Origin of the sequence: Nocardia sp. NPDC058058 (genome assembly GCF_042885355.1) — a bacterium.
GTDB lineage: Bacteria > Actinomycetota > Actinomycetes > Mycobacteriales > Mycobacteriaceae > Nocardia.
In genome coordinates this window covers 230,686-457,573 of record NZ_JBHVSA010000004.1, presented here as the reverse complement: position 1 = coordinate 457,573, position 226,888 = coordinate 230,686, and the positions used below count along the sequence as shown (strand labels likewise).

General features: G+C 67.0%; 227 protein-coding genes, 3 tRNA genes and 1 riboswitch (2 of these 231 running past the window's edge). Of the genes, 107 read left to right on the top strand and 123 right to left on the bottom strand.

Going from position 1 to position 226,888, the window contains the following annotated elements; translation table 11 throughout:
• From hrpB to ACFVUS_RS33185, 4 genes are all read right to left on the bottom strand, one after another.
• A protein-coding gene (gene hrpB, locus ACFVUS_RS33200; protein ID WP_387775690.1) for an ATP-dependent helicase HrpB crosses the window boundary here: on the bottom strand, window positions 1-2,086 show its 5' portion. Its footprint begins 497 nt before the window's first position; 2,086 of the gene's 2,583 nt are visible here — the first part of the coding sequence; its start codon is at window positions 2,084-2,086; the stop codon falls past the left edge of the window.
• A gap of 66 nt (window positions 2,087-2,152) precedes the next feature.
• Window positions 2,153-2,770, bottom strand: a complete 618-nt coding sequence (locus tag ACFVUS_RS33195; protein ID WP_387775687.1) for a hypothetical protein — start codon at window positions 2,768-2,770, stop codon at window positions 2,153-2,155.
• 92 nt (window positions 2,771-2,862) lie between these two features.
• Window positions 2,863-3,684 carry a helix-turn-helix domain-containing protein gene (locus ACFVUS_RS33190; RefSeq protein WP_387775684.1) on the bottom strand — a complete coding sequence of 274 codons (822 nt, stop codon included), beginning with the start codon at window positions 3,682-3,684 and terminating at the stop codon, window positions 2,863-2,865.
• Window positions 3,685-3,714: 30 nt separating this feature from the next.
• The gene (locus ACFVUS_RS33185) at window positions 3,715-4,338 is read right to left on the bottom strand and encodes a hypothetical protein (protein ID WP_387775681.1); all 624 of its coding nucleotides are present in this window, start codon (window positions 4,336-4,338) and stop codon (window positions 3,715-3,717) included.
• Window positions 4,339-4,817: 479 nt separating this feature from the next.
• Between ACFVUS_RS33185 and ACFVUS_RS33180 the strand changes: the two genes are divergently transcribed.
• A complete protein-coding gene (locus ACFVUS_RS33180) occupies window positions 4,818-6,308 on the top strand; it encodes an MDR family MFS transporter (protein ID WP_387775678.1) in 1,491 nt (496 codons plus the stop codon).
• Window positions 6,309-6,411: 103 nt separating this feature from the next.
• On the opposite strand, the gene ACFVUS_RS33175 is transcribed toward ACFVUS_RS33180, so the two are convergent.
• Genes ACFVUS_RS33175 through ACFVUS_RS33160 form a run of 4 tightly spaced genes read right to left on the bottom strand, consistent with a single transcriptional unit; the run spans window position 6,412 to window position 11,270 of the window.
• Entirely contained in the window at window positions 6,412-7,653 is a 1,242-nt protein-coding gene (locus tag ACFVUS_RS33175; protein ID WP_387775675.1) for a glycosyltransferase, read from the bottom strand.
• Window positions 7,650-8,921, bottom strand: coding sequence for a condensation domain-containing protein (locus ACFVUS_RS33170; protein ID WP_387775672.1), 1,272 nt, complete (start codon window positions 8,919-8,921; stop codon window positions 7,650-7,652). The genes ACFVUS_RS33175 and ACFVUS_RS33170 overlap by 4 nt, the downstream gene beginning before the upstream one ends.
• 12 nt (window positions 8,922-8,933) lie before the next feature.
• Window positions 8,934-10,229 (bottom strand): GNAT family N-acetyltransferase, encoded by a 1,296-nt coding sequence (locus ACFVUS_RS33165; protein ID WP_387775669.1) that lies wholly within the window; start codon window positions 10,227-10,229, stop codon window positions 8,934-8,936.
• 36 nt (window positions 10,230-10,265) lie between these two features.
• Window positions 10,266-11,270 carry an LLM class flavin-dependent oxidoreductase gene (locus ACFVUS_RS33160; protein WP_387778425.1) on the bottom strand — a complete coding sequence of 335 codons (1,005 nt, stop codon included), beginning with the start codon at window positions 11,268-11,270 and terminating at the stop codon, window positions 10,266-10,268.
• A gap of 252 nt (window positions 11,271-11,522) precedes the next feature.
• Between ACFVUS_RS33160 and ACFVUS_RS33155 the strand changes: the two genes are divergently transcribed.
• Together ACFVUS_RS33155 and ACFVUS_RS33150 are read left to right on the top strand one after the other, a co-directional pair.
• Window positions 11,523-12,008 carry a peptidylprolyl isomerase gene (locus ACFVUS_RS33155; RefSeq protein WP_364641931.1) on the top strand — a complete coding sequence of 162 codons (486 nt, stop codon included), beginning with the start codon at window positions 11,523-11,525 and terminating at the stop codon, window positions 12,006-12,008.
• A gap of 70 nt (window positions 12,009-12,078) precedes the next feature.
• Window positions 12,079-13,299 carry an acyl-CoA dehydrogenase family protein gene (locus ACFVUS_RS33150; protein WP_387775666.1) on the top strand — a complete coding sequence of 407 codons (1,221 nt, stop codon included), beginning with the start codon at window positions 12,079-12,081 and terminating at the stop codon, window positions 13,297-13,299.
• A gap of 3 nt (window positions 13,300-13,302) precedes the next feature.
• On the opposite strand, the gene ACFVUS_RS33145 is transcribed toward ACFVUS_RS33150, so the two are convergent.
• From ACFVUS_RS33145 to ACFVUS_RS33125, 5 genes are all read right to left on the bottom strand, one after another.
• Complete coding sequence (locus ACFVUS_RS33145) at window positions 13,303-14,049, bottom strand: helix-turn-helix domain-containing protein (RefSeq protein WP_387775663.1); 747 nt, start codon at window positions 14,047-14,049, stop codon at window positions 13,303-13,305.
• A gap of 207 nt (window positions 14,050-14,256) precedes the next feature.
• A complete protein-coding gene (locus ACFVUS_RS33140) occupies window positions 14,257-15,399 on the bottom strand; it encodes an esterase-like activity of phytase family protein (RefSeq protein WP_387775660.1) in 1,143 nt (380 codons plus the stop codon).
• Between the two features lie 113 nt (window positions 15,400-15,512).
• Complete coding sequence (locus tag ACFVUS_RS33135) at window positions 15,513-16,214, bottom strand: hypothetical protein (RefSeq protein WP_387775657.1); 702 nt, start codon at window positions 16,212-16,214, stop codon at window positions 15,513-15,515.
• An 88-nt stretch (window positions 16,215-16,302) separates the two neighbouring features.
• Window positions 16,303-16,929 (bottom strand): hypothetical protein, encoded by a 627-nt coding sequence (locus ACFVUS_RS33130; RefSeq protein WP_387775654.1) that lies wholly within the window; start codon window positions 16,927-16,929, stop codon window positions 16,303-16,305.
• Between the two features lie 77 nt (window positions 16,930-17,006).
• The gene (locus ACFVUS_RS33125) at window positions 17,007-17,552 is read right to left on the bottom strand and encodes a hypothetical protein (protein WP_387775651.1); all 546 of its coding nucleotides are present in this window, start codon (window positions 17,550-17,552) and stop codon (window positions 17,007-17,009) included.
• Window positions 17,553-17,602: 50 nt separating this feature from the next.
• On the opposite strand from ACFVUS_RS33125, the gene ACFVUS_RS33120 reads away from it, so the two are divergent.
• Window positions 17,603-19,048 (top strand): carbohydrate kinase family protein, encoded by a 1,446-nt coding sequence (locus ACFVUS_RS33120; protein WP_387775648.1) that lies wholly within the window; start codon window positions 17,603-17,605, stop codon window positions 19,046-19,048.
• 120 nt (window positions 19,049-19,168) lie between these two features.
• Complete coding sequence (locus tag ACFVUS_RS33115) at window positions 19,169-19,996, top strand: hypothetical protein (RefSeq protein ID WP_387775645.1); 828 nt, start codon at window positions 19,169-19,171, stop codon at window positions 19,994-19,996.
• A 133-nt stretch (window positions 19,997-20,129) separates the two neighbouring features.
• On the opposite strand, the gene ACFVUS_RS33110 is transcribed toward ACFVUS_RS33115, so the two are convergent.
• The 3 genes from ACFVUS_RS33110 to ACFVUS_RS33100 form a co-directional block, all read right to left on the bottom strand.
• Window positions 20,130-20,203: transfer RNA gene (locus ACFVUS_RS33110), tRNA-Leu, on the bottom strand.
• 90 nt (window positions 20,204-20,293) lie between these two features.
• Window positions 20,294-20,704 carry a MaoC/PaaZ C-terminal domain-containing protein gene (locus ACFVUS_RS33105; protein ID WP_387775642.1) on the bottom strand — a complete coding sequence of 137 codons (411 nt, stop codon included), beginning with the start codon at window positions 20,702-20,704 and terminating at the stop codon, window positions 20,294-20,296.
• The gene (locus ACFVUS_RS33100; RefSeq protein WP_387775639.1) at window positions 20,701-21,108 is read right to left on the bottom strand and encodes a MaoC family dehydratase N-terminal domain-containing protein; all 408 of its coding nucleotides are present in this window, start codon (window positions 21,106-21,108) and stop codon (window positions 20,701-20,703) included. Before ACFVUS_RS33100 ends, ACFVUS_RS33105 begins: the two co-directional genes overlap by 4 nt.
• Before the next feature lie 179 nt (window positions 21,109-21,287).
• Here ACFVUS_RS33100 and ACFVUS_RS33095 point away from each other — a divergent pair, with 179 nt between their 5' ends.
• The 7 genes from ACFVUS_RS33095 to fabI are packed head-to-tail and all read left to right on the top strand — an operon-like array spanning window position 21,288 to window position 28,497.
• Window positions 21,288-22,616 (top strand): NAD(P)/FAD-dependent oxidoreductase, encoded by a 1,329-nt coding sequence (locus tag ACFVUS_RS33095; protein ID WP_387775636.1) that lies wholly within the window; start codon window positions 21,288-21,290, stop codon window positions 22,614-22,616.
• Window position 22,617: 1 nt separating this feature from the next.
• On the top strand, window positions 22,618-24,096 hold the full coding sequence (locus tag ACFVUS_RS33090) for a phenylacetate--CoA ligase family protein (protein ID WP_387775633.1): 1,479 nt from the start codon (window positions 22,618-22,620) through the stop codon (window positions 24,094-24,096).
• A complete protein-coding gene (locus tag ACFVUS_RS33085) occupies window positions 24,093-24,929 on the top strand; it encodes a TIGR03619 family F420-dependent LLM class oxidoreductase (RefSeq protein WP_387775631.1) in 837 nt (278 codons plus the stop codon). Before ACFVUS_RS33090 ends, ACFVUS_RS33085 begins: the two co-directional genes overlap by 4 nt.
• Complete coding sequence (locus ACFVUS_RS33080; RefSeq protein ID WP_387775628.1) at window positions 24,926-25,795, top strand: SDR family NAD(P)-dependent oxidoreductase; 870 nt, start codon at window positions 24,926-24,928, stop codon at window positions 25,793-25,795. The genes ACFVUS_RS33085 and ACFVUS_RS33080 overlap by 4 nt, the downstream gene beginning before the upstream one ends.
• Complete coding sequence (locus ACFVUS_RS33075; RefSeq protein ID WP_387775625.1) at window positions 25,792-26,232, top strand: nuclear transport factor 2 family protein; 441 nt, start codon at window positions 25,792-25,794, stop codon at window positions 26,230-26,232. Before ACFVUS_RS33080 ends, ACFVUS_RS33075 begins: the two co-directional genes overlap by 4 nt.
• A gap of 5 nt (window positions 26,233-26,237) precedes the next feature.
• Complete coding sequence (locus tag ACFVUS_RS33070) at window positions 26,238-27,716, top strand: class I adenylate-forming enzyme family protein (RefSeq protein WP_387775622.1); 1,479 nt, start codon at window positions 26,238-26,240, stop codon at window positions 27,714-27,716.
• Between the two features lie 16 nt (window positions 27,717-27,732).
• Window positions 27,733-28,497, top strand: coding sequence for an enoyl-ACP reductase FabI (gene fabI, locus ACFVUS_RS33065; RefSeq protein WP_387775620.1), 765 nt, complete (start codon window positions 27,733-27,735; stop codon window positions 28,495-28,497).
• Here fabI and ACFVUS_RS33060 read toward each other — a convergent pair.
• The gene (locus ACFVUS_RS33060) at window positions 28,461-29,366 is read right to left on the bottom strand and encodes a LysR family transcriptional regulator (RefSeq protein ID WP_375965140.1); all 906 of its coding nucleotides are present in this window, start codon (window positions 29,364-29,366) and stop codon (window positions 28,461-28,463) included. The genes fabI and ACFVUS_RS33060 overlap by 37 nt on opposite strands.
• Before the next feature lie 6 nt (window positions 29,367-29,372).
• Complete coding sequence (locus tag ACFVUS_RS33055) at window positions 29,373-30,398, bottom strand: LysR family transcriptional regulator (RefSeq protein ID WP_387775616.1); 1,026 nt, start codon at window positions 30,396-30,398, stop codon at window positions 29,373-29,375.
• 278 nt (window positions 30,399-30,676) lie between these two features.
• Here ACFVUS_RS33055 and ACFVUS_RS33050 point away from each other — a divergent pair, with 278 nt between their 5' ends.
• From ACFVUS_RS33050 to ACFVUS_RS32990, 13 genes are all read left to right on the top strand, one after another.
• On the top strand, window positions 30,677-32,011 hold the full coding sequence (locus ACFVUS_RS33050; protein ID WP_387775613.1) for a beta-ketoacyl-[acyl-carrier-protein] synthase family protein: 1,335 nt from the start codon (window positions 30,677-30,679) through the stop codon (window positions 32,009-32,011).
• Window positions 32,008-33,195, top strand: a complete 1,188-nt coding sequence (locus ACFVUS_RS33045; RefSeq protein WP_387775610.1) for an FAD-dependent oxidoreductase — start codon at window positions 32,008-32,010, stop codon at window positions 33,193-33,195. Before ACFVUS_RS33050 ends, ACFVUS_RS33045 begins: the two co-directional genes overlap by 4 nt.
• Window positions 33,195-34,844, top strand: a complete 1,650-nt coding sequence (gene hutH, locus ACFVUS_RS33040) for a histidine ammonia-lyase (RefSeq protein WP_387775607.1) — start codon at window positions 33,195-33,197, stop codon at window positions 34,842-34,844. The genes ACFVUS_RS33045 and hutH overlap by 1 nt, the downstream gene beginning before the upstream one ends.
• Before the next feature lie 28 nt (window positions 34,845-34,872).
• On the top strand, window positions 34,873-35,151 hold the full coding sequence (locus ACFVUS_RS33035) for an acyl carrier protein (RefSeq protein ID WP_387775605.1): 279 nt from the start codon (window positions 34,873-34,875) through the stop codon (window positions 35,149-35,151).
• Window positions 35,138-35,410 carry a chorismate mutase gene (locus ACFVUS_RS33030; protein ID WP_387775602.1) on the top strand — a complete coding sequence of 91 codons (273 nt, stop codon included), beginning with the start codon at window positions 35,138-35,140 and terminating at the stop codon, window positions 35,408-35,410. The genes ACFVUS_RS33035 and ACFVUS_RS33030 overlap by 14 nt, the downstream gene beginning before the upstream one ends.
• Window positions 35,407-36,837 carry a carboxylesterase family protein gene (locus ACFVUS_RS33025; protein WP_387775599.1) on the top strand — a complete coding sequence of 477 codons (1,431 nt, stop codon included), beginning with the start codon at window positions 35,407-35,409 and terminating at the stop codon, window positions 36,835-36,837. The genes ACFVUS_RS33030 and ACFVUS_RS33025 overlap by 4 nt, the downstream gene beginning before the upstream one ends.
• Before the next feature lie 49 nt (window positions 36,838-36,886).
• Window positions 36,887-38,161, top strand: coding sequence for a cation:proton antiporter (locus ACFVUS_RS33020; protein WP_387775596.1), 1,275 nt, complete (start codon window positions 36,887-36,889; stop codon window positions 38,159-38,161).
• Window positions 38,162-38,187: 26 nt separating this feature from the next.
• Window positions 38,188-38,889 (top strand): 3-oxoacyl-ACP reductase FabG, encoded by a 702-nt coding sequence (gene fabG / locus ACFVUS_RS33015; RefSeq protein ID WP_387775593.1) that lies wholly within the window; start codon window positions 38,188-38,190, stop codon window positions 38,887-38,889.
• A gap of 124 nt (window positions 38,890-39,013) precedes the next feature.
• Window positions 39,014-39,919 carry an MBL fold metallo-hydrolase gene (locus tag ACFVUS_RS33010; protein ID WP_387775590.1) on the top strand — a complete coding sequence of 302 codons (906 nt, stop codon included), beginning with the start codon at window positions 39,014-39,016 and terminating at the stop codon, window positions 39,917-39,919.
• Entirely contained in the window at window positions 39,906-41,219 is a 1,314-nt protein-coding gene (locus tag ACFVUS_RS33005; RefSeq protein WP_387775587.1) for an ABC transporter substrate-binding protein, read from the top strand. Before ACFVUS_RS33010 ends, ACFVUS_RS33005 begins: the two co-directional genes overlap by 14 nt.
• A gap of 2 nt (window positions 41,220-41,221) precedes the next feature.
• Window positions 41,222-42,160 carry a carbohydrate ABC transporter permease gene (locus ACFVUS_RS33000; protein WP_387775584.1) on the top strand — a complete coding sequence of 313 codons (939 nt, stop codon included), beginning with the start codon at window positions 41,222-41,224 and terminating at the stop codon, window positions 42,158-42,160.
• Complete coding sequence (locus ACFVUS_RS32995; RefSeq protein WP_387775581.1) at window positions 42,150-42,965, top strand: carbohydrate ABC transporter permease; 816 nt, start codon at window positions 42,150-42,152, stop codon at window positions 42,963-42,965. Before ACFVUS_RS33000 ends, ACFVUS_RS32995 begins: the two co-directional genes overlap by 11 nt.
• Window positions 42,962-44,116 carry an ABC transporter ATP-binding protein gene (locus tag ACFVUS_RS32990; protein WP_387775578.1) on the top strand — a complete coding sequence of 385 codons (1,155 nt, stop codon included), beginning with the start codon at window positions 42,962-42,964 and terminating at the stop codon, window positions 44,114-44,116. Before ACFVUS_RS32995 ends, ACFVUS_RS32990 begins: the two co-directional genes overlap by 4 nt.
• Here the strand turns inward: ACFVUS_RS32990 and ACFVUS_RS32985 are convergent.
• Window positions 44,085-44,753 carry an SGNH/GDSL hydrolase family protein gene (locus tag ACFVUS_RS32985; protein ID WP_387775575.1) on the bottom strand — a complete coding sequence of 223 codons (669 nt, stop codon included), beginning with the start codon at window positions 44,751-44,753 and terminating at the stop codon, window positions 44,085-44,087. The two genes, ACFVUS_RS32990 and ACFVUS_RS32985, sit on opposite strands and share 32 nt — an antisense overlap.
• A gap of 144 nt (window positions 44,754-44,897) precedes the next feature.
• Between ACFVUS_RS32985 and ACFVUS_RS32980 the strand changes: the two genes are divergently transcribed.
• The 6 genes from ACFVUS_RS32980 to ACFVUS_RS32955 are packed head-to-tail and all read left to right on the top strand — an operon-like array spanning window position 44,898 to window position 50,450.
• A complete protein-coding gene (locus ACFVUS_RS32980) occupies window positions 44,898-45,815 on the top strand; it encodes an acyl-CoA desaturase (protein ID WP_387775572.1) in 918 nt (305 codons plus the stop codon).
• Between the two features lie 10 nt (window positions 45,816-45,825).
• Window positions 45,826-46,086: an acyl carrier protein gene (locus tag ACFVUS_RS32975; RefSeq protein ID WP_387775569.1), complete on the top strand. Its 261-nt coding sequence runs from the start codon at window positions 45,826-45,828 to the stop codon at window positions 46,084-46,086.
• Window positions 46,083-47,000, top strand: a complete 918-nt coding sequence (locus tag ACFVUS_RS32970) for a class I SAM-dependent methyltransferase (RefSeq protein WP_387775566.1) — start codon at window positions 46,083-46,085, stop codon at window positions 46,998-47,000. Before ACFVUS_RS32975 ends, ACFVUS_RS32970 begins: the two co-directional genes overlap by 4 nt.
• Window positions 46,997-48,232 carry a cytochrome P450 gene (locus tag ACFVUS_RS32965; RefSeq protein ID WP_387775563.1) on the top strand — a complete coding sequence of 412 codons (1,236 nt, stop codon included), beginning with the start codon at window positions 46,997-46,999 and terminating at the stop codon, window positions 48,230-48,232. The genes ACFVUS_RS32970 and ACFVUS_RS32965 overlap by 4 nt, the downstream gene beginning before the upstream one ends.
• Window positions 48,229-50,010: a fatty acyl-AMP ligase gene (locus tag ACFVUS_RS32960; RefSeq protein ID WP_387775560.1), complete on the top strand. Its 1,782-nt coding sequence runs from the start codon at window positions 48,229-48,231 to the stop codon at window positions 50,008-50,010. The genes ACFVUS_RS32965 and ACFVUS_RS32960 overlap by 4 nt, the downstream gene beginning before the upstream one ends.
• Entirely contained in the window at window positions 50,007-50,450 is a 444-nt protein-coding gene (locus ACFVUS_RS32955; RefSeq protein ID WP_387775557.1) for a PaaI family thioesterase, read from the top strand. The genes ACFVUS_RS32960 and ACFVUS_RS32955 overlap by 4 nt, the downstream gene beginning before the upstream one ends.
• A 6-nt stretch (window positions 50,451-50,456) precedes the next feature.
• Here ACFVUS_RS32955 and ACFVUS_RS32950 read toward each other — a convergent pair whose 3' ends face one another.
• The 6 genes from ACFVUS_RS32950 to ACFVUS_RS32925 form a co-directional block, all read right to left on the bottom strand.
• Window positions 50,457-51,923 carry a peptide MFS transporter gene (locus ACFVUS_RS32950; protein WP_387775554.1) on the bottom strand — a complete coding sequence of 489 codons (1,467 nt, stop codon included), beginning with the start codon at window positions 51,921-51,923 and terminating at the stop codon, window positions 50,457-50,459.
• A gap of 169 nt (window positions 51,924-52,092) precedes the next feature.
• A complete protein-coding gene (locus tag ACFVUS_RS32945) occupies window positions 52,093-53,052 on the bottom strand; it encodes an exopolyphosphatase (RefSeq protein ID WP_387775551.1) in 960 nt (319 codons plus the stop codon).
• The gene (locus ACFVUS_RS32940; RefSeq protein WP_364641959.1) at window positions 53,053-53,595 is read right to left on the bottom strand and encodes a DUF501 domain-containing protein; all 543 of its coding nucleotides are present in this window, start codon (window positions 53,593-53,595) and stop codon (window positions 53,053-53,055) included. It abuts the gene before it with no gap.
• Window positions 53,592-54,269 carry a septum formation initiator family protein gene (locus ACFVUS_RS32935; protein WP_387775548.1) on the bottom strand — a complete coding sequence of 226 codons (678 nt, stop codon included), beginning with the start codon at window positions 54,267-54,269 and terminating at the stop codon, window positions 53,592-53,594. Before ACFVUS_RS32935 ends, ACFVUS_RS32940 begins: the two co-directional genes overlap by 4 nt.
• Window positions 54,270-54,371: 102 nt before the next feature.
• Window positions 54,372-55,658 (bottom strand): phosphopyruvate hydratase, encoded by a 1,287-nt coding sequence (eno, locus tag ACFVUS_RS32930; RefSeq protein WP_364641965.1) that lies wholly within the window; start codon window positions 55,656-55,658, stop codon window positions 54,372-54,374.
• Between the two features lie 91 nt (window positions 55,659-55,749).
• Entirely contained in the window at window positions 55,750-56,508 is a 759-nt protein-coding gene (locus ACFVUS_RS32925; protein WP_387775545.1) for a lytic transglycosylase domain-containing protein, read from the bottom strand.
• A gap of 222 nt (window positions 56,509-56,730) precedes the next feature.
• Between ACFVUS_RS32925 and ACFVUS_RS32920 the strand changes: the two genes are divergently transcribed.
• The 6 genes from ACFVUS_RS32920 (at window position 56,731) to ACFVUS_RS32895 (ending at window position 63,988) form a co-directional block, all read left to right on the top strand.
• Window positions 56,731-57,813, top strand: a complete 1,083-nt coding sequence (locus ACFVUS_RS32920) for a TauD/TfdA family dioxygenase (RefSeq protein ID WP_387775542.1) — start codon at window positions 56,731-56,733, stop codon at window positions 57,811-57,813.
• Window positions 57,810-58,799: an ornithine cyclodeaminase family protein gene (locus tag ACFVUS_RS32915; RefSeq protein WP_387775539.1), complete on the top strand. Its 990-nt coding sequence runs from the start codon at window positions 57,810-57,812 to the stop codon at window positions 58,797-58,799. The genes ACFVUS_RS32920 and ACFVUS_RS32915 overlap by 4 nt, the downstream gene beginning before the upstream one ends.
• 128 nt (window positions 58,800-58,927) lie before the next feature.
• The gene (locus ACFVUS_RS32910) at window positions 58,928-60,301 is read left to right on the top strand and encodes a Y4yA family PLP-dependent enzyme (protein WP_387775536.1); all 1,374 of its coding nucleotides are present in this window, start codon (window positions 58,928-58,930) and stop codon (window positions 60,299-60,301) included.
• A 50-nt stretch (window positions 60,302-60,351) separates the two neighbouring features.
• A complete protein-coding gene (locus ACFVUS_RS32905; protein WP_387775533.1) occupies window positions 60,352-61,509 on the top strand; it encodes a PLP-dependent cysteine synthase family protein in 1,158 nt (385 codons plus the stop codon).
• Window positions 61,506-62,903 (top strand): MATE family efflux transporter, encoded by a 1,398-nt coding sequence (locus ACFVUS_RS32900; protein WP_387775530.1) that lies wholly within the window; start codon window positions 61,506-61,508, stop codon window positions 62,901-62,903. Before ACFVUS_RS32905 ends, ACFVUS_RS32900 begins: the two co-directional genes overlap by 4 nt.
• 131 nt (window positions 62,904-63,034) lie before the next feature.
• The gene (locus ACFVUS_RS32895) at window positions 63,035-63,988 is read left to right on the top strand and encodes a phosphodiesterase (protein ID WP_387775527.1); all 954 of its coding nucleotides are present in this window, start codon (window positions 63,035-63,037) and stop codon (window positions 63,986-63,988) included.
• A 23-nt stretch (window positions 63,989-64,011) separates the two neighbouring features.
• Here the strand turns inward: ACFVUS_RS32895 and ACFVUS_RS32890 are convergent, their stop codons facing one another.
• On the bottom strand, window positions 64,012-65,472 hold the full coding sequence (locus tag ACFVUS_RS32890; RefSeq protein WP_387775524.1) for a stealth family protein: 1,461 nt from the start codon (window positions 65,470-65,472) through the stop codon (window positions 64,012-64,014).
• A gap of 407 nt (window positions 65,473-65,879) precedes the next feature.
• On the opposite strand from ACFVUS_RS32890, the gene ACFVUS_RS32885 reads away from it, so the two are divergent.
• The 3 genes from ACFVUS_RS32885 (at window position 65,880) to ACFVUS_RS32875 (ending at window position 67,838) form a co-directional block, all read left to right on the top strand.
• Entirely contained in the window at window positions 65,880-66,371 is a 492-nt protein-coding gene (locus ACFVUS_RS32885) for a hypothetical protein (protein ID WP_387775521.1), read from the top strand.
• Window positions 66,372-66,518: 147 nt separating this feature from the next.
• The gene (locus tag ACFVUS_RS32880) at window positions 66,519-67,094 is read left to right on the top strand and encodes a TerD family protein (protein ID WP_375965058.1); all 576 of its coding nucleotides are present in this window, start codon (window positions 66,519-66,521) and stop codon (window positions 67,092-67,094) included.
• Between the two features lie 144 nt (window positions 67,095-67,238).
• Window positions 67,239-67,838 (top strand): TetR/AcrR family transcriptional regulator, encoded by a 600-nt coding sequence (locus tag ACFVUS_RS32875; protein WP_387775518.1) that lies wholly within the window; start codon window positions 67,239-67,241, stop codon window positions 67,836-67,838.
• A gap of 20 nt (window positions 67,839-67,858) precedes the next feature.
• On the opposite strand, the gene ACFVUS_RS32870 is transcribed toward ACFVUS_RS32875, so the two are convergent.
• The 3 genes from ACFVUS_RS32870 to mfd all read right to left on the bottom strand — a co-directional run bounded on the left by ACFVUS_RS32870 (window position 67,859) and on the right by mfd (window position 72,983).
• Window positions 67,859-68,563: a sensor domain-containing protein gene (locus tag ACFVUS_RS32870; RefSeq protein WP_387775515.1), complete on the bottom strand. Its 705-nt coding sequence runs from the start codon at window positions 68,561-68,563 to the stop codon at window positions 67,859-67,861.
• A 104-nt stretch (window positions 68,564-68,667) separates the two neighbouring features.
• Window positions 68,668-69,369, bottom strand: a complete 702-nt coding sequence (locus ACFVUS_RS32865; RefSeq protein WP_387775512.1) for a MazG family protein — start codon at window positions 69,367-69,369, stop codon at window positions 68,668-68,670.
• Entirely contained in the window at window positions 69,366-72,983 is a 3,618-nt protein-coding gene (gene mfd / locus ACFVUS_RS32860) for a transcription-repair coupling factor (protein ID WP_387775509.1), read from the bottom strand. The genes ACFVUS_RS32865 and mfd overlap by 4 nt, the downstream gene beginning before the upstream one ends.
• Before the next feature lie 140 nt (window positions 72,984-73,123).
• On the opposite strand from mfd, the gene ACFVUS_RS32855 reads away from it, so the two are divergent.
• A complete protein-coding gene (locus tag ACFVUS_RS32855) occupies window positions 73,124-73,534 on the top strand; it encodes a DUF1801 domain-containing protein (RefSeq protein WP_387775506.1) in 411 nt (136 codons plus the stop codon).
• Here ACFVUS_RS32855 and ACFVUS_RS32850 read toward each other — a convergent pair whose 3' ends face one another.
• On the bottom strand, window positions 73,535-74,182 hold the full coding sequence (locus tag ACFVUS_RS32850; RefSeq protein WP_330184966.1) for a TetR/AcrR family transcriptional regulator: 648 nt from the start codon (window positions 74,180-74,182) through the stop codon (window positions 73,535-73,537).
• Window positions 74,183-74,390: 208 nt separating this feature from the next.
• On the bottom strand, window positions 74,391-75,014 hold the full coding sequence (locus ACFVUS_RS32845) for a TetR/AcrR family transcriptional regulator (protein WP_153803761.1): 624 nt from the start codon (window positions 75,012-75,014) through the stop codon (window positions 74,391-74,393).
• Window positions 75,015-75,290: 276 nt separating this feature from the next.
• On the opposite strand from ACFVUS_RS32845, the gene ACFVUS_RS32840 reads away from it, so the two are divergent.
• The 6 genes from ACFVUS_RS32840 (at window position 75,291) to ACFVUS_RS32815 (ending at window position 79,828) form a co-directional block, all read left to right on the top strand.
• A tRNA-Gln gene (locus tag ACFVUS_RS32840) sits at window positions 75,291-75,361 on the top strand.
• 108 nt (window positions 75,362-75,469) lie between these two features.
• Window positions 75,470-76,951: a bifunctional UDP-N-acetylglucosamine diphosphorylase/glucosamine-1-phosphate N-acetyltransferase GlmU gene (glmU, locus tag ACFVUS_RS32835; RefSeq protein WP_364642004.1), complete on the top strand. Its 1,482-nt coding sequence runs from the start codon at window positions 75,470-75,472 to the stop codon at window positions 76,949-76,951.
• On the top strand, window positions 76,948-77,928 hold the full coding sequence (locus ACFVUS_RS32830) for a ribose-phosphate diphosphokinase (RefSeq protein WP_067570015.1): 981 nt from the start codon (window positions 76,948-76,950) through the stop codon (window positions 77,926-77,928). Before glmU ends, ACFVUS_RS32830 begins: the two co-directional genes overlap by 4 nt.
• Window positions 77,929-78,091: 163 nt before the next feature.
• On the top strand, window positions 78,092-78,409 hold the full coding sequence (locus ACFVUS_RS32825; protein ID WP_387775501.1) for a hypothetical protein: 318 nt from the start codon (window positions 78,092-78,094) through the stop codon (window positions 78,407-78,409).
• Between the two features lie 63 nt (window positions 78,410-78,472).
• Window positions 78,473-79,192, top strand: coding sequence for a hypothetical protein (locus ACFVUS_RS32820; RefSeq protein WP_387775498.1), 720 nt, complete (start codon window positions 78,473-78,475; stop codon window positions 79,190-79,192).
• A gap of 3 nt (window positions 79,193-79,195) precedes the next feature.
• Entirely contained in the window at window positions 79,196-79,828 is a 633-nt protein-coding gene (locus ACFVUS_RS32815) for a DUF2461 domain-containing protein (protein ID WP_387775495.1), read from the top strand.
• Window positions 79,829-79,886: 58 nt separating this feature from the next.
• On the opposite strand, the gene egtD is transcribed toward ACFVUS_RS32815, so the two are convergent.
• The 4 genes from egtD to egtA all read right to left on the bottom strand — a co-directional run bounded on the left by egtD (window position 79,887) and on the right by egtA (window position 84,603).
• A complete protein-coding gene (egtD, locus tag ACFVUS_RS32810) occupies window positions 79,887-80,858 on the bottom strand; it encodes an L-histidine N(alpha)-methyltransferase (RefSeq protein ID WP_387775492.1) in 972 nt (323 codons plus the stop codon).
• Window positions 80,855-81,820 carry an ergothioneine biosynthesis protein EgtC gene (locus ACFVUS_RS32805; RefSeq protein WP_387775489.1) on the bottom strand — a complete coding sequence of 322 codons (966 nt, stop codon included), beginning with the start codon at window positions 81,818-81,820 and terminating at the stop codon, window positions 80,855-80,857. Before ACFVUS_RS32805 ends, egtD begins: the two co-directional genes overlap by 4 nt.
• On the bottom strand, window positions 81,820-83,160 hold the full coding sequence (gene egtB / locus ACFVUS_RS32800; RefSeq protein WP_387775486.1) for an ergothioneine biosynthesis protein EgtB: 1,341 nt from the start codon (window positions 83,158-83,160) through the stop codon (window positions 81,820-81,822). The genes ACFVUS_RS32805 and egtB overlap by 1 nt, the downstream gene beginning before the upstream one ends.
• Before the next feature lie 150 nt (window positions 83,161-83,310).
• Window positions 83,311-84,603 (bottom strand): ergothioneine biosynthesis glutamate--cysteine ligase EgtA, encoded by a 1,293-nt coding sequence (gene egtA, locus ACFVUS_RS32795; RefSeq protein ID WP_387778421.1) that lies wholly within the window; start codon window positions 84,601-84,603, stop codon window positions 83,311-83,313.
• A gap of 188 nt (window positions 84,604-84,791) precedes the next feature.
• On the opposite strand from egtA, the gene ACFVUS_RS32790 reads away from it, so the two are divergent.
• Window positions 84,792-85,964 (top strand): aminotransferase class V-fold PLP-dependent enzyme, encoded by a 1,173-nt coding sequence (locus ACFVUS_RS32790; protein WP_387775483.1) that lies wholly within the window; start codon window positions 84,792-84,794, stop codon window positions 85,962-85,964.
• Window positions 85,965-86,081: 117 nt separating this feature from the next.
• Window positions 86,082-87,728, top strand: a complete 1,647-nt coding sequence (locus tag ACFVUS_RS32785) for a fatty acyl-AMP ligase (protein WP_387775480.1) — start codon at window positions 86,082-86,084, stop codon at window positions 87,726-87,728.
• 54 nt (window positions 87,729-87,782) lie between these two features.
• On the opposite strand, the gene pth is transcribed toward ACFVUS_RS32785, so the two are convergent.
• The 3 genes from pth to ACFVUS_RS32770 all read right to left on the bottom strand — a co-directional run bounded on the left by pth (window position 87,783) and on the right by ACFVUS_RS32770 (window position 89,915).
• Window positions 87,783-88,364 (bottom strand): aminoacyl-tRNA hydrolase, encoded by a 582-nt coding sequence (pth, locus tag ACFVUS_RS32780; protein WP_387775477.1) that lies wholly within the window; start codon window positions 88,362-88,364, stop codon window positions 87,783-87,785.
• Window positions 88,365-88,385: 21 nt separating this feature from the next.
• Window positions 88,386-88,997 (bottom strand): 50S ribosomal protein L25/general stress protein Ctc, encoded by a 612-nt coding sequence (locus tag ACFVUS_RS32775; RefSeq protein ID WP_387775474.1) that lies wholly within the window; start codon window positions 88,995-88,997, stop codon window positions 88,386-88,388.
• A gap of 249 nt (window positions 88,998-89,246) precedes the next feature.
• A complete protein-coding gene (locus ACFVUS_RS32770; RefSeq protein WP_387775471.1) occupies window positions 89,247-89,915 on the bottom strand; it encodes a lysophospholipid acyltransferase family protein in 669 nt (222 codons plus the stop codon).
• A 119-nt stretch (window positions 89,916-90,034) separates the two neighbouring features.
• Between ACFVUS_RS32770 and ACFVUS_RS32765 the strand changes: the two genes are divergently transcribed.
• Both ACFVUS_RS32765 and ACFVUS_RS32760 read left to right on the top strand, forming a co-directional pair.
• Entirely contained in the window at window positions 90,035-90,637 is a 603-nt protein-coding gene (locus ACFVUS_RS32765; protein ID WP_387775468.1) for a TetR/AcrR family transcriptional regulator, read from the top strand.
• A gap of 189 nt (window positions 90,638-90,826) precedes the next feature.
• On the top strand, window positions 90,827-92,455 hold the full coding sequence (locus tag ACFVUS_RS32760) for a peptide chain release factor 3 (RefSeq protein WP_387775465.1): 1,629 nt from the start codon (window positions 90,827-90,829) through the stop codon (window positions 92,453-92,455).
• A gap of 30 nt (window positions 92,456-92,485) precedes the next feature.
• Here the strand turns inward: ACFVUS_RS32760 and ACFVUS_RS32755 are convergent, their stop codons facing one another.
• Window positions 92,486-93,010 carry a nuclear transport factor 2 family protein gene (locus ACFVUS_RS32755; protein WP_387775462.1) on the bottom strand — a complete coding sequence of 175 codons (525 nt, stop codon included), beginning with the start codon at window positions 93,008-93,010 and terminating at the stop codon, window positions 92,486-92,488.
• Window positions 93,011-93,129: 119 nt separating this feature from the next.
• A complete protein-coding gene (locus tag ACFVUS_RS32750) occupies window positions 93,130-93,957 on the bottom strand; it encodes an Abi-alpha family protein (RefSeq protein WP_387775459.1) in 828 nt (275 codons plus the stop codon).
• A gap of 190 nt (window positions 93,958-94,147) precedes the next feature.
• Between ACFVUS_RS32750 and ACFVUS_RS32745 the strand changes: the two genes are divergently transcribed.
• Window positions 94,148-95,596: a hypothetical protein gene (locus ACFVUS_RS32745; RefSeq protein WP_387775456.1), complete on the top strand. Its 1,449-nt coding sequence runs from the start codon at window positions 94,148-94,150 to the stop codon at window positions 95,594-95,596.
• The gene (locus ACFVUS_RS32740; RefSeq protein ID WP_387775453.1) at window positions 95,587-96,447 is read left to right on the top strand and encodes an Abi-alpha family protein; all 861 of its coding nucleotides are present in this window, start codon (window positions 95,587-95,589) and stop codon (window positions 96,445-96,447) included. Before ACFVUS_RS32745 ends, ACFVUS_RS32740 begins: the two co-directional genes overlap by 10 nt.
• A 52-nt stretch (window positions 96,448-96,499) precedes the next feature.
• Here the strand turns inward: ACFVUS_RS32740 and ACFVUS_RS32735 are convergent, their stop codons facing one another.
• The 3 genes from ACFVUS_RS32735 to ACFVUS_RS32725 all read right to left on the bottom strand — a co-directional run bounded on the left by ACFVUS_RS32735 (window position 96,500) and on the right by ACFVUS_RS32725 (window position 100,093).
• Window positions 96,500-98,290: an ABC-F family ATP-binding cassette domain-containing protein gene (locus tag ACFVUS_RS32735; protein ID WP_387775450.1), complete on the bottom strand. Its 1,791-nt coding sequence runs from the start codon at window positions 98,288-98,290 to the stop codon at window positions 96,500-96,502.
• A gap of 91 nt (window positions 98,291-98,381) precedes the next feature.
• Window positions 98,382-99,317 carry a 4-(cytidine 5'-diphospho)-2-C-methyl-D-erythritol kinase gene (locus tag ACFVUS_RS32730; protein WP_387775447.1) on the bottom strand — a complete coding sequence of 312 codons (936 nt, stop codon included), beginning with the start codon at window positions 99,315-99,317 and terminating at the stop codon, window positions 98,382-98,384.
• A 23-nt stretch (window positions 99,318-99,340) separates the two neighbouring features.
• Window positions 99,341-100,093 (bottom strand): SDR family oxidoreductase, encoded by a 753-nt coding sequence (locus ACFVUS_RS32725; RefSeq protein ID WP_387775444.1) that lies wholly within the window; start codon window positions 100,091-100,093, stop codon window positions 99,341-99,343.
• 81 nt (window positions 100,094-100,174) lie between these two features.
• Here ACFVUS_RS32725 and ACFVUS_RS32720 point away from each other — a divergent pair, with 81 nt between their 5' ends.
• The 6 genes from ACFVUS_RS32720 to ACFVUS_RS32695 all read left to right on the top strand — a co-directional run bounded on the left by ACFVUS_RS32720 (window position 100,175) and on the right by ACFVUS_RS32695 (window position 105,667).
• Window positions 100,175-100,786, top strand: coding sequence for a TetR/AcrR family transcriptional regulator (locus tag ACFVUS_RS32720; RefSeq protein WP_387775441.1), 612 nt, complete (start codon window positions 100,175-100,177; stop codon window positions 100,784-100,786).
• A gap of 100 nt (window positions 100,787-100,886) precedes the next feature.
• On the top strand, window positions 100,887-101,093 hold the full coding sequence (locus tag ACFVUS_RS32715) for a heavy-metal-associated domain-containing protein (RefSeq protein ID WP_387775438.1): 207 nt from the start codon (window positions 100,887-100,889) through the stop codon (window positions 101,091-101,093).
• Entirely contained in the window at window positions 101,094-101,978 is an 885-nt protein-coding gene (locus ACFVUS_RS32710; protein WP_387775435.1) for a hypothetical protein, read from the top strand.
• Window positions 101,978-104,218, top strand: coding sequence for a heavy metal translocating P-type ATPase (locus ACFVUS_RS32705; protein ID WP_387775432.1), 2,241 nt, complete (start codon window positions 101,978-101,980; stop codon window positions 104,216-104,218). Before ACFVUS_RS32710 ends, ACFVUS_RS32705 begins: the two co-directional genes overlap by 1 nt.
• 156 nt (window positions 104,219-104,374) lie before the next feature.
• The gene (locus ACFVUS_RS32700; protein WP_387775429.1) at window positions 104,375-104,872 is read left to right on the top strand and encodes an LpqN/LpqT family lipoprotein; all 498 of its coding nucleotides are present in this window, start codon (window positions 104,375-104,377) and stop codon (window positions 104,870-104,872) included.
• 18 nt (window positions 104,873-104,890) lie between these two features.
• Window positions 104,891-105,667: a hypothetical protein gene (locus ACFVUS_RS32695; protein ID WP_387775426.1), complete on the top strand. Its 777-nt coding sequence runs from the start codon at window positions 104,891-104,893 to the stop codon at window positions 105,665-105,667.
• Between the two features lies 1 nt (window position 105,668).
• Here ACFVUS_RS32695 and rsmA read toward each other — a convergent pair whose 3' ends face one another.
• From rsmA to ACFVUS_RS32680, 3 genes are all read right to left on the bottom strand, one after another.
• The gene (gene rsmA / locus ACFVUS_RS32690; RefSeq protein WP_387775423.1) at window positions 105,669-106,550 is read right to left on the bottom strand and encodes a 16S rRNA (adenine(1518)-N(6)/adenine(1519)-N(6))-dimethyltransferase RsmA; all 882 of its coding nucleotides are present in this window, start codon (window positions 106,548-106,550) and stop codon (window positions 105,669-105,671) included.
• Window positions 106,551-106,654: 104 nt separating this feature from the next.
• Window positions 106,655-107,791, bottom strand: a complete 1,137-nt coding sequence (locus ACFVUS_RS32685; RefSeq protein ID WP_387775420.1) for a lipase family protein — start codon at window positions 107,789-107,791, stop codon at window positions 106,655-106,657.
• A gap of 222 nt (window positions 107,792-108,013) precedes the next feature.
• Complete coding sequence (locus ACFVUS_RS32680) at window positions 108,014-109,174, bottom strand: lipase family protein (RefSeq protein ID WP_387775417.1); 1,161 nt, start codon at window positions 109,172-109,174, stop codon at window positions 108,014-108,016.
• Between the two features lie 150 nt (window positions 109,175-109,324).
• On the opposite strand from ACFVUS_RS32680, the gene ACFVUS_RS32675 reads away from it, so the two are divergent.
• The gene (locus ACFVUS_RS32675; RefSeq protein ID WP_387778418.1) at window positions 109,325-110,092 is read left to right on the top strand and encodes an SDR family NAD(P)-dependent oxidoreductase; all 768 of its coding nucleotides are present in this window, start codon (window positions 109,325-109,327) and stop codon (window positions 110,090-110,092) included.
• 154 nt (window positions 110,093-110,246) lie between these two features.
• Here the strand turns inward: ACFVUS_RS32675 and ACFVUS_RS32670 are convergent, their stop codons facing one another.
• Together ACFVUS_RS32670 and ACFVUS_RS32665 are read right to left on the bottom strand one after the other, a co-directional pair.
• Window positions 110,247-111,374: a transglycosylase family protein gene (locus ACFVUS_RS32670; RefSeq protein ID WP_387775414.1), complete on the bottom strand. Its 1,128-nt coding sequence runs from the start codon at window positions 111,372-111,374 to the stop codon at window positions 110,247-110,249.
• A 173-nt stretch (window positions 111,375-111,547) separates the two neighbouring features.
• Entirely contained in the window at window positions 111,548-112,375 is an 828-nt protein-coding gene (locus tag ACFVUS_RS32665) for a TatD family hydrolase (RefSeq protein WP_376068169.1), read from the bottom strand.
• 67 nt (window positions 112,376-112,442) lie between these two features.
• On the opposite strand from ACFVUS_RS32665, the gene metG reads away from it, so the two are divergent.
• Window positions 112,443-114,002 (top strand): methionine--tRNA ligase, encoded by a 1,560-nt coding sequence (metG, locus tag ACFVUS_RS32660; protein WP_387775411.1) that lies wholly within the window; start codon window positions 112,443-112,445, stop codon window positions 114,000-114,002.
• Here metG and ACFVUS_RS32655 read toward each other — a convergent pair.
• Window positions 113,999-114,928, bottom strand: a complete 930-nt coding sequence (locus ACFVUS_RS32655; RefSeq protein WP_387775408.1) for an SMP-30/gluconolactonase/LRE family protein — start codon at window positions 114,926-114,928, stop codon at window positions 113,999-114,001. The two genes, metG and ACFVUS_RS32655, sit on opposite strands and share 4 nt — an antisense overlap.
• A gap of 297 nt (window positions 114,929-115,225) precedes the next feature.
• On the opposite strand from ACFVUS_RS32655, the gene ACFVUS_RS32650 reads away from it, so the two are divergent.
• Genes ACFVUS_RS32650 through ACFVUS_RS32620 form a run of 7 tightly spaced genes read left to right on the top strand, consistent with a single transcriptional unit; the run spans window position 115,226 to window position 123,920 of the window.
• Window positions 115,226-116,275, top strand: a complete 1,050-nt coding sequence (locus tag ACFVUS_RS32650; RefSeq protein WP_387775405.1) for a 3-oxoacyl-ACP synthase III family protein — start codon at window positions 115,226-115,228, stop codon at window positions 116,273-116,275.
• Between the two features lie 2 nt (window positions 116,276-116,277).
• The gene (locus ACFVUS_RS32645) at window positions 116,278-117,189 is read left to right on the top strand and encodes a hypothetical protein (protein WP_387775402.1); all 912 of its coding nucleotides are present in this window, start codon (window positions 116,278-116,280) and stop codon (window positions 117,187-117,189) included.
• Window positions 117,186-119,237, top strand: a complete 2,052-nt coding sequence (locus tag ACFVUS_RS32640) for an AMP-binding protein (protein ID WP_387775399.1) — start codon at window positions 117,186-117,188, stop codon at window positions 119,235-119,237. Before ACFVUS_RS32645 ends, ACFVUS_RS32640 begins: the two co-directional genes overlap by 4 nt.
• A gap of 1 nt (window position 119,238) precedes the next feature.
• Entirely contained in the window at window positions 119,239-119,514 is a 276-nt protein-coding gene (locus ACFVUS_RS32635) for a hypothetical protein (protein ID WP_387775396.1), read from the top strand.
• Window positions 119,514-120,572 (top strand): NAD-dependent epimerase/dehydratase family protein, encoded by a 1,059-nt coding sequence (locus ACFVUS_RS32630; RefSeq protein WP_387775393.1) that lies wholly within the window; start codon window positions 119,514-119,516, stop codon window positions 120,570-120,572. Before ACFVUS_RS32635 ends, ACFVUS_RS32630 begins: the two co-directional genes overlap by 1 nt.
• A 28-nt stretch (window positions 120,573-120,600) precedes the next feature.
• Window positions 120,601-121,785, top strand: coding sequence for a peptide synthetase (locus tag ACFVUS_RS32625; RefSeq protein WP_387775390.1), 1,185 nt, complete (start codon window positions 120,601-120,603; stop codon window positions 121,783-121,785).
• Window positions 121,785-123,920 carry an MMPL family transporter gene (locus ACFVUS_RS32620; RefSeq protein WP_387778415.1) on the top strand — a complete coding sequence of 712 codons (2,136 nt, stop codon included), beginning with the start codon at window positions 121,785-121,787 and terminating at the stop codon, window positions 123,918-123,920. The genes ACFVUS_RS32625 and ACFVUS_RS32620 overlap by 1 nt, the downstream gene beginning before the upstream one ends.
• Here ACFVUS_RS32620 and rsmI read toward each other — a convergent pair whose 3' ends face one another.
• Window positions 123,921-124,775, bottom strand: coding sequence for a 16S rRNA (cytidine(1402)-2'-O)-methyltransferase (gene rsmI, locus ACFVUS_RS32615; RefSeq protein ID WP_387775387.1), 855 nt, complete (start codon window positions 124,773-124,775; stop codon window positions 123,921-123,923).
• 158 nt (window positions 124,776-124,933) lie between these two features.
• Between rsmI and ACFVUS_RS32610 the strand changes: the two genes are divergently transcribed.
• The gene (locus ACFVUS_RS32610) at window positions 124,934-126,538 is read left to right on the top strand and encodes a dolichyl-phosphate-mannose--protein mannosyltransferase (RefSeq protein ID WP_387775384.1); all 1,605 of its coding nucleotides are present in this window, start codon (window positions 124,934-124,936) and stop codon (window positions 126,536-126,538) included.
• A 47-nt stretch (window positions 126,539-126,585) separates the two neighbouring features.
• On the opposite strand, the gene ACFVUS_RS32605 is transcribed toward ACFVUS_RS32610, so the two are convergent.
• Both ACFVUS_RS32605 and arcA read right to left on the bottom strand, forming a co-directional pair.
• Window positions 126,586-126,954: a GntR family transcriptional regulator gene (locus ACFVUS_RS32605; RefSeq protein WP_364642132.1), complete on the bottom strand. Its 369-nt coding sequence runs from the start codon at window positions 126,952-126,954 to the stop codon at window positions 126,586-126,588.
• A 6-nt stretch (window positions 126,955-126,960) separates the two neighbouring features.
• Window positions 126,961-128,190, bottom strand: coding sequence for an arginine deiminase (gene arcA, locus ACFVUS_RS32600; protein WP_387775379.1), 1,230 nt, complete (start codon window positions 128,188-128,190; stop codon window positions 126,961-126,963).
• Between the two features lie 75 nt (window positions 128,191-128,265).
• Here arcA and soxR point away from each other — a divergent pair, with 75 nt between their 5' ends.
• A complete protein-coding gene (soxR, locus tag ACFVUS_RS32595) occupies window positions 128,266-128,781 on the top strand; it encodes a redox-sensitive transcriptional activator SoxR (protein ID WP_364642138.1) in 516 nt (171 codons plus the stop codon).
• 150 nt (window positions 128,782-128,931) lie between these two features.
• Here soxR and ACFVUS_RS32590 read toward each other — a convergent pair whose 3' ends face one another.
• From ACFVUS_RS32590 to ACFVUS_RS32560, 7 genes are all read right to left on the bottom strand, one after another.
• A complete protein-coding gene (locus ACFVUS_RS32590; RefSeq protein WP_387775376.1) occupies window positions 128,932-129,873 on the bottom strand; it encodes an SDR family oxidoreductase in 942 nt (313 codons plus the stop codon).
• 88 nt (window positions 129,874-129,961) lie between these two features.
• On the bottom strand, window positions 129,962-131,827 hold the full coding sequence (locus tag ACFVUS_RS32585) for a sensor domain-containing phosphodiesterase (protein WP_364642144.1): 1,866 nt from the start codon (window positions 131,825-131,827) through the stop codon (window positions 129,962-129,964).
• A gap of 16 nt (window positions 131,828-131,843) precedes the next feature.
• Window positions 131,844-134,099 (bottom strand): Rv1355c family protein, encoded by a 2,256-nt coding sequence (locus tag ACFVUS_RS32580; protein ID WP_387775373.1) that lies wholly within the window; start codon window positions 134,097-134,099, stop codon window positions 131,844-131,846.
• Window positions 134,096-134,857, bottom strand: coding sequence for a hypothetical protein (locus tag ACFVUS_RS32575; RefSeq protein ID WP_387775370.1), 762 nt, complete (start codon window positions 134,855-134,857; stop codon window positions 134,096-134,098). The genes ACFVUS_RS32580 and ACFVUS_RS32575 overlap by 4 nt, the downstream gene beginning before the upstream one ends.
• Before the next feature lie 253 nt (window positions 134,858-135,110).
• The gene (locus ACFVUS_RS32570; RefSeq protein WP_387775368.1) at window positions 135,111-135,542 is read right to left on the bottom strand and encodes an effector binding domain-containing protein; all 432 of its coding nucleotides are present in this window, start codon (window positions 135,540-135,542) and stop codon (window positions 135,111-135,113) included.
• Entirely contained in the window at window positions 135,539-135,982 is a 444-nt protein-coding gene (locus ACFVUS_RS32565) for a GyrI-like domain-containing protein (protein ID WP_387775365.1), read from the bottom strand. Before ACFVUS_RS32565 ends, ACFVUS_RS32570 begins: the two co-directional genes overlap by 4 nt.
• Before the next feature lie 121 nt (window positions 135,983-136,103).
• Window positions 136,104-136,766, bottom strand: a complete 663-nt coding sequence (locus ACFVUS_RS32560) for a trimeric intracellular cation channel family protein (protein WP_387775362.1) — start codon at window positions 136,764-136,766, stop codon at window positions 136,104-136,106.
• Window positions 136,767-136,881: 115 nt separating this feature from the next.
• Here ACFVUS_RS32560 and ACFVUS_RS32555 point away from each other — a divergent pair, with 115 nt between their 5' ends.
• Together ACFVUS_RS32555 and ACFVUS_RS32550 are read left to right on the top strand one after the other, a co-directional pair.
• Window positions 136,882-137,604 carry a uracil-DNA glycosylase gene (locus tag ACFVUS_RS32555; RefSeq protein ID WP_387775360.1) on the top strand — a complete coding sequence of 241 codons (723 nt, stop codon included), beginning with the start codon at window positions 136,882-136,884 and terminating at the stop codon, window positions 137,602-137,604.
• A gap of 44 nt (window positions 137,605-137,648) precedes the next feature.
• Window positions 137,649-138,284 carry a TetR/AcrR family transcriptional regulator gene (locus tag ACFVUS_RS32550; protein WP_387775357.1) on the top strand — a complete coding sequence of 212 codons (636 nt, stop codon included), beginning with the start codon at window positions 137,649-137,651 and terminating at the stop codon, window positions 138,282-138,284.
• Here ACFVUS_RS32550 and ACFVUS_RS32545 read toward each other — a convergent pair.
• Complete coding sequence (locus ACFVUS_RS32545) at window positions 138,266-139,204, bottom strand: phosphotransferase family protein (RefSeq protein WP_387775354.1); 939 nt, start codon at window positions 139,202-139,204, stop codon at window positions 138,266-138,268. The genes ACFVUS_RS32550 and ACFVUS_RS32545 overlap by 19 nt on opposite strands.
• Window positions 139,205-139,308: 104 nt before the next feature.
• Between ACFVUS_RS32545 and ACFVUS_RS32540 the strand changes: the two genes are divergently transcribed.
• The 4 genes from ACFVUS_RS32540 (at window position 139,309) to ACFVUS_RS32525 (ending at window position 140,828) form a co-directional block, all read left to right on the top strand.
• Window positions 139,309-139,381: transfer RNA gene (locus tag ACFVUS_RS32540), tRNA-Ala, on the top strand.
• A 192-nt stretch (window positions 139,382-139,573) separates the two neighbouring features.
• A complete protein-coding gene (locus ACFVUS_RS32535; RefSeq protein WP_387775351.1) occupies window positions 139,574-139,936 on the top strand; it encodes a hypothetical protein in 363 nt (120 codons plus the stop codon).
• A 142-nt stretch (window positions 139,937-140,078) separates the two neighbouring features.
• On the top strand, window positions 140,079-140,252 hold the full coding sequence (locus tag ACFVUS_RS32530; RefSeq protein ID WP_387775348.1) for a hypothetical protein: 174 nt from the start codon (window positions 140,079-140,081) through the stop codon (window positions 140,250-140,252).
• 153 nt (window positions 140,253-140,405) lie between these two features.
• The gene (locus ACFVUS_RS32525; RefSeq protein WP_387775345.1) at window positions 140,406-140,828 is read left to right on the top strand and encodes a DUF4189 domain-containing protein; all 423 of its coding nucleotides are present in this window, start codon (window positions 140,406-140,408) and stop codon (window positions 140,826-140,828) included.
• Between the two features lie 148 nt (window positions 140,829-140,976).
• Here ACFVUS_RS32525 and ACFVUS_RS32520 read toward each other — a convergent pair whose 3' ends face one another.
• Window positions 140,977-142,218, bottom strand: coding sequence for an amidohydrolase family protein (locus tag ACFVUS_RS32520; protein ID WP_387775342.1), 1,242 nt, complete (start codon window positions 142,216-142,218; stop codon window positions 140,977-140,979).
• A gap of 227 nt (window positions 142,219-142,445) precedes the next feature.
• On the opposite strand from ACFVUS_RS32520, the gene ACFVUS_RS32515 reads away from it, so the two are divergent.
• Window positions 142,446-143,375, top strand: coding sequence for a family 2A encapsulin nanocompartment shell protein (locus ACFVUS_RS32515; protein WP_387775340.1), 930 nt, complete (start codon window positions 142,446-142,448; stop codon window positions 143,373-143,375).
• On the top strand, window positions 143,350-145,020 hold the full coding sequence (locus tag ACFVUS_RS32510) for a family 2A encapsulin nanocompartment cargo protein cysteine desulfurase (protein WP_387775337.1): 1,671 nt from the start codon (window positions 143,350-143,352) through the stop codon (window positions 145,018-145,020). Before ACFVUS_RS32515 ends, ACFVUS_RS32510 begins: the two co-directional genes overlap by 26 nt.
• Before the next feature lie 49 nt (window positions 145,021-145,069).
• On the opposite strand, the gene ACFVUS_RS32505 is transcribed toward ACFVUS_RS32510, so the two are convergent.
• A complete protein-coding gene (locus tag ACFVUS_RS32505; RefSeq protein WP_387775334.1) occupies window positions 145,070-145,993 on the bottom strand; it encodes a TauD/TfdA dioxygenase family protein in 924 nt (307 codons plus the stop codon).
• A 27-nt stretch (window positions 145,994-146,020) separates the two neighbouring features.
• Window positions 146,021-146,647 (bottom strand): TetR/AcrR family transcriptional regulator, encoded by a 627-nt coding sequence (locus ACFVUS_RS32500; RefSeq protein ID WP_387775331.1) that lies wholly within the window; start codon window positions 146,645-146,647, stop codon window positions 146,021-146,023.
• 147 nt (window positions 146,648-146,794) lie between these two features.
• Between ACFVUS_RS32500 and ACFVUS_RS32495 the strand changes: the two genes are divergently transcribed.
• Both ACFVUS_RS32495 and ACFVUS_RS32490 read left to right on the top strand, forming a co-directional pair.
• Window positions 146,795-147,478, top strand: coding sequence for a GNAT family N-acetyltransferase (locus tag ACFVUS_RS32495; RefSeq protein WP_387775329.1), 684 nt, complete (start codon window positions 146,795-146,797; stop codon window positions 147,476-147,478).
• A gap of 122 nt (window positions 147,479-147,600) precedes the next feature.
• Window positions 147,601-147,810, top strand: coding sequence for a TetR/AcrR family transcriptional regulator C-terminal domain-containing protein (locus ACFVUS_RS32490; RefSeq protein ID WP_387778412.1), 210 nt, complete (start codon window positions 147,601-147,603; stop codon window positions 147,808-147,810).
• Between the two features lie 64 nt (window positions 147,811-147,874).
• On the opposite strand, the gene ACFVUS_RS32485 is transcribed toward ACFVUS_RS32490, so the two are convergent.
• The 22 genes from ACFVUS_RS32485 to ACFVUS_RS32380 all read right to left on the bottom strand — a co-directional run bounded on the left by ACFVUS_RS32485 (window position 147,875) and on the right by ACFVUS_RS32380 (window position 166,269).
• A complete protein-coding gene (locus ACFVUS_RS32485; protein ID WP_387775327.1) occupies window positions 147,875-148,264 on the bottom strand; it encodes a hypothetical protein in 390 nt (129 codons plus the stop codon).
• 18 nt (window positions 148,265-148,282) lie between these two features.
• Window positions 148,283-149,293 carry a hypothetical protein gene (locus ACFVUS_RS32480; RefSeq protein WP_387775325.1) on the bottom strand — a complete coding sequence of 337 codons (1,011 nt, stop codon included), beginning with the start codon at window positions 149,291-149,293 and terminating at the stop codon, window positions 148,283-148,285.
• Window positions 149,294-149,417: 124 nt separating this feature from the next.
• Window positions 149,418-149,774, bottom strand: a complete 357-nt coding sequence (locus ACFVUS_RS32475; protein WP_364642194.1) for a hypothetical protein — start codon at window positions 149,772-149,774, stop codon at window positions 149,418-149,420.
• A 45-nt stretch (window positions 149,775-149,819) separates the two neighbouring features.
• The gene (locus ACFVUS_RS32470; protein ID WP_387775322.1) at window positions 149,820-150,155 is read right to left on the bottom strand and encodes a hypothetical protein; all 336 of its coding nucleotides are present in this window, start codon (window positions 150,153-150,155) and stop codon (window positions 149,820-149,822) included.
• Between the two features lie 37 nt (window positions 150,156-150,192).
• Complete coding sequence (locus tag ACFVUS_RS32465; protein WP_375964811.1) at window positions 150,193-150,582, bottom strand: hypothetical protein; 390 nt, start codon at window positions 150,580-150,582, stop codon at window positions 150,193-150,195.
• 82 nt (window positions 150,583-150,664) lie between these two features.
• A complete protein-coding gene (locus tag ACFVUS_RS32460; protein ID WP_387775319.1) occupies window positions 150,665-151,504 on the bottom strand; it encodes a glycoside hydrolase family 25 protein in 840 nt (279 codons plus the stop codon).
• 236 nt (window positions 151,505-151,740) lie between these two features.
• Window positions 151,741-153,096, bottom strand: coding sequence for a hypothetical protein (locus ACFVUS_RS32455; protein WP_387775316.1), 1,356 nt, complete (start codon window positions 153,094-153,096; stop codon window positions 151,741-151,743).
• Window positions 153,097-153,111: 15 nt separating this feature from the next.
• Window positions 153,112-154,482: a hypothetical protein gene (locus tag ACFVUS_RS32450; protein WP_387775313.1), complete on the bottom strand. Its 1,371-nt coding sequence runs from the start codon at window positions 154,480-154,482 to the stop codon at window positions 153,112-153,114.
• A gap of 15 nt (window positions 154,483-154,497) precedes the next feature.
• Complete coding sequence (locus tag ACFVUS_RS32445) at window positions 154,498-155,856, bottom strand: hypothetical protein (RefSeq protein WP_387775310.1); 1,359 nt, start codon at window positions 155,854-155,856, stop codon at window positions 154,498-154,500.
• Entirely contained in the window at window positions 155,840-156,286 is a 447-nt protein-coding gene (locus tag ACFVUS_RS32440; RefSeq protein WP_387775307.1) for a DUF2744 domain-containing protein, read from the bottom strand. Before ACFVUS_RS32440 ends, ACFVUS_RS32445 begins: the two co-directional genes overlap by 17 nt.
• 33 nt (window positions 156,287-156,319) lie before the next feature.
• On the bottom strand, window positions 156,320-156,703 hold the full coding sequence (locus ACFVUS_RS32435; protein ID WP_364642217.1) for a DUF2744 domain-containing protein: 384 nt from the start codon (window positions 156,701-156,703) through the stop codon (window positions 156,320-156,322).
• Between the two features lie 193 nt (window positions 156,704-156,896).
• A complete protein-coding gene (locus ACFVUS_RS32430) occupies window positions 156,897-157,154 on the bottom strand; it encodes a hypothetical protein (RefSeq protein WP_387775304.1) in 258 nt (85 codons plus the stop codon).
• A 163-nt stretch (window positions 157,155-157,317) separates the two neighbouring features.
• The gene (locus tag ACFVUS_RS32425) at window positions 157,318-159,027 is read right to left on the bottom strand and encodes a phage tail protein (protein ID WP_387775301.1); all 1,710 of its coding nucleotides are present in this window, start codon (window positions 159,025-159,027) and stop codon (window positions 157,318-157,320) included.
• Window positions 159,024-159,905: a phage tail protein gene (locus ACFVUS_RS32420; protein WP_387775298.1), complete on the bottom strand. Its 882-nt coding sequence runs from the start codon at window positions 159,903-159,905 to the stop codon at window positions 159,024-159,026. Before ACFVUS_RS32420 ends, ACFVUS_RS32425 begins: the two co-directional genes overlap by 4 nt.
• A gap of 186 nt (window positions 159,906-160,091) precedes the next feature.
• Window positions 160,092-161,462, bottom strand: coding sequence for a hypothetical protein (locus ACFVUS_RS32415; protein ID WP_387775295.1), 1,371 nt, complete (start codon window positions 161,460-161,462; stop codon window positions 160,092-160,094).
• A gap of 259 nt (window positions 161,463-161,721) precedes the next feature.
• A complete protein-coding gene (locus ACFVUS_RS32410) occupies window positions 161,722-162,144 on the bottom strand; it encodes a hypothetical protein (RefSeq protein WP_387775292.1) in 423 nt (140 codons plus the stop codon).
• 113 nt (window positions 162,145-162,257) lie between these two features.
• Window positions 162,258-162,593, bottom strand: a complete 336-nt coding sequence (locus tag ACFVUS_RS32405; protein ID WP_387775289.1) for a hypothetical protein — start codon at window positions 162,591-162,593, stop codon at window positions 162,258-162,260.
• Window positions 162,594-162,629: 36 nt separating this feature from the next.
• Window positions 162,630-162,797 (bottom strand): hypothetical protein, encoded by a 168-nt coding sequence (locus ACFVUS_RS32400; protein WP_387775286.1) that lies wholly within the window; start codon window positions 162,795-162,797, stop codon window positions 162,630-162,632.
• A 94-nt stretch (window positions 162,798-162,891) separates the two neighbouring features.
• A complete protein-coding gene (locus tag ACFVUS_RS32395) occupies window positions 162,892-163,854 on the bottom strand; it encodes a hypothetical protein (protein WP_387775283.1) in 963 nt (320 codons plus the stop codon).
• Window positions 163,855-164,032: 178 nt separating this feature from the next.
• Entirely contained in the window at window positions 164,033-164,737 is a 705-nt protein-coding gene (locus ACFVUS_RS32390) for a hypothetical protein (protein WP_387775280.1), read from the bottom strand.
• A gap of 15 nt (window positions 164,738-164,752) precedes the next feature.
• The gene (locus ACFVUS_RS32385) at window positions 164,753-165,202 is read right to left on the bottom strand and encodes a hypothetical protein (protein WP_387775277.1); all 450 of its coding nucleotides are present in this window, start codon (window positions 165,200-165,202) and stop codon (window positions 164,753-164,755) included.
• A 350-nt stretch (window positions 165,203-165,552) separates the two neighbouring features.
• Window positions 165,553-166,269, bottom strand: coding sequence for a hypothetical protein (locus ACFVUS_RS32380; protein ID WP_387775274.1), 717 nt, complete (start codon window positions 166,267-166,269; stop codon window positions 165,553-165,555).
• Window positions 166,270-166,442: 173 nt separating this feature from the next.
• Here ACFVUS_RS32380 and ACFVUS_RS32375 point away from each other — a divergent pair, with 173 nt between their 5' ends.
• On the top strand, window positions 166,443-166,892 hold the full coding sequence (locus ACFVUS_RS32375; RefSeq protein ID WP_387775271.1) for a hypothetical protein: 450 nt from the start codon (window positions 166,443-166,445) through the stop codon (window positions 166,890-166,892).
• 17 nt (window positions 166,893-166,909) lie between these two features.
• Here ACFVUS_RS32375 and ACFVUS_RS32370 read toward each other — a convergent pair whose 3' ends face one another.
• Window positions 166,910-168,454 carry a DUF4185 domain-containing protein gene (locus ACFVUS_RS32370; protein WP_387775268.1) on the bottom strand — a complete coding sequence of 515 codons (1,545 nt, stop codon included), beginning with the start codon at window positions 168,452-168,454 and terminating at the stop codon, window positions 166,910-166,912.
• A 604-nt stretch (window positions 168,455-169,058) separates the two neighbouring features.
• On the opposite strand from ACFVUS_RS32370, the gene ACFVUS_RS32365 reads away from it, so the two are divergent.
• A complete protein-coding gene (locus ACFVUS_RS32365) occupies window positions 169,059-169,283 on the top strand; it encodes a hypothetical protein (RefSeq protein ID WP_387775265.1) in 225 nt (74 codons plus the stop codon).
• Window positions 169,284-169,299: 16 nt separating this feature from the next.
• Here ACFVUS_RS32365 and ACFVUS_RS32360 read toward each other — a convergent pair whose 3' ends face one another.
• Window positions 169,300-169,566: a hypothetical protein gene (locus ACFVUS_RS32360; protein WP_375964759.1), complete on the bottom strand. Its 267-nt coding sequence runs from the start codon at window positions 169,564-169,566 to the stop codon at window positions 169,300-169,302.
• A 472-nt stretch (window positions 169,567-170,038) separates the two neighbouring features.
• Here ACFVUS_RS32360 and ACFVUS_RS32355 point away from each other — a divergent pair, with 472 nt between their 5' ends.
• On the top strand, window positions 170,039-170,392 hold the full coding sequence (locus ACFVUS_RS32355) for a helix-turn-helix domain-containing protein (RefSeq protein ID WP_387775262.1): 354 nt from the start codon (window positions 170,039-170,041) through the stop codon (window positions 170,390-170,392).
• 48 nt (window positions 170,393-170,440) lie between these two features.
• Here the strand turns inward: ACFVUS_RS32355 and ACFVUS_RS32350 are convergent, their stop codons facing one another.
• Entirely contained in the window at window positions 170,441-170,983 is a 543-nt protein-coding gene (locus tag ACFVUS_RS32350) for a hypothetical protein (RefSeq protein ID WP_387775259.1), read from the bottom strand.
• Window positions 170,984-171,295: 312 nt separating this feature from the next.
• Here ACFVUS_RS32350 and ACFVUS_RS32345 point away from each other — a divergent pair, with 312 nt between their 5' ends.
• Complete coding sequence (locus tag ACFVUS_RS32345; RefSeq protein WP_387775256.1) at window positions 171,296-172,465, top strand: serine hydrolase domain-containing protein; 1,170 nt, start codon at window positions 171,296-171,298, stop codon at window positions 172,463-172,465.
• A 177-nt stretch (window positions 172,466-172,642) separates the two neighbouring features.
• Window positions 172,643-173,743, top strand: coding sequence for a GGDEF domain-containing protein (locus ACFVUS_RS32340; protein ID WP_387775253.1), 1,101 nt, complete (start codon window positions 172,643-172,645; stop codon window positions 173,741-173,743).
• Here the strand turns inward: ACFVUS_RS32340 and ACFVUS_RS32335 are convergent.
• The gene (locus ACFVUS_RS32335) at window positions 173,740-174,054 is read right to left on the bottom strand and encodes a DMT family transporter (RefSeq protein WP_387775250.1); all 315 of its coding nucleotides are present in this window, start codon (window positions 174,052-174,054) and stop codon (window positions 173,740-173,742) included. The two genes, ACFVUS_RS32340 and ACFVUS_RS32335, sit on opposite strands and share 4 nt — an antisense overlap.
• Window positions 174,055-174,073: 19 nt before the next feature.
• Window positions 174,074-174,143, bottom strand: a riboswitch (guanidine-III (ykkC-III) riboswitch).
• Window positions 174,144-174,306: 163 nt separating this feature from the next.
• Between ACFVUS_RS32335 and ACFVUS_RS32330 the strand changes: the two genes are divergently transcribed.
• Window positions 174,307-174,714, top strand: coding sequence for a Fur family transcriptional regulator (locus ACFVUS_RS32330; protein ID WP_387778409.1), 408 nt, complete (start codon window positions 174,307-174,309; stop codon window positions 174,712-174,714).
• A 36-nt stretch (window positions 174,715-174,750) separates the two neighbouring features.
• A complete protein-coding gene (gene katG / locus ACFVUS_RS32325) occupies window positions 174,751-176,973 on the top strand; it encodes a catalase/peroxidase HPI (RefSeq protein WP_387775247.1) in 2,223 nt (740 codons plus the stop codon).
• Between the two features lie 58 nt (window positions 176,974-177,031).
• Here katG and ACFVUS_RS32320 read toward each other — a convergent pair whose 3' ends face one another.
• From ACFVUS_RS32320 to ACFVUS_RS32310, 3 genes are all read right to left on the bottom strand, one after another.
• On the bottom strand, window positions 177,032-178,198 hold the full coding sequence (locus tag ACFVUS_RS32320) for an NADH:flavin oxidoreductase (protein ID WP_387775244.1): 1,167 nt from the start codon (window positions 178,196-178,198) through the stop codon (window positions 177,032-177,034).
• Window positions 178,195-178,779 (bottom strand): TetR/AcrR family transcriptional regulator, encoded by a 585-nt coding sequence (locus tag ACFVUS_RS32315; protein WP_387775241.1) that lies wholly within the window; start codon window positions 178,777-178,779, stop codon window positions 178,195-178,197. The genes ACFVUS_RS32320 and ACFVUS_RS32315 overlap by 4 nt, the downstream gene beginning before the upstream one ends.
• A 64-nt stretch (window positions 178,780-178,843) precedes the next feature.
• Window positions 178,844-180,001 carry a PucR family transcriptional regulator gene (locus ACFVUS_RS32310; protein ID WP_387775238.1) on the bottom strand — a complete coding sequence of 386 codons (1,158 nt, stop codon included), beginning with the start codon at window positions 179,999-180,001 and terminating at the stop codon, window positions 178,844-178,846.
• Between the two features lie 142 nt (window positions 180,002-180,143).
• Here ACFVUS_RS32310 and ACFVUS_RS32305 point away from each other — a divergent pair, with 142 nt between their 5' ends.
• Entirely contained in the window at window positions 180,144-181,688 is a 1,545-nt protein-coding gene (locus ACFVUS_RS32305) for a long-chain fatty acid--CoA ligase (protein ID WP_387775235.1), read from the top strand.
• Between the two features lie 29 nt (window positions 181,689-181,717).
• Here ACFVUS_RS32305 and ACFVUS_RS32300 read toward each other — a convergent pair whose 3' ends face one another.
• Both ACFVUS_RS32300 and ACFVUS_RS32295 read right to left on the bottom strand, forming a co-directional pair.
• Window positions 181,718-182,539 (bottom strand): SGNH/GDSL hydrolase family protein, encoded by an 822-nt coding sequence (locus ACFVUS_RS32300; protein WP_387775232.1) that lies wholly within the window; start codon window positions 182,537-182,539, stop codon window positions 181,718-181,720.
• A gap of 10 nt (window positions 182,540-182,549) precedes the next feature.
• Window positions 182,550-183,503, bottom strand: coding sequence for an undecaprenyl-diphosphate phosphatase (locus ACFVUS_RS32295; RefSeq protein WP_387775229.1), 954 nt, complete (start codon window positions 183,501-183,503; stop codon window positions 182,550-182,552).
• Window positions 183,504-183,695: 192 nt separating this feature from the next.
• Here ACFVUS_RS32295 and ACFVUS_RS32290 point away from each other — a divergent pair, with 192 nt between their 5' ends.
• Window positions 183,696-183,941: a hypothetical protein gene (locus ACFVUS_RS32290; protein ID WP_387775226.1), complete on the top strand. Its 246-nt coding sequence runs from the start codon at window positions 183,696-183,698 to the stop codon at window positions 183,939-183,941.
• Window positions 183,942-183,956: 15 nt separating this feature from the next.
• On the opposite strand, the gene ACFVUS_RS32285 is transcribed toward ACFVUS_RS32290, so the two are convergent.
• The 5 genes from ACFVUS_RS32285 to ACFVUS_RS32265 form a co-directional block, all read right to left on the bottom strand.
• The gene (locus tag ACFVUS_RS32285) at window positions 183,957-184,556 is read right to left on the bottom strand and encodes a TetR/AcrR family transcriptional regulator (RefSeq protein ID WP_387775223.1); all 600 of its coding nucleotides are present in this window, start codon (window positions 184,554-184,556) and stop codon (window positions 183,957-183,959) included.
• The gene (locus ACFVUS_RS32280; RefSeq protein ID WP_387775220.1) at window positions 184,543-185,409 is read right to left on the bottom strand and encodes an alpha/beta fold hydrolase; all 867 of its coding nucleotides are present in this window, start codon (window positions 185,407-185,409) and stop codon (window positions 184,543-184,545) included. The genes ACFVUS_RS32285 and ACFVUS_RS32280 overlap by 14 nt, the downstream gene beginning before the upstream one ends.
• A 90-nt stretch (window positions 185,410-185,499) precedes the next feature.
• The gene (locus ACFVUS_RS32275) at window positions 185,500-186,210 is read right to left on the bottom strand and encodes a helix-turn-helix domain-containing protein (RefSeq protein WP_387775217.1); all 711 of its coding nucleotides are present in this window, start codon (window positions 186,208-186,210) and stop codon (window positions 185,500-185,502) included.
• A 189-nt stretch (window positions 186,211-186,399) separates the two neighbouring features.
• Window positions 186,400-187,341, bottom strand: a complete 942-nt coding sequence (locus ACFVUS_RS32270) for an SMP-30/gluconolactonase/LRE family protein (protein ID WP_387775214.1) — start codon at window positions 187,339-187,341, stop codon at window positions 186,400-186,402.
• A 163-nt stretch (window positions 187,342-187,504) separates the two neighbouring features.
• Window positions 187,505-188,446 (bottom strand): C40 family peptidase, encoded by a 942-nt coding sequence (locus ACFVUS_RS32265; protein WP_387775211.1) that lies wholly within the window; start codon window positions 188,444-188,446, stop codon window positions 187,505-187,507.
• Between the two features lie 270 nt (window positions 188,447-188,716).
• On the opposite strand from ACFVUS_RS32265, the gene ACFVUS_RS32260 reads away from it, so the two are divergent.
• Both ACFVUS_RS32260 and ACFVUS_RS32255 read left to right on the top strand, forming a co-directional pair.
• Window positions 188,717-189,460 (top strand): ParA family protein, encoded by a 744-nt coding sequence (locus ACFVUS_RS32260; protein ID WP_387775208.1) that lies wholly within the window; start codon window positions 188,717-188,719, stop codon window positions 189,458-189,460.
• Window positions 189,460-190,560 carry a hypothetical protein gene (locus ACFVUS_RS32255; RefSeq protein ID WP_387775205.1) on the top strand — a complete coding sequence of 367 codons (1,101 nt, stop codon included), beginning with the start codon at window positions 189,460-189,462 and terminating at the stop codon, window positions 190,558-190,560. The genes ACFVUS_RS32260 and ACFVUS_RS32255 overlap by 1 nt, the downstream gene beginning before the upstream one ends.
• Before the next feature lie 82 nt (window positions 190,561-190,642).
• Here ACFVUS_RS32255 and glpR read toward each other — a convergent pair whose 3' ends face one another.
• From glpR to ACFVUS_RS32235, 4 genes are all read right to left on the bottom strand, one after another.
• Window positions 190,643-191,788: a gephyrin-like molybdotransferase receptor GlpR gene (glpR, locus tag ACFVUS_RS32250; protein WP_387775202.1), complete on the bottom strand. Its 1,146-nt coding sequence runs from the start codon at window positions 191,786-191,788 to the stop codon at window positions 190,643-190,645.
• Between the two features lie 218 nt (window positions 191,789-192,006).
• The gene (locus tag ACFVUS_RS32245) at window positions 192,007-192,657 is read right to left on the bottom strand and encodes a GNAT family protein (RefSeq protein WP_364642331.1); all 651 of its coding nucleotides are present in this window, start codon (window positions 192,655-192,657) and stop codon (window positions 192,007-192,009) included.
• A 10-nt stretch (window positions 192,658-192,667) separates the two neighbouring features.
• Window positions 192,668-193,927, bottom strand: coding sequence for a gephyrin-like molybdotransferase Glp (gene glp, locus ACFVUS_RS32240; protein ID WP_364642334.1), 1,260 nt, complete (start codon window positions 193,925-193,927; stop codon window positions 192,668-192,670).
• 51 nt (window positions 193,928-193,978) lie between these two features.
• Window positions 193,979-194,890 carry a UTP--glucose-1-phosphate uridylyltransferase gene (locus ACFVUS_RS32235; protein ID WP_387775197.1) on the bottom strand — a complete coding sequence of 304 codons (912 nt, stop codon included), beginning with the start codon at window positions 194,888-194,890 and terminating at the stop codon, window positions 193,979-193,981.
• 248 nt (window positions 194,891-195,138) lie between these two features.
• Between ACFVUS_RS32235 and ACFVUS_RS32230 the strand changes: the two genes are divergently transcribed.
• The 4 genes from ACFVUS_RS32230 (at window position 195,139) to mscL (ending at window position 197,429) form a co-directional block, all read left to right on the top strand.
• The gene (locus tag ACFVUS_RS32230; RefSeq protein ID WP_387775194.1) at window positions 195,139-195,711 is read left to right on the top strand and encodes a 5-formyltetrahydrofolate cyclo-ligase; all 573 of its coding nucleotides are present in this window, start codon (window positions 195,139-195,141) and stop codon (window positions 195,709-195,711) included.
• A gap of 84 nt (window positions 195,712-195,795) precedes the next feature.
• Window positions 195,796-196,128: an FmdB family zinc ribbon protein gene (locus ACFVUS_RS32225; protein WP_387775191.1), complete on the top strand. Its 333-nt coding sequence runs from the start codon at window positions 195,796-195,798 to the stop codon at window positions 196,126-196,128.
• Between the two features lie 133 nt (window positions 196,129-196,261).
• On the top strand, window positions 196,262-196,942 hold the full coding sequence (locus ACFVUS_RS32220; protein ID WP_387775188.1) for an SAF domain-containing protein: 681 nt from the start codon (window positions 196,262-196,264) through the stop codon (window positions 196,940-196,942).
• A 79-nt stretch (window positions 196,943-197,021) separates the two neighbouring features.
• Complete coding sequence (gene mscL, locus ACFVUS_RS32215; protein ID WP_387775185.1) at window positions 197,022-197,429, top strand: large conductance mechanosensitive channel protein MscL; 408 nt, start codon at window positions 197,022-197,024, stop codon at window positions 197,427-197,429.
• A gap of 114 nt (window positions 197,430-197,543) precedes the next feature.
• Here mscL and ACFVUS_RS32210 read toward each other — a convergent pair whose 3' ends face one another.
• The 9 genes from ACFVUS_RS32210 to ACFVUS_RS32170 all read right to left on the bottom strand — a co-directional run bounded on the left by ACFVUS_RS32210 (window position 197,544) and on the right by ACFVUS_RS32170 (window position 206,054).
• Entirely contained in the window at window positions 197,544-198,224 is a 681-nt protein-coding gene (locus tag ACFVUS_RS32210) for an MspA family porin (protein ID WP_387775182.1), read from the bottom strand.
• Window positions 198,225-198,288: 64 nt separating this feature from the next.
• The gene (locus ACFVUS_RS32205) at window positions 198,289-198,969 is read right to left on the bottom strand and encodes an MspA family porin (RefSeq protein ID WP_364642355.1); all 681 of its coding nucleotides are present in this window, start codon (window positions 198,967-198,969) and stop codon (window positions 198,289-198,291) included.
• 309 nt (window positions 198,970-199,278) lie between these two features.
• Window positions 199,279-199,956 carry an MspA family porin gene (locus ACFVUS_RS32200; RefSeq protein ID WP_387775179.1) on the bottom strand — a complete coding sequence of 226 codons (678 nt, stop codon included), beginning with the start codon at window positions 199,954-199,956 and terminating at the stop codon, window positions 199,279-199,281.
• A gap of 61 nt (window positions 199,957-200,017) precedes the next feature.
• The gene (locus ACFVUS_RS32195) at window positions 200,018-200,698 is read right to left on the bottom strand and encodes an MspA family porin (RefSeq protein ID WP_387775176.1); all 681 of its coding nucleotides are present in this window, start codon (window positions 200,696-200,698) and stop codon (window positions 200,018-200,020) included.
• A gap of 318 nt (window positions 200,699-201,016) precedes the next feature.
• Entirely contained in the window at window positions 201,017-201,259 is a 243-nt protein-coding gene (locus ACFVUS_RS32190; protein WP_387775173.1) for a hypothetical protein, read from the bottom strand.
• Window positions 201,256-201,750, bottom strand: a complete 495-nt coding sequence (locus ACFVUS_RS32185) for a MogA/MoaB family molybdenum cofactor biosynthesis protein (protein ID WP_364642969.1) — start codon at window positions 201,748-201,750, stop codon at window positions 201,256-201,258. Before ACFVUS_RS32185 ends, ACFVUS_RS32190 begins: the two co-directional genes overlap by 4 nt.
• Window positions 201,751-201,932: 182 nt before the next feature.
• Window positions 201,933-203,159 (bottom strand): S1C family serine protease, encoded by a 1,227-nt coding sequence (locus ACFVUS_RS32180; protein WP_387778406.1) that lies wholly within the window; start codon window positions 203,157-203,159, stop codon window positions 201,933-201,935.
• 742 nt (window positions 203,160-203,901) lie between these two features.
• A complete protein-coding gene (locus tag ACFVUS_RS32175) occupies window positions 203,902-205,287 on the bottom strand; it encodes an ATP-binding protein (protein WP_387778403.1) in 1,386 nt (461 codons plus the stop codon).
• A 74-nt stretch (window positions 205,288-205,361) separates the two neighbouring features.
• Window positions 205,362-206,054 (bottom strand): response regulator transcription factor, encoded by a 693-nt coding sequence (locus tag ACFVUS_RS32170; protein ID WP_364642975.1) that lies wholly within the window; start codon window positions 206,052-206,054, stop codon window positions 205,362-205,364.
• Window positions 206,055-206,356: 302 nt separating this feature from the next.
• Between ACFVUS_RS32170 and ACFVUS_RS32165 the strand changes: the two genes are divergently transcribed.
• From ACFVUS_RS32165 to ACFVUS_RS32145, 5 genes are read left to right on the top strand one after another with little or no spacing between them, the layout of a single operon-like run.
• The gene (locus ACFVUS_RS32165; RefSeq protein WP_387775170.1) at window positions 206,357-209,392 is read left to right on the top strand and encodes an ATP-binding protein; all 3,036 of its coding nucleotides are present in this window, start codon (window positions 206,357-206,359) and stop codon (window positions 209,390-209,392) included.
• A complete protein-coding gene (locus tag ACFVUS_RS32160) occupies window positions 209,389-209,796 on the top strand; it encodes a roadblock/LC7 domain-containing protein (protein WP_364642372.1) in 408 nt (135 codons plus the stop codon). The genes ACFVUS_RS32165 and ACFVUS_RS32160 overlap by 4 nt, the downstream gene beginning before the upstream one ends.
• A 10-nt stretch (window positions 209,797-209,806) precedes the next feature.
• Window positions 209,807-210,184, top strand: coding sequence for a DUF742 domain-containing protein (locus ACFVUS_RS32155; RefSeq protein ID WP_387775167.1), 378 nt, complete (start codon window positions 209,807-209,809; stop codon window positions 210,182-210,184).
• Window positions 210,165-210,881, top strand: coding sequence for an ATP/GTP-binding protein (locus ACFVUS_RS32150; RefSeq protein WP_364642378.1), 717 nt, complete (start codon window positions 210,165-210,167; stop codon window positions 210,879-210,881). Before ACFVUS_RS32155 ends, ACFVUS_RS32150 begins: the two co-directional genes overlap by 20 nt.
• 49 nt (window positions 210,882-210,930) lie before the next feature.
• Entirely contained in the window at window positions 210,931-211,749 is an 819-nt protein-coding gene (locus ACFVUS_RS32145) for a hypothetical protein (RefSeq protein ID WP_387775164.1), read from the top strand.
• Window positions 211,750-211,840: 91 nt separating this feature from the next.
• On the opposite strand, the gene ACFVUS_RS32140 is transcribed toward ACFVUS_RS32145, so the two are convergent.
• Window positions 211,841-212,647 (bottom strand): VOC family protein, encoded by an 807-nt coding sequence (locus ACFVUS_RS32140; RefSeq protein WP_387775161.1) that lies wholly within the window; start codon window positions 212,645-212,647, stop codon window positions 211,841-211,843.
• Window positions 212,648-212,827: 180 nt separating this feature from the next.
• On the opposite strand from ACFVUS_RS32140, the gene ACFVUS_RS32135 reads away from it, so the two are divergent.
• Window positions 212,828-213,829: a DUF1906 domain-containing protein gene (locus tag ACFVUS_RS32135; RefSeq protein WP_387775158.1), complete on the top strand. Its 1,002-nt coding sequence runs from the start codon at window positions 212,828-212,830 to the stop codon at window positions 213,827-213,829.
• A gap of 202 nt (window positions 213,830-214,031) precedes the next feature.
• On the opposite strand, the gene rpmF is transcribed toward ACFVUS_RS32135, so the two are convergent.
• The 3 genes from rpmF to mrf are packed head-to-tail and all read right to left on the bottom strand — an operon-like array spanning window position 214,032 to window position 215,812.
• Window positions 214,032-214,205 (bottom strand): 50S ribosomal protein L32, encoded by a 174-nt coding sequence (rpmF, locus tag ACFVUS_RS32130; RefSeq protein ID WP_364642390.1) that lies wholly within the window; start codon window positions 214,203-214,205, stop codon window positions 214,032-214,034.
• A gap of 1 nt (window position 214,206) precedes the next feature.
• Window positions 214,207-214,485, bottom strand: a complete 279-nt coding sequence (locus tag ACFVUS_RS32125) for a type B 50S ribosomal protein L31 (protein WP_387775155.1) — start codon at window positions 214,483-214,485, stop codon at window positions 214,207-214,209.
• 4 nt (window positions 214,486-214,489) lie between these two features.
• Window positions 214,490-215,812, bottom strand: a complete 1,323-nt coding sequence (gene mrf, locus ACFVUS_RS32120) for a ribosome hibernation factor-recruiting GTPase MRF (protein WP_387775152.1) — start codon at window positions 215,810-215,812, stop codon at window positions 214,490-214,492.
• A gap of 101 nt (window positions 215,813-215,913) precedes the next feature.
• Between mrf and rpmB the strand changes: the two genes are divergently transcribed.
• The 4 genes from rpmB to rpsR are packed head-to-tail and all read left to right on the top strand — an operon-like array spanning window position 215,914 to window position 216,927.
• Entirely contained in the window at window positions 215,914-216,150 is a 237-nt protein-coding gene (rpmB, locus tag ACFVUS_RS32115) for a 50S ribosomal protein L28 (protein WP_364642400.1), read from the top strand.
• 10 nt (window positions 216,151-216,160) lie between these two features.
• Entirely contained in the window at window positions 216,161-216,331 is a 171-nt protein-coding gene (gene rpmG / locus ACFVUS_RS32110) for a 50S ribosomal protein L33 (RefSeq protein ID WP_364642403.1), read from the top strand.
• A 1-nt stretch (window position 216,332) separates the two neighbouring features.
• Entirely contained in the window at window positions 216,333-216,638 is a 306-nt protein-coding gene (rpsN, locus tag ACFVUS_RS32105; RefSeq protein ID WP_387775147.1) for a 30S ribosomal protein S14, read from the top strand.
• Window positions 216,639-216,672: 34 nt separating this feature from the next.
• Entirely contained in the window at window positions 216,673-216,927 is a 255-nt protein-coding gene (rpsR, locus tag ACFVUS_RS32100; protein WP_354985278.1) for a 30S ribosomal protein S18, read from the top strand.
• A 145-nt stretch (window positions 216,928-217,072) separates the two neighbouring features.
• Here rpsR and ACFVUS_RS32095 read toward each other — a convergent pair whose 3' ends face one another.
• Entirely contained in the window at window positions 217,073-217,636 is a 564-nt protein-coding gene (locus ACFVUS_RS32095; RefSeq protein ID WP_375964674.1) for a LysM peptidoglycan-binding domain-containing protein, read from the bottom strand.
• A 205-nt stretch (window positions 217,637-217,841) separates the two neighbouring features.
• Between ACFVUS_RS32095 and ACFVUS_RS32090 the strand changes: the two genes are divergently transcribed.
• Window positions 217,842-218,303 carry a hypothetical protein gene (locus ACFVUS_RS32090; RefSeq protein WP_387775142.1) on the top strand — a complete coding sequence of 154 codons (462 nt, stop codon included), beginning with the start codon at window positions 217,842-217,844 and terminating at the stop codon, window positions 218,301-218,303.
• 97 nt (window positions 218,304-218,400) lie between these two features.
• Here the strand turns inward: ACFVUS_RS32090 and purH are convergent, their stop codons facing one another.
• The 6 genes from purH to sucC form a co-directional block, all read right to left on the bottom strand.
• Entirely contained in the window at window positions 218,401-219,987 is a 1,587-nt protein-coding gene (gene purH / locus ACFVUS_RS32085) for a bifunctional phosphoribosylaminoimidazolecarboxamide formyltransferase/IMP cyclohydrolase (protein ID WP_387775139.1), read from the bottom strand.
• Window positions 219,984-220,637, bottom strand: coding sequence for a phosphoribosylglycinamide formyltransferase (gene purN, locus ACFVUS_RS32080; RefSeq protein WP_387778400.1), 654 nt, complete (start codon window positions 220,635-220,637; stop codon window positions 219,984-219,986). The genes purH and purN overlap by 4 nt, the downstream gene beginning before the upstream one ends.
• 64 nt (window positions 220,638-220,701) lie before the next feature.
• Window positions 220,702-222,183 carry a DUF6350 family protein gene (locus ACFVUS_RS32075; protein ID WP_387775136.1) on the bottom strand — a complete coding sequence of 494 codons (1,482 nt, stop codon included), beginning with the start codon at window positions 222,181-222,183 and terminating at the stop codon, window positions 220,702-220,704.
• A gap of 209 nt (window positions 222,184-222,392) precedes the next feature.
• The gene (locus tag ACFVUS_RS32070; protein WP_387775133.1) at window positions 222,393-223,346 is read right to left on the bottom strand and encodes a DUF5336 domain-containing protein; all 954 of its coding nucleotides are present in this window, start codon (window positions 223,344-223,346) and stop codon (window positions 222,393-222,395) included.
• A gap of 194 nt (window positions 223,347-223,540) precedes the next feature.
• Window positions 223,541-224,455 carry a succinate--CoA ligase subunit alpha gene (gene sucD, locus ACFVUS_RS32065; protein ID WP_387775130.1) on the bottom strand — a complete coding sequence of 305 codons (915 nt, stop codon included), beginning with the start codon at window positions 224,453-224,455 and terminating at the stop codon, window positions 223,541-223,543.
• Window positions 224,456-224,469: 14 nt separating this feature from the next.
• The gene (sucC, locus tag ACFVUS_RS32060) at window positions 224,470-225,636 is read right to left on the bottom strand and encodes an ADP-forming succinate--CoA ligase subunit beta (RefSeq protein WP_387775127.1); all 1,167 of its coding nucleotides are present in this window, start codon (window positions 225,634-225,636) and stop codon (window positions 224,470-224,472) included.
• 509 nt (window positions 225,637-226,145) lie between these two features.
• Between sucC and ACFVUS_RS32055 the strand changes: the two genes are divergently transcribed.
• Window positions 226,146-226,888 carry the 5' portion of a peptidoglycan DD-metalloendopeptidase family protein gene (locus ACFVUS_RS32055; protein ID WP_387775124.1) on the top strand. Its footprint extends 586 nt past the window's final position, so 743 of the gene's 1,329 nt are visible here — the first part of the coding sequence; the start codon lies at window positions 226,146-226,148; the stop codon falls past the right edge of the window.

Here is a 226,888-nt window from a genome sequence, read left to right as displayed (position 1 = left end):
CGAGCGTGCGGTGCAGGAAATCCAGCCGCTGTCGCAGGCCGACCGCGTCGGCATTCCACCGCAGCAGTCGCAACCCCTGCGTGCTCAGCCCACGGCGCAGCGCCTGTTCCACCAGCGCCCGGTCCGGACTCGGTAAAGGTCGCTCCGACAGCACGATCGCGCCCAGTCGCTCGACCCGCCGCGCGACCACATCACCGTCGACCCAGTCGACCTCATCGGCCCGGACCAGCAGATCCGGCGCGGCCTGCCGGGCCAATTGCTCATCGGCCATGGCGGCCAGCCGAATTCGCCCCTCGGCCCGCCCCGGATCCCTGGATGCGCCCGCGACCGCCAGCCATTCCGACTCCCCCACACCGGAACCCGGCGGCAGCGATACCGCGGTACCGCCCGCCATCAGATAGCTGGGCGATCCCGGCCCCCGCCGCCGCGCCAACCGCTCCGGATAGGCAAGCGCCGCAACGAGAGCCGGATCGTCCGCATTACGCGGCCGCGGGGCCGAACTCCGCCCCTGCCGCCGATCGCGTTCCGGTCCGTCTGCGGCGGTCCCGGCATTACTCGCCGACTGCCGTGAATCGCGGTCCCGGCGTGCGCCATCCGCCTTCCCGAACCGCTCGCGGTCCGAGCCCTCGGCATTTTCGACGAGCCGGGTGAGGCGGTCCACCTCGCGCTTCCACCGCTGGGGCGGATCGGCGCGCAGGGTGCGGATGGCGGTAATCAGGTCAACGGTGGCAATGGCGGTGTCGTCGTCGAGCAGGGCGACCACTTCGGCGGCGGGGCGGGCTCCCACCTGGGCCGCGCCATCGAGGAGGGCACGCGCCAGCCGGGGGTGCAGGCCGAGGGCTGCCATACGGCGGCCCCGATCGGTGACCGCACCGCCGGGTTCCTCGGCTCCCAAGGCGCGCAGTACTTCTCGGCCCGCGGCGAGGGCTCCCGGGGGCGGCGGATCCCACCAGCCCAGGCCCTGACCGTCGGCGGTGCCCCAGCAGGCCAGTTCCAGGGCGAGGCGGGTGAGGTCGGCGGTGCGGATCTCCGGTTCGGGGTAGGCGGGCAGGGTGGCGTGCTCGTATTCGGGCCAGCAGCGCCAGGCCCAGCCGGGTGCCTCGCGCCCGGCGCGACCCGCGCGCTGTTCGGCGACGGCGGCCGAAACCCGCACCGTCGCAAGGCCGGACAGGCCGCGACGGTGGTCGACGCGCGGGACGCGCGCCAGCCCGGAGTCCACGACAATGCGTACCCCGGGCACGGTGAGACTGGATTCGGCTACGGCCGTGGACAATACGACGCGGCGGCGACTTCCCGCCCGCAGGGCCGCATCCTGGGCAGCCCCGGAAAGCCTGCCGTGCAAAGGCATTACATCGATATCCGGCAGTCCGGACAGTTGTGCGCTCACCCGGCGAATCTCGGCCGCACCGGGCAGGAAGACCAGCGCATCCCCGGCGGATCCGGCCAGCGCCGATCGCACGGTCCGCGCCACATGCGCCTCGGTCCGCTCCTTGGGCAGCGCCGAAACATATTCCATTTCAACCGGATACGCGCGTCCATGCACCTCCAGCACCGGCGCGGGCCGGTCACCGCCGAGCAATGCCGCCAGCCGATCCGCCGCGACGGTGGCGGAGGTGGCCAGCACCCGCAGATCCGGCCGCAGCCCACCCCGCGCGTCCAGCAGTAGGGCGAGCAGTAGATCGGCGTCCAGATGCCGCTCGTGGCACTCGTCGAGCACCACCGTGTCGACACCGCTCAATTCCGGATCGTTCTGCAACCGCCGCACCAGCAGCCCCGAGGTGACGACCTCGACGCGGGTCCCCGCGCTCACCCGCCGATCCCCGCGCACCGAATACCCGACGCGCTCCCCGACCGGCTCGCCCAGTAGCGCCGCCATCCGTCCCGCCGCCGCCCGCGCCGCCAATCGCCGCGGCTCCGCGACCACGATTCGCCCGTCGGTCGCGGCGGCCAACGCCAACGGCACCAGCGTCGTCTTCCCGGTCCCCGGCGGCGCGACCAGTACCGCGGTTCCGTTTCCGGCCAGCGTCCCGACAATCTCGTCGAGCGCCGCGCGTACCGGTAGATCCGGCAGTTCAGGCAGTTTCATTGCCGCCCAGTCTGCCTTCCGCACCCCCTGCCGCCGCGCTCCGCATGGTTTTCGGTGCCCGCCCGGTCAGAACAGGCTTTGCTGGTCGGCGGCGATGAAGAAGCCGTGGCCGCCCGAATCGCAGCGGACGCCGGCCTGGGTGGAGGTGCAGGCGGTGCCGCGCACGATGATGGTTTGGCCGTATTCCAGGACTTTGCCGCCGCCCTTGGCGGGGCCCGAGGTGACGGGGCCGAGCGGGCTGCCGACGAAGACGCCCTGGCTCAGGCAGATGAACTGGGATTTGGCGCCGGTGATGTAGGCCGCGACCGCGCGGTTCGGCCGGGTGCCGCAGTCGGGTAGCGCGGTGGGGATGACCGAAGCGTGTTCGAGCTGGCAGCCGGTGCCGAAGGTGCCCTCGTTGATGAAGCCGCACATGATGTTTCCGGTCGGCGACTGGAAGTAGTACTTGTCGCCCTGCTGGAAGTCGCGGGCGTCCACATTCGCGTCATTGCGGGTGGGCAGTCCGGCGGCCGGTGACGACGAGGCGACCGTGCCGGGCGATCCCGGGTTGGCGTCCCCGCCGGCCGGGGTGGTGATCGGTGTATTCGCACCGGGGCCGGCCCCGGTGGTGGCGGTGTCGTCATTACATCCGGCGATGCCCCCGATGGCAGCGACGGCCGCGAACGCCAAAACCCATGCCTTCATGTATTTCTCCCGATTTCGATGTCACCCCCGACGCCATATAGGTCATCGAGCCGCGCGGCGGGGTCGTTAACCGGGCGTACGATCGGCGCGGATCACCAGGCGAAGATACCGGGCACCGTCTCGTGCAGGGGTGGCAGCTCATCGGTGTTTCTCGGTGTCAGACTGAACATCTCGATATCGCGCCAGGGATGCGCCCAGCGCAGCGAATCCATCTGGAAAACGATCTCCTCACCGCATTCGGGTTCGCGCACGATGACGGTGTCGTCGTAGTACGCGGTGACCGGCATGGCGGTGTTCCACATCCGATCGAAGTTCGGATTCTCCCGGCAGGCTTCGCGAATCGCGGCGATCTCCGGTTCGGGCACGATGCCGAGCGAGTTCTCCTTCAGGATGTAGACCAGCCGGTGCACGATGGCTTCCCAGTTCACCAGCACCTCGCGCGCCCGCGGATCGGTCATCATCTGCACGATCACGTTCACCGGCTGTTCCGGGGTGCCGAGCGCCGGGTCCAGCCACGGAAACATCTCCACCGCACGGGCATTCGCGCCGAGCACGTAGTACTCCGGAACCCGGTGCAGGAAGGCCGGTCCCGGCATGTGGTTCATCAGATTGACCTCGGCGGCGGTCACCGACTCCAGTTGTCCGGCGGCGACGGTGAGGTCCTCCCCCATCACCATGGACCACACCTTGCGCCGCTTGTAGCGCGGCAGATCCAGTGCGGTGCACCAGGATCGGATGGCGGCGACGGTGGGCACCCGCTGCCCGTTCTCGTATTTCTCGAAGCCGGAGCTGGACATGAACAGCAATGCCGCGACCTGTGCCTGCGTCAATCCGAGTTCGAGACGCTGGCGCTGCATATAGCTGCCAAGCATCTTCTGTTCGCTGCCGTTGTTCTCGGCCGGAACGGCGCGCATTGTGCTCCTAGCTTTTCGTTCTGACGCGGTTCAAATGACTTGGCGCGCCGTGATACACGTTTCGGCGTCCAGTCCGGCCGCCAGCTGTATGACGAGGTCGGCGGTGGCGGCCAGGCGGAGCGCGTCGGCGTCGGGTGAGGGCACCCGCAGCGCCTCGCGCACCGCCGAGCGGATCAACAGCGCGGCCTCGACGAGGGTGTCGGCGTGGGTTGCCAGGCGCAGCCGGGAGATCTCGCGCGAGCCCTCGACAGTGTCGTGCTGACGCGGAACCACGCGAATGATCCGCTCGGCCAATACCTCGGAGCGGATGAGCAGATCGGTGAGATCGCCCCAGACGCGCCGCCGCCGTTCGGGTGCGGTGGGTTCGGCCGGACAGATCTGATCGGATTCGCGCACGATACGCCGCGCCAGCGCGAGGAAGTCCTCGATTTCGCGCATGCGCTGGGTACCGGGCAACTCATCGGCCAGCGTGGGATCCATATCCCACACCCCGGCCACCGTGCGACTGTGCCGCAGCAGGCCGCCGAGCAGATCGATCACCCGAAAGAGTTCTCCCGCAACGGGTCCCACCGTGAGCCGGATCGCCATGCGTCGTTCGACGGCGATACACAATGCCTCACAGTCCCGCTGTGTGCCGGATGCGCCCGCCGTCATGAGCGAAAGCGTGGCAGACGCGGATTTACGGTGACTTAAGACATTGCCGCCTTTCGCCTTAAGAGCACGCCAAGTAGACCCGGTCGAAATCACCAGCCGATTCGATTGTGCAGCACCGCGGTTCACCGCACATCCGCCCCGACCCACCCAAGTTGGGCGACCCACGCGGATTGACAGGCCATCGGGCCCGCGACGCCACTGACGCAGATGAGCCCGCACCGGATCGGGTGACCAGGGTCACTGACTATTTTCGTGATGCTGGAAAGTCGCTGGTGAGCGGTTGAATCCGGCGGCGCATCACACCGCGGCGGCGCGAAAATCAGAGGATTCGCGTCGGTGCCGCCCGGAATACTGACGCGCGACCGATGAGTTGAGCGACCCGTTCCCGTCTGTTCTCGTGTGGCGCCGGGATCCGGGAGTCGATGACTCGCCGCCGGTCCACACGTCTGTTCTCGAGCTCACGCCCCGGAGGTACCCGAATGCACGCCGATATATCCGCTCCCCCGGGAGCGCAGGCTCCCTCGGGAGGCGGAACCCCGACGGTCATCCGGCTGCTGGTGCTCGCGACCTTCGTGGTGATTCTGAACGAAACCATCATGATCAACGCGATCCCGCGCCTGATGACGGATCTGAAGGTCAGTGATCGCTCGGCGCAGTGGGTTTCCACCGCGTTCATGCTCACCATGGCCGCGCTGATTCCGGCCACCGGCTGGTTCCTGCAGCGGGTCACCACCCGCCGGGCATACGCCCTGGCGATGGGTGTGTTCCTGGTCGGCACCGCGCTCTCCTCGGTGGCGCCGTCGTTCGCGATTCTGCTGGTCGGCCGGGTCATCCAGGCCGGTGGCACCGCGGTGATGATGCCGCTGCTGATGACCACGCTGATGACGGTCGTGCACGAACAGGATCGCGGCCGCGTCATGGGCAATGTCACGCTGGCCATTTCGGTGGCGCCCGCCATGGGCCCGGTCATCTCCGGTCTGATCCTGCAGATCGGTTCGTGGCGCTGGCTGTTCGTGCTGATGCTGCCGATCGCGGGTGTGGTCACCTGGCTGGGCCTGCGCAAGCTGGAGAACATCGGTGAACCGCAGAGCGGCGCGATCGATGTGGCGAGCGTGATTCTGGCGGCCCTCGGCTTCGGCAGCCTGGTCTACGGCCTGAGCAAGTTCGGCGGTGGCGATGCCACCACGCCCGCGCTGATCATCGCCGCCGGTGCGGCCCTGATCGCCGTATTCGCCTGGCGGCAGATCCGTTTGCAGCGTGGCAGCGGCCCGCTGCTCGATCTGCGCGTGCTGCTGGCGCCGACCTACACCAAATCGCTGGTCCTGATGGCGGTCGCCTTCCTGGCCATGATGGGCTCGATGATCCTGCTGCCGCTGTACCTGCAGACGCTGCGCGGGCTGTCCCCGTTGCAGACGGGTCTGCTGGTCATGCCCGGTGGTCTGGCGATGGGTCTGCTCGGCCCGACCGTCGGCAAGATCTTCGACCGTTTCGGTGGCCGGGTGCTGGTGATTCCGGCCGCGATCGGCATTACCGCCGCGCTCGCCGGATTCACCCAGATCTCGCTGACCATGCCGTACTGGCAGCTGCTGGCCCTGCACATCCTGCTGATGGCCTCGCTGGCCGCGGCGTTCACGCCGGTCTTCACGCTCGGCCTGGGTTCGCTGCCCATGCAGCTCTATTCGCACGGCAGCTCCATGCTCGGCACGCTGCAGCAGGTGGCGGCGGCCTTCGGTACGGCGCTGGTGGTGACGATCATGTCGGGTCGCGCCAATTCGCTGATCGATTCCGGAACCGCTGTGCCGGAAGCGCATCTGAACGGTATGCGGCTGGCCTTCGCGGTCTCGGCGGCGCTGTCCATCCTGGTGATCGTGATGGCGGTGCTGCTGCCCAGCCGCGCCCCGGAGCCCGAGCACGCGGCGCCGACGGTGGACGAACTCGAGGACGCCACACCGGTTCTCGTGAAGGACTGAGTATCCGGCGAGAGCCGAATACAGTGCGGGCGCATCCGAATCGGGTGCGCCCGCACCGCTTTCCCGCCCGGGCTGTCCCGCACCGTGTTTCGGGGGCGGAGATTCATCGGGTGGCCAGGTGCGCCTCTATCGCCTTGATCGCCTGTCCCGCACCGTCTTCCTGTGCGAGCCGCGCCGCGACCTCGGCGGCATTGGCGCGCAGGGTCGCATCGGTGAGCGCGGTACGGATAGCGGCGGCCAGCGCGTCGACGCCGAGTTTCGCGTGCGGGATGGTGCCCGCGCAGACACCGAGTTCGGTGAGCCGCCGCGCCCAGAACGGCTGATCCGAATAGCTCGGGACGCCGATCGCCGGAACGCCCGCGCGCAACCCGGCGGCGCTGGTGCCCGCACCGCAGGAATGCACGACGGCCGCCATCTGCGGGAACAGCCAGTCGTGCGGGACCTCGCCGATGGTGAGCACATCGTCGTCGCTGACATCCAATTGCAGCCAGCCCGCCTGCACCACACCGCGAACACCGGCCTGCCGCAGGGCCTTACGCACGATCTCCGAGATGCGGGCGCTGTGCGCGCTGGTGTTCACCACGCTGCCGAATCCGATGAACACCGGCGGCGGTCCGGCCGCCAGGAACTCGGTCAGCTCGGCGGGCGGCTGCCAGTCCAGCGGGCGGGGCGGCCACCAGTACCCGGTGACCTCCAGTCCGGCTCGCCAATCGGCGGGGCGGGGCAGCACATAGGGCGAATAGCCGTGCAGGATGGGCCATTCGGCGGCGGTGCGACGGCGGCGCAGCTCGCGCACCGGCACCTCCGGCAGTCCCAGCTCACGACGGAAGTCGCCGACGACGCCGCGGTACACGGTATCGCCGAGCCAGCCGCCGATTTCGGCGGCCAGCCGATTTCCGAACGGGCCGAACGACCTTGGCCCCAAGGAGGCGGGCGGATAGGCCGCGGTCGCGCACATCGGCTGGAAGCGCAGCCCGATGGCCGGAATCCCCTTGGCCTCGGCCAGCGGGAAGCCCGCCCCTTCGGTGAGCTGCGCCAGCAGCATGACATCGGCCGGCTCGTCGCGCAGCGCCTCGATCATGCCCATACCGGTGGCGCGCACCCCGGCGGGAGAGGCGAATTGCCATGCGGCCTTGCGCTTGTCGACATTCGGATCGTTCATATCGATGTCGATATTGGTTTCCATCAGCCGGAAGTCGAGTCCGCGGCCGGTGATCAGCTCGGCGAACACCGAATGCGCGGCGACGACCACCTCGTGCCCGGCCTCGCGCAATCGCACGCCGAGTCCGGTGAGCGGGGCGATATCGCCGTGGCTGCCGATGCCGGTGATGATCATTCTGCTCATGCGATCTCCACCGTCTCGATGATCGAAAGCCACTGCGCGACAATCTCTCGCACACGGTCGAGGCCGATGCCGCCGGTGGGCGAGTGCACCGAGTAGTGCACGCGGCGAATGCCGTCGTTCTCCGATGCGCCCAGGAACATGCTCAGGTCGAACACGGTCAGGCGCGCCTGTTCGCGGGAGTGCGCGCCCGGAATCCACACCCCGACATCGCCGAGGAAGTTGAAGTAGAACTTCGGGACATTGAATTCCACCAGCCGCGACCAGCCGTCGGGATGGTGCCAGAACAGCACCGTGTAATCCTCCGGATGCGCCGGATAGTTGGCCACGGCAGCGCGCATGCGCTCGCCGTGGTCGCCGGTCACCGAGCGCACCAGCCACGGGTAATCGTCCGAGAGCCAGGCGACGGTGCGGCTGAGGTCGGTGCCGGGGCGCAGGCGGCTGTAGCGGCCGTGCTTCTGCACCTGGATGGGCCGGGCCACGCCGGTGACGTCCTCGATGGCCAAACCCAGTGCTATCAGCAGGATTCGAGTGTAGGAGGCATCGAGCGCGGCGGGCAGTTCCTCGAGCAGCCGCAGTGCGAGCGGACCTTCGATGACGCCGTCCAGATACGCGGATTCCGGTGTGTCCGGCCGGTTTTCAACGTGCGGTTCGATATCCGAGGCGGCGGACCAGTAGTCCAGCTCACCGGTCCGGGTCAGCGCGTACTCATCGAGGAATTCGGCCCACTCCGAGCCCGTGGTCAGCTCCGGTCGCAGCGAAATCGCCTCTCCCGCTTCCCATTGCCGGGCGTAGGTGGCCACGTCGTCCCACATCACCCACATGGCGACGCCGTCGATGGCGATGTGATGAATGGTGAGCAGCAGGATATTGACGTCGGCCGAGCGGGTGAGCAGGGCGGCGGTGACGATCTTGCCGGTGGTCGGGTCGAGCCGGAGATTGCTCTTGGCGGTCTCCTCCTCGATCACCTGCGGGATGTCGTCGCCGGCTACCTGCTCGATATCGACTACCCGCACATCGATTCTCGCGGTGTCGATTTCGCCGCCGGACGGCGGTTCGATCAGGCAGCGCGCGTCCATGCCGTAGCTGTACCGGCTGCGCAGCGATTCGTGATTGTCGATGAGCGCGTTGACCAGTGCGCGCGCGTCATCGAGGCCCATCGAGACCGGAACCGGGCAGGGGATGGTGATTCCGAAGACGGCCGGGTTCGGATCCCACATGAGGAACTTCTTGGCGGCGGCGGTGAGCCGCCCTGGGCGCAGCGTGGTCATGGTGTCCTCGGGTCAGAAGGGGGTGATGTTGAAGGGCCGCCGCAGCGGGGCCAGCGCCTGATCCAGAGCCGCCACCGTGCCCGGGGTCGATTCGGTGATGCGCCCGGCGCGATGCAGTTCCAGCGGGGTGAGCGCGCCGAAGTACACGCTGGCGAGTTCGGCGGGGCTCAGGCGCAGATCGGCGGGAACGCCCTCGGGCGCGGGCGTCCAACTGCCCCGACCGTCGGTGACATCGAGGGTGAAGCGGCCGGGGCTCATTCCGTAGGGGTCGTCGATCTCGAGCACGCCGTGGAAGTCGGCGCGGTAGGCGCGTGCTTCGAAGGCCTTGGGCGAGTTCAGGATCCACATCCAGACACCGGTGTCCACACCGGTCGTGGCCGCCACGCGCGGATCGCCGAGCAGCAGCGGGGTCGGATCGTCGACGGCGGTGTCCAGCAGGACCTCGCGGTATTCGCCGTGCCCGAGCAGGCAGCGCAGCAGTTCGCGGTGCGCGGGCAGGGTGAGCGCACAGAAGTCGCGCACCCGCACGGTATCGCCGATCAGGTCGTAGATGACGTAGCCGTCCGGGTGCGTGATCACACAGGAGGAATCGTCATAGGTTGCGGGCCAATAGAATTCGCTGCGACTCAGCGCTCCCGGGGTGATCCGCTGCCAGCGATCGTAGATCTCACGCAGCCGGTCGCGGGCGACGCTGGGCCGCAGTTCCCGTGCCGGGGGCGAATCGTCGGCCCCGGCACGGAGTTTCGCGCGGCGGCGGTCGATGCGCAGCCGCCGGGTATGGCTCGCGATCCCGACCGCGCCGTAATTGCCGCCCGGTCCGGGCATGGCGGCGAAGACGTCCGCGCCGGTCTCGAGCGCGATGTACATCATCTCCGCCTGAATCTTGGAGTAGAGGCCGCGATTCTGGTGGGTGGTGGCGACCATGCCCTGCGCGCAGGCGGCGACGTCCAGCTCCGCGCCGCCGGGCACGGCGACCCGCATGCGGATCACCGATCCGGTCCCCGCCACGAAAGGTGCGTCCGGATCCGAGACATCTTCGGCCACAATGACATCGGTGAGCCGGAACTGCCGCTTCCAGCTCTCGAAATCCTTGGCGTGCACGCCGCCGAAGGCTCGGTCGTAGCAGTCGCGCAGTGCGTCCCAGTCATCCTCGCGCGCCCGGCGGATGCGCAGGCCGTCCACGGCCAGCCCCTCCCGGTAGGCCATGAGTTCGGAGATCATCGGTGAATACCTTTCGTAGGCGGGAAGTTCGGAGCCGGTGGCCGCCGCGGGCATACGACCGCCCGGAGCGGTTGCCGCGTAGCGCATCTCAGTGCCTCGGAAACGGCGGCACCGGTCGGGCCGTTAGCCGACTCCCGGGGCGGCGGGTGCGTCCAGGCGCGCGAGCACGTCGTCGCCGAGCAGGCGCAGGCTGGCCCAGCCATCCGCCACCGGCAGTCCGCCGATGAGCGGATTCATCACGATCTCGGTTCTGCCACCGGCGATTTGGGCGAGCAGCTCATCCGGGGTGAGGATCTCGGCGTAGCCCCGGGCCCGCACCTCCGCGACGGTGGTCACCTCGGCCTCGTTGGGTCGCCGCAGTCCGGCGCGCCGCCAGGAGCCGTATTCGCGCGCCTCATTGAGGATGTACGGACCGTACTCCCGCCATCCGGCGTCCGGATCCTCGTGCAGCAGGGTGAGCTTGTTGCCGGGTTCGGGGCGGTGCACGAAACCGAATTTGCCGAGTCGCTCCAGCTCGGCCAGGTAGTACCGCTCCAGGTCGGGCATCGACATCGGCGGTGAGAACGGCAGGCCGAAGCGCGCCGCGCGCCGGGCCGCGGCCCGGGTCATACCGCCGGCGAACACCATCGGATGCGGTCGCGTACAGGGTTTCGGGGTGACGTCGATGAGCGCGCCCGCATGCTCGAACGGCACATCCCGCCAGGCCGCGAGCAGGGTCTCCAGCGCGGTGTCCATGAGTTCGCCGCGCCGATCCCAGTCCCGGCCCATGGCGGCGTATTCCTCCGGCCGGTAACCCATTCCGGCGACGATGACCAGCCGTCCGCCCGAAATATTGTCCAGCACAGCGATATCGGCTGCCAGCCGGATCGGATCGTAGAGCGGCACCAGCAGCGCGCTGATGGTCACCGCGACTCGTTCGGTGCGGGCCGCCACCGCGCCCGCGAGCACCAATGGCGAAGGCAGCCAACCGGTTCCGGACAGATGATGCTCCTCGCAACTCACCGCCGCGAAACCGTGCCGATCGGCGTACTCGGCCATTTCGATCGCCGCCCGGTAGCGCTGCTCATGCCGCGCGCCCGGATCATCGGTATTGGTCATGTTCAGCCGGAGCGCTGCCACCACGTCCATCGGGTTCACCAGCCAAATATCGAACCCGGGCCGATTCCGGGCAACCGCTCGGCTGCCCCAGTCACAACCTCCCCGGCGCGGGACAACCACTGGGTGGAGGAGCCCGGTGCGCGGCAACCACCGCCAGTGGCACCGCGCCGGCGCAAGTTCACTCGAGGGCACGTTCGTCCGGTCCGGCGTGCAGCGTCATGACCGCCGGGGAATCGGGATACATTTGCTCGTTCGGAAAACCTCTGCGAAAGGGCCATCACCATGTCGATTACCGCTGACAAGGTCGTCTCCATCGAGTACACCCTGACCGATGACGACGGGGATGTGCTGGACACCTCGGTCGGGGAGGACCCGTTGGTCTACCTGCACGGCGCCGAGAACATCGTGCCCGGGCTGGAGCAGGCGCTCGAGGGTAAGGGCACCGGGGACGAGCTGCTGGTGGTGGTCGAGCCGGTCGACGGCTACGGCGAATACCTGGCCGAGCTGATCAGCACGGTGGACAAGGATATGTTCGAGGGCGTCGACGAGCTCGAGCCCGGTATGGAATTCCACGCCGAGGCGCCGGACGGCGATTCGCAGATCGTCACCGTGCGCGCGATCGACGGCAATGACGTGACCATCGACGCCAACCATCCGCTGGCCGGTCAGCGTCTGCACTTCCAGGTCAAGGTCGTCGATATCCGCGATGCCACCGATGAGGAGCTGGCGCACGGCCACCCGCACGGCGAGGACGATCACGAGCACTGAGCCCGTTCGCCTATTAGAACGTGTTCTATATTCGAGGGATCTATCCTGCGATCCCTCGGGAGTTCACCGTATGTACCAGTGGTCCGACGAAGACCTGATGTTCCGCGACGCCCTGCGCGGATTCATGGAGAAGGAACTGAAGCCGCACGTCGACCAGCTGGAGAGTGGCGCGCTGCCGCCGTTCGACATCATCCGCAAGCTGTACGCCACCTTCGGGCTGGACGAAATGGCGAAGGAGGGACTGGCGAAGTCCCTCGCGCGCGAGGAGGCCGGGACCACCGGTAAGCCGGGCGGCGGGTTCAGCGGCGCGGGCAGCATGGGGGTCATCCTCAATAGTGAGCTCGCGGGTGTCAGCCTCGGTCTGGTCGCGTCGATGGGCGTCAGCCTCGGGCTCACCGTCGGCACCATTCGCAGTCGCGGCACGCTGGCGCAGAAGCAGCGCTGGCTGCCCGACCTGGTCACCATGGCGAAGGTCGGCGCATGGGCGATCACCGAACCCGATTCGGGCTCGGACGCTTTCGGCGGGATGAAGTCCTATGTGCGGCGCGATGGCGCGGACTACATCCTGAACGGGCGCAAGACCTTCATCACCAATGGCCCGTACGCCGATGTCACCGTGGTCTACGCCAAGCTGGACGAGGAGGACGGCGTCGATCGCCGCGATCGCAAGGTGCTCACCTTCGTCCTGGACAAGGGCATGCCCGGTTTCGTGCAGAGCCCGCCGTTCAAGAAGATGGGCATGAACTCCTCCCCCACCGGTGAGCTGTTCTTCGACAATGTCCGCATCACCCCGGACCGGCTGCTCGGTGAGACCGAGAATCCGGCCAAGGGCGATGGAAAGGACAGTGCCAAGGAGTCTTTCGCGGCCGAGCGCATCGGTATCGCCTCGCTGGCGCTGGGCATCATCAACGAATGTCACCGGCTCTGTGTGGATTACGCGAAATCGCGCAAGCTGTGGGGTAAGGAGATCGCGCAGTTCCAGCTCATCCAGCTCAAGCTGGCCGAGATGGAGATCGCGCGAATCAATGTGCAGAACATGGTGTTCAACGCCATCGAGCGCACCGCGGCGGGCGAGAAGGTCTCGCTCGCGGAGGCTTCCGCGATGAAGCTGTACTCCTCGCGCGCCGCGACCGAGGTCGCCATGGAGGCGGTCCAATTGTTCGGCGGCAACGGCTATATGGCCGAGTACAAGGTGGAACAGCTTGCCCGCGATGCCAAATCGCTGATGATCTACGCGGGCAGCAATGAAATCCAGGTCACCCACATCGCCAAGGGGCTGCTCGCCCGCTAGCGTTCACGCCGCGCCGTCCGGTCCCGGATCCGCCATCGGGATCAGGCGGTAGGTGAGCCAGGGGCTGTGCGGGAGATGGGGTTTGTCGATGCGCAGCCGGACCCGGCGGACCGCGCCGGTGGCCGGGTCGGCGATGCGCAGCTCGGTTCGCAGCGCCGTGTGCACGTCCGGATCGGTGGTGTACATGCGGTCGAAGTCCGGGTGCGTCCGGCAGCGGTCGACGATCTCGGTGATGGTGTCCTCGGACAGCACGATCGGGCCCATCATGCGCAGGCCGTAGGTGAAGCCGTGCGTGAGCGGCTCCCAGTCCAGCAGCACCTGTTGCGCGGCGGGCTCGGTGAAGAGATAGGTGAACAGGTTCGGTCGCGCCGCGGTTTCCGGGAACGCCGCGCGCCAGGCGGCGTTGAGACCGACGATCTCGCCCTCGGGCAGCATCAGGTAGGCGGCCGGGTAGGGGAATTGCTCGAGGTCGTCGAGATCGTCGGCGTCGGGTTTGGCGACGGTCCGGCCCAGGATGCGGTCGAGCGTGCCCGGGTAGAGCGATGCGATGATCCGCTCCCGGAAGAGATACGGAATCCACAGCGCGTCGAACAGCGCGCCCGCGAATTCGAGACCGGGCATCAGGGTTCCGGCTTCGACCTTCTCGATCGCCGATTTGGACCAACCGGTCGTGCCCGCCAACTGCGCCTGCGTCATGCCGAGTGCGTCGCGTCGAGCCCGCACGAAGACCGCCAACTGCCCCTTTGCCATTCACCTCAACCTTGCTTTGTCACACGAGTCACACCGGAAACGGGCGGAAGTCTCACCCCTGGTGCGACATCACCGCATTGACTTTCTCACGGCGCGAAAACAGGCTTTACAGGTCCTGGAACCTGCGCGTGCCACTGCCCCTTCGTGCTCGTCAGGGGCTGGTGCGTTGGAGGGGAACGCACCAGCCACCGGGTCCGCTCGCCGAAATCAGCCCGCGCTTCCGGTGCCGATTCCGGGGATGCCGGAATCGACCGCCAGCAGGTGGAACATGGTTTTACCGACAACACCGAAGTTGTTGTCCGACACCACGACCAGGGTGCGCTGGCCGTTGACCGCCGGACCCCAGGTAATGCCCTCGACACACTGCGGGTCGATTCCGGCGGCGCGGAAGTCGAACAGCAACTCCTTGGACATGGGGGTGGCGGTCGCGGGCGAGACGGCCGCGCCGGTGACCGGAGTCGCGCCCGCGGGCGAGGTGGAGTAGATGCGGCCGGTGAATCCGATATTCGGGATCATGCTTCGTTCCAAGGTCAGGAATCGGTCCGGGCCGTCGGCGAGGATCTCCGAGATGCCGGTGGCGGCGGGCACGCCACCGGCCGCGACGCGGTCCACCGGGTAGATGTACTCGGCGATGTCCGCGCCGTCGCGACTGTTCAATCGGACGAAGCGGGAACGGGTCTCGGCATCGGGCGAGGCGGCCGGGCCGTCCTGTGCCAGCGCGTTCTCGCTGACCGCGACGATCGAGGAACCACCCTGCGGCAGATCCATCGCCTCGAAACCGAGGTTGTCGCGAATGCCGGAGACGACCTGTCCGCCATCCAGGCGCGGTGTGAAGGCGTCCGGTACCGGGATATCACGGATGAACCCGCCGTCCAGGGCCGCCTCGCGAATGAAGCCCGGGCGGCCGGCCTTGGCCTCACCCTCGCTGGTGTAGATCATGCTCTGTCCGTTGGGATTCCACCTGATGGATTCCGGATCGATGGAGCGCGGGGCGTACGGCGCGCCGTCCGTGTCCTTCAGCAGGATCTGGCGCTGGAATTCGGGCGTGCCCAGTTTGCTGTCCTTGTCGATCGGCAGCCGCAGCGTGTAGGCCCGCACCGGACCCGATTCGCCGCGATTGTCGCTGATCGCGAGGTAGGTCTGCTCGACCGGGCGGTAATCGATGCCGGACAGGCCGCCGACCAGCTGGCCGTCGAAGACGAAATCATCCGGGACGGTCACCGAACTCAGCAGGCGCACAGTGGTTCCCGGTTTGCCGAACGCCTGCCCCGGACCCATCTGCGTCCACGGCGGTGCCGCCACGCTCAGCGCCGCCACCACGGCCCCCACTGCGAGAGCTGTCTTGTTCATCCGCCCGAATTCCTTCCGGTACCGCCCGGCCGCTGCCGGATACGGCTGGTGTCTACCAACCCGGCGGACCCCGCGCCTCCCGACTGTCCGGTCGGTCCCGATGACCAGGACGGCTATGGCATCGGGGCGGTGATGGTGGTGAAGTACTGCACCGCTGCGAGAATCGCGACCGGTGCGGTCACCAGCAACTGTCCCGCGATGGTCCCCAGTGCGCCGATCGAGGCCACTCCGCCGAGACATCCGAGCGCCGCGGCGGGCAGGAACGGGCCGAACAATCCGGCGATGGTGGCGGCGGCCACCGTGCCGCCCACCACCGCGCCGAGCACACATCCGACGGCGGCCCCGCCGAGTCCGCCCACCACGGTGCCGATCGTCAGCCCCATTCCGATGGTGCTGCTCATCCGATTCCAGGCGGCCTGTTCCCGCTGATAGGGCGTATGGAAATCGGCGGTGTCCTCGAACGGCAAGGCGACCGGCGCGTACGCCGCGTGTTCCACATCCATTCTGGGAGTGAGCGTCACAGTGTGATCGGCGATGTTCGTCTCGATCGGAAACACGAAATCGTCCACCCGGAAGGACATTTCAGCCAAGGCGAGCACAGTGTGATTCGCGGTCTCCAACTCGAGCACCCCGTCCCGCAGCTCGATCGCCCCGTTCGGAAGCGTGATCACGGCGGTATCCCCCACCTGACTCGCCGTCACCGCGACCGCCGCATCCGGTGTCGCGGCGGCGGTACCCGAACAGACCGATAGGCCGACCGCAACCAGTGCCGTCGACGCAAAACTCTTGATCAGCAACGCTTTTCCTGCACGCATGGCCATCCTTTAGTTCTTCATGATGAATCATTCACTATAATGAACTATTAATCCGTGCGCGGGCAACCCCCGAACCGAAGTGGGCGGGCTAGTAGGCGAAGGGGCCGGATCGGGTTCCGGCGGGCGGGCGCTGCGAGCGGGCACCGCGAATCACGACCGTCACGATGATGGCGATACCGGCTATCAGGCCGCCGAAGCCCAGGGCGAGGGGGACGAGGATGGTTCTCATGATCGAGGTGATGAGGTCGCCGCCAACCGCCACGGTCACATTCGGCGAACCCTGGGCGGTCAGTCGGTAGACGCCCGCCCGGTCGGCGTGAAAGGTGAACTCGGACTGCCCGTTATGGCTGCCCATCTGATAACTCGTACCATTCGCGGCACGCAGGTCGACCGGGCGAGCGGCCGGGTCGGTGAGGCGCACCGCGGCTTCGAGGGACGGGTCCGCCGCCGTCCCGTCATCGGCGTACTCGAAGTAGATCCGGTAATCCCCGGACTCCAAACGCAGATCACCGGATCCCGGCACGGCAACCCGCTGAAACTGGTTGACCTGATCATTCATTCGCACAACGCTCATCACACCGAAGGTGATCGCCCCCGCCACACCCGCGATGATCAACACGACCCCGGCCACGATCCACCACCCCGAAGGCTTCTTCCGCTGTGGCGGGGTCGCCCACGACGACTGCGGAACCGGATAGAAGCCAGGCTGGGACACGTCGAACCCTCCCCCTCGGTGGCCGCCGATCACACCGACAGCCGCATCGGCATCAACCTAACCTGTTTCGCGGTGGGCTACCGGGTTGAGATGAGGGTGAGGAGCATTATCACGATGCTGCCCAACACAATCGGCCAGACCATGACGGCGCGGCTGAGGCGGCGCACACCGGTGCGGATATTCGTGAGCGCGCGAATTCGCAGTTGACCGTGCCGGTCGATGCGCCCATCGGTGAAGACCGGGTCACCGATGCGCAATTCCATCGGGGTGACCGGGAGGAACCGAACGTTCCATCTGCGGCCGGTGTCGTCGACCAGGTGGAGCAACAGGCCCGGGCGCTGTTGCAGCGGGGCGCAACGGGCGAGGATTCGCATCGCTGGGCGGCGGGCGGCTAGCCCGTGCAGTCCCACGGCGAGAATGAACCCGCCCACGGTGGGGAGCAGGGTGGGCGGTGCGAGTGCCTGTTCGGTCAGCAGTAGCAGGGTTGGGAGCACGAACCATAGGGGTCGCGGTGCGACCATGGTGATCGGCTCGGGATGCCGGGCGATGATTCCGATGACCGAGCCGCGCATTGCCGGAGGGCGGGCGGCATTGTCGTTGTGCCCCTTGGGAATAGTTGCCATGAGATACTTTCGCCGAGTACACGGGCCCCGATGTCCGGACCGGATCCGGCGTGGGGGACCGGATTTCGTCCTGGGGTGGGGTGATCGCGGTGCCGGCCGAAACGGATCTGTTCACGGCGCTTCGTGCGCTGCGGGCGGCCGTCGGCTCGCCGAAGGCGGCGGATGTGTTCCGGCGCATCGAGATACTGGGTATTTCGATGGGCCGCAATACGCTCTACGACCTCTACGGCCGGTTGGATTCGCCGACCGATACCCGCGCTCCGGCCTGGTCGACGGTGGAGGGGTTCGTACGCGCCTGCCTCGAGCTGGCCGATCGGACCGGGCGGCGAATCAGGCCGGAGTGGCGTGATTTCGATCGGTGGGCCGATCTGCATCGGGATTGCGGCAGCGCGGCGCCGCGTCCCGTGGACGGCTGGACACATGCTGTCGAGAAGGTGCGGCGGGACTGCCGGACGGATCTGCTGACCATTACCGCCATGAATGCCGATGCGGTGCATCTGGTCGACCGTATTCAGCGGGACCACGAGGTCGTGAGCCGCTGGAGCCAGCACGCGCCGGGCGGTTCCGGGGCCAATACCGCGGTCGCGCTGTCCCGGATCGGCGGCTGCGCGGCGGTCGCCGGAATCGTCGCCGATGACAGTGCGGGACGAAATCTGCTGGCACAGTTGAAATCCGATGACGTGGACGTGAATTCGATACTGTCCGTAGCAAATTCACGACTTCCCACCGGCAGCACCATCGTGCTCGCGGATCAGTCCGGTGGCCGGATGATCGTCGTATCACCGGGCATCAACGCGGAATTGGCGGCCCGCCTGCGCCGCCTGGGCAGAGTCGAGGCCTTGATCGACACCGCGCGGCACTGCCGCATCCTGCACCTGACCTCCATGGCGGGCCACGGTCAGCATGTGCTGCAACAGGAAATCGCCGCGACCGTCGCCGATCGAACGCTCATCACCCTCAACCCCGGAGCGATCTACGCGGCCCTCGGCACCGCGCGCATGGAATCGCTACTGAGCCTCACCGATGTGGTGTTCGTCCACGAACAGCAACTCGACCTGCTGCTCGGACACCGAACCATCCAGGAACGACCGGTAGAGGACAAGATTCGAGATATGCGCGCCCGCCTCTCCCGCCCGCAACCATCGGTGACGGTCCTCAAACTCTCCACGGGAACCACCCGAACCCGCTCGGTGGCGATCACCGTCAGCGAACCAGGCAATCGCATGAAGACCTACTACCCCGATGGCGTAGTCGACGTCGACAGCCACCGCCTCACCGACACCACCGGTGCGGGCGACGCCTGCGTGGCAGGGGTAATGCTCACCCTCCTGAACGGCGGCACCCCGATCGAAGCCGTCAACCTCGCCCACGTCATGGCTCTGGCCGCCTCCGGCACGGTAGGCGGCCGCGACGGCATCCCCCACCGCCCCGACCTCCCCGCCCTCTGGGAGCAATACTCCAGTGGCGCCGAACTCCCACCCTGGCTGGCTGACTGAATGCGCAGGTGCAGTGCGCTATTCGCGCTAATGCTGACCTTGTCGGCGTGTCGTTCGGTCACCGCGAGCGAACAACAGCCGACGGGACCGATCACACCGCCGCAGCCGACACCGGTGTCGTTGTCCGCGTTGACATTCGACGATCCGGCGGATGCCGATCTGATGGCCGAACTCGACCGGCGGGCGCGGCTGACCGCGGGCTCGGGCTGGCGCCATCTTCCCTATCGACAGGTCGGCGACACCGTGGTCGCGTTTTGGTGTGACGGTTGGATCGCCGAGATCGAGCCGCCCGGCAGCTGTAGGAACACCGATGACAGCGCGCACCTGGCCAATCAACGAGTCATCGGAATCGCCACGAACTCCGCCACACCGCCCGCCGCGGCGGGCGCCCGCCTGGACGTGCTTTCGGTCCCCGCCGATATCGGCGCCTGGTTTGTCAACGCACACATCAGATTCCGCGAAAGCAAGGGGACATCGGGCGATCCCGCGATCAGCATCGCCTTCGGTCATCCCACCCTCGATCCCGGCTCGGACCATCAGCGCGAGTGGCTAGCCGAGCCGGTCTTCACGGACCCACCGACCTATCAGGTCAGTCGCGACACCACGGTGACCCTCGACAGCACCGGACCGGCTATGACCGAACTGCGAGCGCTGGTCTCGTCCCCTGAAATCTTCCGAGATCGCTGGCTGGCCGAACTCGATCGGCTGGAACTGCGGGTACACACCACAATCGCCGCCCACCAGGCCCGGACCTGCGATGAGAGTTACGGATCCGGCGGCGCTCGCCGCTGCGATCGGGTGCGGCCGCTCGATGCCTCCGAGGAAACGGAGTCCGATACGCGTGCGGCGCGGTATTTCGCCGCGACGAAGCAGACCGTGCGGACCTCGTACGGCGACCTGTACAGCGCGTTAGTTGCCGCCTATCCATTCAAGGAACTGGGCGGTTAGCGATGCGATGTGTGAGAGGCGGACGATACCGGCCCGCAGGTCTGTTGCGTGCGGTGTGGAGAAATTGCGGACTGGTTGGTTAATGGTTGCGGTGGGGGTGGCGGGGGATTTTCGCTCTACCTGCGGGTTTTAGTGCCCCCGGTCGGGTTCGAACCGACACTGTGCGGATTTTAAGTCCGCTGCCTCTGCCAATTGGGCTACGGGGGCGTGGGGGTCAGCGTACCGAGCCGTACGGTTGAGTCGTAATCAACCGGGGGGTGGATTTCGGGGAGTTGTCGAAAATGTCCGGGGCGGTATTCAGGCGGTGGGTGGGGTGGGGGCTAGAAGTAATGTGGCGGTGAGCACCTGGGTGCCCGCTTGCAGGACCTCGAGGGTGAGGTGTGTGCGTGTCGGATCGGGGTCGGGGGTGCGTTGGGTGTGGATTAGGAGTTCTGTACCTAATTCTCCCGGGGGTATGTAGGCGGGGGCGGTGAATTTGGCTTTGCAGGACAGGACCGCGCCCAGAGCGGGGTTGTCGGTGACCGATTGCACTGCCAGACCCATGAGGAGCATGCCGTGGGCTACGACACCTTTCAGGCCCGCTCGCTCGGCCGCGGCATCGGAGGAATGGATGGGGTTCGCATCACCGGAGGCCGCCGTGTAGGCGGCCAGATCCGCCCTGGTGATTCGGTGACGGACCGGCGGGAAGTGCACGGCGGGGGCGGTCACGAAGCAGCTCGCAGTAGCACTGTGGCCAGGCAGACGCAGACGAGATCGTCTGTGGTGCTGCGGATTTCGGTCGAGACCGTGAGGACGCGGTGACGGCCCAGCCGCTTGTCCGCCCCGATCGTCGTGCTGGTCCAGAGCTGATCGCCCACCCGGATCGGGCGGGTGTGGGTGAAGGTCTGGTCCAGATGCACGACATGTAGGTCGGCGGATGAATTCAGGAGTTGTTCAACGGCTTTCGCCTGGCCGGGTTGGGCGATAACCGTCGCGAAAGTGGGCGGGGCGAAACCCTGAACGGCGGGAATGGCCCGAATTGCGCGAGCGAATCGTTCGACCGCGGTTTCGGTCACCACATACGGGGACTCCCGGGTAGGTGTATTTCCGGCGAACATGTGACTAATGGTCATGGCATGCCTCATCGGTTCGGTGGGGGCCGAGCCGAGCGTACGGGCCGCGCGGCCGCGCGATGCCTATCGCGCACAACGGATTCGGCGATTGCTGGCAGGGGTGCCCGCATTCGAGCATGTGAACGCGACATTGAGTCACCGAGGGCGGCAATCGCATTCACCAACCGGAGGGCTGCAAGATGGCATCGTTCGATCCGACACAAGACCGGCAACTTCATGACGCCGTGGTGATCGGTGGTGGCCCCGCGGGGTCCATTACCGCCCGCCAGCTGGCGGCGGCCGGGTACGACGTGCTGGTGCTGGAGCGGGAGGACTTTCCGCGCTTCCACATCGGCGAATCCATGCTGCCGTACACGGCGGGGATCCTGGAACGCCTCGGCATGCTGGACCTGTTTCCGGCCGAGGACTTCCCGACCAAGTGGGGCGCCGAATTCACCGGCCCCTCCGGCGATTTCCGCCGGGTGGACTTCACCTCGCAGGGCGGCGGCCGGCGTGAGGCCGCGTTCCAGTGCGAGCGCGCCGAATTCGATCAGATCCTGCTGAACAACGCGCAGGAGCAGGGCGCGAAGGTGCTGCACGGCGCGCGCGTCACCGAGGTCATCGAGGAGCAGGGCCGCATTCGCGGCGTGCGCTACAAGTACGACGGCGAAGAGTACGAGGCATTCGGCAAGTACGTGCTCGATGCCAGCGGGCGCACCGGCGTGATCGCGCACCGGCACTTCAAGAATCGCCGTCCCAATACCCGGCTCGAGCTGGTCGGTGTGTTCAAGCATTTCGGCAATGTCGACGAGGCCACCAATCCCGGTATCGAAGGCGATATCCAGGTCGGCAATCACCCCGACGGCTGGCTGTGGGCCATTCCGCTGGGCCACGGCAAGCTGAGCGTCGGCGCCGTCACGCCCGCCCGCAATGTGCGTGAATCCACGCCGCTGGCGGTATTCGACGAGCATGTGGCGCGGGTGCCGCGCATTGCCTGCCGTATCGAGGGCGCGACCGTCATCGACGAAATCCGCGGTGAGTCCGATTACTGCTACTTCTCGAATACCCTTGCGGGCGAAGGTTATTTCTCGGTCGGCGATGCGGGTAGTTTCGTGGACCCGATCTTCTCCGCCGGCGCGTACCTCGCCATTACCAGTGGCGTCAAGGCCGCCGAATCGGTCATCGCAATTCTGCGCGGCGCGGACGAGGCCGAAACCCAGCGGGAATACGAGAATTTCGTGAAGACCGGTTACGACTGCTACACCCGGCTCATCTACGCGTTCTACGAGTCGAACTTCAATTTCGGCAAGTATGTCGCCAGCCTGTCCAGCGACTCGGTCACCATCGAGGGCCGCTGGATCGCGCGCCTGCTGAGCGGCGATTTCTGGAGCCGTAACAATCCGGTCGGCGAATTGCTGCGCGCCAACCGGGAATACGACACCTTCGACGATTTCCCGTTCGTGTACGGCTGCCCGGTCTACCCGGAGCAGGACGCCGCGGAGACCGCCGAGGCAGCGGTGGTGGGATGAGATGACCGAGATCGCCACCGCAGCGGCCGATCCCAGATCGGCCGCCGACCGGATGATCGCCGAGATCTCGGCGCGGGAGACGAAGCCGCTGGAATACTGGCCCGCGGCGGCGCTCTCGGAGTACGTGGCGGAGGCGCTGCCGTTATCGGTGGCGCACGCCTTCGAATCGCCTTTCCACCGTGCGAAGTTCGCGGGTACGACCGCACCGGTGGACCTCGCCGAATTCGAGCGGTTGCCGCTCACCGAACCGGCCGAGGCGAAGGGACGGCTGCGCGAACTGCTGGCCGTCCCGTGGCGCGACGTCGCGCAGATCAATCTCAGCTCCGGCACCACCGCCGGGCCGACCACCTATGTGGCGTACACGCTGGAGGATCTGCGCGGCGACGGCGCGCGCTACGCGCCGGGTGGGCTGTTCGCCTTCGCGGCAACGGATTTGGTGGCGGTCGCGCTGCCCTATGACATGGCCACGGTCGGCCTGGCGGTGCACCGGGACGTGCAGCGTCAGGGAGCGGTAGTGCTGCCCGCGGGTAAGGGCGGCAGTTACGGCCCGCCCGAACGCCTGCTGCAGGCCATTCACGACCTGGGCGTGGACACGCTCTTCAGCACCCCCAGCTACGCCTGGTACCTGCGTGATCTCTACGAGGCCGCCTACCCCGGCGAGCAGCCCTCGATCCGGCACCTGCGCGTCGGCGGCGAAGGGGCCGCGCCGTCCATGCTGACCCGCCTGGGTCAGCGCTGGCAGGCGGACGTACGCCAGTGGTTCGGAAGCACCGAGATCGGAATCATCGCCTACACCTGCGAGTTGGGCGTCTACCACGTCGCGGCGGGCAACTGCTACGCCGAGGTCGTGGACGAAGCGGCGTTCACCGGCTCGCCCACCAGTGGAGCGCCCGGGCACAATGACGAGCCCGCCACCACGCCGGATGCGGCCACCACCACCTCCGAAGCCACCGAGCGAGAGATCACCGCGCCCGAAGTCACCACGCCCGAGGTTACCCAGCACGGACGACCGCAGGTCGTCGGAGCAGGAACCGTTGGCGCGCTGGTTTTCACCACGCTGGGCCGCAATGCGACCCCGTTCGTGCGGTTCCGCAGTGGAGATCGCGGGATGCTGCCGGGTGAGCCGTGCGAGTGCGGGCGGACGCTGCCGACGTTGCACGTGTACGGGCGGATCGCCGATCAGATTCCGGCGGGCGACACCGCGGTCTCGCCGTATCGGATCGAGGAGGCGTTCCTGCAAGCGGTGCCCGAGGCAGCGCCCTGGTACCACATTGTGTTGCGGGACAACGCTATCGGCCTGGTGGCGGAATGGCCGGGCGACGCCGCCGGTGAACGCGCCGAAGTCGGTGACCGCGTACGGGATTTCGTGCGCCGGATCGCGGGATTCGACCTGGACAGCTTCGAATGGGCCGAAATCGGAACGCTTGATCGCCCGCGCACCAAGATGCGCCGGGTCCGCGATGAACGGAGCATCGGATGAGCGCCATACGCATCGGGGCGAAACTCGCCAACTTCGGGCCGGACGCGCACCGCGTGCTGGACGCCGCCCAGAGCCTGGAAGCCGCCGGGGTGGACTCGCTCTGGCTGTCCGACCGGGTCGTCACGGTGACCCCGACGGAATCGTTCTACCCCTTCGCACCGGACGGCTCCGTGCCCTGGCGCGATGACACGCCGTTCATGGAGGCGGTGACCGCGCTCGGCATGGCCGCGGCGGTCACCACGCGCGTGGAGCTGGGTGTCGGGGTCCTGGTCGCCGCCGTGCGGCAGCCGGTACTACTGGCCAAACAACTCGGCACCATCGCCGCGCTGGCGGGTGGCCGCGTGGCCCTCGGCATCGGATCCGGCTGGATGGCAGAGGAATTCGACACCCTCGGCATCCCGTTCGCCGAGCGCGCCGAACGCACCGACGAAGTGGTCGAGCTGATGCGCGCCTGCTGGACCGGGACACCGGAGGCCTACGACGGCGCGCACTACGGACTGCCCAAGGGCGTCGCCATGCATCCCGTTCCCCCGCAGCGGATTCCGATCCTGTGCGGCGGCATGAGCACGGCCGCCCTGCGCCGGGCGGGCGAACTCGACGGCTGGTACGGCTACATGTTCGCCGACCGCATCGACACCGACATCGTGCACACGGCAGCGGAAATAGTCGGCACGGGACGAGTCGTCGTGCGCCTGGTCGGCCCACTGGACAACTCGCTCCCCGCCGCGAAGAAGTTGGCGGCGGCTGGTGCGACCGAACTGGTGCTGGACATCGACACCGACCCGGAAACCGCTGCCGCACACGTGGTCCGAGCGCGCGAGGAACTGTCATGACGGCCGAGGCCGCTGCCGCCGGTGACACCTCGGGCGCCGGCGCCGCGGCGTCCGCCCACGGCGACGCTGCGGCCGATCGGCAAGTCGGGGCGGCGACCGGTGCGGTTCCGATTCCGGCGGCACCGATGACCGGGATGGTGGCCATCGTGACCGGCGCGAGTTCCGGGATCGGGCGGGCCACGGCGGTGCTGCTGGCCGAGCAGGGGGCACAGGTGCTCGCCGTCGCTCGGCGCAGTAAGCCGTTGGAAGACGCTGCGGCGCTGCATGAACGGATTCACGCGCATATCGGGGATCTCGCGGATCCGGATGAGCCCGAGCGGATCGCCAAGACCGCGCTGCGGGAATGGGACCGGATCGATGTGCTGGTCAACAATGCGGGGCCCTATGGTCCGGCGGCGTTGGCGGGGATCTCGCCGGCCGATATCGATCGGCTGGTGCGGTTGAACATCGTCGCGCCGAGTCTGCTGGCCAGCCACTGTTTGGAAGCCCTCGCCAAGCACACCGGGGCGATCGTGAATGTCACCAGCGCCTACGCACAGCGGGCGGTGGCGGGGAGCGCTCATTACGCCGCCACCAAGGCGGCGCTGGAAAGCCTCACGCGCAGTTGGGCATTGGAGCTCGCTCCGCGCGGAATACGAGTCAATGCCATCTCGCCCGGCCCGACCGAGACCGGGCTGCTGGCGGGTGCGGGCGTGCCCGCCGATCGCATCGAGGCGATCAAAGAGCGTGAGCGCCAGCGGATCCCGCTGCAACGGCGCGGTGACCCGGCCGAGGTCGCCCGGTGGATCGTGGCGCTGGCCGATGCCTCGGCGGGCTGGATCACCGGCGAGGTGCTCCGGGTAGACGGAGGGCTACACCTGACATGAACACGGCGGACAAGCTCGAAATCCTGGGCCTGGTGGCGGATCTGGGTCTCGGCCTCGATCTGGCCGATCGGGAGCGGTATCGCCGCTGCTTCGGCGATACCGTGCTGATCCACAATCCGGCCTTCCAGGGCGCGGAGGCCTGGCACAGCTACAGCGGTGACGAATGGGCAGACCGCGTCACCGCCACCCAGGCCCGGCTGACCAGTATTCACACCCTCACCTGCGTGTCGACCGAGATCTACGACGGGACCGCCGAGACCACGCTCATGCAGCAGGCGCTGTTCGCCGATCCGGAGGGCAGCTATCAGGTCGCCGGACCGCTGCGGCTGACCCTGATCGACGACACCGGCTGGCGGATCGAGCGACTGCGCTTCGAAGTCATCTGGCGCACCGGCGATCCGGAGGTCTACGCCCGCGCACGAAAGGCCTCACTATGACCGCCATGACGCAGCCCGCGCCGATGCGCGGAGCCGACGGCATCGCCCGCTACCCCGACCTGTTGCCGAATCTGGTGACGGCGCTTCGCACTACCGTCGAGCGCGTGCCCGATGCCGAGGCCGTCGTCCAGGTCGGCGGCCCGCGCCTGACCTACGCCCAGCTGTGGGATCGCGCCGTCGCCCTGGCGGCCGGGCTCGCCGGTGCGGGCGTCCGCCCCGGCGACCGGGTGGGCATCCGGCTCCCCAACGGGGTGGACTGGTGCGCGGCCTTCTTCGCCGTCCAGCTCGCCGGATGCGTTGCGGTGCCGATCAATACGCGCCTGTCCGAACCGGAGATCTCGCACATCACCGAGAACGCCGCTCTGGCATACGTCTTCGATACCGACCACCTGCCCACCCGCTCGCGGTCTCGCCGCATCCCCGAAGCGGCACCGCACGATCCGGCCGCCATCTTCTACACCAGCGGCACCACCGGCCGCCCCAAGGGCGCGACCACCACGCACGCGAACTTCCTGGCCAATATCGAGAACGCCCGCCGCCTGCTCGGCATCACCGAACCGTGGGTGAGCCTGGTATCGGTGCCGCTGTTCCATGTGACGGGCTGCAATTCGCAGCTGCTGCCGAGCGTCGCCGCGGGCGGCACGCTGGTGATCCTGCCGCAGTTCGACGGCCGCTCCATGTTGCGCGCCATCGAATCCGAGGCGATCACCGCGCTCATGTCGGTGCCCACCATGTACCGCATGCTGCTGGGCCAGACCCACCTCGATCGCTATCGGCTGGGATCGGTGCGCAGCATCACCTTCGGCGGCTCCCCCATGCCGCGGCGGCTGATTCCCGAACTGCGCGAGCTGTTTCCGCGTGCCCGGCTCGGAAACGGCTACGGGCTCACCGAGAGTGCGTCGTTCTGCACCTATCTCCCCGACGATCAGGTCGACGAGCATCCGGACAGCGTGGGGTTCGCCGCCCCCGTGGTGGATCTGCGTCTCGACGACCCCAACGGCACCGGCGTCGGTGAACTGCTGGTGCGCGGTCCCAATGTGGTGGCCGGGTACTGGAACGACTCCGCCGCCACCGCACAGGCTTTCGCGGACGGCTGGCTGCGCACCGGCGATATCGCCGCCATCGACGATCGGGGCCTGGTCCGGATCGTCGACCGCGCCAAGGATGTCATCATTCGCGGCGGCGAGAACGTCTACTCCGCCGAGGTGGAGCGCGCACTGGCCGAACATCCGAGCGTGCGCGAGGTGGCGGTGACCGGCGTCCCGGACAGCATCGCGGGTGAGAAGGTCGCCGCCGCCATCGTGCTGGTACCGGGTGAAGAGGATCAGTTACGCGAGGTATTCCGTTCCGCCCGAAAGGAATTGGCCCGCTACAAGATGCCCGAGCTGGTCGCGGTGTATCGCACCCCGCTGCCCCGCAATCCGGGCGGCAAAGTGATCAAGTCCCTGCTGCGCACCGCCGCCTGGATGGTGGCTCCGCGATGAGAGAGCGAGAACGCTGATGGGCCTGCTGGACAACAAGACGCTGCTGGTGACGGGCGTGCTGACACCCTCGTCGATCGCCTACGGCGTGGCCGATCTGGCGCAGCGCGAGGGCGCGCGGGTGATCGTCACCGGCTACGGCCGGCTCAGCCTGGTGCGCAAAGTCGTCGAGCGCCTGCCCGAGCCGGTGCCGGTGATCGAGCTGGACGTGGCCGACGAGGAACAGCTGAGCAGTCTGAGCGCCCGCGTCGGCGAGCACGCGGATCGGATCGACGGCGTCCTGCACGCCATCGCCTTCGCACCGCAATCCGCGCTCGGCGGCAACTTCCTGAATACCGAATGGCCCGATGTCGCCACCGCACTGCGGGTTTCGACCTACTCGCTGGTGAGCCTGGCCACCGCGCTGCGGCCGCTGCTCGCCGAGAACGCGTCCATCGTCGGCCTCGACTTCGACGCCTCCACCGCCTATCCCGGTTACGACTGGATGGGTGTGGCCAAGGCGGGCCTCGAATCCGCCGCCCGCTATCTGGCGACCTATCTCGGCCCGCAGGGCACCCGGGTCAATCTGGTCGCGGCCGGGCCGATCCGCACGGTCGCCGCGAGCAATGTGCCCAGTTTCGACGACCGCCGCCAGGACTGGTCACAGCGCGCACCGCTGGGCTGGGATATCAGCGATTCCACCCCGGTGGCGCGGGCCTGTGTCGCCCTGCTCTCGGACTGGTTCCCGGCCACCACCGGGGAGATCGTTCACGTCGACGGCGGCGCGCACGCGGTCGGCAATTGATCGAGTAGCGCAACGAAATTGGAGACCAGCGGGGAACGAGTATCCGGTTGCCAGGCCATGGTGATCGGCTCCCGGATACTCGGCTCCACGATGGGCCGCGACACCAGATTCCCATCCGCGAGCTGGCGCGCCCGCGAACGGGACGAGATGGTGAGCGCGTGCCCGGCCGCCACCAGCACGCGCAGCGCGTTGGCATGCTCCACCTCGTACCGCACATCCAATTTGCGGGACTGCGCCCGGCTCACCGCGAGCAGCCGATCGTGCAGACCGGGATTGAGCTCGCGGCGGAACAGCGCGATCGGCTCGGCCAGCAGCGCGCGCAATGGCACCTCCGGCTCCGCCGCCAGCGGATGCTGCGGTGGCAGCAGGGCCACGAAGCTCTCCTCGCCGACCTGCGCCGACCGCAGTTTGGGATCGGGCACCGGACCCAGCACGAATCCGATGTGCAATTGCCGCCGGATGAGCGCCTGCACCTGATGCGCGGTCCACATCTCGTCCAGCACCGGCGTGACATCCGGATAGCGCTCGCGGAACGTCCGCAGGAATCCGGGCAGCACCCGGTGCGCGGCAGCCGCTCCGAAACCTATCGAGAGACTGCCGATCTCACCGCGCGAGGCGCGGCGCGCGGTATCCATCGCCTCGGTCGCGCGCTCCAGGGTCTCACGCGCCTCCCCGGCGAAGGCGACCCCCGCCGGGGTGAGCGTGATCTTATGACTGGTCACATCCAGCAGCAGCACCCCGAGCTCACGCTCGAGCCGCCGGATCTGCTGGGTGAACGCCGGTTGGGTGATGTGCATGCGCGCGGCGGCCCGCCCGAGATGCAATTCCTCGGCGGCCACCAGGAAGTACCGCAGCTGACGCAGTTCCATCGGCCGCTACCGCGCCCCAACCGGATGTCGCAGCGCCTTCGACGCACCGTGCACCTGCTGTGCGACAGCGACTTCGCGCCGCGGCGGGGCAGCCGGTTCGCGCCATGCCGCGGCGACGGGTTCGAGTGACGGCAGCGCGGTGTCCTCCAGCGGGGCCACCAGGGCGATGAATTCGAGTCGGGGGATGGCGGATTCGTCTGCGCGCCAGACCATGTGGATGTCCTCTTCGAGATGGGTGCCGACCAGCGGGCGGGTGACCACGCCCGGCACGTCGGCCTGGGCGGCGCGGGTGGTGGAGGCCAGGCCCACCACACCGGTGGCCGCCAGCAGTGGAACGACATTGGGGTGCGCGACCTCGTGTACGACGTCGAGCACCACCCCGGCCGCGGCCAGGCGGGCGGTGAGGCGGTCGTGCAGTCCGGTGCTGAGGCTGCGCCGGAACAGCGCCACCGGTGTCGAATTGAGTTCCCGCACATGGATATCCGCGGTTCTGGCGAGGCGGTGATCGGCGGGCAGGACGGCCGCGAAGCTGTCGCGGGCGACGGGGTAGGAACGCAGCGCCGGATCGTGCACGGGACCGAGCACGAAGGCGATGTCGAGGCGGTGGTCCAGGAGTTCTTCCAGCTGTTCGGTGGTCCACAGTTCCTTGAGCGTCACCACCGCGCCCGGATACAGCGCGGTGTAGGTGCGCAGGGCGTCGGGCAGCACGCTGCGGGTGGCGGAGCAGCAGAATCCGATGCGCACCGAACCGCGCGGTTCGCGGCGGTGCCCGGGGTGCGAGCGCCGGGCCACCCGTACCGCGCAATCGGCGGATTCCAGTGTGGCGCGGGCTTTGCCGAAGAGTAGTTCGCCGGTGGGAGTCAACTCGACGGTATGGCTGTCGCGATCGAAGAGCGCGGCGTCGAGTTGTTGTTCGAGTCGTTGGATTTGCTCGGTCAGGGAAGGTTGGGATACACCCATCCGGGCGGCCGCTCTACCGAAATGCAATTCTTCGGCGGCCGCGACGAAGTATTCTAATTGACGCAGTTTCATCCCGCGCACCTAACACCTGTCGGCATACATCGTCGGCTTCGTCGTCGAGTACCGGGGACAAGTCGACTCCACCGATATGACGCGGCAGTGGAGCGCCGGGAAACCGCGTGCGACGGGCGATCGACGATCTGGCAGCCGGATGTGTCAATCGTTGTGCGGCAACGTATTAGATCGCCATGGTACTCGCCTCATCCCCGGTATGCGGCCCTGTATTCACCTATCGGCGGCGACGGTTTTTGCTCATTGCCGCGTCCGGCGCGCGGTCGCACAGTCGAGAGGTGTTCCTCTCACACGATTCGATCGTCATCACCGGGCTGGGCGCGGTGACGCCGTACGGAACCGGTGTCCCGGCAATGCTCGGCGGTTTATATGCCGGCGTACCCACCGCACAATCGATCACCAAGTTCGATACCACCGGATTTCCCACCCGATTCGCCTGTGAAGTCCGTGATCCGGAAATTACCGAATATCTACCGGCGAAACTGATTCCGCAATTGGACCCGTTCGCCCGCTACGCCGTCGTCGCCGCGGGCGAAGCCCTGCGCGATGCCGGACTGCTCGCCGAAGACACCCCCTGGACCGCGCGCAAACCCACTCCCGTACGGGGCGTGGACCCGGATCGCTTCGGTTCGATCATCAGCTCCAGCGTCGGCGGCATCGAGGAGATGAGCGAACAGCATCGCCGCCTGCTCGCCGACGGCCCGCAAGCGGTGCGGCCGTTCTTCAGCATCGCCATGCCGCTGAATATGGCCGCAGCGCAGTCCGCCATCCGATACGGCCTGCGCGGACCGTCCTTCGCTCCGGTCTCGGCCTGCGCCAGCGGCGCGGACGCGCTCGGGCTGGCCGTGGACCTGATTCGCTCCGGCCGCGCGGACGCGGTGCTCGCGGGCGGGTCGGAAGCCGCGATAACCCCGTTGGTACTGGCCGGATTCGGCATCGCGGGCGCGCTGTCCACCCGCAATGACGCACCCGAGCGGGCCAGCAGGCCGTTCGATATCGACCGGGACGGCTTCGTCATCGGCGAGGGCGCGGGTGTGCTGGTGCTCGAGCGCGCGAGCCACGCGGCCGCCCGGGGCGCGCGCGTCTATGCCGAATTGGCCGGTTACGGGGTGGGCAATGACGCCCACCACCCGTCCGCACCCGCCCCCGAAGGTGTGGGCGCGGTGCGGGCCATTGCCGCCGCGCTGGCCGACGCCCGGTGCGAGGCAACCGAAGTCGCGCATATCAACGCGCACGCCACCTCCACCCCGGTCAATGACCGCAGCGAGGCGATGGCCATCAGAACCGCGTACGGCGCTGCCGCACAGCGGATTCCGATCGCCGCCAGCAAGTCCGCGCTCGGTCACCTGGTCGGCGCGGCCGGTGCGGTGGAGGCCATCGCCACCGTCGCGGCCATGACCCTCGGGTCCATCCCGCCGATCCTCAATCTCGACAAGGTCGATCCGGATTGCGAACTCGACCTGGTGACCGAGCGGCCGCGTGCGGCCGAAATCCCCATCGCCACCTCGCATTCCTTCGGCTTCGGCGGCCACAACTCGGTGCTGGTCTTCCGCGCCGTCGCCGATGCCCGCACCCCGATCGTGCGTCCCACTCCCGAAATGAGCCCCTCATGATCGATTGCGCAATCGTGGGCGCGGGCCCGGGCGGCCTCGCCCTGGCGCTGCTGCTGGCCCGCGCCGGACGCGAAGTGACCGTGCTGGAACGCACGTCGCTCACCGTGCCACCGCCGGGCGGCGTGGTGCTGCAACCGGTGACGCTGCGACTGTTCGAATCCATCGGCCTGCTCGACGGACTCGACCGCGCCGGACTGCGATTGGAGGGCATCGACGAGATCGGTCCCGCCGGTCCCATCTTCTCCGGCGACTACCGCGATTTCACCGAGGCCGTGCCGTGGGCGCTGGCGGTACCGCTGCGCGAACTCCAGGGCAGGCTGCTCGAGGCACTGGACAGCGAACCCCGGGTCACGCTGCGCACCGGCACCGAGGTGACCGCGGTGCGACAGCCGAACGGCAGTTGCGAGTTGCGCCTGTCCGGCACCCCCACGCCGCAGGTGGTGCGCGCCGCGTACGCCGTCGGCGCGGACGGTAAGTACTCCACGGTCCGCACGGTCGCCGGATTCGACGCGCGCCTGGCGCAATTCGAGGATCGGCAGCTCATCGTGCGGGTGCCCCGGGCCGACGATCCGCCGCGGGTGCGCAGCTACCGCAGCACCCGCCCCGTGGTCGCGGTGCCGTCCGGCCCGGACAGCACGCACGTGTTCGGCGCGGTGCAGGCCACCGAACTCCCGGACGCGCGCACCGAATTGATCTGCTCGCTGGAACGCTTCGATGCCGACCTGGCCACCCGGGTGGCCACCGAAGGCACCGTGGTGGCACTGATCTCGCATCACACCGTGCAGGTGCGGAACTGGTCGATCGGACACGTGGCACTGCTCGGGGACAGCGCGCACAGCGTGCACCCGTACGGCGGCCAGGGCGTGAACCTCGCGCTCCAGGACGCCTGGCTGCTCGCACCGCTGCTCGATCGGGCATTGAGTGCCGAAACTCCCGGATCCTCCGAAAACTCCGGCACCGCAACCGATCCCGGCGCACAGCTGCTCGCCGGGTTCGAACAACTGCGCCGTCCCTTCGTGGAGGCGTTCCAAGCCCGCCAGCACACCCTCATGACCGATACCGCCGTCGACGAAACCCTGTATGTCACCGGTTTCGCCGACCTGTCCCTGGGCCAGCGCGAGATTCGCACCCTGTTGCCCATCCCCGAAACCGCAGTAATCACCAACACAGGACGGAGCGACTGATGGGAATCGGAACCAACGGGGCCGCGGGCCTCACCATCGACGGGCACACCCTCACCGTCGACGATGTGGTCACGGTGGCGCGGCGCGGCTCGCGCATCGGCGTCGAACTCGATCCGGGCGCGACCGCGCGGGTCGAACAGTCCCGCACACTCAAGCGGGATCTCATCGCCACCGGGCAGCCGATCTACGGCGTCACCACCGGCTTCGGCGATAGCGTCACCAGCCAGATCAGCTCGGCGAAAACCGCTGAACTGCAGCGCAATATCGCCCGCTACCACCTCAACGGCACCGGCCCGATGGCCGCCCCCGAGGTGGTGCGCGGCACCATCCTGATTCGCGCCAACTGCCTGGCGCGCGGCAACTCCGGCATCCGCGCCGAACTCATCAACCGGCTGCTGGAGTACTTGAATCACGATGTGCGCCCGGAGATTCCGGAGCGCGGCTCGGTCGGCGCGAGCGGCGATCTGGTGCCGCTGTGCTATCTCGCCTCCGCCGTCTTCGGCGAGGGTCAGGTGCGCTATCGCGGACGGTTGCGGCCCACCGCCGGGGTGCTCGGCGAACTGGCGCTGAGCCCGATCGTGCCCGAGGCCAAGGACGGCCTGGCGCTGATCAACGGCACCTCCTTCTCCGCCGCCTTCGCCAGCCTGGCGCTCGCGGACGCGCAGCGGGTGGCGCTGCTCGCCGAGCTGTGCACCGCCATGGCCTCGGAAGCGCTGTGCGGCAACCGCGGTCACTTCCACCACTTCATCCACGATCACAAACCGCATCCGGGACAGCGGGATTCGGCCGCGGCCATCGCCGAACTGCTCGCGGATTCCGGGCTGGCGCTGGATCACGATCAGGTGCTCGGCATGACCGGCGGGCTCGGCGACAACGATTACGCCCGGCTGCCGCGTTCCATCCAGGACAAGTACTCGATTCGGTGCGCGCCGCAGGTCATCGGCGTTCTGCGCGATACCGCGAGCTGGGCGCGCAACTGGCTGGACATCGAGATCAACTCCTCCAATGACAATCCGCTCTTCGACGCCGCCGAGACCGCCGTCCACAATGGCGGCAACTTCTACGCCGGTCATATCGGCCAGGCCATGGACTCGATCAAGACCGCGGTGGCCAATATCGCCGACCTGCTGGACCGGCAGCTGGAACTGGTCGTCGACGAGAAGTTCAACAACGGCCTGACCCCGAACCTGGTGGCGCGCTTCGAACCCGGCGACTGGCGGGCCGGACTGCACCACGGCTTCAAGGGTATGCAGATCGCCTGCTCCGCCATCACCGCCGAGGCCCTGAAGAACTCCGCGCCCGCGAGCATCTTCTCCCGCTCCACCGAGGCGCACAACCAGGACAAGGTCAGCATGGCGCCCATCGCCGCGCGCGATGCCCGCACCGTCATCGCACTGGTCGAGGAGGTGCTCGCCATCCACCTGATCGCGCTGTGCCAGGCGATCGAACTGCGCGGACTCGATCGCGCCTCGCGCTCGGCACGTTTGGTGCACAAGACGATTCGCGAGCACGTGCCGTTCAACGCCGACGATCGCGGTATGGACGTCGATATCGCGGCGGTACTGCAACTCATTCGCAGCGACACCCTCAGCGGCATCGTCAACGACCTGCTGCACGGCACCCGGCGTCCCGTCGCCGCCACTCTCTGAGACCCCATCGCATCGAAAGGGCAGCACCATGTCGGAGCAGCAGGCGGCCCGGACCGCCACCGAGACAACCGATCTCGACGATCGCATCATCACCGTCATCGCTCGCGTCGGCGGGCTGGAGCGCGATGAGGTCACCGGGGACAAGACCCTGGTCGACGACCTCGACATCGATTCGCTCACCCTGCTGGAGATCGCCGTGACCATCCAGTCCGAATTCGGCGTCCCCATGCCCGAGGAGGTCCTGCCGGACTTCCGCGTCGTCTCGGACATCACCCGATACGTGGGGGAACATCATGGCGACGCCTGAGGTCAGTGTGCCGATCGAATCCATCGCGGACGGCCGTGCCCGCATCGACGAAATCGACAGTCAGCTGCGGGAATTGATCGCGGCGCGGCGCAATATCTCCCTCGATATCCAGCGCCACCGCTTGGCCGACGGCGGCCCCCGCATCGAGCACCGGCGCGAGACCCAGGTGCTCACCAGCTGGTCCGATGAGCTGGGCGCGGGCGGCGTCGACGTGGCCCGCGCGGTATTGGGCCTGTGCCGGGGACGGATGGTGCGATGACCCAGCGCACCGAGGTGCTCGCCGATACCGAGCACGGGCCGGTGCGCGGCACGGTGGATGGGGATCTCGCGGTCTTCCGCGGGATCCCGTTCGCCGCCGCGCCCGTCGGACCGCTGCGGTTCGCACCGCCCGCACCGCCCGAATCCTGGTCAACGGCACTGGATGCCGAGTTCGCGGGACCGGCCGTACCGCAGAACCCCTCCCCCATGGCCGCCATCCTCGGCAGCGAGAAGCTGCCGGCCACCGATGAGGACAACTGCCTCACGCTGAATGTGTTCACCCCCGACGTGATCGGGCAGCGCGCCGTTCTGATCTGGCTGCACGGCGGCGGCTTCGTCACCGGATACGGTGGCGGCGAACGTAATTCGGGCGCACGGCTGGCGGCGAACGAGGATATCGTCGTCGTCTGCCCCAACTACCGGATCGGCCCGTTCGGCTACCTGTACCTCGGCGAGGGACAGGGCAATATGGGGCTGCTCGATCAGATCGCGGCCCTGAAGTGGGTGCACCGCAATATCGCCGCGTTCGGCGGAGACCCCGATCGCATCACCATCGGCGGGCATTCCGCCGGGGCGCTCTCGGCCGCCGCGGTAGCCGCCGCGCCGTCCACGCGCGGACTCGTGCGGCGAGTACTGCTCGCCAGTCCCCCGCTCACGAATATCGGTACCCCGCAACAGGCTTCGGCCGACGCCGAGGCACTGCTCACCGCCCTCGGCGGCGACCGGGCGGAATTGCGGGCCGCCGCCGCCGAGCGGATTCTGGACGCGGCCGCGAAAGTGACTGCGGCACATGGGGAACCGCGACCTGCGTTGATACTCGGCGGTGCGGAGCTGCCGGTCCAGATCGACGCCGGTCTACGGGAATCCGGCGTCGAGGTGCTGATCGGCACCACTGCCGAGGAGGCACGCGCCTTCCTCGCGATGGACCCCGGCATGGGATCGGCCGACGAGCGTACCGCGCTCGGCGTGCTCGGCCGCTTCCGACCCGGCGCCGAAGACGCCCTCTACCGGCACTATTCACAGCGCAGGCCCGGCAGCAAACCCGGTGAACTGGTGGCCGACGCCCTCACCGACGTGCTGTTCCGCATGCCGATGCTGCGCATCGCCCAGGATCTGGGGGCGTACGTCTACCAATTCGACCGGCCCGCGAATACGGCGCTCGGCTCCTGCCACACCGCCGATATCCCCTTCATTCTGGGCAATCCGGCGGCGTGGCTGGAAACCCCGCTGCTGGCGGGACACCGCCTCGAACAGGTGCAGCCGCTCGCCGACGCCTACAGCGCCGCCCTGGCCGAATTCATTCGCGAGGGCAGCGCACCCTGGCCCCGCTACGACCGGGAACGCCGCTGCACCATGCGCTTCGGCGCGCTCACCGGCTGGGTCAACGATGCGGCCGGTCCCGAACGCGAACTCTGGGGTGTCCGATGAGGACGACCACCGACCGCGTCGGACCGCTGCAACGGGGTGGGGTGGCGGTATGAAGGAGGCGCTCGTACTGCTGGACCTGGCGATCATCGTGGCCTTGGCCCGTTTGCTCGGCGCGGCGGCGCAGCGGTTGCGGCAGCCGCCGGTGGTGGGTGAGATCCTGGCCGGATTCGCACTCGGGCCGAGTCTGCTCGGGCTGCTGCCCGGCGATCTGGATACCCTGCTTTTCCCGGCCGATGTGCGCGAACTGCTGAGCATCATCGCGCAGGTCGGGTTGGTGCTGTTCATGTTCGGCATCGGGTTCGAGCTCGATATGGAGCGGATTCGCGGGCATCGCGGGCGGCTGGCGGCCATCGCGGCCGGATCGGTGCTGGTGCCGTTCACCGTCGGTGCGGGCGTGATGGCGCTGCTGTATTCGCGGCACGACACCATCGCCGGGCATCGGGTGGATCCGTGGGCGCTGTCGATCTTCGTCGGCGCGGCCATGGCGATCACCGCGTTCCCGGTGCTGGCCCGCATCCTGGCCGATAACGGCATGCGGCACGGGCGAATCGGCACCCTCGCACTGGCCTGCGCGGCGGTCGAGGATGTGGCGGCCTGGCTGCTGCTGGTGGTCGCGGTATCCATCGCGCACGCCTCCGGCATCGGCGGGTTCGTCGTAATGCTGGCGCGCACGGTGGTTTTCGGCATCACGCTGCTGTACATCGTGCGGCCCGGCCTGAAATGGCTGTTCGCGCGACTGTCACCGTTGCCCGGTACCGAGACCACGGTCTTCACCATCACGGTCGCGGGCCTGTTCCTGAGCGCCTGGGCCACGGCGGCGATCGGCCTGCATCCGGTGTTCGGCGCGTTCCTGTTCGGCGCGGTGGTGCCCCGGGAACAGTTGCGGCGCATCGCACCCGGCGTGCCGGATCGCATCGCCCAGCCCGCGACCCTGCTGCTGCCGGTGTTCTTCGTCGTCGCGGGACTCTCGGTGAAGCTCAACGGCCTGGGCTGGGCGGGCTTCGGCGAGCTGATCCTGCTGCTGCTGGTGGCGTGCCTGACCAAGTTCGCGGGCGCGACCGCGCCCGCACTGGCCACCGGCATGCCGCTGCGGTCCGCGCTGACGATGGGCGTACTGGTCAACGCGCGCGGGCTGACCGAGCTGGTGATCCTCTCGGTGGGCCTGCAACTGCAGGTGATCGATCAGCAGATCTACACCTGCCTGGCGGTGATGGCGCTGGTCACCACGGCCATGACCGAACCGCTGACCCGATTGCTCTACAGCCGCGGCGCCGCGGCCGTGGAGGAATTCGCACCGTCCGGGCGCGTATCCGTTCCCGGATAGGCGAATTCGCATAACAAGGAGTCCCGATGAGTCGTTCTGTTCTGATCACCGGAGGCAATCGCGGGATCGGCCTGGCCATCGCGCGGGCCTTCGCCGAGCGTGGCGACCGGGTCGCGGTGACCTATCGCAAGAACCCGCCGCCCGACCTGTTCGGCGTGGAATGCGATGTCACCGATCCGGTCGCGGTCGACCATGCCTTCGACCTGGCACAGGAGCAGAACGGCCCCATCGAGATCCTGGTCTCCAATGCTGGGATCACGCAGGACCGGCTGCTGCCCATGATGCGCCCCGAGCAGTTCGACGAGGTGCTCGACACCAATCTGACCGGGGCGTATCGGGTGGCGCGGCGAGCCAGCACCGGCATGCTGAAGGCCCGCTGGGGGCGCATCATCTTCGTCTCCTCGGTCTCGGCGCTGCGCGGCGCACCCGGTCAGGTCAACTACGCGGCCAGTAAGTCCGGTCTCATCGGCATGGCCAGATCCATTGCGCAGGAACTGGGTTCGCGCGGCGTCACCGCCAATGTGGTGCTGCCCGGACTCATCGACACCGATATGACCGCCGAACTGCCGGAAAAGGTGCGCGCGGCCGCGCTGGCGCAGATCCCGGCCGCCAGAATCGGTGATCCCGCCGATGTCGCGGCCGCGGTCACCTTCCTGGCCTCCGACGCCGCGAGCTATATCACCGGCGCACTGCTCCCGGTCGACGGCGGACTCGCCATGGGCCTGTGAGCCGAGCCACGAATACCTATCGCAGCCAATGGATTCCGTGATTGCCCGGGGTTACCCACCCGGCGAAAGTATTGCCCACGGGAGTGATCGCGCTCCCGCGAACGGACAGAGGGGGACGCGACACATGAGCGTGACCGCGCACGAATCGATCGACAATCCGAACGGGTACACGCCCGCGGCGGAATTGGCTCTGCATGTGCTGGGCTCGCGCTGCGGTATGCCGCGCGACCGGGAACCCAGCTCGGGCTACGTGGTCACCGCGGATTCCACCGCGCTGCTGCTGGATTGCGGGCCGGGGGTGGCGACCGCGGTCAATACGGTGATCGAGGCCGCCGAATTGAACGGCGTCTTCATCAGCCATATGCACTGCGACCACTGCTACGACATCCTGCCGATCGCCCGGTCGGTGATCGCGCCGCGGTTGCCGTATCCCGACGGCAGCGGCAATCACGAACTGCGCCCGGGACCGGATCCGATTCCGCTGTATGTGCCCGCGGGTTCGCGGCAGGTCTTCGAATCACTGCAGAGCCTGTTCCCGGTCGGCACCGCGCCCGCGCTGAACCGCGCCATCGACCTCGCCTTCGACCTGCGCGAGTACGAGGCCGGGGACACGCTGGTGATCGACGGGGTCACGGTACGCCCGTTCGCCGTCCGGCATGCCGCCGTCGCCTGCGGCTTCCGGGTCGAAACCGCGTACGGCACAGTCGCTTACACCGGCGACACCGGCTGGTCCGAGGAACTGGTTGACGGCGCGCGCGATTGCGATCTGCTGCTCTGCGAGGCCACCCTGCGCACCGCCGACTCCGGACCGCACGGCCACCTCAGCGCCCGCGAAGCCGGTCGGCTCGCCGCCCGCGCCGGGGCCGGCCAGCTGGTCCTCACCCACTTCCTGCACACCGACCCGGACTGGGTGCAGGCACTGATCGCGGACGCGGCCGGTGAATACGACGGTCCGATCCGGGCCGCCCGGTCCGGTGCTCAATGGACGACAACACGAAAGAATATTGGGAGAGACCGTGATACACGGTAAACGCGGCGGATATATCGCTGCCGCAGTATGTTCCGTCGCCCTGCTGCCGTATCTGGCCGGTTGCGGCACCGATTCGAGCAGCTCGACCCCCGACGGCCCCGTCACCATCACCTTCGAGTCCTACAACTACGGCACCCCCGATCTGGGCGGTAAAGGCACCGCCGAACTCATCGACGCGTTCCAGGTCGCCAATCCCAATATCAAGATCAAGCCGATCGGCGTGCCGGTCAAGGACATCTACGCCCGCGTGCAGGCGCAGGCCGCCGCCGGTGATCCGCCCGAGGTCGCCCAGCTGGGCCTGAGCAAGATGGTCGCCGCGGTCTCCGCACTGCCGGTCGTCCCGATCACCGATTTCGTATCGCCCGCCGACTTCTCCAAGGCCACAGCGGGAATCGCCTCCCCGGCGCTGGCCGCGGGCAAGGTGGACGGCAAGCAGGTCGCCATGCCGTTCACCATCTCCACCCCGACCCTGTTCTACAACGCCGACCTGTTCAAGGCCGCGGGCCTGAACCCGGACCAGCCGCCCAAGACCTGGGCCGATGTCAAGACCGCCGGGCTGGCGCTGCGCAAATCCACTGACGCACAGGGCTTCTACTCCTCCATCGCGAACACCTCGAAGTCCGACTTCCTCACCCAGTCGATCATCAACAGCAATGGCGGGGCGCTGCTGGACGCCAATGGCAAGCCGCAGCTGAACACCCCGGCCGCGGTGAACGCGCTGGCCACCATGAAGGACCTCACCACCTCCGGGGCCCAGCCCGCCATCAGCGATGACGACGCCGCCGGACTCTTCAAATCCGGCAAGCTCGGCATGTACCTGACCAGCACCGCACTGCTGGCCGGACTGGAGAAGGCCGCGGACGGCCACTTCGATCTGCGCTCGGCCGCGCTGCCCGCCTTCGGCGATCTGCCCACCAAGCCGACCTACTCCGGCGCGGGCCTGTTCGTGCTCACCAAGGACGCGGCCAAGCAGAAGGCGGCCTGGAAGTTCATCGAATACCTCACCAGCGCAGAGGGATTCAAGACGGTCACCGAGAAGATCGGTTACCTGCCGCTGCGTCCGGCCATCGTGCACGATCCCAAGTACCTGGGCCCGTACATCGACAAGGATCCGCGCATCCTGCCCGCGCTGAGCCAGCTGGACAATGTCACGCCGTACCAGTCGCTCAAGGGCACGCACGGTGACGAAGCCCGGCAGATTCTCCAGGACAAGGCCGTCGGGCCGATCGTCTTCGGTTCCGCCACACCGGGTTCCACCTGCGAGGACGTCAACAATCAGATGAACGGCCTGCTGGACTGATCGTGACGCTGACCAGCATCCGGCGCACCGGGGACGGGCCACGAACCACACCGCCGCGCAAGGGTTTTCGCACCCGGCGCAGCGGGGGTCCGTGGCCCTACCTGCTGCCCGTCCTCGCTCTGATCGCCATGTGGATCTACGGGCCGCTGCTGTTCACCATGCTGTTCAGCTTCACGCACTGGACCATGAGTGGCAGCGGCGCCATGACCTTCGTCGGCTTCGCCAACTTCCGCAGGCTGTCGCACAATTTCGGTGAGGTCGCCCTGCCGACCGCCGAATACGTGCTCGGCCTGCTCCCCTTCGCCACCATTCTGCCCATGGGCGTGGCGATCACGCTGTGGCGCAATCCCGGCCGCCTCGCCGACGCCTATCGCGGGCTGCTCTTCCTCCCGGTGGTGCTCGCCCCGGTCGCCACCGCCATCTCCTGGCGCTTCCTGCTCGATCCCATTCAGGGCGTGATCAATACGCTGCTGTCCACCGTCGGCGTGGCCGGCGTGAACTGGCTGGGCGATAAGGACACCGCCATCTGGGTGGTCGTATTCATTACCGGCATGAAGGTTTTCGCGCTCAACGTGCTGCTGTACTTGGCGGCGCTCACCGCACTGGACCGGCGCTGGCTCGACGCCGCGCGGCTGGACGGGGCCACCGAATGGGAGGTGACCCGGCACATCGTGATTCCGCTGCTCGGCCGGACCACGGTATTCCTGTCCTTCCTGTGCCTGGTGCTGGCCGGGCATTGGAGCTTCACCAATATCAGCGTGCTCACCCAGGGCGGACCCGAGGCGTCCACCGACAATGCCTGGTATCGGCTGTACACCTACGGATTCGAATACTTCGACACCGGACTCGCGTCCGCGGCCGCCACGGTGGTCATGCTGGTGCTGGGTGTGGCCGCACTGGTTCAACTACTGGCCGTACGGAGGTTCACCCGTGCCGAGTAAACGGTTCTCCTTCGGCATGCACGTGGTCTGCCCGCTGCTGATCGTGCTCACCGTATTCCCGATGCTGTGGGCGGTGCAGGCGTCCTTCCGCACCCCGCACGATATCTTCGAACCCAAGCCGTGGGCGGTCTCGCCGACCATGGAGAACTATCACGTCGCCACCACGGACTTCCCGATCGTCCGGTTGATCACCAACACCCTGATCATGGCGGTCGTGGTGACGGCCGGGCAACTGGTGCTCGCAATCCTGGCCGGATACGCGTTGGTGGCCTTCCGTTTTCGGGCGCAGCGACTCGTCGAGGGCCTGATCGCCATCTCGATTCTGATTCCGCAGCAGAGCCTGATCGTGTCGGCGTACATCATGACCGCACGGCTGGGCTGGGTCGACACCTATATCGGGCTGACGTTGCCGCTCATCGCCGCCTGCGGCTTCGCGGTACTGCTGCTGCGCAGACAGGTGGCCGCCATTCCGCCCAGCCTGTTCGAGGCGGCACGAATGGACGGCGCGCGGAACTGGGAAGTGCTGGTGCGCGTGGTGATCCCACTGGTGCGCCCGATGATCGCGGCCGTCACCGTCGTGGTGTTCATCAGCAATTGGAACGAATACCTGTGGCCGCTGCTCATCACCACCGAGCAGACCCACTCCACCATTCAGGTTGGGCTGCAACTGTTCCAGACCCAAGAGGGCTCGCAGTACGGGCCCATGATGGCGGCGGCCACCCTGGCCACGCTGCCGGTGTTGATCGTCTACCTGGTGAACCAGCGGCGCGTGACCGCCGCCGTAATGAGGGCGGGAGTCCGATGACCGACCAATTGATCTCACCCGAGGCGGTGCTCGACCGGCAGGAGCGGGACGACACCGGCTCCGGCACAATCGAATTGACCGGGGTGACGAAGAAGTTCGGCGCGAATCCGGTCTTCGCGGACCTCGATCTGCTCATCCCGGACGGCTCGTTCACCGTGCTGGTCGGGCCCTCCGGCTGCGGTAAATCCACCATGCTGCGCGCCATCGCCGGACTCGAAGGCGTTGACGCCGGGCAGATCCGGATCGGCGGGCAGGACGTGACCGCCGTGCCCGCGCGAGATCGCATGCTGGCCATGGTGTTCCAGGACTTCGCGCTGTATCCGCATATGACCGTCGAGAAGAACATCACCTTCGGATTGCGCTTGCAGGCCCGGCACGACAAGAACGGCCCGACCCCGGCCGATATCCGCGCCCGCACCGCGGAAGTCGTCGAAATGCTCGGCCTGGCCGGGCTCGAGCAGCGCATGCCGTCCCAACTCTCGGGCGGACAGCAGCAGCGGGTCGCGCTGGCACGCGCGATCGTCAAGCGGCCCAGGGCTTTTCTCATGGATGAACCGCTCTCCAGCCTCGATGCCAAGCTGCGCGGTGAGACCCGGGCCGAACTGGTGCGGCTGCACCGGCAGCTCGGCACCACCTTCGTCTACGTCACCCACGATCAGCTCGAGGCGCTGTCCATGGCGACCCGGCTCATCGTGCTCGACGGCGGGCGCATCTCCCAGGCCGGCGCACCCGAAGAGGTGTACACCCGGCCCGCGAATATGTTCGTCGCCGCGTTCGTCGGCACCCCGCCGATGAACTTCCACGAGGTCGACATCCATTCCGCCGCAGCGGGTTCGATCATCGCCGGCGAGGGCATCGTCGGCCGCCTGGATGCCCGGAACCTGCCCGATCGGATATTCCTGGGCTGGCGGCCCGGACACGGCACGCTCGACGGCTCCGGCGAGGTCGAGGTGACCGGTCAGATCGATGTGGTGGAACATCTCGGCGACACCAAACAGGTCACCTGCGCGCACGGTGACCAGCGCTGGGTGGTGGTCGTCCCGGCGGCGACCAACTGCGCGCCGGGACAGCCACTGCGGGTGAGCGTTCCGGCCGAACGCGTGCACCTGTTCGACGCCGTCACTCGGCAGCGGATCGACCCAGCACCCTGATCATCTCGGTGGCGACCACCGCGTGCCCGGCCATGGTGAGGTGAATCCGGTCCGCGCTCAACCAATCCTGGCGGAGCCGGGCCGGATGCTCCCACAGCTCGGCCATGATCGCGTCATGCCTGGCGGCCACCCGGCGCACGATCGCGGCGAACGCCGCGAAGCGAGACCTGAACTGCCGCAGCCGATCCGGATAGGCATCGGCCAGGGTGAAGGTGGACAGGCGCGCACCACTCGCGCGGACATCGGCGAAGAGCTTGTCCAGCGCCTCCTCGACCGCGTCCAGATCCTGTTCGGGCGCGAACAGATCATTGCCGCCGCAATTGATGTGCACCAGATCGGGTGCGAAATCCAGCACGCGCTGTAGCTGACCCGCGCGCACCTGCGCGATGGTGGCCGTCGCCCGGCCGGTATTGAGGTATTCCAGCTCCGGATGCGCGGCACGCAACGCCCCGGCGACCCGATCGGCCCAGGGCGCGGTGGTGTACCCGGGCGAGGCGTCGCCCAGGCCCTCCGCCACCGAATCACCCATGACGGCGAAGCGCCGCCACGGCGCGGGGGCGACCAAATCGGAAATCTCTCGTGCGGTCAGCAACAGCGGATCGTTGGCCTCGGTGCGAGGCAGAGTCTGCTCGGTCACCTTCGCAGTGAACCGGCGCGGCGGAGCGCTCGGCAATGGCCGATTCGGTGCACTGCGATAGGCCGTCTCACGGCGGAGAATGCACCGGCGCTGGATACGCTTTCGCTGCACACGATTTCGGCGTACCAGAGGTGGTCGAGCGCCATGATTGCGAAGACCGTCAGCAATCCCTACATTCATCGCCTGCAGCGCAGGCATTTCCTGCTGTTCGATATCCTCCCGATTATCGGCACCCTCGTGGCCATCGGATTCCTGTGGGTGCGGCCGTTCGGCGCACTCGAATTCGGACTGCTGTTCGGGCTGTGGCTGATCACCGGGCTCGGCATTACCGCCGGATATCACCGGCTCTTCACCCATCGCACCTTCAAGGCGGCCGGATCGGTATCGGCGCTGCTCGCCATCGCCGGGTCCATGGCCGGGCAGGGGCCGGTGATCTCCTGGGTAGCACTGCACCGGCGGCATCACGAATGCAGTGATCAGGAGGGAGATCCGCACTCCCCCAACCTGTCCGGCGATGGCTGGCGCGGGGCGCTGCGCGGGCTGGCACACTCGCATTTCCTGTGGATGCATCGGCACGAATACCCGAATGTCGTGCATTACGCACCCGATCTGCTGAAAGATCGCGCGCTGGTGCGGATTTCGCGACTGTACTACTGGTGGATCGGGCTCGGCCTGGCCATTCCCGCACTCATCGGCGGGCTCGTCACGCTGAGCTGGACCGGGGCGGTCAGCGGACTGCTCTGGGGCGGATTCGTCCGCATATTCGTGCTGGAACACATTGTCTGGGCCATCAATTCCTTTCTGCACATGTTCGGCACCCGGCCCTATGAATCCCGTGAGAACAGCCATAACGGTGGCATTTTCGCGCTCCTCACCTTCGGGGAGTCGTGGCATAACAATCACCACGCCTTTCCCGAATCGCCATCCTTCGGATTGCAGTGGTATCGGCTCGATCCCGGCTACTGGCTGATCCGGCTGCTCGCCGGCGCCGGACTGGCCTGGGATCTGCGGATGCCCTCGGAAAGCCGGATGGCCGCCAAACGCATTCAACTCGCACCCTGATGAGGTTCCCGTGGATACAAGCAAAGAGGCCATTGTCGACTGGTGCCGGGCGTACCTCGCGGATCTGCTCGAGGTGCCCGCACCGCATATCGATCCCACGGCGGATTTCGACCGGCTCGGCATCGATTCGGCCGTCGCGGTCGCGCTGCTGATGGAGGTCGAGGAGCGGTACGGGGTGGATCTGTCGCCCGAGGATCTGTACCGGCATCCGAGCCTGAACGCCGTCGCGGACTATGTGCACGAGCACGGTGAGAGCGCGGCGCTGCCATGACCGCGCCGAGCGACGGGGCGGGCCTGTTCACCGCGGACCGAACGGACTTGGCGGCGGCGGGAATTCGGCACCACTACGACATCGGCACCGAGTTCTATCGACTGTGGCTGGATTCCAGCCTCACCTACTCCTGCGCGCTGCGTGAAACCACCGGCGACACACTGGAAATCGCGCAGCACAATAAGCTGCGCTTCCGCCTGGACGCCGTTCGGGCCGAACGGGCCGGTGCCGTACTCGATATCGGCTGCGGCTGGGGTTCGATACTGCGCGAGCTCGCCGAGACCCATCGGGTGGAGCGGTCGGTGGGGCTCACCCTCAGCCCCGCACAGGCCGAATTCGTCCGGGCCGCACGGTATCCCGGCGTCGAGGTGCGCACCGAGAACTGGCTGCACTACATACCGGACACCCGATTCGACGGCATCATCTCCATCGGTGCGTTCGAGCACTTCGCGCAGCAGTCGGATAGTTCGGCCGAGAAGATCCGGGTGTACCGCGAATTCCTGGACCGGTGCCGGGGCTGGCTCACCGGGCACGGCACGCTATCGCTGCAAACCATCGTGTACGGGAATATGTCACGGCAGCAGGCGAATTCGTTCATGCAGCGGGAGATCTTCCCGGACTCCGAACTGCCGACGCTCGCCGAGATCGTCGCCGCGGCCGAGGGGATATTCGAGGTTCGCTCGATCACCGGTGGACGCCTCGACTACGCCTGGACCTGCGAACAGTGGGCACGGCGGCTGCGCGCGCATCGCGCCGAAGCCACCGCACTGGTCGGCGAGGACGCAGTGCGGCGCTATCAGCGGTATCTCAAACTCTCGGCCATGGGCTTCCGCATGGGCAAGATCGGCCTGTTCCGGCTGGTCCTGCAACCGTGCACGAGTCGCTACTTCGACCGCGAGGATCGAGCGGCATGACCGCGCACACGGCGCGCGTCGCGTTCAACCCCTTCGACGCGGAGTTCCGGCGCGATCCGTATCCGCACTACCGGCAACTGCGCGAAACCCGGCCGATACACCGGACATTGGGGATGTGGGTGCTCACCCGGTACGCCGATGTGCGCGGCGTGCTGCACGACCGGACCTTCAGCGCCGCCCTGATCCCCCGGCAGGTGAGCGCGCAGGCCGAACGGCTCGGGCAGTCCGATATGACGCTCATCGACCGGCTCGGGCGCACCTCCCTGGTGTTCACCGACAATCCGGAACACGCGCGGCTGCGCGCACTCGTCAACCGCGCCTTCACCACCCAGCACATCGAGGGGCTGCGGCCGATCATCACCGCGGCGGCCACCCGGCTGCTGGAACAGGCCCGCCGCAAGAGCACCGTCGACATCATCGCGGATTTCGCGGCCCCGCTGCCGGTGGCCGTGCTCTGCGAATGGATGGAGCTGCCGGACGAACTCCGCGCGCGCATCGGCCCGTGGACCCACGACATCCGGTTCCTGCTCGAACCCGGACTCATGACCGCCCACGATCTGGCCCGCGTGCACACCGTGGTCACCGCGTTCACCGGCGCACTGCGCCCGATCATCGATCAGCGCCGCGCCGCACCCGGCCAGGACCTGATCAGCGCACTGCTCACCTCCTACACGCTGGGCGGCAACGCGCTCACCGACGACGAGGTCATGCTGCTGACCATCATGTGCTTCGTGGCGGGCCTGGAAACCACGAAATCCCTGATAGGCAACGCACTTCTAGCCCTACTCCGGCACCCGGAGCAGGCAGAACTGCTCCGAGCCCGCCCGGAACTGACCCGCGCGGCGGTCGCGGAAACACTGCGCTACGACCCGCCACTACAACTCACCAAACGCCTCGCCACCCGCGATATCGAACTGGAAGACAGACTGATTCGCGCCCGCGACCAGGTCCTGCTCTGCCTCGCCGCCGCCAACCGCGACCCCGAAATCTTCGACCGCCCCGACGATTTCGACCTCACCCGCGCCCCCGCCGACCACCTCGCCTTCGGCCACGGCATGCACGGCTGCCTCGGCGCACCCCTGGCCGCCCTCCAAGCCGAAATCGCCCTCGACGTCCTACACCGCCACACCACCGAAATCCGCCTCACCACCACCGATTTCGACTGGCAACAACACAGTTTCATCCTGCGCGGCCTCACCCGCCTCCCAATCACCCTGAGGGGCAACGGATGAACAGCACCGACGACCACCGCTCGAAGGAACCGATGACCGGCAAGTCGGAAGGGCACGCGGCGGCGATCGAAACCCCGCGCACATTAATGCCGGAATTGCTCGAATCGCGCGCGGGCGAGGAGCCGGAGCGGATCGCCTACATCCTGCTGGACGAGCACGGTGTGGAGATCGATGCGCTCACCTACCGGCAGCTGCACCTGCGGGCACTGGCGGTGGCGGAGCAGCTCCGAACCCATTGCGCCCCTGGGGATCGCGCGCTGCTGATCTTCCCACAGCGGCTGGAGTTCATCGTCGCCTACTTCGGCTGTCTTTACGCCCGGATACTGGCGGTGCCGATTCCGCCGCCGCGCCGCAACGAGATTCGCGAGGCCACCCGCTCGATCATCCGGGACTGCCGTCCAGCGGCGGTACTCACCGTGCACGGCATGATTGACGCGCTGCGCCCACAACTGGAGTTATCCGGCGCGACTTCCATGTCGTCACCGGAATGGCTCGCTGTCGATCGGCTTCCTGCCGCGCAGGGCGGTGCGGTTGCCACCGTTGAAGCGAATTCCCTTGCTTTTCTGCAATATACGTCGGGTTCCACGTCGGCTCCCAAGGGCGTCATGGTGTCGCACGGGAATCTGGCGGCCAATCTGGAGATGATCCGGGACGCGTTCGGTCATGACCGGGATTCCACCATGGTGGGGTGGACGCCGCTCTTCCATGATCAGGGTTTGATCGGGAATGTGTTGCAGCCCTTGTATATCGGGGCGACGGGCGTGTTGATGTCGCCTTCGGCGTTCATCAGGCGGCCCATACTCTGGTTGAGCGCGATCACTCGATATCGGGCGCACACCAGCGGCGGGCCGAACTTCGCGTTCGACGCGTGTGTGGCGCAGGCCGGTGCCGCGAGTACCTCGGATCTCGATCTGAGCAGCTGGCAGGTGGCGTTCAACGGCGCGGAACCGCTGCGGCCCGAGACCCTGCACAGATTCGCGGAAACCTTTGCTCCGTACGGCTTTCGGGCCCGGGCCAATTATCCGTGTTACGGCCTCGCCGAAGCCACGCTACTGGTCAGCGGGAGCGTGAAGGGTCGCGGACCCCGCACCGTGGCGGTAGATGTCACGGCATTGAGCGCGGGCCGATTCGCCCCCGCGCGGACGGCATCGGGTCGCACTCTCGTCGGCTCGGGACGAATCCTGCCCGGTGAGGATGTGCGCATTGTCGACCCCGAGACGCATCGGCTCTGTCCGCCGGACCGCATCGGCGAGATTTGGATCTCCGGAGACCAAGTGGCACAGGGTTATTGGGGACATGTCGAGCAGACCTCGCACACCTTCCAGGCGGTCTGCACCGATCTGTCGGGACGGCGCTATCTGCGGACCGGCGATCTCGGCCTGATCGTGGACGATGAGCTGTATGTGACCGGCCGCCGCAAGGACCTGCTCATCATCAGGGGCCGCAATCACTATCCGCAGGATATCGAGCACACGGTCGCCGCGGCTCATTCCGCGCTGCGGACGGGTGGATGCGCGGCCTTCGCCGACGGCGAGCAGCTGGTGATCATCCAGGAGATCAGGCGCGAACAACTGGACGACGCCGATACCGCCGATATCACCGGGGCCATTCGGGCGGCGGTCCTGCGTGAACACGATCTGAGCATCGGAGACCTACTACTGACCGCGCCGAATCTATTGCCCAAGACCAGCAGCGGCAAGCTCCGGCGCACCGAGACCCGAAATCAATACCGGCAGGGTGCTTTCGGACCGCTGCCGATCGCAGGGAGCAAATCATGACCACCTGGCAAGCCGTGAATCCGGACTTCGCCGACCTCGTCCCGGCCGTGGTGCTGAGCATGCCCGCCGCGCGGCATCTGGGCTTCGAATTCGGCCGGATCGATACCGGCGCAGTCGAACTCATCCAGCCGCACCGGCGCGAGCTCACCCAGCACGACGGTTATTTCCAGGCCGGGGTGCTGGGCGCGCTGGCGGATTTCGCCGCCGGGTCGGCCGCGGGCACGCTGCTGCCGCCGGGTTGGGTGAATATGACCATCGACTTCACGGTGAAGATCCTGGCTCCGGCGAAGGGGCCGACGGTGCTGGCGCGCGGGCGGGTGATCAAACCGGGTGCGCTCATCACCATTGCCGCCGCCGATCTGTTCACCGGCGATGAGCACGAAACCCTATGTGCCACAGCGCTGGTGACGATGCGCAACGTTCGGGTCGCGCAGCCGTGAGCGCGCCTAGTGCACGCCCTCCATATGGCGGCTCACCCACGGTGCGATCGCCCAGACCACCGCGCCTACCGCGATCGTCACCAGGCCGGTGATGCCGAAGTACGCGAGTTCGTGTGAGGGATCGTAGAACTTCGACAGCACACCGGACATCGAGGTGCCGATGCCGACCGAGAAGAAGTACAGCGCCATCATCTGGGCGCGGAAGGCATTGGGGGCCAGTTTGGTGGTGACCGCCAGGCCGATCGGCGAGAGCAGCAGTTCGGAGATGGCGAAGCCCGCCAGCACCGCGAACACGAACAGGATCGGCACCGTCTTGCCCTCGGTGCCGGAGTACAGCGCGAACAGCATGAACGCCGCACCCATGCCGAGCACGCCGAGCGCGAACTTGCGCGGGGTGCTCGGGGCGCGATTGCCCAGCCGCGTCCACATGATCGCGAACAGCGGGGACAGCGAGATGATCCACACCGGCTCCATGGAGCCGATCCAATTGGACGGCGCGGTCCAGCCGAACACATTCCAATTGATGCGCTCATCGGAGTAGACCGCGAGCACGGTGAAGATCTGCTGGAACAGCGACCAGAACACCGCGTTCGCGATGAACAGCGGAATGAAGGCGCGCACCCGGGTGCGTTCCACCGCATCGACTTTCGGGCTGGTCAGCATGATCGCGAAGTACACGATCGAGGCGAGCACGATCACGCCGGTGGTCATATCCGGCAGGTTCGACAGCGTCAGCACACCGGTCAGCGCGGCCACCGCGACGATCACCGCGAGCACCGCCACCACCAGCAGGGTGCGCGGAATCTCGGTGCGCGGCAGCGGATTCGGCACTTCGCGGCCGTGTGTGCCGAGATTGCGCCGGAACACCACGTACTGGGTCAGGCCCAGCGCCATACCGATGGCGGCCGCGCCGAAGCCGTAGTGGAAGCCGACATGGTCCTGGAGTACGCCGGTGATCAGCGGTCCCGCGAAAGCACCCAGGTTGATGCCGAGGTAGAACAGCGTGAAGCCGCCGTCCGCCCGCGCGTCGTTCTTGTCGTAGAGGGTGCCCAGCAGTGAGGACGCATTGGCCTTGAGCGCACCCGAACCCAGCGCCACCAGCACCAGACCTACACCGACACCGGTCAATCCGGGCAGTACGGCCAGGGCGATATGTCCGGCCATCACGACCACACCGCCGTAGAAGACCGTGCGCTCCATCCCCAGCACCCGGTCCGCTATCCAGCCGCCGAGCACCGTGGAGAGATAGACGAGGCCGCCGTACGCGCCGACGATGCCGGTCGCGGTGGACTTCTCCAGTCCCAGACCGCCGTCGGTCGCGGAGTAGTACAGGTAGTAGCCCAGAATCGTGACCATGCCGTAGAACGAGAATCGTTCCCACAGCTCGACGCCGAACAGATTCGCGAGACCGATGGGATGTCCGAACAGGGTGCGTTCGGAGACCGGTTTCGCGTGATGCGCTACTCCAGACATAGCTCAGACCCTCCCATATTGGGCAATCTGACAGCAACCTCAGTTGTTAACCTGAGTCACAACCACGCCGGGAAAGGCCTGGTTACAGCCGTGAACACCGGCGAGTTCGGGTTGCCGGCGCGTGTCCGAATCGGTCGGTGGCATCCCGGCCACCCCGGCGATGCCCCATTCAGGCGATCGAAAGCGCGATTCCGTCCAGAATGTCGTGCTCACTGATGATCAGTTCGTCGATGCCCGCGCGCCGGGCCAGCTCATCGGCCAGCACCTCGGCGATCACCGCGCCGCCGCCGATCACATCGACCCGGCCCGGATGCATCGGGCCGAGCGCGGCCCGCTCATCGTGGTTCATGCCGATCAGCCGATCGCACACCTTGCGCAGCTCGCCCAGCGACAGCCGGGTGAGATGCACCCGCTCCGAATCGTATTCGGGCAGATCCAGCGCGACCGCGGCGAGCGTGGTCATGGTTCCGGCGACGCCGACCCAGGTCCGGGCGCGTTCCACCGGGACCACGCCGAAAGCCTGCGCCAGCCGCTCGGAAGCGAAGAAACGAGCGCCCGCCACCTCCTCGCGGGTGGGCGGATTGCCGTGCAGGCAGCGCTCGGTAATGCGCACGCAGCCGATATCGGCGGAGTAGGCGGACTGGACACCGCCGGTATTACCCAGCACCACCTCGGTGGAACCGCCACCGAGATCAATGACCACGAAAGGTCCGGCCTCGCTGGACAATTCACCGACCGCACCGGCGAAGGACAACCGTGCTTCCTCATCGCCGGTGATGACCTCGGCCTGCGCGCCCTCGACCACGCGGCCGAGTTCGGCGGCGGTCATGGCGAAGAAGTCCTCGCGATTGCTCGCATCGCGGGTGGCGGAGGTCGCGGTCATGCGGACCCGGGTCACCCCGTGCTCGACCATGAGATCCACGTAATCGTGCAGTGCCACCCGGGTGCGTTCGATGGCCTCCGGATTCAGCGAACCGGTCGCGTCCACGCCCTGGCCGAGGCGGACGATGCGCATCTCACGGTGCACATCGGTGAGCTTGGGCGAACCCGCGTCATCCCGGATCACATCCGCGATCAGTAGTCGGATGGAGTTGGTACCGCAGTCGATCGCGGCGATCCGGTCGCTCATCTATTCGCCCTCTGCCGCAGGATTCTCGTACTTGGGCCAGTCTGCCGGAATCGCGGTGCCGCGCAAGCCATGCGCGGCGGCGAGCGCGACGGCCTCGTCACCCAGCGGATTCACGCCCGGCCCCTTGGCCAGCGAATGCGCGATCAATACATGCAGGCATTTCACCCGATCCGGCATACCGCCACCGGCGAAATCGGTGCCCAGATCCTCGATGGCATTGCGCTCGGCGAGGTAGCTGTCGTACGCGGCGCGGTATCCGGCCGCCAATTCGGTGTCGTGCGTGAGCCGTTCGGTCATCTCGCGCATGATGCCGGTGGTCTCCAACCGGCTGGCCTCGGCGGTCAGCCGCGGATCGGTCAGGTAGTACAGCGTCGGAAACGGCGTGCCATCGGGCAGTTTCGGCTGCGTCTTCACCACGGCGGGCAGGCCGTCCGGGGTGTGATAGGCGATCTCCAGTACGCCGCGCGGCTCGCGCCCCAATTGCTTGGCGACGATCTCGAGATCCCGCTCGCTGGGTGTGCGGTGGCTCTCGGATGCGGTCACCTCGGTTGTCCTTCCTGATTGGGGGCGGGCGGATTCGGCGCGGGTGGCGCCGGATTCGCGGCTGGGGCGGCACTGGGCTGCGGCTGCGAAATACTGCGCCACAGTTCCGTGTACCAGGGGTCCGGTTCCCGCGTCTTGGCGGGCGGGACGGGTACCGCGGGCTGTTCAATCCCGGGCACCTGGACGATGTACGGCGTCTCACCGGGCAGCACCAGGCGCAGCCGATCCCGGGCCTCGGCCCGGATATAGGCCGGATCCTGTTGCTGCGCACGGCGATCCCGCAGTTTGGCGACATCGTCCTGAAGTTGCTCGCGCTGGGCGGCGAGCGAAGCGGCCTCGGCGCGCTGGGTGAAATAGGTGCGCAACGGCACCGCGAGGGTCAGCGCCAGCCCGCACAGCACCGCGGCCAGCAGAATCGCGCGGCCCGTGGAAAGGCCGAGGATCTTATGCTCGTGCCGTTCGGATTTCGCCCGCGAAGCGCGCCGCGCGGTGGCCGATTTCGCGGCCGAACGGCGCTTGCTCACACCGCTGCCGCTCGCCGAACCCGATGCGGTGCGCTTAGCCGCCGCACCGGAACGCGGTTTGGCCGCACCGGCGCGAGGCTTGGCCGAACGCGACGGGCGGCGGTCACCGCGTCCTGCCGGACTGGTACCGCGCGCCCGTCGCTCCGTCATCTCACACCTCGAAACTCAGCGGATTTGCCCAACTCTCGGGGGTTGTGAACGTTGTGCCGCAACCCCGTACGCCCGGCAGGTGCCGAGTCACCGCTCGATTATTCAGCCTTCGAACGCGAAACGCGGGAAGGCGACGTCACCGGCGTAGCGCGCCGAGTCGCCGAGCGCGTCCTCGATGCGCAGCAGCTGGTTGTACTTGGCGACCCGCTCCGAGCGCGCGGGCGCGCCGGTCTTGATCTGACCGGAGCCGACGGCCACCGCGAGATCGGCGATGGTGGTGTCCTCGGTCTCGCCGGACCGGTGGCTCATCATCGTCTTGTACCCGTTGCGGTGCGCCAGATCCACGGCGTCCAGGGTCTCGGTCAGGGTGCCGATCTGGTTGACCTTCACCAGCAGCGCGTTGGCCGCGCCCTTGGCGATGCCCTCTTCCAGGCGCTCCGGGTTGGTGACGAACAGGTCGTCGCCGACCAGCTGCACCTTGTCGCCGATGGCGTCGGTGAGCGCGACCCAGCCGTCCCAGTCGTCCTCGGACAGCGGATCCTCGATCGAGACGATCGGGAACTGGGTGATCAGCTCGGCGTAGAAGTCGTTCATCTCGGCGGCGGTGCGCACCGAGCCCTCGAACTTGTAACCCGAACCGGCGGTGTAGAACTCGGTGGCCGCGACATCGAGCGCGAGCGCGACATCGGTGCCGAGCTTGTAGCCCGCCTTGTCGATGGCGATGGCGATCAGGTCCAGCGCGGCGCGGGTGCCCGCGACGTCCGGCGCGAAACCGCCCTCATCGCCGAGACCGGTGGACAGGCCCTGGGCCTTGAGCACCGACTTGAGCGAGTGGTAGACCTCGGTGCCCCAGCGCAGCGCCTCTTTGAAGGTGGGCGCGCCGATGGGGGCGATCATGAACTCCTGGACGTCGACGCCGGTATCGGCGTGCGCGCCACCATTGAGGATGTTCATCATGGGAACGGGCAGCACGTGGGCGTTCGGTCCGCCGATGTAGCGGAACAGCTCCAGGCCCGAGGATTCGGCGGCGGCACGCGCCACGGCGAGCGAAACACCCAGCAGCGCATTGGCGCCCAGACGGGACTTGTCCGGGGTGCCGTCCAGATCCAGCAGGGTCTGGTCGACGGTGCGCTGTTCGACGGCGTCCAGGCCGATCACGGCGGGCGCGATCTCGTCGAGGACGGCCTCGACGGCCTTCTGCACACCCTTGCCGTTGTAGCGGTCGCCGCCATCGCGCAGCTCGACGGCCTCGTGCTCGCCGGTGGAGGCGCCGGACGGCACAGCCGCGCGAGTGAGGGTGCCGTCGTCGAGAGCGATCTCGACCTCGACGGTGGGGTTGCCACGCGAATCCAGGATCTCGCGAGCTCCGACCTGTTCGATGATGGCCACGAAACGACACTCCTTCGGCTGCTGACTCGGCAGGTCGCACGGCAGTCCCGTGCTGAGCCGAGCCTAATGCACGCCGAAACCACGAGAACTATCAGGCGGAACGGCCCACGCTGTAGGCGGCGGCGCGGTAGCGGACCTTGTTCATATAGGCGGTGGACTGGTTGTAGGTCATCAGGGCCTGCTGCCAGCCGGGCGCTTCGGTGAGGTTGCCGCCGCTGGCGCATAGGTAGCGGGCGGCGGTGAGGGCGGCGTCGTCGATATTGTCCGGATCGGCGATGCCGTCGCCATTGGCGTCCACACCCCAGTGCTGCCAGGTTTCGGGGATGAACTGGAACGGTCCCATAGCGCGGTCGTAGACCGGATCGCCGTCCATCTTGCCGCCGTCGGTGTCCGGAATGTGCGCGACATCCGGTCCGCCGTCGAGCGCCACGCCACGGATGGGTGGCGAAACCTTGCCGTCCTGGGACACTTTCGCGCCGTGATAGGTGCCGTGGCGGCTCTCCACACTCGCGATTCCGGCGAGGGTGGTCCAGCCGATACCGCAGTCCGGCCGGGATCTGGCCATGACGGCGGCGGCATAGCCGTACGCCTCCAGCGCCACCTCGGAGATGCCGAGGGCATCGGACTGCTGCTGCGCCCAGCCGCGCAATTGAATCGCGCTGCGGCCGGGGGCATCCAGATCGATCACCGGCAGCGGGGCCCCGATTCCGGGCGGCATGGAATCCGGTACCGGGGTGAGATCCGTTGTACCGCAACCCGTCAGCAGCACGAGAGCGAGCGCCGAGCCCAACAGGCCGACGCGGGACGATATGGCGCCGGCGGCGGCTTTCTCGAAACGCACCCTTCTCATCATCCAGATAGTTCGCTCGTTCAACCACGAACGTGAACGCCCATCGGCGGGAGTCGTCCCGATCGATGCGCTTCGGTTACCGTTCGCACTCGTGCTTTGATACTTCCCAGCTATCTTCTCGACACGCTCTTAGGTAAGCCTTGCCAAATTTGGCGCTGCCCGATACCTTCGCTCGGGTACCGAAATCCGCTTGTCACCTCCGAGGCCAGGAAGGTAACCCCCTTGGCGAAAAGCGTTCTCTCCGAACGTAAGACGCTTCACCCATCGGAACTCGAACGACGCGAACTGCCGGAGGCCGCCGGATACGCCGTGCGCGCGCTGGCGAATGAGATCGCCGTCACAGTCGGCATGAGCCCGGCGATAGCCACCACGCTCGGCAACCCGGACCTGCTGCACCACATCGACACCCGCTTTTCCGAATTACCCGAGGAAGTGCACCGCGCCATGCGCGCGCCGGCCACCTCCGCGGGCGTCACGATCATCAGCCGGTTACCGCTCAGCGACGATGAACTCGGGCAGACCCCGGTCGACTGGCGACAGGCCGCCGCATGGGCCGGAGAGCCCGAGCGCGCCCACTCGTCCTTCGCGCTGGATGTGTCCATGCTGCTGCTGGCGCGTTGCGCGGGTGAGCCTTTCGGCTGGCAGGGCCAGCAGGGCGGGCGGCTGGTCAACAACATCCTGCCCACGCCTGGGCACGAACAGGAACAGTCCGGGGCCAGCAGCACCACGCTGCTGAGCCCGCATACCGAGGACGCCTTCCATCCGCGCCGCGCCAATCTGCTCATGCTGGGCTGCCTGCGCAATCCGGATCGGGTCGGGACCACGGTGTCCTCGGTGCGGCGGGTGGAACTGTCTGCGGCGCAACAGGATCGACTCTCGCGCCCGGAACTGCCCATCCTGCCCGATGTGTCGTACGGCACCGATTTCCCGGAGCAGCAGACCCCGGCCATCGCCACGCTCGGCAGCGACGACGGGCGGCTGACGCTGCGCTACGACCCGGCGTACACCCCGCTCGCGGACGCCGACGACGAATTCCGCTCCGCCTACGATCATTTGGCGACCGAACTCGAAAGGGTCTGCATCACCGCCGCTTTGACCCCGGGAGAACTGTTGCTGGTGGACAATGACGTGGTGGTGCACGGACGGGTGCCGTTCACCCCCCGCTACGACGGCACCGACCGCTGGCTCAAGCGAGTGAACATCCGGCTGCCCCACCGCCGCCGCGATGCGTCCGAGGCCGCCGAGACCGGATACGGCCAGCGGGTGGTGGCGCCATTTCGCATGATCCGAGGTAACCGCACGTGAACAGCCGACCCACCCCGCTGCGTGTACTCAGTCGCAGCGATCTAGCCGATGTCCCGATCAGCCCCGCGGAGGTGGTGCGCGCCGTCGAGGACGCGTATCTCGCCTTCGCGGCGGGTGATTCGGATAATCCTCGCAAGCTCAGCGTCGCCCATCCGGACGGATGGTCGGTGGCCTACGCCATGCTCGGCCGCGACGGCCGCCGCCGGGTGGTGGCCATGAAGACCTCGTACAAATTCGATCCGCATCACGACCGCTCCACCAAGCGGTACTACACCACCATCACGCTCTACGACGATGCCACCGGCATGCCGCTGGCCATGATGGACTGCGCGCGGGTCGGCGCGCTGCGCACACCCGCGGTCTCGGCGCTGCTGGTGCGCGAGACGGCCCGGCCGGGCGCGCGTTCGGTGCTGCTCGTCGGCACCGGCACGCAGGGCCGCAACGCGCTGCCGCACCTGCTCGCCGCCAATCCGCACCTGAATCGGCTGATGCTGTACGGCACCCATCCCGAGGGCATCGAATCGGTGTATCACCAACTGCTGCAGCATAATCCACAGGCGGAATTGGAGCTGGTGAGCGATCCGCACGCGGCCGCCCGCACCGCCGATGTCATCCTGGCCACCGCCGGACCCGGCACCCAGGTCGCCATCGAGGCCAAGGATCTGGCCCCGGGCGCGACCGTGGTGCTGGTCGGCTACGGCCTGGCCCCGTCCACCCTCACCGAGGCCGATCGGGTGATCGCCACCAGCGCCGAGCAGATGGCGCTCACCGGCACCGATATGGCCGGGCCGGACGGGCGACTACGCCGGGTCGACGCTGAGCTACCCCAGGTGCTCAATCACCGCAGCGTCGGCCGGACCTCCGATGAGGAACGAATATTCGTCTACAACAGCGGATTGGTGCTCACCGATATCGCCGTCGCGCACGCACTGGCCACCCGCGCCATTGCCGAGGGCCGCGGCACGGAAGTTGCTTTATGGGACTGAATTCCACCAATTCGCACTAAACAGACATCGTATGTACGGGTCGAATACTCTGAACTAAGGTTGCCCTGAGTTGATTTCGACCCGGGTTGGACTTGCGCCGAAACAGCAGAAAGGGGGCGGCCCGGCAGATGGATATCACCAGTCCCGCCGAGCTCGCCGAGATAACCGCCGCGCCGATGCCCGCACACCGGGACGAATGGGAAGAACGGCTACTCGCGGACACCGAATTGCTCGGCCGGATCGCGGCAGCCGTGGACGGTGCGTTCCACGTGCTGTACCCGCCGCGAATTGTGGCGAATATCAGGGCCTTTCAGGACACCTTCACCCGATTCGGGGTGAACGGGCGAATCTACTACGGCAAGAAGGCCAATAAGGGCGCGAGCGTCGTACGGGCCTGCCGCACCGCCGGAGCCGGGGTGGACGTGGCCAGCGTCGGCGAATTCCAGGCCTCGCTCGGCGACGGCATCGCCGGGACCGATCTGGTCGTCACCGGACCCGCGAAATCCGATGCGCTGCTGGCGCTCGCGGCTCGCGAGGGCGCGCTCATCGCGATCGACGGACTGGACGAACTCGACCATCTGCACGCCATCGTCGCGGCCGTGGCGGCCGCCGGGCACCAGGTCACCGCGCGAATTCTATTGCGCGCGCTGCCGCCCGAGTCGCACAGCCGATTCGGGCTGACCGGAGCCGAACTCGACCTGGCCGTGAAACGCGTCGACCCGAACGCGATTTCCCTGGAAGGCTTCAGCTTTCATCTCTCGGGCTATCGGCCGATCGCGCGCGCCGAACTCGCGGCCGCGCTGATCCCGCGCTGCCTCGAGGCACGCGGCCTGGGTCATCGGGCCGACACCCTTTCCATCGGTGGCGGATTCGGCGTGGACTATGTCCCCGAGGCCGCCTGGCGAACATTCCTGGACGGCGTGAATCCGCGCTGGTTCCACGGCAATCGAGCGCCCGCGCCCGATTCGTACTACCCCTACCACTGCCCGGAACCCGGCGCGGACATGCTCGCGGCGATCCTGCGATATGACGATCTGGGCGACCGGCTGCGCGAGTCGGACATTACGCTGGCCATCGAACCCGGCCGGGCGTTGCTGGACCGCGCGGGCAGTACCGTTTTCACCGTGCAGGGCCGGAAAACCCGTACCGCACACGGTTTCGACTATCAGATACTCACGGTGAACGGCACCAGCCTGAGCCTGTCCGAACAATGGTTCAACACCGAATACCTCCCCGATCCAGCGCTCTGGCCGCGACACACCGGGGATATGACGCCCGCCTGCGTAGGCGGCGCCAGCTGTCTCGAAGACGATATGCTCAGCCGGCGGCGCATTCCGCTGCCTCGCCCGGCCGAAATCGGCGACCTGCTGATATACCCCAATACCGCGGGTTATCAAATGGACAGCAATGAATCGGCCTTCCACGATCTGCCGATTCCGCCGAAGGTCGAATTGTCCGCCGCCGACGGGAGCGCACAGCTCGGATGGCGTTTCGATAGATAGCGTTGAACAGCATTTATCCGCATTTACACCGATCGCAAGGAGATACGTTCATGCCTGTTGTCACCAGCCGCGTGACAGACCTCATCGGGCATACGCCGCTCTTCGAATTGGCCGGTACCGATACCGGCACCCGGCTGTTCCTCAAACTCGAGAACATGAATCCCACCGGGGCCGCGAAGATTCGGATGGCCCGGGCCATGGTCGATGACGCGGAAGCGCGCGGGCTGCTGCGGCCCGGCGGGCACATCGTCGAATCCACTTCCGGCAATACCGGTTTGGGGCTCGCCGTTATCGCGGCCGAACGCGGGTATCGCTTCACCGCGGTGGTCGATCACCACGCCTGCCGCGACAAACTGCGAACGATGAAGGCGATGGGCGCGACTCTGGTATTCGTCTCCGACGGCGATGACGACAATCTCTCCACCTCGGCGCGTGAGGAACTCGCCGAGCGACTGGCGCTGGAAGAACACGCGGCCGCGCTGGCGGCGGGCGAGACACCGAATGTGTACTTCACCGAACAGCACAACAATGACGCCAATCCGGTCGGCTACTACGAGCTCGCCGAGGAACTGCTGGCCGATCTCGGCCGGGTGGACGCGCTGATCTCGGCGGTCGGCACCGGCGGGTCCATGTTCGGCACCGCGCGGCGGCTGCGCGATCTCGGGCACGAGCCGCTGCTGTACGGGGTGGAACCGGTGGGGTCCATCGCCTTCGGCGGTCCGGCCGGGCCGTACTGGCAATCCGGCACCGGCACCCCCGAGGGCGCGGATCCGGGCAAGATCGTCGCCGAGGATCTGGGCCTGTTGAACGAGGGCGTGAAGGTTTCCGATGTCGAGGCCTTCGCCACCGCCCGCGTCGTCGCGCGCAAGCTGGGCCTCATGATCGGCGGGTCGGCGGGCGGATCGGTGTTCGCGGCACTGGAACGGATGGACCGGTTCCCGGCCGGATCGGTCGTGGTGACCATCGTCTGCGACGGCGGTGAGAAGTATCTGGACACCGTCTTCGACGACGACTGGATGAGCGACCGGGATCTGCTGGATTCCGAGACCGAAGGTAAGGTCGCGAAAATGCTGGACAGCTACACGCCAGCGCGCGATCACCAGCCGCGCGCCGCGACACGGCACGCCGCGGACACCCATGCGATCCTGGTCCCGCAGGGCGGCGTCGCGGTCGCCGCCGCATCCGCGAACGGGGCTGCGGGCAAATGAATTTCGGCCCTCGGCAGTCGGACGGACGTCAGCTCACCGCGCTGGCCACGCCGATCGCGCTGACGCAACTCGCCCAGGTGGCGGTCTCCACCACCAATATCGCGCTGATGGGCACGCTCGGGGTGCGGCAGGTGGCCGCCGGTGGCCTGGCGCTGGTGCTGTTCAACCAGATCCGCACCATGTGCGTCGGGTTGATCACCGGTACCGGCAATCAGGTGGCGACGGTGGTGAGCCGGGGGGAGAAAGGCAGCCGTGCCGTCGAACGCGAGGTCCGGGAGGTGGTGCGCTCCAGCTTCCTGATCGCGACCCTGGCCGGATTGCTCGGCGGCGCACTGCTCATCGGGCTCGGCTGGGCGCTGCAATGGCTGGGGCAGGACGCGGCGGTGCTCGCCGAGGCGCGGCCCATGATGGTCGCGCTCGCCCCGGGACTGCTGCCCTGCCTGTGGTTCCAGGTGCTGCGCCAGTATTCGGTCGGCATGCAGCGGCCGCAGGCGCTGCTGCTGGTGACGCTCGGTTCGGTCGCGCTGAATGTGGCACTGGCCCTGGCCTTCATGCACGGCTGGCTGTTCCTGCCCGAACTCGGGCTGACCGGAATCGGCGTGGCGACCTCGCTGGTCTTCCTGATCACCTTCGGGGTGTTCTGGGCCATGGTGCGCCGGGACACGAAACTCGGTGCGACACTGCCCATTCGCATGTGGCCGGTGCACTGGGCGACCGTGCGCGACGAACTGAAGCTGGGCACCCCGATCGCGCTCACCTACGGGTCCGAGGCGGGCATGTTCTCGGTGCTGGCGCTGGTCATGGGCAGCCTCGGAGCCGCGGCGCTGGCGGCGCACAATGTCGTCTATCAGATCGTGTACATCGTGTTCCAGGTGGCGATCGGGCTCTCGCACGGCGCTTCGATCCTGGTGAGCAAGGCCGTCGCGCGCGAGCAGTACCGGCACGCGCGGTCGGTGGCGTGGCTGGCGCTGCGCTATGCCGCGGTCATCACCGCGGTCACCGGCATCGTCTATGTGGCCGCACCGGATTGGGTGCTGCTGCCCTTCCTGGACGACACCGACGCCGCGACCGTCGCGCTGGCGCACACCCTGCTGCTGATAGCGATCGTGCTGCAATTCTTCGATTCGGCGCAGAACATCGGCGTCGGGCTGCTGCGCGGGCTCAAGGACACCAAGGCGGGTTTCCGGCTGTCCCTGGTGGGGTATTGGATTGTGGGATTGCCCACGGCATTACTGCTCGCCTTCCCCTTGAATCTGGGGGCCGCGGGTGTGTGGTGGGGGCTGACCGCCGGACTCGCCACCACCGCTGCCCTGATGCTGCGGCGCTACTTCACGCTGCTGCACGCGCGTGAGCAGGAACATCCCCGAGTGCTGGCCGGTAGCCTCGGGCACTGAGCCGTCACGCAAACCTCACCTTCCCGCAAGCATGCCGTCACTGGGCATGGGCAATCTGGTGTAAAAGGCTTCGCTATTCTGGCTGACGGAATCGGCAAGCCGAGGGCACACACCATCCGGGGAGGATGTCCGTGTACATCGCGAGAGTCGCTGAATATCCGAGGGCAGACCATGTGCTGTTCCATTTCAGCGACACCCATCTGATCGCCGCAGACGCCGATCTCTACGGGGACGTCGACGCGGAGGCCCGGCTCGGCCAGCTGCTCGGCGAGGCCGAGGCGAGCCATATCAAACCCACCGCCATCGTCTTCACCGGCGACCTCACCGATCAGGGCGAGGCGGGCGCGTACCGCAAGCTGCGCGCACTGGTGCAGCCGTGGGCCGACCGCATCGGCGCGCCGCTGGTGTGGGTGGCCGGAAACCACGACGACCGAGCCGCGCTGCGCGTGCACATGCTCGACGAAAAGGGTTCGGGCGCACCGCTGGACGCGGTGCACATGTTCGACGGGCTGCGCGTCATCGCCCTGGACACCACCGTGCCCGGACATCACTACGGCGAGATCACCGACGGCCAATTGGCTTGGCTGCGCACGGTATTGGCCGAACCCGCGCCGTTCGGCACCATCCTGGCCATGCACCACCCGCCCATCCCCTGCGTGCTGGATCCGGCCGTATCGGTGGAACTGCGCGAGCAGCGCCGCCTCGCCGATGTGCTGGACGGCACCGATGTGCGCGCGATTCTGGCCGGGCACCTGCACTTCTCGACCAGTGCGACCTTCGCCGGGATTCCGGTATCGGTCGCGTCGGCCACCTGCTACAGCCAGGATCTGGCGGTGCGGCAGGGCGGAATTCGCGGGCGCGACGGCGCGCAGGCATTCAACTACGTGCACATCTACCCGGACACCGTCGTGCATTCGGTGGTGCCCATCGGCGCGGGGCGCACCGTCGGCGAACCACAGACCCCGGAAGTGGCGGCCCAGCGGCTCGCCGATGCCGGGATCGTGATTCCGCCCGCCGCCGGAATACCGCATGTACTCCGGCGGCGGGACAAGGCCACCGAATCCGATGGGGAATCGGTGCTCTGAATTCGATTCAGACAGCGCCCGATTCAGGCAGCGCCCGATTCGAACGCGGCGAGCGATCCCGTGATCGAATCGGGCTTCTCCCAGGGCGCGGGCTCCGGGAAATAGGTCTCCAGGAATTCCGAGACCGCGCGCACCCGTTCGGCTTCCGGGACCTCCGGGAAACTGCCGTCATTGAGGCAGAAGAAGTCCACATTGCGGCGCTTGGCCAGGCCGTCCAGCAGGGCCAGGCCGGTGTACATGGTGGTGTCCACGTAGCGCATCTTGGCCGCTTCCTGCGGTACCGCGCGGCCGGTCAGCAGCGCGTAGTAGTGGTACAGCGAATTGGTCACCGAGATATCGGTGGCGGCGCGGAACCGGCTGGTGCGGGTGCGGGCGAAATCCTCCGGGAACGTCTGTTCCATCTCGTGCAGCACGCTGCGGCGCAATGGAACCGGGGTGTGTTCCAGATGCCGGGTGATGGTGTGCCCGAAGCGGCGGTGCAATAACTGCCGATTCATGCGGGCGGCATTCTCGAAACCGCTGCGGCGTTCATTGTTCGCGCCCGGGCCGATGCGCGTGCCCGCCTCGATATAGCGGCTGATCCCGCCCGGGGTGAAGAACATGGACGGGCGCACCGGGCGCGCGAAGAACATATCGTCGTTGGAGTACAGGAAATGCTCCGACAAACCCTCGATATGCTGCAATTGGCATTCCACCGCATGGGAATTGAAGACCGGCAGGCCGCTGACATCCGGGAAATGGTCGATCGCGCGCACGACCGTCACCTTGGGATCGTCACCCAGCCACTCCGGCACCTTGGAATCGGTGGCGATGAAGATGCGGCGGATCCACGGCGCGTTCTTGTGCACCGAGCGCAGCGCGTAGCGCAGCTCGTCGATCTGGCGGATCCGGGCATCGGCGGCATCGCCCTCACCGACCACCACCTGCGCCAGCATTCCCGCACGGCGAGCGCGGAATTCGGGATCGGTGCCGTCCACCCAGGAGAAGACGATATCGATATCGAAGCCGACATCACCGGGATGCGGGGCGAACATGCCGGTCAGGGTGGGCCAGCTGGTGTCGTAGAGCAGGACGGTGCTCTGCTCCACATCGGCGAGGTCGAACACATTGCGGGTCAGCGCGTTCGGGCGCGGGCATTCCACGGTATCGCCGTGGTACTCCCACAGCTCGATATCAACGTGATGCGCGGTGTCCAGGTCCCGGCCCAGCCGGAACACATTGTGCTGCTTCTCATTGCAGATGAACCCGGCCACCATGGCCGCGCCCAGTACCCGTCTGAGCGCGGATCTGTGCGCGGCGTCGACCGCCAGCACCAGCCGATGGTCGGAGTCGCGCACCAGCAGGTACGGCACCTCCGCCGCTATCATCTCCGCGCGCAGATGGCGCAGATCGTCGAGCACCGCGCTCGACGTACCCAGATTCGCCACGCTCCCGCCTGGCGTCCATGTCCCCATGTCCGGCTGCTGCCCCGAACCCATATCCATCACCGGTCTCCGCTCTCTTCGTGTTCTCACCTCACACGCCTCACCTGCACCGCAGCAGCCGCCCGGCCGTCGCCGGGAGCGCGAAAATCGTTGCGCGCCATACTTTCGATGCTGCTGCGTTCGTCTACGCCGAGTGGCGGACGGCTTCACCGGGCGGTCATCGGCCGGTTACTCGCATGACCCCGGTTGGACGGGGGACTGTAACGAATGATGCATTCGTTATCGCCGCTAGTCAATCTATTGCCACGCAGGTCCGATGGTGTTTTCACACACGTAACCGACAAGTGGGACGTCTCGGGCGTTCCGAGCCGCGCTCGCGGAGGCCAGCGGGCAACGGCGGCAACGGCATACACTTGTCTCAGCACAGTCCAGCCCACTGTGCTTTACCCGATCGTGAGGTGACGAAGATGGTAGCCGGAGCGCGGGCGCGACAAGAGTCCTCGACGGAAGGCCCGGAAACGGAACACCCGGAACTGCCCATCCTACCCGAGTGGCCATTGGACACCATCGGTGTGCTGGTGACCACCGATCCGGCCCCGCACGCCATTCCGGTCTCCTGGCCGGTGCGCGCGGGCGACAGCCGGATTCTGCTGAGCCTCAAGTCCGATCGCGGGTCGCTGGCGCGGCTACGCGAACGCCCCGAGGTGGCGCTGCTGATCCTGGGCGGCGGCAATGTGGCGCTGTGCGCCCGCGGCCGGGCCGAGATCGTGGCGGATCCGATGCCGGGCGCGGACGATTACACCGCGGTCGCGATCGAGGTGTCGGTGATCGATGATCATCGGCAGTCGGCGTTCGCGGTGGCGACCGGAATCCAGCGCAATGTGATCGATCCAACGGAATTGCGCTACTTGGAGAAACGCGTGGCCACGCTGAAATCCATGGCGTCCGAAGGCAACTGAGCGGTGCCGCCCGTCGATTAATTCGGACATTCCAGACATAGTGTCCCAACCGAAACCCCAGCGCGAAAATGAACGCGCACAGTGGGTCCCCGGATCGACCATAATCGGGAAGGGATGCGGTGTGAATGCGCCGCGGGGAAGGAGATCATGTCTGTCAGCTTGGCCAAGGGTGGAAACGTTTCGCTCTCCAAACAGGCCCCGAACCTCACCAAGGTCGCCGTCTGCCTGGGTTGGGACGTTCGCACTACCACCGGCGCGGACTACGACCTGGATGCCAGCGCGATGGCCTGCGGACCGAACCAGCGGGTGCTGTCGGATGCGCATTTCGTGTTCTACAACAATCTGCGCTCACCGGAGGGCACCATCGAGCACACCGGTGACAACCTCACCGGCGCCGGCGACGGTGACGACGAGGTGATCAATGTCGACCTGGCAGCCATGCCCCCGACGATCACCAACATCTTCTTCCCGGTATCGATCCACGACGCCGACGCCCGCCGCCAGTCCTTCGGGCAGGTTCGCAACGCCTACATCCGCGTGGTCGACGCGGCCACCAGCTCGGAACTGGCCCGCTTCGACCTGACCGAGGACGCCTCCACCGAAACCGCCATGGTCTTCGGCGAGCTCTACCGCAACGGCCCGGAATGGAAGTTCCGCGCCATCGGCCAGGGCTACGCCTCCGGCCTCGGCGGCATCGCCCGCGACTACGGCGTCAACGTCTGACCACAGGTCGCACCGACAAAGCGCTACCCAGCCGAATCACCCGGCCGGGTAGCGCTTTTCGCTGCCCCGAATACTTGGCGACACAGTGTCGCCAACTGTGCTAGTTTGGCGACATAGTGTCGCCAAGTTGGGTGAGGAGCGGGTGTGCCGAAGATCGATGCGGCGACGGTCGCGGAGCATCGGGCCAATCAGGAGGACGCGCTACTGGCGGCGGCCCGGGAATTGCTGTTGAACGGTGGGCGCGGCGCCGTGACGCCCGCCGCGGTGGGGGCCGCGGCGGGATTGGCGCGCAGCAGTGTGTACAAGTACTTCCGGTCCGGGGAGGAAATCCTCGAACGAATCGTCGGCAACGCGTTCGAGGACTGGGCGACGGTGGTCCGGGACGCCGTCGACGCCGTCGACGGAGCGGATCAGCGAATCGCGGCCTACGTGCGAACCTCATTGGCGCTGGCCGGATCCGGGGCCCACCAGATCGCCGTGCTCGGGGGCGGAGTCCCACAGGACGACAGGGCTAGGGAGCGAATCGCGCTGGCGCATTCGGGATTGGCCGCACCACTGTGCGAGGCGCTGACCGAACTCGGCGATCCCGATCCCGCATTGACCGCCGAGCTGATCGACGGGGCGATCGGCCGGGCCATCGATCGACTCGACACCGGCGCCGACTTCCGGCATATCCACACCCTGACGCTCACGTTCGTACGGCGGGCGGTGGGCATCGGCGGCACGGAACCCGCACCGGGATAACCGAATCGGCGATGCCGAGGTCAGTTGAGCTGGCGGATTTTGGCGGCTATGCGGTCGGCTATGGGGGCCGAGGTGCGGGCGTCGGCGTAGGCGCAGCTGGAGACCTCGATGACGGCGTTGCCCTGGCTGCGGATGGTGTCGGAGCAGACCCGGGTGCTGCCGGTGAAGGTGAGGGTCCAGTCGGCGGAGACGGCGGCCGGGTCGGTGTTGTGCGGGATGGCGGTGATGCGCATGACGCTGGGGGCGCCGTTGCCGGTCTTGGGGGTGGCGGTCAATTGTTTGCCGTTGCAACCGGACAGGATGGCCCTGTACTGGTTGACCAGCGCCTCGGCCACCAGGAAATTCTTGTAGGTGGAGACGGTCTCGTAGATGGTGTGCTGCGGGCTGTCATCGGCCTCGCGCAGCGAACGCAGGCGGAAACCGGTCCACTTGTCCGCGTAGACATCCAGATCGGCGGTGTACTCCATGGGCCCGCATTCGGCGGGCTGATAGGTGAGGTTCGGGGTGGTGGGGACGGTGTTCTCGAACTTCTGCACCAGGGCGGTGGAGGCCACGATCTTGCCCGCGTCATCGGTGGACAGCAGCACATCGGGAATGCGATCGGCGCTCAGGCGGGCCATCTTCACCACCGCCGGATCCGGCGCGGCCACCCCGCTGACCACCTTGCCGCACCCCGTCACCACGAACAGTAGCGCCAGGCACACCGCGACCATTCGCCCCTGCATCGGCCCTCCTCCGCACCCGAAAACAGCAGAAGCATAGCGGGCGTCCGCAACGACCCGCCCGGTGTGAATGCGGCGATCAGGTCACAGCCGACATCGGACCGGCATCACACCGGCCAGTAGGCGCGCCACTGCTCGGGTGTGAGGGAAAGTCGTTCGCCGCGAGCGGCTTCCGCCGCATCCTCGGCCGCCCGAATGGCGGCGGCGAAGGCGAGCGTGGCCTTGCGCAGGCGTTCCTCGGCGCTGTCCGGACCGCCGAGCCGGACCATCCGCAGCTCCAGCGGAATCAGGTCCTCCGGCAGTCCCGCCTTACCGCTGCGCGAGCGCACCTTCTCCGCCAGCGCCAAAGCCGGTTGGGCCATGGCGATTCCGTCCAGGCAGGAGCGCCGCGACTTCTCCGCGGTCTTGCGCTCCTCCCACGCCACCTCCTGCGCGGCGATCTTGGACGCCATATCGGCGTCCGGATCGATGCCGTTGTCGAGCAGATGCGGACTGCGATGGGTCAGCTTGGCGACCAGCGCGGCCGCCACCTCGGCGACGGTGAATTCCCCTGCGGCCTCGGCGATTCGGGAGTGGAACAGCACCTGCAGCAGCAGATCGCCCAGCTCCTCCTTGATGGTCTCGGCATCGGCGTCCTGAATGGCGTCGAGGAGTTCATAGGTCTCCTCCAGCAGGTACGGCCGCAGCGAATCATGGGTCTGGGTGACCTCCCAGCCGCCGAAATTCCACAGCCGATCCATCACATCCACGGCCTCGCCGAGCGCCTCGGTCATACGAGCGATCTCGACACCGTCATCGGCGGATGTCATCGGGCGGTGGCCGCCTCCGGGGAGATGCGGACATCGACCGCGCCGGGGGCCTTACCGTCCAGCGCGAGCAGCAGATCGGCGACGAACTGGAGCACCTGGACATCGCGCACGCGCGCCGCGCCGACGCTGTCCTCCACCCGGGGCAGCGGCAATTGCACGATGCCGGTGGCCGGGCGGTAGGTCGCGTTCGGGTAGAGCCGCTTGAGCCGCAACTGTTTCGAGTCCGGCAGTTGCAGCGGCGCGACCTTGAGGGTGGTGCCGGTGACACCGATCTCGGCAATCTTGTACTCCCGGGCCAGCAGCCGCAGCTTGGCCACCGAGACCAGGCGGCCGACCTCCACCGGCAGCGGCCCGTAGCGGTCGACGAGCTCCTCCACCACCGCGGCCAGGCCCGAATCGTCCTGGGCGGCGGCCAGTTTGCGATAGCCCTCGAGCCGCAGCCGATCCGAGGCGATGTAATCCGGCGGGATGTGCGCATCCACGGGTAGGTCGATCCGCACCTCGCGGATCTCCTCGTCGACGGTGATCGGGCGACCGTCGGCGGCGGCGCGATAGGCCTCCACCGCCTCCCCCACCAGGCGCACGTACAGATCGAAGCCGACGCCCGCGACATGTCCGGACTGTTCCGCGCCGAGCACATTGCCCGCACCGCGAATCTCCAGGTCCTTCATGGCGACCGCCATACCCGCGCCCAGATCCGAATTCTGTGAAATGGTGGCCAGCCGGTCGTAGGCCGTCTCGGTCAACGGCTTCTCCGGCGGATACAGGAAGTACGCGTATCCGCGCTCCCGACTGCGGCCGACGCGCCCGCGCAGCTGGTGTAGCTGCGAAAGACCAAGCGCGTCAGCGCGTTCCACGATCAACGTATTGGCATTGGAGATATCCAGACCGGTTTCGATAATGGTGGTCGAGACCAGCACATCGAACTCACGCTCCCAGAAGCCCTGCACGGTCTTCTCCAGCATGTCCTCGTTCATCTGCCCGTGCGCGACCACCACCCGCGCCTCCGGCACCAGATCGCGAATCCGCTTGGCGGCCTTGTCGATCGAGGACACCCGGTTGTGTACGTAGAACACCTGGCCGTCGCGCAGCAGCTCACGGCGAATGGCCGCGGCGACCTGCTTGTCGTTGTACGCGCCCACGTAGGTGAGCACCGGATGGCGCTCCTCCGGCGGGGTGAGAATGGTCGACATCTCGCGAATACCGGCCAGGCTCATTTCCAGGGTGCGCGGAATCGGCGTCGCGGACATGGTGAGCATGTCCACGTGCGTGCGCAGCGCCTTGATGTGCTCCTTGTGCTCGACGCCGAAACGCTGTTCCTCGTCGATAATGGTCAGGCCCAGGTCTTTCCAGCGAATACCGGTCTGCAACAGCCGGTGCGTGCCGACCACGATATCGACCTCACCGGCGGCCATGCCCTCCAGCGTTTCCCGCGATTCGGCCGCATCGGTGAAGCGGGACAGGCCCTTCACCGTCACCGGGAATCCGGCGAGCCGCTCGTGGAAGGTCTGCAAATGCTGTTGCGCCAGCAGGGTTGTCGGCACCAGCACCGCGACCTGCTTACCGTCCTGCACCGCCTTGAACGCGGCGCGCACCGCGATCTCGGTCTTGCCGTAGCCGACGTCACCGCAGATGACGCGGTCCATCGGGACCGCCTTCTCCATATCGGCCTTCACCTCGGCGATGGCGGTGAGCTGATCGACGGTCTCGGTGAAGGCGAACGCGTCCTCCATCTCCACCTGCCACGGCGTATCCGGTCCGAACGCGTGCCCCGGCGCGGCCTGGCGGGCGGCGTAGAGCTGGACCAGTTCGGTGGCGATCTCACGAACGGCCTTGCGCGCCTTGCGTTTGGTGTTCTGCCAATCCGAACCGCCCATCTTGGACAGGCTGGGCAGTTCGCCGCCGACATAGCGGGACAGCTGATCGAGCGAATCCATCGGCACGAACAACCGGTCCCCCGGCTGACCGCGCTTGCTCGGCGCGTATTCGATGACCAGGTATTCGCGGCGCGCGCCACCGATGGTGCGCTCGATCATCTCCACGAACCGGCCGATGCCGTGCTGATCGTGCACGACCATATCCCCGGCCCGCAGCGCCAGCGGATCGACCTGATTGCGGCGCTTGGCCGCGAGCTTCTTACCCTCGCCCGGCGCGGTGACGCGGTTGCCGGTGAGATCGGATTCGGCGACCACCACCAGTTTCGCGTCATCGAAGATGACACCGTCGTGCAGGGAGCCGCAGAGCACCCCGACCAGCCCGCGCACCGGTTCGGCCCCGGCCGCGAGCGCGGCGGCGGGCACCTCGGCGTCACCGAGTCGTTCCAGAATGCGTTGCGCCGTACCGTGACCCGCGACCACGATGACCGCGCGGCCACCGGTGGAGACGTGCGCGCGCAGCGAGGCGAAAATGGTGGCGACCAATTCGTCGGAGCCGCGCGCCGAGGGTGCGGACTGCACCGGCAGCACGATCTCGTCCGGATGGTCGGCGACCAGCGGGCTCAGCGTCCACCACGGCAGGCCTCGCGCATCGGCGTCGGCGTGCACGACGTCCAGGCCGCGATAGGCCGAGGCCGCCAGATCCAGACCGTGCGCGCCCAGCGGAGCAGCGCCGCCGAATGAGGCCGCGGTCCAGGACGCCTCCAGGAACTCCTGGCCGGTGCGCACCAGATCGGCGGCGCGAGTACGCACCTTCTCCGGATCACACAGCAGCACATGGGTATCCGCGGGCAGCACCTCGGTGAGCAGTTGCAGCGCCCCCGGTTGCAGCACCGGCAGCAGCGCCTCCATACCCTCCACCGGAATGCCCTGGGAGATCTTCTCCAACATCTCCACCAGGGCCGCGTCGGCCGGATTCTCGGCGGCCACCTCGGCGGCGCGTTCGCGAAGCGCGTTGGTGAGCAACAGTTCCCGGCAGGGCTGGGCTATCGCGAGCTCGATCGGCACATCGTGGATGGAGCGCTGATCGGCGACCGAGAAGGCGCGCAGCTCACTGATCTCATCGCCCCAGAACTCCACGCGCACCGGATGATCCGCGGTCGGCGGGAAGAGATCGAGGATGCCGCCGCGCACCGCGAACTCGCCGCGCTTGCCGACCATATCGACGCGCTCGTACGCGAATTCCACCAGCCGGGCGAGCAATTCGTCGAAATCGAATTCCGCACCGACGCGCAGCACGATGGGTTCGAGATCACCGAGCCCGCGCGCCATCGGCTGCATGAGCGAGCGCACCGTGGTGACGACCACGCGCAGCGGTTCGCCGTAGATGGTGTCCTCGGGATGCACCAGGCGGCGCAGCACCTGCAAGCGCTTGCCGACGGTATCGGCGCCCGGCGACAACCGCTCATGCGGCAGCGTTTCCCAGGATGGGAATATCGCGACGCCCGCACCGACGATTTCGGTGAGCTCCGCGGTCAGATCATCGGCCTCGCGCCCGGTGGCGGTGACCACCACCAGCGGCCGCTGTTCGGCAATGGTCGCGGCCACGAACGGCCGCGCCGCCGAGGGTGCGACCAGCATGGCCGAGTCCCGCCCGATCAGCTCTTTCACCTGCTGCAAAGAGGTATCGGCACCGGCCACTGCGGCCAGTCCCGCGAGAGGTGGACGTTGGCTCGACATGAGGCGGACTCCTGGGCGCGCAGAGAGCGGGTAGGACAGCTCACCGAGTCTAATCACCCGTGCCGACAGCCCCGGCTTCGCCTCACTGGCCTGCACGCGATCCCCGAAGGACGGGGGGTGATTCGTGCTTTGATGTCTATATGTCCTATGTGGTCGATCCACGGGTGGATGCGTATATCGACGGTCTACCCGAATGGCAGCGGAACATCTGCCATCAGGTGCGCGAAATCGCGCACGCGGCGGACCCGGCGGTCCAGGAGACGATCAAGCGGACGGTGCAGCCGTACTTCGTGCTCGACGGAAATATCTGCGCCCTGCTCGGCACCAAGAAGGCGCTGGACATCTTCCTCTACGACGGCGGCATGGTCCCCGACCCGCACGGCATCATCACCGGCGGCCACGACAACAAGACCGCCCGCATGATCGCCGTGCACGAGGGCGAAACCCTCAACGCCCCAGCCCTTCTCACCATGTTCAAGCACATCATCGCCAACAACCGCGCGGGCGGCTGGCGACGGCTCAAACGCGAGAACCCGGATATGCCCCGGTAACTACTGCACGTAGCGGCGCAGGCGGCGAGCCGCGAATTCCCTGAAGTACGCGACCTTTTCGTCGGGAACGATCGAGGGAAGCAGGAAGTACCAGGCCCGTTCCATGCGCGTCGCCATCTGATCGATGGTCTCGGTGCTGACCGCGACCATGTGCACGCCGGTCGTCACCTCCTGCAGCAGCAGGCCGATGGTCTCCGGATCCAGGTCGGGCTCCAGATCACCCTGTGCGATAGCGCGTTCGGCGAGCAGCCGGTGCGTCTCGCCCCAGGTCTTGGCGATGTTCTCACCGGTCGCGCCGCGGTAGTCGCCGATCTGGTGGGTCAGCTTGAGCATCGCGCCGACCATCGGATCGTTCATGGTCAGATCGGCCACCACGTAGGTGATTCCGATGCACGCCTCCAGCGCGGGTACGCGCGGATCGAAGAAGCCCTGACAGGCGCTGATCAGTCGCTCATTGCCCTGATCGACCACGGCGCGCGCCAGCTCCTCCTTGGAGCCGAAGTGAAAGTACAAGGCGCCCTTGGTCACATTCGATTGTGCGATGATCTCGGACAGGGACGCGTTCGCGTAACCCAGTCGCAGAAAGACATCGGCCGCGCCCGCGAGCACGGAATCGCGAGTGATCTCCGCACGCGCTTGCCTAGCCATCAGATCCGCCTGTCATCAAACCAGCCATCCTGAAGTAGACCGACATCCTGAAGTTGACCGACATCACAGTTCGAACAGCACTCGAAGGATGGGTGAACCGTACCACCCGGCTGCCGTATGCCAGTCGATTCGAGCATTCGACCCGTCCTCCTTCGCAATTCGCTGGTTAACTGTCCAGTTCCGCCGCTGTGCCACACCATTTTCAGACCTATAGGTCTCGTACGCCTTTGCCGCTGGGCCATTCCGACGCCAGCTTCGGCTCGGCCTCGAGATGGGTGAGACCGTTCCAGCAGAGATTCACCAGATGCGCGGCAACCACTTCCTTCGACGGCGACCGCTCGTCCAGCCACCACGTCGCCGCCGTTGCGACCATGCCCACCAGCGCTTGTGCGTACAGCGTCGCCAAACTCGTATCGAAGCCGCGGCGTTCGAAATCCCCGGCGAGTATGTGCGCCACCTGATTCACCGCTTCGTTCAGCAGACTGGAGTACGTACCCTCCGCCGCCGAGGCCGGTTGATCGCGCATGAGGATGCGAAACCCATCGGTCCGTTCCTCCATATAGGTGAGCAACGCCAGCGCCACCTGTTCCAGCCGCACCCGCGACCGGTTCTGCGACAGCGATGCGGTGATCATCTCCAGCAGCGCGGACATCTCCCGATCCACCACGACGGCATACAAACCCTCCTTGCCGCCGAAGTGTTCGTACACCACGGGTTTGGACACCTGCGCCCGCTGCGCGATCTCCTCCACCGAGGTCGCGTCGTACCCGCGTTCGGCGAACAGGGTCCGTCCGATCTCGATGAGTTGCTGTCGCCGTTGGGTTCCCGTCATACGCGGACGCGACACCCGGCTGCCATCACCCGTAGTCATCGCCCCGCCTCCCTGTATGCCGTACGAACGTACTAGTAACTCTCTCAGACACCGAGCGAACTGTCTCAGAGCGCCCCACCGAGACCTGTCGGCTGGAACACCCTCACAACCGCGGCGCGAAACTCTGACCACCGGTGATCGTTAAAAGTTTCGGGGAGGCGGATCCATGTGCGAGTATCTACACGCGCATGCCATAGCAAGCAGAGTCGGCGAACCGAACGGTCCGCCGGGTTGCAATCCGCCGTAGTGTAATGGCAGCACCACTGATTTTGGTTCAGTTAGTTCAGGTTCGAGTCCTGGCGGCGGAGCTCGCGAACGGGGTCACTATGGTTGGCCCCGCACATCGCTGACGCAGCACAACTGTGGCCCAGCGCACCAAAGAACTCAGCACGATGACGCGCAGCCGAGGGAGATCCATGCCACAGCAGACCGCCGTCGTCGTTCTCGCCGCCGGAGCCGGAACCCGAATGCGGTCCAAGACCCCCAAGGTGTTGCACCCGATGGCCGGCCGCAGCATGCTCGCACACGCGTTGCATGCGGCGAACGAGATCGACCCGACGTACCTCATCACCGTGATCGGCCACGACCGCGAACAGGTCGGCGACGCGGTGGGCAAGGTGGGAGCGGAGCTCGGCCGCCAGATCATCCTGGCGGTACAGGAAGAACAGCGCGGCACCGGACACGCCGTGCAGTGCGCGCTCACCGCACTGCCCGACGATTTCACCGGTGACGTGCTGGTGACCTACGCGGATGTGCCACTGCTGGACGGGCACACCCTGCACGCGCTGCTCGACGAGCATCGCAGTTACACCGAGGGTTCGGCGGTCACGGTGCTGACCTTCGCACCCGATGATCCGAACGGTTACGGCCGCATCGTGCGCGATGCGGACGGGCGACTGCTGGAGATCGTCGAGCACGCCGACGCCACCCCGGCGCAGGCCGCCATCGGCGAGGTCAATTCCGGCGTATACGTTTTCGACGCCGCGGTGCTGCGGGTGATGATCACCCGGATCGACACCGCCAACGCGCGCTACGAGCTGTACCTGACCGATGTGCTGAAACTCGCTCGCGAGGCCGGACATCCGGTGCACGGTGCGCGACTTCTGGACTCCGCCAAGGTAACCGGGGTCAATGACCGGGTGCAGCTGGCCGATGCCGCGCGCACGCTGAACCGGTACATCGTGGAACGGCATATGCGCGCCGGGGTCACCATCATCGATCCGGCCACCACCTGGATCGACGGCAGCGTGACCATCGGGCGGGACGCGGTCATCCGCCCGGGCGTACAACTGCTGGGCGACACCGTGATCGGCGAGGACGCCGAGATCGGACCGGACTCCACGCTCACCGATGTCCAGGTCGGCAACGGCGCGAAAGTGGTACGCGCACACGGCGAGAAGGCCACCATCGGACCGGGCGCGACCGTCGGCCCGTTCACCTATCTGCGCCCCGGCAGCTCGATCGGCGAGGAAGGCAAGCTCGGCGCCTTCGTCGAGACCAAGAACGCCACCATCGGCGCGCACTCCAAGGTCCCGCATCTCACCTATGTCGGCGACGCCACCATCGGCGAACACAGCAACATCGGCGCTTCCAGCGTCTTCGTGAACTACGACGGGGTTCGCAAACACCACACCGTGGTTGGGTCACACGTGCGGACGGGGAGTGACACGATGTTCGTCGCACCCATCACCGTGGGTGACGGCGCGTATTCGGCAGCAGGTACTGTACTGCGCAGAAGTGTTCCTCCGGGCGCACTGGCGGTGTCGGGTGGAGCGCAACGCAATATCGAGGGTTGGGTGCAGCGCAATCGCCCCGGCACCGAGGCCGCCAAGGCGGCCGAACTGGCCATCGCGGCCAACGATATATCCGACGAGCAAAAGGATGGCGAACGTCCGTGACCGCGTTCTCTACCGAAAACCACAAGAACCTGATGCTGTTCTCGGGACGCGCTCATCCAGAGCTCGCCGAGGCAGTGGCCAAGGAACTCAACGTCCATGTCACGCCGCAGACCGCGCGTGACTTCGCGAACGGCGAGACCTTCGTCCGGTTCGAGGAATCGGTGCGCGGCTCCGATGCGTTCGTGCTGCAGAGCTTCCCGGCCCCGCTGAACCAGTGGGTCATGGAGCACCTCATCATGATCGACGCCCTCAAGCGCGGTTCGGCCAAGCGCATCACCTCGGTGCTGCCCTTCTACCCGTACGCGCGGCAGGACAAGAAGCACCGCGGCCGCGAGCCCATCTCGGCTCGCCTCATCGCGGATCTGCTCAAGACCGCGGGCGTGGATCGCATCATCACCGTCGACCTGCACACCGATCAGATCCAGGGCTTCTTCGACGGCCCGGTCGATCACATGCACGCGCAGGTGCAGCTGGCCGAGCACATTCGGAACAACTACGCGCTGGACAACATCGCCGTGGTCTCCCCGGACGCGGGCCGCGTGAAGGTCGCCGAGAAGTGGGCCAACTCGCTGTCGGACGCGCCGCTGGCGTTCATCCACAAGACCCGTGATCCGCTGGTGGCCAATCAGGTTGTGGCCAACCGCGTGGTCGGTGAGGTCGAGGGCCGCACCTGCATCCTGATCGACGACATGATCGACACCGGTGGCACCATCGCCGGCGCGGTCAAGGTGCTCAAGGAGGCGGGCGCGGGTGACGTGGTCATCGCCGCCACGCACGGCATCCTGAGCCATCCGGCCGCCGAACGGCTCGCGAACTGCGGGGCCAAGGAGGTCGTGGTCACCAATACGCTGCCCATCGACGAGGACAAGAAGTTCCCGACGCTGACCGTGCTTTCCATCGCACCGCTGCTGGCGCAGACCATCCGCGAGGTCTTCGAAAACGGTTCCGTAACAGGCCTTTTCAACGGTAACGCGTAGATCGTCAGTTCTTCCGCGACGCGCCCCCGCCCATTCGGGTGGGGGCGCGTTCGGCATTTGCGGACCGCTATAGGTGACCCTTCCGGTTCGCGGCGGTAGCGTTGGACCGATATTCACGCGGTTTGCTCGAGGTGCGCTGACGCGCGGAGAGGTGTGGTTCCGTATGGACGACCGGCGCAATGACGACGAGGACCAGCTCATCGACGAGGTGCTCGACACCGAGGACGTCGAAGACCTGGACTACGACATGGGCGATGACGATCAGGCCGACGAGGTGCGCGAATACGAGCGCTATATCGCCGATCCGCCGGACGAGCTCGTCATCCGCAACCGCGAGAACGATGACAACGGCCGACTCGGTATCGAAGCCGAACTCGACCAGGAGTGGACCCGCCGCCGCCAGCGCGATGAGAACAAATCCGAGGACGATCGGCCCGCAGAACTCGCCGCCATGGAAATCGTCGACGAACCGGACGATTAACGAACAGCTCCGCACCGTGATACCCATGGAAAGCATTCACACCACCAGCGAGGAGGGTGCGAGATGAGCACGCCGCCGAACGAACCCCAAGCCAACCCGGGCGACATGTTCAAGAAGGACTCCGAGGCGAGCACGCCGGAGACACCGGCCGACGGTCAGCCGCAGGACGCGCCCGCCGGGCAGTGGGGCCGGCCGGATTCCGGGCAGCCCGCACCAGGACAGTGGCAGAGCGATCCCGGACAATCGCAGTGGCAATCCGATCCCGCGGCGCAAGCCCAGCCGGGGCAGTGGCAGGCCGACCCCGCCGCGCAGTCGCAACCCGGACAGTGGCAGGACGCACAGACCACGCAGTACAACCCGGGTGCGGCCGGACAGCAACCGCCGGGCGGATATCCGGCGGGCGGGGTGTACAACTATCCGCCGATGGGTGGACAGCCGCAGGGCGCGCAGGCGCAGGGCGGATATCCCTCGTATCCGCAGCAGCCGTACGCGCAGCCCTACGGTCAGCCGGGGCAGCCCGGATATCAGCCGTACGGCGCACAGCCCTACGGCGCACCGCAGCCGCGCGGTACGCAGATCTTCTCCATCATCGGATTCATCTGCGCCGGAATCGCTTTGCTGTTCTGCCCGCCGATCTTCGGTATCGCGGGGATCGTGCTCGGCATCATCGGCAGCAATAAGGGTGAACCGCTCGGCAAGTGGGCGGCCATCGCGTCCGGGGTGGCCCTGGTGGTCGGCATGCTGATCGGCCTCGCGCTCTACGGTTCGAGTCTGACCCGCTGACCTATGACCGCGTTCACCGGATTTCCACTCACCGGGCTCGACTTCTACGAGGATCTCGAGGCCGATAACTCCAAAGCGTTCTGGACGGCCAACAAGAAGGTGTGGGAGACCGCGGTGCGGGATCCCATGCAGGCCTTGCTCGCCGAGCTCGAACCCGATTTCGGTACGGCCAAATTCTTCCGGCCGTACCGGGACGTTCGATTCTCCAAGGATAAGCGGCCCTATAAGGATCATCAGGGCGCGACGGTGCACGCCACCTCCGGCGGCGGCTGGTACGTGCAGATCGGTGCGGCCGGGCTGTTCGTCGCCGCCGGGGTGTACGCGCCGTCGCCGAGTCAGCTCGCACAGCTGCGCGGCACCATCGACAACGAGGTGCGCGGGGTGGAGCTGGAGAACCTGCTCGCGGCTTTGACCAAGGCCGGGTACACGATCGGCGGCGATAAGCTCGTCACCAAGCCCAAAGGCTATGCGGCCGACCATCCGCGCATCGAACTGCTGCGGCATAAATCGCTGGTCATCAGCAAGGATTTCGGCGCGCCCGCCTGGCTCGACACACCGCGCGCGGCCAAGGAGATTCGCAAGTCCTGGGAAACCATGCGGCCCGCGATGGAATGGCTTGCGGCCGTAACCGGTTGAACAGTGATGGCGGCGAGGCCCGAACCCTCGCCGCCATCCGCATTCCATTGCCCGGGGATCAGCGCCGTTCGGCGAGCACCAGGGCGAAACGATCGTCCGCGTCGGTCCAGATGCGCTCGGTCGCGAAACCGGCTGCGGCCAGCTCGCTTTCGAGGCCCTCGCGCCGGAATTTGGCCGAGATCTCGGTGCGGAGCTGCTCGCCCTTGGCGAATTCGACCGTCAGGTCCAGATCCTCGATCCGGACGGTGGCGGCTTCGGTTGCCTCCAAACGCATTTCGATCCACTCGTTGTCGGCGTCCCACAGCGCGACATGCGCGAAGTGGTCCGGATCGAAGTCGGCGTGCAGGCGGCCGTTGAGCACATGCAGCACATTGCGATTGAATTCGGCGGTCACACCGGCGGCATCGTCGTAGGCGGGCACCAGGATCGCCGGATCGATGACCAGGCCCGCGCCCAGCAACAATTGCTCACCCGGCTCGAGCACTTCGTGCACACCTTGGAGGAAGGCCGCGCGCTCACTCGGAATCAGATTGCCGATGGTGCCGCCCAGGAAGGCGATCATGCGGCGGCCGCCGCGCGGCAGATTGTCCAGCGTGGCGGTGAAATCGCTGACCACGCCGTGCACGCTCAGTCCGGGGAACTCCGCCGACACCTGATCGGCGGCGGCGCTCAGCGCCGATACCGATACATCCTGCGGCACATAGGTTTTCAACGGGCCCTCGGCGGTGAGCGCCTCCAGCAGCAGCCGGGTCTTGGCCGCCGAGCCCGCGCCGAGTTCCACCAGCACCTCGGCCTGGGCCAGCTTGGCGATCTCACCGACCACCTGCTCCAGCAGCGCCCGCTCGGTCCGGGTCGGGTAGTACTCCGGCAGTGCGGTGATCAGCTCGAACAGCTCGCTGCCGCGCGCGTCGTAGAACCACTTGGGCGGCAACCACTTCGGCTCGGCCGTCAGCCCCTCGCGCACATCCGACCGCAGCGCGGCCGTCAAATCCTCGTCGGTCAAATGGATGTCCAGCGCAGCCGCACTCATGAATCAGCCCTTCCGATCTCGATATTCAGGTCTTCCACCGACAGCCACCCCGGCCGCGCCACCACGAGCTGCCCATCCGCGATGGCACGCCAGCGCGGATCCTCGTCGTACGCCTCCGAGGCGACCACCGTGAACTCATCCCCCGGCAGCACCGTCAGCGCGTGCCGCCACGTCGTCGCCCACACCGAATCACCGTCCCCCAGCAGCAGATTCAGCCGAGCGTTCGGCGACCGCTCCAGCACCGCCTGGGTCACCGCCCGCAATGCCGCCTCCGGACCCAGCCGCCCGCCGTCCAGCAGGCCGCGCAGGATCACCCACAGCACCGCCGAATCCGTGAGCGATTCGGCCTCCAGCAGCGAGGGCGAATCGAAGCGCGCGGCAACGGCGGTGAGTGCCGCCCGCCAGTCCGGAATCGCCCCGTTATGGCTGAAAGCCCAGCGGCCGTGGGTGAATGGGGCGCACGCGGTCTGCTCCACCGGCAGGCCCACCGTGGCCGAACGGACCGCGGCCAGCACCGCCGGTGAACGCAATTGCGGCAGCACCTCATCCACCGCCGGATCGGTCCAGATCGGCGCGGCATTGCGATAGCGCGTCGCCGCCGGCGCGCCGGGCGTGGCCTGCGGCCGGGCCGCCCGCGAGTGCGCGCGCACCGCGTCCGGGAGTGACTCGGCGGGATCCGCCCGGGGCACAGACCTTTCGGCCACCGCATCAGCGCCGCCATCGGGTCCCGGTCCGGGCAGGGCCGCGAGGTCCTGTCGGGTGCCGCCGTGCCAGATGACGCCCGCGCCGTGCGGCGGGGGTGCGGAGGTCCACCAGGCGACGCCGAAACCGTCCGCGTTGATGGTGCCGCCGCCGCGCATATCGCGGGGCGCCCAGGATTGGGTGCGCAGGGAGTTGGGGCCTCGGGTGAGGAGTTCGCCTACCGAGGCGGGTGGGCCGAGGTAGGCGAGGTGACGGCACATCAGGCGTCCTGCGGGGTGAGGTCGCGGGCCAGGCGGAAGCCGGAGAAGATCTGGCGGCGAATGGGGTGGTCCCAGTTGCGGAAGGTGCCGCGCACGGCCACTTCGTCCGCACCGAAGGAACCGCCGCGCAGGACGCGGTAGTCGCCGCCGAAGAAGACATCCGAGTATTCGGCGTAGGGGAAGGGGCGGAAACCCGGGTAGGGGGTGAAGCCCGAGGAGGTCCACTCCCAGACGTCACCGATCAACTGGTGCACGCCATGCGGGGAGACGCCCGCGGGGTACGCGCCCGCGTCCGCCGGTTCCAGGTGCCGCTGACCGAGATTCGCGGTCTCCGGGGTGGGGTCGGCATCGCCCCAGGGGTAGCGGCGAGAGCGGCCGGTGGCCGGATCGAAACGGGCCGCCTTCTCCCATTCCGCCTCCGTCGGAAGGCGTTTGCCCGCCCAGGCGGCGTACGCCTCCGCCTCGAAATAGCAGACGTGCAACACCGGCTGATGCGGGCGCAGCGGCTGCATGACGCCGAAAACCCGGCGCCACCAACGACCGCCGCCGTCGCGCTCCCAGAACTGCGGTGCCACCAACCCGGCCTCGACGCGATGCGCCCAACCGGCTTCGGACCAGAGTTCCGGACGGTCGTAACCATCGTCGGCGATGAATTCCAGGTACTGCTCATTGGTGATCGGCGCGATATCGATGGCGAAGCCCGGCACGTGCACCGGATGCGCGGGCCGCTCATTGTCCAGCGCCCACGGATCGGTATCGGTGCCCATGCTGAATTCGCCAGCGGGAATGACGACTTCGCCGCGCGGCGGTACCGCCACGGTCGGTGCGGCGGGCGCGGCGAGCACCGCTTCGCCCTGCCGCAGTTGATGTGTCGCGAGCATGGTCTCGTCGTGCTGCTGCTCGTGCTGCGCGATCATCCCGAAAGCGAAGCCGTTGTCCACCAGCGCTTGCCCGCGTAATGGGTTGCGCTCCAGCACATCCCACACCTTTCCCCGCACCTGCCCGACATATTCGCGGGCCTGCCCCGGATTCAGCAGCGGCAGCGCGGGCCGATTCGACCGCGCGTGTTTGAACGCGTCGTACAGCTCGTCGATATCGGAGCGCACGGCCTCGCGCCCGCCCACATCCCGAACCAGCCACAGCTCTTCCTGATTCCCGATATGCGCGAGATCCCACACCAGCGGACTCATGAGCCGCGAATGCTGCGCCACCAACTCCGCCTCGTCCAGGCAATCGGTCAATCCGACGGTCCGCCCCCGAGCCCGCTCCAGCACCTGCGCGATCCGCTCCCGCAGCCGCTCCGTCTCGCCCCGATCAGTCCCCGGTAGCTGAATAGTCATGACAAAACTCCGAATTCGATTCGAGAATGAATGGCGCCGACAGCGCATACCGCAAGTCCGGACCACTCGCGCGAATCGAATCGATCCGCCGAGGAATCCGGCCGGAACCGCGATTCGCGGTGCCGGTGTGTGGTCTGTGACAGGGCGCGGTCATGCGCCGGTTCCGGTGGAATCCGCTGTGGGCGCGAGCCCTTGGCGACATCGCTCGACCGCGGCGGCCAATTCCGCTGCGGCGGCCGGTGTCGCGGCGTGTGCGGTGGCCAATTCGAGGAGAGCCACTGCCGTGGCGCGGATTTCGAGGTCGGCGAGGCCATAGCGCGCGGCCTCCGACCAGAGATCGGCGGTCGACTGGGCGAGCGCGGTGGCTTCCGCGACCACCGCTGGGCTCGAGACCAGGGCGTCTATGGCATGCACCGGGACGGTCCAGGTGTCGCCGGGTTGGGCGTCCAGGTAGCGGACCTCGAGATGGCCGGAGGCGCGGACCTGTGGGAAGACGGTGGTCAGGTGGTAGTCGAGGTCGGTGTGGTCGGGACGCCGGCCGATCTCCTCGTCGAGCGCGCCGCAGAGCCAATCCGCGAAGGTCGCGCCCGGCGGGGCCGACCAATCCGCGACCGCCGGATTGTCCGCGGCATCGCCGTCGGGGGTCGTGGGCCGAATGCACAGCAGGGGTACATCCAGGGCCCAGCGGGCGTATCCGGCCACCGGATCGGACCAGTGGTGCACGGGCGGGCGGGTGCGCAGGTGGTCCAGACGCAGCCACGCGCGCATGCGCTGGGAGGCCCAGTCACCGGGCGGTGCGCCACTGAGGGTCGGGGAGCAGGCGAACGCGGCCAGCAGGGCCGGTCCCATGGCGTAGAGAGCCGTCATACGAGCGGTGATGTCGGCGGCGTCGACACCCGCGTCGACGCTCACCTGGGTGGCGGCGGTATTGCACATCATGAGCGCGCCGAACGGGCCGATACCGGCGAAGGTGCGCTCCATGGCGCGATAGCGCGGGAGCTGGAGCAGGCGTTGCGGATCGCGCGCCGGATCGGCGGAGGCGGAGAAGGTGTGGATGCCGTGGGAGGCGAGGAGTTCTCGGAGGCGGACCGTATCGGTGCGCAGGCGCTCACACAGTTCGGCGGCGGTGCCGAACGGGGCACTGGAGAGTTCGATCTGACCACCGGGTTCGATGGTGACCCGGCTGCCGCCCGGCAGCGGATGCGCCGGGGAATCTGGCGAAATGGACTGCGGCGCATAGGGCCCCAGTGCGTCGGCGATCACAGTCAATCGCGGGCGCGGGGCCGACGCCGAGGGCTCCCCCTGTGCGGTGAGCCATTCCAGTTCGGCGCCGATGAGCGCGGGTGGCCCCTGCTTGAAACAGACCTTTCCGACATACGCCTCGGCTGCGGCACGGGTGGAGAACTCGCTCCCGGGCGCCTGCGCAACCCGTCCCGTCTGCACGTCGGCGTCCTGCGCCGCGTGCCCGGCAACTCGCGGCAAATCGGGAAGGGACGTAGAAACAGCCATGTCGACCTCCACTCGATCAAACCAACCCCGCCCGGCGCACCGGGCGATCAATCCAGAGTAGCGATGAACCCCGACAACAAAACTTACGAAATGAGGAACACACCAACCGATATGGTCGATTCATGGTGAACATTGCCCGGTTGCGCGCCGATACACCCGGTTGCGAGGGCCAGATTTTTCTCGACAGCGCGGGCTCCTCACTGCCGCCGCAGGTGGTCGTGGACACCCAGATCGCACATCTGCGCCGCGAAGCGGAGATCGGTGGCTATCGCGCCGCCAACGAACGCCTCGACGATCTGGCCGCCGTCAAGACCGCGATCGGGCAGCTCATCAACGCTCCGGCCGACGCCATCGCGCTCAGCGACAGCGCCAGCCGCTCCTGGAGCGACTTCTTCTACTCGGTCCCGCTGCGACCCGGCGACCGCATTCTCATCTCCGGCGCGGACTACGCCAGCAATGCCATCGCCGCCCTGCAACGCGCGCGGCAGAGCGGTGCCGTGGTGGAGACCATCCCCAGCGACGGCAGCGGGCAACTCGACCTCGCGGCGCTGGAAACCATGGTCGACGAACGGGTGAAACTGGTTTCACTGGTTCATGTTCCGACCAATGGCGGTCTGGCCAATCCGGTCGCCGAGGCCGCGCGCATCGCCCGCCGCGCCGGGGCGCTGGTACTGCTGGACGCCTGCCAATCGGCGGGTCAGCTACCCCTGGACGTGACCGAACTCGGGGTGGACGCGCTGTCCGCGACCGGGCGCAAATGGCTGCGCGGCCCGCGCGGGACGGGCTTCCTGTACGTGCGCCCCGAACTCGCCACCACCATGGAACCCACTCGGCTGGATCTGCACAGCGCCGAATGGACCGGCCCGGACAAGTACACCCTCGCCGCGGATGCCAGCCGCTTCGAATTCTGGGAGTGCGATATCGCGGCCCGGCTCGGCCTCGGTGCGGCGGTCCGGTACCTGCTCGATCAGGGCCCCGCCGAGATCTACGCCGCCATCGCCGAACGCGCCGAACTGCTGCGCGCGGCGCTGCGCGAGATCCCCCGGGTGACCGTGCGCGATCAGGGCGTCCGGCACGCCGGCATCGTGTCGTTCACGGTCGACGGGCTCGCACCGGTGGAGGTTCGCGATCTGCTGGCTCCGCAGCGCATCACGGTGACCGTGAGTCACCGCTCCTCCACCCTGCTCGATATGACCGCCCGCGATCTCGATTCGGTGGTGCGCGCCTCCCCGCATGCCTTCGTGAGTTTCGATGACCTGGACCGCTTCGCAACCGCCGTGGCCGCGCTGGGGTGAGCGATCGATCTTGTTGCGAAGCTTGTGCGCGCTGGCAACTATTCCGAAACTGTTAACGGGGCAGGGGTTCCGGCGGGATAGTTGAGGTGAGTCTGGCCAGCGTTTGAGGAGTCGATCGTGAGCCGCTTCACCGAGGAAATGTATGCCACCGCGGACACCTCCACGCATGGGCTGGTGACCGGGGAACCCGAAGCCCCACTGCGGCAGTCATGGGGCGAGATCCACCGCATCGCAAGACAAATGGCCGGAGGGCTCGCCGCCGCGGGCATCGGGCACGGTGACGCCGTCGGCGTGCTCGCGGGCATGCCGGTCGATATCGCCCCTGCCTGCCAGGCGGTTTGGATGCGCGGGGCCTCGATCACCATGCTGCATCAGCCGACTCCGCGCACCGATCTGATGGTGTGGGCGCAGGACACCGAAACCGTGCTCGGCATGATCGAGGCGCGCGCGGTGATCCTGGGCGCGCCCTTCGAGGCGGCCGCCCCGCTGCTCGCCGAGCGCGGGATCACGGTGGTGACCATCGAGGAGATGCGCGCCGGTCAGCCGATCGATCCGCTGCCGACGGGCGAGAACGATATCGCTTTGCAGCAGTTGACATCCGGCTCCACCGGCTCGCCGAAGGCGGTGCGGATCACGCACGGCAACTTCTTCGTGAACGCCTACGCCATGTTCGATCGGGTGAAGTTCCAGCTCGACGACGATGTGATGATCAGCTGGCTGCCACTGTTCCACGATATGGGCATGGTCGGATTCCTCAGCGTGCCAATGCAGTTCGGCGCGGAGGTGGTGTGCGTGACACCGCTGGACTTCCTGGTGCGGCCCATCCTGTGGGCCGAGCTGATCTCGAAGTATCGCGGAACGGTCACCGCCGCACCGAATTTCGCCTATTCGCTGCTGGCTCGCAGACTTCGCAACGCCGAGGACGGCGCGTTCGATCTGAGCAGTGTCCGATATATGTGGAATGGCGCGGAACCGGTGGACGCCGACACCATGGACACCCTCGCCACGGCGGGAAAACGCTTCGGGCTCAACCCGATGGCGCTCACCCCCGTCTACGGCATGGCCGAAACCACCCTGGCCGTATCGATTCCGGATCCCGGACTCGGACAGGTGCTCGACATCGTCGACGCCGATCTGCTGGAGGCGATCGGCAAGGCCGTGCCGGTGCGCGATCCCGAACACCACCACGGCGCGGTGCGCCGCCTGCCCACGCTCGGCTATCTGGTCGACAACCTGGAGGGCCGGGTGGTCGACGCCGATCGGCAGCCGCTCCCGACCCGGAGCGTCGGCGTCATCGAATTGCGCGGTCCCGCCGTCACTTCCGGCTATGTCACCACCGAGGGCTTCCGGCCCGCCCAGGACGCCGACGGCTGGCTGGACACCGGCGATATCGGCTACATCACCGAGAACAACCTGGTGGTGGTGTGCGGGCGCATCAAGGACGTCATCATCATGGGCGGCCGCAATATCTTCCCCACCGATATCGAACGAGCGGCGTTGCGCATCAAGGGGGTTCGCCCCGGCAATGCGGTGGCGGTGCGGCTGGACGCGGGCCAGAAGCGCGAGAGTTTCGCGGTTGTGGTGGAGAGCAACGACTTTCAGAATCCCGGCGAGGTCAAGCGCATCGAACACGATATCGTGCACGCGGTCTTCTCCGAGGTCGGCGTGCGCCCGCGCAGCGTCACCATCCTCGGCCCGGGAGCGCTCCCGAAGACCTCCTCCGGCAAACTCCGCCGTTCGGCCACCACCGCCCAACTCGGCTGAGACAGCGAACACCCCCGCCCGGAGTCCGGACGGGGGTGCGAAAGTCTTTACAGCTCAGTGCAACTGGTTCTGCGCGGGCTCCAAGCCCACTCGCAGTAGCAGTTCCACCGCGTCGGCGGCCTGCTCCACGATTACCGGCACCTCCTTGCGCTCCGGAGCCGAGAACGGCTTGAGCACATAGTCGGCGGGATCCTGGCGGCCGGGCGGACGCCCGATGCCGAACCGGACCCGCAGGTAATCCTTGGTGGTCAGCGCCTGCGACATGGAGCGCAGGCCATTGTGCCCGCCCTCGCCGCCGCCCTGCTTCAACCGGATCACGCCGAACGGCAGATCGAGTTCATCGTGGATGGCGATCACCTCGGTGGGCGGCACCGAGAAGAATTTCGCCAGCGCCGCGACCGGGCGACCGGACAGGTTCATATAGCTGCGCGGCTTCGCGATCAGCACCTTGCGCCCGTCCAGACGCGCCTCGAGCAGGTCCGCGCCCGACTTCTTGTGCACGGTGAAACGACCGCCGACGCGCTCCGCGAGCACATCGGCGACCATGAATCCCACATTGTGCCGGGTGCGCTCGTATTCGGAACCTGGATTGCCCAGTCCGACGACGAGCGCGGGCCCGGCCGCTGCCTCGGTCACGAGAACCGTTGTGCGGCAGTATTACTCGGCGTCGGAGGCGGCAGCCGCAGCAGCGGCCTCGGCGGCCTCTTCGGTCTCCTGCGCGGAGGCCGGGGCGGCGATGATGTTGACGATCAGCACCTCGGTGTCGCCCGCCAGGGTGACGCCCTTCGGCAGCGCGATCTGGCCCGCGAGGATCTGGGTGCCCGCCTCGACGCCTTCGATGGAGACCTCGATGGACTCGGGGATGTTCAGCGCCTCGGCCTCGATGGACAGCGTGGTGGTGTCCTGGGTGACCAGGGTGCCGGAGGCCGCCTCGCCGACCAGCAGCACGTTCACATCGGCGGTGACCTTCTCGCCCTTGCGGACGATCAGCAGGTCGGCGTGCTCGATGTAGCGGCGGATCGGGTGGACCACGACCGACTTGGTCAGCGCCAACTGCTTCTTGCCCGCGATGTCCAGGTTCAGCACGGCGTTGGTGCCGTGCTCACGCAGGATGGCGGCGAATTCGCGCGCGTTCACCGAAAGGTGCTGCGGCTCCTCATTGTGGCCGTACAGCACGGCGGGCACATTGCCGTCGCGGCGGGTACGACGCGCGGCACCCTTGCCGAACTCGGTGCGTACAGTGGCTTCGAGAAGGTTGGCGTCGGACATGACTGTCTACTCCTACGGGCTCGTCCGGGCTGATGTCAGCGTGCTGGCCAGGGGATATTGCCGCCCTGGCGCGATGTTGGTCTATTCGTCGGGCGAAGACCAACAGGGACGGCCGGAAGCCGAGCCCGTCGATCACGGTGGACATTTTTGGGGTGTCGCACCCTCGCCGAGACAACCTGAAGACTTTAACACGCGGTGATAGATGCTCCGCACCACCCCCACCCGAAGCGGTAAGGTGTCGCCCTTCGGTTACGCGGCCGCGGCCCGATCCTTGAATGTGGCTGCGTAGCAATCGACATAGGGGCGGCCCGAACGGCGGACCAGATCGGCCATGAGTTCATCGGTCGCGCGGCGCACCCCGATGCGATCGGCCGGGACGAAATAGCGCGGGCGGCCGATGGAGATGCGAACCTTGGCCGGACGCAGGAAACGGCGATTGCGTGGATTGACCCGATCGGTGCCGGACAGCACCACGGGGACCACGGGCGCGCCGGTCTGCATGGCGACCCGGATCACGCCGGTGCGGCCGCGATAGATACGGCCGTCGGGCGAACGTGTGCCCTCGGGATGGATGCCCCAGATGCCGCCCTCGTCCAGAATTCGCACGGCCGCGGCGAGGGAATCGCCCCCGGCCTGTCCGCCGGTGCGATCGACCGGGACCTGACCCGTGGCCTTCATGACCCAGCGATTCACCCGGCCCCGGAGGCCGCCGGTGGTGAAGTACTCCTGCTTGGCGATGAAGGTGACCGGGCGGTTCAGCACCAGGCACAGGTAGAGCGAATCCACCACGGCCAGATGGTTGGCGGCGATGATCACCGGGCCGTCAGCCGGAACATGGTGCAGCCCTTCGACTTCCGGTCTGCCCATCAGCCTGAGCAAGGGGCCGACGAACACATGCTTCAACAGCCAGTACCACACGAGAACCTCCCCGGAGCCATCTGCGTAGACACCGTCTACGCGGTCGTAATCAGGTCTACACCATGCGAGTAGACAGTGTCTACGATGAATCGCGCACAGAACTTGAAAGGATGTGCGGCATGAGTGTGGTTGAGCCGCTGCGGGAACGACTGGTGAGCGCCGGGGTCGACATGCTCGAGGAGGTCGGCGCGGCACAGCTCGGCCTGCGCGCCATCGCCCGCGAAGCCGGGGTATCGCACGGTGCGCCCCGGCGCTGGTTCCCCACCCACAACGCGCTGCTGGCCGCCATCGCCGCGCGCGGCTACGCCGACCTGGGCGCGAGACTCGAAGCGATACAGGGGGATACGCCGATATCCGCTCCGGCCTCGGTGCCCCGCGAGCGACTCGAGCGCACCGCCCTCGCCTATATGGAATTCGCCGCGCGCCGCCCCGAGATGTTCACCCTCATGTTCCGCCACGACCTGCTGGAGGGCGCGGGCGAGAACCTGCGCGTGAACGTCACGCTCCCGCTGTTCCGTCGCTGGCGCGAACTGGTCGCCTCGAATATCCCCGCGCCCGAACCCGGCGAAACCCCCCTCGACGCCGCCGAAATCGCGCTGAGTCTGTGGACCAGCCTGCACGGCATCGCCACCGTCGTCGCCAACCGGAGCATCGAAGCCATTGCGCCCGGCGCGGATCCGGCCCGCCTGGTGGCCAATGCCATCACCCGCCATGTCGGCTGAGAGAGCACCCTTCCCGTCATTCCGGCGCGCCTTTGGCCGGAATCCACCGGGGCCGCGGGAGTGCCTCGGGTGTGGATCCCGGCCAAAAGCATGCCGGGATGACGGTGGGGGTGGTCCGTACCTGGTGATCCTGGTCGCGGGCTCGTCGCGTACCCTGGTGCGGTTGCCTCGTCTGCGAAGGAGTCCCCCGTGAGTTCCCCGACTGCCAGCGCGACCACCGCACCCAGTTCCGGGCGGTTGGCCGACGAGGTGGCCCGGCGGCGCACCTTCGCGGTGATCTCCCATCCGGACGCCGGTAAGTCGACGCTCACCGAAGCGCTGGCGCTGCACGCGAAGGTCATCTCCGAGGCAGGCGCCATCCACGGCAAGGCGGGCCGCAAGTCCACCGTCTCGGACTGGATGGAAATGGAGAAGGCGCGCGGTATCTCCGTCAGCTCCACGGCACTGCAGTTCGAATACGGCGACTGCGTGATCAACCTCGTCGATACGCCCGGTCACTCCGACTTCTCGGAGGACACCTATCGCGTGCTCACCGCGGTCGACGCGGCGGTCATGCTGATCGACGCGGCCAAGGGCCTGGAACCGCAGACGCTCAAGCTCTTCCAGGTGGCGCGCGATCGCGGCATCCCGGTCATCACCGTCATCAACAAGTGGGACCGGCCGGGCCAGGCGCCGCTGGAACTGCTCGACGAGATCACCGATCGGATCGGGCTCACCCCGACCCCGCTGTTCCTGCCCGTCGGCATCGCCGGTGATTTCCGCGGCCTGCTGCGGCGCGGCGAAGAAGGCGCGCCCGCCGAATACATCCACTTCACCCGCACCGCGGGTGGCGCGACCATCGCGCCGGAAGAGCATCTGACGCCCGAACAGGCCGCCGAACGCGAGGGCGAGGCCTGGGTCACCGCGGTCGAGGAGAGCGAACTGCTGTCCGCCGCCGGACAGGATCACGATCAGGAACTGTTCCTGGCCGGGCACACCTCACCGGTCATCTACGGCTCGGCCATGCTGAATTTCGGTGTGCGCCAACTGCTCGAGACGCTCATCGAACTCGCGCCCGCGCCGCGCGCCCGCATCGACATCAATGATCGCCCGCGCGAGACGAGCGATCCGTTCAGCGCGGTCATCTTCAAGGTGCAGGCCGGTATGGATACCGCGCACCGCGACCGCCTCGCCTTCATGCGCATCGTGTCCGGCGAATTCGAGCGCGGCATGGTGGTGACGCACGCGCAGACCGGCCGCCCGTTCGCCACCAAGTACGCGCTCACCATTTTCGGCCGCGAGCGCACCACCGTCGACACCGCGTACCCGGGCGATGTGGTGGGTCTGGTCAACGCGACCGCGCTGGCCCCGGGCCACACCCTGTTCGCGGACAAGAAGGTGCAGTTCCCGCCGATCCCGTCGTTCGCGCCGGAGCATTTCGCCACCCTGCGCGCGCAGAGCGCGGGTAAGTACAAGCAGTTCCGCAAGGCCATCGACCAGCTCGACTCCGAGGGCGTGGTTCAGGTGCTGCGCAACGATATTCGCGGTGACGCCTCCCCCGTGCTGGCCGCCGTCGGCCCGATGCAGTTCGAGGTCGTGACCGCGCGCATGCTCGGCGAGTACAACGTCGAGACCAACCTCGACTCGCTGCCGTACCAGCTGGCCCGGCGCACCGATGCCGAATCGGCCGTCGAACTCGGCCGCCAGCGTGGCGTGGAAGTGTTCACCCGCACCGACGGCGTGATGCTCGCGCTCTTCGGTGACAAGTGGAAGCTGGCCTACGTCCAGAAGGAACACCCGGGTCTGACGCTGGAACCGCTGGTCGCCACCGCCGACTGACAATCCCGCGGCGGTGAATCCGCCCGGAAATCAGCCCATCGTTCCCGTCGCGTCCGGCGGCATGGGGTCGGTGCGCGGGGTGTCGGCCGGATCGCGGGCGATCAGGCCCCAGCGGCTGGAGGTCAGGCGCAGGCTCGGTAGATCCGAGAGGGACATGACCACTTCGTAGGTGCGTTCATAGCCGGTGTGCGCGATGCGCCAGTGCCCGTCATCGCATTTCACGTACTGGTCGGAGTAGAAGGCCGCACCACGCAGCAGCATATTGTGGCCCGGAATCAGCACCGTATCGGCGAGATACCAGGTGCCGACCGCCGTATCGCCGGTGACATCGATTTCCGGGTGGTCGCAGCGGTGTTCGGTGATGACGTGCGGGCCGAGCGTGTTGCGCATGAACGCCAGGAAGGCGTCCCGGGATTCGAATTGTAGGTACTCGCTGTAGGTGGCGGTCGCCTCCGGGATCATGGTGTCGGCGAACTCCTCCCACGACTTGGTGTCGAGGGCACGCAGATACCGGAACTTCAACCGGCTGATCGCGGCGACCGCATCGGAATCCATAACACCCACAATCCCATCAGAGATGCGGGATACTCGAAATTTAGCGCAGATTAGTGCCGTATCGCTATCAACGAGGTACGCGCGCACCCCGGTTCACACCGGGGTGCGAGTCGAGTCGGTCAGTTACCGATGCTGAAACAGGTGGTGCAGAAGTCCTCGCCGAACTCGGTCAGCCGCAAGCTCTTTCGCACGATCTTGGGTACCCGGCCCGCCTTCTTCAGCGCGGTCTCCACCACCGGCTGCACCTCCAGCACCATGTAGCGCGAGAGCACCACCGGATCGTCCGAGGTGGTGGTGAGGCCGAGCCGGTTCAGGTTGATCAGATAGTGCCGGGCGCGATCGGGATAGCGCACGCCCGCCTGTTCCGGCACCGAGGTCAGATCGCCCTGCACCAGCTCCGAACCGATGCCGAGCGGCCGGTTGGTGCGCACATCCACGGCGGGCTGCGGACCGTTCAGGGCCATGAAGCGCAGGATGCGCGCCTCATCGGGCGCGAGCTGATCGAGAATCCGGTCGTACGCCGGATGCACATCCTCGGTGAAGTAGACATCGGCCGACCGGGCGAGCAGCGCGTCGCCGCGGCGGCGCAGTTCCTCGCTGGTGGCCGAGCGCAACAGCGCGCCCGCGCCGATGGCGTGCTGATTCGGCCCGTTCACGGGAGTCGGTACGTAACTGACGATTTCGCGCACCGACCCCTCGGTGACGCCCAATGCGCTGCGCGCGATGGAACGCAGCGCCGCACCGGTGCGCTCGGCGATATCCGCTGAGGATTCGCCGTCCAGTGCCGCCTGCGTCAGTTGCTTGGTGATATCGAAGCCGGTGCCGACCGCCCACTGGCTACCGCGCGCCGCGGTGCCGACGGCGAGTCCGGCCGCGCGGAAAACCCCGCGGATCATCCGGGCCTCATTGCTGATCTGGCGCTGCTCGACGTCCGAGCTGCGTTCCACGGCACGGGGACCCGGACGGACCACCTCGCCTGCACCCCCCTGCGACTGCGAGGTCCTGTCGTCTGTCACGTCCATCTCCGAATATTGCCAGGTGAACTAGATCGTCCACAGATTATGCCGCTAGACCCACCCGCAGTCCCCGCCATTCTCGCGGTGAAGTCGAAACAGTGGAACACCGGGGTGGAACACTGTGACCGAGATCTCCGACCCAGACACTGCGTCACTGGACTCACTTCCTGAATCCACAGTAAGGTCCGAGACGCCGATGGGGTTGATGCCGGCGGCGGTACCGGTGTGGGTCGGCAGGAGGGTGACGTTGCTAGAGAGTGTCTTCGGAGTACACCCGACAATTTTGCTGGAATTGATCACGATTCCTTTGTTCACCGGCGTCATCGGATACATCACCAACTGGACCGGCGTACTCATGCTGTTCAAACCGGTGAGCTTCCATGGCTTCCGCATGCCCGGGCTGGCGGCGTTGTTTCCGTTCCTGCCCAAGCGGATTCAGGTGCTGCCGCTGCTGCAGTACGACGGGCGGATGGGCTGGCAGGGGATCGTTCCGTCGCGCGCGGACAAGATGGCGAGCATTGCCGTCGACAAAGGGCTGGCGAAACTCGGGAACGTCGCGGACTTCTATCGCGAACTCGAACCCGACAAGCTCGCGGAACACCTGACTGAAATAGCAGAACTCCAGATTCGCGACATCGTGGAAGACATTCTGCGGCGTGAACATCCACAACTCTGGTATAACCTGCCCAATGGCGTCCGCGAGATGGTGCACAACCGGGTAGCCGAACAGCTCCCGACAATTCTGCGCGAACTCACCGATGAACTCGGCAACAACATCGATCAACTGCTCGACGTCAAGCAGATGGTCATTCGGTACTTCCAGGCACGACCGCAGTTGCTCAACAGCCTGTTCCAGGTGCTCGGCGCCAAAGAACTGCGCTTCATGCAGAACTTCGGTTTCTACTTCGGCGCGCCCATGGGTCTGCTGCTGGTCGGCATCCTGCACTGGACCGGCTGGTCGGCGCTGGCGGTGCTGCCGCTCGGCGGCATCGTGATCGGCTGGGTGGTCAACTGGGTCGGCATCAATATGATCTTCGCGCCCGCGTACCCGAAGTGGTGGTGCCCGTGGCGGCAGGGGCTGCTGGTCAAGCGGCAGCCCGAGATCACCGAGGGCTACGCCGACATGGTGGCCAGCCAGATCATGACCGTGGCCAATATCGGCGACGAACTGCTCAACGGGCCGCGCTCGGATCGCACCATGCAGATGCTGGCGGACACCCTCAAGCCCGCCGCGGATCAGGCGCTCGGCCCGGCGCGCGGGGCGGTGAAGTTCTTCCTGGGCAATCGCGAATACGACTCGCTGCAGGACAGTTTCACCGCCGAGTCCATGAAGATCGCCCCGATCGCCTTCGCGGACCCGGCGTTCAACGTGCAGCAGGGCAAGCAGGTGCAGGAGTACATCGCCAAACAAATGTCGGCGCTGCCGCCGCCGGAGTTCGTGGACATGCTCCGTTCGGCCATCAAACAAGATGAATGGCTCTTGTTTGTCCATGGCGGCGCGCTGGGGCTCTTCGCCGGTTACGCTCACCTCCTGATCTTCGGAACAGGAGTTGCTACCTCATGGATATGACCGAAACCGACTCCGGCGAAGGGGAACCCGCCGATACCTCCGCGACGCTGGTGGTGCGGCCCACCGCGCCACTGCCGGTTCCGGTGACGGTCCCCGCCCCGGCCGGGCCGGTGCGCGCCGCCGGTGGCGTGGTGCGCGTGGCGGTTTCGGCCGCCGTCGAGGCCGGGGTGTGGGGACTGAGCACCGCGTTCGGGGTCACCTCGGTGGTGTTGCGCGGCAGTATCGCCGGGCAGCCGCCGCGCGAGATACTCTCCGAAGCCGGTGCGCAGGTGCGGCATTCGGTGCGGCAGGCACTCGGCGTGCCCGCTCCCGAAGCGGTCGAGGTGGTCTCCGCCGAACCCTGCTCCCCCACCGTGCTGCGGGCGCGCGGAGCCGAATTGCTACGCCGCTCAGCCGAATTCCACGATGACGATGACGCGCAACGACATCCGGCGTACGCGCGCATCCTGGGTGAGCTCGCACCCGATGAGGCGCGCATCATCCGGTACCTCTACCTGGACGGCCCGCAGCCGCTGCTCGCGGTGCGCACCGGGCGCAATTCCGGTGGCGGCGAATTCAATCTGCTCGGCGAGGACGCCGGATTGCGCTACCCGAATCGGGTCGAGGAGTACCTCGTCAATCTGGATCGGCTCGGCCTGGTCGATGTGACGCGTGAGCCGCTCGGCAATCCGAACCGCTATCAGCTGCTCGAAGCGCAGCCGGAGGTGCGGCGGCTGCTCAAGCGCGCCGGCTTCGGCACCAAAGTCCTCTACCGCACCATCGAACTCACCTCATTCGGCGCCGGATTCGTCCGCACCTGCCTGCCGGTCCCGGCACTGGATCACCCCGCGCCCCTGGAACAGCACGGCTGAACCGCACCCGTCCGTCATCCCGGCATGCTTTTGGCCGGGATGACGGGGTCGATCAGATGTCGGCGAGTTCCAGCCAGCGCTCTTCGGCCGCTTCCTTCTCCGACTGCACCTGCTTCAGTTCGGTGCCGAGCGCGATGAGCTTGTCCGGCGTCGTGGCCGCATCCGCCAGCGCGGCATGCAGTTTCGACTCGCGCTCGTCGAGCTTCTGGATGGAGCGTTCCAGCTTGGACAGCTCCTTGCGCGCGGCACGGTGCGCCGCGGCATCGGTGGTGCCGCCGGTCGAACCCGTATTCGCCGTCGCCGCACCGGATTTCGCGGCGACCATGGCGGACCGCTTCTTCAGGTATTCGGTGATGCCGCCGGGCAGGTTGGTGAGCTTGCCGTCGCCGAACAGCGCCCAGGTGGTGTCGCAGACGCGCTCGACCAGGTACCGGTCGTGCGAGATGACCACCATGGTGCCCGCCCAATTGTCGAGCAGGTCCTCCAATTGCTGGAGGGTGTCGATATCCAGATCGTTGGTGGGCTCGTCCAACAGCAGCACATTGGGCTCGGCCATCAGGATGCGGGTCAGCTGCAGGCGGCGGCGCTCACCACCGGACAGGTCACCGACGGGGGTGCGCTGCTTGGCCGGGGTGAACCCGAGGCGTTCGGCCAGCTGACCGGCGCTGATCTCCTTATCGCCCATCATGGTTCGCATGGCGACATCCTGAACCGCTTCCAGCACACGCATATCCAGCGGCAGATCGTCGAGTTCCTGGCGCAGCCAGCCGATTTTGATGGTCTTGCCTTCGATGCGCTTACCGGACTTCAACTCCGAATCACCGGCGAGCGCGCGCAAGAGCGTGGTCTTGCCCGAACCGTTCACCCCGACCAGGCCGACCCGCTCGCCCGGAGCCAATCGCCAGGTCAGATCCTCGACCAATTCGCGGCCGTCCGGGGTGGCCAGGGTGGCGTCCTCGAGTTCGATCACCACACGGCCCAGGCGTTTACGCGCGAACGAGGCCAATTCGACCTTGTCGCGCGGTGCGGGCACATTGGCGATCAACGCCTCCGCGGCCTCGATCCGATAGCGCGGCTTCGAGGTGCGCGCGGGCGCGCCGCGGCGCAGCCAGGCCAGTTCCTTGCGCGCCAGATTCTGGCGGCGCTGCTCACTGGCGTCGGCCTGCCGGGAACGTTCGGCGCGGGCGAAGATCCAGTCGTTGTAACCGCCCTCGTAGGTTTCCACCTTGCCGCCCTGCACCTCCCAGGTGCGGGTGGCGACGGTGTCCAGGAACCAGCGATCGTGGGTGACGACCACCAGCGCGCTGCGCCGGGACAGCAGATGTTCGGCCAGCCACTGCACGCCCTCGACATCGAGGTGGTTGGTGGGCTCGTCCAGCACCAGCAGGTCCAGATCGCGCACCAGCGCGGCGGCCAGCGCGGTGCGGCGGCGTTCACCACCGGAGAGATTGGCGACCAGCGAATCCATGCCGAGGTCGGCAATGCCGATACCCTCGACCACATTGCGAATGCGGTGATTGGACGCCCACTCGTGCTCGGCCACACCGTCGGTCATCTGATCCTCGGCGAGCCCGGCCAGCACCACCTCACCGACGGTCGCACCATCGGGCAGCACCCCGCGCTGTGTGACCACGGCCATGCGCAAACCGCCGACCCGACTGACCCGGCCGCTGTCCGGCTCCTCGAGCCCGGTCAGCACCTCCAACAGTGTCGTCTTACCGCCACCATTGAGACCCACGACCCCGATCCGCTCCCCCTCCTGCACACCGAGGGAGATGTTCTCGAGCAGTGGTGCAACACCGAAACTCTTGTTGACCTGTTCCAGGTTGATCAGGTTGGCCATGAATCCTTCTGTCGCGTCGACGGGCGCAAACGGTATTTGCCCCTCGTCCAGCCTACCGAGGGTGCGAATCGGGGCCGGAGCCGCGCGTGGGTCAGCGCTTGGAGTCGACGGCTCCGGAGACGATGCGCGCGCCCGGGACCGGGCCGTGGGCGGTGCGGACGCTGCGGGAGACGCCCGCGCCGGAGAGTTCGGCGGCGACCGCGATCGCGGCTTCCTCGGATTCGCAGAGGAAGGCGCAGGTGGGGCCGGAGCCGGAGACGATGCCCGCGAGCGCGCCCGCGGTGACGCCCGCGCGCAGGGTGCGGCGGAGTTCCGGCTTCAGGGACAGGGCGGCGATTTGCAGATCGTTGCCGAGCAGCGGTGCGAGCTGATGCGGGTCACCGGAGGCGAGGGCTTGCAACAGCGACTCCGGGCTGCCCAGGCGCGGCGGGTCGCCGATATCGCGGAGGCGATCGAGCTCGTGGAAGACCGCCGGGGTGGACAGGCCGCCCTTGGCGAGTGCGAGCACCCAGTGGAAGGTGTTGCGGCACAGCACCGGAAGCAGTTCCTCACCGCGGCCGCGGCCCAGGGCGGTCTGGCCGTGCAGGGCGAAGGGGACGTCGCTGCCGAGTTCGGCTGCGATATCGGACAATTCGACGCGGTTGAGGCCGAGCTCCCACAGCTCGTTCAGACCGAGCAGCGCGGCGGCGGCATCGGCGCTGCCGCCCGCCATCCCGCCCGCCACCGGAATGCCCTTGGCGATGGCGAATTCCACCAGCGGTGCCCGCCCGCCCAGATGCGCGAGCCGGACCGCGGCCTGCCACACCAGATTTCCGCGATCGGTGGGCACCTCGTCGGCGCCCTCACCGGTGACCTGCACGGTGAGGGCGGCCGCGGGGGCGATCTCCAGATCGTCGCTCAGCGATAGCGCCTGGAAAACGGTGGTGAGGTCGTGGTATCCGTCCTCGCGAAGATCACCCACCCCGAGGTGCAGGTTCACCTTCGAGGGCGCGCGCACGACGACGGGGCTGGGCACAACAGACAGCACGCGCACAGCCTAGTTGCAGTTGCCTACAGGAGTACGCCACCGGTGGCGTCGATCCACTGACCGGTAACCCAACGGGAGGCGTCCGAGGCGAGAAAACCGACGATATCGGCGACATCGGCGGGCTGCCCGACCCGGTTCAGCGGGGACAGCGCCGCGGTGGCGGCCTGCCCCTGCGGGGTGCGCAGCCAGTCGGCGTTCATATCGGTGTCGATGGCGCCCGGTGCGACGGCATTGACCGTAATGCCGCGCGGCCCAACCTCTTTGGCGAGGATGCTGGTCAACGCGTCGATGGCGGCCTTGGTCATGGTGTAGGCGAGCAGCTGCGGCTTGTACGCGCCGCGGGTGAGCCCGGTGGAGACATTGACGATGCGGCCGTTGTCCCGCAACCGCTCCAGTCCCAGTTTCGTCACGAAGAACGGCGATTTGGTGTTGACGGCGAAGACGCGGTCGAAGGATTCCTCGTCGGTGCCGCCGATCGGTTCGCGGATGCCGTCGGTGCCCGCGTTGTTGACCAGGATGTCGAGCCCGTCCGCGTGTGCGTCGAAGGCGGCCCACAGCGCCTCGGCATCGCCGGGCACGCCGAGCCTGGCCGCGATGGCGAAGGCCGAACCGCCCGCCGCCTCGATATCGGCCACGGTCTGCTTGGCGGCCGCGGTATCGCGGTTGTAGTGCACCGCGACCCGGGCCCCGTCCTGGGCCAGGCGCAGCGCGATGGCGCGTCCGATACCGCGGCCGCTGCCGGTGACCAGTGCTGTCTTGCCCGCGAGTGTGCTCATGAGCGGCGCTCCCTTTATCTAGCGATCGTTACAGAAAGGGACCGTAGCACATTATTTAGCGAGCGCTATAAAATGGCTGGTATGGCCACACCCACCCGGGGCCGACCCCGGAAATTCGACCGAGATGCCGCACTGGACAAGGCTTTACGGCTGTTCTGGCGGCGGGGGTACGAGGCCACCTCGATCAGCGACCTCACCGGCGAACTCGGCATCGGCGCACCCAGCCTGTACGCCGCGTTCGGCGATAAGCAGCAGCTGTTCAACGAATCCATCGGCGTGTACACGAACCACTACGCGGGCTTCGCGGCCCGCGCGCTCGCCGAGGAACCCACCGCCCGGCACGCGGTGGCCCGCACCCTGCGCGAGGCGGCGCTGGAATACACCGTGCCCGGACTCCCGAACGGCTGCATGGTCATCAGCGCCGGGATCAACACCACCAATGCCGAGGTCGCGACCATGCTGGAAGGTATGCGCACCGCCAATGTGCACGCCTTCGCCGATAGGGTCCGCGTCGATATCGCCGCCGGGCTGCTGCCCGCGGACACCGACGCGGACGTGCTGGCCCGCTATATCGGCGCGGTCATGCAGGGCATGTCGCAGTCCGCGCGCGATGGCGCGAGCCGCGCGGAGTTGACGAAGGTCGCTGAGCTGGCACTACGGGTGTGGCCGGAATCCGAGGCCGCCGGGAGCTGAATTTTCGCGTCGAACCGCTTGCGCCAGGTACCCATGGGGGGTATGTTTTCGAAGTGTCGGGGATACCCCCGCACCGTATAGCGCGAGTCGAGGAGTCGAAATGGCCACCAGCACCTACACCGTCACCGGCATGACCTGCGGCCACTGCGTCGGATCCGTCCGGAAGGAGATCGGCAAGATCGACGGCGTCACCAATGTCGATGTCGATCTCGCCACCGGACTGGTCAAGGTCGAGTCCACCGCTCCGATCGCCGACGCCGATGTCACGGCCGCCGTCGACGAAGCCGGGTACGAGGTGGCGAGCTGAATGAACGATCGACTGAAGTTCGCCGCGTTCGGCGGCGGACTGGTCGTACTGTTCGGGGCCGCACTCGGCATCGGCGCCCTGGTGGGCGATCCGGCCGGGTCGGCCTCCGGCACGACCTCCGCGCATTCCTCCGCGGCCGCTCCGGGCCTCGCCGACAGCGAGAAGGGCTACGCCCTGACCGATGTCACCGCGCCAACGGCCGCGAATCAGCAAGGGGCACTGCGCTTCCGGATCACCGGACCGCAGGGGGCCGTCACGAAATACAACAGCCTGCACGAGCAGAACCTGCACCTGATCGTGGTCCGCTCGGACGCGAGCCAGTTCCGGCACGTACATCCCGAACTCGCCGCCGACGGCACCTGGTCCATCGATTGGAAGTGGGCCGAACCGGGCACCTACCGGGTCTTCACCGACTTCTCCCCCGCCGACGGCCCGGGTGAACTGACGCTCAGCCGGACCGTGACCGTGGCCGGTGACGTGGTGGCCAAGCCGCTGCCGCCGGTATCCAAGACCGCGCAGGTGGATGGTTACCAGGTCACCCTGAACGGCGATCTGTCCACCGCCGGAAGCGAACTGAAGTTCACCGTCACCCGCGACGGTAAGCCGGTCACCGATTTGCAGCCGTATCTGGGCGCGTACGCGCACCTGGTCGCACTGCGGGCGAGCGATCTCGCCTACCTGCACGTGCACCCCGAGGGTGAGGTCGGAAAGACCGCTCCCGGACCGGAAGTCGCCTTCCACGCCCAGGCGCCGAGCGATGGCACGTACCGCCTGTACCTGGACTTCCAGCACGGCGGCACGGTGCACACCGCCGAGTTCACGAACGAAACCATCACCGCCGCATCCGCTTCGGACGCGCACTCGCAGCACGGAGGAGGTCACTGATGAGCGCCCCAGCCCAGGAGCGGTCCATCGAGCTGGAAATCGGCGGCATGACCTGCGCCTCCTGCGCGTCCCGCATCGAGAAGAAGCTCAACCGGATCGACGGCGTCACCGCGACGGTGAACTATGCCACCGAGAAGGCGAAGGTCAGCTTCCCGGAATCGGTGACCGCCGATGAGCTGATCGCGAAGGTCGTCGACACCGGATACACCGCCGCCGTGCACCACACCGAACCGGTGAAACCCGCTGATGCCGAAGGCGATTCGGCCCCCGGCGCGACACAGCTGCTGCGCCATCGGCTGCTGGTGACGCTGGCGCTGGCCATCCCCGTGGTCGCCATGGCCATGATCCCGGCGCTGCAATTCACCAACTGGCAATGGCTTTCGCTGACGCTGACCGCACCCATCGTGGTGTGGGGCGGCGCGCAATTCCATCGCGCCGCGTGGGTGAACGCCAAACACGGTGCGGCGACGATGGATACGCTCATCTCGCTGGGCACCGTGGCGGCCTTCGGCTGGTCGGTGTACGCGCTGTTCTTCGGCGATGCGGGCATGGTCGGCATGAAGCACCCCTTCAGCCTGGCGATCGTGCGCGGTGACTCGTCCTCGGCGCTGTACTTCGAGGTCGCCGCGACACTGATCACGGCGATCCTGGCGGGCCGGTATTTCGAGACCCGGTCCAAGGAGAAGGCGGGCTCCGCGCTGCGGGCGCTGCTGGAGCTGGGTGCGAAGGATGTCGCGGTCGTACGCGGCGGCGTCGAAACCCGTATCCCCGTGGGCGATTTGCGGGTCGGCGAGGAATTCCTGGTGCGGCCGGGCGAGAAGATCGCCACCGACGGCACCGTGGTCAAAGGTAATTCGGCCCTCGATATGAGCATGCTCACCGGTGAATCGGTGCCGGTGGAGGTCGGTCCGGGCGATGCCGTGGTCGGCGCGACGGTGAACGCGGGCGGTCTGCTGACCGTGCGCGCCACCCGGGTCGGCGCGGATACCCAACTGGCGCAGATGGCCGCGCTGGTCGAGGACGCGCAGAACGGTAAAGCGCCCGTACAGCGGCTCGCCGATCGGGTGGCCGGGGTGTTCGTGCCGATCGTCATCGGGATCGCCGTCGCGGCCCTGGGCTTCTGGCTCGGCACCGGCGCGGCCGTCTCGACCGCCTTCGGCGCGGCCGTCGCGGTGCTGATCATCGCTTGCCCGTGCGCGCTCGGATTGGCCACTCCCACCGCGCTTTTGGTGGGAACCGGTCGCGGCGCGCAGCTGGGCATCCTGATCAAGGGCCCGCAGGTGCTGGAGTCCACCCGGCGCATCGACACCGTGGTGCTGGACAAGACCGGCACCGTCACCACCGGCAAAATGACGCTGGCGGAGGCGATTCCGGCCGCCGAGGTGGATACCGACGAGCTGCTGGCGGTCGCCGCGGCGGTCGAGCACGGCTCCGAACATCCGGTCGCCAAGGCCGTGGTGAAGGGCGCGGCCGATCGCGGACTCGATACCGAGACCGTCGAACAGTTCGTCAGTCACGGCGGTAAGGGCGTACAGGGTCTGGTCGGCGAGCGGGCCGTGGTCATCGGCCGCACCGAATTGCTCGCGGATTGGTCGATCACGCTGCCGGACCCGCTGGCGGACGCCAAGACTCGCGCCGAACAGGCCGGCAAGACCGCCATCGCGGTGGCCTGGGACGGCGTGGCGCGCGGCGTGCTGGTCATCTCCGATGCGGTGAAACCGACCAGCGCGCAGGCCATCTCGGAGATGCGTGCGCTCGGCCTCACCCCGGTGCTGCTCACCGGCGACAATGCCGCCACCGCCCGCACCGTCGCCGATCAGGTCGGCATCGACGAGGTCATCGCCGAGGTGCTGCCCAGTGACAAGCTCGCCGTGGTGAAACGGCTCCAGGAACAGGGCAAGGTGGTCGCCATGGTCGGCGACGGCGTCAATGACGCGGCCGCGCTGGCCCAGGCCGATCTCGGTCTGGCCATGGGCACCGGCACCGACGTCGCCATCCAGGCGGCCGACCTGACCCTGGTGCGCGACGATCTGCTCGCGGTCCCCACCGCGATCAAGCTGTCCCGGGCCACCCTGCGCACCATCAAGGGCAACCTGTTCTGGGCCTTCGGCTACAACGTGGCGGCCATTCCGCTGGCCGCCGCGGGCCTGCTGAACCCCATGCTCGCCGGGGCCGCCATGGCGCTGTCCAGCGTTTTCGTGGTCAGCAACAGCCTGCGCCTGCGCCGCTTCCGCGGCTGAGCGCATATCGGCCGCCACGGGGGCCGTTCGGATCATTCGATCCGGACGGCCCCCGTCGTATGCGGGGCGCGCGGACGGACGCCCGAGCGGTTCGTGTTCAATGGCTGGCGAACGCGGTGGGGACCGCCTCGCCCGCGATGCCGAGGAGCAGAGTTCGTGACGACTATTGCCGAGTACCTGGCCGCAGCGGAGATCGAGATCGCGCCGGTGCAGCCGGGCGAAGCCGGGACACCGCGGGTCGAGTTGCCACTCGCCGCGAGCTGGCAGGCCGTGGACGCCGCCATGTTCCCGGGCGCGTACGGCGTCTACACCCGCCCGCCGGAGAACGGCTGGGCCGATAACGTCGTACTGCTGGTGGGCCGGCTGTCCAAGCCGTCGAACCCGGCCGAACTGCTGGAGTCGGCGTTCGCCGATGCCCGCCAGCTGCCGGACTGGCGCGAGCTGGGCGCGGAAATCGCCGACTACCAAGGCTTTCCGTCGGCGGCGGTGAGCGGCACCTACTCCGTGGACGCCCTCATCCTGTGGGTGCACACCCGCTATGTGATTGTCCCCGTTGGCAATTACGAATACCTGGTGCAGCTCACCGTGACCGCGCGCGCCGATGGCGACGGAATCGAAGACGGACTGCTCGATGCCCTGCGAATCCAGGTGTAACTCCATACAGTTCGTATGGTGCCGGATTTTCACACCGCCTCGGGGGAAGCATCCGTACCGCCCGGCTACCGGTGGCTCGACCGGTGGCCGCGGCGGGAACGAAATACGGTGAGCGGTGGGCTCGGCCTCATGTTCGCCGGGCTGATCTCCTTCGGCCTGTTCGCGGCCGCGGTGTCGTTCGCCCTCGGCGGATTCGCCGGTCACCGGCCGATCGGAATGGCGCTGCTGCTCCTGGCGCTGTCCCTGTTCTTTCCGGCGACCCTGGTGATCGGTGAGCCGCCGCCGACAGTCACCGAGGAATCCGGGGCGCTGGTGCTGCACCGCCCGCTGCGCGGGGAGTCCAATCTCCTCGTGCTACCCATCCTGCTGGCGGCATTGTGCGGAATCACGCTGTGGGGCTTCGAAATCCACTTCCTGCCCGTGGCCATCCTCGGTGCAGTGCTGGTGGCGTTCTTCCTCGTCATCGGCACGATGGGATTGCTGGAACGCCCGGCGCTGACACTCGGTGCGGATCGAATCCGGATGGGCGACAAGCTGGACGCGCCGTGGGAACAACTCACCGATATCGAGGGCCGCACCCAACCCAAGAGCGGAACGGCCCTACTGGCCTTCCGGCTGGAGGATCCGCGCACCGGCCACGAGATCGGCACGGGCACATACCAATTGATGCCGAAGCTGTGGCACGTGGAACCGAACGCACTGCTCTCGCTCATCACCTATATGGCCGAGAACCCCGAGGCGCGGGCGACGGTGACCACCGCCAACCTGCGTGCCATGTTGAGCCTGCCGAACTAGTTCACGCCTGCGCGGCCAGACGGACGAACGCCGCGGTATCGAGGGTTTCACCACGCGCGGTGGGCGCGATTCCCGCTGCCACCAAACGCCTTTCGGCCTCGACCGGGGAACCGGCCCAACCCGCGAGCGCGGCGCGCAGGGTTTTGCGGCGCTGCGCGAAGGCGGCGTCGATGACCTCGAAGACCTTCTTGCGGTGCTCCTCATCCATCGGCCAGGGGGCCTCGGCGTAGCGGTCGATGCGCACCAGACCGGATTCGACCTGCGGTACCGGCCAGAAGATTTGGCGGCCAACGGTGCCGGAGCGGCGGACGGCGCCGAAGAAACCCGCCTTCACGCTCGGCACGCCGTAGATGCGACCGCCCGGGGTGGCGGCGAGACGGTCGGCGACCTCGAGCTGCACCATGATGAGAGTGGTTCGGATGCTGGGGAATTCGGCCAGCAGGTGCAGCAGCACCGGAACCGCCACGTTGTAGGGCAGGTTCGCGACCAGCGCCGTGGGCGCGGCGGGCAGATCGGCGGCCTGTACCCGCAGGGCGTCCTGCTCCACGACGGTGAGCCGGTCGGCCAGTTCCGGGGCGCGGTCGGCGACCGTACCGGGGAGATGTCCGGCCAGCACCGGATCGATCTCGACGGCGATCACTCGATCCGCGACATCGAGCAGGGCCAGGGTGAGCGATCCGAGCCCGGGGCCGACTTCCAGTGCCACATCCTCACCGGTGACCCCGGCGGCCGACACGATGCGCCGCATGGTGTTGGCATCGTGCACGAAGTTCTGTCCGAGCTGCTTGGTCGGGCGCACGCCGAATCGCTCGGCCATCGCCCGCACATCGGCGGGACCCAGCAGGGCGGCTTTTCCACGAGCGGCGATTTCGGGTTCGGACACCCTGCGAAACCTATCAACCCGCGCTCGCCGCTCCGGCCTCGCCCCGCGACCGACACGCGCCCGTCCGATGCGATCCCCTCCAGGCCGCATCGGACGGGCGGCGGTCAGGACCGGACCGGGGTGGCCAGCACGCGGCCGGTGAAGTCCTCGATGGCGGCCCACATCGCCGGATTCAACTGGCAATGCGAACCGGTCCCGACGACCGTGTCGAAATCCAAGCCGTTGGCGGCGAACTGCGCGGCGAGCGCGCCGTGCAGCGGGGACGGGACGGTGGTGTCGGTGGCGTTGAGCAGCAGCAGGATCGGCGCGTCATAGCCCCGGACCGGAACGGTCATGTAGTCGCGCAGCACCGCCGGGAACGGGCCCTCGGACAGCGGGCGCGCGAGCAGCTCGCCCATCGAGACCTGCGACATGCGCTCGGAGATGGCGGGCAGGCATTCGGTCCCGATGTCATCGAGCAGGCGGCGGCCGCGGTCGGTCAGATAGCTGTCGACCTGCGCGTCGGGCCGCGCGGCACGCACACCGGCGAGAATGCTGGCACTGAAAGCGCCTACGCCGCTACCGATTTCACCGGGCAACCGCGGCACCCAGGGACCGGCGATCGGGAGCGCCTTCTCCACATCCGAGGCCGGATCGATGGCGATGGTGCCGCGGAAGTCGAGATCCGGCGCGGCTGTCGCCTGCAGATTGGCGGTGCCAAGCGAGGCATGTCCGCCCTGGGACATCCCGGTCACCGCCCAGGTGCGCGAGAGTCCCGGGTTCGCGGTGCGCGCGGCACGCACCATATCGATGGTGGCGGTCGCCTCGGTGCGCAGTTCCAGATACGGATGCGGGCCGGTATCGAAGACGCCCAGGCCGAGATGGTCCGGGGCGACGACGGCGAAACCCTTCGAGACGAAGTACCGCATCAGCCGCTCATCGGCCGCCAGCGGCACCGGCAGCGGCGCGGTCGCGGGATCGGACTGGCCGCCGCAGTTCGCGCCCAGTCCGGTGGTGCCGTGGTTGTAGGCCATGATCGGCCAGCCGCCCGCGGGAGCCGGGCCCGCCGGAACGAACATGGCACCGCTGGCCCGGACCTGTTCCCCATTGGATCGGGTGGTCCAGTACTCCACCAGGGAGCCGTTCGCGATGTCGTGATAACTATCGGGCTGACGGGTTGCCGAGATCAGCGACCCGGGTGCGTCCGCCTGCGCCGGGGTCACCGGCAGCATCAGCAGCGCACTGGACGCCACGGCCGTCATCGTCAGTCTTCGAGCAAAAGTGCTGGTAAATCTCACAAATCCTCCACCGGTTCCGCCCCGGAAGCGGGATTGCCCTTCCGGGGTGTTCGTCCAACAAGCTATTTGCTTGACGGTTGCTGGACAAATTCGGGCGGAATGGGGAACGCCCGCTCGCCGAGGGGAGGCGGGCGGGCGTTCGGCGGACCGCGGGGGCCGGGCTGCGCGGTGGCCCGGATCCGGCGGTCAGGATCGGGTGGGGGTGGCGAGTACCCGCGCGGTGAAGGCGTCGATGGCCGACCACATGGCCGGATTGAGTTCGGTATGGCCGCCGGTACCGGTGACCACGCTGAAGTCCTGGCCGTTGGCGGCGAGCTGCGCGACCAGCGCGGCATGCAGCGGGGAGGGCACCACCATGTCGGTCACGTTGATCAGCAACAGGATCGGCGCGTTGTAGCCGGCGGTGGGCAGGGTCATGTACTCGTTGATCGCGGCGCGGAAGCGGTCGTCCGCGAGCGGGCGGGCGAGCAGGTCACCGACCGAGGTGCCGTCCACGACCTTCATGATGTCGTTGAAGCACAGGCTCCCGGCCTGATCGAGCACCTGCTGACCGCGCGGGGTCAGATAGCTGTTCAGATCGAGTTCGGGATGCGTGGCGCGCAATCCGGCCAGCATGCTGACGACGAATCCGTCGATGGCATTACCGTTCTGGCCCGGAATCTCCGGAACGTACGGACCGGCCAGCGGGACGAACTTCTCCACATCCGAGGCCGGGTCCGAGGCGATGGTGCCGCGGAAATCGAGATCGGGGGCGTAGCTCGACTGGAGGTTGGCAGCGCCCAGCGCCGCGTGCCCGCCCTGCGAGAATCCGGTCAGCGCCCAGGTTTTCGACAATTCGGGATGCGCCTCGCGGGCGGCGCGCACCAGATCGATGGTGGCGGTCGCCTCGGTGCGGGTCTCCAGGTACGGGTGCGGGCCGGTATCGAATTTGCCGAGTCCGAGGAAATCGGGGGCGACCACCGCGAAGCCCTTGTTCACGAAGTACTGGAGGATGGCGTCCTCCTTGGGGCGGCTGAAGCGGCTGACATCGCTCTGCCCGCCGCAGCCGGATCCGAGGCCGGAGGTGCCGTGGTCGTAGGCCATGATCGGCCAGCCGTTGGCCGGGGCCGGGCCGGGCGGAATGATGAGCGCGCCACTGGCCTGGACGGCTTCGCCATTGGAGCGGGTGGTCCAGTAGTCCACGCTGGAGCCGTTGGCCATACCGCGCCAGCCGTCGGGATGTGCGGTCGTATCGATCACCGTGCCCGGCGCGGCGGCCTGCGCCGGAGCTCCCGGAACCATGAGCAGTGAACCCGCCGAGGCGACGGCGGCGGTGAAAATCCGCGCGCGCCAACCGAACAACCGCATTAATCCTCCATCGGGCCCGACCCCTGAACAATTCGAGTGCGGCACTGAGCTTAGCTATTAGATCAACCGTCCAGTATGAGAAAACTCTGTGATCGGCGATTTCGGCCAACCATTGACGCGTAGTGAAACTTGTTCTAATTTCGCGCCATGTTGCGCAGATACGACGGACGTCGAGTACTCGTCACCGGAGCAGGCTCCGGAATCGGCCAGGGCATCGCCCTGCGCCTGCTCTCCGAAGGCGCCCAGCTGGTCGCCGCCGATATCAATGACAGCGGCCTGCAGGCCACCATCGACGCCACCCCGGCCGATTCCCGGGACCGGCTGCACACCCTGAATCTGAATGTCGCCGATCCCGAATCCGTGCGCGCGGTACTCGGGCAGGCCGTCGAATTCCTCGGCGGGCTGGACGTATTGGTGAACGGCGCGGGCATCATGCGCGCCGGGCACACCCACGAACTGCCGCTGGAGACCTGGAATCAGGTACTCACGGTCAACCTCACCGGCACCTTCCTGATGACCCAGGCCGCGCTGCCGACACTGCTCGACTCGCCGCACGGCGGTGTGGTGGTGAACTTCTCCTCCACCTCCGCGTTCGGCTCGGTGCCGTACATGGCCGCGTATGCCGCGTCCAAGGCGGGCGTGAACGCCTTCACCCACGCCATCGCCCTCGAATACGTGAAAAAGGGCCTGCGCGCGGTGAATATCGTGCCCGGCGGCATCGGCACCAGCCTCACCGCGGGACTGGATCTGCCCGCCGATTCGGATTGGTCGCTGCTGGCGCGGCTGCCCGGCTGGATCGAGGGCGGCGCACTGGGCAAGCCCGAAGACGTCGCGGGCGCGGTCGCCATGGTGGCATCGGATGACGGCCGCTACATGACGGGCACCGAACTGCGCGTCGACGGCGGCGCTTTGATGTAAGACCGAAGCCCCGTCATTCCGGCGTGCTTTCGGCCGGAATCCACCGGATATCAGCTGGAGCACAAGCTGTGTGGATCCCGGCCAAAAGCGTGCCGGGATGACGGGGGGTCGCGCCGGGATGACGGGTAGGGGTGCACCCGAAATCGATTGGGCGTCAGCTGATGCCGAGGCGGCTGGTGCAGGCGGGCCAGGCGCCCCAGCCCTGGCGGGCGCGGGTCACCTCCGCGATGGCGATCTGCTCTTCGCGGGTGGCGAGGTCGGCGCGCGGGGCGTAGCGGGTGCCGCCCTGGCGTTCCCAGGTGCTCTGGTCGAACTGGATGCCGCCGAAATAGCCGTTGCCGGTGTTGATGGCCCAGTTGCCGGTGGATTCGCATTTGGCGAGGGCGTCCCAGATGGGACCGTCCTTGACCTCGGGCACCTCGGTGCCGGGTTTCGCGCCCTTGCGAATGGTCTTGGGCGCGGCGGGGACGACCACGGTGGACTGCACCGGATCCTTGCCCGCCTCGCGGCCGTTCACGATGGAGACGGCGAAGGTGACATCCTGCGTGCCCGGTACGCCCGGATTCTCGACGATGGTGCGGCTCATATTGAGCGTCGGATCCTGGATGATGTTCTCCGGCGGATCCAATGGCACTCGCTCGGTGCGCTTTTCGATCACCTTGCGGGTGACCACGATCTTCATACCGTCGGTGAGCGGTGTGCTCGGCGACGGTTCGACCGAATCCTGATTGACCAGCGGCCGCCCCTGCACCTCGAGCAGCTGCCCGACGGTCGGCGCGGCCAGTCGCACCAGCGACGGCGCGCTGCCGTTATCGGCGAGCTCCACGGTGCGCGGATTGGTGATGAGCAATTGCGCGCCCTCGAGCGGCAGCGGGGTGGGCCGCGAGGGCGAACTGAACACATCCCCGGGCAGATTCAGCTTCACGATGGCCTCGGCCACGGTGAGTGCGGTGGTCCACGCCTTGGAGCGGGTGCCGTCCACGATGAGCGAGATCTCGCGCGCGCGATTGAGCCGGATGGTCGCGCCGTCGCCGATTCGTGAACCGGGCGAAGGGGATACGTCATCACGCGCGTCGATGCCGTAACCGGCGTCCTTGAGAATGCCGCGCACATTCAGGTACATGGTGTCGTGCACGGTGGCCTGCCCGTCCACCACGACCGTGATGGTCTTCTTGTTCACGATGGCCAGGCCCGCGCCGACGATGAGCGTGGCGAGCATCGCCGCGATGGCGCCGTACAGCATCGGCGACCGCGACGAGTTGATCTTCGTCATGGCTTTCATCGGAAATCCCGGCATGGTCACAGTACGATAACGAGGCGGTCAGGGATTGACAACCGTTTCACCCGGACCGGCGGATACCGAAATCACGAACCGATATCGAGTCGCAGGTGAATCACGATCGCACTGGATCATAGTGAGCGGGACCACATCCGCAAAGCGGGGCGGTCGGATTCTCAGATTCCGTAGACCCGGCGCGCATTCGCGGTGGTGACCTTGGCGAGTGTGACCGGATCCTGTTCCCGAATCTCGGCCAGCGCGCGCAAGGTGTACGGCAGCATGTACGACTCGTTCGGCGCACCGCGGAACGGATGCGGGGTCAGGAACGGCGCGTCCGTTTCGACCAGAATCTGATCTTCCGGAACGATTTTCGCGGCCTCCCGCAATTCATGAGCATTCTTGAAGCTCACCGTTCCGGAGAAACTCAGCACATAGCCTTCGTCGACGCATGCCTGCGCCATATTCGCATCGGACGAAAAGCAGTGGAAGATAACGGTTTCCGGCGCACCCTCATCGAGCAGCACGGTCAGCAGATCATGATCGGCCTCGCGATTGTGGATCATGAGCGGTTTGCCCAATCGCTTGGCGAGATCGATATGCCAGCGGAAGCCCTCGACCTGATCCTCGATATCGGCACAGCCCTCCAGCTTGCCGGGCCAGTAGTAATCCAGACCCGTCTCACCGACCGCGACCACGCGCGGATCCGCTGCCAGGCGTTCCAGCTCGGCCTTGGCGGCATCGTCGAGGGCATTGGCGCGGGTCGGATGCAATGCCACCGCCGCGAATACCCGGTGATCCCAGTTCGCGGCCTGTACCGCGAAACGCGCCGCATCGAGATCGTCGGCGACCGTCACGACCTCGCGCACACCTACCTTTTGCGCCCGATCCACAATGGCCGCAACCGATTCCGCGTCCGTCGCACCGCAGGCGTCCAGATGGGTATGCGCGTCGATGAGCGGGAACAGCGGCTCCGGCGGTTCGGGAGCGGGTCGGCTGTTACGCATGGGCGACACCTGCCACGGGGATATTCACGCGAGCGACTACGGGCACGCAGATTAGAGTAGACACACCATGAGCGCATCCGAACGCCCCGCCTTCTATGTCACCACGGCCATCGCGTACCCGAATGGCGCCCCGCACATCGGGCACGCCTACGAGTACATCTCCACCGATGCGCTGGCCCGCTTCAAGCGGCTCGACGGATTCGACGTGTTCTTCATGACGGGCACCGACGAGCACGGCCAGAAAGTGCAGCAGGCCGCCAAGGCCGCCGGAGAATCCGAGGCGGAGTACGCGGCGCGCAATTCGGACGTGTTCGAGACCATGGACAAGGCCCTGGACGTCTCGTTCGATCGGTTCATCCGGACCACCGACGCGGACCACCAGGCCGCCTCCATCGCCATCTGGGAGCGGATGGCCGAGCGCGGGGACGTCTACCTCGACACCTACGCGGGCTGGTACTCGGTGCGCGATGAGGCGTTCTACAACGAGGACGAGACCACCGTGCAGCCGGACGGCACCCGGATCTCGACCGACACCAAGACCCCGGTCGAATGGACCGAGGAGTCGAACTACTTCTTCCGGCTGTCCAACTACCAGGACAAGCTGCTCGAACTGTACGAGACCAAGCCGGAATTCATCGGCCCCGCGACCCGGCGCAACGAGATCGTCTCGTACGTCAAGGCCGGGTTGAAGGATCTGTCCATCTCGCGCACCACCTTCGACTGGGGCGTCCCGGTACCCGGCGATCCGGCGCACGTCATGTACGTGTGGGTGGACGCGCTCACCAACTACCTCACCGGCGTCGGCTTCCCGAATACCGATGCCGCCGCGTTCGGGAAGTTCTGGCCCGCGGATCTGCACATCATCGGCAAGGACATCACCCGCTTCCACGCGGTGTACTGGCCCGCATTCCTGATGAGCGCCGGAATCGAGCTGCCCAAGCGGGTTTTCGCGCACGGATTCGTCTTCAACAAGGGCGAGAAGATGTCCAAGTCGACCGGCAATGTGGTGTCGCCGACCGATCTGGTGGACACCTACGGGCTCGACGCTGTGCGGTTCTTCCTGCTGCGTGAGATCTCCTACGGGCAGGACGGGTCGTACAGCCACGACAGCATCGTCGGCCGGATCAATACCGATCTGGCCAACGAGTACGGCAATCTCGTCCAGCGGTCGCGGGTTATCTCGGCGCGCGACTTCGGCCCGGTCGTTCCGACACCCGGCGATTTCACCGCGGACGATCAGGCCATGCTGACGCTCGCCAACGGCCTGCTGGAGCAGGTGCGGGCCGAATTCGACCAGCAGCAAATCCATTTGGGCCTCGAGCACCTGTGGAACGCACTGCGCGAAGCGAATCGGTACTTCTCCGCGCAGGCGCCGTGGACGCTGGCCAAATCGGGCACACCCGAGGACGTGGCGCGGGAGGCCACCGTCCTCTACGTGACCATGGAGGTGCTGCGCATCGTCACCATCCTGACGCAGCCGGTGATTCCGGGTTCGGCCGCCAAGATCCTGGACCTGCTCGGCCAGACCGGCCGCGACTTCGCCGATATCGCCACCCCGATCCGGCCGGGCACCGCCCTGCCGGATCCGGAAGTGGTGTTCCCGAAGTACGTGGAGCCCAAGAACTAACGCGTCAACCGGGTGACGGTGCCGAGAAAACCGGTGGCGTACAACGAGTTCGGGTCCCAGCCGGGGCCCGAACCGAAGCGCACCGAGGAGACGAACGGCAGGCCGGTCGCGATCGTGCAGAAGGTTCCGGCGTCCGGATCCGCCCGCACCACCTGACCGGCGGCATTCAGCGCGACATAGATCGCGCCGTCCGGGCCCACGGTCAAATCATCCGCGGAATTGAGCGGGCCGAAACCGGGCAGGGTAATTCGCCGCGGAGCGGCATCCGGGTGCTCGATATCGATGGCGGCGATTGCGGTGACGGTATCGAACGTGGTGGACACGAATAATTCGCGCCGCACCGGGTCGTAGGCCAGGCCATTTGTGGAATTCAGTCCGGGTGCCAGCGTGTGCGCTCCGGAACCGTCGGCGGCGACCCGGGTAATTACCGCATCCGGGCCCAGATCGCGGCTCACGGCGAAACCGCCGTCCGGCAATTGGGCCAGGCCATTGGGCATATGCAGGCCGGTGGCGACGGTGGCCACGGTCCCGGTGGCCAGATCGACCGAGACAATCTTGCCGTCCGGGCTGTTGGTGACGCCGCTGGCGAATGTATTACCGGAGTTCACATACGCTTTGCCCGCATTGACGACGATGCCACCGGGCGATTCCACCGCCGCGGCGAGCGTATGCGTGCCGTCGGGGGTGAGCCGATACAGGCCGCCGCCGCTACCGGTGAGGGAGATCTCCGAGAGCAGCAGGCCGCCGCCGCCATCGAAGGCGAGGTTCTCCAGGCTGCCGAAGCCGGAGGCGACGGTCGCGGCCGTCCAAGTGCCGCAGACCGTGGATTCCGGTGCGGCAGTAGCCATTCCGGGCGCGCCGAGCGCGAATCCGGCGCCGAGTTGCGCCGCCGCCAGGCTACCTACCAGGGCTTTCCGTATGTGCATGGGCACAACCATGCCGTACTCCGCATACGAAATCCACTGTCGCCCAGACAGTTTCACTTGGAAGTATATGTAACTCCGAGTTACATCACAAGCGCGCAGCGTAGCGCGTGAAGTCCCTCACAGCGCGCATTCGCGGCTATTCATAGGACGATGCTCTCACCGGCGAAAACTGTTGCCAACCACAATGTCTCAGACAGTTTTGTGCCACAGTGTCCGGTCGCCGCGATAGTTACCGTCGGGTAGCGTCTTGGCCGTCACCGATTCAGATTGCATTTCTTCGTACTTTCAGGAGTCCCCGTGTCGCATTCTCGATTCGAGTCGATAGGCGCTTATCTGCCATCAAATCGTGTAACCACCGAGGATCTCGTCGCCCGATTGAAGACGGCGCCGGGTTTCGATCTCGAAAAAATCACGGGCGTCAAGGAACGACGCTTCCGCGATACTACCCCCGAAAACGCCGAAGACTCCTACATTCTCGCGATGAATGCCGCGCAGGACTGTCTTTCCAGGTCACAGTATGCGGCTTCGGATCTCGACGTGATCATCTCCACTTCGATCACGCGCAGTAAGGGCACCCGGATGTACATGGAGCCGTCTTTCGCCGGTTCCCTCGCCCGTGAACTCGGCGCGCGCCCGGACACCATTTCTTTCGACCTTTCCAATGCCTGCGCCGGAATGATGACCGGCACCTACATTCTCGATCGAATGATTCGGTCGGGTGCGGTGAAACGCGGCATGGTGGTCAGCGGCGAGGCCATTACGCCCATTGCCGAAACGGCGGTCAATGAGATCACCGAGAAATACGATCTGCAATTCGCATCGCTGACGGTCGGCGATTCGGGTGCGGCCGTCGTACTCGACGAAGCCGTCGACGACAACGATAAAATCCACTACATCGAACTCGCCACCGCGTCGGAGTTCTCGCACCTGTGCCTGGGCATGCCCAGTGAGAAGTCACAGGGTGTGTCGCTGTACACCGATAACCGCAAGATGCACAACGAATCCCGCTTCCTGCTGTGGACCGACACCCAGGGCAACTTCATGGCCGGCCAGGGGAAGACCTTCGCGGACGAGGGCTTCGACTACATGATCCACCACCAGTTCGGCGCCGCCGCGATCCCGTTCATGAACGCGATCGCCGAGCGCGAGTTCGGCGCGCCGATGCCGCCGGATCTGAACGTCATCGAGAAGTACGGAAACACCTCCACCACTTCGCATTTCATCGTGCTGCACGATCAGCTCAGCCAGCAGAACATCGAAGCGGGATCCAAGATCCTGATGGTCCCGGCCGCCTCCGGCGTCGTCGGCGGCTTCCTGTCCACCACGATTTCATCCCTGAAGGTCTGATCATGGGCGTGCGCATCAAATCCACCGGAATCAGCCGGGCGGAAGACACTTTCAGCATTGTCGAGCACAGCGGCGCGGCCGCGCGGCAGAGCATGGAGCGAGCCGAGGTTCGCCCCGACCAGGTCGGCGTGCTCATCAACGCGGGCATCTTCCGCGACACCAACACCGTGGAACCCGCTGTGTCGGCACTGATTCAGAAGGAAGCCGGAATCGGGCTCGACTACACCAAGGATGACCCGCGGTCGTTCTCCTTCGACCTGATGAACGCCGGGGTCGGCGTGCTCAACGCGGTCCAGGTGGCGCAGTCCATCCTGGAGACCGGCAGCGCAGAGCATGTGCTCATCGTGTCGGGCGATACCCACCCCTCGCTGAAGCGGGGCGCTGCGGATGACGAATTCCCCTATGCCACAGCGGGTGCGGCGCTGCTGCTGGCGCGCAGCGAGGACGAAGAGGGCTTCGGCCGCGTGCACACCGTCTCCGGCGGCGGCACCCCCGCGATCGAGTCGTACGTGGATGTGGCGACCATGGGCACCAACGGTCGCGAACTCATGACCGTCATCCGCGAGCCCGAGGCGCAGGCGCGCCTGCTGGCGCTCGCCGCCGACGCCGCCCGGCTCGCGCTGTCGGAGTCGGATCCGGAGCAGGCGAGCACCGCGCTCATCGCCTCCACCCCGACCGCCGGATTCCCGGAGCTGCTGGCCGCCGAACTCGGCATCGCGCCGAACGCGGTCTTCACCCCCGATCTGTCCCAGGGCGACCCGCACACCGCGGCGCTGCCGCTGGCGTACGACGCGGCCGTGGCGAACCGTTCGCTGGACGCCTTCAGCCACGTGCTGTTCGTCGCCGCGGGCGCCGGACCGTCCGCCGCGGCGGTGCTCTACCGGCTCCCGGCCGCCGTCGGAGCCGCGGCGTGACCATCGCGACCTACTGGCAGGCCATCGACCGCTTCCGCGCGGTCGTGGCCGACCAGCCGGACCGGGAGGCGGTGATCTTCCCGCACGGGCAGACCGCCACCGGCCTCCCGGAGTACCGGCAGCTGACCTATCGCGAACTCGACACCTGGTCCGACACCATCGCCGCGCACCTGGCCGCGGCCGGGGTCGGCCGCGGCACCCGCACCATCGTGCTGGTGCTGCCCAGCCCGGAGCTCTACGCGATCATGCTGGGGCTCTTGAAGATCGGCGCGGTCCCGGTGGTCATCGACCCGGGTATGGGGCTGCGCAAAATGCTCAACTGCCTGCGCGCCGCCGACGCGGAGGCCTTCATCGGCATCCCGCAGGCGCACGCCGCCCGCGTACTGTTCCGCAAGTACTTCCGCGATGTGCGGGTGAAGATCACCGTCGGCCCCCGCTGGCTCTGGGGCGGACAGACACTGCAGAGCTGGGGCTCGCCCGCTACCACGGAAGCCGTTGCGGCCCTTGGTGATAGCGCTACGGCGTCGGGCACGGGAACCGGGACCACCGGCATTCCGACTCCTGCGCAAGCAGCCGCGGCGGCCGCGCGCGATGAATCCGGTGCCGCGACAGACCCGGGGGCGGGCCGAGGTCGAGCCCCGCGAGTCGCCGGGCCGATCAACGCGCGGGTGCGCGAATTGCTGGTATCGCTGGAGAATTCGGAGTCCAAGCCCGGTGTCGCCGTCGCGCGGGCGGCCGCGACCGCCGAGCGGCTGCGGCCGGTGGTGGGTGCGCGGTTGCGCACGCTGCGTGACACCACCGTGGGCGCACGGGCGCGCTGGGAGCAGGCCGCCGGGGGATCCGTTGCCGCCGTTGCGCCTTCGGCGCTGCTGGCGGATCGGGTGCCCGCACCCGCGGACGAACTGCTGCTGATCGCGTACACGACGGGCAGCACCGGTCCGGCCAAGGCCGTGGAGATGACGCACGGGAATCTGTCGTCCATGATCGAGCAGGTGCACGCGGCGCGCGGCCGGGTGGCCCCGGATACCTCGCTGATCACCCTGCCGCTGGTGGGGATTCTGGACATGCTGCTGGGCGCGCGATGCGTCCTGCCGCCGCTGGTGCCGAGCCAGGTCGGGTCGACCGATCCGGCGTTCGTGGCCGACGCGGTGAACCGCTTCGGGGTGCGGACCATGTTCGCCTCCCCCGCCGTATTGATCCCGCTGCTGCGGTATCTGGAGCGCACCGGGACGAAAGTTCCCACGCTGCACAGCATTTACTCCGGTGGCGCGCCGGTCCCGGACTGGTGCATCGCCGGTCTGCGGCAGGTGCTGCCGCAGGATTCCGAGGTGCACGCCGGATACGGCTCCACCGAGGCGCTGCCCATGTCGACCATCGAATCCCGGGAACTGCTGGGCGGCTTGGTGGAACGGGCACACAGCGGTGAGGGCACCTGCATCGGGCGGCCCGCCGAGGGCGTGCGCGCCCGGCTGGTGGCGATCACCGATGAACCGCTGCCCACCTGGGCCGACGCCGAGGTGCGCGAGGCCGAACTGGTGGCCACCCGCGGCATCGGCGAACTCGTGGTCGCGGGACCGAATGTGAGCACCCGGTACTACTGGCCGCAGTCCGCCAATCTGGCGGGCAAGATCGCCGACGGCGAGACCGTCTGGCATCGCACCGGCGATCTCGCCTGGATCGACCAGGAGGGCCGAATCTGGTTCTGCGGGCGCAAGAGTCAGCGCGTGCACACCGCCGCCGGGCCGATGTTCTCGGTGCAGGTGGAGCAGGTCTTCAATACGCTGCCCGGCGTCATCCGCACCGCGTTGGTCGGGGTCGGCGAACGCGGTGCGCAGCGACCGGTGCTGTGCGTCGAGGCCGAACCCGGCACCGACACCGTGCTGCTCGCGGCGGAATTGCGCAGCCGCGCGGTGGAATTCGAGGTCACCGAGACGGTGTCCCGATTCCTGTTCCATACCGGGTTCCCCGTGGACATCCGCCACAATGCCAAGATCGGGCGCGAGCAGCTGGCCATCTGGGCGACGGCGCAGCTCGGAGAGGGAGCGTGACATGTCTCTGAAAACCACTGCCCTGCGGGCGATTCCGATTCTCGGCTGGCTGTACCTGGCCGCCGGGCTGATCGCCGCGCTGGTCGGCCACGCGCCCACGAACCGGGTGCTGCGGGCGATCTGGTGGATCGACGCCTTCCTGAGCATCGTGGTGCACGCCGCGCAGATTCCGGCGGCACTGAAGGCGGCCGAATCCTCCGACCGCTCACCCGTCGAAACCGCCGTCCTGACCCAGATCTTCGGGGCCACCTGGTGGAAGACGCAGGAGGCCGCCTGATGTCCGAGAGCAGGAAGAAGGCGCTGGTCACCGGCGCTTCCGGATTCCTGGGCGGTGCCATCACGCGCCGCCTGGTGCGCGAGGGCGGCTATGACGTCGCGATTCTGGTGCGCCCCACCAGCAATCTGCGCGATCTGGCCGATGTCATCGATCAGGTCGAGGTGGTGCACGGGGATCTGACCGATCACCTCTCGCTGGAACGCGCCACCAAGGGCGTCGACGTGGTCTTCCACAGCGCCGCCCGGGTCGACGAGCGTGGCACGCGTGCCCAGTTCGTCGCCGAGAACCTCACCGCCACACAGCATCTGCTCGATGGCGCGCGCCGCAACGGCGCACAGCGGTTCGTCTTCATCTCCAGTCCGAGCGCGCTCATGGATCGCGACGGCGGGGATCAGGTCAATGTCGATGAATCGGTGCCGTATCCGACCCGGTTCCTGAACCTGTACTCCGAGACCAAGGCCGCCGCCGAGCGCGCGGTGCTCGCGGCGAACGGCGCGGGTTTCACCACCTGCGCGCTGCGGCCCCGGGCCATCTGGGGTGCGGGCGACCGCTCCGGGCCGATCGTGCGGCTGCTCAGCCGCGCCGCCGCGGGATCGCTGCCGGATCTGTCCTATGGCAAGGCCGTGTACGCCTCGCTGTGCCACGTCGAGAATATCGCCGAGGCCTCGGTGCAGGCGGCCGCATCCGAAAAGGTCGGCGGCAAAGCCTATTTCGTCGCCGACGCGGAGCAGACGAATGTCTGGGGCTTCCTCGGCGAGGTCGCCGTCGGACTCGGCTACGCCGCGCCCAGCCGGCAGCCGAATCAGCGGGTGCTGAACGCGGCCGTCACCATCCTGGACGCGATCTGGAAGGTGCCGTACATCGCGACCCGCTGGTCGCCGCCGCTGTCGCGGTACGCGGTGGCGCTCATGACGCGCACCGCCACCTACGACACCTCCGCCGCCACAACGGATTTCGGCTACCAGCCGGTTGTGGACCGGGATGCCGGACTGGCCGATTTCCTGGCCTGGCTGGACGCCCAGGGCGGCGTCGTGACACTCACCGAAAACCTGCGATAACGCAGTCAGCGCGCGAAAGAGGCAGGTAATGAGCACCTTCCGGCGGCCCATCTCCCCCACCGAGTTCATGTACTTCCCGATGCGGGAGCTGGCGCCGCCGTTCCTCATGCAGCTGGCCATCGAGGGCGTCGGCAGTATCGACGCCGAACAGCTGCGACGCGCGGTAACCATTGCCGCCGAAGCGAATCCGGGCGCACGACTGGTCCGGGAGGGCAAGTTCTGGGTGGACAGCGGGGTCGCGCCCGCCGTGCGCGTGGTGGACCACGCGCTGCAATACCCCGCGCTGGAAGCGGATCCGGTGCTCACCAGCCCGATCGGGCCGACACCGGAATCCACACTGGAGGTGCTGCTGCTCACCGCCGCGCCGACCACCCTGGTATTCCGGGTGTTCCACGGCGTCATGGACGGTATGGGCATGGTCATGTGGGCCACCGATGTGCTGCGGGTGCTGCGCGGACAGGAACCGGTCGGCGCGGCGGACCCCATCGCCGATGACGAACTGGAGCGCAAGGTCGGGGCACCGGGTCGCCCGGCGCTCATGCTGCCGCGCTTCCGTTCGGCCCTGGGCACCGGCCGACAGGATCCGGGTCAACCGCGACACCTGTTGCGCCACCGCACCATCAACGCCACCGGACCCGGTGCGATGGTGCGCGTCGCGGCGATTCTGGCCGATGAGGGCGGACCGCTCTCGCGCATCATGATCCCGGTGGATCTGCGCCGCCACGATCCCGAACTGCGCTCCACCGCGAACCTGGCGCTGCCGCTGTTCCTCGATGCCCGACCGGGCGTCGATTGGAAGCAGCTCAACGCGGACAAGAAGATCGGCTTGCGGGAACGCCGCGAACTCAATCAAATGCAGGCAGCGCGGCTCTCCAATCTGCCGCAGGCCCCCGGCCGCGTCCTGCTGCGCTCGCTGAACTGGACCGGCGCGCGCCTGGGCCGGAATCTGGCCTCTGCCACCGTCTCCCATATGGGCCGCTACGACTTCGACGAACTGGCCGTCCCCGGATTCACCCCCACCTCCGTCCGAGTGCTGCCCCAGCACAGCGTCGCCATGCCGCTGCTCATGGGCCTCACCGAAGGCGGCGGCCGCACCGAACTCACCGTGTCCGCGCGCAGCGGCCGGGGTATTCCCGAACGCCTGGACGCTCTGCTCGACCGCATCGTCAACACCCTCGAAAAGGACCTCGCGCCAACGGATCCGACCGCATGATGACCGCGTGGGCTCGGATCGTGGTCGCACGGCCGAAAACCGTGCTGGCGGTGGCGGTGCTGTTCGCGCTCGCGTGCGGGCTGTTCGCCACCGGGCTGGCACAAAAGGTGAGTGCCGCAGGGTATTCCGATCCCGGTAGCGAATCCAGCGCGGTTGATCAGTGGGTGCACGACCAGCTGGGACCGCAGAATCCGGATATCGTCGCGATCTACACCGCCCCGGAGGGGCAGTCGCTGGCCGATATCGGGCCGCGGGTGCTGGACGCGATCAAGAAGGTGGATCCGGCGCTGCTGGATCGGCCCGTCGAAAGCTATTGGAACAGTTCTCGATCGCAGTACATGCGGTCGGCCGATGGCCGATCGGCTGTGGCCGTGGTGTTCGCCTCGGGCGATGAGAATCATCGGATCGCCGTGTATCCCGAAGTCGCGCAGGCGCTTACGGTACCGGGCGTCGAAACCCGGATGTCCGGGTACAGCGCGCTCGCGCAGACCATCAGCGATCAATCGCGGCACGATTTGATCGTGGCCGAATCGATTTCGATTCCGCTCACCGCACTCGTGCTGGTGCTCGTGTTCGGCGGTGTCGTCGCCGCCTCGCTGCCGGTGATCGTCGGCAGCCTCGCCGTGATCGGCGCGCTGGGCGCGGTCGGGATCATCGCGCAATTCACCGAGGTCAGCGTGTTCGCCATGAACGTGGTCTCACTGCTCGGGCTCGGATTGGCCATCGACTACGGGCTTTTCGTGGTCAGCCGCTTCCGCGAGGAACTCGCCCGGGGCGGCTCGACCGAGGCCGCCGTCACCCGCGCGCTCGATACCGCGGGCCGCACCGTGTTGTTCTCCGCCGTGCTGCTCATGTGCGCGTTCGCGGGCACCTTCGTCTTCCCGCAGGCCGTCCTGCGCTCACTGGGCTTCGGCTCGATCGCGGCGGTCGGCCTGGCCGCGCTGCTGTCGATCACCGCACTGCCCGCCGCGCTCGCCCTGCTCGGCCCCCGGATCGGCAAATGGAGTTGGCGCACGGACGCCTTCGAACGCTCCGAGGAACGCGCACAGCGCTTCTGGGGCCGGGTCGTCACCGCCGTCATGCGCCGCCCGGGTGCGGTCGCCATCGCGGTGGGAGCACTGCTGCTGGTGCTGGCCGCCCCGCTCACCGGCGTCCGGCTCGGCGATATCGACCACACCGCACTGCCCGCGGGCAATGCCACCCGTGCCACCGTCGATGAATTGGCGGCGCGCTTCCCGGCCGCGAACAGCGGGGCCACCGTGCTGGTGCGCGAAGCCGGCGGCGGCGCACCGACTTCCGCGGCGGTCACCACGGCACTGCGCGAACTCGGGGCCGTGCCCGGTGTCAAACAGGTACTGCAACTCGACACCAAGGACAACACCGCCATCCTGCACGCGGTGCTGACCGCACCGGACCGCTCCCCCGCCGCCCAGGAAATCGTGCACGACCTGCGCGATGTGCGCATCGACGGCGTGACCCTGGAGGTCGGCGGTCAGAGCGCCGCCACCGCCGACAGCGTCACCGCGGTACTGCACAATCTGCCGGTCATGCTCATCGTCATGGTGCTGGCCACCCTGCTCATGCTGGGCTTGGCCTTCCGCTCGCTGGTGCTGCCGCTCAAAGCGGTCTTCATGGCATTCCTCAGCCTGGCAGCCACTTTCGGCATCCTCACCTGGATTTTCGACAAGGGGCATCTGGCCGGACTGCTGGGCGTGAGCGTCGGCCCGGTCTCGGCCAGCATGATGGTGCTGATCATCGCCGTGGTGTTCGGCCTATCCACCGATTACGAGGTGTTCCTGCTCTCCCGCATGGTCGAAGCCCATGAGGCGGGCGCGGACACCGAGGAGGCGGTCCGCACCGGAACCGTGCAGACCGCTCGCGTAATCACCGCTGCCGCAGCACTTCTGGTGCTCATCACCGGAGCCTTCACGCTCTCGCCACTGACGCCGATGCGCTTCCTCGGCCTCGGCATGGTGATCGCGTTGATCATCGACGCCACCCTGGTACGCATGCTGCTGGTTCCGGCACTGGTCAAACTCATGGGACCGGCGAACTGGTGGACGCCGTTCCGGCCGCGTCAGATCGCCGCCACCGTGCGCGAAACCAGCACCGAGGCAAAGGTTTCCGCGGAGTAGTCAGTCGGCGGCGCGGGCGGCCAGCACCGCGTCGTACAGTTCGCGGCGCGATACCCCACTGGTGGAGGCCACCTCCGCACAGGCGTCCTTGAGGCGCAGACCGGCGGCCGCCAATCCCTCCACCCGCTCGACCAGATCGGCGGGATCGGCCGAAACCTTGTGCGAGCCTTCCAGAACCACGGTGATCTCACCCCGCGCGCCCTCGACCGCCCAGGCCGCCAGCTCGCCCAGGGTGCCGCGCACCACTTCCTCATAGGTCTTGGTGAGTTCACGGCAGACCGCGGCGCGCCGGTCCGGACCGAGGATCTCCACGGCGTCGGCCAGACAGTCGGCCAGACGATGCGGGGCCTCGAAGAAGGCCACGGCGCGCGGTTCGGTCGCCAGGGTGCGGAACCATTCCTTGCGCTGCCCGGATTTGCGCGGCGCGAAACCGTCGAAGCAGAAGCGCTCCACCGGCAACCCGGACAGCGCCAGCGCCGTGGTCACGGCGGATGGGCCGGGCAGACAGGTGATGGGAAGTTTGTGCTCGACGCACGCGGCGACCATGCGGTAGCCGGGATCGCTCACCGACGGCATGCCGGCGTCGGTGACCAGCAGCACGGTGCGCCCGCCTTCGATCTCCTCCAGCAGCATGGGAATTCGCGCGGTCTCGACGTGATCGTAGAAACTCACCACGCGCCCGGTGATCTCCACTTCGAGCGCTTTGGCCAGCGACCGGGTGCGCCGGGTGTCCTCGGCGGCCACGATATCCGCCGATCCCAGCGCATCGCGCAGTCGCTGTGAGGCGTCGCCGATATCGCCCATCGGGGTGGCCGCGAGCACCAATCGTCCGCCCGAGGTCGGCTCGCCGCTCATCCCACTCCTGTTCGTCGCCACGCTCCCCCTCGGCCCGGACCAGCGATCCGGCATCGGTGCCAGCATACGGGCGACCACACCCCGACTCTCCGCCCCGACCGGGCTCCGGGTTCGACCGGGGCGGGAGTTTCGGGGCGGCACCGCATAACATCGGGTGCGTGACCCAGGTGACCGACGCGCGACCGCCAGCTGTAGAGGCGGGGGTGGCGCTGTCCAGTCCGGCGCCACTGCGACCCTCACCGGACTTCGGGCCCACCGACTGGGCGCGCGGCTGGGTGGTGACACTGTTCCTGACAGCGGTGGCCGGGCTGACGCGCTTCATTCAACTGGGATATCCCACCGAGGGGCATACGCCGGTCTTCGACGAGAAGCATTACGCGCCCCAGGCCTGGCAGGCCCTCACCAACGGCGGCGTCGAGGACAATCCCGGCTACGGGCTGGTGGTGCACCCGCCGGTCGGCAAGCAGATGATCGCGATCGGCGAGGCCATCTTCGGCTACTCGCCCTGGGGCTGGCGGTTCATGGCCGCCGTCTCGGGAACCCTGCTGGTGCTCTTGGTGATTCGGATAACCCGGCGGATGGCGCGATCCACGCTGATCGGCGCGTTCGCGGGCATTCTGCTGATCGCCGACGGACTCACCTTCGTCTCCTCCCGGCTCGGGATGCTCGATATCTTCCAGGCGCTGTTCGTGGTCGCCGCGTTCGGCTGCCTCATCGTGGACCGCGATGAGATGCGGGCGCGCATGGCGCTGGTGGCCGCCGAGGGCCGGCTCGAGGACAGCGAATTCGGGCCGCGCTTCGGGGTGCGCTGGTGGCGGTTCGGCGCGGGCATCCTGCTCGGGCTCGCCTGCGGAACCAAATGGTCCGGAGCGTATTTCGTGGTCGCGTTCGCGGCATTGAGCCTCGGCTTCGATCTGGCGGCGCGACGCGGATACCGGGTGCGGCGACCGTGGGCCGGGACCGCGGTGCGTGATCTCGGGCCGACCGCGTGGGCGCTCGGGGTGATGCCGGTCTTCGTGTACCTGGCCAGCTTCTGGGCCTGGTTCGCGGCCGAGACCAGCTACGACCGGTACGCGGTCGGGGTGCGGGTCGGACGCGGCGGCGACTTCTCCTGGGTGCCGGACGCATTGCGCTCGCTCTGGTACTACGGCGGTGAGGTGCTCACCTTCCACGAGGGGCTCACCAATTCGGCGGGCAATCATCATCCCTGGGAATCGAAGCCGTGGACCTGGCCGATGGGGTTGCGGCCGATGCTCTACTACTACTCCGACAGCAGCAGCGGGGACTGCGGGCAGAACCAGTGCGTGAAAGCGGTCATGCTGATCGGCACGCCCGCCATCTGGTGGCTCGCGCTACCGGTCTTCGGCTGGGCGATCTGGCGCAGCTTCGTCCGTCGCGACTGGCGGTACGCGGCGGTGCTGGTCGCCTACGGCGCGGGACTGCTGCCCTGGTTCCTGCAGCTCGATCGGCAGATGTACTACTTCTACGCGGTACCGCTCGCGCCGTTCCTGATGATGGCGGTGGCGCTGGTGCTCGGCGATGTGCTCGGGCACGCGCCCGCGATAGGCAGACGGCTGTCCGGGCAACCGGATTGGCAGCACCTCGCTCCGCCGAGCGAACGGCAGGGGCTCGGGCTCATGCTGGTCTGCCTCTACCTCGCGCTGGTGATCGCCAACTTCATCTGGCTGTGGCCGATTCTCACGGGCGCGCCCATCACCCCGGGCAGCTGGCACGACCACCTCTGGCTGCCCAGCTGGAGGTAGGGAAGAACGTGGGGGCAAGCCCCCGAACCCCGTGCGCCACGCCGGGTTCAGGTTCGGGTTTCGCCCAGCGCGGCGCGTAGGTAGCGGACCGCGGCTTCGTCGTCCAGGCCGAGACGGCGGATGACCGCGACGTATTCCGTTGCGGCGCGGCCCGCTACGTCCCGGGTGGGGTCGCCCGAGGAGGCGATGAAGGAGCCGAGGCGGCCTCGGGTTTCCAGGACGCCGTCCTGTTCCAGTTCGCGGTAGGCGCGGGCAACGGTGTTGGGGGCGAGTTTGAGCTGGGCGGCCAGGGCTCGGACGGTGGGGATCTTGGTCCCGGCGGCGAGTTCACCCGAGCGCACCCGCGCCACGATGCCCTGCCTCAGCTGTTCGTACGGCGGCACCGTCGAATGATGGTCAACCGGGATGTCCAGCATGGCTTTTCACACCTCGTCACGCGACAGCGGGCAGGACAGGCAGCGCGGACCGCCTCGGCCGGAACCCAATTCGGAACCGGGGATGGGTAGCACCTCGATCCCGGCGTCGACGAGCCGCGCATTGGTCATCTCATTGCGTTCGTAGGCCACGACCACGCCGGGCGCGAGCGCCAGGGTGTTGTTGCCGTCATCCCACTGCTCGCGTTCGGCGGCGACACCGTCCAGGCCGGTGTCGATGACCCGCAATTCCCCGATGCCCATGGCCTTGGCGGCCGCGGGCAGGAACGGATCCGGGCCGGACATCGTCACAGTGCCGTCCACCTCTTTGCGAATGGTGAACGCGCACAGCGAATCCTGCATATTCGGGTACATCACCATGGCATCGGTGTCGACCATGGTGCACACCGTGTCCAGATGCATGGTGGCGCGGGTCTGCGCGATCGGCACCGCCAGCACCGTATGCGCGAGATCATCCTCGAAGAGACTGCGCGCCAACGCTTCCGCGCCCGCCGGGGTGGTGCGCTCCCCCACCCCGACCGCCACCACGCCCTTGGCGAGCAGCAGCACATCGCCGCCCTCGATGGGCGCGGTATGCGATTCGTACGCCCGCCGCACCCCGAGGAAACGCGGATGGAAGGCGTAGATGAGATCGGTCAGCGAGGTCTCGCGCGCCCGCGCGGGCAGCGCCAGGGAGGTGATCGCCACCCGCGAACCGACCCAGAACGAGGAATCCCTGGTGAAGAGCAGATTCGGCAGCGGCTCGATGACGAAATCATGCCCGTGATGCATGCGCACCACCAGCGAGGTGTGATCCGGCCCGAACGGCAGCTCGTCGAAGGTCATGCCCGCCATCAGAATCTGCGCCAGCTCCGGCGCGGGCACCGTGCGCAGGTAGGCCGCCAGCTCATCGGCCAGCGCGTGCCCGAGCCGCCGCGCGTCCACGGCGCCGGAGATGCCCTGTATCCGCGCCGCCCCGCTCACCCCGATGGTTTCGGTGAGCAGATCCGACAGCAGCAACACCTCCACCCCGCGCTCGCGCAACACTCCGGCGAAGAGGTCGTGCTCCTGCTGCGCCCGCTCCACCCACGGAATGGCGTCGAAGAGCAGCTGATCATTGTTGCGCGGCGTCAAACGGCGCAGTTCGTCACCCGGCCGATGCAGCAGCACCGTGCGCAAGGCGCCGACTTCCGAGGTGACGGAGAACGGTCGCGCCGGTGGCGCAGCCTTGATTCCCATATCCTGACGGTAGTTCCCCGCGGCAAAGATGGCATGCAATTCGCGCCGGGCAAAAACCTCGACTAACCTTCAGGTATGCAGACCGCGTCCTGGCAGGCCAAGGAACTGACGCCGGGTCAACTGGCACAACGCGCCGGAGTTACGGTGTCCGCCTTGCATTTCTACGAACGTGAGGGCTTGATCACAGCCCGCCGAACCAGCGGCAACCAACGCCGCTACCCCCGGGAAACCCTGCGCCGAGTGGCCTTCATCCGCATCTCACAGCGTGTCGGAATTCCGCTCGGCGAGATCCGCCAGGCCCTGGACAACCTCCCCGACGGCCGCAACCCCACCCGCCGCGACTGGGAGGCCCTCTCCACCGCCTGGCGATCCGACCTGGACGAGCGCATAGAACAGCTGATTCGCCTGCGCGACAGCCTGACCGGATGCATCGGCTGCGGCTGCCTGTCCCTGGGCACCTGCAAAATCGTCAACGCCCACGACCACCTCGGCGACGAAGGGCCGGGCGCGCGCGTACTGGACGTGCATGCCGCCGAGAACTGCACTAAGCCGGAGCAGGGCTGCTCGCTGCCCCTCGCCGAGACCTCTTGAGCGCCTGGCCTTCCCGGCTACCGCCCTTCCCAACCAGGGCCGTCCCACCCCCCGTCATCCCGGCATGCTTTTGGCCGGGATCCACACCTTCAGCCGATCCGCTGCGGCGTGTGGATCCCGGCCAAAAACGCGCCGGGATGACGAAGGGACTCAGGCCTCGGGCCGGACTCGTTCCGGCGCGGCCGCGCCCGCCTCGGCTTCGACCTTCACCTCGCCCTTCGCAGACGGCAGCTGCCGCTGTTCGCGGGGCAGGAACGTGGTGAACAGGGCGTTGGCGCGGCGCATGGCGAATTCGTACGGCCACGCGAATTTGCGGACCCACCAGTAGCCGAAGCGGATGTCGAACTGGGTGTGGATGAGGTAGCGACCCTTCTCCACCCCGCGCAGGATGGAATCGGCGACCTGCTCCGGCTTCTTGGCGTGCCGCCGGAATCGCTTGATCCAGGCCTGGATTCGCGGATCATCGCGATCCACGCCGATCACGTCGACGCTCTGCACCAGCGGCGTGTCCACCGCGCCCGGCACCACCAGGTGCACCGAGATGTCATGGCGCTCCAGATCGAACCGCAGCACCTCGGACACCCCGCGCAGCCCGAACTTGCTGGCGCTGTACGCCGCGTGCCACGGGAAGGCCATCAGCCCGGCCGCCGAGGACACGTTCACCAGCGCGCCACCGCGCCCGGCCGCGATCATGGGCGGCACGAAGTTCTCGATGACGTGGATGGGCCCCATCAGATTCACATCCACCAGGCGCTTCCAGTGTTTGTGCTCGAGGTTCTCCACGGTGCCCCAGGTGGAGATGCCCGCGACATTCATGACCACGTCGAGCGAGCCGACCTGATCGTGCACCTTGCCCGCGAAGGCGGTGACGGCGTCGTAGTCGCTGACATCCATGGCCTGGGCATAGTCGACCACACCGCCCGCGGCGCGGATCTCGTCCACCGTCGCGTCGAGGCCGTCGGAGTTCACATCGGTGAGCACCAGGCGCGCGCCCTTACGGGCGGCCGCCAGCGCGGTGGCACGCCCGATACCGCTGGCGGCTCCGGTGATCAGGGTCTTCCTGCTACTGAAGGTTCGCACGCCGGTCCACATCCCTTTGATTGCCCCAATTGTCCACCGAACCTACTACGCGCTCAAACTCCATCGCGAGCAATGCAACCCCCCAATCAGCCCCATACTTCTAGGGGGTTACAGACCGGCCGGTACCGGGTAAGTCCAGGTCGAGGGCTATCCGCCCCGCCGCCAGATGAGTCTCCACCTCTTCGGCGGGCATGGGCCGCGCGATCAGGAATCCTTGTGCGCGATAACAACCCAGCGCCACCAGGGTACGCGCCGCGACGGTCGTCTCCACACCCTCGCCCACCACTCCCAGACCGAACGAACCGGCAAGTCCCACAATGGATTTCACGATCGCAAGATCGTCCGCGCTGGCGCCAAGGCGCTGCACGAAACCGCGGTCGATCTTCACCGCGTCCACCGGCAGCGCTTTGAGATGCGACAAAGACGAATATCCGGTGCCGAAATCGTCGATGGCGATCTGCACGCCCATCCGCTTGAGCCCGCGCAGGGTCACCTGGGTGCGCGCCAGATCCTGCACCACCACGTGCTCGGTGATCTCCAGACACACCGAGGACCCGTCGATGCCGAAGCGCCGCAGAATCCCCTCCATGGTCTCCACGAAATCCAGGCTCACCAGCTGCACCGGGGACACATTGATCCGGATCACCACGCTCGACGCCAAACCGCGCCGCCGCCACTGCGCGAACTGCTCACACGCCGAGCGAATCACCCAGCGGCCCAGCTCACCCGCGAGATTGGTGGCCTCGGCGACACCGACGAACGCGCCCGGGGGTAGCAATCCGCGCGTCGGATGCTGCCAGCGCACCAGCGCCTCCAGGGCGACCACGCGCCCGGTGCGCAGATCCACCTCCGGCTGATAGTGCAGCAGCAGCGAACCATCCGAGACCGCACCGCGCAGATTCAACTCCACATCGTCCTGGAGTTCGAATTGCGCGCGCATGGCATCAGTGAACACGGCCACGCCATTGCCGCCGCTCGACTTGGCAGACAGCAGTGCGTGATCGGCGCGGCGCAGCACGTCCGCGACCGTGGTCTCACCCGGAATACCAACGGCCACACCGACACTCGCGCCGCGACTGACCGTCTCACCGCCCACGGTGACCCGCCGCGCGATGAGCTGCTGAATCCGGGTCGCCTCCAGATCGGCGGCACTGGCATCCATCGGCTTGGCCGGGATGATGACGAATTCGTCGCCGCCGAGCCGGGCGATCACATCATTGGGATCGAGGTGATCGCGCAATCGCGTCGCCAGCGTCCGAATGAAGTTGTCCCCGGCGGTATGCCCGAGGAAGTCATTGAGCGCCTTGAGCCGATCCAGATCCAGGAAGAACGCCGCCACCGGTCCGGGACTGCCCGCGCGCAGCCGCTCCTCCATATGTTCGAGCAGCGCGCGGCGGTTGGCCAAACCGGTCAGATCGTCGTGCATGGCGATGTAGCGCAGCCGCTCCTCCGCCACCACGCGCGCCTGCAACTGGGCGAAGAGCGCGGCAATCGCCTTGAGCACGTTCAACTCTCGGGTACTCCACTCGCGATCGCCCTCTTTGACGAAACCAAGCACCCCGGTGGACTCCCCGCGCGACACCAGCGGCACCGCCGCCATCGACACGGTCGGAATCCCCGAGGACAGATGAATCGTGTGCTGATAGTCCGCGTGCTCCGGGATCGGGCGCACGATGAGCGGTTCGGTGGCGTTCTCCAGCTTGGCGAACACCGAATCCGCGCGATCGAAGTAGGTGACCCGCAACGGATCCGGCTGAATGGTGACCTGCCGGCGCGGCCACTCCGCGATCAGCACCGAGGCGCGGCGCTCCCGATCGGTATGGCGCAGATAGCTGAAGTCGACATCGAAGTGATCGACGAGCCAGGACAGCACCCGCTCACTCGCCGCCACCATCGTGGTGGCGTCGACACCCATCAACTCGGAGGCAACCTGGGTCACCAGTGAGTCGAGCGTCTGCCGAGGCACCTTGTCTCCGATCCCATCAGCGGGTTTCCGCACCCGGTATCGGAAGCCGCCGACTCCTCGCCGTGACCTCCGCCGCATAGCTCAGGCGAAGTACCAACGCCACGGTCTCGTGCTCGGGCACTCCCAACAGGTCCAGGAAACGGCCTTGAAGTGACGTTAGTGTATCGGCGAACTCCGGGGAAACCGTGTTCAGATCATCGGTCTGTCGGGCATAGAGGAACACCGGGGACACCGGATGCACCGCCAGCCCGTGCCGCTGCGCGGCGATCCAGACCCGCTGCAGGGTCTCGCCGGCGCGGGCGTAGGCGGCCAATTCCCCGGGGTCGCCGACGGGAGGGGCGGTGAAGGTCACCGCGGCGAGCGCGGACGCAGACAGCACCCGATCCCGGGTGTAGTCGCCGAGCGCGATACCGCCGTTCCAATCCCGAATGCGATCCATGATGTCGGCGCGTCCGCCGATATCGAGTTTGGCGCCCTCGTCCGGGGCGAGCTCCATGGTGCGCAGATCCAGACCGGTGCGCAGATCCAGCGGAGTGTTCCCGACGGGGCGGCGCAGTTCGGAGAACATCTCCGCGTGCAGCACCGGGGTCAGGTAGCGGGCCTGATCGGAGGCGGCCAGCAGGGTCGCGGCGGTCTCCAGATCCGCGGCGTCGGTGATCCAGCGCAGGCCGCCGTCCGCCTTGGCAGCGGTGACCGCCAGGGTCTGCAGCACGGCCGGGTCGACGGGATCGCCGGTACCGAAATTGCGGTTGGTGACGCGGTCCAGCAGATCGGGATAGTCGCGCGCCAATTCCGGCTCGCTCCAATCACCCAGCTGCAACACCGCGGTCAGCGGCGCGCCGCGGCGACCCGGGCGGCCACCGGAACCGCTCTGCCGCCCGGCCGGACCACTGAGCCGACCACCCGGGCCGCTGAGCCGGCCGCTCGGGGAATGGGCGTAGCTACCGTCGGTATAGAGATCGGCCGCGCCGAGCACACCGCGGGCGGCCGCGGCGGCACGGGCGTTGTACAGCGCCGCGCCGACGGCGACCGCGCTGCCGCGATAGGCGATATCCATGCCGGAGCTGCGCCGGACATCGAGTTCGATGACCACGGTGGAGTTCTCGGCGCGCAGCGACCAGGGCTGCACATTGCCGCCGGAGGGCGCCGACTGCGCGGCCGCCAGCACCGCCTCGATATCGGTGCGCGGCGCGGCCTCCGGCGCGGGATCGGCGGGCCAGGAGAACTCCTGGACCGGTTCGGGTTCGGCGACCGCGTCCAGCGCGATGCTCAGATCAACGCGGGTGCGGCCGGAGGCCAATTCGACACCGAGGCCGATGCGGCGCACGGCGGCGGCCACGGTCGCGCCGCCGAGTTGGACGTCACCGGCGAGCTGCGGCCAGCTGTCCAGGGTCTGATCGATTTCCACCAGGCTGGCGGCGAACCGGTCGGACAGGCCGTGCGCGTCCAGGATTCGGACCACGTAGGGCGCCTTCTCACGGGTGCTGAGGCCGCGTAGGTCGGCGCGTGTGGCCCCGCCTAGTAGGCCGTGGAAGGGTTCCCGATCCGGATCCAGGTCATAGCGTTCGATATCAAGCAGGCCGCGATCGCTGGTCTCCATGAGCAGTGGGATGCGATGGCGTTTGGCGGCCTCGCGCACGGCGAGTTTGATATCGAGGGAGTCGCACTCCTCGACCACCAGGGTGAGGTCCGCGAAGAAGTCGTCGACGTTGTCGTCGGTGAGTCCGGCGGTGAAGATCTCCACCGGTAGGTAGGGGTCGATCTCGGCAATCCGGCGGGCGGTCACCACGGCCTTGTTGACGCCGATATCGAAGATCGAGCCGGGAATGCGATTGAGGTTGGCCAGTTCGATGGTGTCGAAATCGGCCAGCTTTATCCGCCCGCAGCTGCCCTCCATGGCGAGGGTGTGCGCGATGGCGTGTCCGACGCTCTGCCCGACCACCCCGATTGTCTGATTTGTCAGCTTTTCTTGTTCGGTTCGTGTCAGTTTGTTGCGGTTCCGGTCCAGCCGGACGATCCGCAGCAATTCCGGTCCCGGCAATGCCACAGCGGCCTTGCGCCACGGATAGTAAATCCAGCGATCCGATTCCGGTCCCTCGGATAATTCCGGTGGGGCCACCAGATCATCGAATTCCGCTCGCAGCAAACTCCGCAAATCGGTGAATTCGATACCGGCTTCGGCGCGCAATTCGGAAATCCGGCGCGCATCCTCCGGATCGGATTCATCGAGAAACAGCGGTCGATATTCCGCCGCGGTATTGTCGGAATTCATTGTCTGGCGCGTCCTCCGGTGCCGGTCAGGTCGGCCGGCATATCACCGTCGCCGTCCGAGAGAGCGATCTGTTCCGCATCGATCAAGGTCAACTGCGATTCCGCGGCGACCGATCGATAACTCCGCATATCCCACCAGAGCGGGACGGTGCGGTATCGATCATCGGGAAACGGCACGGCGGGAATCCACCAGTCCGAGCGGGCGCCGCTGCTGCGATAGCCCTCGGCGGCGTGTTCGCCCGCGGTAACGAAGCCGTAGCGGGCGCCCAGCAGGGTGGTGACGTGTACGACACAGCGATCCAGGGCAGCACCCAGGGCGCGGCGCTGTGAGCGGTCCAAACTCCGGTCCGCCCAGACAGCTTTCACCTCCACGACACCCTCCGGTATCCGGTCGGCAACCCGTTTGCGCAAGGCCGGTTCGCCGGGGCGTCCGGCCCAGGCGCGCAAGGCGTTGACCTCGTCCACATGGGAGTACGGACCCTGCACCCGCATACCCGCGACCACGTCTCCGAATGGATCGATGGCGGCCACGAACAGGGCGCTGGAGTGGCCATTCGCGATTTTCTCGTATTCCAGCGCCGGATCCACGCCGTACCGCCGATAAGCGCGCAGCGCACCCATGATGTTGCGGCGCCACAGGCCCGGATGTGCCTGCGGCGTGCCGACCCAGAAGGTGCACCCCGACGACGCATCCCGGAATCGCAGTAAGTCGTCATCAGCCGAATCCGACGGGACGACTGCGACCACTTCCACAGCCATACAGTTCCTACTCCGTTGCTGCGCGGGTTTCCGCGCGACTACCGAGCCCCCGTCCGATACGGTCATGTATCAACCGGGCCCGGTACAGGCACCTAGGGGAGTATCCGCCAGCCGTGAGAAATTGTCCAGGCGTCCGGCAAATCTCCCGAAACCCGAATGGACGTCTAGAAATCAGCCCTGGTCAAACCATTGCTATCAGTCATGAAACACAACCACAAGACCGGTTGGTTCTCATTTAGCTAACGATCAGCAATCAGATCAGGATGGAGATGAAAAGCTCCAGTTCCGACGGCCCGGACCAGATCTCGATCTCCTCGCGGTAGGCCCGGGTGATCTCGGCCGAAGCGGTCGCGTCATCGACCTGAGCCCACACATCCTCCGCGGGATCGTGATAATCCCCATTCGGCTGGAAGCGCGCGTAGACGCCCTTGGGCACCCGGATCAGCACATCGCCGACGGGCGCGTCGTAGGGCGAGGAGTACTCGTAGGAGACGAGCACGTTGTAGTTGCCGGCCGGGTCGGGCACGTACACCGTGGCCAGCGGCTTGTCATCGCCGCGATCGCGCAGCCGGTCGCGCAGGAACTCGATGAGCTCACTATTGGAGACCTTGAAACTGGGCCGCACCCGCGGCACCACGAGGCCGCCATAGACGCCGCCCTGGCGCACCACGATCGAATAGGTCATGAGGCCTCTACCGCCAGGTACAGCTCGATCTTGTACGCGTGCGGATAGCACTCGAAATCGCCGCTGTGCGTGCGCTGAATCTGATTGTGTTCCTCGGCGTACGCGATCTGCGTCCAGAGATCGGTCATCACCTGCGGGAAGGTACCGACCGCGGAGAATCTGGCATAGGTCCCGCGCGGGAGCCGGGCCACGATATGGCCGCGGGTGACCTCTTCGAAGGACTCGCACTGATAGCCGACGATCTGGGTGTTGAACGTGCCCAGTTCGGGCGAGAAGTCGGTATACGCCGCCGCGAGCGGGCCACCGAGTTCCTGATGCAGGACGGCGGCCCAGGCCACCTCGAGATCATGGTCGCGCAGCTCTCCGAGAGCACGTTTGGGGCTGCGAACCGGCAGCCCGGCGACCCACGTCTCGTCCCGCTCGACGATCTCAAACTGCATTGGTAGGAACTCTCTCTGGGTGTGATGCACAGCCCGCTGGCCAACCTTCGCCATGCTATCAACCATGTTCGGCGCGCTCGGGCAACACGACTACGCCCGCTGTGCGCCGCGCCCCGATAGATCAGATGGATTCGCGGCGGCGATGCGAGCGGGCGAGCGGTGCGCGCCAGTGCCGCCAGAGCGCGAGGAAGCGCAGGGCGACCGCGCCGGCACCCGCCAAACCGCCCGTCCAGTAGGTGTATTGGCCGTAGTAGAGCAGTGCGGCGGTGACGGCCGAGCCGAGCAGCGCGGGCACCGCGTAGAGCTCTCCGTCACTGAGCACGCTGGGTGTGATTCCGGCCAGCACGTCCCGCACCACACCGCCGCCGACCGCGGTCACCACGCCGAGCGCGGCCGCGGAGGTGGCCGAGAGTCCGTGCTGGAAGGCGGTGACGGTGCCGGTGACGCAGAAGATGCCGAGTCCGATGCCGTCCGCGAGCAACAGCGGGGTGCGGATCAGGCGGTTCGGCGGATGCCAGAAGAAGATCACCGCGGCGGCCAGCAGCGCGGCGGCCGCGTACCGCAGCGTGACGAAGGCGGTGGGCGGTATCTCGCCGATGATGAGGTCGCGCATGATGCCGCCGCCGGTGGCGGTGCACACCGCGAGCACCGCGATGCCGACCACGTCGAAGTTACGGCGCACCGCGAGCAGCGCCCCGGAAACGCCGAATGCGAACACGCCCACCATATTTCCGACTTTCTGGGCCGTGCCGACGGCGTTGCCGAGCTCGACGAGATCACTCATTGGGGCCGGTTCCCTTCACGGTCGCAAACACTCGGCTATCCGGGCACTGTATGCCGCGCCGCGCCGCCACGCCGACGCGCCCCGCTCGGGCCGGGGATGTGGTTGAGTCACCCTGGTGTGCCGCACAATTGCTGAACTGGACGCGCAGCTCACAGGGTGTAGAGCCTGCCCGCGACTGGTCGCCTGGCGCGAACAGGTCGCCCATGACAGGCGGGCGGCCTTCCGTGACGAAAATTACTGGGGCAAACCGGTTCCCGGCCTCGGCCCCGACGATGCCCGAATCCTCATCGTCGGCCTGGCCCCGGCCGCGCACGGCGGCAATAGAACCGGCCGCATGTTCACCGGTGATCGCGCCGGAGACTTCCTGATAGCCGCCATGTTCGCGGCGGGCCTGACCAACCAGCCCACCAGCACCCACCCCGGAGATGGCCTGCGCCTCATCAACACCCGCATGACGGCCCCCGTCCACTGCGCCCCGCCCGACAACAAACCCCTCCCGTCGGAACGCGACAACTGCCGCCACTGGCTCACCGAAGAATTAACCCTGCTCTCCCCAACTCTTCGCTCGATCGTCGTTCTCGGCGGCTGGGGCTGGCAGGCCCTGCTCCCCGCCCTAGCCGAATCCGGCTGGCCCATACCGAAACCCAAACCCCGCTTCACCCACGCCGCCCACTACGAACTATCCCCAACCATCCCCAACCGCTCCCCCCTGCACCTCTTCGGCAGCTACCACCCCAGCCAGCAGAACACTTTCACCGGCCGCCTCACCCCACCCATGCTCCAAGCCGTCCTCACCTCCGCCGCGGCGGCCGCCGGACTGGAACCGCGTACGGCCTGATGGTGAAATCGCGTCCGCTGTTCGAGGGCGGTTACGATTCGGGCGTGAGCAGGGCCGATGGGGATGCGGGGAGTGTGGGGGCGCGGCCGGTGAAGCGGCGGCGGGTGCAGACGCGGGCGCGGTTGCTGGATGCGGCGTTCGAGGCGTTCGCGGAGGACGGGCTGGGGCGGTGCACGGTCGAATCGATTTGTGAGCGGGCCGGGTTCACACGGGGGGCGTTCTATTCGAACTTCACGTCGCTGGAGGAGTTGTTTCTGGCGATGTGGGAGCAACGGTCGGCGGCGATGCTGACCGAGGTGTCGGCGGTGCTCGAGAGTGATGCGGTCATTCCGGATGAGCGGGCGGCCGTGGAATTCGTGTTGAGTGCGGTTCCGGTGGATGACAAGTGGTTTCGGATCACCTCGGAGTTCACCGCGCACGCATTGCGCAATCCGCCGCTGCGCCGGTTGATGGTGGCGCGTGAGGAGTCGATCAGCGCGGCGCTGGCTCCGGTGCTGTCGCGGCTGCTGGCGCGGGCCGGGCGCACGGTGACCGATTCGACGGGTTTGGGCCGGGCGCTGATCGCCGTGCACGATGGCACCATGGCCCAGTGCCTGCTGGAACCGGACAGTGCGGCGGTGCGCGAATACCGGGTCGATCTATTCATGCGGGTGCTGGAGTCCTATACCGAACCGGCGTGATCGCCGAAGCGCGCCAGCATCGCACGCACCAGTTTCACGCTCACGTCTCGGAATTCGGGCATGTCGTGTTCGATGGCGTGCAGGACATCGATGGCGGCATCGGCGACGGCCCAGAAATCGAGTTTCCCGATCAACCTTTCGTCCATCGGCTGTCCGCGCCAGTGCTGTACGCGCCGAACGAATTCGGCTCCCGCGTCCGGCCACAGATAGCTGAGGTCATAGTCGGGGTCGCCGATCTGCACATCGCCGAAGTCGATGACGCCGGTGATCCGGTCGCCGGTCACCAGCAGATGATCCAGACTCACATCCCCGTGCATCAGCACCGGCGAATACTCGAAGTTGCGGTCCTCGCCCAGATACCGCTCCCACCGCGCCACCAACTCCCGTCCGTCGGCCGCGGCCAGCAATGGAATCACCTGCGCCCGAATCAGTTCCAGATCCGCCGCGAATTCCGCCCGCATATCCCGATCCTCGACCCCGAACTCCCGGGCCCGATCGGCGGGAAACGCGTGCACCTCGTCGATGAATTCCGCGACCGCCCGCGCGACCTTCTCGTCGTCGAGCATCCCGCGTGCCCGCCACTCCCGTTCCGGCAGCACGCTCCCCGGCACCACCGGATAAACACAGCACTCCCCCGGCCCGAGCGGATTGGGCGCGGTGAACTCGTACCGCGGCACCGCGAGCGTCAGCGCCCCCGACAACTCCGCGAGCAACCGCCCTTCCCGAGCGACCCCTTCGGCCCCGTCCGCATCCTTGGGCAACCGCACAACATGGCTCTGCCCCACCAGCACGGCCACATTCTCCTGCCCCTCCCCCAGCACCCGCATCCCCCACTCCGCCATCTCCGGCCGAGCCGCCCCCGCGAGCATCCCCCGAACCCGCCCCTCCCAATCGGTCACCAGGTCCGAATGTGCGCTCATATCCACCCCCACACCCTACAAAACCGCCCCTACCCAGCCGATTCGTCGACTCCGCACCCCACCTGCTAAAGTTTTCCAGCGCAGGCCGGTAACGGTCAGCGGCTGGGGCTATAGCGCAGTTGGTAGCGCGTCTCGTTCGCATCGAGAAGGTCAGGGGTTCGATTCCCCTTAGCTCCACAATCGAAGAAGCCCGCGATCTCCCCGGAGATCGCGGGCTTTTTCGTGTGGCGGACAGGGTCTAATGCCCAGGTCGGTGGTGCCTGCGCAACGGAACGGTCGTTCCGCCCGATAGCCTTCGGGGCGTCTCGATTCCCGGGGGTCGGATCGTTCGGTCTCGTTCATCGCGCAACTCGAACCGGAAGGGATCTCATGAAGAAGTCGTTGGGTATCACCGCACGTATTGCGGCCGTGAGCATTTCAGGGTTGGGATTCGCGGCTTTCGCCGGAGCGGGCAGCGCGCAGGCCGCACCGCAGGATTGCAGCGTGACCAGGGGCGTCTTCGACGCGTCCGCGGTCTGCGGTCCGGATGGCGGATCCAATTACGTGCTGCACCTGGATTGCGTGGGCCTGTACTCCAGTGGCCCGTTCCCGCTGTACGCCATCGGCCCGTACCGGGTGCTCAGCTATCCGTTCACCCCGTCGGGCGAGCGCGTTTCGGTGGGCTGCACCGGCATGGGTCCCGGCGTCTTCGCCGTGGCGACCAACGCCTACGTGGAGGTCTACCAGCCGTAGCACGGCCGGACCCGATCCAGCGCTATTCCGAAATAGCAGCCTGCCCGTGACTTCGTTGAGGTCACGGGCTTTCCGCGGTGTACGAATCACATTCTCGAGCAACGTCTTTCACGAACTCGCCCGACTTCCACACCCGGGCGATGTGCCGCGGGTCGGCGAGCAGATCAACCAGCCCAGCACCTGCATCGGCCCGAACGGGCAGGAGACCTCCATGATCCTCGGATCCTCCTGTGCGGAAGTGAATTTCCTGAGCCCGCTGCTCAACGCCGGCAGTTCCGGCTGGAGCAGCGCCAGCGCCAACCACCGCGAGGGCTAGACGCGACTCTCCGCACCGGTTCGAAACCCCATCGGCGCGGCCGACCACGCCGGGGGGATCAAACATGTTGCTCTCCAGTGAAACTCGCGATTTTGAGACTCCGATCACATCGTGCATGATCGCGATGTACAAGATCGATTGGGGAGTTATCTGATGTCTCTGTCACGCAAGATCGCCTTCGGCGCGGCCGTTATCGCGGCCTTCGCCACGACCACCGCCGTCACGGGCACCGCCAACGCCGAGGGCGATTCCTTCGGCGCTCTCGCCGCGTCCATCGACGGCCCGACCGGCCAGATGGTCGGTTACGGCTGGGGCGTAGCGACCGACCCCGCCTCCGCTTCGGCCACCGCTCTCAACGAATGCGGCAATTCGAACTGCAAGGTTGTCCTGACCTTCGTCAACGAATGCGCCGCCATTGCCCGCTACAAGGGTCACCCCTCGGTGTGGGCGGTAGGCCCCACCCGCGCCGACGCCGAACGCAACGCTGTCACCGCCCTCGGCCCCGACACCGGCTTCCTCGGCGCGTTCAGCATTCCCCAGCTCGCCAAGTCGGCCTGCACCGCCAACACGCAATAGGGAATTGCCCGACGGGGTCCCCGGTCTCGAGCCGGGGACTCCGCACGATCAGACCCCTGCCTCATCCCCCGGCGGTCATCGGTCATCGCGCCTCTCCCGAGAGCCTCGGGGGCGATTCGGTTTTCCGGTGTTGGTTCGTCTTCTCTATTCACGCGGCACCTTTCACGAGCTCACCTGATTTCCACACCCGGGTGATGTGGCGCGGGTCGGCGAGTGCGGCGATATCGGCGAGGGGGTCGATGTCCAGGGTCAGGATGTCGGCGTCGTATCCGGCGCGCAGTTGCCCGGACAGCGGCGCCTGCGGGCCGAGGGTGAGGGGCGCTGTCGCGGTGGCGGCCTCGATGGCTTGGGCGGGGGTGAGGCCGGTGCGGACCATCAGTTCGAGTTCAATACCGTTGCGCCCCCAGCCATTCGGCGTATCGATGCCGGAGAGCGCGATATCGGTGCCGCAGGCGATGGTGACGCCGTGCTGATGGGCGAGCGCGATCGCCTCGGCATGCCGGTCGCGGCTGGCGCGCAGTTTCGCCAGCGCGTACGGCGGCACCGAATCGGGGGTGGCGAGCAGTTCGTGCAGGATGGTCAGGGTGGGCACCAGGATGGCCCCGGCTTCCTTCATCGCCGCGCAGGCTTCGTCGTCGAGGTAGGTGCCGTGTTCGATGGTGAGCACACCCGCCTCCAGCGCCGCCATGATGGCGGGCTTGCCGTGGCAGTGCGCGGCCACCGCGCGTTCGGCCAGTCCGGCGACCTCGACGATGGTGCGTAATTCAGCGGTGGTGAATTGCTGATGCATCGGATGGTCGACTTCGGAGAACGCACCGCCCGAGGCGCATACCTTGATGAGTTTCGCGTTGCGCCGCAACTGTTCTCGGACCGCACGCATACATTCGGAGGTGCCGTCGCACAGTCGCAGTTCGCCGCCGTGGTGGCCGAAGTGCGAGACCCAGTCCAGCGGCATGGCGTGCAGATCACCGTGCCCGCCGGTGGTCGAGAGGATGGCTCCGGCGGCGTAGATCGCGGGTCCGGGCAGCGTGCCCTCCTCGACGATCGGCGCGAGATGTATACCGACACCGCCGACTTCGCGCACGGAGGTGAATCCGGCGTCCAGCGCGGCGCGCATATCCGCGGTGGCGCGGGCGGTGCGAACCGCGAGCGGTTCCATGGGTAGTTTGGCGAGATCCATTGCGGTGATGCCGAGAAAGTGCCCGTGGCAGTCCCACATACCGGGCATGACCGTGCGCGCGGTGACCGTCGTCGCCCCCGGGGTGGGCGGTGCGTCGGCGGCGGGGCCGGCATAGCCGATGGTCGATCCGGTCGCGATGACGACACCGCCGGTGATTGCCGGACCGCTGCCGGGGATCAGGGTGTCTGCGTCGATTCGGTAGGTGGTCATGGTGTCCCCCAGGATGACGCATGACGGTCGGTATGCCGGGAAAATCAGGCATCTGCCGAACGCGTTACCGCGAAATTGCAGTTTCCTCACTGTTAGCTAGAACGGTCGATACAGGGCCGCCTTCGCGGACACGCCCACACGTTCACTCATCAGGACAGCGGCGATGCGTGGCGCTAGTATCCCGTGCAGCCGGTAACGGCCAATTAGCCTAATTGAAGGCGGTTTTCATGACGAGTACTGTGCCGCAGCCGGTGGCATTGGGCGACGAGGCCGCGAGGACACTCGCCAATGCCACCAAGACCGTTCCGCAGATGGAGTCGATCAGCCCGCGGTGGCTGGTGCACCTGCTGAACTGGTTGCCGGTGGAGGCAGGCATCTACCGGCGCAACCGGGTGACCCATGAGCAGACTGTCGACATCAAGTGCGACAACTACGATGAGTCCCCGCTGCCGGAAACCTTCATCGACTACGAGAAGGATCCGCGCGAATACCGGCTCAAGGCCGTGCACACCATTCTCGACGTGCACACCCGGGTATCGGATCTGTATTCCAGCCCGCACGACCAGATCTCCCAGCAGTTGCGCCTGACCATCGAGGCGATCAAGGAGCATCAGGAAGGCGAGCTGATCAACAGCCCGGACTACGGGCTGATCGCGAATACCCCGAAGAAGCAACGCATTTCGACCATCGCGGGCCCGCCGACACCGGACGATCTGGATAACCTGATCGCCAAGGTGTGGAAGGAGCCGGGCTTCTTCCTGACCCATCCGGAGGGCATCGCGGCCTTCGGCCGGGAATGCACCCGGCGCGGTGTGCCGCCGCCGACGGTGAGCCTGTTCGGATCCCAATTCCTCACCTGGCGTGGGATTCCCATCATTCCGTCGGACAAGGTGCCGGTGACCGGTGGCAAGACCAAGTTCCTGCTGATCCGCACCGGTGAGGCCCGCCAGGGCGTGGTCGGGCTGTATCAGCCCGGACTGGCCGGGGAGCAGGGGCCCGGACTGTCGGTGAAATTCATGGGGATCGACCGCAGTGCCATTGCCTCGTATCTGGTTTCGCTGTACTGCTCGCTGGCGATCCTGACCGATGACGCGGTGGCAGTGCTCGAGGGCGCCGAGGTGAACAAGTTCCATGACTACGCACCGACCTACCGCTGATCTGCCGACGCCACCGGAACCGGTGGCCGCCACCGGTTCCGAGTGGAGCGGACTGCTCCCCGACGAGGCGACGCTGAATCGCCTTGCCGGGGAGTTCTTCTCGGCACTGCCGACGACAACGCCCACGCATGGCTCGGAAAGTTTTGCACCGGCGGGTATTCCACAGGGGTCGATGCCACCCGGTGGCCCCACGCCCGCGCCAACCGTGCCGGGATGGGATTCGCGACCGGCATCCACTCCGGTGCACAGCGGTGCGGTGCACAGTGATCCGCTGCTGCCGTCACTCCCCTCGCTCGATGTACCACTGACGCCTGCGCGCTTCGGCAACCCCGCCACTCCGTCGGGTACGCCGAGCTTCTATTTTCTGGAGCGCCCGGAAGCGCCTGCGGCACTGGCGGGTTGGCAGCCCGCGCCGGATGCTCATCCGCCGTTCGATGTGTACGCGGTGCGCAATGATTTCCCGATCCTGCGGGAGCGGGTGAACGGGCATCCGCTGGTGTGGTTCGACAATGCCGCGACCACGCAGAAGCCGCGCGCGGTGATCGATCGGATCAGCTATTTCTACGAGCACGAGAACTCCAATATTCACCGTGCCGCACACGAATTGGCGGCTCGATCCACCGATGCCTACGAGCATGCGCGCGAGGCGGTGGCGCGGTTCCTCGGAGCCGGGTCGGCGGAGGAGATCATCTTCGTGCGCGGGGCGACCGAGGGCATCAACCTCATCGCGCAGACGTGGGGGCGCAAGCATATTCGCGATGGCGACGAGATCCTGATCTCGCACCTGGAGCATCACGCGAATATCGTGCCGTGGCAAATGCTGGCCGCCGAAACCGGCGCGGTGCTCAAGGTGATCCCGGTCGACGACACCGGGCAGCTGCGCATGGACGAGTACACCCGGCTGCTGTCCGATCGCACGAAACTCGTCTCGGTCACCCATGTTTCGAACGCGCTCGGGACGATCACGCCGATTCGGGAGGTCGTCGCGCAGGCGCGGCGCGCGGGAGCGGTGACCCTGGTCGACGGCGCGCAGTCGATTCCGCACACCAGGATCGACGTGCGCTCGATGGACGCCGACTTCTTCGTATTCTCCGGTCATAAGCTCTTCGGCCCCACCGGTATCGGCGCGGTATACGGGAAATCCGAAGTGCTCCAGGATGTTCCGCCCTGGCAGGGCGGCGGGAACATGATCAGCGATGTGACCATGGAACGCTCGCTGTTCCAGCCGCCGCCGGGTCGTTTCGAGGCCGGGACCGGAAATATCGCCGATGCCGTCGGGCTGGGCGCGGCCGTGGAGTACATCGAAACACTCGGCATCGACAATATCGCCCGCTACGAACACCAGCTGCTGGCGTACGCCACACCGCTGCTGGCGCGGATTCCCGGCGTCCGGTTGATCGGCACGGCGGCGGACAAGGCAAGCGTGCTGTCCTTCACGCTGGCCGGGTACCAGCCGATCGAGGTCGGAAAAGCGTTGAACGAGAAGGGTATAGCCGTGCGTGCGGGCCATCATTGCGCACAGCCGATTCTGCGCCGCTTCGGCGTGGAGGCGACCGTGCGCCCTTCTTTCGCGTTCTACAACACCTGCGAGGAGATCGACCGCATGATCGCGGCGGTAACCCAGCTGGCGCGGGCTCGCACGTAGTCCCGGTGCTGCCCGGCAATCCGCAATAGATTGCCGGGCAGCGCCATAGCTAGCGAACGGGCCGGTCGCCCAGAATGGCGGCGCGCTCCATCACCCGGCGATTCGGGAAGTAGTCGTTGACCGCGTAATGCTGCGTGGCCCGGTTGTCCCAAAACGCGATGGACCCTGTGGCCCAATGGAATCGGACCTGGTACTCCGGAATGCGCGCCTGCTGGAACAGCTGTCGCAACAGCTCCTCGCCCTCGGCCGCGTCCAGTCCGACGATATGGGTGGTGAACACCGCGTTCACGAACAGCGTCTTGCGCCCGGTCCGCGGATGCGTGCGCACCACCGGGTGTGCGACGGGCGGGAATTCGGCTTGGCGACGGGCGAGTTCGTCCGCCGAGAGGAACTGCCCGAACGGCAGCGTGAAGTCGTGGATCGCGTCCAGCCCGTCGATGCGCGCCTTGAGCTCATCGGAGAGGTTGTCGTAGGCCGCCGCCATATCGGCGAACATGGTGTCGCCACCGGCCGCGGGCACCTCGAGCGCACGCAGCACCGAGCCCAGCGCGGGCCGCTCCCGCCAGGTGACGTCGGTGTGCCAGGCGTTCTCGACGCCCGGGTTCTCCGCGTCCTTGGCGAAGCGGACGATCTCGGGCACCTCGCCCTGCGGTAGGAACGGGTGGATCTCCAGCTCGCCCCACAGTCGCGCGAAATCGCGATGCTGTGTGCCGGTGAGGTTTTGGTCGCGGAAGAACAGCACCTTCCACTCCAGCAGCGCACGATCGAGTTCGGCGAACAGTTCCGGGGTGACGGGCTCGCGCAGGTCGATGCCTGAGATCTCGGCGCCGATCAGATTGGTCTGCGGGGTGAGCGTGAACAATTCGTACGGCGCGCTTTCCGCCCCGCCGGGGAGCCGGTGCAGGGTGCGCGGTCCGGCGGCCAGGGAACGGCCGGTCAGCATCTCGCCGAGGGTGGCGTAGGCGGCAGTCATGGTGGATCCTTATTCCGTTGGGTGACTTCAGTTTCGGGGTGGCCACGGGGCCGTGAGAATGGCGGTGGCGGCGTCGACCAGCACGTCGAGTCCGAGATCGCCGAGATGTTCGGGCGGCTCGGGTTCCTGCAGCCGTCGTTCCCGATCGGCCAGCGCGGTGACCACCAGCATGGCGACCAATCGCATGCGCTCGTCGAAGATCTCGCGCGCCAGGCCGTCGAGCCTGCCCGCGAGCGCGGCGACGACGAGCCGCACGCTCTCGGCCTCGGGTCGCCGCATGGTGTTGACGACCGGATCGAACTGCGGCCGCCACAGGGTTTCGGCGATGAAGCGCAGATACCAGCTGGGTTCGCCCGCGCGATTCGGATCGTGCAGGGTCGCGGCGAGTGGTTCGACCAGCGCCCGCACCAGCTCGGTCACCGTGCCGGTGGTCCCGAGCGCGTCCAGCCGGGCCAGCCGCTGCGCGTTCACGGCGGTCATGCGCCAGACGTACACGGCTTCGACCAGCGCGTCTTTACTGCCGTAGTGGTATGCGACGGCCGAGGTATTGCGCTGTCCCGCGGCGACGGCGATCTGCCGCAGCGACACCGACTCGATGCCGAATTCGGCGAACAGCCGTTCCGCCGCAGCGAGGATCTGGTCTTTTGCCGCCATGCCCCCAAGTTAACGCAGTTGCGTTAATCCACACCCCAATTGATTCACGCGGATCTTTATTCGCCACCGGACGGCCCGACGCGCCGGTGTTGTGATCTTGTCGGCGGATCACGTGACCCGGCACCGCGATGCGGCATCATTCGCGAGGTGAATCGCTTTCAACCGCTGCCCGATCCCCGCCCTAACGATGTGGCCTGGCCGGACATGATCTGGCCGGTACGCGCGGGCACCGAACTCGTGGGCGAGGTAGTGCGATTGACCCCGGTGAACCCGGCTGCTGACGCGGCGGAACTGTTCACCGCCCTGGACCACGATGCGGTGTGGGCGCACGTCCCGGGCCGCCCCGCCGACGCCGCCGAATTCGAAGACAAACTGCGCCAACGTGATTCGATCCCGAGCTGGCAGGTGTGGACCGTGCGCGCCGTGCGGCCGATCGGCGATCTCCCCGCCGGAGCCGCCCTGGGCGTGACGTCCTACCTGGACGCACATCAGCACGACGCCTGGCTGGAAATCGGATTCACCGTCTACACCCCATCGGTGTGGGGCACCGCAGTGAACCCGGCCGCGAAACTGCTACTCCTCGACTACGCCTTCAACACCCTCCACACCGGCCGCGTCCAGCTGAAAACCGATGTCCGCAACCATCGCTCCCAACAGGCGATAGCCCGGCTCGGCGCGAGTTACGAGGGGACACTGCGCCGTCAGTTCCGCCGCGGCGACGGCAGCATCCGCGATACGGCGATGTTCTCGATCATCGCCGAGGACTGGCCGGATGTCCGCGAACGCCTCACCGCCCGACTGCCGAGCGAATCACCCACCGCGCGTAGCTGATTCAGACCGCGGCGGCGCATGGGGTGGGTCCGAAGGCGCGTTTGGCGACTTTGGCGCACGAGGAGAAGTTCATCGACCCAGGTCCGCGGCTGATTCCACGGCATGCCGGTAGAGCGTAAACGCTGGCCGGCCGGCTGGCCAGGCTCTCCCTGGCCGGCCGCTTGCGCCCCTGCGCCCCGGAGCGCGCAGCCGAACAACTCCTCGCCCTGCTCACCGCGCCCCTGGAAGCACGCTCCCGGCTGGGCACCCGGAGGGTATCGGCGGCGGAGCTGAAATCCGTGGCGGACGGTGCGGTCGACACCTTCCTCAGCGCATTCGGGCCCAGAACGTGAGAATGGCTCCCGACCGTTTCCGGTCGGGAGCCATTCAGGAAGTGCGGCAACGCATTCGGCAGAATCAGCTGACGAAGGTCGAGACCATCAGTCCGGCCGGAATCGCCTGCCCCGCGCCGTTCTGATGCAGCTGCACGTCGAGGATGTCGCCGGGCTGCAGAATCTGTTGTGCGCCAACCGGAATCGTCACCGCCGTTTCGGCGGAGAGCGTGATGCCCGCGCCCAGGGTGAGCGTGCCCAGGGTCGCGACGGGCACGCCCAGACGCAACTGGCGGACGCTGACGGTGGCGTTGTTGGTCGCTCCACCCGTGGTCGTCGGATACCCGGCGGGGACGACGAGTTGCAGGTCGGTGACGGTATCGCCGCTGTAGAAGGCCTGCGAGTACACGCCTGCCACGACTACCGCGTCCGCACCCGCCGCGGCCTGGGCAGGCAGCGTCACTGTGTAGATCATGGGGTCCTCACTCGGGTGCTAGGTGATTTGCAGCGCACTGGTGGCGCCGCCGGTGATCGTGGCCTTCCAGTTCGGCGGATAACCCGAGGTGTCCTGGACCTCCACCGTGAACTTGTCGCCGGGCGCGATCGATACCGTCGCACTGGCTTGGGCCGGGCTGGTCGTCGAGCTCGAGGAGAACGCGATCACGGTGGTGTTCTGCTTGATTCGCACGGCGAGGGTATTCGGGACGAACTGCCCGGCCGGGGCCCACGCGATGCTGACCGCGACGAGTGCGTTCGTCTTGACGCCCTGTGCCGTGAGCGCATCGGTGACCACAGTCGACCCGGGGTAGTGCGCGGTATCGGCGGTCCAGCCCGTGAGCTGGGTCCAATTGCCGTTGCTCGGCCCGTTCTGGTTGCCGTTCTTGGTCATTCCCGACGGCGCGAACAGGCTGGCCGCCGCGCTGCCGCCGCCGGTGAAGGAGGCGTTGACGCCGGTGACGGCTACCAGGGTGCCCATACCGCTGCCCGCCGCGTTGACGGTGGGCGGCGGTCCCGACTGCGTGGTGAGCACACCGGTCGCACCGAAGGTCGCCAGGGCGGGAGCGCTCGCGCCGTTCACCGTCAGGGTGAGTACGGCCTTGCAGCCGAAGGCCGCGTCGGTCGCGGTGGAGGTGGCGGTCGCGCCGAATTGCGCGGGCAGGATGCGGGTGACGCCCGCACCGAAGGCGAGCGCGTAACCCATCGAACCCGCTGTGTCGAAACCGATTTGCATCGGCTGCTGGACGGCGACCGCGGCGGACAGGGTGCCGGTCGCACCGACCTGCACCGGCAGTGCGCTCGATAGCGTGTAAGGGGCCGCGAGGACGCCCGCGCCGGTGAAACTCGCGCGAATGAACGGCGGGATGACCAGGACTTTGGCTCCGTCGATGACGATGAGCGGTGCCGCGGGCGCGGTCCGGGTGATGGTCGGCGGGCTCGGCAGCGCGACGACAGTGGTGGGCGGCGCGGGCAGCGGTGCCACGATCGCCGCGGATGCAGAGCTCAACTGTGCCTCCGAAGGTGGTTCATACGGGACCGATCCGGCGGGTGGCAGTGGCTCGTAATAGCCTGTGGCGCCGGGTATCTCGCCTATTCGACGGATACCCGGCGCCGACCTGCCGCCGGCGGGCTCAGCTGATGGTGAAGCTCGGGGTGACCAGCAGCGTGCTCGGGCCGGGGACCTGGGTGGAAGCGATCTGCACGCGGTCGACCATGGTGCCGCCGGTCGCGGCGGTCCACAGCGCGGCGTAGGTCCAGGTGCCGGCGGGCACGGTCATGGAGACCTGATTACCCGAGGCGGTGCCGGTGGTGACCGGGGCCCAGGTGACGGGCTGACGGGTGTAGCCGCCGCCGGTGGCCTCGGTGGCCGGGGTGCCGGTCGGGCCCGGGTCGGCGTTGTGAATGGACAGGAACAGGCCGGTGGCGCCGTTGATCAGGGTGTAGGCCTTGGCCAGGGCGGCCTGGGTGGTGGTGACGATGAGAGGCATGGATCGCTCCTTTTGTGGTGTGGGTGAACGGATTTCGGCGACGTGCTAGGTGCGGATGACCGCGCCCTCGTACCAGGCGTAGGTGGTCGGCTGCGGGGTCGGATAGGTGACGAGCATGATGTAGCGCGAGTTGGCCGGGATGGCGTCGCAGGTGGCGCTGACGACGTTCCAGGTGGCCTGGGTCGTGGTCACCGTCGCGGGCCAGGACCCGAGCGAGGCGCCGCTCGGCGAGGTCAAGGCGATCGAAATCGTGGTTCCCGCAGGGAAATTCGCCCCGCCGGAGGGTTGAATGGTCTGCACGAAGCTGGCCCCGGTGGTCAACTTCAGCGGTTCGATGGTCGGCTGATACCCGAGGAATCCCGGGTCGATCGGTGCTGTCATGAGGTTCCTTCGGTCATGGTTTTCCGGTGCGGGCCGGTTATCCGGCGTTGTGTTCTACTTCGTCCATCAGTTCGCGGGACATATGCAGATCCGGAATCCGCCCCGCTCGCGCGGCTTCTATCACGCCGCGCAGCACACCGAGCGCTTCCCGGAAAAGCCCTGTGACACGGTTCAATTCGCGGATGGACGCTTCCTGTGCCGCTTCCACCGCATCGAGCCGCAGGGTGACATCCCGCAGTTCGCCGGAGACCCGCGACAGCGTTGTCATGGCCATGTCGTTGACATCCTTGGCCGCCGCCACCTCGTAGCGCATCTTCTCGGTGGGCTGGAATTTGCGCGTCCGCACCCAGGCGAACAGTGCCGATATGCCGGTCCCGCCGAGGAATAACGCCGCGGTGAGAATCAGGTGCGGATCGGTGAATTCCATTGGGCGACTCCTAGAAATAACGTAACAATGCGTGTGTGGAATTCCGATCGAAACAACCAACACAGATGAATGAGACCCGCTGCTACGCAGCAGGTTTGGCCTGATCGGCCTTCCCGTCGAGCGAGTCCCGCAATTCGGTGACCGCGTCGACGAGCGTGAGATTCTGTCCCTGCGCGTTCTTCCCCAGTTGCGGCCATCCGCCACCGTCGGGCCCGCGCAACTGCTCCCAGATCTCCCGAACCTTCTGCAGCAGCTCCTCCTGCTGCGCATCGGTCAGTGCCATGAAAACTCCCTGATTGGTCGAAAGCGTCAAGCCCAGCAGTGTTCTGAGCTGCTCGAATGTGCCTTTGAAGGCATTGGCGTCGACAAGCTTCCCCGCGACCCGCGCCTGATCGGTGAACTGCAGCAGGTCGACGGCCTTGCCCCCGAACGCATTCCACGCCCCGCCGCCATCCCCCGGATACAGCTCCGCCGCGGCACCGGACCCCGACACGTAACTGGACTGAATAAGCCCGGGCACCTGCGACAGATCCGGACACCCGATCCGCTGCCAGTACCACCGCGGAATATAGGAGAGATTGACAGTGCGGCCGAGCGCGTTCACAGCGTCGACGAAACCCCAAAAGGTCTCGATCCCACCGGAATTCGCCTCGAAGTCCACCATCGCGGCAGCATCCCCGAGATGCTCCACGAACACCTCGGCCTGCGCCCGAACATCACAGTCCCCCCGCAAATAGTGATACCCCGCCACCAGCAGCCCATTCTCATGCGCCGCCTCCCGATATCCGGGCCACGTGTAATCAACAAACCCATCCCCCTCGGAAACTTTCGCAAAAACGAACCGAAAGCCCTCCCGAGCAACCTGAGCCAAATCAACATCCGGCCCATTGTTATTGGATATGTCGATACCGAAGATCGTCACGCCGCCTCCGAAAGGATTGCGCTGAAGCGGCTTTCACCGCGAATGAGGAATCAGCGCATCAGAGACAACGGCAATAGTCGGAACTGCCACTGCGACAACGGTTTCGCTGACAATCAGCAGCGTAACAATGACAATGTGCCATGCCGGATCGAGTGACCAACAGGGACCGAGCTCGGAGAGGGAACGCCGAAGGCACCCAGTTGCGCTGGGTGCCTTCGGCCTTCGAGGTACTGGGGTCAGTAGCTGATGAACGCGCCGTCGAAGTAGGTGTTGGGGCCGGTGATGGTGGCGTTCGCGTTCAGGGAATAGCCGGGGCAGACGAGGGCTCCGGCGGGGAGGTAGACGGTGAAGGTTTCGGCGGCGGCGGTGTTGAAGACGTTGTTGGTGGCGTTGTGGCCGTAGCGCAGGACGGCCCAGGGGCCGGCAATCGTTGGGGCCCACCAGAGGTCGCAGCCGGGGCCGTTGATGACGGCGGCGGTGAGGTTGTAGGCGAGGGAGATGGCGTACCAGCCGGCCTTGGTCACCTGGACTTGGCCGCGGCCCTGATCGACGATCGTCACATTGCTGGCGGGGACCCGGAGGGTGTCGAAAGTGTTTGCGGGGAAACGGACTTCGCCGCTCGGTGCGCCGATCGAGGTGGACAGGCACATCAGGCTCCAGCCGGTGCCGGAGACATTGGGAGCGGCCAGGTCGGCGATGCTCAAGCCCGCGATATTGAAGGAGAAGGACCAGCGCAGGCCGGTCCAGTAGTACTGGCTGCCGAAACCGAAGTGGCGGTTCGCGGGGCCGACCGGACTCGCCTTGCCGGGATCGGTCGCCGAGGCTACGGGCGCGCCGTTCACGAGCACCGCGTAGGTGCTGCCGACGCAATCGAGGGTCAGCGTGTCACCGGTGTGCACGGGCGCGGAGGCGGTCGCCCAGGTGGTGAAGTTGAAGCTGCCGTTCACCCGGGTTCCGTAGCCGACCGAGACCTGGGTGCGACTGGCCACCGCCCATACGAACGAGGACAGATCCGCGGTCGCCCGGGCGATGAGAATCGCGCCGACGAGATCGGAGCTGCGGTCGGTGCCCATCACCGCGGAGACCGCTTGATCATCGGTTTTCGTTGTGCGAGCGGCATTTACGGCGACGACGAAGCCGGTGCCCTCATCCCCGTTCTGCGCCAGGCCGACTTCGCCGTAGGTAATCACCAGGTCCGCGACCGGGCCCACTTTGAACGTGGCGTAGTCGGGGCCCAGGTCGGCGCGGTCGAAAATGTCGCTGAAAACGCTGCCGCCGCCGTCCTGGGCACGCTGCCCGGCCAGCAGCCCACTGATCACGGTCGAATTGGCGGCCGTGGACCCCTGGGCGGCGTCGGCGGTCGAACTCGCGTTGCCCGCGCTGGATTGCGCGCCGGTGGCCGCGTTCAAGGCGCGCAGGGTCGCCGCGTTCATACTGCCGCCGCCACTGGCCGCGCCGGTGAACGCACTCGTGATGCCCGCGACCACCGACGCGTGCGCCGATTCGAAGGTCACCGATTGCAGTGCGGAGATATTGCCGCCCGCGGTGCCGGTGTACGCGCCTGCGGGAACGGATTTGTCGGGCGATGTCATGCGAAATCCTCTGTGCTACAGCCAGTTCAGCAGCGCGCCGTCGAAACAGGTGTACGGGCCGACCAGCGAATTGGAAGTTTGGGTGGACAGACCCGGCGCGACGACCGCACCCTTCGACAGGTAGACGACGAATGAGCCACTGGTCGCATAGGCGTTGCCGACCGGATTGCCGTCCTGATCACTGCTGCCGCCGTCACCGACGGCTCCGGCCCGGAGCATCCCCCAGCTGCCGCCGAGACTCGGCGCGCCCCATAGTTCGGTGCGCATCGCGTAGTCCAGACCGGAGAAGTTGTACGCGACGCTGATCAGATACCAGCCCGCACGGTTCACCTGAACCTGTCCGGCGCCCAGATTCACGATCGATACATTGGCCGCCTGCCGCACGGTGTCGAACACGCCGGTCAAGCGCGTCATCGAACCGGCGCCGCGGGCGACACCGGTGGTGCTGCCCCGGAACAGACTCCAGCCGATTCCGGTGGGCGCGGCGGCCTGCTGATCGGCGGCCGTCAGCCCGGCCACGGAGAACGAGAACTTGCCCGAACTGTATGAGCAGCCGAAACCCACTGCGCGACGGGAGGATCCGATCGGTACCGAACCTGCGGCATCGGAAAAGCCCAGTACGGGAGAGTTGTTCACCAGCACCTGGTAGTTGCTGCCTACCGCGGTGAAGGTGACGGTGTCGCCCGTATTCACGGTCGTCGCGAGGGAAGTCCAGTCGTTGTAGGTGTTGCTGCCACCGCTGCGCGTACCGGAACCGATGTAGATGACGGTCGAATAGATCCACGCGTAGGCGAAGGTGGTGAGTTGCGGATCGGCGCGCAGGATGATGCCGGTGGCGACGTTGGCGGCATTGTTCGCCGCCCCCATCACCAGCGATACCGACTGATCATCGGTCTGTAAAGCGCTGGTGTTCAACGCGATTGTGGATCCGGTACCGGTATTCCCGTTGGGATCCAGGCGCACCTGATTGCCGGAGATGATCAGGTCCGCGACCGGTCCGGACTTCACCGAGGTGTAGTTCGGGCCGAGCGTGGTCCTGGCGAAGCTGTCGGTGAACGTGTTTCCCGGCGTGGTCGACGGAGCGGGCGGCGGTAGCAACGAGGCGATCGAGGCGGTATTGGCCGCGGCGGTGTTCTGCGCGGCCGATCCGGTCGACTGCGCGGTGCTCGAGCCCATGGCGGCGGCAGTGGCCGCGGCCGCCGACGTGTCGTTGTCGCCGTTCATGTTCTGGCTCGCGGTGTTCACACCTTGGTACGAGGCGAACAGATTGGCGACGGTCGCCTGCTGAACTCCGGCCCAGGTCACCGATTGCAGATTCGCGACATTGTTCGGCGCCGACGACCCGACATACGCGCCGGACGGGACCTTCCGGTCGGGGGAAGTCATCGAATGTCCTTAGGTTCAGTAGCTGAGCAGGGTGCCGTCGAAATACGTTGCGGGACCGGTGATATTGGCATTCGTGGGCACGAAATAGCCGGGCGCGACGACCGCGCCCGCCGCGAGATAGAGCACGAAGGTCGCGCTCGTATTCGTGGCCGCGGCCTGGGACGTGAGCGGACCTTTGCGCGCCGCGGTGAGTGCCGTGCCGAGGCCGGGCGCGGTGCAGACATAGGTCCGGAAAGAGCTGACGGACCGGTCCAACTGGAACTTCACGGTGACGCCGTACCAACCGGCTCGCTGGATCTGCACTCGGCCGGCGCCCTGATCGAGCACGGTGACATTGTTGGAAGTCATCGGCCCGCTGAAGGTGCCCCCGGGAAATACGGTCGGGACATTCACCGCCGGAGCCGAGACGGCGGCCTGCGCGGCCATCTGCAATGACCAGCCGGTGCCGACGGTCGGCGGCGCCTTCATATCGACAGCGGTCACACCGGCGGCGTTGTACGAGGAGTTTCTGCCGAACCAGCCCGCGCTATAGGAGATTCCGAATCCGAAGGACCGGTTCGTCGCAATGATCGGCGTCATCTGCTCGACATCGGTCCACTGCACGATCTCCAGGCCGTTCACGAACAGGGTGTAGACGGATCCGATCGCCTCCAACAGCACCGTATCGCCCGTATTCACCCGCGCCACAGCCGATCTGGTCTCGGTAACGGTGGTGACCATATCCTTGCGGATGCCATAGCCCAGCGTGACGCGCCCCGCGGCGACCTTCGCGCAGGCGAAGGTGCGCAGATCCGCCGCCGCGCGAGCGATGAGGAAGGTCTCGGGACTGCCTTGACCGCCGCCGCTGCCCATCACCACCGACACCGCTTGATCATCGGTCTGGGTGGTGGTCACCGATAGCGCGATCACGTTGCCGGAGCCCTGGTTTCCCGTGCTCGACAGTGCGCACTGCTTGTTGACGATCACCAGATTCGCGACCTGTCCGGTGGTGAAGGTGTTGTAGCCGGGCTGCAGCGATTGCCGGTCGAAAATGTCGGTGAAGACGGTGCCGCCGTAGTTCAGTCCCTCCTGGGAGGCGGTCATGCTCGCGACGACGGAGGCGTTGGAAGCCGTTGTGGTCTGCACGTTCACGGCCGTCTGCTGTGCGTTTCCGGCGGCCTGCGCGGCGGAGCCCGCCGCGGATAACGCGCTGTGCGCGTTGCCCATCAACCCCGCGTTCGCCATGCTGACATCGGAGAACGACCCCATCACATTGGCGACGACGGCGTCGCGCGCACCGGCCCAGGTCACGGCCTGAAGGTTGGCGATATTGTTCCCCGACGCGGCGGAACCGCCGTACGCGCCGGAGGGTACGTGCTTATCGGGTGAGGTCATCTTCGGCCTCGATTGTGTTGTCCGCGTGCCCTTCCGAAGCCGTGGCGGCGGGCAGTTCCAGCAGTTCGGCCAGATGATCGAGATCGCCGTTGGCACGCAACTGCTCGATGATCCGGGCGCGTTCGTGATGCGTCAGCTCGGTCATATTCGGCGCGGTCGAATGCGCGGCGCGCGGCGTGCCCTTCGGCAGCCAATCGCCGGAACCGTTGAGCCACTGGCCGTGGCCGCGGGCAGGCGGATGGTATTCATTGACCTGCAGGTCCGGATAGTGCCGGAAACCCAACTCCCACAGATGCTTCGACCATTTGCGCAGCACATCGGGATGCACCATCACCGGCGCCCGCTGCTGTCCGGGCAGACCCACCAGCGCCCAGAGAAATGCCTCTTCGGGCTTTGTCGGATCAAGGTTCTCGTGCAGGGGAATAGCCATGGAACACTCCGTTTTCAGGGAAGAAGGGATCGATCAGTCGGCCGCGGGCCGGTCCACCAGATGCGCCAGATCACCGTGATCGCGCAACTGCCGCACCACATGCGCCCGCTCCTCCGCCGTCATCGCCGTCACATCCGGCAGATCAGGCACGCGCACCGGCTCGGTCCCCTGCGGCAACCACTGCCCGAGCCCATTGAGCCAATGGTGATGCCCACGCGCCGGCGGATGAAATTCCTTGGTCTGGTCATCGACAGAATGCCGAATCCCCAAGTCCCACAGATGTTTCGACCACTCCCCCAGCGTGCTCGGATGCACCATGAGCGGCGAATTGCGTGGCCCGGGCAGCCCGATCAGCGCCCAGACGAACGCCTCCTCCGGGGTGTCCTGATCACAGTGCTCGTGCAGCGGAATAGACATGAAGGATCTCCAAGGGTGAAGTGGGCGGCCACGGAAATAGGCTCGGTGCAACGGGATTCGCGCGATTCGCGCCGACATCCGACGTGGGTCGATTCAGGACCCGACTACAACGGAAGTTTATCCCGGCAAGCATGACACCCGGCCGATCGTGCCCAACAGGACTATCGAATAGTCCTGTGGCCCAATGGAGTTCCTATAGCTTCGGACTACCGCCCGGAACCAGCGGGCAATCTCCACCACCAATGGCTATCCGGCATTCCGCCCGGAATATCGCCGTCGGTCTCTCGGCGATCCCACCCTCGGTCCGCACCACACCAGCCATGCCATGCGCAAACGCAGCTTCACGCGCCCGGGCATCCTCCGGCCGCGTGTTGTTCAGCTCGAGCGACAGCCGGAAGTCCTCCACTGCGATGCCCATGGCGGGCAGACCCGGACCGAACTCGGTGGTCATCTCATCCGCCTTCAATGTTCGAGCGCCGGTGGGCGGGAAGGTTCGCGGCCGATATCGCGTACTCCCCATAGTATTTGGACCGAGATGCGCTGAAGGCGCGGGGAATGCGCGAAGGCGCCCCCGCTTTCGCTGGGAGCGCCTTCGGCGTTGAGGGGTGTGCGCGCTACATCTGCACCGCGAGGGACATGATCTCGTCGACGATGTCGGCGACGATTCGCATGGATTGGGCGAAGGGCATGTCGTGGTCTTTGTCGGTGCCGAGGGTGATTTGCCATTGGGGGCTGGCGTTTCGAGACCAGGCGAGTTCGAGTTCGGTTACCTGGTCGATGTAGATCTTGCCGACGGGCATGCCCTTGATGGTGGAGCCGACTCGGTCGCCGAGGAAGAAGTGGCCCTGGCCGGCGTCGCCGATCAAGTAGGGCTCGCCGTTGGCCACGGTGAGTTTGTGGGTGTGGTGGGTGCGGGTTTTCCACATGCCCTCACCGAGGGAGAGCAGTGCGCCGAGGGTGTAGGCGCGGTCGGCACTCGTTTCGAAGTGTTCGAAGTAGTGGGACCAGCCGGAGGCCGCTACTCGGTCGGCGGCGTAGTGGCGTTGCCAGGCCAGCAGGGTGTCGGTGAACAGGGCCATGGCGATGACGTTGACCACCTCGGTGGCGCCTTCGGTCAAGGCGGACAGGATCGGACCCGCGAAAGGGACCTCACCGAGAATGCCGCCCATGAGGAAGCCGACGAACTGGATCGCCGAGGAAATGGCCTCGTTGACGCCGGGGGCCGAGTGACCACCCGTGACGACCTGAACCGCGCTGGACGGCTGCACGATGAACGACGACGTCTGGATGCCGCAGTGATCGTTCTGCCGATAGACGACCCACGGGTTCGAGGGCAAAGTGCCCAGATAGCCCGGAGTCTTGTATGCCGCAGGGATATTCGGGTCCGGCAGGGGGTGATCGATCTGATCGTAGAAGACGCCGTCGGCGTTCTTCTCGAAGGAATCCCACAGGTGCGCCAGGCCGCCCCAGACGTCACCACCGCGGGAAGTATTGGTGGTGAAGCCGGATTTGTCGATGATGTCGACCACCAGGCAGCCGTGGCGCAGGTTGGCACCCGGCCAGGGCAGCGGATCACCCTTGAGCCAGCGCCGGGTCTGCACCATGAGTTCGCCGGTTTGCAGTGTGCCCGAAGCACATTCGTGCCAGTTCTTGAAACGGGAGCCGAAGATCGTCCACACCGAGTTGTCGGTGTTGTACGGGGTCGGCTTCACCGCGATCAACCACTGGGACATATTGAGGTTGCCCCACTGCGCCGAATCCATCGGATCCGACGGGACCGCCCACGAACTACCGTGCAGGCGAAGCAGATTCATCATCAGAGCGGTCTTGAGCACCCAGATACTGGGACCCGCGAGCATGAATTCGCGCGGGAACTGCACGGCTTCGGGCAAGAACGGGTTGGACCAGCAGATGATGTGCTTGAGCTCCTCATAGGAGTGCAGGAAGCTCAATTCGACCGTGGTGGTGCCCTGTTCGTCGGTCTTGAGGACCGCCTTCTCCAGCCGCCCATCCCAGCGTGCGCCGTCCTTGTCGACGGTGATGTGAATGTTCGTGGTGGTGCGGCCGGAGCGCGGGTCGTCGTTGTAGATATCCATGGCCCAGCGGGCCAGGTAGTAGTCGTAGGGCAGCACCAGCACACCCACGCCGGTGTCGTTGAGTGTCCAGCGGAAGTCGGCGCTGACCTCCGCACCGCTCACCCCGCGCAGCACCCAGTTGCCGTCCCACAGCCGGACCAGCGGGCGGGCGTAGCGCTGAATCTTGCGCTGCACCTTGGCGGCCTGCGCGGTGGAATAGATCGCGGGCAGATCGGTCACGTAGGTCACTGCAACCCCCACGGACGAGACCAGTTGCGCGCCTGCACAACCAGAACCGAGGCACCCGCGGGCGCGCCGTCGACGGTGACGGGCAGCGCGGTCGCCGGGGTGTACGGCGGCACCGGATACATGAAGCTGACGCCGTTCATCTGCGCCCACACCGGGGTGTTGTCACGCGCGACGATCATCTCCTCCATCGGATCGGTGTCGATGGTGAGGTCCTGACCGGCGGCGGTCTGCGGCAGGTTGATCGTACGTGCCGCGAAAGCATCAGCGGCCCAGGAGAAGTCGGGCAGTGTCCAAAGTCCCGGTGCGGAAACCACCCAGCGCAGCCACATCGGCTGATCGGTCGGGTTCGACACCGTCACGGTGCCCGATCGGGCCGGATTGGTTCCGGTGGTGTCCGCGGGCGAAACCCACGTCGCCGTCGCATCGCTCTCCACCCACCACGGATTGCCCGCGGTGCAGGTCATCACGACCTTCGCCAGCTGCTTGAGATGCGGATCCTTCACCGGCTTGAAATCCGGCTGCTCCGACATCCGCAGCGCCAGCGAACGCGACCCGAAATCGGTGGTCACGGTCAGCGTGCAGTCCCGGTCATAGGCCCACGCCTTGCGCCAGGCACTGTCCACAGCCTCCCAGCTGCGCCCCGCCGACTCGAAGATATTCACCCCGAATACCAAGTCGCGCTTATTGGTTCGGTAACCACCGAACGAAGACCCGGTCTGAAAAGCCGACTGGTTCCAGATCGTCGTCACCGGCGCGTCGTACAACCCGCTCGGCGCGGTACCGAGCTCGACCCCCTCCCGGCCCCGTCCCGATCCGGCGAGAGTCCACGTCGAACCATCGACTCCCGTCAACGTAATCATGGCAGCATTGGGCGCCACAGGTTCACCTCTGTTTCTGTAGGAAATTCGACTGCAGTGAAACCAGTCGACCGATACGCGAAATCACGCGGAGTCGGAATGCGCCTCGGAAGACCGAAATCGGCACGGCGGCAACATGACTCGCTGGCGCTGCAATCTTATCCAGCTGATCGGAGCAGCTCCGCGAAATGCCCAACAGCTAGCCGATCAGTCCAGCAGGGTGTGCCGCAGCTCCCAGAGCTTGGCCTTGGCGAACGCCTCGTGCACGTCATAGGTCGAAACTCGCACTGTCATAGAGCGATCCACCTGCTGACCACGACCTTGTGGACCGTTCGGGGTGGCTCGCACCTTCGTCAGCGCCGAGGCGACCATCGTCTCCATCTGCTGCATGTACTTCTTCATGTACAGCGGATCGTCGTTGATCGCCTTCAGCAGTGGACGATTCACCGATGCCGAGGCCGCCTTGACGACGAACTCACCATCGGAGAGGTACGCGGGGATCTTGTCGCCGATGGACGAACCCGGGCCCTTGACGTCACCGGCACTGATCGAGCCACCGGCGGCGCGCGGCAGCGGCGGAGCCTGGGGCTCGGGCAGCGGTACCGGATTCGACGGGATCGTGGGTATATTCGGCTGGCGCGTCGGCGGTTCCGCCGTTCGGGGGGCGCCCGGCGGGATGGGCCGCGGATCCGCAGGCTCCTGGCGCTGCTTGTCCGCACGGTCCCCGACCCAATCCTTGAGATCGAGTGCCCAATCACCGCCGTACTCCGAGCCGTACTTGCCACCGAAGAAACCACCGGTGGCTCCGCCGACTCCGATGCCGACTATGCCGCCGATCAACGCCCCCGGGATGCCGCCGCCCACGGGGTCGACGACCTCGCCCGCGGCGCCACCGACGACCTCACCGACGCCACCACCGACAACGCGCCCGAGAAACGCGCCACCGAATGTCCCGGCGGCGCGACCGACGGCCTGCCCACCGAGTTTGGTGAAGAAGTCGCCCCAGTCGTCGATCCTGCCCTCATGGTTGTGCTTGTCCACCAGGTCCTTGACGACATCCTCGGCCATCCCGCCCCAGATGTTCGTGCCGTTGATCATCTTGCGAGCCACCGAACCCGGCGAGTAGAAGTGATCGGTGTTGTTCCATTGATTACCGAGCCACGGCAGCACCCTGTCGCCCAGCGTGTTCGGTATGTCCGCCAGCAGCGGACTCGACAGCGGATTGACGACCTTGGCGGCGTTCTCGACCGTGTTGACGACGCGGTTGGCGCCGTTCTTGATCACGGGCACAACGACACTCGGATGCTCGATGGCATTCACGACCTGGCCGCCGTGGTTCTCGACGGCGTTGACGACGCGGTTCGCGCCGTTCTTGATCACGGGCACAACAGCACTCGGATGCTCGACCACCGTCGCGACATGATCGGCCGCGTTCACCACGGCGTTCGCGCCGCTCTTGATGACCGGCACAACTGTGCTCGGATGTTCGACGGCGTTGATGACCGGGCGATAGACCGTACTCGGGTGCTCGACGGCATTGACAACGCTGCTGCCGGCTTTTTTCAGCTTGTCCCACATACCCATTGGGTACCTCCAGGATTTCGAGGCTTGACGTCAGCGTCTAGCCAGTGACGAATGCATCAGGGCGGTGCGATGCTCGTCCCGGGATACTCCGCGCGTGCGGGCCTGCTGGCTGAGGATCACATCGACCCGTTTGTCTTGCAGTACTTGCCTATTCGTGCCGAAGAGTCCTCGTGCACCGGGCAGTGGGTTGGCCGGGACGAGCATCGGGCCGGGCAGGAAGTCGGTCATCGTGTCGCTTTCGAGTCGGGGTTGATCACCAGGACCAGTCCTCGTCGGCGTTCGCTTCGGCCTCGAGTTCATCGACGAGTTCCCCCGGGGTGTCCGGGACCGGTGGGGCGGTGAACAGGTCGATCAAGGCCTGCATGGAGCCGACTCGGCGTTCCTCCCGGACGATTTCGACCGCGGAGATCGGGCGTGGGAGGGGGCGGACGGTGGGCGGGTCGGAGCCCGCGGCGGCGATGATGGTGGCTTGGACGCCGTTGAGGGCGTCGATGATGGCCATCAGCATGTAGGTGTCGAGGGTGTAGCCCTCGGGGCGCGGCCCGGAGGGGGTGTCCTCGTCGTGGTCGTCGCCGAGTTGTTCCTCTTCGTTGAGGCGCTCTTCGGCGAGTTCGTAGTCCATCAGGACGGCGCTGCGGTAGTGGCTGCCGGTGGGCAGCCGGTCCTTGAAGGACATGATGGTGCGCCAGTCGCGGGTGCGGATATCGTTGGGCCCGAAGCAATCCCGGACGTCGATGCCGCGCTCGAGCAGGTCGTAGTCGAGCGCGGCACCGAAACGTTCCCAGAACTCTACGAGCCCTCGGATCCCCCCGGCAGCTCCGTGGAGCCCTGGCCGAACAGGTGGGCGTAGAGGTCGCGCTGGAAGGCGTACCAGTCGTCGGTCGGGCTGTCGGCGAACAGTTCCTCCACGGCGTCGGCGTGCTCGCCGAGCACGATCGCCATCTGCTCGTCGTCATCGCGGGTGGTGCGCAAGGCTTTCAGCTGGCCGCGGGTGACGGGCGGGATGGCGATGTCCGCGGTGAGCCGATACGGGGCGCGGCGGCGCGGGGAGAGCTCCTGCTGGAGCTCATAGAACCGGCCGACACCTTCGTTATCGACTGCGGGGGAAGGCTTTTCGGTAGTCACTTTCTCTGCTCTCCGGTTGTGTGGGGACGAGGGGTATCAGACGCGCTTGCGCGACTTCGCCGGAGCGGCGGCCGCTTCGGCAGCCTCGACCGGGCGGTGGCCCAGCGAGAAGACCGCGTGCATGTAGGCGGTGGCGTTGGGCACGAGGTACTCGCGCTCGCCGTCGGTCATGGTGACGGGGAAATGGGCAGGAATGGCGGACATGGTGACCCGCTTTCTTCTCCGGATGAAGGACAGAAAAGTGTGGATGCGTGCCGCGACCGGAGAAGCACGGCACGCATCCACGTTCGGGCCGTCGCTACGCGACGGAGATGGTGCCGGTCAGCTTGGGAGCCGCCGTCGCGGTGGGCCACGCGGGCGTGGTCACCGGCGGCACGAACGCGACCTGGATGGTGCCGGAGCCCGCGGTATTGGTCGGGGTCACCACACCGGTCGAGCTGATGGTGACCGCGCCGGTCAGACCCGACTGCGCGGTGTAGCTCAGCATGCTGGACGGGATGACGCCGCCGAACTGGTCGGTCACGATCAGCTGCAGCGAACCGTTGCTGCCCTTGACCAGCGACTGCGCCCCGGCGGGCGCGATGTTCAGCTGGCTCACCACGTACGGCATGCCGGTCGAGGCGACCAGCTTCTGCCAGCCGGCGCCGGCGTAGGCGTGTGCGACCGCGAAGCCGGCGGCGTCATCCTTGAACGCGACCATGGTGAGCTTGTTCGACATGACGCCGGTCGGAACCCACTGTTCGCCACCGAATTTCGAGACGGCGACCTTCGGGAGAATCTTGATCACGTAGGTCGGCAGCGAGTCGTTGCCGTCCTTGCCGATCACGATGGCCGAGTAGTAGGTGATGTTCTCGGCCGACGGCTGGGCGAACCAGACCTCACCATTGGTGGTGCTCGGCGTCATCGCCGACAGGGTGGCGCTCGTGGTCAGCTGCAGGTTCAGCGCGGTGGCGTTCTGCTGCGGCTCGAACTCCAAAGTGGTGATATCGCTGGTGATGTCGTTGCGCACCGCCTGCAGCTCACCGTAGGACTCGATCGGGGCGGCGGTGATACCGCGCTGGAACGCGACGCCGGTCTTCTTGTCGATCAGGCCGATCGACTGGAAACCGGCGGGCAGCGCCTGCAGATTGCCGGCGGCATCGGTGAAACCGCCGAGCGGGGCCTGGGTGCCATAGGGCGCGAGGAACACGGCGGCATCGAGCGGCTTGAGCAGCAGCGAACGCTGTGCGGCCTTCAGCGCCGTCAGGGTGGTGGTAGGCAATGTGTCTCCATTTCGAAGGCCCGGCGCGCCGGGCGGAATTGCGAAGCAGGCACCCGGAAGTGGGCACCGTGAAACGGCCCCCGGCAGAGTTACGGGGACGACCGACGCCTGCGCGGCAGGATCGGTGAGTATGGGAAGTGTCGGTGAAGTCGCTGAACCCGTTGTGCGGTAGCGGAATTCACCTGTAGGGGAAGGCCGTGATGACGTCGTTGCGCCGATCCCGCAGCAGGGTCTCGGCGGGGGCCATATCCATCACAATGCTGAACGCCCGATTCACCTGAACGTTGTCACCGAGCGCGGTTGTCGGAATGCTGAGCTTCGGCGTGGTGAACGTGGTGATGTCCCGGCCCGCGTTCTGCAAAGCGTTCCAGGCCAATTGGCCGATATCGGGGGGTTTGTTGGCACCGTCGCCGGAGTTGTCGCCACCGGTATCGTCATTGCCGCCGGTGGTGCTCTTGCCACCGGACAGGGCGCTGTCCACCCCGTCCTTCATCGCCGCGAACACCTTGCCGCCGATATAGCTCTTCAGCGGATTCAGGAAATTGAACAGGGTGCCGGTACGAGTGGTCGAGAGCGGGCCGTCATTGCCGTATACGTGCGGATCCAGATTCGGAATCCGACCCTTGATCCGCATGATCTTGCCGACGGTCGAGCTCAGATTCTGAAACTTCTTCAGGCCCTCCAGGGCCGCCGCCGCCTCGGGATTGATGCTCTCGATGAGCTTTTCGATCCCCTGGCCCGCGGTCTGACCGAGCGCCCGCGACATATTGTTCGCGAACGACGACCCGCTCACACCGTCCAGCGCGAACATACCGTTGTACAGCGACTCACCCGGGCGTTCAGCGGTTCGATCCTCGTCGGGATCGGTGGAGTTGTCTGTCACGAGGCGATCTCGTTCCTACTGGCGCCGCGCTTCGATGCTGAAGGCCAGGTCGACCATCTGGTTGAGCGGATCGAGGTCGGGGACCTCGGTCAGCCCGCGGCTGCGGCGGAGAATGGGTGCGTGGAATTTCGGCTCCGCGGTGGTGATTTCCTCGACGTAGTCGATCAGGACGCCGTCGGAGGTGGTGGCGGCGGGAGCGCACAGCACCGCGTCACGGACCTTGATGGCGAGGTTCTGCGCCTGCAGACGGTCGGTGCCGAAGACGATGGTCTGCACCTGCGCCTTGTAGGTGATGGCGTTGACATCGAGGGTGCCGCCGGTCTTGCGGACCCAGATCAGCGGGAGTGCGGACTGGATCAGGGCAGCGGTCTGCGGGAGGGTGGTGACGGTGGTGGCGATCGGAGTGAGCAGATCGGTGAGGAACTGTTCGAAATCCGGGAATTCGCCGCGTTGCAGAGTGGTCATTCCGCCTCCTCGTGTACGGATAGGACGCGGACCTCGCAGACCAATTGGCCTGTGGGAGTGGTGTTGTCGACGCCTTCGTCGTATTGCGTCATGGATGTCTCCGGTGTTGTCGAGTGGTCGTGCGAGGCCGCGGACTGCGTCACAGTCCCAGCAGCGGCAGAACCAACGGGAGGAGATCGCCGATCAGCTTGATGATGTCCTGAAAAATGGTGAGCACCCGAATCACCCCCTTTCCCTGTTGTGGCACAATCGTTTTCGCTGCGCTCAGCGTAGGGGCGGGGTGGTGACGGACCGCCGCAACGGACCAACATTCTCGGGCTCGGGCCGTGCACATTCCTGGAATGGGCCGCTCAGCCGCGGCCGTGTTCGTGCACGCGCAGTACATCGCCGATGCGATAGACGGTCTCCCCCGCCACCGTATAACCGGTCAGCTTGCCGCGCGCGGCCCATTGACGAATAGCGTTCGCGGTCACCGGCTTTCCCGAGAACCAGGGCAGAATTCGAGCGAGTTCGGTCGCGGTGCCGACCATATCGCGCGCCTGTGCCAGCAGTGACCCGCGACGTTCGGCGACCGCGTACTCGCGATCACAACCCGGACAGCGCACCACGGTCTGCTCCTCGACCCCGTAGAGCCGGGAACCGCAGTCGCACAAGCCGATACACAGTCGATCGGCGGGCCGGTCGATGGCGGCGCGGGCCGCGGCCACCGCATCGGGCAGTGCGGGATGAATACCCGCCAGCACCGGTGCGTCATCGGGAATGCGCGGCAGCTGTCGACACAGGAAGACCGACTGCTCCCCCGGTGCGCGCGGCGCCGGACGCCGGGCCAGAATCGCAACGCGCACAGCGTAATAGCGCAGTGTCCGAGCGAGCTCGGCGTGCGCGTCGGAGGCGCCCTTGCGGAAGGGCAGTGCGGGCCGGCGCCCGCCGCCGCCCGCCGCGCCGGTGACCCGCGGCGCACCGACCGCATCACCGCGCGACAGAGTGGTATCCAATTCGTCCAGTAATCCCGGAACGGCGGCGAGCGCGCGCATCACCTCGTGCCGCCGCCCCGGATCGAGCGGCACGCCGTTCACGGGACGGTCCGGCGGCGAACGCGAATGCTGAGAGACATTGCCGCAAACTAACATTCGATGCATTTCGTTGCAAGCAACACATGCGCGCTATTCCCCCAGATTGGACACATTTGCAGCCCAATTCGTTGTATGCAATTTAGCGACGCGCTTGTAATCTTCGGAACGTGTCAACGCCATCCGCCACATCACCGTCAACGGTCGAACCCCCCTGCCTCGGCCTCCCGGGATTCGTCGAACCCGCCTACGCCTTCGACTGGGATCGACAGCCCGCCACGGCCGCCGCCCAGCGGGTATGCCTGGCCCAATGTCCCCGGGCGCGATTCCGCGCCTGCGCCCAGGCCGCGCTCAGCGCCGGCACCCTCATCGATGAGGAAAACCCTTCCGTCGCAGACGGTGTGGTGATGGCCGGGGTCGTCTGCCGCGGTGACAAGGCGACCACCCGGCGGCTGCAACTGGCCCTGGGCCAGGAGGTCAAGGTGCGGGTGCGCCCGGACCGCTGCCTCACCTGCCACCGGCCGATGACCACCCGGCGGCGCAAACGCGAGGGTTATGTGGTGCACGAATCCAACGGCCGCTGCAGCAGCTGCAAGCGCGCCGAACAGCGCGCCGCCTGATCACCTATTGCGTTGCGTTACTTCAGTTTCGCGTGCATCAGGTACACGTTGTAGCTGTTCCACGCCGACATGGTGAAGTACAGATCCTTACCCGTCGACCAGGGGTGGATGAATCCGCCGTACGCGGTCGGATAGTCCTCGGTGGCGAGCAGCGATACCGGCTCCGACCACGTGCCCTGCGGTTCCGCGGCGGTGCGCAGCACGAATTGCCCGCGCACCACATCGAGATACACCATCTGCCACTGCCCGGATTCCCGGTCGTAGCGAATGGACAATTCGCTGGCGGTGCCGGAAACCAAAGGCGTGGCGAGTAATTCATTGGCTCCGTCGGCGGGCGTCCAGACGCCGTCCACCCAGTACTGGTAGGCCGACTTGTTCAGCACCTGCGCCGCGGGCACCCGCGCCAGGCCGATGACGCCGAGCCGCCCATTGGGCGTGCCGAACATGTAGACGTAATCACCGTGCGGCACCATGGTCGCGACCTGGAAGCGGCCGATGCCGAAAAGGTTGTCCCAGCGCGCCCATTGGGATTTGGTCCAGGTGCGGCCATTGTCGTCGGACCAGGCGATGCCGCCCAGGTTGGTCCACCACATACCGGGGATGCGGCTCCAATGGTTGATCGACATGTACGTCAGGTACTGCCGATCGCCGATCGCGAATCCCGAAGTGGGAATGGTGGTGTGCTCGAAGTTCTTCACCTTGCGGCTGTCCAGGATCTCGGCGGCGTGGCAGCGCCGATCCTGTACGAAGTCATCGAGCACCAGACCCTTGCTCAGATCGCGTTCGCTGCTGTACGCGATCACATTGCTGCGCCATTCCTGCTGATCGGTGCCCGCACCCTCCGGCTTCCACCCCTTACCGAAGGTGTCGCCGAACACCACCGCGACCTGCCCGGGCTTGTTCTCCCACATCAGGCCGAGATCGGTGCCGTCCACGGACCAGCGCATATCGGTGCGATTGAGCGAGCCGTGCCCGGTCACCTGATTGACCAGCTCGACCGAATCGACCTGTGCCGCAGCGACGGCGGGGACCGCGGGTGCGGGCGCGGCGGGCTGCGGATCCGGAATGGGCGCGGGCTGCGGATCGGGACCGTCGCCACCGGGCACCGGAATCGGAATCGGCTCGGCCTCGGGATTGATCTCGATCTGCGGCAGGGCCGGACCGCTGCCGGAACCGATCGGCGGTGCCGGCGCGGGTGTTTCGGATCGCACGTCCGGGCACGGGTCGGCGCACGGATCCTCGGGCAGCGCCACCGAATCGATCCGGGTCTCATCGGGTTTGGGACCGGGCACCTGGACGGGCACGACTTGCGGATACGGTACCGGGATCTTGATGGTCGGATTCTGCTGTGGCCGTCCGGGTGTCGGGTCGGCCTGCCGGGCCAGCGGATCGAATCCGGTCTCACCGCAGCTGTTCACCGGCGGAGCGGCCCACGGACGCACCGGCCCCGCGGCAGCGGGCGTGGCGGGCACCAGGGCGGCGCCCAGCGTCAGCACACCGGTAATAGCCAGCGCGGCAGCGACTTCGGCGGATGCTGCGAATCGGCGATACCGGAATACCATTGTGACGCTGCTCCTCAGCCGAGATCGAACGGCATCACTGTAGCGATCGCCTCCCGAATATGAGAAGACCCCGCCCCCGGATCGATGAAATCCGGAGACGGGGCCCGCCCCTGCTACCGCGCCGCCTACAACCGCAGGGGTGGCGGGAGACGAAGCGGGAGGGGCCGTTCTCGAGGGAAATAGGCACGAATTGTCTTAACCACACTGGCGTGCAATCTATTTGCCGATGTCAGCAGCCTATCCCGCACCGCGCGGTCGGCTCGCGCGGATGACCAACAGGAGTGTGAATATTCGGCCACCAGTTGGGTAATTAGTTCCACAGTCCCCCGCGACATCGTCCGGCAAATACCGACAAAAGGGACAGATCAGACATGCCCTTTCGCATCGGTCCTGATCAGCCCGCTCGGCCGCCGCCACCGGGTACGCGCCGTCCGGGCCGGTTATTGCATCGTGAATGATGTTCGTATGCCCGAAGATTCGCCGCTGTCGCAATGGTGTCGCACCGGTGGCGAGTGATACCGCATTCATGCAACAATCTCCGCGCCGCAGCGCGTTGATTGCCGACCCCGGACCGGTTGGCCCAAGGCGAGAGACAGGAACCCGCGTGCCAGAGGAGTTCGACGAAGCGCTGGAAGCAGCTCGGGCCGAATGGGCCTCCGAGCACGACGCTCCCTACTACGACCACCCCGGTACCGTGGCCGCGGCGATGCCCGGATACAAATGCATCGACCTCTCACAGTTGTCGAGCCACGATCTGCGACTGGTCGATGATCTGCTCTCGCGCTATCGATCCCAGCGCCGCCCGTCGCGCTTTCGCCCACTGCTCTAGCGCGCCACCGGATTATTCACGCGGCATTGCCGCGATCGCGGGCGGGATCGGGATTGAACCGCACCAGGACAACTCCGCCGCGCACCTCTGCCTCGAAACCGGATCCGAATGCCGCGGCGCGACCGTGCCGAATCCGATGCTTGGTGGAATGCGGATAGCGGGTGGGCCACGGATACCGAGCCCAGCGACCGGGATTCGCGCGCAGCTCCTCGGCGAACTCCCGATTCGCCCGTTCCCGAGCACGGGTTACCGGAGGGGGCACCTCGTCGACAAACACAACCATGGGATGACTTTCTCTGGATGGGACCGGTGGAACAGGGAAATGGCTGTCCCGCAGGCAAACTCGGAGAGCTGCGCGCTCCCGAGAACGTTCCAGACGCTACATTTCGTTGCAAGTAGTTGCAACTAGAGAGAACAGAAAGTAGTGCGCATGCGTGCGCAAACGAGAATTAGGTGGCGCAATCTTGCATACACCCGCGTTCCCTTCCGAAGCCTCGACAGAGACTCCGGTTCCGTTGTCGGGCTTACGCATACAGAAGTGTTCGGCGTAGGGTCCGGGTAAGTCCCTGCACCGGACGCTCAGGAAGGGGGGCGGGCAGGGCATCGCCGAGGGCCTCCGGCAGGGGTCGCGCGGCCCTCGGGCCATGGGCGTAATCGTGTTATAGTGCGTGCAGAAGGGGTTAAATTACAACCAACTACCCAGCATTGGATCAATGCCCATGAGCAGACGACGGAGCGCACCGGTCCCACCGGAGGTGAGCGAGGCGCTGCGCGAGGCCCGTGAACGACGGATCTTGTCGCGCGAGAAGGCAGCCCAACTCGCCAACATCAGCACCAGCCTGTGGACTCAGATCGAGAATGGGGTCCAGTACAAGAAGGACCATAAGGTCCAGGCCAGCACCACGGCCGATACGTTGCAATCAATGGCTGCGGCGGTCGGGCTCGATCCAGAGGTGGTACTGGTCAAAGCTGGACTGGACGCCCCTGACAAACCGGCACCGGCCACCCCACCCAGGGGCGGCATCGTCGACCTTTCCGGATTGTCCGAGAACGACCTGCATCTGGTGGCGGGTTACGTCGCCGGACTCAAGGCCCGCTATACCCGCTGATCGGTCCCGCATCGATTCGCACGCAGTTCGGTTGTGCCACCCCTTCACTCACGCACGACGTCGCACCCGTCGCGGCAGGAATGATGCGGGTGGCGCTTCCACCCACACACAGGTGATATCGCTCAGTATCGTCTCCGCACCCGCCCAGGACAGCCGGTCCAGCCGTCCGGGTTGAATGAGCCTGCGCTCCAACAGCTTCAGATTCAGCAGGCGGTGCGTCAGCATCGGGACACCGACCCCGAGCCAGCCCGCACACGATTCGATCGAGTCGAACCGGGACAGCGCTTCCTGCAGTTTGTCGATCGGAATCAGGCGGCGCGCAACGAGATCGTGGACTGCGAGTTCCACCGTGATCCGCGGCAGCCGCCCCATTCTGGTGCGCCGGACAGTCCAGCTGTTCTCCAGGATGGCATGGGCGACACCGTGCGCGACCGCCTCGTTATGTCGCACCGGGGGCAGCTCGGCCTGCACGATCACCGATCGAATATCGGGGACCCACATGACAATCGGCTCGATCGAGGGCAACGTGCGCACATGTATGCCGAGATCGACGGCGTGTTCGCCGGCGTCATAACCTAACGGCTGAGACATCCCGCGATCCACCCTCTGCACTCACTCCACACATGCCCCCTACGGTATAGGCCGCGTCGCCGCCGGAGCCGCTCGGTATCGGATGCGGCCGCGATGACGGATCCGGGCACCGATTCGCCGCCGCCCCGGCGCAATACACACCAAGCGTTTGCTTTTGACTATGTGCCGCACACCGAAGCAGTGCGGCCAAATCTGTCTCAGACAACTATTGTCCGGCGTGAAATTCGGCGTTACCGTGAATCGATGAGCACGGTTCGGGAATATGCACTGCCGTCAGGCGTCTCCGGTTGGGCAGATGCACAATTCGATTGGGTGATAAAGGCTTTCGCACGCACCCATGCCGGGCCCGGTAGCGGTGGCGCACTGGCTGTGCATCGACACGGCGAGCCGCTGGTCGATGTCTGGACCGGGCAGTCCGACTCGTCTGGGACACCCTGGGACGCCGATACCGGAGCCATGATCTTCTCCGCGTCGAAAGGCATTACCGCGACGGTGATTCACCGGATCGCGGATCGGGGGCTCATCGATTACGACGCGCCCGTCGCGGAATACTGGCCCGAATTCGGCGCCAATGGGAAGCAGCGAATTACCGTGCGGCACTTGCTCAGCCATCGGGCGGGATTGTCGTCGCTGCGCGGGCTCGCGGGGCAGGGTGCGGAGGTGCTCGATCATCTGCTGATGGAGGAGCGACTGGCGGCGGCGACGCCGGATCGGTTGCTGGACAAGCCCATTTATCACGCGCTGACCATCGGCTGGTTGCTCGCGGGGTTGGCGCGCGCGGTGACCGGGCAGGGTATGGCGACGCTGTACCGCACCGAGATCGCCGGGCCGCTCGGCGTGGACGGTATCCACCTGGGCGCTCCTCCGGCCGGATCACGCACGCGCGCAGCGGATCTCACCGGGTCGCGGAGTTTCATCCGGGCGCTGCGCCGGATTCAGCCGCTTGCCGACCGAGTCACGGCGCGGCCCGGCCCGGTGACCGATCCGCTGCGGATCCTCTACACGCCGGGCATCGCCGACATGCTGGAGGGCGATGCACCCAGCATTCTCGGCGGCGAAATGCCCGCGGGTAACGCGGTGGCCACCGCATCGGCGCTGGCGACCATGTACGGCGCGCTGGCCTGCGGCGGCGTCACGGCCGACGGTAAACAATTCCTGTCCCCGGGGACCGTGACCGCGCTCAACCGGGTGCAGACCTTCAAAATCGATCGCGGTCTGCTGCTGCCGCTGACCTGGCGGCTCGGCTACCACGGCCTGCCCGGGCCGGGCGCGCTGAACGGCTTCGGCCATATCGGCGCCGCCGGGTCCTTCGGCTGGGCCGATCCGAAATCGGGCATCTCCATCGCGCTGGTGCAGAACCGGGTCGACGAACGCTGGATCGCCATGGATCAGATCGCGGCGGGCTGGGCCGTACCCCTGACGATGGCGGCGGTCCGGCGCGCAGGCGACACCGGCGCACAGCGCGGGGCCTCGGCCGCCTGAACCCGGCGCGGCCGACTCCGGGCCGAGATCGGACGTGATCGATATCAAACTCCGGCGTGACAGCCCGGAATCGGCGGCATGCGGCGGCCTCACCTCGCCGTAACCGGAAATTCGCACCTACACTGGTCGGGAAGTTGCGGGGTGTGCCGGTTCGATTGCCGAGGCCGAACGGAGCCCATGGGTAGCAGCGCGGATCTGTTGAAATCGTGGTGGCGGGATCCCGTCAATCACCACTGGCCGGTGCGCGTGCTGGAGTCGCATTCCATGCAGGGGTGGCTGCGCGCGATCGTGGGCGCGGGCGGGTTGACGATGTCGATCATCGGGGTGGCGGTGGCGTTCTCACCGGCCGGACCCAAAGGCGTACCCGCGCTGGTGATCGCGGGGGTGATCATCGCGATCGGGGTGCTGTGGGCGGTGCGCTGGTGGTTCGGATCGTGGCCGGGCACCACCGAATCGCTGGCGTTGTTCGCGATCGGGGATATCGCCATCACCACCTCGTCGCTCCTGGATTCGAATCGGGTGTTCGGGTCGCTGAACGCGATGCTGCTGGTGGTCACCGGCTGTTATCTGGCGTTCTTCCACGGACCCAAAGCCCTTGCGGCGCATACGGGTTGGTCATTGTTGACGGTCGTGGTGGTGGCCTGGCGAATGGTGGCGAGCGATGGCGATGTGTATCTGGCCATCGCCATCGTCCTGATCATGATGGCGGCGGTGGTGCTGTCGCTGCCCACATTGCAGTTCATGTTCTGGCTGGTGCAGTCCGATTCCACCGCCGATCCGCTGACCAAGGTGTTCAATCGGCGCGGGCTGGAGTTCCATCTGTCCCGGGTCTTCAACAGCACGTACGGGGCGGAGATCTGCGTCATGGTCGCCGATCTCGACCAGTTCAAGAGCGTCAATGATCGCTTCGGGCATTCCATGGGCGATGAGGTGCTGATCCGCACCGCGCAGCTGCTGCAGTCCTGCGCCACCGCGGATCTGGTGGTCGCGCGATCCGGCGGCGAGGAATTCACGGTCGTCGGGCGGCTGTCCGACGACCAGGCGCGGGTGGTGGCCGAATCGTTCCGGGAGGCCGTCGCGGCCGATCACATCATTCCGGTGACCATCAGCATCGGCGTCGCCGTTTATGACCCGACCGCCTGCCATATCTGTCCGCGGCCCGCGCCCGAGGAACTCATCCAGTGCGCCGACGACGCCATGTATCAGGCCAAGAGCGAGGGCGGCGACCGGGTGATATTCGGTGAATTGATCAGCCGGGCCGCCGCCGAACCGCACTAGTGCGCGAGCTTGAGGCCGACCACTCCGCCCACGATCACCAGCAGCAGGGCGATTTTCACCGGTGAGGCGGTCTCATCGCCGGTGAGCATGGCGTAGACGACGGTCAGCACCGCGCCGATACCGACCCATACCGCGTACGAGGTGCCGACCGGCAGGTTGCGCATCGCATAGGCGAGACCGCCCATGGACATGACCAGTGCGACGCCGAATACGGCCGTGGGCACGAATCTGCTGAAACCTTCGGACTTGCCGAGCGCGGTCGCCCAGACGGCTTCCAGGAATCCGGAGATGACGAGAATCAACCAGGCCATGACGGGGGTATCCCTTCGCGAAATACCGTCTTGTCGCTGCCTGGGTACGGTCCCGATCGTCCAGTCGGTCGCGGATGCGCGACCACCTTCCACGGTAGCCAAGACCCCGCGAAATGGGTGGAGACCCTGCTCACCACCGGAACCCGGATCGGGCGTTCGCCCGGTCAGCGACCTATTTGCAGAATTCACCCCACACCAAGACTGGAATGAGTCATACTTACGAACGTGTCCACAGCAGCTGATTTCGGGCGCATGCTACGCGGGGCCGACCTTCGGGTGACGGCGCCGCGTGTCGCGGTGCTTTCCGCTGTGCACGCGCATCCACATTCCGATACCGATTCGATTCTGCGCCGCGTGCGCGAGACCCTCGGCACCGTTTCGCACCAGGCCGTCTACGACGTGCTGCGCGCACTGACCGACGCCGGTCTGCTGCGCCGCATCCAGCCCATGGGCTCGGTGGCGCGCTACGAGACGCGCGTCGGGGACAACCATCACCACGTGGTGTGCCGCAACTGCGGTGTCATCGCCGATGTCGAATGCGCCGTCGGCGAGGCGCCCTGCCTGGAACCTTCGAACCACAACGGTTTCGTCCTGGACGAGGCCGAGGTCATCTACTGGGGCCTGTGCCCCGACTGCTCAGCCCAGCCCGCTCAAAAGTGATCACAGCCCGATCCCACTCCCGGAAGGAATTGCCCCGTGGCACAGGAACATCCGCCCATCGGTGAGGCCCAGACCGAACCCGCCACCGGTTGCCCGGTCGCGCACACCCGTTTGAAGCCCCCCGTCGAGGGCGGCAGCAATCGCGACTGGTGGCCCAACCAGCTGAATCTGAAGATCCTGCAGAAGAATCCGGCCGTGGCCAACCCCATGGGCGAGGACTTCGACTATGCGGCGGAGTTCAAGACCCTGGATCTGGCCGCGGTCAAGGCCGACATCGTCGGGGTCATGCGCACCTCGCAGGACTGGTGGCCCGCCGACTTCGGGCACTACGGCCCGTTCTTCATCCGGATGGCCTGGCACGCCGCGGGCACCTACCGCATCAATGACGGCCGCGGTGGAGCCGGTGCGGGCATGCAGCGCTTCGCCCCGCTGAACTCCTGGCCGGACAACGCCAGCCTGGACAAGGCCCGCCGCCTGCTGTGGCCGGTCAAGGTCAAGTACGGCCGCAAGCTGTCCTGGGCCGACCTCATCGTCTACGCGGGCAATGTGGCGCTCGAGGATATGGGCTTCCGCACCTTCGGTTTCGGCGGCGGTCGCGTCGACCAGTGGGAGCCGGAAGAGGACGTGTACTGGGGCCCGGAGAACGAGTGGCTGGGCGGCGACGGCCGTTACTCCGGTCAGCGTGATCTCGAAACCCCCTTGGCCGCAGTGCAAATGGGCCTGATCTACGTGAATCCGGAAGGCCCCAACGGCAATCCGGATCCGCTGGCCGCCGCGGCCGATATCCGCGAGACCTTCGCCCGCATGGCGATGAACGACGAGGAGACCGCGGCGCTGATCGTCGGCGGTCACACCTTCGGCAAGACGCACGGCGCGGGCCCGGCCGATCACGTCGGCCCCGAGCCCGAGGCCGCCCCGCTCGAGGAGCAGGGCCTGGGTTGGAAGTCCAGCTTCGGCACCGGCGTCGGCAAGGACGCCATCACCTCCGGACTCGAGGTCACCTGGACCTGGACGCCGACCAAGTGGGACAACAGCTTCCTGACCATCCTGTACCAGTACGAGTGGGAGCTCACCACCTCCCCGGCGGGTGCGCACCAGTGGACCCCGAAGGAGGGCACCGGCAAGGGCCTGGTGCCGGACGCCTTCGATCCGTCCAAGACCCGCGCCCCCGGCATGCTCACCACCGACCTGTCCATGCGGGTCGATCCGATCTACGAGCAGATCACCCGCCGCTGGCTGGAGCACCCGGAAGAGCTGGCCGAGGCGTTCGCCAAGGCCTGGTACAAGCTGACCCACCGCGATATGGGCCCCAAGGTCCGCTACCTCGGCGCCGAGGTGCCGTCCGAAACGCTGCTGTGGCAGGACCCGATCCCGGCCGCCCCGGCCGAGATCATCGGCGCTGCCGATATCGCGGCGCTCAAGAGCCAGCTGCTGGCGTCGGGACTGACCGTGCAGCAGTTGGTTTCGACCGCGTGGGCGGCGGCGTCGTCGTTCCGCGGCAGTGACAAGCGCGGCGGCGCGAACGGCGGCCGCATCCGCCTGGCCCCGCAGAACGACTGGGAGGTCAACAACCCGGACGAGCTGGCGCAGGTCATCCGCACCCTGGAGAGCGTGCAGGAATCCTTCAATACCGGTGGCGGCGTGCAGGTTTCGTTCGCCGACCTGGTGGTGCTGGGTGGCGTCGCCGCCGTCGAGCAGGCCGCCAAGGCCGGTGGGTTCGACCTCGAGGTGCCGTTCACCCCGGGCCGCACCGATGCCACCCAGGACGAGACCGATGTGGAGTCGTTCGCGGCGCTGGAGCCGAGCTCGGACGGTTTCCGCAACTACCTCGCCAAGGGCACCCGCCTGCCGGCGGAGTTCCTGCTCATCGACAAGGCCAACCTGCTCACCCTCAGCGCACCCGAGCTGACCGTGCTGATCGGTGGCCTGCGCGCCCTCGGTGTCAATTACAACCAGTCTCAGCTGGGCGTATTCACCGATAAGCCGGGCACGCTGAGCAACGACTACTTCGTGAACCTGCTCGATATGGGCACCAAGTGGGAGCCCACCTCGGCCGACGCGGAGACCTTCGAGGGTAAGGATCGCGCCACCGGCGCGAGCAAGTGGACCGCCAGCCGGGTCGACCTGGTGTTCGGTTCCAACTCGCAATTGCGGGCCGTCGCCGAGGTTTACGCGACGGACGACGCCAAGCAGAAGTTCGCGACGGACTTCGTGAAGGCGTGGGACAAGGTCATGAACCTGGACCGGTTCGACATCTGAAGCTAGTTCCATGACAGCGCCGCAGACCCACAAGGTCTGCGGCGCTGTCGTTTTCGGATCAGCTGGCCGGTACCAGCACGCAGCGGGTGCGCGAGTAGATGGTCGGCATGCACTTGTTGCAGTGCACGCACAGCGACGGGGTGGCGGCGTCGGCGCGCATGCGGTTCGGCAGGTCGGGCTCACGCAGCAGCGCGCGGGCCATGGCCACGAAGGAGAAGCCTTCCGCGAGAGCGCTTTCGATGGTTTCCCGGCGGGTGATGCCACCGAGCAGGATGAGCGGAAGTTCCAGTTCCGCGCGGAACTGGCGGGCGCGGTCCAGCAGGAAAGCCTCCTGGAAGGCGTACTCGCGCAGGAACTTCGAGCCCGCCGCCCGCATGCCCCAGCTCATCGGCGGCGGGAAGGCGGCGGCGAACTCGCGGCGCGGCGCTTCCCCGGTGAACAGGTACATGGGATTGAGCAGTGAGCTGCCCGCGGTGAGTTCGAGGGCGTCCACGCTGCCCTCGTCCTGCAACCACTTCGCCACCTGAATGGACTCGTCCAGCCAGAAGCCGCCCGGCACACCGTCATCCATGCTCAGCTTGGCGGTCACCGCGATGCGGTCACCGACCGCCGCCCGCACGGCGCGCGCGACATCCAGGGCCAGCCGGGCGCGATTGCGGGTTGATCCGCCGTAATCGTCGCGGCGGCGGTTCAGGAACGGGCTCAGGAAAGAGCTCACCAGATAGTTGTGGCCGAAATGTATTTCCACGGAATCGAAGCCGGATTCCACGGCCAGCACCGCGGCATCGGCGTGCGCGGCCACCACGCGATCGAGTTCGGCCTGATCCGCGCGCCGCATCATGCGCATGCCGAGCGGGCTCGGAATGCGGTGCGGCGCAACGGCGGGGAGGCGATTGGAGGCCGCGTTCGCCACCGGTCCGGCATGGCCGATCTGCGCGGCCACCGCCGCGCCCGCGGCGTGCACCGCATCGGTGAGGCGGCGCAGGCCGGGCACGGCTTCCGGGCGCATGTAGATCTGATGCCGGTCGGTGCGGCCCTCCGGCAGCACCGCGCAGTACGCCACGGTGGTCATGCCGACTCCCCCGGCGGCGTGCCGGACGTGGAAGTCGATGAGGTCATCGGTGACCAGGGCCTTCGGGGTGCGGCCCTCGAAGGTGGCGGCCTTGATGATGCGATTGGGAAGCGTTATCGGGCCCAGCTTTGCCGGTGCGAAAATCTCGGTCACTGTTGCACAAGTCCTGCCGCTACAAAGGATTTCAGGGTGGTCACCGGGATATGCCGGTCGCGCGGTGTGGCCGAGAGCGGATCACCGAAGTACTCCAGAATGAGCGTGAAGGCCAAGCCCCAGCGGCCCGCCGCCTCGCGTTCGGACAGCTCCGGGCGCACCGCGAGCAGGAGTTCCACCCAGGGGTCGAAGACGAACCACTGTGCGCTCCAGGCCTGTTCGCGACCGCCGAGCACCACGCGCGCGAGCAGATTGAGCCGCAACCGACCCACCGGATCGGCCGCCAACTCCGCGAGCGGATCCACCACCACATCGATGAGTTCGGCGATGGACGGCATCCAGCCCTCCCGCCGCCGCGCCAGCGCCGTATCCAGCCGCTCCCGCCAGATCGGCCCGAGCCGATCCTCCAGCAGCGCCGCGACCAGCGCTTCCTTCGATCCGAAGTGGTAATGCACCGACGCCGGATTCATGCCGGCGGCCGCGTTGATCGCCCGCACCGACACCGCGTCGAAGCCGGATTCCAGCAGTAGCCGCTCGGCCACGGTCAGCAGTTTCTGTCGCGTCGACAGGTCATCGTTCACTCGCACCACCCGCCCAGTAGAACACGTTTCAATCACCGGTTCAATCATTGATTGAAAACCGGGATCAGGGTGCCGGATTCGCCCTGCGGTGCTGGATCGCCCACCAGACGCGCATGGCGCTGTAGGGCGCGCGCAGATCGGTGCCGGTGAGTTCCTCGAAGCGGGCCAGGCGGTAGCGAACGGTGTTCTGGTGCACGATGAGTCGCTCGGCGGTGGCTTCGATGCGCATACCGGAATGCAGGTAGCGGTCCACCGTGTCGATGACGACGCGGGCCTGTTCGCCGGTGCCGAGCGGATCCAGGTAGCGGCGGGCGAGTTCATCCCCCAGATCGGTATCGGCGACGATGGCCGGGAGCAGGCCGAGGCGGTCCAGATCGGCCGCGCCGGTCAGGCCGTAGCGGTGCGCGGTGGCCAGCATGCGACTGGCCAGGCGGAAGGAGCGCGGCAGTTCGCCGAGACCGGTGGCCGGGCCGACGCCGATGGTGCCGGTGGTGTCGAGAGTGTCACTGCCACAGAAGAATCCGGCGATATCACCGTCCATCGCGGTGGAGAACACGCGCACGGCCGTCACCTCGGGGCGCAGCAGGCCGCGCAGGTCGGCGGTGGCGCGCGGATCGTCGCCGCGGGCGCGGAAGGCGCGGTACTCCCCCGCCGGATCGAGTCCGTAGCGCTGCGCCTGTACGTGGATATCGCCCGGCCCGAGCCCGCCCAGCAGGAGCGCCCGGGCGAATTCGGCCCGCAATTGCTGATCGTGCCGGGCCAGTTCGATCTCGACATCGCGGTGCCCGCCGCTGAAGGCCGCCGTCGCCTGATCGACGATATCGAGCAGATCGTGCACCAGCGCCAATTGGGTGCGATCGGCGATCCGGGCGGACTGTGCGACGGCGGTCAGATCGGCGACCATCTCCCGAATGGCTATGCGCCAGCCGTTCTGCACATCGGAGAGCGAAACACCTTGGCGGGCACGGATTTCCCCGAACTCACGGAGGGCGCGGCGATCGTCGGCGGTGAGGTCCCGGGTATCACCGAGCGCGGCCAGCAGCCGGTCCACCATATCCACCGTCACCCGGGAGATCTGCGCATTCGGCAGCGCCAGATAGCCGGGCATTTCCGCGCGCGCCCGGGCCACGATCCGCTCGCTCAGTTCGGGGGTGTGCTCGCGCACGCGGGCGATCAACCGCCGCCGGGCGGTCGGCTTCGCTGCCTCGCGGGAATCGGTCATCTCGGTACCGAGGCTACGTCCGGGCTTTGGAAAAACCAACAAATCGAAACGGTCATAGTCCGGGGCTGACTCCATGGCCCAGATCACACTCCGGCGCAAATACTGGTGGCGTCCGACACCGACGTTCGACGAAGGATCGCCCATGTACCTGACCCAGGGACTGCATCGCGCCGCCCAACAGACCCCCGACGCCGTGATGACCATCTGCGGGGATCGCACCCGGACCTTCGGCGAGGTGCTGGATCGGGTGTCCCGGCTGGCCGGTGCCCTGCGTGAACTGGGCGTCGGTGATGGTGACCGGGTGGCGATGCTGAGCTTGAATTCGGACCGCTATCACGAATATCTGCTCGCGGTCCCGTGGGCGAACGCGGTGCTGAACCCGGTCAATATTCGCTGGAGCCCGGCCGAGATCGCCTATTCGCTGGTCGACTCCGGGACCGAGGTGCTGTTCGTCGACGATGCCTTCGCCGCCATGCTGCCCGCGCTGCGGCAACAGCATCCCGGGCTGCGGACCGTCATCCACTGCGGCGACGGGACCACCCCCGAGGGCGCGCTGGCCTACGAGGAGCTGATCAGCGGTACCGAGCCCATCGCCGATGCCCGGCGCGGCGGGAACGCACTGGCTGGAGTTTTCTACACCGGCGGCACCACCGGATTCCCCAAGGGCGTCATGCTCAGTCACACCAACCTCGCCACCTCGGCGCTGGGCGGGGTGGCCAGCGGTCACCTGTTCACCCCGGGCGTGCGCTTCCTGCACGCCGCGCCCATGTTCCATCTGGCCGATCTGGCGGGCTGGTACGGCGCGGTGCTGCTCGGCGGCACGCACGTGATGATCCCGGCCTTCGAGCCGGTGGCCACCTTGCGGGCCATCGAAACCCACGGCGTGACGGGAACCCTGTTGGTACCGGTCATGATTCAGCTGCTGGTCGATCATCCGGCCACCGCCGAACACGATCTGTCCAGCGTGCGGCACGTCATGTACGGAGCCTCGCCCATCTCCGCGGCGGTGCTCGAACGCGCCATGAAGGCTTTCAGCGCAGCGGGTTTCGTGCAGGCGTACGGCATGACCGAACTGTCGCCGATCGCCACCCTGCTCAGCCCGGCCGATCATCTCGAGGGGCGGCTGCGCTCGGCGGGCCGCGCGGTGCCGCACAGTGAGGTGCGCATCGCGGACGCCGACGGTAACGAGGTCCCGCGCGGCACCGTAGGCGAAATCGTCGTCGGCGGTGGGCATGTCATGCTCGGCTACTGGAATCGCCCCGAGGACACCGCGGCCGCGATTCGCGACGGCTGGATGCACACCGGTGACGGCGGATACATGGACGAGAACGGTTACGTCTACGTGGTGGACCGGCTCAAGGACATGATCGTCACCGGCGGCGAGAACGTGTACTCCGCCGAGGTGGAGAACGCTGTCGCCGCGCATCCGGCGGTGGCGTCCTGCGCGGTTATCGGTGTGCCGGATGAGGATTGGGGCGAACGCGTGCACGCCGTGATCGTCTGCCAGCCGGGACGGCAGGTGACCGCCGAGCAGATCCGCGAGCACGTCAAGACCCTGATCGCCGGATACAAGGCCCCGCGCACCATCGACGTGGTGGACGCACTGCCGGTGTCAGGTGCGGGCAAGATCCTCAAACGCGAACTGCGCAAGCGGTATTGGGACACCGAAGGCCGCCAGGTGAACTGACCCGGCATGCCGGAAGGACAGGGACCGGATCACGACGGGATCGGCGGGGCCGTGTTCCACCCCGCGAGGAAGTCCGGCGTGACGGCGGTGAGCTGCGGGCGTTTGGGCAGCACGAAGTCGCCGGAGGAGCGGCCGCGCACCCGGCGGCCCACCCAGGGCGCGAGATGCTCTGCCACCCAGCGCAATTCATCGACCACCCGATCCAGCGGCGGCTGCGGGACGCAGGGCGGGAGCGGATCGCGCCAGGACGAGTCCGCGCCCGGGATCGCCATGGTGTCGGCGACGGCCTGCGCCACGATCTCGTGTCCGAGCGGGCTCAGGTGCAGGCGGTCGTTCGCCCAGGCCCGCGGATCGGTGGTGGTGCCGACCGGTTCGAAATCGACCAGCGTGACATCGTATTTCGCGGCCAGCGCCCGCAATTCGGCGTTCATGGTGCGCACCCGCCCGGACAGCGGGCGCACGAACGGCGCGACGCTGCCGATATCGGGGAAGGTGAACGAGATGACCCGCGCCCCGGATTCGGTGAGCGCCGCCAGCATGGCCTCGATATCGGCGAGCGTGCCCGCCTGATCGAAACGCGGCCGGATGAGATCGTTCATGCCCGCGATGAGCGCGACCAGATCCGGCCGCAGCGCCAGTGCCGCCCCGAGCTGTTCGGCGCGAATACGGGCGGTGCGGCGGCCGCGAATGGCCAGATTGGCATACAGCAGACCCGGATTCGCGGCGGCGAGTTTCCCGGCGAACCGGTCCGCCCAACCGCGGAATCCGCCATTGTCATCGGGATCGCCGACGCCTTCGGTCTGACTGTCGCCGAGGGCGACGAAGCGAGTGAAGGGCTGTACGAGTGCCATGTACAGATTCTCACCCCGCCAAGGTGAAGTACGCGAGGCTAGCAGTACCCGCTATCAGGCAATAGATGGCAAACGGTGTGAGTGTTTTCGTCTCGAAGTATCCCGTCAGGAATTTCACCGAGACATAGGAGAGCAGGCCCGCCACCACGCTGCCCGCCAGCGCGGGACCGAGAATGGCGTGGTTCTCGGGGGTGAAGAGCTCCGGCGTCTTGAGCACCCCGGCCGCCAGGATCACCGGCGTGGCCAGCATGAACGCGAAGCGCGCGGCATCCTCGTGCCGCATGCCCTTGAATACGCCCGCCACAATCGTGCTGCCGGAGCGGCTGATTCCCGGGAACAGCGCCGCGATCTGAGCGGAGCCGATGATGAGTACGGACCGCACGCTCAGCCGCGCCAGCCGGATATCGGAGGCGTACGCCGGATCGGTGGCGGGCAGCACCAGGGTGTCCTCGGCGGACAGATCCACGGTGCGCGCGGTGGGACTGACCAGCGCCAGATCCCGCTGGGTCTCGCGCTTGCGCAGCAGTTCGGCCGACAGCAGCACGAACCCGTTGAGCATCAGGAACGCCGAGGTCGGAATCGGCGTGCCCAGATAATTGCGCACCGCCTTCTCCAGCAGCAGTCCGGCCACCCCGACCGGAATGGTGGCGATGATCAGCAGCACCCCCAATCGCGCTTCGGGCGAACGGATCTCCCGGGTGCGCGCGACCTGCCACAGCCCGCCGAAGATCCGGATCCAGTCCCGCCGGAAGAACACCACCAGCGCGATGGCCGTCGCCACGTGCATGGCCACCAGCAGCGCCAGGTACGGCGAGTTCTTCGCGGACATGCTGAGATCGTCGGCCCACTGCCCGCCCACCCAGGCCGGAAGCAGAATGCTATGGCCGAGACTCGAGACCGGGAAGAGCTCACTCACCCCCTGCAACGCGCCGACGACAATCGATTCCAGATAGCTGATGGCCATGGGAGTGACGTTAGTGGGCGAACCTGAATATCACTTCCCGCCCGGACATGTCCGAATCGATTCGCGAATGTCGCAGGATCGCAAACCATTCGGCCAGCACGTCGAGTAACCGCGTGGAATACTTCCGCGTTATGCAGCCCAGAGGGTCGCGCCGCGCGAAGGCGCACCCGAACCGCATGATCCGAGTAGCCGATGTTCGATAGTTACGACAGTGCCGAGGATCCCGAGTTGGCGCAGGCCCGGGTCTTTCTGGCCGAACTGGAAAAGCACGCCGCGACCCTGGCCCGGCGACTACAGTCCAGCGCCACCCTCGATGTCCGCCGATCCCTGGATGCCGAACTCTCGTCGGTGCGCCGCTATGTGGATCGAATTCATCGGCGGTTCCCGGCAATTGCCATGCATCCCTTCCCCGGAACGGCGGGAGCGCCGCCGCCGTAGCGAATACGCGGCGGATCAGGTACGGAGGACACCCGCGAGCAGCAGCATGATGGACTGTTGTGCCTGCGCGCGGGCCAGATCCGGATCCTCGGCATTGGCGATCATGAGCGAAGCCTCGGTCAGGGCGCTCATCAAGAGCTGGGCCAGCATGGGGACGGGCGCGTCGACGATCAGGCCCTCCCCGCGGCCGCGTTCGAGCATATCGACGATCAGGCCCAGCCCGTGCTGCGCCTCGAATTCGCGAAAAGCCTGCCAGCCCAGCACCGTCGGGGCGTCCTGCAGCACGATCCGCAGCATGTCGGGGCGGCGGCAGATCTCCAGGAAGGTGGCCAGGCCGATCGCCATCCCGCCCAGCACATCGGCGGAATCGTGTGCGGCGATGGCGGTTTCGATCTCGGCGGAGGCTTCCACCTCCACCTGTTCCAGCACCACCAGGAACAGTCCACGCTTATCGCCGTAGTGGTGATGCAGTGCGCCGCGGGTGACACCGGCGGCGGCCACCAGATCCTCGGCGGAGGTACCGGCGAAGCCGCGCTCGGTGAACAACCGTCGTCCGGCGTCCTCGAGCGCGGCCCGGGTGGTGCGCGAGCGGTCCTCCTGGCTACGGCGTGGCATGCAGCCGAGTGAACTCCAGGATCGTGGTGCTGAGCAACTCGGGTTGATCTTCCGGCAGGAAGGTGTACGAATCGTCGATCAGGCGCAGGGTGGCGTTCGGGAAATCCCGGGCCAGCCGTTCGGCCCCCGCGACCGGGAAGAACTTGTCCTCGGCGGCCCAGACCACCAGCACCGGGATCTCGATATCGCCGAAACTCCGCGCCGCTTCGAGGGTGTAGCGCTTGTTCAGGGTGAGCAGTAGTCGGCGCAGATCCTTGCGGATGGCGGCCGAGCGGCGACTGGGCAGCAGATACGAATCCGCGATCTCCGGCGGTACCGGCCGCTTGGCGACCCAGCCGAAACCGATCGGCAGCGCATGCAGGGCGCGCCAGCGCATGCTCTCGGTGAGCGGGCGGATCGAGCCCGGAATCCTTGCCAGCCAAGGCAATACCGTCAGCGGCGGGGGCAGGAAACGCTCGTAGTTGTCGACCGAGGCCAGCACCACGCGCCCGATGCGGGAGCGATCGCGGGCCAGCAGCACCTGGGTGATCGCGCCGCCGGTGTCGTTGGCGATCAGGGTGACATCGCGCAGGTCCAGCCGCTCCAGGAAGGCGGCGATCAGATCGGCGACCCCGGTGGGGGTGAGATCCGCTGCGGGAAACGGGATTTCGTGCGATCCGAGCGGCAGATCCGGGGCCAGGCAGCGGTAGCCCGCGGCCGCGATCCGCGGCACCACCTTGCGCCAGAGATCCGCGTTGACCAGCAGTCCGTGAATGAAGACGACCGGCGGGCCCTCGCCGGTGTCGTGGTACCTGATGCGGCCGCCGGGAAGATCGAGTTCGTGGGTACGGCCGAGTGATGTGCTTGTTGCCATCGTTGCTCCAATGCCCGTGGGTACCCCACCACTTTTACATACATACCGTATGTATGTCTATGCTCGACGCATGTCCGCACCCGGATTCGGTCAGGCCCCCAGCTGCGTACGCCAGCGCTCGGCGGAGCGGACCATATCCAGGCCGACCTTCTCCAGGTACTCGCTCATCCCCAGCAACCGTTGCCCCGCAGGCGAATTCATACCGAGCACGGTCGCACCGTCGCGCGCCTTGGCAGCCAGTGACTCATTCGCTCGGGCGCTCGCGAGAGTGGCCCGGTACCAGGCGGATTCATCGAGGAAATAGCGATCCCGGCGGGTGCCCGCATCCCGCTCCCGGCGAATCAACTGCTGACCCTCCAGATAGCCGACGGCCGCCGAGACGGTCGCCGGACTCACCCGCAGATAGCGCACCAGTTCACCGGCGGTGATACTGCCGGAGTCGGCCGCATAGAGCCGGGCCAGCACCGCCGCCGCCATCTTCGGCACCCCGGTGCGCGCGAACAGCTCCGCGAACTGCGCGCTGAAATCACCGACCACCGCCGGCAACCGCCCGTATTCGTCTGCGCCCGGCGGCTTTTCGCTCCGCCTGGGACGCGCGACCCGGCGGCGCGAGCGCACCACCGTCGCGGCGTGCGCCAGATCCGCGCGGTAACCGCCCGGTCCGCCGTTGCGGGTCACCTCCCGGCTCACCGTCGACGTGGGACGGCCCAGCTGCCGGGCTATCTCCGCGTACCCCAGTCCCTGCGTCAAACCCGTGGCAATGCGCCGGCGATCCTCCGGCGTGAGCCGCCCTCCGGGCATGGGCACCACCTCCCTCACCAAATCTATTGCAACACAACACCAACCCAATCGCATTAGGCTGCAGCATTATTGCTCGGCTGCAAAGTGAATTAACCTGGCGTAATACAACTTTCGAGTGCACATCGCGATCGCCGGGCGTGCGAACGCAACGTAGCGTTCGCCCCGCCCCGAACAGATCGACGCCCCGGATCAGGGCGCGGCGGTGCGGGCGTTCGGATCGAATCCGCCCGGAATCTCGTAGACCACACCGGTGAAGGTCGCGCCGAACAACCGGCCCGCCGAGAAACCCTGCCCGCCACGGCCGTAACTCACCACGCTGGTCAGGTTGTTGCCGAAGCCCAGCACACAGAACTGATTATTGGCATCGATGCGGACCACCTGGCCGGACGGATTCAGCGGCACCACCGGACGATTCAGCGAATCCAGCGTCAAACCGTCGGGGGCGTCCAGCGCGTCACCGCCACCCAGATCCAGCACCGACTGCGGCGCCCACGGGGCATCGGTGGGGATGCGGCTCACCCCGGGATTGACGAAGGTCCGCGAGACATAGAGGAAACGATCGTCACTGCTGAGCACCGCGCCATTGGAGCTGGGCAGATTGCCCCAATCGGCCTGTACCGCGCCGTTCGGGTACACCCGGCCGATGAGATTGGCGAAATCATTGGTGGCGTAGACGATTCCGTCATGTGAGACGGCCATACCGTCGGCCGCGCTCAAACCCGCGGCGTAGGGGGCCATCGCACCGGTATCCGGATCGACGGTGACGATACCGGCGTGCCGGAGGCTGTCGCCCGCGATCACCCGCGCATCGGCGCCGTAGCCGACCAGCAGCTTGCCATCGGGCGTCCAGGCCAACGCGCCACCGCCGCCGCTGGGCACCGTCGCGATCGGCACCGCGGCCGCGCCCGGGAAGTCGATGCGGAATACCCGGCCGGTGAGCAGATCGGTGGTGAAGGCGCGGCCGGCCGGATCGATCGTCAAACCCTCCAGCGCGCCACCCGGATTCGCCACCACGACGGTCGGCTGACCCGCTCCCGCGCACACCGGCGCGGCATTCGCGGGAGCCGCCGCGAAAGTCGACAGCCCCGCGACCGTGAAAGTCGCCAGCGCCACCGCCGCCGCCCGGGCCATCGCTATTGAATTCCTTTTACTCATTTCGCACCTCTTACTCCGTGCCGGATGATGAAGTGGTTGTCCGCAGCATTGTGTCAGGCGGCCGGTATTTTGTGCCGGTCTCGACGCGCGCCGAAAGAAAATTCGATGCGGACTTCCCATCCGTTCTCGCCCGGATTACTCAGAAGCGGCGGGCGCCGCTGACCGGCATCTCGCTCATCGGCGAGAGCTTCACGCCGGAGCCGTAGGTCGCGGCGTGGATGACCTGACCGTCGCCCGCGTACAGCGCGGAGTGCCCGCCGCCGTAGAACGACACCAGATCACCGGGCTGCAATTCGTCCACCGAGACCGGGGTGCCGGCTGCCAGCTGCGAATAACTCGTGCGCGGCAAATCCACACCCGCCTCGTGATAGGACCACTGCACCAAACCCGAGCAGTCGAAATTGTCGGGACCGGTCCCACCGGCGCGGTAGTTCGAGCCGATTTTGGTTCGGGCCGCCTCCACCGCGCGCTCGCCCGCCGACTTCTTCGGCATGGCGGCGGGCATCGGCGCGGGCACGGCGGCGGCATCGGTGACGCCCGGAATTCCCATGAGCGACGGCAGCGCGCTCGGAATGGAGAATTCACCCAGACCCGCGACGGTCACCTGACGCGATTCCGCCGCGATATTCGCGGGGACGGATTCCGACATCACCACGGGTGCGGATTCGGGCAGCACCGCAGGTGAAGATTCGGGCAGAGCCGCCGGTGCGGATTCGGGAAGCACCGGGCGACCGGGCTGTTCCGGAATCGCCGCGAGGCGCGGAGTCCGCGAATTCACACCCGTGCCGAGAATCGTCACGGGACGGAATTCGTAGCTTTCGATAATCGACTCGTCCACGGTCGGCATCTCGACAACCGCCGCATCCGGTGCGGGGGCGATGATGCCGAGCCGGGCGGCGAGTTCATCGGCGACCTCGAATTGGCCGATACCGGGGATCGTCACCGGCGTCGCCTCGGCCTCACCCGCTGTGAACAGCAGTGCCGCGCCGATTCCGGCGGCGGCGAGAATGCCGGTGGTGATGCTCCGCCACGATAGCCGCGGCAGCTGGGGCAGGTTCTGTCTATCACCGATACTTTCCATGATGCGGTCCTTCCATCAAGCGTCAGCTATCCGGTTTCCGTTCACGAACATCTCGGTACTGCGGCAGTTCCACATTGCATAGAACGCCTGTTCGGCAAGGCGGTAACGAATGACACGCGTGTTATTCATAACGGATTCGTAAACAAAAGCGGCTGTGTCCAATTGGACACAGCCGCTTTTTCGCGAAACAGACCGGCAATACGGCGCCCACGCGGCGACTCGTGTGAGACTTGCGTACACGAGCTCCCTCCTCATAATCCGGAGGATTCAATGACAGATTCCGCCGCTCTACCCGAACTACCCGAACCGCTGGTGGTCACCCTGGGGAATCTGAAAGGCGGCGTCGGCAAGACCACGTCGGCTTTCTTCCTCGCCTCGTATTTCGCCGTCGCGCACAATCTTCGGGTCCTCGTCATCGATGCCGACCCGCTCAGCCAGACCGGATACTCCTGGTACCGGCGGCTACGGAAAGAGAATATCGACGTTCCCTTCGAACTCATCGCCTTTCCGTCCCGGCACGTGAACGACTGCATCACCGACAATGCCGGGAAGTACCAGGTGATCATCGTCGACGCGGGCGGTGAATCCGCCGATATCTTCAAGGCCGCGGTACCCGAGAGCGATGAGCTGATCCTGGTGACCAGCGTGAGCCCGTCCGAGGTCAAACGCGTCCCCAGTACCTACCGGGCCGCCGAGGAGGCCGCCGCCGAGAGCGCGCGGCCCATCCGAGTGCGGGTGCTGATGACCAAGGTTCCGGTCACCATGAAGAACGGCGTCAACGTCTCCACCGAATACCGCACGCAGCGCACCAATCTCGAAGGCGCGGGCTACGACGTCTTCGAATCGTATGTGAGCGCGTGGAAGTGGTACCGCGAGGCCGCCGACGGTGAGGTCGGCGACGGCGCGGAGAACCCGATCGAGGACCTCGGCGAATACAGCCAGGTCGGCGCGGAACTGCTGCGCCCGTACTACGAAACCCGCACCACCCCCGACGCACTGGAGGTATCGGCCTGATGCCACCGCAGCGACGCAAGAGCTCCATCGGCGGCACCCACCCCGCCCCCACCCGCAACCCCCTCTCCGACGAGGCCGAGCACACGCCCCCGGTCTCCCCGCTGCGCGATGCCGAATGGCACAGCACCGCACCGACTCCCGCCACCGCCAAACCCACAACGAAGGCCTCGAAAACAGAGATGGTGCTCCCGCCCGCCATGGCGGCGGAATCCCCGGCCGCCATGTTCGTCACCCCCAGTGCCGATCCGGTCGCCCCGGTGATCGAACCCGCCCCGGATGAACAGGATTCGGCGCCGGTCGACGCGAAGCCGGTGCGCCCCAAAGCCACACCCGGATCGAGGGTCGAATCAGCCATGCGCGGAATCGATCCGGCACTGCGCAGCGTGGGCAGCACCCTGCGCGGCGCGGCCACCGCATCACCGAGCGTGCTCACCATGCCGCTGCCCGCGGCGGGCGACGGGCCGCTCAACGCCAGCGAGCTGGAACAGCTCGATCTGTGCGAATCCTCCATCGACGCACTGCGGGTCGCGTTCTGGGTAGCCGGGCGCGCGCTGCAGATCGTGCGGGACGGTCGCCTGTATCGGGCCGAGCACGCCAACTTCGACGACTACGTGGAGAAGCGCTGGGATATGCAGCGCTCGTACGCGCACAAGCTGATTCGCGCGTGGCCGTTGGCGGCCCGGCTGCATCCGGTCGCGCCCTCCATCAACGAGGGCCAGATTCGCGAACTGCTGCCGATCATGGCGGCGCACGGCGAGGACGCCGCGGTGACGGTCTACACCACCCTGGCGGCCGATGCGAAGGTCACCGCGGGCAAACTCCGGGAAGCGATCGCGGTGTTGCCCGGCGACTACGAACAGGGCGAGGTGGTGCGGCGGTTGCAATCCTGGCTGCGCGGCGATCTCGCCGAGGACGCGCCGCCCGCACCCGATGTATTCAGCACCGCCGAATCCCGGCTGGCCGCACTCTCTTCCAAAGTGGTGAAGGGCTCCACCGAGGATCCGGTGGCGGCCCGCGAATTCGCGGCCAAACTGCGCACCCTCGCCGAACTCATCGAACAGCAGATACCGGTAACCACCCGAATGCCCGGAACCCGCTAGCGGCACAGCACAAGACAATGGGTGCCCGGCCAATGGCCGGGCACCCATTGAAGTTTCAGTGCCTAACTACGTCGGTGCGAACCTATTCACCGACCGCGCGGCGAACGCGGCCGGCGGCCCGTTCCCGGACGGCCCGTGCGGTAGCGGCATCGAACAATTCCAGATGCTCGAATAGCGGATCCTCGTCATCCGGTTCCACCAGCACCGCGCGCCGCAATTGCGTGCGCGTCTCCTCCCGATCCGGCCGCGGCTGGTCGGCCTCGGCCGCCGCCTCGGCTTCGGCATCCTCACGGCGGGAACGGGATAGGCGCGCGGCGCGGCGGCGGCGAATGTCCTCCTCCAACCGCACCTGCTTGCGTAGGTAGGCCAGATAGCCCACCAGCACCGTCCCGGAGAACGCGGCCAGCCACCACAGGGTGGCCGAAATCGCCAGTCCCGCACCGGCGAAGAGCAGCGTGCTCAGCACCAGGCCCAGTACCGCGCGCTGCCGGAAGGTGTAGCGGGCCGCGCGCGCGATGGCATCGGCCTCCGGATCGTAGCCACCGCGACCGCGCCGGGACGGCACGAAATCCGGGTCGTCCGCATCGAGTTCGTCCGGGTCGTACTCGGGCTCCTGGTCGCGCAGCGCGGGGACCCGGCTGCGCTGCGGGGCGTCCATCCGCACGCGCCTGCGCGGTTCATCGCCGCCGTCGCGGGTCGCACGCACATCCTGGGCCTGGTCCGCGTCGTCCGAATGCGCTGTGCGCGCGGGGCGCTCATCGTTCACTTCGCCGGGAGTATCGTCGACTTCCCCGACCGTTCGCGTCTCACTGTCGAATTCCGCTGTCCCGGACTCGGATTCATCACCTGCCGCTTCGGTCACCGGTTCGGTGGCCGCGGCCACCACGGTTTCCGGCGCGGAAACCGCGCTCTCGGTATCGCGTTCGCGGGCGGTGTCGAAATCCTCGTCGTCCGATTCAGCTCGAGTGCTGTCGTCCGATCTGGTCATCCGATCCTCCGGATCATCGTGGTGATGCTTCCTGCGAACCGGCACGTAGTCCGGGTCGGTGTCATGTCCGGATGCCGGACCTTTTCTGATGCGTCGCTCGGTATCCCCGCGATGCAACACCCGGGTGGCCAGCGCCGCGTCGGTGTGCTGGCGAATGCGGGGGTGGCGGCCGGCCAACATGGGGAACAGCACGAACACCCAGAGCACGACCAGTCCGATCCACAAGATCGAATTCGGCATCGCGCCCAACACCTCCGTCCCCGCCTGGCTCGCATCCCTTCGTACATCGTCCATCGACGTGCACCACAGCACCTGCCGGTCATACGAGGACGCACCACCGACGTCCGTAGGCTAGTTCGGCGCCTCAGGAATAACCCGCAGGCGCGCCGTCAACACCTGCCACAGTAGTCACACGACTCGGACTCGGTATGGATGTCGAGATCAACCGGTGCGGCGGCTCACGGCTGCGCGGCGCGCCCCGAGCGAATCAGCTTGTCCACCACGGTTCCCGAGACCTCTTCGACCGTCATGGCGACCAGCAGATGGTCGCGCCACGCACCGTCCACATCCAGATAGCGGCGCAGCAGTCCCTCCTCGCGGAAGCCGACATTGCGCAATACCGCCTGGCTGGCAAGGTTTTCCGGGCGCACCGTGGCCTCCACCCGATGCAGTCCCACCTCGCCGAAGCAATGATCCAGGCCCAGCGCCAGCGCGGCCGTCGCCACACCCTGACCGCTGACCTCCTTGGAGACCCAGTAGCCGATCCACGCCGAACGCAGTGCGCCGCGCACGATATTGCCCACCGTCATCTGACCGCTGAAGGTGCCGTCCACCTCGATCACCAGCGGAATCATCGCGCCGCGACGGGCTTCCGCCTTCAGGCTCGACCACAGTGACGGCCAATTCCCGGCGTGATTGCGCGCCTCCCAGGAACCCCGTCCGGTCGGCTCCCACTTCTCCAGATACTCCCGATCCCGGGTGCGAATCCGGCTCCACGCCGAGGCGTCCCGTAACCGGATGGGGCGCAACGTGACCTGACCGGCCGCCACGCGCACCGGTCCCAGATGTGCGGGCCAGCCCGGATGCTGGGCGGCCCGGAAGACGTTCATGTCCAAGGCCTCAGCCTCGCTGCGCGAGGAAGGCGACCCGCACCTCGTCACCGGTACGCACCTCGGTGACATCGGGATCGATCACGATCAGACTGTTGGCCTCGGCCATGGTGGCCAGCAGATGCGAGGACGCGCCGTTCGGCCCGCCCAGCGGCTGCACCAGATAGTCACCGGTCTGCTCATCGCGCATCAGCTGCGCGCGCAGATAACCCCGCCTGCCGGGGATGGAGGCGATCGGCAGAATCGTGCGGGCGCGCACCACCCGGCGCATGGGATGTCTGCGCCCCAGCGCGATTCGAATCAGCGGTCGCACCATCACCTCGAAAACCACCAGCGCGCCAACGGGATTCGACGGCAGCAGGAAGGTCGGCACCTCATCGCGGCCGAGCAGGCCGAAACCCTGCACCGAACCCGGATGCATGGCGACCCGGGTGATCTCCAATTCGCCCAGGCCTTCCAGTGCCTCGCGAATCTGCTCGGACGCCCAGCCGCCCACCGCGCCCGCGATCACCACGACCTCGGAGCGAACCAGCTGGCCCTCCACCACATCGCGCAGGCGTTTGGGATCGGCGCTGACGATGCCGACCCGGTTCACATCCGCGCCCGCGTCGCGCGCGGCGGCCGCGAGGGCGTAGGAGTTCACGTCGTAGACCTGGCCCGGTCCGGGCGTGCGATCGATATCGACCAGCTCACCGCCCACCGAGAGCACGGACAGGCGCGGGCGCGGATGCACCAGCACCTTGTCCCGGCCCACCGCCGCCAGCAGGCCCACCTGCGCGGGGCCGATAATGGTGCCCGCGCGCACCGCCAGATCACCCGGCTGCACGTCATCGCCGATGCGGCGCACGTAATCGCCCGAGCGGACCGGCTCGTACACCTTCACCCGGGCGCGACCGCCATCGGTGAAATCAAGCGGCAGAACGGCATCCGCGAGCGTCGGCAGCGGAGCGCCGGTATCCACGCGCACGGTCTGGCGCGGTTGCAGGCGAATCGGCTGGCGCGAACCGGCCGCCACCTCGCCGACCACCGGCAGCGTCAGCTCGACCGGTTCGCCGTCCTCACCGCGAATATCGGCGCCCGCGCCGGAAACATCCACGCTGCGCACGGCATAGCCGTCGATGGCGGCCTGATCGAAACCCGGTAGCGGACGCTCGGTGACCACATCCTCGGCACACAGCAGTCCCTGGGCCTCCGAGATAGCGACCCGAACGGGCCGCGGCGCCACAGCCGCCGCGGTCACCTTGATCTGCTGATCCTCAACCGAGCGCATGCCGCCCTTCCCTGGTCTCGCGCACTAACCACACCCCGTCGGCGGCATCGCTCACTCCTGCGAGGTGAGCCGCTGCTCCAGCCACTCGCGCAGGGCGGGACCGTATTCCTCACGTTCCAAAGCGAAATCGACCGCAGCACGAAGATAGCCGCCCGGGTTACCCAGATCGTGTCGCGACCCACGGTGCACCACAACGTGAACGGGATGTCCCTCGGAGATGAGCAGGGCGATCGCGTCGGTCAACTGCAACTCACCGCCCGCGCCCGGGGTGATCCGGCGCAGCGCGTCGAAGATGGCGCGGTCCAACAGGTATCGGCCCGCCGCCGCGAAAGTGGACGGCGCCTGATCCATCGGCGGCTTCTCCACCATGCCGTTGACCTTGAGCACATCGGCGTCCGCACCGGGCAGCACCTCGACGTCGAAGACGCCGTACGCGCTGACCTCCTGCTTGGGCACGTCGATGGCGCACAGCACCGAACCGCCATAGGTGGCACGCACTTCGGCCATCGCGCACAGCACACCGCTGGGCAGCACCAGATCATCGGGCAGCAGCACCGCGATGGCGCTCTCGTCGGCATCGAGCACCGATTCCGCCTGTGCCACCGCGTGACCCAGGCCGAGCGGCTCCTCCTGCACCACCGAGGTGACGTCCAACAGCGCCGGGGCCTTGCGCACCTTCTCCAGCAGGTGATGCTTACCGCGCTCCTCGAGGGTGCTCTCCAGCACCAGATCCTCGACGAAATGCGCTACCACGCCGTCTTTTCCGGGCGAGGTCACAATCACCAGCCGGGAGGCGCCGGAATCCGCGGCCTCCGCGGCGACCAACTCGATGCCCGGGGTGTCGACCACCGGTAGCAGCTCCTTGGGCACCGTCTTGGTCGCGGGCAAGAACCTCGTGCCGAGCCCCGCCGCGGGCACCACCGCGGTGCGGAAGCACTCGGCTCCGCCGCCATTAGCTGTCATGAGCTCACCCTATCCATCCGTCTGGAGCGTCGTCGCGGCCGAAGCAACGCCCCGACGTCCCCGAGAGCCTAAGCGTCCGGCGCGCACCGAGCGCACCGAACGCGGGACCGCGGGCGCGCGAAGCCATACCCATCCGGCATGTGCGCACCCCTTCCACCACTTCATACCCACTCCCGCCACCGCGAACAGTGCTGAGCGCCACATAGTCGGTGATCGGGACGCGCGGCGCGGGCGCATATCGTTGGGGCGTGAGCGAAGTGCGGGACAAGGCGGCCTGGCGCGGCGAGATCCTGGCGCGGCGCAAGGCGATCACTCCCGGACAACGGGAACGCGAAGCCGAGGCATTGGCCGGGCACGCCGCGGCATTGGCCGGACACAGCTGGGTCTGCGCGTATGTGCCGGTCGGCGGCGAACCGGGATCGGTCGCGATGCTGGACGCGCTGCGGGCGACGGGTGCGCGGGTACTGCTGCCGGTCACCGGTGAGCCGGGTCCGCTGGAGTGGGCCGAGTACGAAGGGCCGGAACGGTTGCGGCGCGGGCGATTCGGATTGCGCGAGCCCGACGGCGCGCCCATCGCCGATGCGCTGCGGCTGGCGGAGGTGATTCTGATCCCGGCGCTGGCGGTGGATCGGAGTGGGACTCGACTGGGTCGCGGCGCGGGTTATTACGATCGAAGTCTGCACGCGAGCCGAGCCGATGCCCGAATGATCGCGGTGGTACGCGACGATGAGGTTGTCGACCATTTGCCGCGTGAATCGCACGACCATCGAATGGGCTGGGCGCTGACACCGTTCGGCGGACTGCTGGAGCTGGGTGAATAACCCGGGAATTGACACCCGATTGGCAGTGTTGGCACTGTCATCTGTAGAGTGCTAGATCGACGAAGACCGTGGAGAGGTTTCCCGATGCCTACTTACTCGTACGCCTGCACCGAGTGCGACAACAAGTTCGACATCGTGCAGTCCTTCTCCGATGACGCGCTCACCACGTGTGATCGCTGCAATGGAAAGCTGCGCAAGCTTTTCAACTCGGTCGGCATCGTCTTCAAGGGCAGCGGCTTCTACCGCACCGACAGCCGCAACGGCAGCACCTCCAGCGAGGCCGCCAAGCCCGCGTCCTCCTCGGACAGCGGCAGCTCCACCGGTTCGAGCAGCGGTTCCAACGGCGCGAGCACCAGCAGCTCCACCCCGGCCGCGACGACCTCGAGCTCGAGCTCGAACAGCACCTCCGCGGCCTGATCCGGTAGCCCGGGCCCGGGCTCCGACCAGGCCTTTTCCGGTCGCACCGACCGATATCCACAGCATCGAAGTTATCCACAGCCGACCCTTTTCCGGGGTCGGCTGACCTGTGCCCGGACCTAGGCTTCCGTGCATGATCCGCTTGCGCACACCCGGCCGCGATGCCGATCTCGGCCGCGGTTCCCGCCTCGAAGTCCTCATGGCATCGCTCCCACCGTGGGTCGACGGCGTACTGCTGCGGCGCATTTCGGCCGTGGCGCTGCTACTGCTCGCCGCCGTCCTGGCGGTGCGCGGCGATCCGGCGGCCGGACATACCGAGGTGCTCGTCGCCACCCGCGAATTGCCGCCGGGCCACGTCCTCGCCGCCGAGGATCTGCGCCCCGCGCCCCGGGAGACGGCCACCCTGCCCGAGGGCGCGATCCGCGAACCCGGCGCACTGCGCGGCGCGACCCTGACCGGGGCGGTCGCACCGGGCGAGATCCTCACCGAACTGCGTGTCATCGGCCCCCGCCTGGCAGCCGTGGCGGCCCACTCCCCCGACGCCCGCATAGTCCCGATTCGCCTGGCCGACAACGCCGTTGCCGATATCCTCCGGGCCGGAGACCGCGTCGACGTGGTCGCCGCGGAGGAACCCGGCACCGGCGGCCGCCCCGCCCGCCTGCTGGCCACCGATGCCGCCGTCGTCCTCGCCCCCGGCGCGAACACCACCCCCGGCAGGGACGAACGCGTCGTGCTGGTGGCCCTGGACTCTCGGCGCGCCACCGCCGTCGCCGCCGCCTCGCTCCGCACCGCGCTCACCGTCGTGTTCCACTGACCTGGCCACCGGGTGAACTAGCATCCCCGATAACGCATCACGCAGGCTCCACCCGCCTTACGCAGAGGAGTTTCCGGCAATGCTCAAGGGTTTCAAGGATTTCCTGCTTCGCGGCAATGTCGTCGACCTGGCCGTGGCGGTCGTCATCGGCACCGCGTTCGTGGCCGTTGTCACCGCCTTCAGCAACGGCGTCATCAATCCGCTGCTCGCGGTGTTCGGCGGCAGCAATGAACTCGGGCTCGGATTCCAATTGGTGGCGGACAAACCCGCCACATTCGTCGCGATCGGACCGATCATCACCGCGGCGCTGGATTTCCTGATCATCGCGGCGCTGCTGTACTTCATCCTGGTGGTTCCGGCCACCAAGGCCAAGGCGCGCTGGGGCAGTACCGATACTCCGCTGTCGGATAATGAAGTGCTGGTACAGATTCGGGATCTGCTCGCCGAGGGCCGGAACGGCACCGCCGGGGGCAGGCACGAGAGCTGATTCCGGCGGTCGGCGCGAAAGCCGCTGCCCGGCGCGAATTTACGCAAAAGATACGCGAACACGAACGGGCCCGGCGCGAAATGCGCCGGGCCCGTTCGTCTTACGTTATAGAGATCAGCCGATCGAGAACGGCGCGCCCCACAGGGTGACCCAGGTGATCACATTGTCGGTCTCGACCTCGACGCTGACGAAGGCACGCGCCTGGGCGTAGCCCGCGCAGCCGTTCAGGCCGATGGTCTCGTCCGCCCAGGTGACCGAACCGCTGTTGCCCTTGAAGGCATTGCGGACCTTATGGGTCTCCGAGCCGAAGTCGTCGGCCTGCTCCAGGTCGAGCACGTAGAACGACTTCGCCTGGCCGGGGCCGAGATTCAGGTTGCCGCCGCCGGTGGCGCCGGCCGACGGGGTGACATTGCCCGAGCTGTCCCAGGAAGCGCCACCGGTGGCTCCGGCGCTGGTGTCACCACCGGCGATGTTGACCTGGCAGCCGACCACGTAACCGGGGAAGATCTTGCCGCCGGTGGCGGTGGTGTCACCGGAGATGTTGACCTGCGCCGAGGCCGACACCCACGCGTTGCGGTGCAGCGGGGTGGCGCCCATGGACGGGTTGATGTTGGCGGATTCGCCGACGAGCTTGACGTTGACGACGGTGCCATCGGACAGGGTCTTGGTGAGTTCGCCGCCCGGCAGCGCGACGAAGGTATCGGCGTTGGCGGCGCCGGTGGAGAACAGGCCAAGAGCGGCGGTTGCGACGGCGCCGACACCGGCCACCCGCGCCACAGTCTTACGGATGTTCATTACAGTTTTCCCTCGAGGGTTGATTTCGCTTGCGCGAGAAGTGATTTGGCGGGGGTGACCACTATCAGCCGATGCTGAACGGCTGGCCGTACAGGGTGGTCTTCGAGTAGTGATCGCCGATGACCTCGACGGTGGTGTACGACCGCGCCTGGGCGTAACCCGCGCAACCCTGGAGCTGGATTTCGGCATCCTGGTACTCGACCGCGTAGGTACCCGGCTTCAGGATGTCCTTGTAATCGATCTGGACGAACTTGACTTCACCCGGGCCGAGGTTGACGCCGATGGAGCCGCCGACCGAGGCATCGCTGAGGCTGATGCCGCCGGAAAGACCAGCGGTGATGGCGTTATCGGCGATGTTCACCTGGCAGCCGACGATGTAGCCGGTGCTCAGCTGGGAGGCGCCATGGGTGGAGGAATTGTTGGAGCCGTTGCCATTGGCAGGTCCATTGTTGGGTCCGATCGTGCCATCGGGGGTCTCGGTGACCTCGGCGACGGCATTGCCGGTGACCCACACGACGCGGCCAGCGCCATTGGAGGACAACGACGGTGAAATGATGGCGTGCTCACCCGTACGGGTGATCGTCACAGTTCCACTGGGCGCAGCCTTCTGACCGTCCGGCAACGGTACGAAGGTATCGGCATTAGCGGCACCAGTCGAAAAAAGGCCGATGGCCACGGCCGCGGCAGCGCCGATACCCGCAATGCGGGCACCACGACGCAGACCGTGGGTGCGGTTCTCGCTCATACTTCCCCTCATCAGGTTTCTTGCGGTCAACCTCGACCACCGAGGTTGAAATGGGGCTCTTGGGGAACCCCGGGTAAGTTTGTCGCCACATTGTTGCCACTGTGTTACTGCTAACAAATTCTTAATGTGTAGCGACGCAGGGCACTTTACATCACCGTTGTGATCTGTGAGGTGTGAGAGAACCGAATCCAGTGCACCCGCACAAGTCCCGGATCTATGCCCTGATGTATGTCGGGAATGCTATGGATAGCAAAAGGGGCCCGGCGCTAAAAGCGCCGGGCCCCTTAGGTTTCCGCAGAGCGGAAGGAATCAGCCGAGGCTGAAGGGCTGCCCCCAGAGGGTCACCCAGGTGATCACATTGTCGGTCTCGACCTCGACGCTCACGAAGGAGCGGGCCTGGGCGTAACCACCGCAACCGGTCAGGCCGATGGTCTCGTCGGCCCAGGTGACCGAACCGTTGGAACCCTTGAACGCATTGCGAACCTTGTGCTGTTCGCTGCCGAAATCATCGGCCTGCTCCAGGTCCAGCACGTAGAACGACCGGGTCTGGCCGGGGCCGAGGGTCAGGTTGCCGCCGCTGGTGACGCCGGTGCCGCCCTGATCGATATTGCCGGAGAAGTCGGCTCCGCCGGTCGCGCCGCCGGTCGCGCCGCCACCGGAGATATCGACCTGGCAACCCACCACGTAACCGGGGAAGATCTTGCCGCCGACCGCGGTGGTGTTACCCGAAAGCTGCACCTGCGCGCTGCCCGAAACCCAGGCGTTGCGGTGCACCGGGGTGCTGCCCATGGACGGGCTGATATTGGCCGATTCGCCGACCATGCGCACGGTCACGACAGTGCCATCGGACAGGGTCTTGGTGAGTTCGCCACCCGGCAGCGGAACGAAGGTGTCGGCATTGGCCGCGCCGGTGGAGAACAGGCCGAGCGCGGCGGTGGCGACGGCGCCGATACCGGCCGCCCGTGCCAAAGTCTTGCGGATGTTCATCGCATTATCCCTCTAGGGTCGAATTCGCTTACGCGAGTAATGAATTGGATGTCCGGGCGGCTCAGCCGAGGCTGAACGGCTGCCCGTAGAGGGTGGTCTTGGAGTAGTGGTCACCGATGACCTCGACCACGGTGTACGCCCGCGCCTGGGCATAGCCCGCGCAGCCGTTGACCTGGATCTGAGCGTCCTGGTACTCGACCGAGTAGTGGCCGGCCTTCAGGATGTCCTTGCTGTCGATCTCGACGAACTTGACCTCGCCGGGGCCGAGATTCAGGCCGACCGACGCGCCGAGGCTGCCACCGCTGAGGTTGATTCCGCCCGAAACGCCCGCGGAGATCGCGTTGCTCGCGATGTCGACCTGGCAGCCCACGATGTAGCCGGTGGCCAGGTGCGAGGCGCCATGGGTGGAGGAATTGTTCGAGCCCGGCAGGTTGGCCGCGCCGTTGTTCGGGCCGACGGTGCCTTCCGGCGTCTCGGCGACATCGGCCACGGCATTGCCCGACACCCAGACCACGCGGCCCGCGCCATTGGCGGCCAGCGACGGCGAGATGACGGCGTGCTCACCCGTGCGGGTGATGGTGACAGCTCCACCGGGAGCGACCTTCTGACCGTCCGGCAACGGCACGAAGGTATCGGCATTGGCGGCGCCGGTCGACATCAGACCGAGCGCCACCGAGGCGGCTGCGCCGATGCCCGCGAAGCGGACGGCGCGACGGATACCGCTGGTGCGGTTCTCGCTCATTCGTTCCCTCATCAGGTTGTCTCGCGTTCAGCTCCGACCACCGGAGCTGATGTGGTCGCGCGCCGCATCCAACTCCCAGTGAGCAAATATCAAGCAGTCTGCTCAAACCCTTTGGACACGTATCTATATCGACCCGAGCGAGACGATAGCCACAGCTGCAACTATTTGGCAACAGTGTGGTGAACATGCGAATACAGCGATGAATCACCGTGAATGTGAGATGCGCCGCCGAGCGGGCGGAATGCCGCGCGAACAACACGCGGCTGCGATGGTGACCACACTCGAGAGTGAGCGCGCTCAGCGAATTCGGCCGGGAATTCAGCCGTGATGCGGGGGCACCTGGGAACGCAACCAGTCATCGCCGGATCGACCCGAATCCGGTTCGGGGGTGCGCTCATCGGAGGTGGTGGCGGGCAATGCCTCGCCGAAGATCGCCGCCAGTTTGGCCGCGTCCGCGGCCGATAAACGGCGAGAACCCGCCCGGCGCGCGGCCGGGCGGGCTTCATCCTGGGAATCCTGCGTGGAATCCGAAGAAGTGGAATCCGGGGATTCGGAAATCATTCCGACAGACCGGACAATTCATCGATAACCCGGCTCGCCAGCGGGCCGAGCGTGGCCATACCGTCGCGAATCGCGGCCCGCGAACCCGGCAGGTTCACCACCAGGGTCGAACCCGAGACGCCCGCCAGCCCGCGGGACAGCCCCGCGTCCAGCGAACCCGAGGCCAGACCCGAAGCGCGCAATGCCTCGCTGATACCGGGAAGCACCCGGTCCAGCACCTCCTCGGTGGCCTCGGGGGTGACATCGCGCGGGGACATACCGGTGCCGCCGACCGAGATCACCAGATCGACGCCGCCGATGACCGCGGTATTGAGCGCGTTGCGGATCTCGACCTCATCGGCCTGCACCGAGATCGAGGCGTCCACCAGAAAGCCCGCCTCGGTGAGCAGTTCGGTGACCAGCGGCCCGAAGGAGTCCACGCCGCCATGAGCGGTTCGGTCGTCGACGACCACGACAAGAGCACGGCCCGCCACAGCGGCATCGATTTCCATGGTGCTAACCGTAGCGCCTGGACCCGACAGCCCGGCGGCTGCGCCCGGGATCACCGTGCCCGGACCCGCGAGCACCGCGGCCGTACCCGAGAACACAGTGCCGTTGTCCGACAACAGCTCCCAGCCGCCATCCGGGGTGACCCGGATCTCCGGCAGCGGTGTCCTGCCACTGTCCTGTCGCATCACCGACCGCCTTCCGCCGCCGCCTCGCCGAGGGTCACCTCGACGGTTTTCGCATTGTTGCCCTGGTCATCGGTGAAGGTCACCTTGACCTTGTCGCCCGGACGGTGCGAACGCACCGCGGCGATGAGCGCATTGCCCGAATCGATCACCTGGTCATCGAGTTTGGTGACGACCGCGTTGTTCGGCACGCCCGCCTTGGCGGCCGGACCGTCCGGGGTCACCTCCAGCACGCGCGCCCCGTTGACGTCATCCTGCGCGCGCACCTTCACGCCGATCTGGGCGTAGGTGGCCTTGCCGTTCTTGATCAGCTCATCGGCCACCCGGCGGGCCTGATCCACCGGAATCGCGAAACCGAGACCGATCGAACCGCTCTGCCCGCCCGCGGCCTCGGACACCCCGAGGGTCGCGATGGCGGTATTGATGCCGATCAGCTTGCCGTTCATATCCACCAGCGCACCACCGGAATTGCCCGGGTTGATGGCGGCGTCGGTCTGAATCGCGTCGATGACCGTGCCCTGCGAATTCGCCTCACCGCTGGTCGACACCGGGCGGTTCAGCGAGGAGACGATGCCCGTGGTCACCGTGCCCGCCAGGCCCAGCGGCGAACCGATCGCCACCACCGACTCACCGACCTGCAGATTGCCGGAGGCACCGAGTTCGATCGGCTTGAGCCCCTGCTTGTTCGACACCCGCACGACCGCGAGATCCGAGACCGGATCCGCGCCAACCAACTGCGCGGGCGCGGTGGTGCCGTCGCTGAACGCCACATCCATCTTGGCGTTCGGGCCCGCACCGCTGACCACGTGATTGTTGGTGAGGATCAAACCGTCGGTGGACAGCACCACGCCCGAGCCCTCGCCCTCGGCCTTCGCGCCCGCCACCCGGATCATGACCACGCTCGGTAGCACCTTCTGCGCGACCGCCTGCACCGAACCGGCCGGGGCGTTGGCCACCGTGCTGACATTCGGCTTGGGCGCGTCCAGCGCGTTGGTGAGCGAGGAACCGCCGCTGTCCGAACGGGTGGCCAGCGCGCCGACGGTACCGCCGATACCGCCGCTCACCAGGGCCAGCACGATCGCACCCGCCACCAGCCCGGCCCGGCCGGACCGCTTGGGCGCGGGCGCGCCCGGATCGCCCGGGAAACCCGGGCCGTGCGGCGGCTGACCCGGCCCGCCGGGACCGCCCGGACCACCGAACATCGGCTCGGTGTGCTGCGGTCCGCCCATGCCCTGGGCGTACCCGGCCCCCGACGCCGCGTACGCCTGGCCATACGGGCCGACCGGCAATTGCTCGGTCCCGGCGGCCGGAAGCTGTTCGGTCGCGCCGTACGAGGGCGCACCGGAGGACCCGGGAGCCGAACCCTGCTGTCCCGCAGCGCCGTAGCCCGCGGGAGTGCCGTACGGATGACTCTGCCCCTGGCCGCGCGCCCACGAACCCTGCTGCGCCGCATGACCTTCCAGAATCTGGCCGGTCGGACCGGCACCACCGAAACCGTCGAAGCCCTCGGTGCGCCCGCCCTGCGGATGCGCGCCGGGCGCGGAAGTCGCTGCGGGACCGGCGGATCGGCCCCAGGGACTGGAGTAGCCGGGCGCGTTCGGCGCGGACTGGGCTGGGTCCGGACGATCGATACCGGCGGCGGATTCCGCACCGCCCGCGGCGGGCGCGCTACCGCCCCCGGGGGCCGATTCGATGCCGAAGTTCGGCTGGGCGCCGGTATCGGCGCCGGGTGTTGCACCATGAGCCGGGGTCGCGGGGACGCCGGGAATGGCGGGCGACTGCGCGGCAGCGTTCGGATCGGGCTGCGCGGCTGCGGGGCCGGAAGTGGCTTCGGGGTCCCGCTTCGAATCCTCGGTCATGTTTCTCGTTTCTCCTCGAGTCTCGTAGCCAAGCGTGGCGGTGACGACTGAGAGCGGACTGAGATCGCGCTGGCTTTTTCCGGAGCTTTCGGTGCGAACTGCCTCGAGACGGTCAGGTGCCCGCGAAAGGCGTGCCCTCGCCGGGTAGAACGATACGGATCAACGCGCCACCGCGGTCGGAACCGTCGATCGTGATGGTGCCGCCGTGCTTGGTCACCACCTGTTTCACGATGGCCAGGCCCAGGCCGGAGCCGGGCATCGACCGCGAGGCGGTGGTGCGATAGAAGCGCTCGAACACCAGATCGCGCTCATTGGGCGGAATACCCGGTCCGGCGTCATCCACGGTGAGTTCGAGCAATCCGCGCCCGTTCTCGTGCATGGACACCCGCACCGCACCGCCCGCCGGACTCCATTTGGCCGCATTGTCGAGCACATTGAGAATGGCGCGCTCGAGTCCGGCCTCATAGCCGTAGACGAACCACGGGCGCAGGGACGCCTCGAATTCGATACCGCTGCGGCGGCGGCGCACCCGTTCCAGCGCGCGACCCACCACATCACCGATATCGACCTGTTCGTAGACCGTTTCCGGGGCGTCCTCGCGGGCGAGATCGACCAGATCGCCGACCAGCGTGGACAATTCCTCGATCTGCGCCATCACATCCGAGCGCAACTCGGCCATGTCCTCATCCGGAATGCGCGGTGCGCCCGGACGCGAGGAGGCGATCAGCAATTCCATATTGGTGCGCAAAGACGTCAGTGGCGTTTTCAGCTCATGTCCGGCGTCGGCCACCAATCTGCGCTGCCGCTCCCGGGATTCGGTGAGTGCGCGCAGCATTGTGTTGAAACTCTCGGTGAGCCTGGCGAGTTCATCATCACCGGTTACCGGAATCGGCGTGAGGTCGTCGGTTCTGGCGACGCGTTCGGTGGCCGCGGTCAAACGCGCGATGGGCCGCAAACCGGTGCGCCCCACCGCCGTTCCGGCCGCCGCCGCCAGCATGACGCCGCAGCCGCCGACCACGAACAGCAGCCAGGCCAGTCGGTCGAGCACCTCGCGAGTGGGTTGCAGGCGCTGCGAAACCACCAGCGTGGAGCCGGAATGCGTGCGCCGCGCCAGCACCCGCTGATTGTCGACGGTGCGCAGCGAGAAGGCGATCTCCCCGCGCGCCACCGCCAATTCCTGTTTGCCGACAGGCGGATTGGTGGTCTGCGGCGGTACGTACGGCGACAGATCCGGGAAGATCAGCGCCACCCCGACGTCATTGGAGTACAGCCCGGCCAGCACGATCGACTGGAACCCGAGCGAATCGAAGTTGTTGTCGATCATCAGCGAGGCGCGCGCCTTGAGCTGCGAATCCACATCCGCGTACAGCGAACGGGCCACCATCGCGTAGGCGGCGATGGAGGTGAAGGCCACCGCGACCGCCACCACCGAGGCGGCCAGCAGCGTCACCCGCCAGCGCAGTGACACCGAGCGCGTGAGCGGCATCGGCGGGCGCATATCGGGTTCCGCCGATTTCGCGAGCCCGGCGACCACCGGCCGCCGGGGAACAGTTCTACCCACGACTCGATCCCCTACGGCGGGGTCTCGCGCAGTACGTAGCCGACGCCACGCACGGTGTGGATGAGGCGCGGCTCACCTTCGGCCTCGGTTTTACGGCGCAGATATCCGATGTACACCTCGAGCGCGTTCCCGGAGGTGGGAAAGTCGTAACCCCATACCTCTTCGAGAATGCGACTGCGGGTGAGCACCCGGCGCGGATTCGCCATCAACATTTCCAGCAGTGAGAATTCGGTGCGGGTCAGGCTGATAGGGCGTTCACCGCGCAGCACTTCGCGGGTGACCGGATCCAGCGACAGATCGGCGAAGGTCATGGTCTCGGAGACCTCGCCCTGATCGACGGTGGTGCGCCGGAGCAGGGCGCGTAGTCGCGCCAGCAGCTCTTCCAGGGCGAACGGTTTGGGCAGATAGTCATCGGCGCCGGCGTCCAGGCCGGCGACCCGCTCGGAGACCGAATCCCGTGCCGTGAGTACCAGAATGGGCAGATCGTCGCCGGTGCTGCGCAGTCGGCGGCAGACCTCGAGCCCGTCCATGCGGGGCATCATCACGTCCAGGACCAGGGCGTCGGGCCGCTGGCTGGTGGTCTTCTCCAGTGCGTCGAGACCGTCGACGGCGAGGTCGACGGTGTACCCGTTGAAGGTCAGCGAGCGGCGCAGCGATTCCCGGACCGCGCGGTCGTCGTCGACTACCAGAATGCGCATGAACACCAGTCTGCCCACAGCGACTGAGAGGCGACTGAGAAGGGCCACTTCGACACGCCGGGCGGGATCGCCTGGTGACCAGCGCGTTTTAATTACCTCGCGGCAAAGGTATTCGAAAGGCGTTGCGCGCGGCTGTATTCGGAGTCGTGTATGGCGAGTTCCTCGAATTGCCGTTACACAGCCCGCGCGGTATGTTGCAGGCCGGAAAAGAAGACCTCTAGTTGGTTCCGCGCGGGGTTCGACCCCTACGCCACACAACCGCATACGACCTGGGGGTCACTCGTGAAAGCGGAGGCGACGGAAGCGGGATGGAAGCGACACCCCGGTCCTGGCAATTGAGCCTGTCCAACTGGCCCGTCACACGCAAGGTCGGCATCGTTCTGGTGCTCCCGGTGTTGCTCGCGTCGACCTTCGCGGTCCTGCGCATCAACTCCGAGCTGCAAACGATCAACAACCTGAGCGCCGGTACGGAACAGGCCGCCGTAATGGGCCCATCAACCAAATTCGAGTCCGCCACACAGGAACTCGCCGTCCAGGCCATCGCGGGCTGGGGCAACCCCGACGCGAACCCGGTGCTGGACAATGCCATTACCCGGTTCGATCAGGCGGTCGCCGATCTGGAGACACTGCTCCGCTCCTCGAAGGTGGAGGCCAATGTCACCCAGGGGCTGACCGATTCGATCAGCGCCGCCAAGAACATGCGCAACAGCCTGCGCAACAGCTCGCCGCAATCGGTGGCCGATCAGTCGCAGGCCGTGTCCAACAAGGTGCAGGCCGCGCTCACCACCTCGCAGACGCTCTCGGATCTGCGTGTGCAGCAACTCTTCCTGATGCAGGGCACGGTCATGACCGCCAGCCGTCTGCTCACCCAGGAACGCCTCATGCTGGCCACACCGGGCATCGGCGCCAATGAGGCCATGAAGGTCCGCCTGCTCACCGCCATCGGCGCCGAGATCACCATGGTCGAGGTCTACAAGGGCCTGGTCCCGGACGCGGCGGAGAACTACAACGGGCTCAAGGACGCCGCCGGTATGCGTATCGGCATCCTGTCCTCCGGCGCACCGGACCCTGCGGCCATCCCGGCCATGGTCGACTCCATCAAGACCAGCCAGGACCTGTACGCCCGCGAGGGCCAGGGCATCGGCGCCAAGCTGGACGCCAAGCTGGCCCAGCTCACCACGGACGCGCGCAATACCGTGCTCCGCGATACCTCGGTCGTTATCGGCATGCTGCTGGCGGGCCTGGCGCTCGCGCTGATCGTCGCGCGCTCGCTGGTCGTGCCGGTCCGCCGCCTGCGGCGCGACGCCCTGCAGGTGGCGCACATCGACCTGCCGCAGGAACTCGAGGTGGTGCGCGCCGGTGGCGTCACCCCCGAGATCACCCCGGTCGACGTGCACACCACCGAGGAGATCGGCCAGCTCGCCCGAGCCGTCGACGATATCCACACCCAGGCGCTGCACCTGGCCGCCGAACAGTCGCGACTGCGACTGCAGATCGGCAATATGTTCGAGACCCTGTCCCGCCGTAGCCAATCCCTGGTGGAACAGCAGCTCACGCTGATCGAGGAACTGGAACGCGACGAGGACGACTCCGAACGCCTGCAATCGCTGTTCCGCCTCGACCACCTCGCCACCCGCATGCGCCGAAACGGCGACAACCTGCTGGTGCTGGCCGGAACCGCGCTGCGCCGTGGACATCTCGCGCCGGTGCCGCTGTCCGACATGCTCTGGTCCTCGGTCTCGCAGGTGGAGGACTACCAGCGCGCCGAGATCGGCACCGTGCCCGACGGCATCGTCGCCGGTGAGCCCGCGGTCGATATCGAGCATCTGCTGGCCGAGTTGATCGATAACGCGCTGCGCTATTCGCCGCCGTCCACTCCGGTGGCGGTATCGGTGGCGCGCGCCGTGGACGGGGGCTACCTCATCGAGATCACCGACCGGGGTCTGGGCATGAATGCCGAAGACCTGCAGTCCATCAACGATCGACTGGCCTCCGGTGGTGAGGTCAACGTCGAGACCGCGCGCCGCATGGGCCTGTTCGTGGTGGGCCGACTGGCCAAGCGGCACAACATCACCGTGAGCCTGCGCCGCACCTCGGCCATGGTGCAGCAGCCGGGCATCACCGCCAGCGTGCACCTGCCGGGCACCCTGGTCTCGCCCGCGCCCGAACGCACCGACAACAGCACCGGGCAGTTCCCGGCCACCGGTGCGATGCCGGTGGCTCCGGCCGCGATCGCCGCGGTGCCCCCGCTGGCGCACGCACCCGCGTCCGCACCGCAACCGGTGGTCACCCCGCCGCGGCTGATGCCGGTGCCCAATCCGCCGGAGGTCGTCACCACCGGACGGTTCGGGGTCACCAGTTCGGGCCTGCCGCAACGCAAGACACCGGGTTCGGATACCGGTGAACAACCCGTTTACACCGGCGACCAGCCGTTCACCGATAACTTCGTGGACGCGTTCGCCGATGCCGCCGGTGCGCCGACCGCCGCCTACAGCGTCGTGGGGCCGAACACCCCGCCGCCGGTGGACTTCTGGGGCGATACCGGACAGCACGAGGTACAGCGGCCGCAGGAAATACAGCGGTCACCCGAACCGCTCCCGCCGGTCAGCGCGGGCAACGGATACGGGTACGGCGCGGACAACGCCGACACCGGGAGCTTCTTCGCGAACGGTTACAGCGCCTTCGGGAACGACGAGGACCCCCCCGCCCCGAGCGGACCCGGCGGCAACGCGCCGAGCACGCCCCCGAACGGCTTCCCGAATCCGGTCGGCGCCAACGGCCTGACCGGCGACGACGCTCGCGGTCTCGGCGCCAACGGTGGAAACGGCAACGGCGCCAACGGCACCGGCGAGGTGGTCGCCAACGGTGGCGGTAACGGCCTGGGCGACAGCGGTTTCGGCACCGGCGATACCGGCTTCGACGGCGGATTCGGCGGCGGCGCGGCACCTTCCGCCGCACTGCCGCAGCGTGGTCCGGCGGCCCAGCCCGTTCCGCAGCAGCGCGAGAGCGCCATGTCCGGTAGCCCGATCTACCAGCGCATGGTGTCCGAGTGGCTGGTGGAACCGGCGGGCGGCGGCCCGGACGCGGCCGCGGAATGGTCCTCCAGCTCGGACGCCGGTTGGGCCGCGGCCGAGGAGGCCGCCAATCCGACCAGCAGCTCCCGCACCCAGGGTGGACTGCCCATCCGCCGACCCGGCGCACAGCTGGTGCCCGGTGCGGTGGCGCAGGAGGACGAGGCGGGCGCGCGCAATCCGGAAGAGATCCGTTCCAGCTTGACCCGGCATCTCAGCGGCGTCCGTTCGGGACGCGCAGACTCGCAGTACACAGACGGAGGGCATGTATGACCGACTCCCAGCGCACCACCACCGATGAGAACCTGAACTGGTTGGTCACCCGTTTCACCCGGGAGGTGCCGGGCGTCTCGCACGCCGTCCTGGTCTCCGCCGACGGCCTGCTGCAGGCGACCAGCCCGCACCTACCGAGCGATCGGGGCGAACAGCTGGCCGCGGTCACCGCCGGTCTGGCGAGCCTGTCGGCCGGCGCCGCACAGCTTTTCGACGGCGGCAAGGTGATGCAGTCCATCGTGGAGATGCAACGCGGCTATCTACTCGTCATGAGCGTCGGCAATGGTTCGCACCTGGCGGTGCTGGCCAATAAGCAGCACGACATCGGCCGCATCGGCTACGAGATGGCGCTGCTGGTCGACCGGGTCGGGTCGGTGGTGCAGGCCACTGCCCGAACTGCCTGATGAGCCGCCGATGACAACTTCAAACGGGGGCGTGGGCGGGTCTCGTCCGACCAGCAGGGTCCGCCCGTACGCGCTGACCTCCGGCCGCACCGAACCGGCAGTGGATCTGCCGCTCGAGGCGGTCGTCGAAACACTTTCCTACACCGCCCATTTCGACTGGCCCGCCGGTGACATCCGCACCGAGATCCTGCGTATGGGTACCGCACGCCTGTCGGTCGCCGAGATCGCGGCGCACCTGCAGCGGCCACTGGGCATGATCCGGGTCGTGATCGGCGATCTCGTCGTCGCCGGGACCCTGCGCGTGCATTCGACCCTGAGCGACCAGGCGACCTACGACGAGCGCCGTAATTTGATGGAGAGGACACTGCATGGACTCCGCGCCCTTTGACGGCGGGAGCTACAACGGGGGCGCACCGCAGTACCCCAGCGGTGGGCCCCAGTATCCGGGTCAGCAGTACGCGAATCCGGCTGTAGCGCAGCAGTACCCGCCTCGCCCGGGCGAGGAGTACCGGACCGTGGCCTCCACCAAGATCGTGGTGGCCGGCGGCTTCGGCGCGGGCAAGACCACCTTCGTCGGCGCGGTCTCGGAAATCGTTCCGCTCCGCACCGAGGCCATGGTGACCGGCATGTCCGACGGGGTCGACGACCTCGCCGCCACGCCCGGTAAGGAAACCACCACGGTGGCCATGGATTTCGGGCGCATCATCCTGCCCGGCAATCTGGTGCTGTACCTGTTCGGTACGCCCGGCCAGCGCCGTTTCTGGTTCATGTGGGACGACCTCATCAAGGGCGCCATCGGCGCCGTCGTGCTGGTCGACACCCGCCGCATCGAGGACAGCTTCGCCGCCGTCGACTTCTTCGAGGCCAAGAAACTGCCCTTCCTGATCGCCGTCAACCGCTTCCCGGACGCACCGCGCTTCCCGGTCGCCGAGCTGCGCGAGGCGCTCAGCGTGCGCGAGGGCGTGCCGATCGTCGATATCGACGCCCGCGATCCGGGCGAGGTGCGACGGTCACTGGCGGCGGTCACCGAGTACGCCATCGAACGACTCATGAACGCACAGCGCGAAACCGCCCGGCGCGGCTAGACATTCGCCGTCCGCACGGGAGATTACGAAGGCAGGCAGGGGTTTCTGGGTGATCTACTTCTCGATGGGCTACTGGGTGATCGGCCTGGCGCTGATCGTGTCACTGGCCGGGGTGTCATGCGGGCTCGCGTGCATCCGGCAATCCACCAAATCGGTGACGGCCCGCTTCCGGCTGCTCTGGCTGTTCGTGGCCGCCAGCTCCATCGGCGGTGTCGGCGTTGCCCTTTCGGTCTTCGTCTCGATGCTCGGATTCGGCGTCAAGGGCACCACGCTGCGCTACGACACCACCATGACCACGCTGTTCTCCGCGCTGTCCGGGCTGACCGTCTTCGTCGGCCTGGTGGTCGCCGGTAAGAACCTGAACTGGCTGCGGCTGGTGGCGGGCGCGCTGATCATGGCGGGCGGGCTCGGCACCGTGCACCTGCTGCTGCTCTCGGCGATCCGGGTGCAGGGCACCACCGAACGCAGCCTGGTGTCGATCATCGCGGTGTACGTGATCGCCGGGGTGCTGTCGGCGCTGATGATGTGGTTCAGCCTGTGGGCCCGCACGGTTCCGGTGCTGATGGCCGGATCGCTGGCGTACGCGGTCATGGTGACCGGCATGCACTACGCCGGGCTCACCGGACTCCAGGTGCACGTGGACCCCACGGCGGCGATTCCCGAGGGCGACGAACTGTTCAACTTCTTCGTGCCGTTCTTCATCATCGGCTCACTGTCCCTGGCGATTCCGATCACCGCGATCCTGGTCGCGCCCGATCGTCGCGAGGCCCGGCAGGCGCCCGCACCGGCCGAGCCGGATCTCACGCACAGTGCCTCGCTGGCGGTGTCGTCGCGGAAGTCGGGTCGCGTCAAGGCATCCGCGCGCTGATTCGCCGAAAACGCTTCGGGGCCGGTACCGCAGTCGCGGTACCGGCCCCGATCTCGTTCGGGCCGTTGCCGGTTCGAACCGGCGCCACGGCTCAGTCCTCGGGCGCCGGCATCTCCCCCATGGTCTTGCTGGGGTCGAGCAGGGCGAACAATTCGCCCTGCGGTGCGGCCAGCACCGCCATCCGGCCGAACGGGCCGTCCTGGGCGGGCAGCAGCACCGTCGCACCCAGTTCCGCCGCGCGCCGCAGACCGTCGTCCATACCGTCGAACTGGAACCAGGTGAGCCAGTACGGCTGTTCCGGCGCGACGCCTTCGACGGTGTCGTCGTTGATACCGCCCACCGGATCGGTGCGGCCCGGCGGCACCAGCGTCGCGTAACGCATGGCGGCATCGTCGAATTCGGTGCAGGTGAATCCGAAGACGCTGGCGTAGAACGCCTTCGCCGCGTCGTAGGCGCCGGTGTGCAGATCGTTCCAGGCGTACGCGCCGTGCTCGTTGTGCACGGCCGCGCCATTGTGCGCCCGCGCCTCCCACACCGCGAACGGCGCACCCGCGCTATCGGCGGCCACGAACATGCGGCCGAACTCCATCACGTCGAAGGGCGGCACCAGCATGCGCCCACCCGCCGCCGTGACCGCCTCGGCACTGGCATCGGCGTCCAGTACCGCGAAATAGGTGGTCCACACCGAGGGCACGCCCGCTTCGGGTTTGGGCCCGATGCCCGCGACCGGCTGCCCGTCGCGGAACGCCATCAGATATCCCCCGGTGTCCTCCCCGCCGCCCTGAACGTCCCAGTCGAACAGCGCCGCGTAGAACTCACCGGCCTTGGCCGGATCGTCGACCTGGCAGTCGACCCAGCACGGCGTGCCCGGGGGCCACGCCTCCTCGCGTACAGGCATCGGTCATCTCCGTTTCTGAAGTACTGCAAAGTAATCAATAGCGGTTGTAGTGACGCCGATCACACAGCCGCACCCAGTCAACCACCGCACGACGACAAATTCACGGAGTTCACCAGGTCGGACAGATCGACTTCGGGAATGCCGCGCGATCCGCGCGCGCGGCGAATTACAGTGGGTGTCATGCGTTTCGGGCTGGATTACGCCGCAGGCCGTCCCGCCGCGAGCGCGATCCGGGCGGCCGGTTTCGACTTCGTGGTCCGCTACCTCTCCGAGGGCGGGCCATCCCTGCCGGGCAAGATCCTCACCCCCGCCGAAGCGGACGATCTACGCGCGCACGGTGTTTCGATCGTGTCCAACTGGGAGACCACCGCGGCCCGCATGCTGGACGGCTACGGCGCGGGCGTCACCGATGCGCGCGCGGCGCTGGCGCGGGTACTGCGCTGCGGCGGACGGCCGGACCGGCCCATCTACTTCTCCGCCGATTTCGACGCGACACCGCAGCAGCAGGAACCGATCAACGCCTACCTCGACGGTGCGGCCTCGGTGCTCGGGCGCGCGAATGTCGGTATCTACGGCGGATATTGGCCGGTGAGCCGGGCGCTGGACGCGGGCACCGCGACCTGGGCCTGGCAGACCGTCGCCTGGTCCGGGAGCAATCGCGAGCCACGGGCACAGCTGTTCCAGACCGGTCGGCAGGTCGTGGTGGACGGCGTCGAATGCGACGTAAACGAAACCGACTACGCGGATTTCGGCCAATGGGATTTCGAATCGGAGGAACAGGACTTGACTCCCGAACAGGACGAAATACTCCGGGACATCCAGACCCAGCTGCGCGGCCCGGGGCTCGCGGGCTGGCCGCAACTCGGCGACGATGCCGCGGGCAACCACCGCACCGTGGTGGACGGGCTCGCCGCGGCACTCACCAAAATCGACGAACTGCGCACGGAGGTCAGCGATCTGGAGGCCACCACCGCGGAGCTGGCCGCCGAGGTGGCCCGGCTCTCCGGACATCACTGGCCGTTCCCGTTCTCGCTCATCGAAGGACCCGCGACGGTACTGGCCGACGGGCTGGGGCGACTCGAACAGTTACTGCCGGATCTACCGCTCCCCGGATGGGGCGATTCGCCCAAGAACGGACAATCCACAGCGGCGGCGAGTCCCATTGCCGCCGTGGACAAGTGAATTGGCTGATTTGTCGGAATTTATCCGGTGCGCAATGGGAGTGAACACCCCCGAAAGTGGCGATGAGCGGGTTCTTCTGTAGTCAGAAGAACCCGCCCTCGGCCCCGAGAATACCGTCGCCAGGCCACGGATTCACAACTTTGAGAAGACTTTTTGGAACACGCCGATAAGGTCCGGCGGCGTTCCGATCCTCACCGCGCGATCAGAGATCAGCCGGATCGAGCAGCCCGAGTTGCACCGCACGCGCCAGACGGCGCGGAATCCGATACTCCACACCGCCCACCGTCACCGGAATCAGATCGGGCGCGGTCGCTTTCCACTGCGAACGCCGACTGCGGGTATTCGATCGCGACATCCGCCGCTTCGGAACGGCCATCTCAATTCTCCTCTTGCACGATGGAATTGCCGCGCACGCGTTTGCCATAGCGGCGTTCGAACTTCTCCACGCGACCCGCGGTATCGAGGACTCGATGCGCACCCGTCCAGAACGGATGCGAATCCGAGGTCACATCGACCACCATGAGCGGATAGGAATTGCCGTCCTCCCATTCGATGGTGCGCGCCGAGGTCGCGGTCGACCGGGTCAGGAAGCGCTTTCCGGTACTCGCGTCCTCGAAGACCACCGGATGGTAGTCGGGATGGATTCCCGCCTGCATCGCCTCACCTTTCGTTCTTGCGGGCACCGGCGTCACCGGTGCCCGGCGTGGATACGGTTGTGTCGCACGGATCCTCGTGCTGATCACCGAACGGGTCGTGCCACAGCGCCACCCGCTCGGGAGCGAACCGCACCTGCCGCAGTTCGTCCTCGTCGACCAGCGCCCAGTGCAGCGCGTGCCGGATCTCCTCGGCATCGGCGTCGTGCACCAGGATCACCAGGGACGAATGCCGATCGCCGAAATGCTCGTCCCAGCGCAGCGACGCCATCATGTGCCGTTCCGGATCCACCCGCGCGAGCTCGTCCAGCTCTTCGGGAGTCATTGCGGCCAGCCATTTTCCGGCCCCACCGATGCGCAGACCGCCGCCCGCGGACTCCAGCCACACCACCTCGCCGGGCTGGGTGGCGAGCCAGATCCGGCCGCGCGCGCTCACCACACCCTCGAGCAGCGCGTCGATCGCCGAATGCAGGCGGTCCGGATGGAAGGGGCGGTCGGTGTCGAATTCCACCAGTGCCACACCGCAATCTGGCTCCAGCGGGGGTTCACCACGCAGCAGGCTCGCGTGCGGATCGAAGGGCGCGCCGCGCCGGGCATCGGACGGAATCCGGTCCAGCAGACCGAAAAGCGCGTCGGCACGCAGCATTTCGGACGGAGCGTGCTGCCCGAGCGAGGCGGGTTCGTCCAGCCAGGCGATCGGCGCGCGCGGGGCCAGCCGGGCCAGTACCGCGGCGGTGCGCAAGCGCTCGTCCGGATCCGCGCCGCCGTCGAAACCCAGTAGCGCGTCGGCGAATTCGACCTGGCCCACGGCCAGCTGGGCCATGGTTCGATCGTCCTCGGCGGTGGCGTGACCGCGTTCGGCGAGGGTGTCGTCACCGGTGGCGTCGGTCAGCCAGTCGCGGGCGTCCAGGCAGGTGAGCACCGCCTCGATGCGCACACTGCGCCCGGCCGGACCGTCCACCCGGCCCGGCACTCCGCTCACCACCACATCGCGGATGGCCTGGCAGACCGCCTCCGCCTCGAAGGCCGGATCCAGCGCGAGCACGATGCGGTGCACCGAATCCCGTTGCGCCAGTAGGCACAGATACGGCAGCAGATCCGCGCGCAGCGTGCAGGAGACGCAGCCGTGCGCGAGTTCGAGCACGGTCGCGTCCACGCGGCCGTTCAGATACGCGGTGCGGCGCACCACGCCCTCGTGCAGTTCGGACAGGTCGTGCCGGACCACGACGGTGCCGGGTTCGGCGCCCAGCCGCCGGGCGGCCCGCTGTACGCCTTCGGCCGCGCGGCCGGGCAGGCCCGCGATGACGAGCACGGGTGTTCGGTCGTCCACCGGAGCCCCTTTCGACAACGATTTTCATTTACCGGTGGCCCAGCGTACATTGGAATAAACCCGTTGTCGAAAACGATTGTCATCTGCAGGAAGGGGTGCTCATGTCGGCAATCTGCCAGGTCACCGGACGCAAGCCCGGATTCGGCAAGTCCGTTTCGCACTCGCACACCCGGACCAACCGGCGCTGGAACCCCAATATCCAGCGCAAGACCTACTACCTGCCCAGCGAGGACCGGCGCATCACGCTGAACGTCTCCGCCAAGGGCATCAAGACCATCGACCGCGACGGCATCGAAGCGGTCGTCGCCCGGCTCCGCGCCGGCGGCCAGAAGATCTGAGGAGCAGCAGATGGCATCGAAATCGACCGAACTCCGGCCGATCATCAAACTCGTATCCACCGCGGGCACCGGGTACACCTACGTCACCCGCAAGAACCGGCGCAATAATCCGGACCGCATGACCCTGCGCAAATACGATCCCGTCGTACGCAGGCACGTCGACTTCAAGGAAGGCCGCTGATATGGCCAAGAAGTCGAAAATCATGAAAAACGAAGAGCGCAAACGGATTGTCGCGCGCTACGCGGAACGGCGCGCGGAACTCAAGGAGCTCATCCGCAAACCCACCACATCGGCGGAGAATCGCGCGGCCGCGCAGACCGCCCTCGCGAAGCTACCCCGCGATGCCAGTCCGGTACGATTGCGCAATCGGGACGCCGCGGACGGACGCCCGCGTGGTCATCTTCGAAAGTTCGGCCTCTCGCGAATACGTGTCCGCGAGATGGCTCACCGCGGAGAATTACCCGGTGTACACAAATCGAGCTGGTAGGCACCCACAGATCTCGTGAGAAGGAACCGCTGACATGGCAGTGAAGCGAGCACCGTCGAAGAAGGTCCGCGCCGAGCAGGGCCGCAAGCCCAAGAAGAACCCACTCATCGCAGCCGGCGTCGAATACGTCGACTACAAAGACGTGAACCTGCTCCGCACCTTCATCTCCGATCGCGGCAAAATCCGCAGCCGCCGCGTAACCGGCCTGACCCCGCAACAGCAGCGCCAGGTCGCCATCGCCGTGAAGAACGCCCGCGAAATGGCCCTGCTGCCTTTCACGAGCCGCTGACGCAGCTCGCACCCGGTGGTGAAAAACCTTGTGCCCCCGATGCTTACGCATCGGGGGCACAGTGCGTTGGGGGGCGTTCCCACCAACGGCGAGGCCCCCGAGTGCTTGCGCTCGGGGGCCTCTGACAGTTCTGGGTGTCCCGGGATTACGGGATGGTCAGGACCTGGCCGACGTTGATGGCGTCGGGGTTGGGGATGCCGTTGGCGTCGGCGATCTGCTGGTAGCGGTTGCCGTCGCCGTAGAAGCGCTCGGCGATCGCCCACAGGGTGTCACCGGACTCGACCGTGTAGGTCTGCGCGGCCGGCGGCGGCGGGGGCACCTCTTCGACGGCCGCGGCCTGGGTGACGACCTCTTCGACCGGAGCGGCGATCGGGTTGTCGGTGTTGGTCTCGGTGGACCACACCGGGCCGCCGTCGCCGTAGATGACCACGTTGCGGTCCGGCTGAACCACGAGACGGTCCACGGACTTGCCGTTGGTCTCGGTGGACCAGGCGGCGCTGCCGTCACCCTTGTAGAGCACGAAATTGCCGTCCGCCTGCAGCGCCGCGCGCGTGACGTCCTGGCCATTGGTGGCGGAGGCCCATTCGACCTTGCCGCTCGGATCGGTCAACACGAGGTTGCCGTCATTCTGCAGAGTCAGAGAATATGCGCCGCCCTTGAGCGAGTCTCCGAGACCAAGTTCTTCGCCAACCTTCAATGCGTCGCCCACGGTGCGTCCTTTCCGGAGGGGGAGAGCTACAGATAATTCGATGGCGCGTAAGTGCATTCGCACATCTCCTACCGAGGTTACTGCTCCCGCCCCGGTCCGGGTGCGGATTACGCGCCGAGTCCCCGGATAATTTGGCTCACTGTCGCTAGGAGTTCGCTATGGCGTCATATCCGCCCCGACCGGTCGGACCGTTAGGGTGGTCCGCATGTACGGGACCCGAGGCCGCCGCCTCACCGCCACCGCTCTCGCCGCGCTGCTCAGCCTGGCCGTCGCCGCCTGCGGCGATACCGAAAAGACCGGCGACCAAACGAAAGTCAGCGGCACGACCACCAGCGCCGATCCCGCCCCCACCGAAGCGCCGCAGGGTCAACTAGGCCGTGCCTTCACCGCGGATCCCGCCATCGTGAACCCGCATCCGCTGTCCTTCGACAGCTGGACTCGGGTGGCCGCCGACCGGATCGCGGTCAACTTCACCACCGGCTCGCCGGAATGCTACGGCGTCGACGCCACCGTCACCGAAACGGATAAGACGGTCAGCATCGCGCTGCGCTCGGGCACCCGCCCCGACGCGGTCGGCCGCATGTGCACCATGATCGCCGTCTTCGGCAGCCTGGAACTCCCGCTGAAGTCCGCACTCGGTGATCGAAACGTGGTCAGCGCCAAGTAGTTACGCACCGATACCGCCGAAAGCACGGAGCCGGTTGCGAATCGCTCTCACGATCCGCCACCGGCTCCGAAATTCTTTACGCCCGTAGGGCTTTCACTCAGTGCGCGAAGTGCCGCGAACCCGTGAGGTACAGCGTGACACCGGCCTCGCGGCACAGCTCGATGGTGTCCTTGTCGCGGATGGACCCACCCGGGTGCACGATGGCGCGCACGCCCGCCTCGACCAGGATCTGCGGGCCGTCCGAGAACGGGAAGAACGCGTCGGACGCGGCCACCGCACCCTGCGCGCGCTCACCGGCGCGGTCCACGGCCAGCTTGCAGGAGTCGACCCGGTTGACCTGACCCATACCCACGCCGACGGCCGCACCGTCGTGCGCCAGCAGGATCGCGTTCGACTTCACCGAACGGCAAGCCCGCCAGGCGAATTCGAGATCGGCGAGGGTAGCGGCATCGGCGGCCGCACCGGCGGCGAGCGTCCAGTTGGCCGCGCTGTCGCCCTCGGCGTCGAGGATATCGCGGTCCTGCAGCAGCAGTCCGCCGCTGACCGGACGCAGCTCAACACCCTTGCGCTGCGCGGGGGTGGCCACGAGCACACGCACATTCTTCTTGCGCTGCAACACTTCCACCGCACCGTTGGCGTAACCGGGCGCGACGATGACCTCGGTGAAGATCTCCGCGACCTGCTCGGCCATCTCCACACTCACCTCGCGGTTGGCCGCGATGACGCCGCCGTACGCGCTGACCGGATCGGTGGCGTGCGCCTTGCGATGTGCCTCGGCGATATCCGAAGCCACCGCCACGCCACAGGGATTGGCGTGCTTGATGACCGCGACCGCGGGCAGTTCGAAGTCGTACGCGGCCCGCCAGGCGGCATCGGCGTCGGTGTAGTTGTTGTACGACATCTCCTTGCCGTGCAACTGCGTCGCCTGCGCCAGCCCCCGCGCACCGGCTTCGCTGGTGTACAGCGCCGCGCCCTGATGCGGGTTCTCGCCGTAGCGCAGCACCGAATCACGGTTCCAGGTCGCGCCGACCCAGGCCGGGAAACGCTGCGACGCATCGGTTTCCACACCGTCGGCGGCCTCGGCGGCCGGAACGGCGACACTGGTCATCCAGCTGGCGACGGCCACGTCGTAGGTGGCGGTGTGCTGGAAGGCCTTGGCGGCCAGCGCGGTTCGCTCGGCGAAGGTGAAACCGCCGCCCTGCACCGCCTTGAGCACATTGTCGTACTCGCCGGTGTCCACGACCACCGCCACGGACGGATGGTTCTTGGCGGCGGCGCGCACCATGGACGGCCCGCCGATATCGATCTGCTCGACCGATTCGTCGATGCTCGCGCCACTGGCCACGGTCTGGGTGAACGGGTACAGGTTCACCACGACCAGCTGGAACGCCTCGACGCCGAGTTCGACGAGCTGATCGAGGTGCTCATCCTTGCGGGTGTCGGCCAGGATGCCCGCGTGCACGCGCGGGTGCAGGGTCTTGACGCGCCCGTCGAGGGTCTCCGGAAAACCGGTCAGGTCTTCGACTTTGGTGACCGGGATGCCCGCGTCGGCGATCTTGCTCGCGGTCGAACCGGTCGACACCAGCTCCACGCCCGCGGCGTGCAGGCCGGTGGCCAGCTCGATCAGGCCGGTCTTGTCGTAGACGCTGACCAGGGCCCGCTGAATCGGCTTACGTTCACTCACCGGAGAACCTCATCTGGGATAACTGCCTTTCGTCCATCGGAGACAATGCCTCGGATCGCGACGGCGGCGACGGTCTCCGCCAGCAGCCGTCGCTCCACAACCTTGATGCGTTCGTGCAGGGTCGCCTCGTCGTCATCCGGCAGCACCGCGACCGCCTCCTGCGCGAGAATCGGCCCGGTATCCACCCCCGAATCGACCAGGTGCACGGTGGAACCGGTGACCTTGACCCCGTACGCCAGCGCGTCCCGCACCCCGTGCGCGCCCGGGAACGCGGGCAGCAGCGCGGGATGGGTATTGATGATCCGCCCGGCGAAGCGCGCCATGAACTGCGGGCCGAGGATCTTCATGAACCCCGCGGACACCACCAGATCGGGCTGGAACGCATCGACGATCTGGGTCAGCGCGAAATCCCAGGCGGCGCGATCCGGGAAATCGGCGAGCTCCACCGCGAAGGCCGAGATGTCGAACTCCTCGGCGTGCTCGGTGGCGGCGCAGTCGCGATCCACGCCGACGGCCACGACCCGGGCCGGATAGCCCGGCTCCCGGGTGGCTTCGAGCAGTGAACGCAGCAGTGAACCGGTGCCGGAGGCGAGCACGACGACGGTCGCGGGCGCGGTCGGCGGTAGCAGCTGGGCGGGCGTGGAACTCAGCGCACTACTCCCTGGGGTATCGGGCGGAAAGGGAAGGGCGGAATGCGCTCCGCCGCCTCAGAGCCTAACGACCGTCCACTCCCGGGTGGTCCGGCAGGTCTCCCTCTACCACTTCGGCGTCGACGATGTCGGAGTTCTCGTCCGATTCGCGCGGCGATTCGTCGTCGAGGGCGAAGGGTTCGTCCAGCAGTTCACCGTCGACCTCGACCACCTGACCCGGATCGTCATCGTCGTAGTAGTCGTCCGTGTACTCGTCGTCCGCGTAGTAGTCGTCGGCGTAGTCGTAATCCTCGTCCTCGTACCGGACGTCGTATTCGGCGTCGTCATAGTCGTATTCGGCCGCGGGAGCGGGTGCGAACCAGCGCGCCGCGAGCATGCCGATATAACCGGCCAGGGCGAACCAGACGAAGGCCAGGATCGCCGCGATCCCCACATTCGGGCCGATCCAGCCGAACGTGCCCAGCTCACCCCCGGCGATAACGCCGAGCAGCGTGAACAGCAGTGCGGCGACGCCCGCCGAGGTGAGCGTCGCCCACGGCGCGGTCGGCCGATCATCGGTGGTGCGACCGCAATCCAGGCCGCCCAGCACCCCGACCGCCGCCGGGGCGATCAGGAAGACCAGCCACCAGGCCGCCACCGGACCCGAGGGCACGGCCGCCATGAGCGGCACCGCCGGAACCGGCGCGCCCTCGATACCGAACAGGCTCAGCGCACCCGCGCCGATGTGCACCTCACCGCCGAGCAGCACGCTCACCGCGTCCACCAGCGCGTTCGGCAGGTACGCCAGCGACACCAGCGTCAAACCCAGTGCGCCCACGATATTTCCGGCCGTGTGATAGGTGTCGCCGATCCGCGACCAGTGCAGCAGGAACGACAGCACGATGAGCGCCGCGGCCACCGCCGACAGTCGCCACACCGCGCGCATACCGGCCCGCACGCCCGGAACCACCCACGGCGGCAAAGGAATCGGCAATAGTTCGGCGAAATCGCGCCAGTGCCGTGCGCCGACACCGGCGAGCACGGCCAGCAGATGCAGGCCGATCACCCAGGCGAACGCCACCAGGGTGTGCGGCGGTTGCAATGCCACCACCGCCGACGCGTCATCGGCCACCGCCAGGCAGACCGCGGTCACCAGCAGCGGCCCGCCCACCGCCGCACCCGCGATCCAGGCCAGATCCACCGGTGTGCAATTACCTTCGGCCGCACAGTGATCGGCCGCCTTCGCGCAATCGCGAGCCACCAGCCACAGGATGAACCCGGTGGGCAGCAGCGGCCACAATCCGATCGTGGTCCGCCCGATGGTCAGCGGAACCTGATGCACCGCAAGCCAGCTCGCCGACACCGCCCCCGAAGCCCCCGACAGTCCGCTCCCCGCGGCCAGCAGCGTGCCGAACACCAGCGCGAAAATAATCAGCAGCGTGATGCCCGACGCCCGCGCCGCCACCATGAACAGCACCCGGGCCCGCTCCGGTGTGAGCGACCCGAATCCGCCCCCGCCCACCGAGACCGGACCCCGCGGCATTTTCCGCAAATCCTCATCGGTCACCCGAGCCAGGGTAGTTCTCGGCGCACTCATGGAAAACCAGCCTGTCAGTTCGCTCCGGCGGGAACAGGCAGGCGCGCCGGGCAATTCCCGGCGTAGTGCCAGGTAGAGCTCCCGTCACCGCCCGTCATCCCGGCATGCTTTTGGCCGGGGGCCGCAATAGCGAACGGCCCCCGGTGAATACCGGGGGCCGTGGCGTGGAACGGGTGTTGCTACTGCTTGTCGTCCTGGCCCGGACGGAACGCGCGCGTCGCGTCGGCGGCCGGATCGGCGGACTGTTCGCCACCGAACGGCTGGGCCGGGCGCGGCGGCTGCGCACCGAAGTGCTGGGTGGCGTTCTCATTGCCCGCGGGCTGGCCGTAGGACGGCTGCTGCTGGCTGTATCCACCCGGCTGCGGCTGACCGTACGACTGCTGACCGTAGCTCGGCTGCGGCTGCGAACCGGTGCCGTACCCCGCGGGCTGCTGCCCGTAGGACGGCTGCTGCGGGTACTGCCCACCGGTGCCGTAACCCGGCTGCTGCTGCCCCTGCTGCGGCGCCTGCCCGTAGGACGGCGGCTGCTGTCCGAAACCACCCTGCTGACCGAAGCCCGGCTGCTGGTAGCCGCCGCTGCTCTGACCGAACGGCTGCTGCTGCCCGAAGCCTTGCGGCGCGGCCGGTTTCGGGGCGGGCGGCTTGACGATGCCCACCTCGAACAGCACGGCCAGCACCGCGGCGGCGGCCTGCACCAGCGACAGGAAGACCAGTACCCAGCCACCCCACTTGGTGGAGAGGTCACCGGTGAACGAGTTGAACAGGATCGACAGGAAACCCGTCAGCGCGGCGGCCGCCGCGACCCCGAGCCAATCCTGCTTGGGCAGCAACGAAAGTCCCGCGAGCAGACCCGAGAACAGCAGAATGCCGACGAGCAGCGGATTCGACTCGAACAGGTTGTACGTGAGGCTGAGTTCCTTGGCGCCCTTGTACGGCGCGAAACCCAGCAGGAAGTTGATCACACCGAGCGCGGCGACGCCCACGGTGAGAAGGAACGGAAGGCCTTTGCCTGCGACGCCCGTCGTACTCGACCCTGCTGCGGGACCACCCGCGGGCTGCGAGCCGTAGCCAGGTGCGTTGGAAGGCGTCGGCGCGGGCCCGTTGTATCCCGAGCCCCCGGTCGGGTATGACATGTCGTCGTCTCCTATCGAGTCGTTCACGAACTCTTACCGACGCTACTGCACGAAACCCCCAGCGGCACCACCTACCACCCGCCGTGCCCATTCCGCAATAGGGCGAATTCGCCACGCGGCCAGCGAAAATCAACCCTCGGAGACGGCGAGGGCCGCCTCCCCCGGCTGGGGAGGCGGCCCTCGAAACTCGCTTATCAGGCGGTGATGCTGGCCTTTTCGAGGATTTCGCGCGCCAGGGCGGCGGTCTCGGACGGGGTCTTGCCGACCTTCACGCCCGCGGCCTCGAGGGCCTCCTTCTTGCCCTGCGCGGTGCCCGCACCGTCGGAGACGATGGCGCCGGCGTGGCCCATGGTCTTGCCCTCGGGAGCGGTGAAGCCCGCGACGTAACCGACGACCGGCTTGGTGACGTTGGCCTTGATGTAGGCCGCGGCCCGCTCTTCGGCGTCGCCGCCGATCTCGCCGATCATGACGATGAGCTTGGTCTCGGGATCCTTCTCGAACGCCTCGATGGCGTCGATGTGGGTGGTGCCGATGATCGGGTCGCCGCCGATGCCGATGGCGGTGGAGAAACCGAAGTCGCGCAGCTCGAACATCATCTGGTAGGTCAGGGTGCCCGACTTGGAGACCAGGCCGATCGGACCCTTGCCCGCGATGGTGGCCGGGGTGATGCCGACCAGCGACTCACCCGGGGTGATGATGCCGGGGCAGTTCGGGCCGATGATGCGGGTCTTGTTGCCCTTCTCCACGTTGTAGGCCCACGCGTACGCGGTGTCCTGCACCGGGATGCCCTCGGTGATGACCACGAGCAGCGGGATCTCCGCGTCGATGGCCTCGATGATGGCGTCCTTGGAGAAGGCCGGGGGCACGAACGCGATCGAGGTGTCGGCCCCGGTCTTCTCGATGGCCTCGGCGACCGAAGCGAACACCGGCAGCTCGACGGTGTTGCCGTCCTTGTCGGTGTGGGTCACGGTGGTGCCCGCCTTGCGCGCGTTCACACCGCCGACCACGTTGGTGCCCGCCTTCAGCATCAGCGCGGTGTGCTTGGTGCCCTCGCCGCCGGTGATGCCCTGGACGATGACCTTGTTGTCCTTGTTCAGGAAGATAGACATGTGGGTTCGTGTCCTTACTTGGCGGCGGCCAGTTCGGCGGCCTTGTCGGCGCCTTCGTCCATGGTCTGAGCGAGAGTCACCAGGGGATGGTTGAAGTCGGCGAGGATCTTGCGACCCTCCTCGACCTTATTGCCGTCGAGGCGCACGACCAGCGGCTTGTTGGCCTCGGCGCCCAGGGTCTCCAGCGCGCCGACAATGCCGTTCGCGACCGCGTCGCAGGCGGTGATGCCACCGAAGACGTTCACGAACACACTCTTGACCTGGGCATCGCCCAGGATGACATCGAGGCCCGCGGCCATGACGGCAGCCGAGGCGCCGCCGCCGATGTCGAGGAAGTTGGCCGGCTTCACGCCGTTGTGGTTCTCGCCCGCGTACGCGACCACGTCCAGGGTGGACATGACCAGACCGGCGCCGTTGCCGATGATGCCGACCTCGCCGTCCAGCTTGACGTAGTTGAGGTCGTTCTCCTTGGCCTTGAGCTCCAGCGGATCGGTCGCGTCGATATCCGCGAACTCCGCGTGGTCGGGGTGCCGGAATTCGGCGTTCTCGTCCAGGGTGACCTTGCCGTCGAGGGCGAGGATTTCGTCATTGGGGGTGCGAACCAGCGGGTTGACCTCGACCAGGGTGGCGTCCTCCTTGACGAACACCTCCCACAGCTTCTGGATGGTCACGGCCGCGGCGTCGAGCACCTCGGCGGGCAGGTGGCCCTGCTCGGCGATGGAACGGGCGAAGGCCAGGTCGACACCCTTGACGGCGTCGACGGCGATCTTGGCCAGACGCTCGGGGGACTTGACCGCGACTTCCTCGATCTCCATACCGCCTTCGACCGAGCACATGGCCAGGTAGGTGCGGTTGGAGCGGTCCAGCAGGAAGGAGATGTAGTACTCCTCGGCGATGTCCTTCGCCTCGGCGACCAAGACCTTCTTGGTGATGTGGCCCTTGATGTCCAGGCCCAGGATGTTCTGGGCGTGGGTGAAGGCGTCGTCCGGGGTGGCGGCGTACTTCACGCCACCGGCCTTGCCGCGGCCACCGACCTTGACCTGCGACTTGATCATTACCGGCTTGCCGATTTCTTCGGCGATCGCACGCGCGTCCTCGGCCGTGTCGGTGACGCGACCCTCCGACGAAGGCACTCCGTGCTTCACGAAGAGTTCCTTCGCCTGATATTCGAAGAGATCCATGTACTCACCGTCTCGTCTGCGTTGTTGTGACAACGTCTGTGTTGGCGGCCCGTCGTCGGAGGCGGGTCGGGTCGGACTCTAATCAGTCACATGGAGCCGAAATCAGCCGCATACAGCCTAAGTGGCGCAGGTCACGGTACTGTCTCTACGCTCGCAAAACGCATGGTCAATGCTACTCATCAGTAGCTTGTTGACGGCGCGCCAGGTGGGACACACGAATCCCGAATAGTGACACGGAGTACTACGTGTCGTCGTTGACAATGCTCACTTGATTACCCAAAGCACAGTGAGGGAATGTTGGCTCGCAACGTGATGAATGTCACACGTGCGCGTCGAACCACTCCCATCGCTTGCTGACCCGCAATCGTTTCGTTACCGTCGATGCGGTCGATGTCACAACCCGGTCACGACAGGAGGACGGCAGGCTTGACGCAGCACAGCGCTCCGCAGGTAGAGCTCCGCTCCGCAGGCACTCCGTCAGCACCGCGGCACTATCTGGACCAGCTCCGATGAGCGACGGTCCGTTCCCAGCTCGCAGTCGCGCCAAACACGGCCATCGCTATCGCGATGAGGCCGGAAACGGTGGCGGCGCAACTCACTTCGACAACCCCTCGGCGCGTTCGCAGGTGGCACACGGCGATTGGTCCGGTTCGCAGAACTGGGACGCACCCGCCCCCGCCACCCAGAACTGGGTGGCCGCTCCCACACAGCAGTGGGAGGCGCCCGCCGAGAACTGGCAGAACTCCCCCGCCGACAGCTGGCCGGCCGCGGGCGCGCAGTGGCAGCCCGAACCCAATTGGGAAGCGCAGCCGCAGTGGGAGCAGACCGCGAACTGGAATGACCAGTCCGCGTGGAACTCCCCCGCGACGCAGGCCGCTCCCGCCAGTGCCGACGGTTGGGCCACGCCGACCCCCGACGAATGGGCCGGGCAGACGCGCGCCGATTGGGACGCGCCCGCCGACCCCGAACCCTCGGGCGAGTACCGCCCGGTCTACAGCTTCCGCACCGCCTCCGGCGCGAGTCTCCAGTTCTCCGGCGACGGCGCGCGCGTGAATCAACATGCGGACGACGCGGATTCGGACTCGGACCGTCCCACACGTGCCGGCGGTCGCCGCCGCGCCGGTGGCACGCACCGCATTCCGACCCCGCCGAACTCGCTCAAGGGCCGCGCCGCCGTGGTGGCCGTGGCCGCGGGCGCCGTGGTCGCCGCCGGGCAGACCGGTATGGAAACCAGTACGCACACCGACAGTGT

Coding starts and splice junctions, on each gene's coding strand:
- ACFVUS_RS33195 (WP_387775687.1), bottom strand. CDS start 2,770: ATGAAGGCATGGGTTTTGGCGTTCGCGGCCGTCGCTGCCATCGGGGGC.
- ACFVUS_RS33190 (WP_387775684.1), bottom strand. CDS start 3,684: ATGCGCGCCGTTCCGGCCGAGAACAACGGCAGCGAACAGAAGATGCTT.
- ACFVUS_RS33185 (WP_387775681.1), bottom strand. CDS start 4,338: ATGACGGCGGGCGCATCCGGCACACAGCGGGACTGTGAGGCATTGTGT.
- ACFVUS_RS33180 (WP_387775678.1), top strand. CDS start 4,818: ATGCACGCCGATATATCCGCTCCCCCGGGAGCGCAGGCTCCCTCGGGA.
- ACFVUS_RS33175 (WP_387775675.1), bottom strand. CDS start 7,653: ATGAGCAGAATGATCATCACCGGCATCGGCAGCCACGGCGATATCGCC.
- ACFVUS_RS33170 (WP_387775672.1), bottom strand. CDS start 8,921: ATGACCACGCTGCGCCCAGGGCGGCTCACCGCCGCCGCCAAGAAGTTC.
- ACFVUS_RS33165 (WP_387775669.1), bottom strand. CDS start 10,229: ATGCGCTACGCGGCAACCGCTCCGGGCGGTCGTATGCCCGCGGCGGCC.
- ACFVUS_RS33160 (WP_387778425.1), bottom strand. CDS start 11,270: ATGGACGTGGTGGCAGCGCTCCGGCTGAACATGACCAATACCGATGAT.
- ACFVUS_RS33155 (WP_364641931.1), top strand. CDS start 11,523: ATGTCGATTACCGCTGACAAGGTCGTCTCCATCGAGTACACCCTGACC.
- ACFVUS_RS33150 (WP_387775666.1), top strand. CDS start 12,079: ATGTACCAGTGGTCCGACGAAGACCTGATGTTCCGCGACGCCCTGCGC.
- ACFVUS_RS33145 (WP_387775663.1), bottom strand. CDS start 14,049: ATGGCAAAGGGGCAGTTGGCGGTCTTCGTGCGGGCTCGACGCGACGCA.
- ACFVUS_RS33140 (WP_387775660.1), bottom strand. CDS start 15,399: ATGAACAAGACAGCTCTCGCAGTGGGGGCCGTGGTGGCGGCGCTGAGC.
- ACFVUS_RS33135 (WP_387775657.1), bottom strand. CDS start 16,214: ATGCGTGCAGGAAAAGCGTTGCTGATCAAGAGTTTTGCGTCGACGGCA.
- ACFVUS_RS33125 (WP_387775651.1), bottom strand. CDS start 17,552: ATGGCAACTATTCCCAAGGGGCACAACGACAATGCCGCCCGCCCTCCG.
- ACFVUS_RS33100 (WP_387775639.1), bottom strand. CDS start 21,108: ATGACCATTAGTCACATGTTCGCCGGAAATACACCTACCCGGGAGTCC.
- ACFVUS_RS33095 (WP_387775636.1), top strand. CDS start 21,288: ATGGCATCGTTCGATCCGACACAAGACCGGCAACTTCATGACGCCGTG.
- ACFVUS_RS33090 (WP_387775633.1), top strand. CDS start 22,618: ATGACCGAGATCGCCACCGCAGCGGCCGATCCCAGATCGGCCGCCGAC.
- ACFVUS_RS33085 (WP_387775631.1), top strand. CDS start 24,093: ATGAGCGCCATACGCATCGGGGCGAAACTCGCCAACTTCGGGCCGGAC.
- ACFVUS_RS33080 (WP_387775628.1), top strand. CDS start 24,926: ATGACGGCCGAGGCCGCTGCCGCCGGTGACACCTCGGGCGCCGGCGCC.
- ACFVUS_RS33075 (WP_387775625.1), top strand. CDS start 25,792: ATGAACACGGCGGACAAGCTCGAAATCCTGGGCCTGGTGGCGGATCTG.
- ACFVUS_RS33070 (WP_387775622.1), top strand. CDS start 26,238: ATGACGCAGCCCGCGCCGATGCGCGGAGCCGACGGCATCGCCCGCTAC.
- fabI (WP_387775620.1), top strand. CDS start 27,733: ATGGGCCTGCTGGACAACAAGACGCTGCTGGTGACGGGCGTGCTGACA.
- ACFVUS_RS33060 (WP_375965140.1), bottom strand. CDS start 29,366: ATGGAACTGCGTCAGCTGCGGTACTTCCTGGTGGCCGCCGAGGAATTG.
- ACFVUS_RS33055 (WP_387775616.1), bottom strand. CDS start 30,398: ATGAAACTGCGTCAATTAGAATACTTCGTCGCGGCCGCCGAAGAATTG.
- ACFVUS_RS33045 (WP_387775610.1), top strand. CDS start 32,008: ATGATCGATTGCGCAATCGTGGGCGCGGGCCCGGGCGGCCTCGCCCTG.
- hutH (WP_387775607.1), top strand. CDS start 33,195: ATGGGAATCGGAACCAACGGGGCCGCGGGCCTCACCATCGACGGGCAC.
- ACFVUS_RS33035 (WP_387775605.1), top strand. CDS start 34,873: ATGTCGGAGCAGCAGGCGGCCCGGACCGCCACCGAGACAACCGATCTC.
- ACFVUS_RS33030 (WP_387775602.1), top strand. CDS start 35,138: ATGGCGACGCCTGAGGTCAGTGTGCCGATCGAATCCATCGCGGACGGC.
- ACFVUS_RS33025 (WP_387775599.1), top strand. CDS start 35,407: ATGACCCAGCGCACCGAGGTGCTCGCCGATACCGAGCACGGGCCGGTG.
- ACFVUS_RS33020 (WP_387775596.1), top strand. CDS start 36,887: ATGAAGGAGGCGCTCGTACTGCTGGACCTGGCGATCATCGTGGCCTTG.
- fabG (WP_387775593.1), top strand. CDS start 38,188: ATGAGTCGTTCTGTTCTGATCACCGGAGGCAATCGCGGGATCGGCCTG.
- ACFVUS_RS33010 (WP_387775590.1), top strand. CDS start 39,014: ATGAGCGTGACCGCGCACGAATCGATCGACAATCCGAACGGGTACACG.
- ACFVUS_RS32990 (WP_387775578.1), top strand. CDS start 42,962: ATGACCGACCAATTGATCTCACCCGAGGCGGTGCTCGACCGGCAGGAG.
- ACFVUS_RS32980 (WP_387775572.1), top strand. CDS start 44,898: ATGATTGCGAAGACCGTCAGCAATCCCTACATTCATCGCCTGCAGCGC.
- ACFVUS_RS32970 (WP_387775566.1), top strand. CDS start 46,083: ATGACCGCGCCGAGCGACGGGGCGGGCCTGTTCACCGCGGACCGAACG.
- ACFVUS_RS32965 (WP_387775563.1), top strand. CDS start 46,997: ATGACCGCGCACACGGCGCGCGTCGCGTTCAACCCCTTCGACGCGGAG.
- ACFVUS_RS32960 (WP_387775560.1), top strand. CDS start 48,229: ATGAACAGCACCGACGACCACCGCTCGAAGGAACCGATGACCGGCAAG.
- ACFVUS_RS32955 (WP_387775557.1), top strand. CDS start 50,007: ATGACCACCTGGCAAGCCGTGAATCCGGACTTCGCCGACCTCGTCCCG.
- ACFVUS_RS32950 (WP_387775554.1), bottom strand. CDS start 51,923: ATGTCTGGAGTAGCGCATCACGCGAAACCGGTCTCCGAACGCACCCTG.
- ACFVUS_RS32945 (WP_387775551.1), bottom strand. CDS start 53,052: ATGAGCGACCGGATCGCCGCGATCGACTGCGGTACCAACTCCATCCGA.
- ACFVUS_RS32935 (WP_387775548.1), bottom strand. CDS start 54,269: ATGACGGAGCGACGGGCGCGCGGTACCAGTCCGGCAGGACGCGGTGAC.
- ACFVUS_RS32925 (WP_387775545.1), bottom strand. CDS start 56,508: ATGAGAAGGGTGCGTTTCGAGAAAGCCGCCGCCGGCGCCATATCGTCC.
- ACFVUS_RS32910 (WP_387775536.1), top strand. CDS start 58,928: ATGGATATCACCAGTCCCGCCGAGCTCGCCGAGATAACCGCCGCGCCG.
- ACFVUS_RS32905 (WP_387775533.1), top strand. CDS start 60,352: ATGCCTGTTGTCACCAGCCGCGTGACAGACCTCATCGGGCATACGCCG.
- ACFVUS_RS32900 (WP_387775530.1), top strand. CDS start 61,506: ATGAATTTCGGCCCTCGGCAGTCGGACGGACGTCAGCTCACCGCGCTG.
- ACFVUS_RS32890 (WP_387775524.1), bottom strand. CDS start 65,472: ATGGATATGGGTTCGGGGCAGCAGCCGGACATGGGGACATGGACGCCA.
- ACFVUS_RS32885 (WP_387775521.1), top strand. CDS start 65,880: ATGGTAGCCGGAGCGCGGGCGCGACAAGAGTCCTCGACGGAAGGCCCG.
- ACFVUS_RS32880 (WP_375965058.1), top strand. CDS start 66,519: ATGTCTGTCAGCTTGGCCAAGGGTGGAAACGTTTCGCTCTCCAAACAG.
- ACFVUS_RS32870 (WP_387775515.1), bottom strand. CDS start 68,563: ATGCAGGGGCGAATGGTCGCGGTGTGCCTGGCGCTACTGTTCGTGGTG.
- ACFVUS_RS32865 (WP_387775512.1), bottom strand. CDS start 69,369: ATGACATCCGCCGATGACGGTGTCGAGATCGCTCGTATGACCGAGGCG.
- mfd (WP_387775509.1), bottom strand. CDS start 72,983: ATGTCGAGCCAACGTCCACCTCTCGCGGGACTGGCCGCAGTGGCCGGT.
- ACFVUS_RS32855 (WP_387775506.1), top strand. CDS start 73,124: ATGTCCTATGTGGTCGATCCACGGGTGGATGCGTATATCGACGGTCTA.
- ACFVUS_RS32850 (WP_330184966.1), bottom strand. CDS start 74,182: ATGGCTAGGCAAGCGCGTGCGGAGATCACTCGCGATTCCGTGCTCGCG.
- ACFVUS_RS32845 (WP_153803761.1), bottom strand. CDS start 75,014: ATGACGGGAACCCAACGGCGACAGCAACTCATCGAGATCGGACGGACC.
- glmU (WP_364642004.1), top strand. CDS start 75,470: ATGCCACAGCAGACCGCCGTCGTCGTTCTCGCCGCCGGAGCCGGAACC.
- ACFVUS_RS32825 (WP_387775501.1), top strand. CDS start 78,092: ATGGACGACCGGCGCAATGACGACGAGGACCAGCTCATCGACGAGGTG.
- ACFVUS_RS32820 (WP_387775498.1), top strand. CDS start 78,473: ATGAGCACGCCGCCGAACGAACCCCAAGCCAACCCGGGCGACATGTTC.
- ACFVUS_RS32815 (WP_387775495.1), top strand. CDS start 79,196: ATGACCGCGTTCACCGGATTTCCACTCACCGGGCTCGACTTCTACGAG.
- egtD (WP_387775492.1), bottom strand. CDS start 80,858: ATGAGTGCGGCTGCGCTGGACATCCATTTGACCGACGAGGATTTGACG.
- ACFVUS_RS32805 (WP_387775489.1), bottom strand. CDS start 81,820: ATGTGCCGTCACCTCGCCTACCTCGGCCCACCCGCCTCGGTAGGCGAA.
- egtB (WP_387775486.1), bottom strand. CDS start 83,160: ATGACTATTCAGCTACCGGGGACTGATCGGGGCGAGACGGAGCGGCTG.
- ACFVUS_RS32790 (WP_387775483.1), top strand. CDS start 84,792: ATGGTGAACATTGCCCGGTTGCGCGCCGATACACCCGGTTGCGAGGGC.
- ACFVUS_RS32775 (WP_387775474.1), bottom strand. CDS start 88,997: ATGTCCGACGCCAACCTTCTCGAAGCCACTGTACGCACCGAGTTCGGC.
- ACFVUS_RS32765 (WP_387775468.1), top strand. CDS start 90,035: ATGAGTGTGGTTGAGCCGCTGCGGGAACGACTGGTGAGCGCCGGGGTC.
- ACFVUS_RS32755 (WP_387775462.1), bottom strand. CDS start 93,010: ATGGATTCCGATGCGGTCGCCGCGATCAGCCGGTTGAAGTTCCGGTAT.
- ACFVUS_RS32740 (WP_387775453.1), top strand. CDS start 95,587: ATGGATATGACCGAAACCGACTCCGGCGAAGGGGAACCCGCCGATACC.
- ACFVUS_RS32735 (WP_387775450.1), bottom strand. CDS start 98,290: ATGGCCAACCTGATCAACCTGGAACAGGTCAACAAGAGTTTCGGTGTT.
- ACFVUS_RS32725 (WP_387775444.1), bottom strand. CDS start 100,093: ATGAGCACACTCGCGGGCAAGACAGCACTGGTCACCGGCAGCGGCCGC.
- ACFVUS_RS32720 (WP_387775441.1), top strand. CDS start 100,175: ATGGCCACACCCACCCGGGGCCGACCCCGGAAATTCGACCGAGATGCC.
- ACFVUS_RS32715 (WP_387775438.1), top strand. CDS start 100,887: ATGGCCACCAGCACCTACACCGTCACCGGCATGACCTGCGGCCACTGC.
- ACFVUS_RS32710 (WP_387775435.1), top strand. CDS start 101,094: ATGAACGATCGACTGAAGTTCGCCGCGTTCGGCGGCGGACTGGTCGTA.
- ACFVUS_RS32705 (WP_387775432.1), top strand. CDS start 101,978: ATGAGCGCCCCAGCCCAGGAGCGGTCCATCGAGCTGGAAATCGGCGGC.
- ACFVUS_RS32685 (WP_387775420.1), bottom strand. CDS start 107,791: ATGACGGCCGTGGCGTCCAGTGCGCTGCTGATGCTGCCGGTGACCCCG.
- ACFVUS_RS32680 (WP_387775417.1), bottom strand. CDS start 109,174: ATGCGGTTGTTCGGTTGGCGCGCGCGGATTTTCACCGCCGCCGTCGCC.
- ACFVUS_RS32670 (WP_387775414.1), bottom strand. CDS start 111,374: ATGAAAGCCATGACGAAGATCAACTCGTCGCGGTCGCCGATGCTGTAC.
- ACFVUS_RS32665 (WP_376068169.1), bottom strand. CDS start 112,375: ATGCGTAACAGCCGACCCGCTCCCGAACCGCCGGAGCCGCTGTTCCCG.
- metG (WP_387775411.1), top strand. CDS start 112,443: ATGAGCGCATCCGAACGCCCCGCCTTCTATGTCACCACGGCCATCGCG.
- ACFVUS_RS32655 (WP_387775408.1), bottom strand. CDS start 114,928: ATGCACATACGGAAAGCCCTGGTAGGTAGCCTGGCGGCGGCGCAACTC.
- ACFVUS_RS32645 (WP_387775402.1), top strand. CDS start 116,278: ATGGGCGTGCGCATCAAATCCACCGGAATCAGCCGGGCGGAAGACACT.
- ACFVUS_RS32635 (WP_387775396.1), top strand. CDS start 119,239: ATGTCTCTGAAAACCACTGCCCTGCGGGCGATTCCGATTCTCGGCTGG.
- ACFVUS_RS32630 (WP_387775393.1), top strand. CDS start 119,514: ATGTCCGAGAGCAGGAAGAAGGCGCTGGTCACCGGCGCTTCCGGATTC.
- ACFVUS_RS32625 (WP_387775390.1), top strand. CDS start 120,601: ATGAGCACCTTCCGGCGGCCCATCTCCCCCACCGAGTTCATGTACTTC.
- ACFVUS_RS32620 (WP_387778415.1), top strand. CDS start 121,785: ATGACCGCGTGGGCTCGGATCGTGGTCGCACGGCCGAAAACCGTGCTG.
- rsmI (WP_387775387.1), bottom strand. CDS start 124,775: ATGAGCGGCGAGCCGACCTCGGGCGGACGATTGGTGCTCGCGGCCACC.
- ACFVUS_RS32605 (WP_364642132.1), bottom strand. CDS start 126,954: ATGCTGGACATCCCGGTTGACCATCATTCGACGGTGCCGCCGTACGAA.
- arcA (WP_387775379.1), bottom strand. CDS start 128,190: ATGGGAATCAAGGCTGCGCCACCGGCGCGACCGTTCTCCGTCACCTCG.
- soxR (WP_364642138.1), top strand. CDS start 128,266: ATGCAGACCGCGTCCTGGCAGGCCAAGGAACTGACGCCGGGTCAACTG.
- ACFVUS_RS32590 (WP_387775376.1), bottom strand. CDS start 129,873: ATGTGGACCGGCGTGCGAACCTTCAGTAGCAGGAAGACCCTGATCACC.
- ACFVUS_RS32580 (WP_387775373.1), bottom strand. CDS start 134,099: ATGAATTCCGACAATACCGCGGCGGAATATCGACCGCTGTTTCTCGAT.
- ACFVUS_RS32575 (WP_387775370.1), bottom strand. CDS start 134,857: ATGGCTGTGGAAGTGGTCGCAGTCGTCCCGTCGGATTCGGCTGATGAC.
- ACFVUS_RS32570 (WP_387775368.1), bottom strand. CDS start 135,542: ATGACCTATTCGATCGTGGTGCGCCAGGGCGGCGTCTATGGCGGCCTC.
- ACFVUS_RS32565 (WP_387775365.1), bottom strand. CDS start 135,982: ATGCAGTTTGAGATCGTCGAGCGGGACGAGACGTGGGTCGCCGGGCTG.
- ACFVUS_RS32560 (WP_387775362.1), bottom strand. CDS start 136,766: ATGAGTGATCTCGTCGAGCTCGGCAACGCCGTCGGCACGGCCCAGAAA.
- ACFVUS_RS32545 (WP_387775354.1), bottom strand. CDS start 139,204: ATGAGCGCACATTCGGACCTGGTGACCGATTGGGAGGGGCGGGTTCGG.
- ACFVUS_RS32535 (WP_387775351.1), top strand. CDS start 139,574: ATGAAGAAGTCGTTGGGTATCACCGCACGTATTGCGGCCGTGAGCATT.
- ACFVUS_RS32525 (WP_387775345.1), top strand. CDS start 140,406: ATGTCTCTGTCACGCAAGATCGCCTTCGGCGCGGCCGTTATCGCGGCC.
- ACFVUS_RS32520 (WP_387775342.1), bottom strand. CDS start 142,218: ATGACCACCTACCGAATCGACGCAGACACCCTGATCCCCGGCAGCGGT.
- ACFVUS_RS32515 (WP_387775340.1), top strand. CDS start 142,446: ATGACGAGTACTGTGCCGCAGCCGGTGGCATTGGGCGACGAGGCCGCG.
- ACFVUS_RS32510 (WP_387775337.1), top strand. CDS start 143,350: ATGACTACGCACCGACCTACCGCTGATCTGCCGACGCCACCGGAACCG.
- ACFVUS_RS32505 (WP_387775334.1), bottom strand. CDS start 145,993: ATGACTGCCGCCTACGCCACCCTCGGCGAGATGCTGACCGGCCGTTCC.
- ACFVUS_RS32500 (WP_387775331.1), bottom strand. CDS start 146,647: ATGGCGGCAAAAGACCAGATCCTCGCTGCGGCGGAACGGCTGTTCGCC.
- ACFVUS_RS32485 (WP_387775327.1), bottom strand. CDS start 148,264: ATGATCTACACAGTGACGCTGCCTGCCCAGGCCGCGGCGGGTGCGGAC.
- ACFVUS_RS32475 (WP_364642194.1), bottom strand. CDS start 149,774: ATGCCTCTCATCGTCACCACCACCCAGGCCGCCCTGGCCAAGGCCTAC.
- ACFVUS_RS32470 (WP_387775322.1), bottom strand. CDS start 150,155: ATGACAGCACCGATCGACCCGGGATTCCTCGGGTATCAGCCGACCATC.
- ACFVUS_RS32465 (WP_375964811.1), bottom strand. CDS start 150,582: ATGGAATTCACCGATCCGCACCTGATTCTCACCGCGGCGTTATTCCTC.
- ACFVUS_RS32455 (WP_387775316.1), bottom strand. CDS start 153,096: ATGACATCGCCCGACAAATCCGTTCCCGCAGGCGCGTACACCGGCACC.
- ACFVUS_RS32450 (WP_387775313.1), bottom strand. CDS start 154,482: ATGACTTCCCCCGACCGGAAGGTCCCGTCCGGCGCGTATGTCGGGTCG.
- ACFVUS_RS32445 (WP_387775310.1), bottom strand. CDS start 155,856: ATGACCTCACCCGATAAGCACGTACCCTCCGGCGCGTACGGCGGTTCC.
- ACFVUS_RS32440 (WP_387775307.1), bottom strand. CDS start 156,286: ATGGCTATTCCCCTGCACGAGAACCTTGATCCGACAAAGCCCGAAGAG.
- ACFVUS_RS32435 (WP_364642217.1), bottom strand. CDS start 156,703: ATGTCTATTCCGCTGCACGAGCACTGTGATCAGGACACCCCGGAGGAG.
- ACFVUS_RS32430 (WP_387775304.1), bottom strand. CDS start 157,154: ATGACCACCGAGTTCGGTCCGGGTCTGCCCGCCATGGGCATCGCAGTG.
- ACFVUS_RS32415 (WP_387775295.1), bottom strand. CDS start 161,462: ATGTGGGACAAGCTGAAAAAAGCCGGCAGCAGCGTTGTCAATGCCGTC.
- ACFVUS_RS32410 (WP_387775292.1), bottom strand. CDS start 162,144: ATGTCCTTCAAGGACCGGCTGCCCACCGGCAGCCACTACCGCAGCGCC.
- ACFVUS_RS32400 (WP_387775286.1), bottom strand. CDS start 162,797: ATGTCCGCCATTCCTGCCCATTTCCCCGTCACCATGACCGACGGCGAG.
- ACFVUS_RS32385 (WP_387775277.1), bottom strand. CDS start 165,202: ATGACCACTCTGCAACGCGGCGAATTCCCGGATTTCGAACAGTTCCTC.
- ACFVUS_RS32370 (WP_387775268.1), bottom strand. CDS start 168,454: ATGGTATTCCGGTATCGCCGATTCGCAGCATCCGCCGAAGTCGCTGCC.
- ACFVUS_RS32360 (WP_375964759.1), bottom strand. CDS start 169,566: ATGGTTGTGTTTGTCGACGAGGTGCCCCCTCCGGTAACCCGTGCTCGG.
- ACFVUS_RS32350 (WP_387775259.1), bottom strand. CDS start 170,983: ATGTCTCAGCCGTTAGGTTATGACGCCGGCGAACACGCCGTCGATCTC.
- ACFVUS_RS32340 (WP_387775253.1), top strand. CDS start 172,643: ATGGGTAGCAGCGCGGATCTGTTGAAATCGTGGTGGCGGGATCCCGTC.
- ACFVUS_RS32335 (WP_387775250.1), bottom strand. CDS start 174,054: ATGGCCTGGTTGATTCTCGTCATCTCCGGATTCCTGGAAGCCGTCTGG.
- ACFVUS_RS32330 (WP_387778409.1), top strand. CDS start 174,307: ATGCTACGCGGGGCCGACCTTCGGGTGACGGCGCCGCGTGTCGCGGTG.
- ACFVUS_RS32310 (WP_387775238.1), bottom strand. CDS start 180,001: ATGACCGATTCCCGCGAGGCAGCGAAGCCGACCGCCCGGCGGCGGTTG.
- ACFVUS_RS32305 (WP_387775235.1), top strand. CDS start 180,144: ATGTACCTGACCCAGGGACTGCATCGCGCCGCCCAACAGACCCCCGAC.
- ACFVUS_RS32300 (WP_387775232.1), bottom strand. CDS start 182,539: ATGGCACTCGTACAGCCCTTCACTCGCTTCGTCGCCCTCGGCGACAGT.
- ACFVUS_RS32295 (WP_387775229.1), bottom strand. CDS start 183,503: ATGGCCATCAGCTATCTGGAATCGATTGTCGTCGGCGCGTTGCAGGGG.
- ACFVUS_RS32290 (WP_387775226.1), top strand. CDS start 183,696: ATGTTCGATAGTTACGACAGTGCCGAGGATCCCGAGTTGGCGCAGGCC.
- ACFVUS_RS32285 (WP_387775223.1), bottom strand. CDS start 184,556: ATGCCACGCCGTAGCCAGGAGGACCGCTCGCGCACCACCCGGGCCGCG.
- ACFVUS_RS32280 (WP_387775220.1), bottom strand. CDS start 185,409: ATGGCAACAAGCACATCACTCGGCCGTACCCACGAACTCGATCTTCCC.
- ACFVUS_RS32275 (WP_387775217.1), bottom strand. CDS start 186,210: ATGCCCGGAGGGCGGCTCACGCCGGAGGATCGCCGGCGCATTGCCACG.
- ACFVUS_RS32270 (WP_387775214.1), bottom strand. CDS start 187,341: ATGGCCCGGGCGGCGGCGGTGGCGCTGGCGACTTTCACGGTCGCGGGG.
- ACFVUS_RS32265 (WP_387775211.1), bottom strand. CDS start 188,446: ATGGAAAGTATCGGTGATAGACAGAACCTGCCCCAGCTGCCGCGGCTA.
- ACFVUS_RS32260 (WP_387775208.1), top strand. CDS start 188,717: ATGACAGATTCCGCCGCTCTACCCGAACTACCCGAACCGCTGGTGGTC.
- ACFVUS_RS32255 (WP_387775205.1), top strand. CDS start 189,460: ATGCCACCGCAGCGACGCAAGAGCTCCATCGGCGGCACCCACCCCGCC.
- glpR (WP_387775202.1), bottom strand. CDS start 191,788: ATGCCGAATTCGATCTTGTGGATCGGACTGGTCGTGCTCTGGGTGTTC.
- ACFVUS_RS32245 (WP_364642331.1), bottom strand. CDS start 192,657: ATGAACGTCTTCCGGGCCGCCCAGCATCCGGGCTGGCCCGCACATCTG.
- glp (WP_364642334.1), bottom strand. CDS start 193,927: ATGCGCTCGGTTGAGGATCAGCAGATCAAGGTGACCGCGGCGGCTGTG.
- ACFVUS_RS32235 (WP_387775197.1), bottom strand. CDS start 194,890: ATGACAGCTAATGGCGGCGGAGCCGAGTGCTTCCGCACCGCGGTGGTG.
- ACFVUS_RS32225 (WP_387775191.1), top strand. CDS start 195,796: ATGCCTACTTACTCGTACGCCTGCACCGAGTGCGACAACAAGTTCGAC.
- ACFVUS_RS32220 (WP_387775188.1), top strand. CDS start 196,262: ATGATCCGCTTGCGCACACCCGGCCGCGATGCCGATCTCGGCCGCGGT.
- mscL (WP_387775185.1), top strand. CDS start 197,022: ATGCTCAAGGGTTTCAAGGATTTCCTGCTTCGCGGCAATGTCGTCGAC.
- ACFVUS_RS32210 (WP_387775182.1), bottom strand. CDS start 198,224: ATGAACATCCGTAAGACTGTGGCGCGGGTGGCCGGTGTCGGCGCCGTC.
- ACFVUS_RS32205 (WP_364642355.1), bottom strand. CDS start 198,969: ATGAGCGAGAACCGCACCCACGGTCTGCGTCGTGGTGCCCGCATTGCG.
- ACFVUS_RS32200 (WP_387775179.1), bottom strand. CDS start 199,956: ATGAACATCCGCAAGACTTTGGCACGGGCGGCCGGTATCGGCGCCGTC.
- ACFVUS_RS32195 (WP_387775176.1), bottom strand. CDS start 200,698: ATGAGCGAGAACCGCACCAGCGGTATCCGTCGCGCCGTCCGCTTCGCG.
- ACFVUS_RS32190 (WP_387775173.1), bottom strand. CDS start 201,259: ATGATTTCCGAATCCCCGGATTCCACTTCTTCGGATTCCACGCAGGAT.
- ACFVUS_RS32185 (WP_364642969.1), bottom strand. CDS start 201,750: ATGGAAATCGATGCCGCTGTGGCGGGCCGTGCTCTTGTCGTGGTCGTC.
- ACFVUS_RS32180 (WP_387778406.1), bottom strand. CDS start 203,159: ATGGGCGGACCGCAGCACACCGAGCCGATGTTCGGTGGTCCGGGCGGT.
- ACFVUS_RS32175 (WP_387778403.1), bottom strand. CDS start 205,287: ATGCGCCCGCCGATGCCGCTCACGCGCTCGGTGTCACTGCGCTGGCGG.
- ACFVUS_RS32165 (WP_387775170.1), top strand. CDS start 206,357: ATGGAAGCGACACCCCGGTCCTGGCAATTGAGCCTGTCCAACTGGCCC.
- ACFVUS_RS32160 (WP_364642372.1), top strand. CDS start 209,389: ATGACCGACTCCCAGCGCACCACCACCGATGAGAACCTGAACTGGTTG.
- ACFVUS_RS32155 (WP_387775167.1), top strand. CDS start 209,807: ATGACAACTTCAAACGGGGGCGTGGGCGGGTCTCGTCCGACCAGCAGG.
- ACFVUS_RS32150 (WP_364642378.1), top strand. CDS start 210,165: ATGGACTCCGCGCCCTTTGACGGCGGGAGCTACAACGGGGGCGCACCG.
- ACFVUS_RS32140 (WP_387775161.1), bottom strand. CDS start 212,647: ATGCCTGTACGCGAGGAGGCGTGGCCCCCGGGCACGCCGTGCTGGGTC.
- ACFVUS_RS32135 (WP_387775158.1), top strand. CDS start 212,828: ATGCGTTTCGGGCTGGATTACGCCGCAGGCCGTCCCGCCGCGAGCGCG.
- rpmF (WP_364642390.1), bottom strand. CDS start 214,205: ATGGCCGTTCCGAAGCGGCGGATGTCGCGATCGAATACCCGCAGTCGG.
- ACFVUS_RS32125 (WP_387775155.1), bottom strand. CDS start 214,485: ATGCAGGCGGGAATCCATCCCGACTACCATCCGGTGGTCTTCGAGGAC.
- rpmB (WP_364642400.1), top strand. CDS start 215,914: ATGTCGGCAATCTGCCAGGTCACCGGACGCAAGCCCGGATTCGGCAAG.
- rpmG (WP_364642403.1), top strand. CDS start 216,161: ATGGCATCGAAATCGACCGAACTCCGGCCGATCATCAAACTCGTATCC.
- rpsN (WP_387775147.1), top strand. CDS start 216,333: ATGGCCAAGAAGTCGAAAATCATGAAAAACGAAGAGCGCAAACGGATT.
- rpsR (WP_354985278.1), top strand. CDS start 216,673: ATGGCAGTGAAGCGAGCACCGTCGAAGAAGGTCCGCGCCGAGCAGGGC.
- ACFVUS_RS32090 (WP_387775142.1), top strand. CDS start 217,842: ATGTACGGGACCCGAGGCCGCCGCCTCACCGCCACCGCTCTCGCCGCG.
- ACFVUS_RS32070 (WP_387775133.1), bottom strand. CDS start 223,346: ATGTCATACCCGACCGGGGGCTCGGGATACAACGGGCCCGCGCCGACG.
- sucD (WP_387775130.1), bottom strand. CDS start 224,455: ATGTCTATCTTCCTGAACAAGGACAACAAGGTCATCGTCCAGGGCATC.
- sucC (WP_387775127.1), bottom strand. CDS start 225,636: ATGGATCTCTTCGAATATCAGGCGAAGGAACTCTTCGTGAAGCACGGA.